Below are 225,590 nucleotides of genomic sequence, written 5' to 3' on the forward strand. Positions count from 1 at the left end.
CTGTCTACACCGCGCCCGGCCGAACCACCGCCACCATCCGCGGCATCACCTTCGCCGGATCCGGCTGCGCGTCCTCCCGCTGCACCACCCTCTACGCCGAGCGGTACGCCTCGATCGCCGGGCACCTAGGCGTCCGCGCCCTCACCGGCTAGCCGCTGGGGCTCGTGCTGGGCGAGGTCACCGTTCCTCGACAGGCTGAGAGCGCCGCCCACGGCGAGGACGAACCCGAGGGTCGCGACCCACCCCCAGCCGGGCCTGGGCATGTCGCCCAACATGATCAGGCCGACCAGCGCCGGCGCGACCGTCTCACCGACGACCAGCGGCGCCGTTGCCTGTGTCACGCTGCCCCGTTGCAGCGCCGTCGAATACGTGAGGAGCGCGACCCCGCCCGCCAGGAGCAGCGCATAGATCGTCGGATCGGTGAACAACGTGCCGAGATCGCTGAACAACGTGTCGAGATGGAGCGAGCTGGGAAGCATCCGGGCGGCCACGGCAACCGCCCCGAAGGCCAGGCCTGCCAGCGCGCCGAGTGCGGCGGCACCTGGGGCGCCCTTGATCTGGGCCAGTGGCACCGCCAGAACTCCGAGTACGACGGCCGCCACCAGCACGCCCCAACGTTCCGCCTCGCTGACCGAGACCGTACGGTCCTCTGCCGCGGACAGACCGACCAGCACCAGTCCGGTGAGGACAACCAGCAGGGCGATCCAGTCGGAGCGGTTCAGCGGCATGTGCAGGAAGATCGCGCCGAGAACCGCGGTGACCGCCAGGAAGCTCGCCACGATCGACTGCACGACGAACAGCGGCAGCGACCTGAGCGCCGCGATGGACAGCAGGAACGCGAAGGCGTCGAGCCCGGTTCCCAGCAGGTACGGCCAGGAGCGGAACAGCCGGATCGCCAGCCGCGGGTCGAGCCCCTCCACGGTCTCGGTACGGCGTGCGGCGACTGCCTGCAGGACCGATGCCACGCCGTAGCAAACGGCTGCTGCAAAGGCTCCCAGCAGACCGGCGATCATGTGCCGAGGCTACGCCGGAAATCCGCGGGTCAATACGTTTGACTAAAAGCACCGTCACCAAACGTGCTCGGGCGAGGTCGTTCGGGTAGGTATACGTCACCAACGGTCTCGTGTACCGTCGTGCTCGGGGAAGCGATGCGCGTTGTTGCATTGCTGCGTTGTACAAGGGTGGGCGATGAGCACAACGGTGGATACTGCTGCGCTGCCAGCAGAATCGCGTGCCCGGACTCGCTCGGTCGGTGTTCTCAAACCGCTCGACGACCGCTGGCCGGACCGTTTCGCGGCCGCCATGTTCGTATTCGCCGCACTGGCCGCAATTGTCGCGCTCGTACCGCCGTGGCGGAATTACTTCGCGCGAGCCGAGGACATCGTTTCGATGCTCACGATTCCCATTGTGCCGAGTCTCGTTTACGCCGCATTACTCACAGCTATGGCTGTCGCACTGCGACGCAGGCTGCGCGCCGCGTGGTGGCTCCTGGTGCTGTGGTGGCTGGTCCTCCCGGAGCTCGCGAGGATCGCCTCCCTGATCGACGGCGGGTCGCTGATCCAGATCGCCGGCTTCGTGCTGATCGCCGGAGTGCTCGTCATCGCGTGGCGGGCCCGGCCCCAGTTCGCGGCCAGGCGGGTGCCGGGCAGCCTGCTGCTGGCGATCGCGTCCTTCGTGGTCGGCGGCGCGGTGGTGCTGGTCGGCGGCGCCGCTCTGGTGCGCCGGTTCGGCACCGCGAGCGACTTCGCGAGCGCGGCACAGTTCGTCTTCTCGGAGATGCTGACCGACGTCGGCTGGGCGGCTCCCGACGAGGCGGTGACCGCACCGTTCTGGGTGCACGGGCTGATCGGAATCTCGGGCGCGGCCGTCGTACTGATCTCGGCGCAGCTGTTGTTCCGGGCGCCCAAGCAGACCCGGACGCTGGACGTCGCCGACGAGGCCAGGATCCGCACCCTGCTGCGGGACTTCGGCGACACCGACTCCCTCGGGTACTTCGCGACTCGCCGGGACAAGTCGGTCATCTGGGACACCGGCAGTCCGGCCGCAGCCCGGGCGGGTGTGTCGTATCGGGCGATCGGATCGGTCAGCCTCGCCAGCGGGAACCCGGTGGGCGACCCCCAGCACTGGCCGGCGGCCATCGCGCGGTGGCGCGAGGACGCGAGGTCGAACGGCCTCTCGCTGGCGGTGATGGGCGCGGGCGAGGAGGGTGCGGCCGCGTTCGCGGACGCCGGGCTGTCGGCGTACGAGATCGGCGACGAGGCGGTCCTTGACCTGCGGACGTTCTCGCTGAACGGACCGGGTATGAAGGCGGTTCGGCAGTCGGTGTCCCGTTTGCAGCGTCGCGGGTACACCACGAGGGTCATGCGTCATTCGGCTCTGACAGCCGACGAGTTCGCGGCCCTCAGCGTGGCAGCCGGCTCGTGGCGCGGCGACGGCGGGGACGAGCGAGGGTTCTCGATGGCGCTCGGCCGTCTGGAGGACTCACTCGACGGTGACTGCGTTCTGGTGCGTGCGGACGATGCGGACGGGAACCTGCGCGGATTCCTCAGCTTCGTTCCGTGGGGCCGGACCGGGCTCTCGCTCGACCTGATGCGTCGCGACCCGTCCGCCGACAACGGCCTTGTCGAGCTGATGGTCACAGGCCTCGCCGAGCAGGGCGCCGCGCTCGGCATCGGGCGGTTGTCGCTCAACTTCGCGATGTTCCGGGAGGCGTTCGAGCGAGGCGAGGAACTTGGCGCCGGCCCGGTTGCCCGGCTGTGGCGTCAGGCGCTCCTGCTGGCAAGCCGCAACTGGCAACTGGAGTCGCTGTACCGCTCCAACGCGAAGTACCTCCCGGTCTGGCAGCCACGGTTCATGTGCTTCGAGTACACCTCGGACCTGCCACGGGTCGGCACGGCCGCGGGCAGTGCGGAAGGGTTCCTCACACGTCCTAGCCTCACGATGCTCCGGGGCAAGTCCGGGCAGAACGGCGAGACCGCTCTGGACACCGCCGATGCCGACCACGCCGCCGCGGTCGCCGCCCTGATCCCCGCCCCGCCGGATCCGCTGGCCGAGGCGATGTCCTTGCAGAAACTGCCCGAACAGGTGCGGGTACGGCGGGAGAAGCTCGAGCGGATCCGGGCCAATGGCATCGATCCCTATCCGGTGACGTACCCGCGGACGCACACGATGGCCGAGGTCAGGGCCGAGGCGGGAGTGCTTCCGCCAGGAACCTCGACGGGTATCCGGGTGTCGGTGGCGGGTCGAGTCATTCTCAAACGCGACCACGGACGGTTGGGTTTCGCCAAGCTGCGCGACGGAAGCGGCGACCTGCAACTGATGGTCGACCTGGCCGCCGTCGGCCAGGAGACCTTCGACTTCTGGCGTCACGAGATCGACCTCGGTGACCATGTCGGCGCCACCGGCGAGGTGATCACGACCTTGCGCGGCGAACTCTCGGTGCGCGCCGAGTCCCTGCAACTGACGAGCAAGGCGATCCGCCCGCTGCCGGACAAGTTCAAGGGAATGGTCGATCCGGAGGCACGGATCCGGGCGCGCTACGTCGACCTGATCGTTCGTCCGGCCGCTCGCGACATCGCGTACACGCGGGCGACCGTCGTACGGAGTGTGCGCGAATCCCTGCATGCGCGCGGATTCACCGAGGTGGAGACTCCCGTCCTGCAGTCGATCCACGGCGGCGCGAACGCCCGTCCGTTCGAGACCCACATCAACGCCTACGACCTCGATCTGTATCTGCGGATCGCGACGGAACTGCACCTGAAACGACTGCTGGTCGGCGGAATGGAGAAGGTCTTCGAGGTGGGCCGGCAGTTCCGCAACGAGGGCGTGGACTTCAAGCACAATCCGGAGTTCACCTCGCTGGAGGTCTACGAGACGTACGGCGACTACGACACGATGCGGATCCTGACCCAGGAGATCATCCAGGAGGCCGCGACCGCCGTGTACGGCTCGCCGCTCGCACGCCGTACCGATGCGAACGGGAAGACGGTCGAGTACGACCTGTCCGGGGACTGGCCGGTCAAGAGCATCTGCGAGGCGGTGTCGGAGGCACTCGGCGAGGAAGTCACCGCGGACACACCGATCGAGACCCTGCGCGGACACGCGGACAAGCTCGGACTGGAGTACGCCGCCGACACCACCTGGGGCCCCCTGCTCGAAGAAATCTACGAAGAGCTGTGTGAACGCACCACGACGACACCTGTGTTCTACAAGGACTTCCCGAAGGAGAACTCTCCGCTGACCCGGCCGCACCGGTCCGACCCGCGGCTGGCGGAGAAGTGGGATCTGGTCATCTTCGCGGCTGAACAGGGTACGGCGTACTCCGAGCTGGTCGATCCGGTGGACCAGCGCGCGCGACTCGTCGCCCAGTCGTTGCTGGCCGCTGCCGGCGATCCGGAAGCCATGCAGGTCGACGAGGACTTCCTCGAGGCGCTGGAGTACGGCATGCCGCCGACCGGTGGGATGGGGATGGGGATCGACCGCCTCGTGATGAACCTGACCGGGCTCTCGATCCGCGACACCATCCTGTTCCCGCTCGTCCGGCCCAGCGGGTAGGGCGTGAGGCCGTTGTGACCACCCGCCACGCAAGCGCTGTCCAGAAGGTCTCGGTCCTCACCCTGACCGGCATGGTCGTCGGCTCGATGGTCGGTGGTGGGGTCTTCACGCTCCCCGGCGAGTTCGGCGAGGTCACCGGCGTACTGGGTGCCGTCATCGCGTGGATCATCGCCGGCACGGGCATGCTCATGCTGGGTCTGGTCTTCCAGTCGCTCGCCGTACGCCGGCCCGACCTGGACAGCGGTGTGTACATCTACGCCAAGACCGGGTTCGGCGCGTATGCCGGGTTCAACGCGGCCTTCGGCTACTGGGCCAGCAATGTGGCGGGCAACGTCTTCTTCATGGTCTTCACGATGACGACGCTCGGCACCTTCTTTCCGGGCCTTGGGCAAGGAAACACCTTCCTTGCCGTCGTGCTGGCGTCGGCGCTCGTCTGGTTGTTCCACTTCCTGATCGCGCGCGGCGTACGGCAGGCGACCGTGGTCAACCGGATCGTCACGATCGCCAAGCTCGTGCCGATCCTCACCTTCATCGTGATCGTGGCCGTGGCCTTCGAAGCGGGGACGTTCGCGGACAACTTCTGGGGCGGTGACGAGCGGTCGGTCGGCGCGGTGTTCGACCAGGTCAAACAGACGATGCTGGTCACCACGTTCGTGTTCCTCGGGATCGAGGGGGCGAGCGTCTACTCGCGCTTCGCCCGTCGTCGCGAGGACGTCGGGCGAGCGACGGTGCTGGGGTTCCTCAGCGTGCTGGCCGTGTTCGCGTCGGTGACGCTGCTGTCGTACGGCGTACTGCCGCAAGCCGACCTGGCGAAGGCCAAGCAGCCGTCGATGGGCGGCGTACTCGAATCAGTGGTCGGACCGTGGGGATCGACCTTCATCAGTATCGGCGTGATCATCTCCGTCCAGGGCGCGTACCTGGCGTGGACGTTGATCAACGCGGAGGTTCTCTACATGCCGGCGCGTGGAGGGGTGATGCCGAAGTTCCTGACCCGTGACAACGTGCACGCGACCCCGATCACCGCCCTGCTCACGACGACCCTCGCCGTTCAGTTGGTGCTCGTCCTGGTCTTGTTCGTCAACGACGCGCTGGACTTCATGCTGAAGCTCGACACCGCGCTGTCGTTGGTGCCCTACCTGCTGGCGGCGGCGTACGCGCTCAAGCTGACGATCACCAGGGAGACGTACACAGCCGCCGACGAGCCGGAGCGACGCAAACAACAGACGATCGCAGCCGTCGCGGTCCTCTACTCGATCTTCATGCTGTACGCCGCGGGCCCGAAGTACCTGCTGCTCGCCTCGATCGTGTATGCGCCGGGGACCCTGTTGTACCTGCTGGCCCGCCGCGAGGAAGGCCTGCGGGCGTTCAACCGAGCCGAGGCCGTGGCGTGCGCGGTGCTGATCGTCGCGGCGGTGGTCGGTGTCGTGCTGCTGTTGACCGGCTCCAGCGAGGTATGACGGGTGATGTAGGTGCACTGGTATCAGGATCTCGTCGACACTGGCCGGGCGCAGGCCGCCTGGGCGCTGTTCGCCTTCCTCCTCACGTTCACCGTCGCCCGGGCCGTCACTCGACGCATCCGCGCCAAGCAGGCCTCCGCGCAGGCCGATGACGGTGGCCTGTCCGACGTACACATCGGCGGCATCCACATCCACCACCAGGTCTGGGGAATCCTGCTGGTGCTGCTGTCCGGGCTCCTGCAATTCCGCTACGCCCCGGCGTCTCCCTGGGCCGAGGTGCTCGCAGTGATGTTCGGGGCGGGGGCGGCGCTGACGCTCGACGAGTTCGCGCTGTGGCTCCATCTCGACGACGTCTACTGGGGACCGGAGGGACGCAAGTCCATCGACGCGATCCTGCTGGGCGGGGCGCTGGGAGTGGTGCTCCTGATGCAGACCAGCCCGATCGGAGCCGAGCCCGAACGCACAGGCGGAGAGCTCGCGCGGTGGACCTACTTCGCGAGCGTCGCCTTCCACCTCGTGATGGCCATCCTGTGCTTCCTCAAAGGCAAACTGGCCACCGGCCTGATCGGCATCGTCGTACCGGTGGTGGCTTTTGTCGGGGCACTCCGCCTGGCCAAACCAGGATCGACCTGGGCCGTACGCCGGTACGGCGACCGCAAGACCGAACGAGCCCGCAGGCGCTTCGGCCCCACCTACGACAAACGCTGGAACCGAATCCGCGACGCCCTCGGCGGCCAACCAACCCGCCACACCTGAGCTATCACGAGGTGCCCCCGGGCAGGCTCGGCCGTTTCGGCGGTGCGGCTTGATGCGGGGACGTCGTGGTCGACGACGCCGTGCTCGACGCCTGGTTCGTCGTACCGGTCCGGAGTACCGACGCCGGACCGGTACGACGGCGATCAACCCAGCGCGAGCGGCTCCAGCAGCTCCGGGCCGTTGCTGCGGACCGAGTTCACCGCCTTGGACACCGCGTAGATCTCCAGCTCGTCGACCGGCGGCGCCATCAGGCCGGTCCCCGCAGCTCGTCGGCGTGCTGCTCGTCGACGACGAACCGCTCCAACAGGTTCGCCCGGATCAGGGCCGGGGGGACCATCGTCCCTGAGCAGGAAGCGCCATGAGGTTGAGGAGTAGCCGGGCGACGGGCGCGAACATCGGGACAAAGCGCACGGATCAGCCGCGATCCGGGCGGACGTGACGATGAATAACGAGGGCTTGCATACAACCGATGTGAAGCGGATCCCTACGCTCAGGTGCTCTCGGCCCTCATCCCCAGCTCGCATTTCCAGGGGCTCGACCCACACGTGAAGCAGTGAGACCAGCGTCCATGACTGCCAGGCACGGATCTTCTGTCCAAAGGTGCAGTAGGTCATGTCGAGCCTCGAATATCACCGCACGTCGGTGCCGATCAAGGACGCATCCCCAGCAGGCTGACCACCAGGCTCCGATCGGTATCCGCATGGCAGCCCAGTACAACGGCTCCGGATCGGGGCCGGCTCAGCTCCTCGCGTCTCGGGTGAGCCGCTCGCCGACGCTCGAGAGCACCTTGAGCGCGATCGACGGCATGGTCTCGACGACCGAGTGGAAGCGGCGGTCGGTGATGGCGAGCAGGTCGACGGGCGATGTCGTCGTGACGGTCGCGGTCCGCGGGCTGTTCGTGATGAGCGCAATCTCGCCCAGCCAGTCGCCGGGACCGAGGTCAGCGATCTTCTTCCCGTTCCTCGTCACCCGCGCTGTGCCCTCGATGAGGACGAAGAACTCCCGTCCCGGCTTGCCCTCGCGGGTGAGGACGGTTCCCTCGCGTACGTCCAACTCGTCTGCGGTCTTGGCGAGCTCGCGGAGCTCGTTCTTCGAGCACCCGGCGAAGAGCGGCACCTTCTTCAGGAGCTCGACCTTGGCGTCGCGGCGCAGTGGCACGACGGGATCATAGTACGGGGCTCGTATCAATGGAAAGCCACCACCCGGCCTTGGTGCGGGCCCCCTGTGTCTGTTCTCTCATGCTCCGCCGGTCACTCCGAGACCCGTCTCGGACACATCCGGGACCAGGTGGAACTGCTGCCGGGTGGTCTGGCCTGGCCCGGGCTACCGCCGGCGTCTCCGCCTCGCCACCAGCGCCCGCCCCGTCATCCGGCCCCGTGCCGGGTCGACCGGCCGGTCTGCGGGTCGACCGCCTGGTCCCCGCTCGCGGCTTTCCGTCGGCGGGTCACGAGACCCGCCGCCCGCGCGGCCACCGTCGCGCGGCGCCACCACCGGCCCGAGGTCCCGCCCCGCTTAGGTCGGTGCATCCAGTCGGGTATCACAGCTGGCTACCGAACGGCACCATCGATGTGGACCTGGCAGAAGCGACCAGCTGGAGGGCGGTTGCCTGGAGCAACAAGTCCGTCAATGGTTGTGTCAATACAGGCCGGCGCCGGAGAACCACCGGGACTTGGTCGCCGGGTCTCGAGGCCGTAGGCAGCCGGACCCGCCGTGCCAGCCCGCGCAGCGGCGCTCAACCTCAGGGCAACCTCACCGCTCGTCAACTGGTTGATCCGAGCAACGACCTTGGCGACGTGGCTCCAGCCCATCAGCTGGCCTGCCACGTGGTGCGACGCGGCTGACACTCATCGGGTCGGCGGCGGCGGGAAGCGTCCGACGAGTCCCGCCGTGACGACCTGGTACAACGGAACCGGTTCCGGCAGGCCGCGCAGACGGTGGTCACCGAGACTCCGGAAGCGCACCCCGGGCGGCGCCGACTCGCGCGCCGCGAGCCTGGTGTCGCCGGAGGCAAGGATCTGGCCGCCGTGCGCAATCGCACAGACGCGTGCCACGGTATGGACGGCCATGCCGATGTAGGCCCCCTTGTTCAGCGTCGGGTAGCCGCTGTGGATCCCGGCCCGGACCCGCACCCGGAGACCGTCGGCCCACGTTCGTCCAGGCAGCTCACGTTGTACCGCGACTGCCGTGTCAAGGGCGGCGGCGGGAGTCTCGAACACCGCGAAGAACTCGTCTGCTCGCGCGTCGACGACGACACCGGCGGCTTGCGCCGCCGCGTCGGTCAGCAGCGTCCGCACGTCGTTGATCAGTGTCCCGTAGCGCTCGCCCAGACGATGGACCAGCGCCGTCGAGTCCTCGACGTCGGTCATCAGCATTGTCACGAAACCGGTCGGCAGCCGCACCGGTTCCCGGCCCGCGAGCTCGCCGAACTCGCGCTCCGACCGCAGCTGGCCGGCGATGAACCCGACCGGCACGATCCGGTATTTCTTGGCGGCGTTCAGCAGCCGCTTCCGCGCACGGTCCCGGGCACGGTCGTCCTCGAACCTGACCTGGTTGAAGCGAGACAGCGCGTTCCGGACATGCGACTCGTCGTGGATCGGCAGCCTCCGCCGGCCTCGTGAGTCCACGTACGCGAATGCGCTGTCCGGCAGGTCGGCTCGCTTCGCCGCGTCCAGTCGGGCCATGTGAGTCCTGAGACTACGCCCAGCCCAGGTTCAAGGCGTCGAAGCCGACGGCCATCGGTACGCCCAGCCGGGTGCCAGTCTGGCGGGACAGGCCCTCGAGGACCTCGGCTGGATCGAAGTCCCGATGGCTCGCGTGGCCCGGAACGTCGGGGTCGCACAAGCCAGTTTGGGCGCGACCGCGCCATGGCGCGTCACCCAACTCCAGGTCCAGGAGTGCCGCTCGAGGCACGACGACTCCTCCGGACCGTGGCCAGGTGCTGCCGTTCCCGCAGATCGACATCGTGCTGAACGACGCCCGGCCCCGGCTCGTCATCGCCACGTCGAGCACCCCTCTCCGGTCACGATCTCGCCAGCGGACCCGCCGCGCACGAAGGATTCGTCCGGGCTCGCTCATCGCCGGCTTTCCTCACACGGTCGGTCGGGCGTGGAGCCCGGACCGTGCGCTTCGTCGATGGAACGAACCGAGACGGATCCCTGGTCGTGCGTCAGTTGGGCTGGGTGCCCGTCACCGTGACCTCGGCCAGGCTGATCACACCGGCGCTGGTGGCCGGCGACTGCACCTTGACGTAGCGGGCCACGGTGTTGGTCGGCAGACTGGTGACCGCCCCCGGCGTCGCCCCGAGGTTCAGCTTGGTCACCGTGGAGTCGGCCATCAGCTGGGCGTAGGTCCGGCCCGACATGCTGGCGGTGGAGAGGAACACCACCGCGTTGTTCAGCTTGTCGGCCGAGGCGTCGGTCCGGTTGTGCACCGTGACGTTGCCGACCCGGGAATTGGTCAGCAGGTCGACCTGCCACCACGGCTGCGAGCTGGACGCCGTCCGGCTCACCGACCCGGCGGCGAAGACGCCGTTGGTGTTCCCGTCCACGGCCCGGGCGGCGGTGCCGACGTCGGTCGACGACTGCGTGGCCGGCCGGTTGGTGGACAGGTTCACGGCGCCGGTGGTGCCGCCGACCTGCACCTCGGCCAGGTTCAGGGTGGTGAAGATGCTCGACAGCTGGACCCGTACGTACCGGCCGGTGGCGTTGCCCGCGTTCAGGGTCAGGCTGTTGGTGGTGGACGAGAATGCCGAGAACGACATCTTCTTCACCGAGTTGTCGGCCTGCAGCGAGGACATCGACCGGCCGTTCATGTCGGTCGAGGAGATGAACACCGAGCCGCTGCCCATCCGGTTCGAGTCGGTCCGGCTCCACACCGTGACCGTGGAGACGGCCGCCGCGGAGCCGAGGTCGACCTGCCACCACGGCTGGGTGGAGGTGTTGGTCTGGGTCACCGAGCCGCTCGCGAACACGCCGTTGGTGTTGCCGTCCACCGCCCGGGCCGCCACCGCGGTACCGCTGGTGCTCGACTGGGTGGCGGTCTTGCCCCGGGCCAGGTTCGGACCGGTGACGGTCACCGTGGTGGTGGACACCGCGCTGTCCACCTTGCCGTCCCGCACGACCAGGCTGAAGGTCAGCGTGGCCGGTGTGGCCGGGGCGGTGAAGGTCGGCTTCTGCACCGTCCGGCTGGACAGCGTCACCGCCGGCCCACCGGTCTGGGTCCAGGTGTAGGTGAGCGGGTCGTTGTCGGCGTCGCGGCTGCCGGAGCCGTCCAGCGTCACGGTGACGCCGGGCTCGGCCGACTGCGCCGCCCCCGCGCTCGCCACCGGCACCGTGTTGGTGGTGACCGTGGTGGTGACGGCGGCGCTGTTGGCCTTGCCGTCCCGCACCACCAGGCTGAACGTCAGCGTGGTCTTGGTGGACGGGGCGGTGAACGTCGGCTTCTCCACCGTCCGGCTGGACAGCGTCACCGCCGGCCCACCGGTCTGGGTCCACGTGTAGGTGAGCGGGTCGTTGTCGGCGTCGCGGCTGCCGGAGCCGTCCAGCGTCACCGTGGTACCCGTGTTGACCGTCTGCGCCGTACCGGCGTTCGCCACCGGCACCTGGTTGACCGCGGTGGTGGTCACTGTGGTGGTCGCGGCCGCGCTGTTGGCCTGGCCGTCCCGCACCACCAGGCTGAAGGTCAGCGTGGACGCCGAGAACGGAGCGGTGAAGGTCGGCTTCGCCGCCGTCGTACTGGACAGCGTCACCGCCGGTCCACCGGTCTGGGTCCACGCGTAGGTGAGGTCGTCGCCGTCGGCGTCGGTGCCGGACCCGTTCAGGGTCACGGTCGTACCAGCCACGACCGACTGCGGCGCACCGGCGTTCGCCACCGGGAGGCGGTTGTTCGACTCCGAGAGCGGCCGCGGGGTGCAGTTGCTCACCGAGAGCGTGAAGGGCTGGACGTCGTTGTCCGTCTCGATCATGGCGCCGTCCTCGGAGCCGCTGAGCGAGATGGTGTACGCCTGGCCGGCGTTCACGCGGGTCTCCCGCCACTCGTCCGTACCGCGCTCCCACTCGATGATCAGGATCCGGCCGGTGACCACGCGGACGGTGCACCCGTCGGCCCAGGCACCCATGTACGGGTAGAGCGGAACGCCCGACTCCGTGTAGACGTCGCGCGCGTTGTCGCCGGCGCGGCCGTTGCCCTGGTAGGCCGTGCCGACCGGCCAGGTGATCACGCCGCCGTACCAGTCACCGGGGTTCTCGCCGGTGCCGGCGTAGCGCCAGCGGGCGTTGACCCAGGAGACCGGGTCGCAGGTGGTGGGGTCGGTACAGGCGGGCGGCGTCGGCGGGACCGGCGGGCCGGGCACGAAGGCGTACTCGAACGGCGAACCGCTCTGCACGCTGACGATGCTGCTGCCGCTCAGAGTGGTCGGCACGGTGTAGCTCTGGCCGGCCGACAGGTTGGCCAGCGACGCGTGCGAGTCCCCGACCGGGCCGGAGAACACGGTGGCGCTGCCCGAGGTGACGGTGATCTTCCAGTTCGCCACCTGCGGGGCCGGCGCGTAGACGTCGTGCGAGGCGGTGTAGCCGTAGCGGGCCCGGCTGGGGTCGGCCTCGGCCGGCCAGACGGCGGCGTACCCGCTGTCCGACGGACCCCACGGGCACGGGCTGCTGGTGCAGGTCCAGGTCACCCGGGCCGACTCGCCGTCGCCGGCCGGCGGGGGCGTGACCGGCTCACCCGGGGTGAACGTGTACTCGAACGCGGCGCCGCCCTGCACGCTCACGATGCTGCTGCTGCTCAGCGTGCTCGACACGGTGTAGCTGTCGCCGGCCGACAGCGCAGCCAGCGACGAGTGCGAGTCGTCGGCCGGGCCGGCGTACACGGTGGCGCTGCCCGAGGTGACGGTGATCTTCCAGCCGGCCACCTTGGGCGCCGGGGCGTACACGTCGTGGGAGACGGTGTAGCCGTAGCGGGCCCGGGTGGGCTCGGCCGTTGCGGGCCAGATCGCCGCGTGGCTGGTGTAGCTCGTACCCGACGGGCAGGGCGTGCCGGTGCAGTTCCAGGTGGCCAGCACCGAACCGTAGCCGGACGCCGGCGGCGTGGTCGGATCGCCCGGAGTGAAGCTGACCCGGAACGCGCCATCATCCTGCACGCTCACGATGCTGCTGTTGCTGAGCGTGCTGGACACGGTGTAGCTCTCGCCGGCCGACAGCGCGGCCAGCGACGAGTGCGAGTCGTCGGCCGGGCCCGCGTAAACCGTGGCGCTGCCGGAGATGACGGTGATCTTCCAGCCGGCCACCTTGGACACCGGGGCGTAGACGTCGGTGGAGACGGTGTAGCCGTAGCGGGCCCGGACCGGCTGGGCCGCGGCCGGCCAGACGCCCGCGTGGCTGGTGTAGCTCTGGCCCGACGGGCAGGGGCTGCTGGTGCAGTTCCAGGTGGCCAGCACCGAGCCGTCACCGGAGGCCGGCGGCGGGTCGGTCGGGGCGCCGGGGGTGATCGTGTACTCGAACGACCCACCGTCCTGCACGCTCACGATGCTGCTGCTGCTCAGCGTGCTGGGCAGGGTGTAGCTGTCGCCGGCCGACAGCGCGGCCAGCGACGAGTGCGAGTCGTCGGCCGGGCCGGCGTACACGGTGGCGCTGCCCGAGGTGACGGTGATCTTCCAGCCCGCCACCTTGGGCGCCGGGGCGTACACGTCGTGGGAGACGGTGTAGCCGTAGCGGGCCCGGACCGGCTCGGCCGCGGCCGGCCAGACCGCCGCGTTGCTGATGTCCGACGGGCCCCACGGGCACGGGCTGCTGGTGCAGGACCACGTCGCCACAACGGAGGACGCAGGATCACCCTCGGCTGCCAGCGCGGGCGGGGCGATGAGGCCCAGCACCATCACGACCGCTGTCGTGAGAACGAAAAATGCGGTCGCTAAACGTTTCGGCATGCCGGCCCCCCGGATTGTGACTCTCCCCTTGCGGCGAAACCGTAGCCCAAGTCGCTCTCTGGCAACCGAAAAAGAAGCAAAAAGATGCAACCACGAACGATTTGTTATGAGCTTCATCACGCTACGGAAAAACCCCATTACTCATTGATGAGAAATGGGAAGATCGCTTGACTGAAAGGGTTCGCGGCGGGTGCAGAGCGTAGTGGTCATCAGAGGGGGCGGCCGGCTAGCCAGGTTTGGGTGAGGTGCGCCGGGGCGGTACGCCACGTGGAGACAGGAGGGGGCGTCGAGGACGGCCAGGTCGGCGCGAGCGCTACGGTCACGCGGCCGATGTCGTCGCGGCGGAGCGAGGCGGCGCCGCCTGCGGTGGCTGACCAGAGGGCTTCGGCCGGGTCCGGCTCCGGGCGCTTGAAGCTTGGCGGCCGTGCGAGCGCGGCAGCGTTCACGTGAACGTAGTTGTAGCGCACGGCAACGTCCGTTGCTGCGCGAAGCATGAAGTGCATGGAGCGAATGGAGCTGTTCGAGAGCCCCTTGCACTCATGGTCTTTGCGCCGACCGTTGCAGAGCTTCTTGCATCGCCGTAGCGCGGCGTAGAACCTCTCCAGATCCTCAGCGGTCACCTTGCTCAGCTGGGTCGAGCCCAGGTAGGTACGTAGCAGCTGCTCCAACCGCTTCCGGGTGGAGCGCTCGTGCTCCGCGACAACGAACCACTTGTCGATCGTCTGACGAACCGTGATCGAGCTCCGCGGCTGGCGCTCCTCGTCCACCTGGTTGAGGAGCTTGGTCACCAGCTTCTCGACCTCCTTCTCGGAAGCTGCGGCCTCGCGCAAGTACCGGTTCTTGCCGGTGAAGGTGTCCTTGCCGGCGTAGACCACAGCGCGGAAGGCGCCGCCCGGGCGATCCTCGACGTGTCCCCGAGCCCTCTTCTGTGGTGCCCCAGATCGGATCCTAGAACCGATTCATCCCCGAGAGCATCCCCAGCGGGCTCCAGGCACCCCGCCCTCGAACCTGTTTTCCCAGGTCAGGAAGGGGTGCCCCCGGCAGGATTCGAACCTGCGGCACATGGTTTAGGAAACCACTGCTCTATCCCCTGAGCTACGGGGGCCGACCGCGCGGAGCCTAGCGTATCGGACGTCGGCGTCGCCTCGGTCCGCGCCGTGGGAGCATTCGAGGCGACCGGAGATGCACCGCAGATCAGGAGGCGGCATGGTCGAGCCCATCATCCAGCGCGGCATCAAGATCGCCGGCGAGAACCCGATGATCATTCTCTACCGCCCCGGCAGCGACGACATCGTCGTACTGGTAAGCATGTGGACAGCGCGCTACTCCCCCGTCGGCGCGGGTCGCGCGCTCCTGATCTGGGCCGATCCGGTCGCATCAGGACTCGGGTCCGACGCACCGATCGGGATGTACGCCGACAACGCGGAGCTGGCCGAGTACGTCTGGGAGCACTTCTACCGCGACTACGACACGATCCGTGGCCGCGGCATCGAGACCGCCCCACCGGTCCCGGCCCGCTTCGTCGAGGCCTCCAGCGGCGACCTGTTCCACCGCATCACCTGCGTCACGGCCACCACCACGATCGAACTCGAATGGCGCGACGTACTCGACACCTTCCAGGTCACAACCCACCTGACCGGCTTCGAAACCTCAGCCATAGCCCGCCCCTGCGCCGCAGCCTCAGTCCGCGTGAACGGCGTCCCCGCCCACGGCGAGCCCCACCACCCAGAAGGCTGGTTCGGCAGCTCCGCAGCCCTGGCCTTCGCCGAAACCTGGCGCGAAACCTGACCCCGCACCAGCTCACCTGCCCCCGGTAACGATCTGTGGTTGGGCCGGGCGATGTCTGGACGGGGGTACTACGCTGTGTCACCATCTCGGCCAACAGGGGATGTGGGTGGGTCCGGGGAGATCTGCTCGCACGCGTTCATGAGGGGGAGTCATGACGGTGGAGATCATCAACGGATTTTCGATGTCGGATCGGCCGACGCAGGTGGCGGCGATCCGGGCAGCGATCGCGGCTCAACCCGCGCAGGCTGCCGAGGTCGCGACGGCGGCGATCGACCAGATGACGGCCGAGCAGCGGAAGGCCTACCTGGACAGCCTGATGCCGCAGGAGTCGAAGCACCGGATGTTCGTCTATGTCGCGGGATTCGCGGCGGTGGCGTTGGTGCTCGTGGCAACGATCATCACGCTGGCGTTCAAGACCAGCACACTCGGATCGGAGATGATCCTGTTGGTCACAGCCTTCGTCAGCGGCGTGATCGGCGGCCTCTTCGGCAACATGAAGGCCGGCTGATCAGGCAGGGTTCGTGTAGACCCACAAGCCGTTCTCGCGGGTGAAGTGGCTGTTTTCTTGCTGGGTGGCTGGGCTGCCGTCGTGGGTGTAATTGGCTCGGAACTCTACGGTGCCTTCGGTGTGGAAGGCGGTGCCGGCGGTGGTGGTGAGGATCTCCAGGCCGGTCCACTGGATGTCGTCGTCGAATCCGATCGTCGGTGGTCGGGTCTCGACTGACCAGGTTCGGAGCAGGTAGCCGGCGTCGCGTACGACGAAGGCGGTGTAGCGGGATCGCATCAGCTGTTCGGCTGTGGCTGCTGCTTTCCCTTGGTGGAGGGCGCCACAGCAGTCGCCGTACGCGGCGTCCAAACCGCAGGGGCAGGGCGACAGCGGAGAGAGCGCCGGCTGACGGTCGCGACGTTTGGCCATCTCCCGATTGTCGCCTGTAGATGGACACACCCACGGCAGGGGCACATGCTGGGGCCAGCGCGGCGGGAGATGACGCATGGTGGCGGCATCGTGTCCGCGCTGGGGGCGGGTTCGCATGGCGACGTCGATGGTTGGCAAGACGGTACTGATCACCGGTGCGACCGGAGGCATCGGGAAGGCGACCGCGCTCGGCCTCGCCACGATGGGTGCGCACGTCGCGATCATCGGCCGGGACAGTGCGCGGACCGACGACGCAGTACGGGAGATCCGCGCGGTAGGCCCAGCGGATGGGTTCGTCGCGGATCTGTCCGCGCAAGCGGAGGTACGGCGGCTTGCCGACGAAGTACTGCGGAAGCTGCCGCGGCCCGACGTACTGGTGAACAACGTCGGCGGCTACTGGGATACGCGCCATGTCACTGCCGACGGGCTCGAGCACACCTTCGCGCTGAACCACCTCGCGCCGTTCCTGCTCACCAACCTGCTCCTCGACCGGCTGCGGCAGAGCGCGCCGGCCCGAGTCGTCACGGTGGCGTCGAACGCTCAGTCGATGGGTCGCATCGACTTCGACGATCTGCAGAATGAGCGCGACTATTCCGGGTCCCGCGCCTACAACCAGTCGAAGCTCGCCAACGTGTTGTTCAGCTACGAGTTGGCCAGGAGATTGCAGGGCACCTCCGTCACGGCGAACGCACTACACCCCGGCTTGGTCAGCACCGGGTTCGGCGGCGAGGACCCCGGCCGCGCGCAGCGACTGCTGGTACCGCTGCTACGGCCCTTCATGAAACGCCCGGCTCAGGGTGCCGCCACTTCGATCCACGTCGCATCCGATCCGCAACTGGAGCACGTGACCGGCCGCTACTTCGCCAAGTCTGCGACCACGAAGTCCTCCGAGCGCAGCTACGACGAAGCCGCCGCCACGCGACTCTGGCAGGTGAGCGCCGACCTCGTTGGTCTCCCCACCTCTGCGGCCATACCTACGGCAGAGTGATGACGACCTTTCCGCGAGCGTGGCCGTCGATCAGGTACTGAATGGCCTTCGGGACCTCGCTCAGCGGGAAACGCTGGTCGATCGCCGGTACCACTGCTCCGGATTCGAGCAGCGGCGTGAGGTCGATCAGATGCTCGGACTTCTCCGAGTTGATGAACGTCCGCAGGCGCTGACTGACGAACGGCGACAGCACCACCGCCCGCAGCTGGCGATCGGTGCCGCCGAGCCACCGTCCACCGTTCTCGCCACCCATGATGACGACAGTCCCCTTCGGAGTGAGCGCGCGCCGGAGTCGCGACAAGGAAGCGTTACCGGCGATGTCCAGGATCACGTCGTACCGCTGCGGTCCCGCCGCGAAGTCGTCGCGCCGGTAGTCGAGCACGTGATCCGCACCCAGCGACCGAACCAGATCCATCTTGCTCGCACCGGAAACGCCCGTGACCTCGGCCCCGAACGCCTTGGCCAGCTGCACCGCATAGGAACCGACGCCGCCGGACGCGCCCGTGATCAGCACCTGCTGACCCGACGCGACCTCGCCCTGATCGCGCACGCCCTGGAGGGCGGTCATCCCGGAGATCGGTACGACGGCCGCCTGCTCGAAGGTCAGGTTCGCCGGCTTCGGCGCGAGCTTGCGCTCGAGGGCAGTGGTGTACTCCGCGAACGCACCCTTGGCGACACCGAACACCTCGTCACCAGGCTGGAACCTGGTCACGTCGGCACCGACCACCTCCACGATCCCCGCCACGTCCATGCCGAGCACCTGGTTCTTCGGCGCCCGGAAACCGTACCCAGCAAGGCGAATCGGGTACGGCAGGCCCGTCATGACGTGCCACACCCCGCGATCCACGCCGGCCGCGCGGACGCGGATCAGTACCTCGTCGGCGGCGATGGCGGGCTTACCGATGTCGCGGAGCTCGAGAACGTCGGTCTCGCCGTACGTCGTCTGGGTCATGGCCAACATGTGTTCCCCCTGCTGAAGATGCCGGTTCCGACCGGCTCGCCGCATACTTACAATGTATGCTTACGTTGTAAGTTACCCCGGTCGGCGCGTTTAGTCCAGAGGGGTAGGCTGGTGGGACTCCGGAACGACGGCATTCCAGGCGGCATGTCAGGAACCGGCAGGGGATGAGGCGATGCCCGATGACGACTCCTGTGTTCGCCGGGATCTCGCGCCGTACGGCAGCGGATCACGACCTTTTGCACCTGCTCGCCGAGGTCAGGTCCGCCCGGGCAGCCGATCGAGAGACTCGAGGCACCCCACGGCGCGGTAGCGCCCCCAGCAGCGACGCCTGCCGCCTCGCCGCCTCACTGACCGCCTACGCGAGAGCGCTGGAGTCGTACCGGCTGCCCGTGCCGCCCACTATTCGCGATGAGCTTCGCCTGCGCCGCGCTCTGCCGTGATGCCGTCGTCGGTTGAGTAGTTCAGCGCATGTGGCGCGAGTGGGATGCGCTGACGATTGCCGCATGACGAAAACAATTCAGCCTTCGCAGACTGCCGCGTTCTACGGGCAGGCACTTCTTTCCTTCGGCGCCTCGCTGACGGCGATGGGGCTCGGGCTCGTCTACCTGCCCGCGCCCGGGTGGATCCGGGCGTTCCTGGCAATCGGCCTGCTGTACGTCGTCACGTCGACGGTGACCTTGTGCAAGGTCGTGCGGGATAGGCACGAACTGTCCGAGGTGACGACCCGGGTCGATCAGGCGCGACTCGACAAACTGCTGGCCGAGCATGATCCGTTCAAGGTCGAGGGATGACAGGTCCTCAGTGGTAGATCAGGCCTGTGGCCAGGGCGGCCAGCGAGCTGAGGAAATACAACGACCACGGGCCGAAGTGGCGATCGTGCGCTCGGAGGTGGGCAGCGAAGGCGCCGACGAAGTACAGGACGAGACCCGCGGCCGCGAGTATGCCAAGGGTCGGTACGACGAACCCGGCCAGCAGGCCGAGGGCGCCGGCCGCGAGGAGTATGCCCAGCGGGAGCATCCAGGAGTACGGGACTCCGGTCAGGTCGGCCTGGGACTTCGGGTAGTCGTGGCCGATGAGGTTGGCGATGGCCGCGCTGCCGGTCAGGGTGGCGGCGAGAAGCGTGGCGGCGAGGTAGGCGGCGAACACGATGGCTCCGTTCCGTGGGGTGATTGGGGCGCCCCACGGACGAGACTGCGCGCCGAGACGTGACAGTGAATCAGCTCACGCCGGTCAGCTTCTCCGGGTTGCTGACGACGTGGATGGTGTCGATCGCGCCATCCACCAGGTGGAACGTCGCCGCGACGACCGCCGTACCTCCTGACGTGATCACGAAGCCCGGTGCCCCATTGACCTGACGGATCTCGACGCGGGACCCCTCGGGGCGCCGCCGAGACAGCACGATGAACGCCTGCGCGACGTACGCCGGGCCGTGGATCGGCTTGCGTGGCGCGCCGGTGAGTCCGCCGCCGTCGCTGATCAAGGTGACGTCGGGTGCGAGGACCTGCATCAACGCCTTCACGTCACCGTCGAGACAGGCCGCCAGGAACTTCTCCGTCACCTGCCGCTGGGTGGACCGGTCGGTGTCGTACCGGCGTCGGCGGGCCGCGACCGCCCTGCGGGCGCGGTGCGCGAGCTGCCGTACGTCGGCGTCCTGGCGACCGAGGATGCGGGCGATCTCGGTGTAGCTGTAGCCGAAGGCCTCGTTCAGAACGAAGACAGCACGTTCGGTCGGCGACAGTGCTTCCAGGACGAGCAGCATGGCCGTAGACACCGAGTCGTTGCGTACGACGTCCTCGGCCGCGTCCGGACTGGTGAGCATCGGCTCGGGCAACCACGGTCCGACGTAGGACTCACGGCGTACCGCCGCACTGCGGAGGCGGTCGATGGCGAGGCGGGTCGCGACTCGGACCAGGTAGCCCTCTGGGTCGTCGACGGTGGCCGGGTCGACGCGACTCCAGCGCAGCCAGGAATCCTGGACGACGTCCTCGGCCTCGGCGACGCTGCCGAGCACGCGGTACGCGACGGCGTACAGCAGGCCGCGGTGTTCGGCGAAGGTCTCGGCGGTCACGCGGGGAGGCCGGTGAGATCGGCCATCAGGTTCATCTGGTGATCGAAGTACTCCGCGCGGGCCTCGATCATCTCGTCGAGGCGGCCGAAGACTTCGAAGTTGAGTACGCCGTACAGATGCGTCCAGGCAACCAGGACACGGTCGAGTCGTTCCTCCTGCATGTCGCCCTGGCGTTCCTGGATCAGGCGGCGGAGGTCGGCGCGGAGCGGTGCCGTGAGTGGCGACACGGTCAGCGAGCGGAGGCGGTCGCCGGCGTCGGTGACGATCGCGGCGAGGAGCAGGATCACCTTGGTCGCCGGCTCGACGGTGTCCTGGGGCGCGGCGTACCCGGGGACGGGGCTGCCGTAGATCAGCCCGTACTCGGCCGGGTGGGCCAGCGCCCAGGTGCGGACGCCGCGACAGACGGCGAGCCAGCGGCCGCGGAGATCGTCCCGCGGTACGGCGGCCTCCGCAGTGGTCGCGGCGGCGGCGAGAGCGTCGTACGCGTCGATGATGAGCGCGGTGAGCAGGGCGTCGCGGCTCGGGAAGTAGCGGTAGAGGGCTGACGCGACGATGTCGAGGTCCCGGGCGACGGCGCGCAGGGAGAGGTTGGCGCCGTCCGTGGCGAGGTGCCGACGGGCGACGTCCTTGATCTCCTGGCTCATCTCCGAGCGGACCCGGGCGCGCAGGGACGGTGCGGACATGGGGTCAGTCTGACACAGGATGGAGTACAGTGAACTCATTAGAGAACATTGTTCTCGCTCAAGAACAGCTGTCACGAAAGGTCGTTCGTCATGTCCCTGCACGTCGTTGTCGGCGCCGGTCCGGTCGGCTCGGCCACGGCTCGGTTGCTCGCTGCCAGGGGTGAACAGGTCCGCCTCATCACCCGCAGCGGCCGCGCTCCCCAGCCCAGCCCTGCTCAGAAGAACGACGAGACGGCCCAGATCGAGCGAGTTGCGGCAGATGCGAGTGACGCCGAAGCCTTGGCGCGGCACACAGAAGGCGCGGTGGCGCTGTACTCGTGCGCGGGCCCGGCGTACCACCGATGGCCGACTGACTGGCCTCCGCTGGGAGCCGCCTTGGTGCATACGGCCGAGGTCAGCGGGGCCGTGCTGGTGACGACGGGCAACCTCTACGCCTACGGCCAGGTCGACGGACCGATCACCGAGGACACTCCCCTGCGACCCAACTCCGTCAAGGGACAGGTCCGGGCCAAGCTCTGGACCGACGCGTTGGCGGCACATAAGGCGGGCCGCATCCGGACGGCCGAGGTGCGCGGATCGGACTACCTCGGTGCCGGCGCGGCCTCGCCGTTCACCATTCTGGTGCTGCCAAAGGTGCTGCAAGGCAAGCGCGCATCGGCGCCCGCCGACCTCGATGCGCTCCACAGTTGGACGTACGTCGGCGACGTCGCGCAGACCCTCGTCGCGGCCGCCGCGGACGAGACCGCCTGGGGACGGGCGTGGCACGCGCCGACACCGGAGCCGATGTCGATCCGCGCTCTCGCCACCCGCACGGCCGAGCTCGCCGGAGCACCGACCGCCCGGATCTCCGCGATGCCGACCATCGCACTGCGCATCGGCGGACTCTTCAACCCGGACGCTCGCGAAATGATCGAAACGCAGTACCAGTGGCGTCGCCCGTTCGTCGTCGACTCCACCGCCGCAACTGTTGCCTTTGGCATCAAACCGACAGCGACGGACGACGCACTGCGCGAAACCGTCGCCGGCTTTCGCGCCGCCGGCGCCAACTGAATCCGCGTCCCGAACGTCTGCCCCCTAGTGGCCTGAGCCGGAGGTTCGGCGAAGCGATTTCGGTGTTCAGGTGCGTGCATCGGGGTGCCTGAGCAGTGGCCTCGATGCGGAGCATCGTGGGCGCTGGGCAAGTGCCGCGAGGTGCGTGCCTGGGCGCCGAAAGCGCCGTCGAACCTCCGACTCAGGCCACTAAGCTGTGCGGATCGACGGGTTCCGCCGTTGTCGGGAAGGGCAGGAATGAGATCCAGAGGACCGGGCCGCTGGTTGCGGCGGTTGGTGGTGACGGTGATCGTGCTGGGCGTACTGGCGGTCGCGGTCGACCGGGCGGCGGAGTGGGCCGCCGAGAACCGGCTGGCCACGATGGCCGAGAACCAGGCGGCGAACTACGACGTGGAGGCCACCGACACATCCGTCGAGGTGGGCGGCTTCGGGTTCCTCCCACAGCTGGCCAAGGAAAAGTTCTCCTCGGTCACGCTGACGATGAAGCAACCGACCTTCTCGAACGACGTCGCCGCCCAGGATCTCGTGGTGGAGATGTCCGGCGTACACGTGCCGCGAGCTCTGCTCGAGCAGAAGCCGGGTACGGCGGTCACGGTCGACTCGACCGCCATGCGGGTGCATCTGTCGCCGGACGAGCTGACCAAGCTGGCCGCCCGCAGCACCAACATCAAGGGTCTGAGCTTCCGCATCGTCGACGGCAAACTGCACGCGCGGCTGACCGTCGGCGGCTTGAACGCGGAGGTGGCCGTCACCCCGCAGGTGAAGGGCCGCCGGATCGCGCTGGGCGTCGAGGACATGTCCGACTCCATCCCGTCGGTGCTGCGCAACGCGGTGAAGTCCCAACTGGCCCGTGGACTGACTTTTCCACAGCTTCCGTTCGACGCAACCTTGAAGCAGGTGTCCGTCGAGGGCGACTCGCTGCTGCTGGTCGCCACGGCGGCGGACCTCAAGCTCACGTCCTGAGCCCAAGTCCCTGGGCACGATCCCCTTGGGTTGCGATGTGTCGCGATATATCGTCGACGTATCGCATTCACTCCTGAGGGACGGGTGGTCGGGATGACCGGATCGACGTACGCCGCGGGCTGGCCGTGGCAGAAACTCGCACAGCACTGCTCAGCGTTCGACTCAGTGCTCGACGACATCAAGGACGAACTGCACGCGGCCATGACCGGGCGGCGCGGTCACCGCGGACACCACCAGCCGTTCTCCGGACAGTGGGGGATGTTCGGCGGCGGTGGCCAGATGTTCGGCCCGCCGTGGGGTCCGCCGCCGCGCTGGCGTGGGCCGAAGGCACGGCGCGGCGACGTGCGCGCCGCGATCCTCGCCGTACTGGCCGAGCAGCCGATGAACGGTTACCAGATCATCCAGGAGATCGCCGAGCGCAGCGGCGGGGTGTGGAAGCCCAGCCCGGGGTCGATCTACCCGACCCTGCAGCAACTCGAGGACGAGGGCCTGGTCACCGCCGACGCCGAGGTCGGCCGCCGTACCTTCACGCTGACCGACGAGGGACGCGCGTACGTCGCTGAGCACTCCGACGAGGTGTCCGCGCCGTGGGAGGCGATGAGGGAACCGAGCGACGACGACGAGAACGGGCTGAAGCCGCTGCTCGGCCAGGTGGCGACGGCGATGTGGCAGATCCTCGCGACCGGTACGCCGGAGCAGCAGGCGCGGGCCAAGGACGCGCTGGCCGAGCTGCGGCGGAAGCTGTACGGGATCCTTGCCGACGAGCGACCGGACGACGAGCAGGACCGGTCATGAGCTCGCCACTGCCGCAATGGCGCGATCCCGAGTCGCGCGACGCCGACCGGCGCGGCCGCAACCGCCGCCGCCACGACTGGCACAACCACGACTGGCAGGACCGAGACTGGCACGGCCGCGATGGGCGTGGACCCGACTGGGGCGGGCCGGACTGGCGCACGCTGGATCCGCGCGAGGACGATCGGCGCGAGGCCGACGACCGTTCGCCGGAGCGGCGCCGCGGCCCGCTCCGGATCGGAGACACCGAACGTGACCAGGCCGTCGCCGTGCTCAGCGACCACTTCGTCGCGGGCCGGCTGACGCAGACCGAGTTCGAGGAGCGCAGCGAGCAGGCGACCCGGGCGCGGTACGCCGACGACCTCGAGCCGCTGTTCGACGACCTCCCGGACCCGGCCGGCCTCGAGGTCGCGCAGGGACCGTGGTCGCCGCGGACCGCCAGGCCGCGGCGGCGCCAAGGTCCGCCGCCGTTCGTGCTGCTCGCCCCGATCCTGATGATCGCGCTGGTGATCACCGCGATCACCTTGGCCGCGCCGTGGCTGGTGTGGGGCATGTTCTGGATCCTCTTGATCAGCGGAGCGCACCGCCGCCGCTGGCAGTACCAGAACCGGCACCGCTGACACAGTTGCCCCCGACAACCAACTTCACACGCGGCGGCCGCGTAGCCGCGGGATCTCCTGGGCGAACTCGACGACGAACCCGTCCGGATCCGCGACATGCGCGGTCCGGTGTCCCCACGGCCGATCGGCCGGCCCGCTGAGCACCTCGACTCCGCGGGCCGCGAGCCGATCGGCCCACGCGTCCACGTCGTCGACCATCACCACCACCTCGCCGGCCGCCCCCGGCGAGACCGTCCGCCCGGTCAACCACTCCGCGCGCCGCCGCTCGAACAACGCGAACCGCGTCCCCTCGGTGCCGAACTCCGCATACCCCGCATCGGTGAACTTGTACGGCAACCCGACCACGTCCCGATAGAACTCCACCGACGCCCCGAGATCCTCGACATACAAAATGACATACCCGATCCGCTCCACCACCCCACGCTAAACGCGTCCTGTCAGGAACTGTCGGCGGGGCTGTCTAGCCTCCTGGGGTGACGTGGGAGGAGGCTGGGTGTTCGAGGGTGCGTTGATTTTGGAGAGTTTGCGGGTTGGGGTGGAGATTTCGGACGTGCCGCTGGTCGTGCGGAAGATCAGTCGGTACGCCGTGGCGAGTGCGACGCCGAGTCAGGCGGCAGTGTGGTCGGTGCTGGAGTTCGGGGTCGAGGACGAGCGGGCCGAGATGCTGGCGGAGACACTGGCCGGGGCGTTGGACCAGCCGGGGTGGTACGCCGACTTTCATGACGCGCGGGAGGTGTTCGTCGTCTTCCCGGGCCGCGTGTTCCGCTACGAGCGCGGTGACTCGGCGGCGCGGGCCGAGGCGCGGGAATTCGGGCGGGAGTTGGGGATTCCGGAGGTCCAGCTGGATTGGACAGACTGAGCCGTGTCAAGACGGTCCGGGCGGTTCCGACCTGGGGGTGCAGGCAGAGCCGCCCACAGACTGAGGAGATTGTCATGGCAAGGGTTCGGGTCCACAACTTCACGATCACCCTCGACGGGATCGCGGCCGGTCCGGGTCAGCGGCTGGACGCGCCGTTCGGCGACGGCATGGACAAGTTGCACGACTGGATGGAGGTCGCGCAGCAGGACAAGGCCGCCGGCAAGAGCGGGCTCGGGGCGGACCGGATCGACGGGTTCGCCGAAGGTGTCGGCGCCACCATCATGGGACGGAACATGTTCAGCCCGCAGCGTGGTGCGTGGGAGGACGAGTCGTGGACGGGCTGGTGGGGCGACAACCCGCCGTACCATCACGACACCTTCGTCCTCACCCACCACCTGCGGCCGTCGATCCCGATGGACGGCGGTACGACGTTCCACTTCACCGACGAGCCGATCGAGGTCGTGCTGGAGCGCGCGCTGAAGGCCGCCGACGGCCGCGACGTGGTCATCGCCGGTGGCGCCCACACGGTCCAGCAGTACCTGCGGGCCGGCCTGATCGACGAGCTCAACCTCGTCGTCGCGCCGATCCTGGCGGGCGCCGGCGAGCGCCTGTTCGACGGCGTGGACGACGCGTTGGGCGCGTTCCAGGTGACCGAGATGGTCAGTGATCCGAGTGCGACCTTCGTCCGGCTGGAGCGTCAGTGATTGGATGACCCAATGACAGTGCTGCGGTACACGGCGTTCACGTCCGACCCGGCCGGCGGCAACCCGGCCGGAGTGGTGCTCGACGCGAGCCGGCTCACGTACGCCGAGATGCAGGCGATCGCCGCGGACGTCGGGTACTCCGAGTCCGCCTTCCTGACCAGCGGTTCCGAAGGTCGCGACGGGGTGATCCCGCTGCGCTACTTCTCCCCCAGGGCGGAGGTGCCGTTCTGCGGGCACGCGACCGTGGCGACCGCGGTCGCGCTGGCTGAGCGGATCGGTCCCGGTGAGCTCGTTTTCTCGACCCAGGCCGGGCTCGTGCCGGTCGTGGTCGAGGAGTCACCGGAGGGACTGCGGGCCACGCTGACCAGCGTCGAGCCGCATGTCGAGGAGATCGACGACATCAGCGAAGTACTCGAGATCCTCGGCTGGCGCGAGGACGAGCTCGATCCCGCGTTGCCGTCGGCGATCGGGTACGCCGGGGCGCGGCATCTCATCGTGAGTACGTCGACCAGGCAACGACTGGCCGACCTGAACTACGACTTCGATCGGCTGCTCGCCTACATGCTGCAGCGCGATCTGACCACGCTGCAGTTGGTGTGGCGCGAGTCCGCGACTGTGTTCCAGGTGCGCGATCCGTTCCCGGTCGGTGGCGTGGTCGAGGATCCGGCGACCGGGGCGGCGGCCGCGGCGTTCGGCGCCTACCTCCGCGAGCGCGGGCTCGTCGAACCGCCGGTCGTGCTCACTCTGCACCAGGGTGATGATCTCGGTCGCCCGAGCCGCATCCAGGTCGAACTGCGTGCAGACGACACCAGGGTCCGCGTGAGTGGAAACGCCGTACCGATCACGGGACTCGAGTGAGCCACTCCTCGGTGCCGAACTTGGCGGTGACGCGCTCCTCGGCGAGGTCCACCGTGGCCTTGTCGATGCTGCCCGGCTCGAGGCCGTAGCGGTTACCGAAGGACGCGGCCATCCGGTCGATCACCTCCGCGCGGTCGAGGCCGGTCTGGCTGCGCAGTGGATCGACCCGCTTGTTGGCGCTCGTCGTTCCCTTGTCGGACAGTTTCTCGCGGCCGATCCGCAGTACCTCGAGCATCTTCCCGGCGTCCATGTCGTAGGCCATCGTGACGTGATGCAGGACGGCGCCACCGGCGAACCGCTTCTGCGCGGCGCCGGCGATCTTGCCGGCCGGCGAGGTGATGTCGTTGATCGGCTGGTACGTCGCCGCGATGCCGAGATCGTTCAGCGCGCCGATCACCCAGTCGTCGAGGAACGCGTACGACTCGATGAACGACAGCCCGGAGACGAGAGACTCGGGGACGTAGAGCGAGTACGTGATCGTGTTGCCTGGTTCAACGAACATGGCTCCGCCGCCGCTGATCCGCCGTACCACTGTCACGTCGTGCTTGGCGGCACCCTCCAGGTCGACCTCGTTGCGCAGGGACTGGAAGCTGCCGATGATGACGGCGTTCGACGCCCACTCCCAGACCCGCAGCGTCGGCGCCCGCTCACCGGAACCGACCTGCTCGGCCAGCACCTCGTCGAGCGCCATCTGCAGCGCGGGCTCGCGCGGTACGTCGTGCACGAACTCCCACTGGTGATCGCGCCAACCGGTCGCGCCCGTCAGCGCCCGCCGTACGGCGACCGCCACGGCCTCGGGCGAGAACCCGAGCATCTCGACTCCATCCCCCAGTACGGCGCGCACCCGAGCAGCCACCTGGGCCGCGGGCGTCGCGATCGGGAGACCGGCAAGAGCACCATTGATCCGCTCCAGCGCATCGTCGGGCTCCAGGAAGAAGTCCCCACTGACCTGCGCCCGCCGAACGTGATCGTCGACCACCTCCAGATCGGCAACCACCAGCTTGCCGCCCGGAACCTTGTACTCACCATGCATATCCAGCGACAACCGGCGCCGGCCTACGGTTGTTCCCGTTGCAGGACAACCTCGACGTCGTCGCCGACTTCAGCGTCCGCCGCCTTGAGCGCGGCCTTGCTGACCCCCACACAGAATCCGCCGCCGGCGACCAGCATCGTGCTGCCGGCGAACTCCGCGCCGTTCAGGGTTCCGGTCACCCGTCGCTGCTTGCGGCCGCCTAGTTGCGTCACGCAATCATCTGGTACGTCGACCACGGCCAGGCCACCCGGTGTGTCAGGGTTCCAGCGGCGTACGGTCCCGGAGAACTCGACCGTCGTACCCATCCGGACACCCCCACTTCAAGCGTCCTTCAGCCTACACTCCGAGCTATGGCTGAGATGAGCATGAACAAAGCGATTCACGCGGCGTTCCGCCGGGATCTGCAGCGGTTCGTCGACGCGCTGGGGGCGTTCTCCGCGGGGGATCAGAGGCGGGCCGAGCAGCTCGCGACGGCATGGGCGAACTTCGAGGAACAGTTGACCCGCCACCACGAAGGTGAGCACGACATCGCCTGGCCGGCCTTGGAATCGATCGGGGTGAGCCGGGACCTGCTGACCCAGATGGACGCCGAGCACGACACGATGGCGACCGCGTTGGTCAAGACCCGCGAGGCGATCGCGTCCCTTCGCCGGACCGCGAGCGCCGAGGATGCGGCGACCGCACTGGCCGCGATGCAGGAGCTGCAGCGGGTGACCGTACTGCATCTGGATCACGAGGAGACGGAGATCGAGGGGGTGTACCTGGAGAAGCAGGACAGCGCCGAGATGAAGGCGATGGGCCGGCAGTTCGCCAAGGTCAGCCCGGCGCAGGGCGGCACGTTCTTCGCCTGGGCCCTCGACGGCGCCGGCCCCGACGAGACCGCCGCCATCACCGGCACGGTCCCGAAGCCCGTCCTCACCATCATCAGCGGCGTCTTCGGCCGCAACTACCGCAAGTCGGTCGCCCCGGTCTGGCGCAGCTGACCTCGAGAAGACACAACAGCCGCGCGCTCGGACAGGCGCGGCTGTTTCAGGCGCCCGGGGTGGGGCGTTCGGCCAGGGTGAGGCGGTAGGCGACCTGGAGGACTCGTTCGCGGACCTCGGCGACCTCGCCATCGCCGTCGACCTCGTGCACCAGGCCGCGGTCGCCGTACAGCTCGATCAGCGGGACGGTGTGGTCGGCGTACACCTTGAGGCGGCGCCGGATCACGTCCTCGGTGTCGTCGGAGCGGTGCTCGATCTCGGCGCGCCGGAGCAGGCGCCGTACCAGGACCTCCTGGTCGACCCGCAGGACGACGACCGCGTCGAGCCGGCGTTCCTGCGCGGTGAGGAGCTCGTCGAGTACGGCGGCCTGTTCGAGGGTGCGCGGGTAGCCGTCCAGGAGGAAGCCCGGGCGGGCGTCGTCCTCGGCCAGCCGCTCGCGGACCATCGCGATCGTGACGTCGTCAGGTACGTACGCACCGGAGTCGAGGTACTGCTGGGCTCTCCGGCCGAGATCCGTCCCGGCAGCGACCTGGGCGCGGAAGATGTCGCCGGTCGAGATGGCCGGTACGGCGGCTTGCTCGGCGAGCATGTCGGCGTGCGTGCCCTTCCCGGCACCCGGTGGACCCATCAGGACGACAGTCGTCACAGCTCGCCCCTCCTGACTCTCGGTAAGTTCAATCAGGGTAGGCGAGCCGGACGCCTGGCGGTACGTCGTACGTCACGTCTCGCTGAGCGAGACCCTGGCGAGACCCCGAGTCACCGATCGAGCATGTCCCAGGTGGACAGACAGAAGGGGTGACCGGCCGGGTCCGCGAAGACCAGGCAGTGGTCGGCGTTGGGCTGGTGGGAGTACTTGGTGGCACCCGCGGCCAGGACCTGGGACGCGGCGGCCTCCAGGTCGTCGACGTAGAAGTCGAGGTGGAACTGGATCGGAACCGTCGGCTCCGGCCAGGTGGGCGGGACATGGGCCGGATCGCTCTGGAAGTCGATCCGGCCCCCTGGCCCGGCCACGGTCGCCCAGACGTGGTCGGAGTACGCGATCCGCCCACCCGTGATCTCCGCGTAGAACGCGGCCAGTTCGAGGGCGTTCGGGCAGTTGAGCGTCGGCGAGCTCAGGCGGATCCCGGGCATCGTCACATCACCGGGCGCAACTCGACGGTGTCGCCGGGGCCGGCGAAACGCGAGGCCAGTTCCTCGGCCCGCTCCCGGGATGCGACATCGATCACGAAGAAGCCGGCCAGTTGCTCCTTGGCCTCGGCGTACGGCCCGTCGGTCGCCACCCGGCGGCCCTTGGAGCCGACGCGGTAGATCGTCGACGCGGTCGGAGCCGCCAGCGCCTCGGCCGTCACGAACTCCCCCGACGCCGAGATCTCGGCCAGCATCTCCTCGAACTCCTTGTGCATCGCCGCCCGCTCGTCGTCCGGGATCGCCCGCCCCACCTCGGTGAAGTCGATCGTCGGGTGCCCCCACGGCTCCGGGTTCGAATAGATCAGGATCAGGTACTTCATCACAACCTCCTCCACGACGGCGCGCTGTGCGCCGTCACCACGTAGGTCGGACCGCGCCGGCACTTCTCGACAAAACGCTCGCTGTCACATCATCGCCGCCGCGGACGTCAGAGGGGTGGGGCCCGGAGGTGGGTCGTGATGAGTGGAGGAACTGTGGGCGTGATGCTGGTGACGGGTGGAACCGGGACGTTGGGGCGGCTGGTGGTGCCGTTGGTGGTGGAGGCGGGGTGGAAGGTCAGGGTGCTGAGCCGGCACCCGAAGGATGTCGGGGACGGGGTCGAGCACGTGGCGGCGGACCTGTTGCAGGGGGACGGCATCGAACAGGCTCTGAACGGCGTGGAGGTGGTGATCCATCTCGCGGGCGGGCCGAAGGGGGATGACGTCGGCACGCGGAATCTCGTCCGGGCCGCGGAGCGGGCCGGGGTCAAGCACCTGGTGCACATCTCGGTGACCGCGGTGGATCAACTCCCGCTGACGTACTTCAAGTCCAAGCTGGGCGCGGAGCAGGCCGTGCGGGAGTCCTCGGTGCCGTGGACGGTACTGCGGGTCGCGCAGGTCCACGACTTCGCCTGGAACACCGCGCGCATGATGGCGAAGCTTCCGGTGCTGCCGATCCCCGGTGGCGTGCGGTTCCAGCCGGTGGACGGGCGCGACGTCGCGGCGCGGCTCGCCAAGCTGGCGCTGGGCGAGCCGGCCGGCCTCGTCCCGGACCTGGTCGGCCCGAAGGTGTACAGCCTGGGCGACCTCGCCCGCGACTACCTGCGCACCACCGGCAAGCACCGGCTGTCGATGCCGGTCCGCGTTCCAGGCAAGGCCGGCAAGGTCTACCGGGCCGGCGGAAACCTGACCCTGACCGGCGCCACCACCGGCCACCGCACCTGGGAAGCCTTCCTCGCCGAGCAATCCTGAGCACTGCCCCGGCGAGGTCGCGTTCGCAGCTACCACTGGCGGGTTGTTTCACCGCTGGCGCCCAACAACCCGCCAGCCGGCACACAACCCGCCATCCACACTTGGGCGCTAAACCGGCAGATACGGATCGAGTAGCTCGGTCAGGGCCGGGAGCGGGGTCGGGTCAGTGGCGAGCCAGCGGGCGATGCCGGCCAGGAAGTCCGCCGCCTGGACTCGTGGATCGTGTCTGGAGTCGACCTGCTTGAGGCTGAGGAGCGGTGGCGGTGCCGGCGCGACAGCCTCGGCCAGGTAGGCGCCGAGCCGCGTCATCCGGCCTCGCGTGAGTGCGCTCTGCTCGTCGTGCACCACCGCGACCGACCGCTGCCCGGCGCTCCAGAACAGCACCGTGTCGGCCACCGCGGGCACCATCGGCTCGAGCGGAGGCGGGATCGAACGATCGTCGTCGATCAACCGCAGCAGCACCTCCTCGACCCGCGCCCGCGTCACCTCGCGCAGAACCGGCACATCGGCCGGCAGCAACGCGAAGAACCGGTCGATCGCGGCATGGTCGAGCAGCCGCAATCGCTTGGTCCGCGTCATCGTGAGGAACGCGTCCAGGAAGGCGGTCCGGTCCCGGAACCGCGCCACGACTTCCCCATGATCCCGGGCCAGTCGGGTGCCATCGCCGTACGACGGCTCGTCGACGAGCAACTCGATCACCCGGCCGGCGACGTACGACGTCTTGTCGATGACATGGACATGGGCGTGCCCGCGCAGCGTGGTGAGGAACCACTCCAGCGCGGGTCGCTGCTCGGGCCGGAGCAGCAGGTTGGACTTGTACTCCGTGGTCCCGCGACGGCGGAACCTGGACTGCAGGACGGCGACCAGTTCGGCGGCCTCCGGTACGTCGAGATCCACACTGGCGTGGGTGATCACGGGCGACTCGGGGTCCAGGAGATTGCTCCCGGAGAACCCCGACTCGTCACACGCGATCTCGACCGACGCCGATGATGACGTGGGGTGCATGAGAAGAGCTCCAAGGCTGGTGGACTGCACGCTGAAGGGGCCCGCCGCGTGGACGGGCGTGATCAGGCGGGGAACCGCGTGATCAGTGAGCGGCAGCAGCAGCCTGAGCAGACATGTGACCCATCATCGGTGCGATCCGGGTCGATCCACCAGTGAATTGTCACGGCTTGCGGGCGAGAGCGACGTACAGCAGCAGGGCGGCGCCGGTCGGACCGAGCTTCTGCTCGGCGGGCGGCCACCAGCCGGTCAGGTCGACCAGACCTGGCTCGATCAACTCGAAACCGGCCACGATCTCGGCGAGTTCCACGGGAGTGCGGAAGGTGAGGGCCGGGAAGGACTCCTTCAGCTTGGCCTCGACCGCGGTCGCGAACTCGCCCAGCCGGCTGCCGTCGCGGGCGTTCACCGGATGCGTGATCGCCAGGTAGGACCCGGGCGGCACCGCGGCCAGGTAGTCGGAGACCAACCGCCGGACCTGCTTGGTGTCCGGGATCGTGTGCAGCACCAGCCCGAGGATGATCCCGACCGGCCGGTTCAGGTCGAGCGCCTCGGTGACGACCGGATGCCTGAGCACGGACTCCGGGTCGGTCAGGTCCGCGTCGGCGAAGAACGTGCTGCGGTCGTCGGCGAGCAGCGCCTGACCGTGTGAGATCGCCATCAGGTCGTTGTCGACGTACACGACCTTCGCCTGCGGATCGGCCTTCAGCGCGACTTCGTGGGTGTTCGGCGCGGCCGGCAGGCCGCAGCCGAGGTCGAGGAACTGATGCACACCGTCGCTGATCATCCAGCGGACCGCGTCGCCCAGCCAGCGCCGGTTCTCCCGGGCCAGGTCCGGTGCCTCGGGCGCGATCTCCAGGACTTCCTGGAACAGCCTGCGGTCCACTTCGTAGCTGTTCTTACCGCCGAGGAACAGGTCGTAGAGCCGGGCCTCGGAGGGCCGGTGGAGGTCGAGGTCGGGCAGCACCTGGCGGGCCTCGTTCCGCTCCGGCATCGCCCCGATCCACCTCGTTCCCGAATCCGAAAAGGTCGATTGCCGGAAGGCTACCGGTACCGCCGACCGCGATCGCGCCGGGGCTGTGCGGCGGAACCCGGCCCCCATCCGTCCCACCCCACGGGAGATCTGGACACCTTGGTTGGTAAACGCTTGCCAGCGTCCGTCGATCGCCACAGACTGGGCAGCCACATCCGGACCCCGCCCCGAATCACCCCCGGAGGACACCATGCATCGCCGTACCTTCCTGTCCACCGCCCTCGGCGCCGGCCTGACCGCCACCGCCGCACTGCCCGCCACCGCCGCACCGCCAGCCACCGCACTGGCCGCGACGGCCAGTCCCGGCACCCGGACACACACCCGGCCCGTCCGGGCCCGAACCCTCGAGGAACTCCGGCAGGCGATCGCGGCAGCCCACCCCGGCACCGAGATCGTGGTTGCCAACGGCACGTACGACGTTCCCGGCGACGAGACCATCGCGATCCAGGGCAGGCGCGGGAGCGACGGAGCGCCGATCGTGATCCGGTCCGAGACCGTCGGCGGCGTGACGCTGACCGGGAATCGCGGGTTCGTGTTCGGCGACTCGTCATACGTGACGGTCAGCGGGTTCACGCTGAAGCAACGGACGACCTTCGAGGTCCCGACCACTTGTCACCACGTGACGCTCAGCCGCAACGACCTTCAGCTCGCCGACATCGAGGGGATGCACTGGCTGATGGTCCGCGGCGACTCGACCACCGTCGAGCGCAACCACTTCCACGGCAAGTCGACGCTCGGGATCTTCCTCGGCGTCGAGGGACCCGGGTCGGACGGGATGGCGCGGGGTGTGCGGATCGTTCGCAACTACTTCTCCGACCACACCTTCGCCGGCGACAACGGCGGCGAACCGATCCGGCTCGGCCTCAGCGGCCGCTCGCTGAGCGACGCCGGCGCACTGGTCGAGCAGAATCTGTTCGAGCGTGCCAACGGCGATCCGGAGGCGATCTCGGTCAAGTCGTCCGGCAACACGATCCGGCAGAACACCATCCGCGACAGCCTCGGCGGCATCGTGCTCCGGCACGGCAACCGGTCCCGGATCGAAGCCAACTTCATCCTTGCCGGGAGCAACGGAATCCGGATCTACGGCAACGACCACCTGATCGTGAACAACTACACCGAGCAGATCGGCGGCTCCGGAATCGTCCTCGGCAGCGGCAACGTGCGCGACCACAAACCGGAGGACTCACCGGAGAGCCGCCAAGGCAACGACGCCCCGGACCGGGTGACGATCGGGCTCAACACCGTCCTCGCCTGCGGTACGGCGATCAGCGGTGAGTCGCAGCGGACCCTGCCGCCACTGGGCTGCTCGATCACCGACAACCTGCTGATCGGCGACTCCGGCAAGCAACTGGTGTCGATGCCCTACCTCGACGGCATCGCGTGGTCCGGCAACCTCTGCTGGGGCGCCGCGGCCGACGGCAACATCCCGGCCGATGGATTCTCCCGCAAGGACCCGAAGCTCGCGGCCGGCTCCGACGGAATCCGCCGCCTGACGTCCTCGAGTCCCGCGATCAACGCCGCAAGCAAGAGCTACCCGAAGGTGCCGAAGGACCTCGACGGTCAGCCGCGCACCGGCACCGCGGATGTCGGCGCCGACGAGTACAGCACGGCCCCTGCGATCAACCGCCCGCTCACTCCCTCGGACGTAGGCCCGGCGTCCCGATGAGTTTTCTCCTGCTCGCTCGTCTTAACACGAACCAGCCAACGAGCGAGCAGGAGGACCCATGGCGAAGGTGCTGTATTCGGTGACGATGTCGGTCGACGGCTTCATCACCGGCCCGGACGGCGACATGCAGTGGATGCGCCCGTACCTCGGCCCGAACCCGGAGGTCGACGAACTGATCCCCCGGATCGGCTCGATCCTGGTCGGGCGGCGGTCGCACGACGGGGACGACCCGCACAAAGGCGAAGCCGGCGAGGGCCAGGCATTCGGCGGCGGGTGGAGTGGCCCGCTGTTCGTGCTCACGCACCGCCCACCGAACAGTCCCGAGCCGGGCGTCACGTACGTCGACGAGTTCGCGAAGGCGCTCTCGATAGCGAAGGAGGCGGCCGGCGACAAGTACGTCAACGTGATCGGCGCGAATGTCGCCAAGCAGTGCATCGAGGCCGGCGAACTGGACGAAGTACTGCTGCTGTTCGTCCCAGTCATGCTCGGTGACGGCACACGCCTGTTCGACCAGCCGGGCGGCCGGACCGTCCGCCTCGAACGCCTGAGCGTGACCGACAACGAGCTCGCGACCAACCTCTGGTTCAAGGTGGTGCGCTAGAAGTCTGCGGCGGTCGAGTGCATCACCGCGCGGATCTCGACAGATCGCCCGGCGGTCTGGGAGTCCGGCAGTAGGCGCGCGAGCTCGACCGCCCGCTCACGGCTCTCCACGTCGATCAGGTAGTAGGCGTCGATGGCGGCCGGAGCCGCTCGATCGGGCATGTGCACGGCAAGCTGTGGGTCGGCCAGCACCTCACCACAGACCAGTTCGCCCGCGTCGTACGCGGCTCGTTCGAACTCGTCGCGGCGCAGCGGCTGCTCGCCGTCGCCCTGCAGGATCACCAGGAATTTCATCGGCGCTCTCCTCTCACTGGTACGACGGAGCCGAGGGAGCGGTTTTGACATGATGGCCGGATGTTGGTGCGCACCGAGCGGTTGAGCCTGCGTCGCTTCACCCCCGAGGACGCGGAGGCGTTCGCGGCGTACCGGTCGGATCCGGACGTTGCGCGGTACCAGTCGTGGGACGCACCACTCCCGCTGTCCGAAGCGCTCAAGACTGTCGAGGAGTTCGCGGACGGCGATCCGATGAAGCCCGGCTGGTTCCAGTACGCCGTCGACCTGGACGGCGTACTGATCGGCGACATCGGACTCAACCTGCACGAGAACCTCAGGCAGGCCGAACTCGGCTTCACCCTGTCCCCCGAGCACCAGGGCAAGGGCTACGCGACCGAGGCGGTCCGCGGCCTCCTCGACCAGCTGTTCGTCGAGCGCAATCTGCATCGTGTTTCGGCCGAGTGCGACGCCCGCAACACGGCGTCGGCCCGACTGCTCGAACGTCTCGGCTTCCGGCGGGAGGGTCTGCGACCGTCGAACAGCTGGTTCAAGGGCGAGTGGACCGACGACCTTCTCTTCGGCCTGCTCCGGTCCGACTACCTCAGCTGACAGCCTTCGCGGCCCACGCTCGTGCGGTCAGCCGGATCGAACCGTCCGCCTCGATCGGCAACCGTGCGCGCACAGCCTCCCGCAGCGTCTCCTGATCCGGCTCGGCCAGGCTGCGCAGGTACGCCGGCGCCGGCCCCTGCCCACCCAGGAACGGCCGCCAGTAGTCGTCGAACGACGTGAACTCCGTCGGTACGACGATCGCCCGCGTGCTGACCGTGGTGAACCCGGCCTCGGTGAACAGTGCTTCGAGGCCCTCAGCCGTGCAGAACGGGAAGCGGACCGCTTCATCGTGTTCGCGATCCTGTGGACGTACTTCGAGCATCGCGTCGAAGAAGTTCCGCATCAGCTGCATGCCTTCGGCGTAGTCCCAGACGTACGCGCCGACTGTCGACCCGATCTCCCGCATCCGCCGCAGCGCCTCGGCCCGCTCCTGGACGAAGTTGAGGACGAGCCCGGCGACCACCACGTCGTACGGGCCGTCCGGCAGTTCGGCCGCCGACCTGACCTCGAAGCTCGCTCGCTCGTCGCGGACGTGCTGCCTCGCGTGCTCGATGAAGCCGGCGGAAGGGTCGACGCCGAGCACCGAGACCGGATCCGCCGTACGCAGGATCGTGCTGGTCAACGCGCCGGTGCCGCAGCCGACGTCGAGCCAGCGCAGGCCGGTGGGCTGGTCCAGCCAGCTCACGAAGTCGGCGGCGACCAGCCGGCTCCATCGGCCCACGTAGGACTCGTAGATCTCACCGCTCGACCACTGGGTCACTTGCGCAGGATAGGACCGTGATGCGGGAGCGCAACACCTGTGAGCTGCTCGGCCACGGACCAGAGCCTGGCGTTGTCCTCGACGTCGAGGGAACGCTTGGGCGCGGCGGCGAGTTTGGTGGGTCCGACCAGGCCGAAGAAGTTGGACGGGCCGTAGTACGCACCGGATCGGGCGTCGGGGCTGGTCGCGGCGAACAGGAGCGGCTCGGTACCGATCTCGACGCCCTGCGACGGGAGCGGGTTGAGGCGGTGCGCGATCCGGGTGGCGAGCGGAAGCTGGTCACGACCCAGCGAGGCGCCGGCCGTCAGCAGGTTGGTGCGAGTGAAGCCGGGATGCGCGGCGGCGCTGAGCAGGTTCCAACCACGGTCGGCGGCGAGCTTGGCCAGGTGGTTGCTCAGCATGAGGTCGGCGAGCTTCGACTGTGCGTACGCCAGGTTCGAGCGATAGCGACGTTCCCACTGCAGGTCGTCGAAATGGATCCGGCCGTAGTTCGCCGTCCCGCTGCTCATGGTCGCGATCCGCGGCGCCGGCGCGGCCAGCACCAGCGGCAGCAGCCGCACGGTCAGTGCGAACGGGCCGAGGAAGTTGGAGCCGAACTGCAGCTCGAACCCGTCCTTGGTGACGTTGCGGGTCGGTGGGGTCATCACGCCGGCGTTGTTCACCAGCAGGTCCAGGTGCGACTCGTCCGCGCTCAGGCCGTCGGCGAACTCCTGCACCGACGCCAGGTCGGCGAGGTCGATCCGCCGTACCTCGAGCTGGGCGTCCGGGTGTTCGGCCAGGATCTCTGCCCGGGCTGCCTCGCCCTTGGCGACGGTCCGGACCGCCATCACCACCCGCGCACCGGCGGCGGCGAGACGCTTGGTGGCTTCCTTGCCGGTGCCGCTGTTGGCGCCGGTGACGACAGCGAGCTTGCCGGTCTGGTCGGGTACGACGTACATCGGTGCCTCCATAAAAGACTGATGGTCTGTTATGGCTTCGACGTTATCAGACCGGCGGTACGATAACAACAGACCAGCGGTCTGTAGACTGTGAGGGTGACGACATTCCAGCGGGCCCGGAGCGAGGAGCAGCGGGCCGTCCGGCGGCAGGCGATCCTGGCGACCGCGGCGGCGATGCTGGCGGAGATGCCGGTCAGCGACGTCAGCCTGAACGAGCTGAGCCGTCGCGTCGGCCTGGCGAAGTCGAACGTGCTGAAGTACTTCGAGTCGCGGGAGGCCGTCCTGCTCGAGCTCAACAGCTCCGAGCTCGCGGCCTGGGTGGAGGACCTCGCGACCGCGCTCGCCGCCGTACCACCGGCCGCGCCGCTCGACGAGCGAGCAGAACTGCTCGTGGATGCCGTGGTGAGCACGCTGGCCGGGCGTCCGGTCTTCTGCGATCTGATCAGCACGCAGGCGTCAGTGCTGGAGCGCAACATCTCGACCGAGACCGCGATCGCGTTCAAGCGCGCGGCCGCGGCCGGCTACGAACGGATGGTCGAGCTGACCGTCGGCGCGCTGCCGGAGATGGGCGAAGAGGGCGCGCGGCGCTTCATCCCGCCGGCGAGCATGCTGGCCGGGGCGGTCTGGACGCACGCCCATCCCACCCCGGCCCTGCTCGCCGCCTTCAAGGCGGATCCCTCGATCTCGGCGCTGCGGATGGAGTTCGAGCCCACCCTGCGCCAGCACGTCACGACTCTGCTCGAAGGCGTCCTGCCCCGCTGATTACGGCAGGTAGTAGTTCGGGTTCGGCAGCTTGAAGGTGCGGTCCGCGAACCCACCCTTCAGGTCGGAGAACTGGTCGCCGAAGTTCGCGACGATGTCGTAGCCGAGCGACTCGATGTGCGCCCGGGTGGCGGACTTGTAGTGGATCGTCGTGCAGGATCCGTTCGGGTCGTTCGCGCAGGCCTTCTGCAGGTAGTCCGGGTAGTCGGCCACGGCCGGCTTGGTGAACAGGCCGTCCTCGCCGTCGCGCAACGTCGTCGGCTTCGGGAAGCCGGCGTCGACGCCGATCCCGTCCTCGGTCAGGTTGCCCAGCGTCGCCGCCTCCTGCGCGGCACCGCGACCGGTCAGGAAGAAGATCGCGTAGCCCTCTCGCTCCGCGGTCTTCACCAGGTCGACCATCCCCGGTACGGCGGGGAATCGCTGGTTCAGCACGTAGTCGGCGTTGGTGGCGGGGTTGAACGCCCAGTTGCTGAAGATCTCGTAGTTCCAGGTCGCCAGCGAGGTGTCGTCGACGTCCAGCAGGATCGCCTTGGTCTTCTTGGTGTGGTGCGGCGCGGAGATCCAGCGCGTGCCGGACGCGGCCGCCGACTTGGCCTCCTTGGCGTAGTTGCTGTCCGCCGCGAACGTACCGGTGCCGAGCGGATCGCCGTAGTAGTTGCGCAACTGCTGCCGCAGTACGTCGATGTTGGTGACCTGCCGCTCGGTGCGCGGCGTCGAGGTCTGAATGGCCGGCTGCTGCGACGCGGCCCCGGCCGAGTACGCGAGCCCGCCGACGACCGACGTGAGCGCGACGGTGGCGACGCCGGTGAGAACCAGCCGACGCGACGGCCGGCGCCAGGAACGGATTGCCATGGTGACCTCTCCAGGAACGGGAACGCTTGCCAAGGCAAACTAACTCCATTCGGAGCCGATACACCTGCCGTACACCCCAAGTACAGGGGAATCCTCCGCGTCAGACCTGCTTGACGTACCGATGACACGGCACCGGAATCGCGCTGTCTCCCACGGTGGCGGGGTAGTCGAAGGCTCCCCCGTCGCTCCAGCCGCTGCGCTCGTAGAAGCGTCGCGCCCGAGCGTTGCCCGTGGCCACGGCGAGCCAGGCTTCGCTGTGCCCGTTGGCTTTCACCTGGCGCTCGGCTTCACTGAGTAGCGTCCCGGCTACTCCCGAACCACGGTGGTCGCGCGAGACGTACACCTGCTCGACCTCGTCCCCGGTCACCATCACGAACCCCGCGACCTCGTCCCCCACCACCGCGACGGTGGTATCGGCGACCCGTTCCGCGGCACGGCTCCAGAACGTCTCCTTGGTCCGCACCGCGACCAGTTCGTCCGGCACATGCCCCAGGTGCCCGTCGCCCCACCCGGCGTGCCAGACCGCGGCAACGGTCTCGACATCGTCGTCGGTGGCGGGGCGCAGGGTGACCGTCATTCCGTCACTGTAGGGGAGTTCACGCAGGGTCGTAGGCCAGGTTCGGCCGCAGCCAGCGCTCGATCTCCTCGACGGACAGGCCGCGGCGTACGGCGTAGTCCTCGATCTGGTCGCGGCCCAGGCGGCCGACGCTGAAGTAGCGCGACGCCGGGTTGGCGAAGATCAGACCGCTGACGGCGGCCGCCGGGGTCATCGCGAACGACTCGGTCAGCCCCAGGCCGAGCTTCTCCGCCTCGAGCAGGTGGAACAACTCCTGCTTCTCGGAATGGTCCGGGCTCGCCGGGTACCCGAGCGCCGGCCGGATGCCGCGGAACCGCTCGGCGTGCAGGTCCTCCAGCACCGGCTCGGCGTCCGGCTCGAACCACGCCCGCCGCGCCTCCAGGTGGATCCACTCCGCGAACGCCTCGGCCAGCCGGTCGGCCAGGGCCTTCACCATGATCGCCCGGTAGTCGTCGTTCTTCGCCTCGTACGACGCCGCGAGCGCCTCGGCACCGTGGATCGCGACCCCGAACCCACCGAGGTGGTCGCCGGACGGCGCGACATAGTCGGCCAGGCACCGGTTGTGCCGTCCGGCCGGCTTCTCGGTCTGCTGGCGCAGCATCGGGAACGACACGTCCAGTCCGTCGAGGATGATGTCGTCGCCCTCGCTGTGCGCCGGCCAGAACCCGTACGCACCCTCGGCCGTGAAGGAGCCGTTGGCAACGATCTCGTCCAGCAGCGTGTTCGCGTCGTCGAACAGTTCGCGCGCCACCGGCTGATCCAGGATCGCGGGGTACTTGCCCTTCAACTCCCACGCCAGGAAGAGGAACTGCCAGTCGATCATCGCGCGCAGCGTCTCCAGGTCCGGCGACACTCGACGCAGGCCAGTGAACGCGGGCACCGGGAGTTCGCCGTACTCGACCGGCTCGGCGTTGGCGCGCGCCTGGGCCAGCGTGAGCAGCGGGCTGCGCTGCTTGTTCGCGTGCTGCTCGCGCAACCGCTCCTGCTCAATACTGTTGCTACGGGCAAGCTCTCGCGAACGCTCGTCGTCGAGCAGGTCCGAGACCACACCGACCACCCGGGACGCGTCCAGCACGTGCACGGTGGTCTGCTCGTACGCCGGGGCGATCCGGACCGCGGTGTGCTGCTTGGACGTGGTCGCGCCACCGATCAGCAACGGGAGCTTCAGTCCGCGCCGCTCCATCTCGGCGGCGACGGCAACCATCTCGTCCAGCGACGGGGTGATCAGGCCGGACAGCCCGACCGCATCGGCGCCCTCGGCAACGGCTGTGTCCAGGATCCTTGCCGCCGGCACCATCACGCCGAGGTCGATCACCTCGTAGTTGTTGCAGCCGAGTACGACGCCGACGATGTTCTTGCCGATGTCGTGGACATCGCCCTTGACCGTGGCCAGCACGACCTTGCCCTGGCCCCGCACCATCTCGGCGCGGCCCTCCCGCCGGGCCTGCTCCTTCTCCGCCTCCATGAACGGCTCCAGGTAGGCGACCGAGCGCTTCATCACCCGGGCGCTCTTCACCACCTGCGGCAGGAACATCTTGCCGGCGCCGAACAGGTCGCCGACGATCTTCATGCCGTCCATCAGCGGACCCTCGATCACCTCGAGCGGACGGGGCAGCTGCTTGCGCGCCTCCTCGGTGTCCTCCTCGATGAAGTCGACGATGCCGTGCACCAGCGCGTGCGACAGCCGCTCCTGCACGGTGCCCTCGCGCCAGGTCAGGTCGACCTCGCGCTTGGTGCCCTTGCCCTTCACGTTCTCGGCGAAGCTGACCAGCCGGTCGGTAGCGTCGTCGCGCCGGTTGAAGATGACGTCCTCGACCAGCTCGAGCAGATCCTTCGGGATGTCCTCGTAGACGGCCAGCTGACCGGCGTTCACGATTCCCATGTCCAGGCCGACCTTGCCCGCGTGGTACAGGAACGCCGAGTGCATCGCCTCGCGGACGATGTCGTTGCCACGGAACGAGAACGACAGGTTCGAGATCCCGCCGCTGATGTGCACGCCCGGGCAGCGCTCCTTGATCAAAGGCAGAGCGTCGATGAAGTTCTTCGCGTAGCCGTTGTGCTCGGACATGCCGGTGGCGACGGCGAGCACGTTCGGGTCGAAGATGATGTCCTCGGCCGGGAAGCCGATCCCGGTGAGCAGGTCGTACGCACGGCCGCAGATCGCGACCTTGCGCTCGACGGTGTCGGCCTGGCCCTGCTCGTCGAAGGCCATCACCACCGCGCCGGCGCCGTAGTCGCGGATCCGCCGGGCCCGGTCGAGGAACTCCTCCTCGCCCTCCTTCAGGCTGATCGAGTTGACCACGCCCTTGCCCTGCACACACTTCAGGCCGGCCTCGAGCACCGTCCACTTCGAGCTGTCGATCATGATCGGGATCCGGGCCACCTCGGGCTCGGTCGCGATCAGGTTCAGGAACGTGGTCATGGCCTGCTCGCTGTCGAGCAGGTCGGCGTCCATGTTCACGTCCAGCAGGTTCGCGCCGCCGCGGACCTGCTCCAGCGCCACGTCGACCGCGGCCTGGTGGTTGTCACCCTCGATCAGCCGGCGGAACTTCGCCGAGCCGGTCACGTTGGTCCGCTCGCCGATCATCACGAACCCGGTGTCCGCACCGATCTTGAACGGCTCGAGGCCGGAGAACCGGGTGGTGTGGTCGGTCGGTGCGACGGTCCGCGGCGCGAGCTCTCGCACCGCTTCGGCGATCTTCGCGATGTGGGCGGGCGTCGTACCGCAGCAGCCGCCGACGATGTTGACGAGACCGGAGCCGGCGAACTCCTCCAGCATTCCGGCCGTCTCCTCCGGCGTCTCGTCGTACCCACCGAACGCGTTCGGCAGGCCGGCGTTCGGGTGCGAGGCGACGTAGGTGTCGGCGAACCGCGCGAGGTCCGCCACGTGCGGGCGCATCTCGGCGGCGCCCAACGAGCAGTTGACACCGACGACCAGCGGCTTGGCGTGCTCGACCGAGCTCCAGAACGCCTCGACCGTCTGGCCCGACAGGGTCCGGCCGCTCAGGTCCACGATCGTCACCGAGATCCACAGCGGCAGGTCCGGCGCGACCTCGCGGGCCGCGGTGACGGCGGCCTTCGCGTTCAGGGTGTCGAAGATGGTCTCGATCAGCAGCAGGTCCACGCCGCCCTCGGCCAGCGCCGCGATCTGCTCGGCGTACGCGGCCTTCACCTGCTCGAACGTCACCGCCCGGTACGACGGGTCCTCGACCCGCGGCGACAGCGACAGGGTCACGTTCAGCGGGCCGATCGAACCCGCGACGAACCGGCCACCGGCCTCGTCCGCGGCCTGGCGGGCAATGCGTGCGGCGGCGATGTTCATCTCACGCACGTACTCCTGCATGCCGTAGTCGGCCTGCCCGATGCTCGTCGCGGTGAACGTGTTCGTGGTGGTGATGTCGGCGCCGGCCGCGAGGTACTGACGGTGGACGTCGAGGATGAGATCGGGCCGCGTCAGGGCGAGTATGTCGGGGTCGCCCGTGACGTCGTGGGTGTGGTCGCCGAATCGGTCGCCCTGGAAATCCTCGGGCTTCAGTTTCGCGCCCTGCAGCATCGTGCCCCAGGCGCCGTCGAGTACTGCGATCCGCTGATCCAGCAGTTCCCGTAGCGCGGTTTCGCTCATCTGCCGTCCCCTCCAGAGTGACTCCGGAGGCGCCCTTGCAGTCGAAGCCACCAGTCGAGCGTGGCGGACCCGGCGGTCCGTTGCAGCGCCTCTCGGACTGGCCGCACCATGTTAGCGGCGTCGGTCACAGAATTCAGGGTCAGTGCCCAAATAGCGAGATACCTGTCCGGGAAGTGACCTCAGTGAATCAGGGCCTGGATGCCGGGAGCGTAGAGGTCGGCGATCGTGCCCGGGTCGGCGGTGGCGACCGGGCCGGTCTTGTCGATCGACATGGCGGCACCGAGACCGAGGAGCTGGCCGGTGATCAGGCCGGCGCGGATGTCGATGTCGTCACCGGTGAGCCGGGCCGCGAAACCGCGGGTGACCTGGTCGCGGAAGTGCTCGCGGATCAGGGCGCGCTCGTTGCCGCTGCCGGCCGCGAACACCACTCGGACCAGGAGGTCGAGGCCGTTCGTCCGGCGATAGTTCACCAGCGTCAGCACGGCATGCCGACCGAGCTCCTCGTCGGGCGCGGCAAGCAGCAGGTCGGCGGCCTCACTGAAGTCGGCCACCCGGTCGAACAGTGCTTCCTTGCTGCCGAAGTGTTTGACGATCAGCGCCGCGCTCACGTTCGCGTCGGCGGCGATCCCGCGGAGCGTCACCGCGTTGTAGTCCTGCAGCGCGAACGCCCGTCGCGCCGCGCGCAGGATCGCGATCCGCCCCGGATCGGTCACGTCGTACTCGCCGTCGTACTCGCCGATGCGTTGGCCGTTGTCTCGAGGTGGACCGGCGTCTGCCGACGGGCCGGGATGAGCGTCACGAGACCGGCCGCGACGACGGCGGCAACCCCGGCGATGACGAATACGATCAGGTACGCCGACAACGCGGGCGCGACCTGGCCGTCCTTGGCGATCGTCACGCTCGCCAGCACGGTCGCCACGATCGTGCTGCAGATCGCGGAGCCGATCGTGCGCATCAGGGTGTTGAGGCCGTTCGCCGCGGCGGTTTCGGTCACGGGCACAGCATGCATGATCAGGGCCGGCAGCGCCGAGTACGCGACCGCGGTTCCGGCCGAGACGACGGTCGCGCCGATGACGATTCCCGCGATGTTGCTGCTGGTGAAGAGCCGGACGACGTACCCGGCCGCCATCAGGATCGACGCGACGATCAGGGTGAACCGCGGTCCGCGGGCGGACGAGATCCGGGCCGAGACCGGCGACAGCAGCACCATCGCGACACCGCCTGGCAGGAGGCAGAGACCGCTGACCACGATCGACGCGCCGAGGCCGTACCCGGTCCACTTCGGCTCCTGCACCAGTTGCGCGGTCGACAGCGAGTTGGCGTAGAACGAGAAGCCGATCAGCAGGGCACCGAGGTTGGTGAACAGTACGGCGGGACGCGCGGACACTCGGAGGTCCACGAGCGGGCTGCGGGTCCGGAGCTCGAAGATCCCCCACAACGGGACGAGCAGGACGGCGACGGCGTACAGGGCGACGATGGTCGTCGTACTCCAGGTGCTGCTCTTCGACACGGCGAGCAGGAGACAGACGAGGAACGCACTCAGTCCGAGGGCGCCGGGTACGTCGAAGCGTCCGCTGGTCCGGACCGCGGACTCGGGCACGATCAGCAGGACCAGGAGGACGTCGAACAGGCCGATGCCGACGCAGATCCAGAACATGGTGTGCCAGTTCGAGTACTGCACGACCAGGGTCGCGGCCGGGATGCCGAAGGCCGCGCCGACGCCGAGGGTCGAGCTCATCAGCGCGATGGACGGGATCACCCGGCTCGGTGGCAGCTCGTCGCGCAGGATGCTGATGCCGAGCGGTACGACGGCGACTGCGGCACCCTGGAACGCGCGACCGACGATCAGTACCGTCAGGTCCGAACTACTTGCGCAGAGCAACGAACCGATCACCATGGAGCCCAGCGCGATCAGCAGCACCCGGCGCTTGCCGTACATGTCGCCGGCCCGGCCGAGCAGCGGGGTGAACACCGCGCCGGTGAGCAGCGTCACAGTGATCAGCCAACTCACGTCCGAGATCGGGCTGTGGGTGATCCCGGGGAGCACGGGGAGCAGCGGTACGACGATGGTCTGGCTGACGGAGACGAGAACGCCACACGATGCGAGCGCGGCAAGAATCAGCCGCGGACGGGCGGCAGGACGAACGCTCAAAACACATCCTCACGGCAGTGAACGCATGTTTACTTAGCAAGACTAACGACTACACGCCCACACCGAAAGTTGTTTTCCCCAAACACTGGGTTCCCGGCCACTCCCACACGGGAGGTAGGCATGACCCCGGTGCCGTCGCGGGGCCCGGGCATCAATGGGGATCGGGCCCGGTCCTCCGAGGGGAGAGAGGTGTCCGGGCCCGATCGGGAAGGTCCGCCGGCAGCTAGGGGTGCACTGCAGCGGACCGGACTGGGGATTCGGATTGCGTCATTGGAGATCGGGCCCGGCTCCTCCGAGGGGAGGGAGGTGCACCGGGCCCGATCGCGGCGGTCCGCCACAGCTAGGGGTGCACTGCAGCAGACCGGGTCAAGGGGTCGGGTCAGCCGACCGAGGTACGTCGGTGGAGATCGGGCCCGGGTCCTCCGAGGGGGTGGAGGTGCACCGGACCCGATCACGGTGGCCCGCCAGCAGCTAGGGGTGCACTGCAGCGAGACCAGATCGGGGGTTGGTTCAGCGCACCGGGGTGCGTCGGTGGAGATCGGGCCCGGGTCCTCCGAGGGGACGGAGGTGCACCGGACCCGATCACGGCGGCCCGCCACAGCTAGGGGTGCACTGCAGCAGACCGGGTCAAGGGGTCGGGTCAGCCGATCGAGGTACGTCGGTGGAGATCGGGCCCGGGTCCTCCGAGGGGACGGAGGTGCACCGGACCCGATCACGGCGGGCCGCCGCAGCTAGGGGTGCACTGCAGCAGACCGGATCAGGGGGTTCGGTCAGCCGACCGAGGTACGTCGGAGGGGATCGGGCCCGGTCCCCACTGAGGAGGGAGGTGTACCGGGCCCGATCGCGGTGGTCCGCTGCAGCAAGGGGTGCACTGCAGCGGACTACCGGATTGGGGGTTCGGTCAGCGGACCGGGCCGGTGATCAGCTCGATCGTGGCCTTGTGCTGCTGACCGGACTGGTCGGTCCAGCCGACCTCGACCTTGTCGCCGGGGTGCTGCTTGTTCAGGAGGCTCGACAGGGCGTCGGCCGAGTCGACCGGGTGGCCGGCGAAGGAGGTGATGACGTCGCCGGCGGCGATGCCGGCATCGTCGGCCTTGCCGTCCGCGATCACGTCGCCGACTGCCGCGCCGGTGACGCCGGCGTCGGTGACCACCGAGATGCCCAGCATCGGCGAGTCACCGATGTGTACGGCGTCCGACGCCTTGCCGTCCTGGATCTGGTCCGCGATGTCCATCGCCTGGTTGATCGGGATCGCGAAGCCCTCGGTCGTGCTCTGGCCCTGCCCGTTCCCGCTACCACCATTGCCCGAACCGTCGCCGTTGCCGTTGCCGCCCTGGCCGTCGCCGAACCCGTTGCCGCCCTGGCCGTCGCCGAACCCGTTGCCGGACCCGTCGCCGAAGCCGTTGTCGCCGCCGTTGCCGAACGGGTCCTGGGATCCGTCGCCGAACGGGTCGTCGTTGCCGTTTCCGGTCCCGTTGCCATCCGCCGCCTGAATCGCGGTCGCCGGGGTTCCGTTGGTCGCCGCGGACTGGACTGCGGTCGTGGAGCCGCCGGTGGTTGCCGCCGCCTGGCCAGGCCGTCCTTGCCCGCCGTTGTTTCCGCCGGACCCAGCAGTGTCGACACCGATCACCTCGCCGGACGCGTTCGCGAGCGGTCCGCCGGAGTCGCCGGCCTGGATGTTCGCGTCGGTCTGGATCAGCCCGGTGAGGTTCTCCGGGTCCTGCCCGTTCTCGTCGGTCGCGGTGATCGCCTGGTTCAGGCCGGTCACCTTGCCCGCCGCGTGGCTCGGCGTACCGCCGGTACCACCCGCGTTGCCGATCCCGACCACCTGGTCGCCGACCGCCACCTTGTCAGAGTTGCCGATCTTCGCGGTCTCCAGCCCGGACGCGTCCTTCAGCTTGAGTACGGCGATGTCGTGCTGGTCGTCGTACCCGACAACACCCGCCTGGTACGTCTTGCCGTTCCCGATGTCGGTCACGGTGATGGACGTGGCGCCCTCGATGACGTGGTGGTTGGTCAGCACCTCACCGTCGGAGCTCAGCACGATCCCGGTCCCGGCGGCGCGAGCACCTTCGAACCCGAGCACCGTGTTCACATCCACGAGCCCGGGCGAGACCTTCGCCGCGACCGCCGACGCGTCGAACTGCTGCTGCGAGAGCTGCGACCCGTTGCCGCCGGCTTGCCGACCGATGCCCCAGGCAACAGATCCGGCGACCAGTACGGCGGCCAGCCCGAGCGCACCCGCTCCCAGCAACCGACGCCCCCGCCGTCCCGGCCGCGGTGCCTGTGGCCCGAACGGGTAGTACGGCGGCTGTCCATACGGCGGTTGTCCCGCGTAGTGCGGCCCGGGGTACTGCTGGCTCGCGTGGTGCTGTCCATACGCCTGCCCGGCATGCTGCTGCCCATACGGCGGCTGCCCCGCAAACTGCTGTCCCATGTGCTGCTGCCCAAACGGCGACTGACCCGCCTGCTGCGGTGCATTCGGCTGTCCCGGGTACTGCTGCGGCCCGGCGTACTGCTGCCCCGGCTGCTGCTGCCCCTGGTACGTCTGTCCCGACTGCTGCGGCGCTTGCTGCTGCGGTGCCTGCGGCTGCTGCGGCACCTGCTGCGGCACCTGCTGCTGCGGCATTTGCTGCTGCGGTGCCGCGCTCTGTGGTCCGGATTGCAGTGGATTCGTCTGCTGTGGTTCCGCGTGCTGCGGCTCGTGCGGTGCCGCTTGCGGCGGACCGGCCTGCCAGCTGTCCGGTTGCTGCGTAGGCTCCTGTCCAGCTTGCTGCCGTTCCGCGCCCTCGTTCATTCCCCTTGCCTCCTCAGCCCAGTTCTCTCTGCAGTCGATTAGAGCGCGCCAGACTGAGAACCCCATTGGGCCAGCCAATGAATCAGCTGAGAATCTTTTCCACCGCCTCCACCACCGCCCGGCGCCGCAACGCCCGGCTCGGTACGCCGGTTCCGTACTCCGGATTCATCGACGACCAACTCGTCGCGATCGCCTGGATCAGCGACAGCAGACTGACCGCCGCGAAGTGTCCTGGCACGGCCCGTCGCCGCTGAGCCCGCACGAGATCGTCCAGCCGGCTCCGATTGACCGCGAGGATCGCGTCCAACGGGTGCCCTTCCGGCCGCTCCAACCGGTACCAGACCGACAACCGCAGGTGCTCGGGATGCTCCTCGAAGTAGTCGAACACCCGGCCCGCGTACGCCGGCAAGTCCGTCGCGTCGAACCCCACCTCCTCGAGGTAGGCCTCCACGGACGCAGTGAAGACCGCGTCGAACAGCCCGTCCTTGCTCCCGAAGTACGCGTAGAGCATCGCCTTGTTGCACTCGGCGACCTCGGCGATCCGCTGGACTCGCGCCCCGGCGATCCCCCGCGCGGCGAACTCCTCGGTGGCGGCCGCCAAGATCCTCGTCCTGGTCCGATCGGCGTTCCGTTGCTGCATGCCTCCAGCGTACCAACCAACCGGTTAGTTGATTTCTTGTCGATCGCGAGGTTAGCTTGGTGAGGTATCCAACCGTTTGGTTAGTTAGGAATGACCATGAACAAGATCTGGCTGATCACCGGCAGTTCCCGCGGGCTCGGCCGCGCCCTCACTGAAGCTGTCTTGGCCGCCGGCGACCGAGTCGTCGCCACCGCCCGCAAGCCCGAGCAGCTCGACGATCTGGTCGCGAAGTACGGCGACCAGGTGCGGGCGGTTGCCCTGGACGTGACGGACGCGACTGCGGCGCGGGACGCCGTACGGACCGCACTGGACGAATTCGGCGGTCTCGACGTAGTGGCGAACAACGCGGGCTACGCGAACAGCGCCGCGATCGAGGAGACGCCTGACGAGGACTTCCGGGCGCAGATCGAGACGAACCTCTTCGGCGTCGTGAACGTGACCAAGGCCGCACTGCCGGGGTTCCGTGAGCAGCGGAGCGGGCACTTCCTGCAGTTCTCGTCGATCGGCGGCCGGGTCGGTGGTACGCCGGGGATGGGCGCGTACCAGACCGCGAAGTTCGCGGTCGAAGGGTTCTCGGAGGTGCTGAACAACGAGGTGAAGCCGTTCGGGGTGAAGGTGACGATCATCGAGCCGGGCGCGTTCCGGACCGACTGGGGTGGTTCGTCGATGGCGATCGCACCCGTCGGGGCCGACTACGACGCCACGGTCGGCGAGCTGAATCGCTACCGCCTGGAGACCGACGGCAAGCAGCCCGGCGACCCGGCCAAGGCCGCGCGCGCGATCCTCGACATCGTCGCGCTCGACACCCCGCCCCTGCGTCTGCTCCTCGGCAAAGACGCGCTCACCCACGCGGACCGAGCCTCCCAATCCCGCGCCGAGGAAGCCGCCACCTGGGCCCACGTCAGCACATCAACCGACTTCGACTGACCACCACCCACTGACCACTGCCCCCGAAGCCCGAGCCACAGCCACTACAGCACGAAGCCAAGCAGGCCAGAACCCGGCACGGGCCCAACCCGGCACGGGCCCAACCCGGCACAGCCCGGCCGGCACGGCCCAACCCGGCCGGCACGGCACAGCCCGGCCGGCACGGCACAGCCCGGCACAGCCCGGCACAGCCCGGCCGGCACGGCCGGCGCTGCAGATCGCCCGCTGCGTGCGCGAGTTCACGATCGGCCACGCGTTGACCATGGCGGTCGTTGCCCTGGGCGCCGGCCACCGCAGCCGCAAGCCGGCCCCCGCCGACCCCACCTACAACCTCCTCGCCGAGACCGCCGACGCAGAAGCCAAAGCAAACGCCGAGGCCACGACAGACGCCGAAGCCAAGGCGGACGCCGAGGCCACGACAGACGCAGGCGCCAAGGCCGGCGCCGCCCGAGCCGGCACCGGCGGGCATTTCGGGCTCGGGCTGCACGCCATGCTCGACGGGTTCAGCGCAGGTCGCGGAAGAACTCGCGCACGTCGGTGATCAGTACGTCCGGGATCTCCAGGGCGGCGAAGTGGCCGCCGTGGTCCAGGTCGGTCCAGCGGGTGATCGTGTTGTCCCGCTCGGCGTAGCGGCGGATCGCGACGTCGTGTGCGGTGGCCAGCACTGCGGTCGGCACGCCGGAGTTCTCCTTGTGCGCTCCCCACGGCTCCTGCTCCGCGTACCCGACCAGCGCCGCCGAACCCGCGGTCCCGGTGAGCCAGTAGAACATCACGTTGGTCAGCAGCCGGTCCCTGCTGATGATTGCATCAGGCAATGTTTCCATCGGGTGCGTCCAGGCGCGGAACTTGTCCATGATCCAGGCGAGCTGTCCGACCGGCGAGTCCACCAGCCCGTAGGCGAGCGTCTGCGGCCTGGTCGACTGGATGGAGATGTAGCCGAACTCCTTCTGCAGGAACTCGCCGATCCGCGCGATCCGGTCCTGCTCCAGCGGCGTCAGGGTCTTCAACTCGTCGTCACTCAGCGGGTACGGCGGCAACGAAGGCCCACCGTTGGTGTGTACGCCGACCACGTGCTCGCTGGCCGCCCGCGCCACCTCGGGTGATACCGCACCGCCGATGTCACCGCCCTGGACGCCGTACCGCTCGTAGCCGAGGCGGTCCATCAGCTTGGCCCAGGTGCGGCCGATCTGCTCCCTGGTCCAGCCGCGCTCCGAGACCGGACCGGAGAAGCCGAAGCCGGGCAGCGACGGGATCACCAAGTGGAACGCGTCCGAAGCCACGCCACCAAAAGACACGGGGTCGGTCAGCGGCCCGATCAGGTCGAGGAACTCGACGACCGACCCGGGCCAGCCGTGCGTCAGGATCAGCGGGAGGGCGTCCGGTTCGGGCGAGGTCACGTGCAGGAAGTGGATCTGCTGACCGTCGATCACGGTCGTGAACTGCGGATACGCGTTGAGCTCCGCCTCCGCCGCGCGCCAGTCGTAGCCGGTTCGCCAGTAGTCGACCAGCTCGGCCAGCCAGGAGACCGGTACGCCGGTGTCCCAGTCGTCCCCCGGGAGCGCGGCCGGCAGCCGGGTGTTCTCGAGGCGCGTAGCCAGGTCGTCGAGGGTGCCCTGCGGGATGTCGATGCTGAATGGCTTGATCATGCTTCGACTCTCTCACCCGGTTAGGACAGCTTCAGTCCTAGCTAGCTGGCAGAATCCGATCATGCTCGAAACCTCCGCTCGACTGCTCAAACTGCTGTCGCTGCTGCAGTCCCCACGGGACTGGAGTGGAGCCGACCTCGCCGCTGAGCTCGGCGTCGGTGTCCGGACCGTCCGCCGGGACGTGGACAAGTTGCGCAACCTCGGCTACCCGGTCGACGCCGTACCAGGGGTGGCCGGCTACCGGCTCGGGGCCGGCGCCGCGCTGCCGCCGCTCCTGCTCGACGACGACGAGGCGGTGGCGGTCGCGATCGGACTCAGGGCGGCCGCGACGGGCAGCGTCGCCGGGATCGAGGAGTCGTCGGTCCGAGCGCTGACCAAGCTCGAACAGGTGCTGCCGTCGCGGTTGCGGCATCGGGTCAAGTTGCTGCAGGCAATCGCCGTCATGCCGTCCGGTGGGGCCGCTGTGCAGCCGGAGGTGTTGCTCGCAGTGGCGGAGGCCTGTCGCGATCGGCAACGACTGCGGTTCGACTACCGCAGCCATGACGGTACGGCGGGACGTCGTACGACGGAGCCGCATCGGATGGTGCACACCGGGCGACGGTGGTACCTGGTGGCGTGGGACCTCGACCGCGACGACTGGCGCACGTTCCGGCTCGATCGGCTGGAGCCACGGATCCCGACCGGGCCGCGGTTCACGGCACGCGAGGTCCCGGATCTGGACGCGACCGCGCGCGGGGTGGCGTCGGGTGGTTATCGCTACCAGGCGCGCTTCATCATCGAGGCACCGGTAGAGGTGATCGCGGATCGGCTGGCGCCGAGCGTCGCGACGGTGACGCCGATCGACGCGAGGACGACACAGGTCGACACCGGCTCCAACTCACTCGACGAACTGGCGTTGCACATCGGTCTGCTCGGCCATCCGTTCCAGATCCAGTCGCCGCCGGAACTCGTTGCCCACATCCGCGAGTTGACGACTCGCCTGGCCGCCGCGGTCCCGGCGGACTGAGCGGTAGCGTTCAGTCATGCTGCTCGCCGGGGTGGAGGATCGGTACGTCGGGACCGTGCTGGGGCGGATCCGGCTGCGGGTCGGCGGCGAGGGACCGGCGATGTTGTTCTGGCCGAGCCTACTGATGGACGGCACGCTGTGGTCGGGCCAGGCAGCGCACTTCATCGACCGGTTTCAGGTCGTGCTCGTGGATCCACCTGGGCATGGAGGAAGCTCAGCACTGACCGGACCGTTCAACTTCGAGCAGTGCGCCGAGGTGATCCGCGCGATCGTCGACGAACTCGGCGTCGGCCGAGTACATGTCATCGGCAACAGTTGGGGCGGGATGATCGGCGGCACGTTCGCCGCACTCCACCCCGACCGGACCGGCATCGCCGTACTCATGAACGCGACCGCGTCACCGGCGGGCCGCAGGCAACGGTTCGAGTACGGCGTACTGACGCGGTCGGCGCGAGCACTCGGTGGGATCAAGGGTCCGTTGGTCGGCCCGGTGATCAATGCGTTCCTCGGTCCGACGGCGAAACGCGAGAAGCCAGAAGTTGTTGCCACCGTCAACGAGCTGGCGCGGCGGGTGGACATCACCTCCGGCCGGCACGCGGTCACCAGCGTGGTCCCGCGGCGGCCGGATCAACGGGAGTTGTTCGGCCGGATCCGTACCCCGGTCCTGGTCGTCGCGGGCGCCGAGGACGCAACCTTCCCGGTCCTCGAGACGGAGGAGATGGCCGACTCCATCCCCGGCGCCCGCTTCGTCGTACTGGAACAGTCCGCCCACCTGGCCGCACTGGAGTCGCCCACCGAGGTCAACGCCCTGATCGACGACTTCCTCGCCGACCACCTGTAGGCAACCACCCTTCCCGGCGGGAAGGGTGGTTGCCGAAGGTCAGTGGTTGCTGACGACTGCCCCGGTCTTCGGGTTCAGGATCAGCTTGTCCTTGCTCGGGTGCCGGAAGTCGAACATGCCGCTCAGGCTGCCGGCGCGCTGGTCGAACGAGTGGTCGCCGATCTGGCCGGTCCGCCAGTTGTCCTCGATGAACTTGAGGATCGACGTCTGGTCGGTCAGCGAGTGGTCGACGTGGTTGCTCTTCGCGTACGGCGAGATCACCAGCAGCGGCAGGCGCGGGCCGTAGCCGCAGCGGTCGGCGTAGCCGCCGGACACCGGGGCCTTGCCACACAGCGCCGACTGGTCGAGCGCGGCATCCTTGGAGCCGTTCACCGTCGGCGACTTCACGTGGTCGTACCAGCCGTCGGAGTCGTCGTAGGCCAGGACGACCGCGGTCGACGACCACTCCTTGGACTTCTGCAACTGGTTGATCTCCTTGACCACGAACGCCTGCTCGTCCAGCGGGTCGGAGTAGCCCGCGTGACCGTCCTGGTACTCGCCGGCCTTCAGGAAGCTGACCGACGGCAGGTTGTCGGCTGCCACGGCGGCGTCGAAGTCCGACGTGTCGTACTGGTGGTTGGCCTGGTCGGTGTGACCGATGGCCTGCACGGAGCTCGGCGGCAGGTGCTTCGGGTTCGCCGTCGACTCGTAGTACTGGAACGGCGCGTGGTGCGGGCTGTAGTCCAGCGCCGCGATGCCGCCGACGTTGGCGTGCTGGGCGCCGCAGACGGCCTTGCCGTTGGCGGTACTGGTCGGCTTGAAGCCGCCCTGGAACCAGCCCCAGGTGACGTGCTTCTGGTTGAGCAGGTCACCGATGTTCTGCCCGTGCATCGCGGCCAGGTTGTTCGTCGACTTGCCGTTGCTGTTGGAGCAGTCGTCGTAGAACGGGTCGGGGTCATTGGTGACGGTCCCGATGCCGTTCTTGTCGGGCGACTGCACGGCGTACGCGTCCGTGGTGGGCTTGCCGGTCTTCGGGTCCATCGCCTGGACGCCGTGGGTCTGACCGGAGATCAGGTTCAGCGCGCCCGGGGTGGACGGGCCGTACACGGTGTCGAACGAGTTGTCGCTCAGCGCGTAGTGCTGGGCGTAGTTCCACATCGCGGTGACGGTGTTGCCGTCGTAGTAGTCCATCACCAGGCCCGGCTGGCCGAACAGCACGGGCTGGCCGGTGCACTTGTCCGTCTCGGTGTTCTCGACGAACTTGTCCATCTTGCGGCCGTCGGCGGCCTTCTGCTCCGGACCGTAGCCGTGGTTCTGGTCGCAGGTCAGTGCCTGCGACGGCGCCAACCGCTTCGGGTCGTAGGCGTTCGGGTTGTGGGTCAGCAACTGCTTGGACAGGCCGTTCACCTTGGGCGTGTGCCGGTCCGCCTTGAACGGCGTGCCGTCCTCGTTCGTGGCGTTCGGGTAGGTGCCGAAGTAGTGGTCGAACGAGATGTTCTCGCCGAAAATCACCACCACGTGCTGGATCGGTGTGGCCGGGTGGGCCGGCTTGTACGAATAGGCGGCGTTGGCCACCTGGTTGGTGTCGCCGCCGCTACAGCCGGCCAGCAACACGCTGGCCGCGGCCACGGTGGCCGTGGCTGCGACACGAAGTCTTGCACGCATGCCTTCTCCTCCTGAGTAACTCATGCGAGCAACGACCGCCCGAAGTGGTCGTTGCTGTCCCGTACACCGGGAAGCGCGAAGAAGTACCCGCCGCCGACCGGCCGGATGTAGTCGACGAGAGGCTCGTCGATCAGCCGGGTCTGCACGGCCTCGAACTGCCGGGCGATGTCCTGCTGGTACGCGCAGAACAGCAGTCCCATGTCCAGGTCCCCGACCGAGTCGGTGCCCTTGTCGTAGTTGTAGCCGCGGCGCAGGAACTGGCTGGCCGCCGTGTCCGCGGTGCGGGGGTTGGCCATCCGGATGTGGCTGGTCAACGGGATCGCGCCGCCGGTCGGGTCGGCCGGGTAGTTGGGGATGTCGCTCTCGCTGTTGCCGTCCAGCGGCGCTCCGGAGTCCCGGCGCCGGCCGAACATGTTCTCCTGCTCGCCGACCGACACCCGGTCCCAGAACTCGACCAGCATCCGGATCTGGCGCAGTACCTGGTAGCTGCCGCCTTCGGTCCAGGCCGGCTCGCCGTTCCCCTGACCCACCCACACGAGCTTGTCGTGGTCGGCCGACTCGGGCTTGACGATGCCGTCCTTGAAGCCCATCAGGTTGCGCTGCGTGCCGGACGGCCGCGGCGGGCTCTGGAAGCCGTCGACGCGCCAGCGCAGCTGCATCCCGCCCCGGGTGTGCCGGGCGATGTCCCGCAGCGCGTGCAGCACGGTGTCGGTCTCCGACGCGCACAGCTGCAGGCTCAGATCCCCATGGCACTGGCTGTCGTCCAGGCTGTCGTTGGGGAACTCCTTCATCGCCGTCAGCTTCGCCGGTTTGCGGTCCTTGAGGCCGTACCGGTCGTCGAACAGCGACGCCCCGACGCCGACCGTGACCGTCAAGTCATCGCCGGGCATGTCCGGGCCGAGCACGCCGGAGTCGGCCGGTGGGGCGGTGATGCCCAGCGGCGGCAGCGCGCCGCCCGCGGTGAGCAGCCGGGCCCGGTCTGTCAGCGTCGTGAGCAGCCCGGTCAGCTCGCTCTTGTTCGCGGCGATCACGTCGAACGATGCGAAGATCGCCTGCTTCTGCGGGTCGGTGGTGATGCCGGCCTGGTGTACGCCGTGGAACGCCACGGAAGTCGCCGTCGCCGCGTCGGCGGACACAGTCAGCCCGGTCACCGCAGCCGCGCCGGCCCCGGCCAGCGCGCCGCGCAGGAAGGATCGACGCCCGACGCCGGTCATGAGGTGCTCCGCCGTACTTCGCAGATGGCCGCGACGGGGGCGAGTAGCTCCAACAGTTCGCCGACCGCGCCGTTGAGCTGTTCCCGGGTGGTCTGGTCCAGCTGAGCGACCGGGATGTTCCGGTGGGCGGTCAGCAGCGTGCGTACCCGGGCCTCCCACTTCTGCACCTGGGTCAGGTCCGGGTAACGGGGCTTGAGCACCGGGTTGAGGATGGCCAGGACCTTCGCCGTACCGTCCAGGTTGGCCAGCGCGGTGTTCAGCGACGTACCGCTGCCCTGGTCGTTCTCGCCGGTCAGCTCGAACTGGAGGGCATTCTCCATGACCTCGTGGGCGCGCAGCCCGAGATCGTTCGGATCCACCTGTTCGTTGGGCAGGTCATGCTGCAACCCGTGCACATCGGCGGCCAGCTGGTCCGCGATCGGCTTCAGGGCGGCAGCGGAAGCGTTGTGCCACAGGCCCTTTTCCAACGGATGGAAGCCGGCGGATCCGTCGATCTTGTCGGCGAAGTCGCCGAACGCGTCGTAGGCCGCGCCGAGCGAGTTGTACGCCAGGTGCGCGGGCAGCCAGTCGGCCCGGGCGGCGGCCAGGTTGCCCGCATCCACGTCGCCGCGCAGCTTGTCCGTCTTGACTGCCAGCTCGGCGACGCCGCCGGCGACGGCGGCCTCGTACTGCTTCACCAGCGGCAACATGTCGTTCTTGGTGACGGCGACCACAGCCGGGCCGCCCTTCGCGTCGCCCGCAACAGTCACTGTCGGACCGGTGATGCCGTCGGTGTCCTCGATCAGGCAGCGGATCGCGTACTGCCCGGCGCCGAGTTGCACGTCCATCGGCGCGCTCGTGTTCGGGCCGAGGCCCTCCACCTCGCCGTACACCTTGTTGCTGCTGACCTCGACGAGGTCGACCTCGGCGGCCGCGTCGCCGGTGTTGTGTACGACGATCGTCTGCCGGCCAGTCTTCGCGCCGGTCCAGCCTTGGCCGCACTGGCTGCGGGACACGGTGATCTGGGGCGGGCCACCGGCCGCGTCGGCGGATCCTGACCAGGGCCGCCACACCGCCACCGCTACGACCGCGCCGACAACGACCAGTGCGATCGCCGCCGGCAGCGGACGGGGAGTGCGCACGAGAGGTCGCTCCTGGGTGATCGGCAATTTCCATTGGTGAGCAATGCTTCGCGGGCAATGCTAAGACCGCCGTCACCGGAGCCGAGCCCTGTTTGCCAGCTCGTCACGTACTGTTCGCCCAAGCCGGAGCTAGCGGCGGGACGGGACCACGGTCCGGCTGAGGTCGGAGGCGACCACGATCTCGCCGGAGAACTCGGCGGCGGCTTCCTCATGGAAGCGTTCGGGCTCCAGGTAGCGCTGGGAGAAGTGGGTGAGGACCAGCTTCCGCACTCCACATTCAGCCGCGACCCGGGCGGCTTGGCGAGCCGTGAGGTGCCCGAAGCGGCGGGCCAGTTCCGTCTCCGACGACAGGTAGGTCGACTCGATCACCAGGAGATCGGCACCGTCGGCCAGACGGAGGACGTTGTCGCAGAGTCGGGTGTCCATGACGAACGCGAAGCGTTGGCCCGGGCGAGGTTCGCTGACCTCTTCGATCCGGACCAGCCGTCCGTCGACCTCCAGCGAACCGGCCTGCTGCAACCGGCCGACGGCGGGCCCGGTGATGCCGGCAGCAGCGAGCTTGTCGGGAAGCATCCGGCGCCCATCAGGCTCGATCAGCTGGTAGCCGAAGGACTCGATCGGGTGCTCCAGCCGTCGTGCCCAGAGCTGACCGAACGACCCGACGGACACCAGCCCGTCGTCCTCAACCGGTTCCTCGAGCAACTCGGCACGCTCGAAGAACGAAGCGGCGTACCGAAGCCTGGTGAAGTACGTCTGCCCCGACGCCGGGTAGTGCGCGTGGATCGGATGCTGCACGCCGTCCAATGACAGGCGCTGCACGATCCCCGGTACGCCGAGGCAGTGGTCGCCGTGGAAGTGCGTGACGCACAGCCGCGTGATCGCGCCGGCCGCGACCCCGGCGTACAGCATCTGCCGTTGGGTCCCTTCGCCCGGGTCGAACAGGAATCCCTCGTCGTCCCAGCGCAGGAAGTACCCGTTCTGCGTGCGTTCGCGGGACGGCACCTGGCTTCCGGTGCCCAGCACAACGAGTTCACGCACGCGCCCAAGCTAACGCAGTGCCGCCTCGAATGCCGACAGGAATACCTCCACGTGCGACGACTCCCAGATCAGCGGCGGACGAATCTTCAGTACTCCCCCACCGGGACCCGTGGTCCCGACGAGTACGCCGTTGGCCCGCAAGCGCTCGGCAAAGTCGCCGGCCCCCGGCATCTCCACCCCGACCATCAGCCCTTGCCCGCGCACCGGCAGATCCGGCACCAGCGACTCCAGCCCGGCCCGCAACTGCGCACCGACCTCACCGGAGCGAGCGACCAGGCCGGTCTGCTCGATCACGTCCAGCACGGTCAGCGCGGCGACGCACGAGACCGGGTTCCCGCCGAAGGTGCTGAAGTACTCGTCGACCTCGACGAACGCCTCCGCGATCTCCCGCCTGGTGATCAGCGCCGCGACCGGATGCCCGTTGCCCATCGGCTTGCCGAGCGTGACGAAGTCGGGTGTCAGCCCGAAGTCCTGGAACCGCCACAGGTTCCGCCCGCCGCGACCGAACCCGGCCTGCACCTCGTCGGCGAGGAACAGCCCGCCGGACGCCCGCGCCTCGTCCTGCAACCCACGCATGAACGACGACCCCGGCGTCAGGATCCCCGCACCGCTGAACACACTGTCCACCGCAAGCAGTGCCAGGTCGTGGCCCGCCCGCGCCAGGTCACCACGCGCGCTCCGGACTCGCTGTGCAGCCGCCATCCCGTCGTCCGACGGGTCCCGAGGTGCCTCGAAGACAGCCACGTGGGCCGGCCGCGCGGACGCCGGATACGTGTTGGTCGAGAACGCCGCCGTCGCCTCACTGACCCCGTGATACGAGAGATCCGCGACGACCGCACCATCACGACCGGTCACCACCCGCGCCATCCGCCAGGCCAGATCGTTCGCCTCGCTTCCCGAGTTCGCGAACACACACGTGTCCAACCCGGCCGGCATCGACGCGACCAACCGCTCGGCCAACTCGACCACGTTCGGATGCAGATACCGCGAGTTCAGATTCAGTACGGCGGCCTGCCGCGAAAGCGCCTGTACGACGGCCGGATGCGCGTGCCCGACGACGGGAACGTTGTTGTAGGCATCGAGATACCGCCGTCCATCGGCTGTGTGGATCCACGCGCCCTCACCCCGCACGACCTGCAACGGCTGCCGGTAGAACAGCGGCGACAGCTCACCACCGAGCGCGGCCCCGCGGCGTACCAGCAAGGTCGGATCGGCGGCCTGTGCGGACGCGACCCGCGAGGTGCCGCACAGGCGATGAAAGCGCTCCGCGAGGTCTGCAGGCTCCACTGCGCTCAACAGATCGAGGATCCGCCAGCTTCCTGCTACCAAGCTGGTCAGATACTCCTCGTTGTCCGGATAGAGCGGCGCACGCCAAGCCGAGATGAGCACGCTGGCCGCGGACCGGGCGAGCACGAGCTCACCGATCAGTTCCACCTCGGCCGGCTCGAGCGGAAGCACCCGCTGATACCCGTCGAGGAAGCGGCCGGCATCCGCCCACAGGTCGTCGGACTCCCGCAGCAACGAGGTCAGACTGATCGCCAACTCGGCGATGCGGGCGGTGTGGTGCATGTCGCCGAAGTCGATCACGCCCGTGATGCCGCCGTCCCGCATCAGCACGTTGCTCAACGTCACGTCACCGTGCAGCACCGATCCGGGCAGCGCCCGGGTTGCCGCATCGAGTCCTTGAAAGCGATCGAGCAGTCGCCGCATCGGTTCCCGGCGGTGCTCTTCCGGCAGGCGATCGGCGTACGCGCGAAGGCTTGTGACGATCCGCGGATCCCAGTCCAGCCGCCGGTACGCCGCAGGATGTCCGAAGCCCTGCAACGCACGGGTCAACCGTGCAGCCACCGCGCCGAAGTCGGCCGCGAACCACTCGGGCAGCGCGGCGAGATCGGCGACCTGCCCAGGCATCACCGTCATCACCCGCACCTGATGCTTGCGGCCGTCCGCAGCGTCGACCATGACCACCGCGCGACCGTCGATGCTGGTCACCACGCGCGGGATCGGCAGACCGGGATCGACCACCGCGACGTGGTCCATCGCGGCGCACTCCATCGCGATCTGCTCCGGATCGTCGCCGGAGTTCGACACCTTGACCACGAACCGCTGCCCATCGGCCTCGGCGAGGAAGTTCCGGTCCCGCTCACTGCGCAGCTCGGTCACCTCGGCGTCGAGGCCGTACTCGGACCGCAGCAGCCGCGCCGCGGCCCGGATGTCGACCTCCGGAGGATCCTCGAGCATGCTCGGCGTCCGCTCAGGGATGGTGTCCACGGCAACTCCTCTGCTCACGGGACCCGGAATTCCAACGGCTTCGGCTCCTCCGCGTAGGAGAACTCGCCGTTCTCGTCGACGCGGATCGCCTGATCGTGCCCCGGGTACACGATGTCGGCCAGCGCCGCGACGCGTTCGACGGAGGTATCCGCGCGCTCTCGATCGTACGGTCTGCCCGATGCCCGGCAGGCCCGGAGGACTGCAAGGGTCGGAACCGCATCGGCCGCGAGTACGGCGGTTCCTTCGGCGGTTGCGACCGACAGGCCGACCGAGCCGGGAGTGTGTCCCGGCAGTTCCACGATCTCGACGCCCGGCGTCAACTGGTGCCCCTCGACTGCCTCGCGGAGCTCCAGGCCGTCGAACATTGCCTTGGCCCAGCGCGGAGCGAGCGGAGTGTCGGACAGATGCGGTAGCTCGGCAGGATGGATGAAGACCTGCGCACCGGCGAAGAGGTCGACGTTCTGCGCGTGGTCCCAGTGCGCGTGGGACAGCACCACCTGGTCGAGGTCACCTGGCACCAGGCCTTGGTCCGTCAGCGCCTCGACCAGGTGCCGGCGACGGCCGACGTGCCCGAAGTCGAACAGGATGCGCTGGTTTCCGTCCTCGACCAACAGCACCGAGCAGAAGGCCGGGTTGCCTTGGTCCGAGGTCAGCAAGTGACCGGTCAGGAGCGTGGTCACCGTCGGCATGAAGCCTCCAGGAGGTGGAGCAGCAGCGCCCCGCGGCTTGAGCACGTACGCACACGGGGCGCTGCTGGATCAGGTGAGGACGAGCGGTCCGGCCTCGATCAGCAGGGACGGGACGACCACGCTGTCCATGAAGGTCTGGTCACCGATCTCACGGACGGCGCCGACAGCCAGAACGGCGTTCAGAACCTCGTCCATGCGGAAGGTGAACCGCAGCTGCGGGTGCCAGGCGACCACCTTGCCGTCCTCGGCCCAGTAGGTCGCGTCTCGCGTCGTACCCGTGACGAGGGTCTGCTTCGGGTGCAGCACCCGCAGGTAGTCGAGCCGGTTCACCACCAGTCCGCTACCGCACTCGGCGAGCAACTCGTCCTCGGTCGCGTCACCGGCGTCAAGCAGCAGGTGCGACGGAACGGGGTCACCGCCGAACCGCCAGCCATCCGGTACGGCGTGACCGGTCGGGACCCCACCGGTCAGGCCGGCCCGGCGCCGGTCGGACACCAGTCCGGTCAGCACTCCGCGCTCGATCAACGGCGCCCGGCGCCGAACGTTGCCTTCAGCATCGAATCCGCTGAGCAGCCCGGCCGCGTCGGTGGCGTCGTCGACCAGCGTGAGATTCTCGCTCACCACCTGCTCGCCCAACCGGCCGGTCAGTACCGACCGCCCGCTCGCGTAGTGCTGCGCACCGAGAGCCCAGAGGCCGAACGTGGCGATCAGTGTGTTCACCGCTGACGGCTTGAGCAGCACCCGGCAGCTGCCGTGGAACTTCTCCCGCACCGGCAACGGGCGCAACGCCTCGCGCAGCCGGCCCGGGATGTCGCCGACCGGGATCAGGTCGGCGTCGCGGTGCACCAGCTTGACGCTCGCGGACTGCCCGTCCTGCTTGGCGATCGCCTGGATCGATGCCTTGGTCAACGTCTCCGACCGGAACAGCCCGGTCGAATCGGCAACGACACGGTCCAGTACGTCGTACCGGATCGCACCGCCGAGACGCGCGGCCGGATCCAGACCGTCGCGGACTGTGCTGAACCACTGGTGGCGTACGGCGGGGTCGCAGTCGACGATGGATTTCGCCGGCTCGACCGGCACCTGCTCACCATCCGCCACCGGCTGATCGGAGGCGCTGTCCGTCGAGTCGGAAGTGGGGAGCTCCGCGAGGGCGGCGTTGAGCCGATCGGCCAGGACACGCACGGCTTCCGGGTCGAGGGTCTCCAGGGTGCCCCCGGCGATCCGTCCGTCCCGGGTCACCTTGACCCTGACGCGCAGCCTACGCTCGCTGTGCTGTGCGGTGATCTCGGATTCGGCGTACCGGAGCAGGTCGGCGTTCTCGCCGAGCACGTCCAGCCGGCTGCCCGGCCCGAGGATCTCCAGCGCCTGCTCGATGTCTGTCCGCTCGATGCTCATCGTCCCACCTGCACGTTCTGGAAACGTCCCGGCACGGTGCCGTGACCGACATGAGCCACCTGCAGCGGCTCGCCCTTGTTGCACGACGGGACGCCGTGCAACTTCCACTCGTCCGGTCCGCCGAGCGCGTCCAGTCCGGCCCAGAACTCCGGGGTCACGCTCTGGTAGCTGCAGTTCTTCAGCAGCCGGCCGAGCTTGCCGTCGCGGATCTCCCAGCCGAGTTCGGTGGTGAAGCGGAACGACATCCGCTGGTCGTCGATCGAGAAGCCGCGGTTGGTGTCGACCAGGATGCCGCGCTTGGTGCCGGCGATCATCTCCTCGAGCGAGGACTCCCCCGGCTCCAGGCAGATGTTCGTCATCCGCACCAGCGGCAACCGCTGCCAGCCATCGGCCCGGGACGCACCGGTCGGCTGGTCGCCCAGCGCCGCCGCGGACTCCCGGCCGGACATGTAGCCGAGGAAGATCCCGTCCTTGACCAGCTGGGTGCGCTGGGCCGGCACACCCTCGTCGTCGTACCCGAAGGAGCCGAGCCCGCCGGGGATGGTCGCGTCCGCGTACGCCGAGACGATCGGTGAGCCCCAGCGGAAGTTGCCCCGGCGCTCGGGCGTCGCGTACGTGCCGCCGGCTAGGCTGGCCTCGGTGCCGAGCGCGCGGTCGGCCTCCATCGGGTGGCCGGCGCACTCGTGCAGCACCATCGCGAGCTGGTTGCCTCCGGCAATGAGTGTGGTGACCTCGTCCGGGCACTGCGGAGCGGTCAGCAGCGCGACCGCCTCGGACGCGACCCGGGCCGCGTTCTCCACCAGGCCGAGCGACTCGACGTGCTCCCAGCCGGCGGTGGCGAAGTCGCCACGCTGGCCGCGGATCTGCCGCGGGACGCCCTGCGGGAAGGACCGGCGCTGCAGGTCGTCGCCGTTGCCGGCGTTCACCATCAGGCCGCCGCCGCTCTCGGTCAGCGTCTGCTCGATCAGCGCGCCCTCGGTGTTCGCGAACACCTTCTCGTCGCGATACAGGTCGATCGACGCCTCGATCTGCTGGACCAGCGGACCCGCGGTCGACGCCTCCTTGACGGTGGCGGACAGCAGGTCGAGCTTGGTGCTCAGCGGGACCTCGAAGGGATCGATCCGCATCGGCGACGACCAGGTGGCCCGGGTCGTCACCGGCGCACCGAGGTTCACGTGGCCGCCTCCGCCGGTCGCCCGCGCCTGGCCGACCGCCTGCGCGATCACGGCGTCGAGACCGCGGGGGTCCAGCCGATGGGTGGCGGCGAAACCCCACTGGCCGCCGATCAGCACCCGGAGCCCGAGGCCGAGCGAGTCGTCGTACCCGACCTCGCCCGGACCGTCCAGCTCGACGAGGACCTGTTCGTGGGTGCGCCGGACCACCCGGATGTCGCCGTACTGCACGTCCGCGGGCAGCAGGGCCAGCACGGTCTCGGCAGTGTCGCGCATCACGGCGCGATCACCTGCTCAGGTTGGGAAGGAGTCACGGTCGGACCTCCGGTTCGGGGACGGGTGGATCGGCGCCTCGTCCTCACCGTAGCAGATACTACGAGATTTTGAATAGATGTTGTGATTGCTACAGAGCCTATGGGCCGGACAGGCGTCAGCCCCGGTCGCGCACAGGGCGCGGCCGGGGCCGATCGTCAACAGGGGTTGGGTTTTCAGCGCTTCTTCGGTCGTACGTCGATGGCCAGGCTGATGCTGAACGCGACGACGATCAGTGCGCCGCCGAGCAGGGTCAGTCCGGTGTCACCGAACAGTCCGGCGGTCATCGCGGCGAACAGGACGACGAGCGACAACACCACGGCGACCGCGATCTTCCAGTCATCACCGATGATGAAGTCGTACCAGAACTGGCCGAACGCCTTGAGGAACCTCATTTCTTCACCTCCACAGGGATGTCGCCGGCCACGACCGGCGCCGGCACGGCGGGCTTGCGCAGCACGCTCACGAAGATCCGGCTGAGCAGCAGCCAGGCGGCCAGCAGGACCAGGATCATCAGGTCGTGGCCCGGCCAGTCGAGGCTCTCGCGGCCGTCGCGGAAGATGCCGATGCCCTCGACCGCCCAGTAGGTCCCGAACGAGGCGAGCAGCAGGCCGACGCCGTACTTGAGCAGGTTCTCGTTGATCATCGACAGCGGACGGCGCAGCGCGATCGCGATGCCGAGCACGATGACCACGGCCGCGGCCGCGCCCAGGCTGGCGCCGGGGATGTTGCCCGCGTTCAGGCCGAAGGTGAGCACGATGAACACGACCTCCATGCCCTCCAGGAAGACGCCCTTGAACGAGACCATGAAGGCGAACAGGTCCAGGCCGCCCTTGCTCTCACCGGCCGCCTTCGCCGCCTCGACCTCCTCGCGGTAGATCGCGTCCTCGTCGTGGACCGCCTTGCGCCCGGACGATCTGAGGATCGCCTTGCGCAACCACTGCAGGCCGAAGATCAGCAGCAGACCGCCGATCGCCAGCTGCAGCGCCGATTCCGGCAGCCAGTTCGCCAGCGCGTAGCCGGCCGCCACGGTGACCACCGCGAGCGCACCGAGCGCCGCGAACGTACCGACCAGCGCCGACTTCCAGCTCCGCGTGTAGCCCATCGCCATGACGATCGTGGTGGCTTCCACCATCTCCACGAAACACGCGACGAACGTCGCGACGATCAACCCCCACGTTGCCGCGTCCATCTCTCACCATCCTTCTGTCAGTTGCAACATCTGTTGCACGAAACGATAGTTACACAGATCCGGGGGTGTCAACGGAACGTCTCGTACGCCGGGCCGCACCCGGCCGCGGGCATGCCGAAGCACCCGAGGTGATCAGGGAGTCACCTCGGGTGCGTCGGCGGGGAGGGTCAGGCCAGCGCGGCCACCAGCGTGGACGCGGAGATGTTGCCGCCGCAGGACACCACGGCGACGCGCTTGCCCTCGAGTTCGGTCCGCCGGGCGCGCGTGGCGGCGAAGGCCATCGCGGCGGAGCCTTCGATCAACTGGTGCTCGGTGTCGATCACCATCCGCAGCGCGGCGCTGATCGCGTCCTCACTGACCAGCACCCAGTCGTCGACCAGGTCGCGGCACAGCTCGAACGTGATGCTGCCTGGTTCGACACTGCCCGCCGTACCGTCCGAGAGCGTCGACTGGGCGTCGACCTGGATGATCTCGCCGGCCCGGACCGACGCCGCCATCGCGTCGTCGCGGACCGGCGAGGCGCCGTACACACGGATGCCGGGCAGGTGCTTCTTGAGCACCGACGCGACGCCGCTGATCAGTCCGCCGCCACCGACCGCGACCACCACCGCGTCGAGCCGTGCACCGCCGAGCTGCTCGAGGATCTCCACGGCGACCGTGCCCTGCCCGGCGATGATGTCCGGGTCGTTGTACGGCGGCACGTAGGTCAGGCCGTGTTCGTCCGCGTAGGCCCGGGCCTTCGGTTCGAGCACACCGGAATCGTTGCCCTCGGCCCGTAGTTCCAGGCCGAGCCGGCGCAGCGCGGCGACCTTGCTCGGCGACGCGTTCTCCGGCAGGTAGACGATGCCGTGCCCGCCGAGGGTCGCGAGCGCGTTGCCGACACCGAGTCCGTGGTTCCCGGTCGAGGCGGTCACCACGCCGGCCTGGCGCTGCTCGTCGGTCAGCGTCAGGATCTTCGCCATCGAACCGCGAGCCTTGAACGAGCCGGTGCGCTGGAGGTGCTCGGACTTCACCAGCACCTCGGCGCCGAGCTCGTCACTGAACGCGCCGAAGCGGACGAACGGCGTGAGCGGCAGGTGCTCACGCAGCTTCGGGGCGACCCGTTCCGACCGCTCGGCCGCTTCCGCGGGGCTCAACGTCATGCAGTACTCCTATCCGGTTGCGACTGAGAGCTGGGCCCGGAGGCCGGCTCGCAGCGGGATACACATCGGCTTGCCACTGACCGGGTGCGGGACCACCTTCGACTCCACCCCGAACACGTCCCTGATGGTGTCGCAGGTGAACACGTCCTCCGGCGTGCCCTGGGTGACGAGGCTGCCGGACTTCATCACGAACACGTGGTCGGCGTACTCGGCCGCCATGTTGAAGTCGTGCAGCACCATCGCCACCGTCTTACCCTGCTCCTGGTTGAGCTGGTGCAACAGGTCCAGCACCTCGAGCTGGTAGGCGACATCCAGGTACGTCGTGGGCTCGTCGAGCAGGATCAGGTCCGTGCCCTGCGCGAGGCAGAGCGCGATCCAGACGCGCTGGCGCTGACCACCGGACAACTGGTCCACGTGCTGGTGCCGCAGTTCCGCCGTACTGGTCACCTCCATCGCCCACTCGACGGTCTCCTTGTCGGCCTGGCTGGGCACCTTGAGCGACGTACGGTGCGGGTGGCGGCCGAACCAGACCAGGTCCTCGACCGAGATCGACTCGGGCGTGACCAGGACCTGCGGCAGGATCGCGAGCAGCCGGGCCACCTCCTTCGTCGGTGTGTCCTGGATCGACTTCCCGTCCAGGATCACACTCCCCTTGGCCGGTGGCAGCAACCGGGCCAGGGCCCGCAGCGCGGTGCTCTTGCCGGAGCCGTTGGGACCGATCAGCACGCTGACCTTCCCGTCCGGGATGGTCAGGGTCAGGTCCTGGGCGATGACCTTCTGGTCATAGGCGAGCTGGACGCCTTGTGCCTGCAGACGCATGGCGGTTCCTACTTTCCGGTCTTCACGAGCAGGTAGAGGAAGTACGGGCCCCCGACGACCGCTGTCACCAGGCCGGCCGGGATCTCGAGGGGCGGTGCGAGGCCGCGGCCGATCATGTCCGCGAACAGCATCAGCAGTACGCCGAACAGCGCGGCGGCCGGGATCGACGCCAGGTGCCGGCCACCGAAGACGCGGCGGGCCATGTGCGGGGCGATCAGTCCGACGAAGCCGATCGTGCCGGACACCGCCACCGCGGCCGACGCCAGCGCGACCGCGAACAGCAGCAGGATCCGGCGCGTCTTCTCGACCGGTTCGCCGAGCCCGGCGGCCAGGTCGTCGCCGAGGCCGAGGACATCGAGCTTGCGGGCCCAGATCACGATCAGCGGCACCAGTACCAGCACCCACGGGAGGATCTGCAGCACCGAGCTCATCGACCGTCCGAACAAGCTGCCGGTCAGCCAGATCAACGCCGCACTCACATCCAGCGGATTCCGCACCAGCAGGAACCGGATACCGGCTTCGAAGGCGGCGCTGACCGCGATACCGACCAGCGCGATCCGCACCGGCGTCGCCCCGCGGCGATAGGCCAGCAGATACACCAGCGCCGCCGCGACCAGGCCGCCCACGAACGCGGCCGGGACGACCGCGAAGACCGGAACGCCGGGAATCGCCAGCAGCAACAGCATGCCCGCGAATCCGGCACCCTTGGTGACGCCGACGACATCGGGTGCGGCGAGCGGGTTGCGGATGACGCCTTGCATGACGCCGCCCGACACGGCCAGCGCGATGCCGACCAGCCACGCCAGGAGAACTCGCGGAAGCTGGAACTGCACCACGATCTGCGCCGCCTGGTCACTGGTGTTGCCGATGACCGCGTTGAAGACGTCACCCATCGAGACGTCGGTGGCACCGACGCTGAGACTGTAGAAACTCAGCACGATCGCCAGGACACCGAGCGACCCCATGAGGACGGCCGGATGCCGCTTGGCCAGTGAGGTCCGGCGTACATGCTGCGCCAGAATCGCTGTACTGGTCATGATGTCACCTTCTGCCGACGGGCCAGGTACACGAAGATCGGTGCGCCGATCAGGGCGGTCACCACACCGGCCGGGACTTCGAACGGCGGCTTGACGTAGCGGGACAGGATGTCGGCGTACAGCACCAGCACGCCGCCGCCGACCGCACACAGCGGCAGCAGAACGGTGTAGCTGGAACCCACGATCCGGCGCATGATGTGCGGCACGATCAGGCCGATGAAGGCCACCGGGCCGGCCACGGACACTGCCGCGCCACACAACACGATCACCAGCGCCGACCCGATCATCCGGGTCCGCTCGACGTTCTGGCCGAGACCACGCGCCATGTCATCGCCCAGCGCCAGCAGATTCAGCGGCCGTGCCATGGCGAACGCACCGATCAGGCCCAGCACCAACCACGGCAGCAGGTTGCGAACGTCCTGCCAGGTACCGAAGTTGACCCCGCCGACCAGCCAGAACAACACGCTGTCGGTCGAGTTCTCGTCGAAGATGATCAGCACCTGCGTCAGCGAGATCAGCAGGCTGCTGGCCGTGACACCGGCCAGCGCGAGCCGGACCGGACTGACCCGGCCACTGCCCGAACCGGCCAGCAGCATCACTGACACACCGGCCACGGCCGCACCACCGAACGCCAGCAGGATCGTCGGCGCACCGCTCAGCGACGGCACCACAGTGATCGCCAGGACGACGACGAACACCGCGCCGGCGTTGACGCCCATGATCTCCGGCGCCGCGAGCGGGTTCGCCGCGACGGCCTGCATCAACGCGCCCGCCACCGCCAGGGCGGCGCCGACGCAGAGCGCCAGCACCACCCGCGGCAGCCGGATCGACTGAAGGATCAGCTCATCGGGCTGGTCGGCCTTGATGAGCGCCCCCGGCAGCCGGGCCAGCGAGATGTGCTGACTGCCGATCGACAGTCCCCACGCGACGCCGACCGCGACCACCACCAGCAGCACCAGGGTCACCCAGGTGACCCGCTGCTTGTTGGTGACGATCTTCGGACGCTTGTGCGCGGCGTCCTCGGAAGGTTTGGGCGCAGTGCCCACGGACAAGGACATGTCACTTCCCGTAGAGGAGTTTGACGGCTTCCTGAGCGACCACTTCGGAGGCGATCAGACCGCGCGACCGGGACCACTCGTTCGGGTCGACGTCGAAGGTCGTGTTGTTCTTCACCGCCGGGATCTCCTTCCACAGCGGGCTCTTGGTCCACTGGTCCCGCAGCGTCGGTCCCTCGTTGGGCGCGATGAACATCACGTCCGGCTTGTTGGCGACCAGCGTCTCGAGGGTCAGCGAGACCGAGGCGTCGCCGGACTCGTCCGGCAGCGACGACTGGATCCCGATCGCCGACAGGACGCCTGGCGTGTAGCCCTTCGGCGGGAACCCGGTGAAGCCCTTCTCGGAGGCGCGCACGAACAGCGCCTTGCGGTTCTCGCCCTCGGGCGCCTTGGCCTTCAGGTCGGTCATCAACTTGGCGTGCTCGGCGAGCCGGGTCTTCATCTCGTCACACTTGTTCACCGCGATGGCGGTCGACATCTCGCTGTCCAGCACCTGCTGGTAGTTGCCGTTCAGGCTGGCGTAGGCGATGGTCGGCGCGATCTTGGACAGCTGGGCGTAGATCGCCTTGTGCCGGCCGCTGTCGGCCACGATCAGATCCGGCTTCAGCGCGGTGATCACCTGGATGTTCGGCGTCGCGCGCAGACCGACCGACTTGTACTCGCCGACCTTGTCGCGCAGGGCGGGGATGATCCGCTTCGGCTGGTCGTCGTCGGCGACACCGACCGGCGACATGCCGACCGCGACCAGGGCGTCGACGAAGGAGTACTCCAGCGCCACCACCCGGACCGGGTTGCCCGTGATCGTGGTGGTGCCGAGGTCGTGCTTGACGATACGGGTTGCTTTCCCGCACTGCTCCAGGTTGACGGTCGGGCTGACGCCTTCGGCAGCCGCGGCGCGGTCGGCGTTCGGCGCCGCACCGGTGGAGGGGGAGGCCGCGGCGCCGCAGCCGGACAGGGCGACCGCGGCAGCAGCGGCGGTCAGAGTGACGGCGGCGAGTACGCGCCGCAACCTCGAGGATCGGTGGACCATGGCATTCGCTCCTGATGTCGACAATGCCTTGCAGGGGTGGGTTTCATCCGGCCACGGCGAGGGACAGCGCCGGGTCGTCGACGTCCGGCCGGTCGGAGAGACCGGGTCCGTCGTAGAGGTTCCAGGGAGCCTGCTGGTAGCTGTTGCTGCAGGGCAGGCCGGGGGTCAGCCGGTAGGTGCCAGTGGTCAGATCGACCAGGCTGGACACGATCGTGGCGTAACGGTCGAGCTCGTGCCGGCGCGGATCGACGTGCTGGCAGACGGCGTTGGGGTGACTGAAGTGGTCGCTCATCGTCGTTTGCACGATGGTCTCGACAGCCTTCTCGGTGGTGCCGTCGCGGCGGACCTGACGCAGGCCCTCCTCGACGCGCGGCACCCGGTAGAGCGAATCCACCGAGAACGGTTTGTAGGTCTCGTTGATCTGGGGTGGGACGAAGGACTGGAAGTGGTTGCCGTGCACCAGCAACCCGTCGGTCGGATACATCCAGCCGTGCCGGCCGGGTGTCGTCTCCACGTCGATGGCGAAGCCCTCGCGGTGGGTGAGGAGCAGGTTGCTGGACAGGCTCTGCCGGGCGTTGAAGACCACCTGCAGTGCGTCGTACATGTCCCAGCTCTCCAGCACCATCCGGCGGACGAAGGTGCCGGGGACGCTGAGGCCTGAGCCGAACCCGGCGCCGAGGCCGTTGGCGTTCAGCGCGAGGCCGGCCGAGTTCGCGCCGTGCCGGGCCAGTTGGCCGGCCTCGACGTGACCGATCACGGTCGGCTTGCCCGGCTGCGAGACCCGCAGGAGTACGACGGTGTCCGCCACCCCGGCCCACAGGTCCCAGTTCTGTCCGGCCCAGACATGTCCGAGCGGGTTGGCCTGCTGGAGGATCGCGAACGACGTACAGCCGTCATCTCGCTGTTGCGTCGCGGCGTCGTCCTCGAACGGGTTGCCCCGGGTCAGTTCGCCACGGCTGTTCAGCGCGAGGATCTCCGCGAAGGTGCGTCCGGAGCCCTCGGCGATGCCACGGACCTCGTCCAGCAGGTCGGGCGCGATCGGCTCGATCACCGGGACCCAGCGCTGCGCCCGCTCCAGGACCTCGGCCCAGGGCAGCCCGGTGGCGCGGGGAACGGACTCGGCGTAGAACGCCAGCGAGCGCTCGATCAGCGCGCGTGCGCCCTCGCCGTACTGCCGGCCGCGGTCGCGGGCGTCGGCGCCGGAGATGTCGATCGTCGGAAGCTGTGACACGGAAGTCGCTCCAGGGAGTGGACGGAACCGAACGTGAAACCATTGGTTCGTTGTGTTCACTACGAATATTCGTCTGACGGTAGTGATTGCTACAATCGCTGTCAACGGGTCGCGACATCGTTTACCTGGCGGTGACAAACCGATCCGGGTGACATGATCTGCGTACTGACAGGCACAACTGGGAGCCGGAGGACCACCGTGGCCAAGACCAAGGCACCCACCCTGCCGGAGCGGGTGGCGAGCCGAATCGACGCACTGACCGCGACCGAGCGCAGGATCGCCGAGTACCTGTCGGCGCATCCGCAGGAGGCCGCGTTCTCCTCGGCCGAGGAGCTCGGGCGAGCGACCGGCACCAGCGACGCCAGCGTCGTCCGGACCGCCAAGGCGCTGGGCTTCGACGGCCTGCCGGGCCTGAAGCGATCGCTACAGGGCGAACTGCAGGCCCTGCTGACGCCCGCGAACCGGCTCAGCAACAGCCTCGAGTCGTTCGACGACGGCGCGGAAGGGATCCTCACCGCGACCCTGCGCGACCACGTCGAGCGGCTCCAGCAAGCCGAACGTTCGATCGACCCACAGGCGTTCGAGCACGCCGTCGAGCTGATCGACCAGGCTCGCGAGACCGTGATCTGCGGCTTCGCCGGCCTGGACGGGATCTCGGCGTACACCGCGACCCACCTGACCCGCATCGGCCGCCGCGCGCGGACCGCGACCGACACCGGCTACCGGCTGGCCGACCGGCTGCTGATGCTCGGCCCGGAGGACGTGGTGATCGTGATCGCCCACAACCGGATCATCGTGGAGACCCGCGTCATCCTCGACCTGTGCGCCGAGGTCGGTGCCCGCGCGGTGCTGATCACCGACACTCTCGGTGAGGCGTTGCGCGACCAGGTCGACGCGGTGCTGTCGGCGCCGACGAGCCGTCCGGGGACGTTCACCAGCCAGGCCACCGTGCTGATCCTGCTCGAGGCACTGGTGATCGCCGTGGCGGCACGCGACCAGAACCGTTCACTGGAGACGACCGACCGGATGAACCAGTTGCGGGAGGAACTGATGGGCTTCTCCCGCGCCGACGAGGTGGCCCTGAACCTGCCGTCGCAACGGCGCGCCCGCAAACGCACCAACCGGACCGAGAGCGCCTGAGCGGCCTCTCGTCAGACCGTGCCCTCGGTGCGTTCGTAGACGTCCGCTTCGAACTCCTCCAGCAGACGCTCACAGTCGGCCACCTTGGCCCGGGCCAGGTCCTTGCCGTCGGCATCCATCCAGTCCCGGCCCTCCACCTTGGTCAGCCAGCGGCGGAGCTTCTCCAGGTCCTGGCGGATCTCCTCGGCCTCCTCGAAGGTGTAGTTCTCCCGGAACCGCTCGAACTCGATCTCCTTGACGAACTTGGTCTCGCACTCCTCGACGATCTCGGCGTACTCCTTCGCGGACTGGCCGCGGAAGCCGTCCACGAACTGCTCGCGGGCGTCGTCGTCGACATCGGTCAGGGTGAGGAAGACGCTCGAGCCACCCAGCTCGGTCACCTTCTCCCGCACCTTCTCCATGCCGGTACGCAGCTCGTCGCGGTCCGGCAGCACGCACACCGCCTGCTGCACGTAGAACCCGCCGAGCCGCTTCAGCTCCCGCCACACCGCCACCCGGGCCCGCGAGGACTCGCTCGGCACCTTGTAGATGAGCAGCAGCCAGCTCTCCGCTGCGGGACTCTTGGGCTTGGTACGACGGGTTGCCATGCCGGACAGGTTATCCGCTGACACGACTCCGGATCCCCTCGACGAGAAACGGCATCACCTCCCGCCAGTCCGCGACCAGACCGACGTCGCAGTGCGCGAAGACCTCCGCCGCCGGATCGGTGTTGATGGCCACTACGGTCCCGGCCCGGCTCGCGCCGGCCAGGTGGTTCAGGTTCCCGGACAGCCCGACCGCGACGTACATCCGCGGTGCGACGCTGCGTCCGGTGATGCCGATCTGCCGGCCGTGCGCCATCCAGCCTTGGTCGGTGACCTTCCGGGTGGCGGCGAGCTCGGCGCCCAGGAGGACGCGCATGGGCTCCAGTTCGGCGTATGTGTCGGGTGAGACGCCTCGGCCTACGCTGATGACGACCTCGGCCCGGTCCAGTGCGTCACCTTCGTTGCCGGTACGGCGTTCTGCTCGGTGCAGTGCCGGGTCCGCGGCCACCGGCAGCGTGTGTTCCTTGAGTGTGCGGTCTGCTCGTGGCGTGCGCAGCGGCAGCAGACCGGTCCGGAGGGTGGCGATCTGTGGTGAGCCGTGGCTGATGATCTCGGCGAGGGTGCCGCCGCCTGACGGTTTCAGTCCGGCGAGGCGGGGCGTCGTACCGCCGGTGACGCTCAGGCTGACGAGGTCCGACATCAGCCCGGCCCCGGAGGCGACGGCGAGCCGCGCGAGCACTTCGCGATCCCACGGGAGCGCGGCGCCGAGTACGGCCCATGGCTGCCGGGCCACGATCTCTTTCGCGAGGGCTGCGGCGACAGGACGGGGCTCGTCACCGGTGAGCATGACCACCGAGTCAGCTCCCCACCGTGCGAGATCGTCGGTGCTGTCGGCTGTTCTTACTGCGGTCACGGATCCGCCGACCTCGGCTGCAAGCGTCGCCGCCGCACCCAGCAGGGCGCGAGTACCTGCTTCTGGTCCCGGGCCGACCAACACCATCACGTCGGCTCCCAGCCCTCCGGGTACCGCCTGGTGGGGTGGGTCCGGGATGGGGTCGGATGCAGCTGGGGCCTTGGGGGTGAAGGAGCCTCGGGAGAGGAGTTCGGTGATGGCTCGGGTGGCTTGGATTCGGGGGTTGCCTCGGAAGATGACGGGGTCACGGGTGAGAGGCGCGGGGTGGACCTGGGCGACCTTGGTGGGGCTGCCGGGGAGACCCCAGTCGGCTGGGGCGAGGTCGGCGGTGGTGACTTGGCGGATCGCGTTCGCGGGCGGCCAGGTCTCGGGCGGCGCCTTGCACGGGTCGCAGGAGCGTTCGGCTACTGCCACGACGGCGGGGAGGTCTACGACAACCGATTCCGTGCCTGTGTCGTATTGGACCGTGGTCCGAAGCTGCCTTCCGCTGGAGTCAGGCTCTAGAGTCAGGACCGGACCAGTGAACGGCAGCCCAAGGATCTCGGCGAGCATCGCACCAACCGCGCCGGTGCTGCCGTCGACCGAGCTGGCGCCGACCAGGATCAGGTCCGGCGGTTCATCGAGCAGCGCAACAGTCGACGCGAGCGCCCGAGCCGTGACAAGACAGTCCGATCCGGCCAACGCCGGATCCGTCAGGTGCAGTGCGTCGTCGATTCCCCACGCCAGCGCCTCACGCAGTACGTCGGCCGCCACAGGCGGACCCATGGTGACGGCGGTACTGCGGCCGCCGCACTCCCGGGCCAGCCGGACCGCCTGCGCGACCGCCCGGCGGCACCACGGGTTCATCTCGGTGATCGCGCCGGCCCGTTCGAGCCGGCCGTCGGCGTCAAGGCGCCCACTGTGATCACCTTTCGGCACCTGTTTCACCAGGGCCGTGACGAGCAGGTTCATGACAACCCGGTCCCCACTGCCATCCCGATCGCGAACGTCACCGCGGCCGACAGGCCACCCAGGAGCAGTTGCCGGCCACCGCCGTACCAGAACGGGCGGGCCGTGATCTTGCCGACGATCCCGCCGGTGACGACCAGACCGAGCGCGCTCAGCAGCAGCGCGGGCAGCACGGACGCGGCCCCGAAGATGAACGGGATCAGCGGAACCAGCGCACCGAGGGCGAAGGCGGCGAACGAGGACCCGGCCGCCAGCCACGGCGACGGCAGGTCGTTGGGGTCGACGCCGAGCTCTTCGCGCACATGGACGTCGAGTGCCACGTCGGCATTGACGGTCAGTTCGCGCGCCACCTGGGCGGCGAGCTCCGGGCGCAGGCCCTTCGCCTCGTACATCATCGCGAGCTCGCGCTCTTCTTCCTCCGGGTGGATCTGCAGCTCGCGCCGCTCCACCTCGATCTCGGCCTTCATCAGCTCGGTCTGCGACGAGACCGAGGTGAACTCGCCGGAGGCCATCGAACAGGCTCCGGCGACCAGGCCGGCCAGCCCGGTCATGATCACGACCTTGCCGGTCGCCCCGCCGCCGACCACACCGGCGACCAGGGCGAAGTTCGACACCAGCCCGTCCATCACGCCGAACGTCGCCGGCCGCAGCCAGCCACCGGTCACGTCACGGTGCGAGTGGTGGATCTCCGACGGTGTCTCCGCAACTTCCGCGGTCATCTCCATACATCCTTCCGAGTGAGGTGAGCGCAACCTTAGTTAATCTGCATCACCTGTTACATAAGTCTATTCGTTACTTTCCTGAAGCGGCAACGGCTCCGCGGTCGGCTGCTGAGAGATGCGCCACCGTCACGCCGGTCGCGGTCATCGTCCGGGTCACCGCGCGGCCGCCGTACACCCAGTAGATGGTCAGTTCGCCGTCGCCGCGGTTGATGAACTGGTGCGGTACGCCGGCCGGCACCCAGGTCGCGTCGCCGGCCTCCAGGTCGATCCGCTCGTCGCCGATCACCGCGGTCGCCTGCCCCGCGAACACCAGCACCGACTCCTCGACGTTGTGCGAGTGCAGCGGGATCCGAGTGCCGACCGCGAAGACCGTCGTACCGGTGGTGATCTTGTTCGACTCGCTGTTCCAGGCGCCGACGTACGGAACGGTCCGGACGCCGCTGCCGCGGTCGAAGACCTCGACGTCGTCCGGCTTGATCACCAGCCGCGGCGCCGGATCGGCCGACCAGACGGTCTTGAGGTTCATGAACTCGCGCATCCCGTGCGCTCCGAGCTCGCGGCCGTAGCCGGACCGTTTGATCCCGCCGAACGGCAGCCGCGGGTCCGACGCGACCATCGCGTTCACGAACACCGCGCCGGCGTCCAGGCGACGGACCAGCTCGGACGCTCGCTCCTGCGCGGTCCACAACGACGCGCCCAGCCCGAACTCGGTCTGGTTGGCCAGCCGGATCGCTTCGTCGGCGTCGCGCACCCGCGTGATCGCCGCGACCGGCCCGAACGTCTCCTCGCCGAACGCCGCCATCCCCGGCAGTACGTGGTCGAGCACCGTCGGCTGGTAGTAGAAGCCAACCCGATCGGCCACTTCTCCGCCACGCACGAGCGTCGCTCCGGCCTCGACGGTACGGCGTACCTGATCGTGCAAGGTATCGCGGAGACCGGCCCGGGCCAGCGGACCGATCGTGGTGCCGTCGTCGACCGGATCACCGACGACCAGCCTGCCGACGGCAGCGGAGAAGCGGGCGACGAACTCGTCGGCGACAGACTCCTCGACGATGAACCGCTTGGCGTTGACGCAGCTCTGCCCGGTGTTGAGGAAGCGTGCGGTGACCGCGGTGGTCGCGGCGACCTCCAGGTCGGCGTCGGCCAGGACGATGAACGGGTCCGAGCCGCCGAGTTCGAGCACCTGCTTCTTCAGCGCCCGGCCCGCCTGCTCGGCGATGATGCTGCCGACCTCGGTCGAACCGGTGAACGTCACCGCCGCGATCCGGTCGTCCGCGATCAGACCGGCCACCTGGTCGGTCTCGACCAGGAGCACTCCGACCAGACCATCAGGCACTCTGGCGTCCCGCAGTACCGACTCGATCGCCAGCGCGCAGCGCGGGACCGAGTTGGCGTGCTTGAGGATCGCGCCGTTGCCCGCGGCCAGCGCCGGAGCGATGAACCGGAAGAACTGCCAGAACGGGTAGTTCCACGGCATCACCGCGAGTACGACGCCGAGCGGATCGACCTCGACCCGGCCTTCCGCGGTGATCGTCTCCGCGGCCAGGAACCCGGGAGCGTTCGTCGCGTAGTACTCGCAGTTGATCGCACACTTCTCGATCTCGGCGGCCGCCTCGGCCAACGGCTTGCCCATCTCGCTGGTGATCAGCGCGGCCAGCTCGGCCTTGCGGTCGCGGAGTGTGCCGGCCAGGGACTCCAGCAGCTCGGTACGCCGCTGCACCTCGGACCACCGCCAGTTGCCCTGGGCAACCACCGCGGCGGTGAGCATGCGGTCGACACGGTCCGCGTCGTACGGGTCGAAGGTGGCGAGTTGCTCGCCGCTGGCAGGGTTGATCGAGACGATCACTGGGCTTGTCCTTCGCTCAGGCGGTGCAGCACGTACGGCAGCACACCGCCGTGGAGGTAGTAGTCGTGTTCGCGAGGCGTGTCGAGACGGATCCGCAGCCGGTAGCTCTTGCCCGCACAGGACGCGGTGGCGAAGCCGTCCTCGCCGAGGCGGAGGTCGATCGGGTCTTCGCCGGTCAGGTCGTCGCCCTCGCCCGGCAGGAACTCCAGGGGCAGGATGCCGAGGCCGACCAGGTTCGACCGATGGATGCGTTCGAACGACTGCGCCAGCACCGCCCGTACCCCGAGCAGAGCCGGGCCCTTCGCCGCCCAGTCCCGGGACGATCCGGTGCCGTACTCCTTGCCGGCGACAACGACGACCGGTACGCCGGCCGCACGGTAGGCCTCGGCCGCGGCGTAGATCGAGGTCAGCTCGCCGTCCGGTCCACGAGTGACCGCACCTTCGGCGCCCTGTGCGAGCTGGTTGCGCAGCCGGACGTTGCCGAAGGCACCACGCATCATCACCAGATGGTTGCCGCGCCGCGAGGCATACGTGTTCAGCTGATGGCGCGGCACACCACCGTTGATCAGATATCGACCAGCGACGCTGTCCGGAGGGATCGCGCCGGCGGGCGAGATGTGATCCGTGGTGACCGAGTCCCCCAACCGCACGAGTGCGCGGGCACCGATCAGGTCACCAGGGCTCGCCTCCCTACCGAAGTACGGCGGCTGCCGCAGGTACGTCGAATCGCCCCACGCGAAGGTTTCCCCAGCCGGCGCGTCCAGTCCTTGCCACCGCTCGTCGCCCGCGAACAAGTCGTCGTACGCGTGGTCGAAGAGGTCCGGAGTCACGGCGGCGCCGATCACGTCGTCGATGCCGGCCGGCCAGATGTCCTTCAGGAAGACGGACTGTCCCGACGGGTCGGTTCCGAGTGGTTCGGTGAGCAGGTCGATGTCCATCCGGCCCGCGAGGGCGTAGGCGATCACGAGTGGCGGCGAAGCGAGGTAGTTCAACCGGACGTCGGACTGGATCCGGCCCTCGAAGTTGCGGTTCCCGGACAGCACGGCCGCGACGGTGAGATCCTGCGCGCGAACCGCCGCGCCGACCTCGTCGATCAGCGCACCCGAGGCCCCGATGCAGGTCATGCAGCCGAACCCGGCCAGGTGGAACCCCAGCTTCTCCAGGTACGGCGTGAGGCCGGCGGCGCCGAGGTAATCCATCACGACCCGCGAACCAGGCGACAGGGTCGTCTTCACCCACGGCTTGCTGGTGAGACCCCGCTCCACCGCGTTCCTGGCCAGCAGCCCGGCAGCGACCATCACCGAAGGGTTGGAGGTGTTCGTGCAGGAGGTGATCGCCGCGACGACGACCGCGCCGTGCCCCGGGACGTCCGTCGTACGAGGACCGGCGGGGAGTTCCAGGGCCGCTGCCTCCTTGGCGTCGGCCAGGGCGACGCGCTGCTGCGGACGGCGCGGACCAGCGATCGACGGGACCACGGATCCGAGGTCGATGTCGACGTACTCGTCGTACCGAAGCTCCGCAGATGGGTCGTGCCAGAGACCCTGTTCCTTCGCGTAGGACTCGACCAGCGCGACCTTCTCCGGCGGGCGGCCGGTGAAGCGCAGGTACTGCAGCGTGCGGTCGTCGATCGGGAAGTACGCCGCGGTCGAACCGAACTCTGGGCTCATGTTCGCGATCGTCGCCCGGTCCGGCACCGGCAGCCCGGCCAGCGCGGGACCGCCGAACTCGACCAGCTTGCCGACCACACCGTGCGCGCGCAGCGTCTCGGTGATCGTGAGCACCAGGTCGGTCGCAGTCGTCCCGACCGGCAGCGCACCGGACAACCGGACGCCGACAACCGGCGGCAGCACCATCGACACCGACTGACCGAGCATCGCAGCCTCGGCCTCGATGCCACCGATCCCCCAGCCCAGTACGCCGAGCCCGTTGATCATCGTGGTGTGCGAATCCGTGCCCAGGCAGAGGTCCGGGAACACCCAGCCGTCGCGCTCCTCGACCACGCGGGCCAGGTGCTCGAGGTTGATCTGGTGCATGATCCCGGCACCTGGCGGAACCACCTTCAGCTGCTGGAACGTGCGCTGGCCCCAGCGCAGGAAGCGGTACCGCTCGGCGTTGCGCTCGTACTCCAGCTCGACATTCAGCTGGAGGGCGTCCGGCCGTCCGAACACGTCCGCGATCACCGAATGGTCGACCACGAGCTCGGCCGGGATCAACGGATCGACCAGCGCCGGATCGTTGCCACGGGCCACCATCGCGTCGCGCATCGCGGCCAGATCGGCCAGCACCGGTACGCCGTTCGTGTCATGCAGGAACACCCTGGACGGGAACACCTCGAGTTCACCGACCGCACCCGGCTCCCAGGTCCGCAGTACGTCGCTCGCGGTGCCGTGCCGCAGTGCGTTCTCCAGCAGGATGCGCAGAGTCCGCGGCAGGTGATCCGGAGCGACGCCCCGCAGGGACTGGGTCCGGGCGGTCATGCCGACTCGTTGATCGCAGCAACGACAGCGTCGGTGAACTCCGCCGTACCGGCGGTGCCGCCGAGATCCGCCGTACGGACGCCGCTCGCGACTGCCGTCCGGAGCCCGCGGTCGACCAGCGTCGCCGCCTGCTTGGCGTGCTCGCTGCCGAGCCAGTCCAGGAGCATCGCGCCGGAGGCGATCATCGCAGTCGGGTTGGCGAGGCCGCGGCCGGCGATGTCAGGCGCCGAGCCGTGCGCGGCCTGGGCCATCGCGCGGTCGTGTGAGGCGTTGATCGACGGGGCGATGCCGAGCGAGCCGGCCAGTTCACCGGTCAGGTCGGACAGGATGTCGCCGAACATGTTCTCGGTCACGAGCACGTCGAAGTCGGCGCCGTGCCGGACCAGGTGCACGGTCATCGCGTCGATGTGGAAGTCGTCGACCTCGACCTCGGGATACCCGGCCGCGAGCTCGCGGCAGATCTCCAGGAAGAAGCCCGTGCTGGTGCGCAGCACGTTGGCCTTGTGCACGATCGTCAGGTGCCGGCGCCGACGGCTCGCCAGCTCGAGGGCCTGCCGTGCGATCCGCTCGATCGCCGGCCGGGTGAAGATGCCCATCGCGATCGCCACGTCCGCGGTCGGCATGAACTCGCCGGTGCCGCGATAGGTACTGCGGTCCGCGTAGAAGCCCTCGGTGTTCTCCCGGACCACGACCAGGTCGAGGCCGGGCACCAGCGCGGGCGTCCCTTCGAAGGCCTTGGCCGGGCGGATGTTCGCGAACAGGTCGAAGTGCTTGCGCAGGAACCCGCTCGGGTTCAGCTTGGCCCGGTGCTCGGCGGGGTACGCCGCGCTGTCGTGCGGGCCGAGCAGCCAGCCGTCGAGCTTGTCGAGCGTCTCGACCGTGACATCGGGCAGCGCGCTGCCATGCGTCTCGATCGCCGCGGCACCGACCGGGAGCGGAACCCATTCGACGGGTTCGGCACCGGTGGCGGCCAGCGCCGCGTCGAGCACCTGGACGGCGGCGGGAACGATCTCGGGTCCGATGCCGTCGCCGGGCAGCACGCCCAGCCGGTAGTGATCAGCCATGGGAAGGAGTGTGAGTCGTTATAACCTTCTACGTCAAGATCCCGTCAGGGATCGTCTCAAGGCTTGATCTCAAGGTATTCTCTGCCTCAGCCTTGTTATAACCACGGAGGTTCGCCTGTGCCCGAGGTCAAGACGGCCACCAAGGCCGAGGTCGCCTACGAGCTCGTCCGCGACCAGCTCCTGCGCGGCGATCTGGTCCCGGGATCGGTCATCCAGCAGGCCGCCCTCGCCCGCGACCTCGGAATCAGTACGACGCCGCTGCGCGAGGCACTGCGCCGGTTGATGACCGAGGGCCTGGTCGAGCTGGACGCGCACCGGGACGCCCGGGTCACCCGGCTGACCGCCGAGGAGGCGCGCGACCTGGTCGAGATCCGGCGGTCGCTCGACCCGTTGGCGGCCGGCCTCGCGGCCGAGCGTCGTACCAGGCAGGATCTGGACCGGATCCGGGAGACGGCCGACAAGCTGTTGCCGCTGCGGGCCGACCCGGCGTCGGCCGAGCTGGCGACCCACCGGCAGTTCCACATCGCGATCTACACGGCCTCGCACAACCAGTTGCTGGTCCAGACCCTGGACGGACTGTGGGACAAAGCGGACCGGTACCGCAGGCTCGCCCTCGAGGACGGCCGGACCGAGGAGGACCTCGACCGCACCCACGCCGAGCATTTAGCGATGGTCGACGCGATCGCGGCCGGAGACTCCACCACGGCCGCCGCGGTCATGCTCGCCCACGTCGACGCCAGCCTCGGTGCGCGCGCGGTCGCCCGCCTCACGTCCGCCGCCGCACAGCCTGTCGCCCGGTCACTCCGGGGCATCCGGGGAGCGCGCACATGACCGAGGCCCTCTGGACCGGCTACCAGCATCGTGAGGTCGACTCCGACGGCTGGACGACGTTCTGGCGCCTGGACCCACGCGGCCACGACTTCCACCTCACCGACTGGACCGGGTATCCGGACCGCGAGGGCCACCGCCTCTGGGACCGCGCCGCGACGCCCGCCGGCGTCCGGGCCGCGTGGAGTACGACGGCCTCCTCGGTGCGACTGGAGATCCGGGCGGCGCTCGGCATCTACGCGAAGCTGGCACCGGTGGACGTCCTGGTCGATGGCGAGCTGCACCGGCGCTGCGAGGTGCGGGAGGGTGAGCAGACTCTGACCGCCGACCTGCCGGGCCGGCCCGCCGAGGTGGAGATCTGGCTGCCGCAGGCCGGGATGATCGGCTTCCGCGGGCTCGCGTTCGACGGCGACGCCGAGCCGGTGGCACCCAGCGGTCCGCGCTGGATCACCTACGGCAGCTCGATCACCCAGTGCAGCGGCGCCTACGGCCCGTCGGAGACTTGGCCGGCCCTGGTCGCCCGTCGGCACGGCTGGGATCTGGTGGCCCTCGGGTTCGCCGGCGAGTGCCACCTCGATCCGATCGCGGCCCGCACGATCCGGGATACTCCGGCGCGACTGATCTCGCTGTGCCTCGGCGTCAACATCTACGGCGGCGGGACCTTCAGCGGCCGGACGCTGCCCGGCCAGGTCGAATCGTTCGTCTCGACCGTCCGCGCAGGTCACCCCAAGACGCCGGTCGTCGTCATCACTCCCCTGCTCGCCCCCAACCTCGAGGGCAAACCCAACGCGGTCGGCCTCACCCTCGACGACATCCGCGACTGCGTCCAGCGCGGCGCCCGCGTCGACCCCGCCGTACGCCTCATCGACGGCCGCGACATCCTCACCACCACCGAGGCTCTCACCCTCTACGCCGACGACCTCCACCCCGGCCCCGACGGCTACCACCTAATCGCCAACCGCCTAACCCCCCTCCTCTCCCACCCCCTCCCCTAACCCCCCATCCACCTGTTGCGCCGAGTCGTGGATTCCGGCGGCGAATCAGCGATGTCCGGGACCAAAATCCACGACTCGACACCGCGCCCTCCCCGGTGCCCTGCCGCGAGCGGCGGCGGGGGGCTGCGCGCCCCCGGTGTGCTGCCGCGAGCGGCGGCCGACGCGGGGCGCGCTGCGCGCGGAACGGGACGGCGCACGCGGTCGCCGGCAGGGGTCGAGTCGTGGAATCCCTTCACGAATCAGCGATATCCAGGACCAAATTCACGACTCGACACCCCGACCTCCCCGGTGTGCCGCCGCGAGCGGCGGCGCGCGCGGGGCGCGCCGCGCGCGGAACGGGACGGCGCACGCCGTCGCCGGCAGGGGCGAGTCGTGGAATCCCTTCGCGAATCAGCGATGTCCGGGACCAAAATCCACGACTCGACACCGCGCCCTCCCCGGTGTGCTGCCGCGAGCGGCGGCGCCCTCCCCGGTGTGCTGCCGCGAGCGGCGGCGCGCGCGGGGCGCGCGGGGCAGGACGGCGCACGCGGTCACCGGCGGGGGGCGAGTCGTGGAATCCCTTCGCGAATCAGCGATGTCCAGGACCAAAATCCACGACTCGACACCGCGACCTCCCCGGTGTGCGGCGGCGCGCGCTGCGCGCTCCCCGGTGTGCTGCCGCGAGCGGCGGCGCGCGCGGCGGGCGCGGGGCGCGCGGAGCGCGGAACGGGACGGCGCATGCGGTGGCCGGCGGGGTTTGAGTCGTGGATTTTGGTGGCGAATTGGTGACTTCGGGGACCGCGATCCACGAATCGGTGGCTGGGCGCTGGGCGTGTGTTGGCTCGGCGGGTCGGCGGTGGTGTGGATGTGGGGGATGGCAGCCCCCGAGGGGGTTCCCTCGGGGGCTGGGGTGGTTAGTCGGTGGGGGCGAGGCTCGTGCCTAGGGCCTGCCAGTCGAGGACGGGGGCTGCGAGGTGGCTGATGGTGGCGAGGAGGCCGAGGCGTGCGGCTCGGATCTCCGGGTCTTCGGCCATCACCAGGATCTCGTCGAAGAACGTGGTGACCGGCTCGACCAGGACCGAGGCCGCGGTGGCGAAGTCGGCCAGGCCGGTCGGCGCCTGGCCCACCTTCTGGACCGCCTCGTGCAGGACGACCTCGGCCGGCTCGGTCAGCTTGGCCGGGTCGTACGACGCCTCGGTGCCCTCCGGGACGATCCGCCGTACCCGCTGCAGGACGGCGACCAGGTCGGCGAAGTCACCGCTGCCGACCAGCTGCTGCAGGCTCGCCAGCGTCTCGTCGGCCACCGCCGGAGCAGTTGCCAACGGCAACACCGCAGCCACCTGGTGATGGTCGTCGCCGCGGTCCAGCAGCTGCTGCTCGTACCGCCGTACGGTGAACTCGGCGACCTCGTCCAGCGACTCCGCCGGTACGTCGATGCCCTGGGCACCGATCTCCGCGGCGGCGGCGCGTAACCCGACGGGGAGCGTGATGTCGCGGAGCGACGGGTGTTCACGCAGGATCGCCACCACACCGGCGGCCGCCCGCCGCAGTGCGAACGGGTCGGAGCTACCCGTCGGCTTCGCGCCGATGCCGAACAGACCGGCCAGCAGGTCGAAGCGATCCGCCAGGGCGAGCAGCGCACCCGGAGTCGTCGCCGGGACCGGATCCCCGGCCGACCGCGGCAACTCCATGTCGTACAGCGCCTGCGCGACCGCCTCGGTCTCGCCGGCCCGGCGCGCGTACTCGCGGGCCATCGTCCCGGCCAGGCTGGTCAGCTCGACCACCATCTGCGATCCGAGGTCGAACTTCGCCAGCTCCGCCGCACGGCGCAGCGTGGTCAGGTCGTCGCCGTCCAGCCCGACGGTCGACGCGAGGCTGAGCGCGATCCGGCCGATCCGGGCGGCCCGGTCGGCCATCGAGCCGAGCCGCTGCTCGAAGGCCAGCTTCTCCAGCTCGCTCTTCATCGACTCCAGCGAGGTGTCCAGGTCGGCCCGCCAGAAGAACGCGGCGTCCTCGTAGCGCGCCCGCAGGACGGCCTCGTTGCCCTCGCGGACCACGTCGTCCTTGACCGAACCGTTGGCTACGGCAACGAAATGCGGGAGCAGCTTGCCGTCGCCGTCGCGGACCGGCAGGTACCGCTGGTGCTTGCGCATCACGGTGGTGAGGATCTCGCCCGGCAGCGACAGGTAGTCCGCCGAGAAGCCACCGAGGATCGCGGTCGGTTCCTCGACCAGGTTGACGATCTGGTCGATCAGCGCGGTCTCGCCCTCGAGGTCGATCGTGCCGCCGGCCTCGGTGGCCAGCCGCTGCGCCGCCTCGACGATCTGCTCACGCCGCTTGGCCGGATCGGCCTCGATGCCGTGGATCCGGAGCAGGTCCAAGTACCCCTCGGCCGCGGCGATCTCCACCTGCGGCGGAGCCGCGTTCCGGTGCACCCGCGTCGTCCGGCCGGAGGCCAGCGTGGACACCGACACCGGCACGACCTGGTCGCCGAGCAGCGCGACCAGCCAGCGCACCGGCCGGGTGAACGACAACTTGGCGTCGTTCCACCGCATGTTCTTGTCCGAGCGCAGACCGCTGACGATCTCGCCCAGTACGCCGCTCAGCACCTCGGCCGCCCCGCGACCCGGGTCCGGCTTGGTCACAGCGACGTACTCGACGCCGTCCACGTCGAGATCGTGCAGCTCGTCGGTGCCGACACCCTGACCGCGGGCGAAACCGGCCGCGGCCTTGGTCACGTTGCCGTCGGCGTCGTACGCGACCGACTTCCGCGGACCGCGGACCACTCGCTCCGCGTCCGGCTCACCGGCCTGCACGCTCGCGACGAACGCCACCACCCGGCGCGGTGTCGCGTACGTCGTGATGTCGCCATGCCCCAGGCGCGTCGCGGCCAGCTTCTCGGTGAGCGCCGTCTTCACCGCCTCGGCGGTCTTGGTCACCTCCGACGGCGGCATCTCCTCGGTACCGATCTCGAACGTCAGCTGCCGGGTCCCGCTGGTCGCCGGGAACTCGGTCGGCTCCGGGGCCGGCGCGGGCAGCTCGGCGATGCCCAGCGGGTGCTCGAGCTCGGTCCGGCGTTCGGCCCACAGCTGGGCCACCTCGCGGGCCAGCGTGCGCATCCGGCCGAACGCCTTGGCGCGCTCCGTGGTACTCACGGCGCCGCGGGAGTCGAGGATGTTGAAGGTGTGCGAGCAGCGCAGTACGTAGATGTGCGCGGGGACCGGGAGCCGGGCGTCGAGCATCCGGCGGGCCTCGTTCGCGTACTCCTCGAACAGCCGCTTCTGGGCGTCGACGTCGGCGTCGTCCAGGTAGTACCGGCTCATCTCGTACTCGGCCTGGCCGAACGCCTCGCCGTACGAGATGCCCGGCGCGTAGGCGATGTCCTTGAAGTGCGAGACGCCCTGCAGCGCCATCATGATCCGCTCGATGCCGTAGGTGATCTCCACCGACACCGGGTCCAGCGTCATTCCGCCGGCCTGCTGGAAGTAGGTGAACTGGGTGATCTCCAGGCCGTCCAGCCAGACCTCCCAGCCGAGGCCCCACGAGCCGGTCGCCGGGTTCGCCCAGTTGTCCTCGACGAACCGGATGTCGTGGGCGTGGATGTCGATGCCGAGCGCGGTCAGGCTGTCCAGGAACAGCTCCTGCGGGTTGCCCGGGTCCGGCTTCAGGACCACCTGGAACTGGGTGTGCGTCTGCAGCCGGTTCGGGTTCTCGCCGTAGCGGCTGTCATCGGGCCGGACACTCGGCTCGACGTACGCGACCCGCCACGGCTCGGGACCGAGCACCCGCAGGATGGTGGCCGGGTTCAGCGTTCCGGCTCCGACCTCGGTGTTGAACGGCTGCACGATCATGCAGCCCCGATCGGTCCAGTACTTCGTCAGCGCCAGCAGCGCGTCCTGCATGGTGAGCACAACAAACCTCGAGCCATCGTTCGGAGGGGTCAGGGGACGAAGTCTATTCGCCCTGACCTGGCGCTACACCCCGGATTGCCAGGTCGAGGAGACTGCCGGGGGCTACCCACTGATCGGCGCGACTGGCAAACGTTTGATTCTGCGGAGCGCTCGAACTGTGGCGCTCCTTAGACTGGTGGGGTGACCTCGCCGAAACATGCGGCGGTTGTCCGCTAGTTGAGCCGTCCGCTCCCCGGGCGCCGTACCGGCCCTCGGGTGAGCCGTGCTGCCCCATTCGAACTCCTGGCAGGGACGACTCATGACCGTGATCACGGTGAACGACACCCTCTCCGCGGATCGGGCACTGCGCCTGATCGACCGCGGTTCCACTCTTGTCTGGGACGGTGATTTCCAGAACGCGAAACAACTGCTGGCCGCGCTCGGCCGCCGGGTCCCGGCGGCCACCGGAGGCAGCTTCCAGGAGCAGCGCCGGCGCCAGGCCCGGCGCGCGCAGGTGCTCAATTCGTTGCTGATAGCAACGTATGACCACACGATCCGCCTCCGCCGGGCACCGGACGTGCGGCAGGCCTGCCTGGAGGCGTACGGGCCGGCCGACGGCGAGCGGCTCGTGCCGTTGCGGGAGTTGCTCGGTGTCATCGGTGCGCACCAGATGCGACTCGAGGGAGTCCAGGTGCCGGCCCTCGGCGCCCGGATCCATCCGCACTACGGGGTCTTCGCCCCGACGCGATCGGAGTACGTCGATCTGGTCGGCGACTGCCCGTTGCCGCACCCGGCGGTCGCCTTCGACATCGGGACCGGGACCGGAGTACTGGCCGCGGTGCTGGCCCGGCGGGGTGTTCCCAGGGTCGTTGCCACCGACAACAGCGTGCGGGCGGTCGAGTGCGCCCGGGACAATCTCCGGCGGCTCGGGATGCAGGATCGCGTCACGGTGGTCGAGACCGATCTGTTCCCACCGGGGCGGGCCGATCTGGTGGTGTGCAACCCGCCATGGATCCCGGCCAGGCCGATCACGCTGCTGGATCACGCGGTCTACGACGAGGACGGGCGGATGCTCCACGGTTTCATCGGACAGGTGCGCGACCACCTGAACCCGGGTGGCGAGGTCTGGCTGGTGTTGTCCGACCTCGCCGAGCATCTGGGTCTCAGGTCGCGCGCCGAACTACTGGATGGGTTCCGGTACGCCGGTCTGCGGGTCGCCGGCCGGTCGGACGCCGTACCGCGGCACGGACGGGCACGGGACAACGAGCTGACCTCTCTGTGGCAGCTGTGTCCATCCGGCGCATCGCCGTTCGTGGGGAGGGCATGAACAACACATTGGTGGTTGAGGATGCCGAGTTGTACTACGAACTGCGTGGGGCCGGGCCGTTGGTGGTGTTGGTCGGGGCGCCGATGGGGGCGGACTCGTTCGCGCCGCTGGCCGACCTGCTGGCCGCGGACCACACGGTTCTGACGCTGGATCCGCGCGGGGTGAGTCGCAGCACGCTCCGGCCGGGTGGGACGTCGACGCCCGAGCAGCGGGCCGACGACCTGGCCAGGCTGATCCGGCACGTCGGCGAGGGGCCGGCTGCGGTGTTCGGGTCGAGCGGCGGGGCGGTGAGCGTACTGGCGCTGGCCCAGGCCTACCCGGAGCTGGTGAGCACGGTGATCGCCCACGAGCCGCCGCTCGACCGCCTGGTCGAGGACAGTGACGAGCTCCTGGCCAAGTCTGAGCGGATGATGGCCGACTACCTGGCCGGGGACGTGATCGGGGCCTGGAAGCAGTTCTTCGCGCTGGCGAACATCCAGGTGCCGGACGGCATGATCGAGGCGATGTTCGGCGGCGAGCGGGATCCACAGCAGGTCGCCGACGAGCGGTTCTGGTTCGCCCACGAGCTGCGCGAGACGGTGACCTGGGTACCGGACGTGGACCGGTTGCGGGACAGCGGCGTACGGATCGTGGTCGGCATCGGCGAGGAGTCGACCGGCCAGCTCTGCGACCGGACCTCGACCGCGCTGGCCGGGCGGCTCGGCATCGCGCCGACCCGGTTCCCCGGCGACCACACCGGCTTCGCCGACCGGCCGGAGCCGTTCGCCGCCGCACTGCGCACGGAGCTGGCCGTCGAGGTGAGGTGAGACTCCCCGTAGACCGTCAGGAGGAGTATGTGAAGCTGGAGGTGTCCGGTGCGTGCGCTGGTGTGAACGCGGTCGCATCGGGCACCGGTCGGAGGTGCCTGGCGGGTTCCGTTCACCGCGTGGCGCCTTGACCTCAACCGTGGTTGAAGTTTCAAGCTTGTGTCTCGTCAGGGAACGTTGGTGCCTCTAGCGGTGGTCCGGTCGTTCGCTGGCAAGGCGGAGGAGGAGAGCAATGCGGAGCATTGCGCGACGACGACAACGCCGCCAGCGGGCGTCCGGGGCGCCGCTAGAGGTGCCGAACGCTCCCTGACGAGACACTGAGCCGCTGACAGAGGACATCGCAGATATCGGCCCTCGCGGGCCCCGACGAAGGAGCAGAGTTGACCACGTACACGCTTCCCGACCTCCCCTACGACTACGGCGCACTGGCGCCGAGCATCGCCGGCGAGATCATGGAGCTGCACCACTCCAAGCACCACCAGACCTACGTGAACGGCCTGAACGACACCCTGGACAAGCTGGCCGCGGCCCGCGAGAAGGGCGACTTCGGCGCGATCGTCGGGCTGGAGAAGTCGCTCGCCTTCAACCTCGGCGGGCACGTGAACCACTCGATCTTCTGGAAGAACCTGTCGCCGGACGGTGGCGACAAGCCGGACGGCGAGCTGGGCGCGGCGATCGACGAGTACTTCGGCTCGTTCGACGGCTTCCAGTCCCACTTCACCGCCAGCGCCACCACCATCCAGGGCTCCGGCTGGGCGATTCTCGGCTGGGACGCGCTGGCCGGGCGGCTGCTCGTCCACCAGCTGTACGACCAGCAGGGCAACCTGCCGGCCGGGCAGATCCCGATCGTGATGCTGGACATGTGGGAGCACGCGTTCTACCTGCAGTACAAGAACGTGAAGCCGGACTACGTCAAGGCCTGGTGGAACGTGGTGAACTGGGGCGACGCGCAGGCCCGTTTCGACGCGGCCCGCGCCGGAGCCGGCAACCTCCTCGCCGGCGCCTGATCGCAGTCCGGGGTCCGGCGAGGTTTCGCCGGACCCCGGATCTCAGTTCGCGAAGAACCCGGTCAGTACCGGGGCGATCGCGGTCGCCTTGATCAGGTGGTTCTGACCGGGGACCTCGCGGTGCTCGGCGCCGGGTACGGCGTCCGCCAGCGCACGCACCGAGGTCTTCATCCAGGCCGGGCTCTTGCCGCCGTTGACGACCAGGGCCGGTACGCCGATCGCCGCCCACTGGGACGCGTCCAGCGGCTTGCCGGCCACATTGCCGCCGACGACGCGGGCGTCGTACGGAAGCGTCGGGGCCATCGCCTTCAGGTGCTTCCAGGCCGGCATCAGCTTCATCATCGTGACCATCGGGCCGGGCAGGCCGATCACCGTGGTCATGAAGTACCGGACCGCGTCGGCCGGCTCGCGGGCCTCGAGGTCCTGCACCCAGGTCGCCGGGATCTGCTTGCGGCTGTCGTCGACCACGAACGGCGGCTCGAACGCGACCACCTTCTCGATCGCCAGCCCAGCCGCCGCGGCCCGCAGCGCGAGCGCCGCCCCGGACGACGAGCCATAGACGTACGCCGAGCCACCGGCCGCCTCGATCACCGCGGCCAGGTCCTCGATCTCGCGCTCCACCTCGTAGGTGTCCGCGTTGCCGGAGTCGCCGCGGCCACGCCGGTTTTAGTTGTAGACCGTGAAGCTCGACGCCAGCGTCTCGGCCAGCGCGGGCATCGGGCCTTGGGATCGCGCGCACAGCGCACCGTCGACCAGGACCAGGGCAGGCCCCTCTCCACGCTTGTCGTAGGCGATCGTCGTACCGTCCTTGGAGACCACTGTGCTGCTCATGCGAAGAACTCCTTCAGCGCGGGGGCCAAGGCGGCCGCGTCCACATTGTGCTGCTGATCGGGGACCAGACAGGCGGTGGCGCTCGGGATCGCTGCCACCACAGCCTGGTTGCCCTGCTTCATCCATTCCTCCGACGCTCCGCCGGTGAACACCCGGGTCGGCACGGTCACCGAGCTCGCCGCGGCCGGGATCGAGTAGTCGCCCATCACGGTCGCGTCGTACGCGAGCGTGTGCGCGATCGCCTCCTGAGCCGGCCACCACGGCGACTCCTTCGCCATCGCGACGAACTCGGCCGGCAGCCCGACCACCTCGGCCATGAAGTACTCGGCCGCCTTGTCCCGGCGACCCTCGGCGACGAACGCGCGATAGATCGACGCCGTGTCGGCGGGCGGCCGCTTCCGCGTGCCTTCGAGGATGTACGGCGGCTCCCACAGCGCGAGCTTGGTCACCGGACGGCCGGCAGCAGTCGCGAGCAGGGCGAGCGCGGCACCGGACGACGTCCCGTAGAGGTGCGCCGAGCCGCCCGCGGCCGCGAAGATCGCGTCCAGGTCCTCGAACTCGCGCTCGATCGCGTACTGCGGTGCGTCGCCGGAATCACCGCGGCCGCGCCGGTCGTAGTTGTAGACGGTGTGGTTCTGCGCCAGCAGGGCTGCCAGCGAGGCGTTCGACATCCGGTCCACCGAACCGCCGCAGACGAGAACCACCGCGGGTCCTTCGCCGAGCCGGTCGTACGCGATGGCGGTGCCGTCCGCCGAAGTGACCTTCTCCATGACGTTCCTCCTGTATCGGTGAGGGCCACTCAGCTGGCCTCACCACTGCGTCGAACATCGGTGGCACAGATCGACCGCCTGTGATCTACATCACTTCCCGTCCATCGGGCCGTCGTTGGGCGGGCGGGCATTTCTCCCTCGTGAAATGGATTTCCCAGCGGGGCTGAACGGCCTAAGGTGGCCATCCAAGAGATCCCGGCCGCCCCCTTGGAGATCCCATGGACCACACGCCCGACCTCAGCGAATGCTCCAATCCGGCGTGCGGTGGATCGTGCCCGCGCGCCGGGGTGGGACGACGAACCTTCCTGTCCATCAGCGCGGCCGGTGTCGGCATGCTGGCGGCGCCCGGGATGCTTCAAACCGCCCAGGCCGTCACGCGGATGCCCGCGCTCACCCCGGAACGGATCGCGGAACTGACGGACCGCGGCACGCCGACGGAGTACGCCGGTGCCGCGCTGGCGAAGATCGGTATGCCGGTCGGCGGCGGTTGCGCCGGCCAGGTCTACCTCTCCGGTGACGGAAGGCTGTGGGCGTGGGACGTCTCCAACGCACTGACCTTCCCGTTGGGCGGCGCTGACTTCGCCGGCACGCACTACGCCGTACCGCTGTCCGCGGACGCCGACGGCGCGACCCGGTTCCGGCAGGGCTTCGTACTGCGCGCCGGCGGCAAGACCCGGACCGTCGACGCGAAGGGCTTCGGTGACGTCCGGTTCACCGGGCAGTACCCGATCGGCCGGGTGGCCTACAAGTCGTCGGACAGTCCAGTCGAGGTGACGCTCGAGGCGTTCTCGCCGTTCGTCCCGCTGGCGACGGCCGACTCGACGCTGCCGGCCACGATCATGGCCTTCACCCTGCACAACACCTCCGCAGAGCCGGTCGACGCAACACTGCTCGGGTACTCCGAGAACCCGGTCTGCCTGGACAGCAGGCGCAGCCAGCCGACCACTCAGCGCGCGACGGCGTACCCGTCCGGGATCGAGTGGTCGGCGGCGGACCCATCGGCCTCTGACAACAACGACATCCTCTTCGAGGAGTGGGACAGCGACACGTACGACGGCTGGACCGCGACCGGCGACGCGTTCGGGACCGGACCGGTGCGACCGGCCGACACTCCCGCGCTGATGCAGCGCTTCGGTGATCTGAACATCTCCGGCAGCCGTTTCGTCACGTCGTACAACTTCCGGCTGAGCGGCGGTCCGGACGACCGCACCGGCACGTTGACCAGCACGCCGTTCGAGATCACCCGCCGGTACGTCGCGGTCGCGCTCGGCGGCGGCAATCAGCCGGGCAAGGTCTGCGTCAACGTCGTGGTCGACGGCGCGGTCGTGGCCAGCGCGACCGGCAGCGACAGCGAGCCGTTGGTCGGCCGGATGCTCGATGTCGGTCAGTACGCAGGGCGCACCGCGCGGATCCAGCTGGTCGACTCGGCGACTGGCGCGTGGGCGCACCTCAACTGCGGCAGCATCACGTTCACCGACCGCGCCGACATCGTCTTCGAGGACTGGGAGCGGACGGACTACTCCGGCTGGACGGTCACCGGTACGGCGTTCGGCACGGGTCCGGTCACGGTGGCAGAGACGCCGGAGAACTTCCGCCGGCCGTTCGGCAACCGCACTGAGCTGAACGTCTCCGGCAGCCGCTTCGTCACGTCGTACGACTTCCGGAGCGGCTCGTACGACAGCCCGCAGGGATCGCTGACCAGCCGGGTCTTCACCATCGACCGCGCGTACATCACCGTGTGGACCGGCGGCGGCAGCAACCCGAGCACCACCGCGGTCAATCTGCTCGTCGACGGCGAAGTAGTTGCCACAGCCAACGGTAGTGACATCGAACCGCTGGACGCGATCTGCTGGGCGGTCGGCCCCTGGGCCGGACGGTCGGCGCAGCTCCAGATCGTCGATCGATCCAGCGGTGGCTGGGGTCACGTGAACGTCGACCGGATCATCTTCAGCGACCGCCCGATCCGCCGGCAGCCGGTCGCCGATCGCACCGACGCCGGCACCTTCACGATGGCCACGCTGGAGAAGAAGGCCGTCGTCCGTCGATCGGTCGCGGCCTGGCCGACCCCGGACGAGTTGTTCGACGCCGCGGACGGACCGGCCGAGGTCGACGGTGCGGCCACTCAGGTCGGCACGGTCGCCGTGAAGGTCGCACTGCGGCCCGGTGAATCTCGAACGGTGCGGTTCGTCCAGGGCTGGTTCTTCCCGACGCCCGAACGCCGGCTGTTCAGCAGCCTGGTCGGCGGATCGACGCTGATGCGGCATTACAGCACCCGCTTCGGCTCCGCACGCCAGGTGGCGCAGTACGTCGCCACGCACATCCACCGGCTCGAATCCGGGACACGCGAATGGGTCCGGACCTGGTACGACGACTCGACGCTGCCGCACTGGTTCCTGGAACGCACGCTGGCTACCGCGTCGACGCTTGCCACCGGCACCTGCCACCGCTGGCAGGACGGGCGGTTCTACGCCTGGGAAGGAACGTACTGCTGCTCGGGCACCTGCGAGCACGTCTGGAACTACGCCCAGGCGATCGCGCGGCTGTTCCCCGACCTCGAACGCGACACCCGCGAGCGGGTGGACCTCGGCATCGCCTACAAGCCGACCGGCGAGATCGGGAATCGCGGCGAGTCGCCGGACGCCTCCTCGTCGTTCGCCGACGGCCACTGCGGCACGATCCTGCGCATCTACCGCGAACACCAGATGAGCCCGGACGCCGCCTTCCTGACGCGGGTCTGGCCGAAGGTCAAGGTGTCGGTCGACTACCTCGTCTCCGCCCGCGACGGATCGGACCAGGACGGCATCTTCCGCGGCGGGCAGTGGAACACGCTCGACACCGAGTGGTTCGGCGAGATCCCCTGGCTGAGCGGGCTGTACGTCGCCGCCCTGCGCGCCGCGGCCGCGATGGCCACCGAGGTGGGCGACACCGCCGCGGCCTCGAAGTACACCACGATCGCCGACCGCGGATCGGCGTACCTGAACGGGCCGTTGTGGAACCAGACCTACGGGTACTACGTGCACAAGGTCGACCCGGCGCACCCGGTGCCGAGCACGAACCGAGGTGTGTTCATCGACCAGTTGTACGGGGAGACGTACGCCGCTCAGCTCGGGCTGCCGCGGGTGTTCGAGGCCGACAAGGCACGGACCGCCCTGACGAGTGTCTATCGCAACAACTTCCAGCCGAACCCGTCGGCGTACCGGCCGCCGGGGATCGGTCCGGGTCGCGTCTACAGCACCGACGGTGAGGCGGGCACGGTGATGGTGGCCTGGCCGAACGGCGGGTCCACGGAGAGCGGCGGGCACCCGTACTTCAACGAGGTCTGGACCGGGCAGGAGCACCAGTTCGCGGCCCACCTGTTCGCCGAGGGGATGGCGGCCGAGGGGCTCGCGGTGACACGGGCCGTGTACGACCGCTACCACGGCGAGAAACGCAACCCCTACAACGAGATCGAGGCGAGCGACCACTACGCGCGGGCGATGATGAGCTTCGGCACCTATCTGGCCGCGTGCGGGTACGAGTACCACGGTCCACGCGGGCATCTCGGGTTCGCGCCGCGGCTGACCCCTGAGGACTTCGCCTGTGCCTTCACCGCCGCCGAGGGCTGGGGCCGCTACAGCCAGACCCGCGGGACCGGCACCCAGACAGCCGGCCTCGACATCCGTCACGGTCGCCTCCGGCTGAACACCCTCTCCTTCGAAACCGCTACTCCAGCCACCTCCGTAGCCGTCAAGCTCAACGGCAAGCCCCACCCAGCCACCCTCACCACCACCGGCACCCGCACCGTCGTCACGCTCACCCGGCCGACGATGGTCACCCCTGGCAAGCCCCTCACCATCACCCTCACCGCGGAGTGACACGACTGACGTGCGGCTGGACGCCACACTGTCTGTCAGCAGGCGGCGGCGCGTTCGAGGAGGAGGGTGCGTTCGCGTTCGTTGCGGGTGAGGGCGGCGGCCTTCTCGAACTCGGCGCGGGCCTCGTCGAGCCGGCCGAGCTTGAACAGCAGGTCGCCGCGGACGCTCGGCAGCAGGTGGTAGTCCTTCAGCGACGGCTCATCGGCGAGCGCGTCCACAGCCGCCAGACCGCGCTCCGGGCCGAACGCCATCGAGATCGCCACCGCCTGGTTGAGCTCGACCACCGGTGACGGGGTGACTTGCGCGAGTACGGCGTACAGGCCGGCGATGCGGGCCCAGTCGGTGTCCTCCGGGTCGGCGGCGCGGGCGTGGCAGGCGGCGATGGCCGCCTGGAGAAGATACGCACCGGGCGGTTTCTCCAGGGCCCACGCGCGGTCGAGACCTTCCAGGCCCCTGCGGATCAGCAGCCGGTCCCACCGGCGGCGGTCCTGGTCGAGCAGCAGGACCGGCTCGCCCTCGGGACCGATCCGTGCGTTCGCGCGGGAGGCCTGCAGCTCCATCAGGGCGAGCAGACCGAGTACTTCGGGCTCGTCGGGCATCAGCCCCACCAGCAGCCGGCCGAGCCGCATCGCCTCGTTGCACAGAGCCGGCCGCATCCAGTCGTCGCCGGCGGTCGCGGAGTACCCCTCGTTGTAGATCAGGTAGACGACCTCGAGCACGCTCGACAGCCGCTCGAACAGGTCCTCGCCGGCCGGCACCTCGAACTCGACACCCGCCTTGGCGAGGTTGCGCTTGGCCCGGACGATCCGCTGGGCGATCGTCGCCTCCGGGGCCAGGAACGCGCGTGCGATTTCATCGGTCTTCAGGCCGCCGAGCAGCTTCAGCGTGAGCGTCACCCGGGCGTCCGTGGTCAGCACCGGGTGGCAGGCGGTGAACACCAGCCGGAGCAGGTCGTCCTCGATGTGGTCCTCGAGAATCGCTTCCACGTCGTCCTCGACACTCTCGCCGTCGATCTCCAGCTCGTGGCCCATCTCGGCCAACTTGCGCTGGTACGTCTCCTTGCGCCGGATCAGGTCGATCGCGCGACGCTTGGCGATCGCCATCAGCCAGGCACCCGGGTTGTTCGGTACGCCGGACTCCGGCCACTGCTCCAGCGCCGCTACGAGCGCGTCCTGGGCCAGCTCCTCGGCCAGTCCGACGTCCCGCACGATCCGGGCAACACCCGCGATGATCCGCGCCGACTCGATCCGCCATACGGCGTCAACCGCCCCGCGCGCCTCGGTAACCGTCACCCGCCGATAGAACAACACCGACAGGCCAACGGCAACCCACCCCCTCCCGGCCGGGAGGGGGTGGGCCGGCGATCAGTTCTGGAAGACGTCGGAGTCCGGGCCGAAGTCGGATTCCTCCACCACGCGGCGGACCTCGACCTCGCTGCCGAGGGCCTCGGCCAGGCGGGCGGCCCACTCGACCGCCTCGTCGCGGCTGCGGACCTCCACGACGATGACGCCGCCGACGAGCTCCTTGGTCTCGGCGAACGGGCCGTCGGTGACCGTGCGCTTGCCGTCGTCCACCTTCACCCGGGCGCCGAGCGAACTGCGGTGCACACCCTCCGCGAACAGCAGGACACCCGCCTTGGACAGGTCCTCCACCACCTTGCCGACCGCCTCGGCCACCTCCGGCGGCGGAAACTTCCCGGCCTCGGTCTCGGCGTCTGCCTTGTTGATGATCATGTAGCGCATCGCTGCCGCTCCTCGTCGTCTCGGTCGATCACTTACTCTCACGTCGAGCGGCCCACCACCAGATCGACACACGCCGAGAGCAGAATTTCTTGACCTCAAGATTGGTTGAGGTAGCAGACTCCTGTTCATGACTTCGACGACGGAACTGACGAGCACGGACGAGCGAGAGATCCGTGATCTGGTGGCGCGGGCCGATCGAGCGCAGTCGGACGCGGTGGTGCTGCCCGACCTGCACACCGACGAGATGGTGATCGTCAACATCGCCGGGCGCCGGCTGTTCGGGCGGGAGGCGTTCGCTCAGGCGATGAGCGCGGCTCTCGGTTCCGCGCTCAAGGACGTCCAGACGAGTGTGGACATCCTCGACATCCGGGCCTTGACCGCGGACGCCGTACTCGTGAGCTGCCTCAAGACGGTGCACGACAACCGGCCGGACGCCGAGCCCGGCGCCCTCCCAGCAACAGGCGCACTGACGTACGTCGCGCTGCGCACGGCCGCAGGCTGGCGGCTCGCCCTGGCCCAGACCACCCCGATCCAGTAGGCGGATCAGTTCGGCTGGTCGCCGTTGGGCTGGTACGCGCAGGCGTCGGCGAGGTTCTGCGTCGGGCCCGGCGGGTTCGTGGTCTTGCCCGAGGGCTTGCGGGTCGTCGGCGGGGTACTCGGCGGGTCGGCCGGCTCCTCGAGGGCCTTCGCGATCGCCTCGCGCATCCCGTCGTAGTCCGGGTGCAGGTACTTCATCCGCAGCTTCGACACGTCGAGGTTCACGTTCGAGACCGTCCCCGATTTCACCCTGAGCGCGAGCTGGACCAACGCGGGCAGGAGCTCCTGCGGGATGTCGGTGCGGAGCAGGTGCTGCCCGGCCGTGGCGATCGCCTTGTACTTCGTGGCCAATGTGGCTGGGTCGGCCGCGTCGACCATGGCGTTGATCGTGCAGCGCTGCCGGATCTGCCGCTGGTCGTCGTCCGCGCCGTACCGCCCGCGGGCGAACCAGAGCGCGTGCCGGCCGTCGAGATGCTGGCGCGGTCCCGGCTCGATCCAGTTCTTCGGCGGGATGTGCGCACTGCTGATCCCGCCCATCGCGACGCGCTCGTTGACGTTGACCGTGATCCCGCCGAGTGCGTCAACCAGCTCCGGGAAGCCGGTCAGGTTCACCTGCAGGTAATAGTCGAGCTTCAGCCCGGTCGCCTCGCCGACGGACTGCTTGAGTACGTCGGCCCCCTCGTTGTCCGACGGGCCGAGAATACCGGGGTGCGCGTCCGGGATGTTCTGGTACATCGCGGTCAGCATCCACTCCAGCCGGCCCTCGAGACTCAGCCCTTCCTTGCCGAAGCCGTCGGGGTAGAACCTGTGCAGCGGCGAGTCCTTCGGGAAGGGCATGAAGGTCAGCTGCCGCGGCATCGAGATCAACGCGGTGTTGCCGGTCCTGGTGTCGATGCTTGCCACGATCACCGTGTCGGTCCGGATGCCCGGCCGGCCCGGCTCGTCGTCACCACCGAGCAGCAGCAGGTTGAGCCGCGGCTTGTCTTCCCACGGGTCCTTGACATCGGCGATCGACGGCCGGGTCGCGCTCTTGCTCTCCTCCTGCGCGACGAACACGCCCTCCACCAGGGTCCGCTGCGCCAGCACACTCTGTACGCCGAGCGCCGCCGGAGCCGCGATCGCGAAACACAGTACGCCGACGAACATCGCGCCGACCGCACGGCCGCCGGCACCACCGGTTGCCGGACGCAACGACCGGTGCGAGGCCACGATCACCACGATCCAACCGAACCCCAGCGCCGCGATCGCCACCGCCGTCGCCAGCAGCCAGCGCGGTACGACGGCTGCCGCGAGCACCTCCTCGCGCCGGGTCAGACCGACGTACACGCCGAGTCCGATCAGCCCGAGGGTGAGGGTGAGAACGAGCGCGCCGATGACTCGGCGCCCGCCGGCGATCAGTCCGGTCCCGGGCAACAGGGCGCCCAGTAGCGTCAGGCCCAGGAGGTTCGGCACTGATCGTGGCCGAGTCCCTACCGGGCGCGAACTCGTCCCCATGGCTCCCCTGTTCGCCGTCCCCAGGTCCAGTGTGCGTCAAGTCCCGCACCTGCACCTCTTCAGACGTGTTACAGGGTCGAACGGTTGTCATACGGGGAGATGTCCGCCGGCGAATCCTTCGGTCTCGACGAGCGTCCGGACGACCACGGCGACCTGAGCCGGCGGGCTCCACTTGCCCGGGTCGGCCTTCGGCATCGCGGCGCGGTTGGCGGGGGTGTCGATGGTCGCGGGGATGATCGTGTTCACCCGAATGCCGTCGTGCGCGTACTCCGCGTGCAGGGCGTCGGCGAACGCGAGCACGCCGGCCTTCGCGGTGATGTACCCGGCCGCCCCGGAGAACGGCCGCAGCGCCGCACCGCTCGCCGTACACACGATCGCTCCCCCGCCGGCGGCGAGCAGGTGCGGCAGCACCGCCTGAGTGATCAGGTACGTCGGTCGCAGGTTGAGCCGGAGTTGATCCTCGAAGTCGTCGATCGGGGTCTCGTGCACCCGCGCTCCGGACGCGAAGCCACCGACCAGGTTCACCAGCGCGGTCAGTGGCGCGGCCTCGTCCGAGGTGGCCAGCGCGACGACGTCCGCCGTACCGGCCGGGTCGAACGGGTCGGCGAGCACCGGGTTGAGCGCCGGATGTGTCCCGAGCCGGGCCAGTGACTCCTCGGTCCGGCCCGGTACGACGACCCGCCAGCCGGACCGCAGGAACTCCGCCGTCACCGCGGCCCCGAGCGCACCGGTGCCTCCGGCAACCACCACCGTCCGGCTCATCGACGTCCTCGCTTCGCTCCGGGCGCCGATGAGGCGCGAAATGGGCTGTGCTTGATGATGAACTCGCTGCGCTCGTTCATGCGCCGAGCTTAATCGGGTGCGCGGGACAGACAGCAGGGTCTACGGTCGTCGGTTGTGCGGATTCTGATGCTGGGCGGGAACGGGTTTGTCGGGCGCGCGATCCTCATGGACGCGCTGCGGCACGGCGCCGAGGTGGCGTCCTTCAGTCGAGGCAAGAGCGGGACCACCGAGCTGCCGCCGGAGGTGACACAACTGGTCGGGGATCGGGACTCCGGCGACTACGAGGCGCTGCGGACCGGCGAGTGGGATGCGGTCGTCGATCTCAGCGCCTTCCGGAGCAAGCAGGTCGACGAGGCGATGGACGTGCTGGGCGACCGGGTCGGGCGGTACGTGTTCGTCTCCAGCCATGCGGTCTATGTGCGCGATCTGCCGCCGGGGACCACCGAGGACGCGCCGCGCCGGGCACCCCTGCGGACGGCCGACGTACTCACGAACGACACGTACGGCCCGTGCAAGGTGGCCTGTGAGGACGACGTGCTCGAGCGGTACGGCGAGCGCGCGACGATCGTCCGGCCGGGGAAGGTCACGGGTCCTGGCGACTACTCGGACACGCCCCTGTACTGGGTACGACGGGGTGCGCGGGGCGGCCGGGTCGCGTTGCCGACGCGGCCGGAGCAGCCGCTGCAGCTGATCGACAGCCGGGATCTCGGGCGGCTCGTGGTGCAACTGATCGTCGACGAACGGTCTGAAGCGTTCAACGGGATCGGCCCGGACAGCACGATCGGCGAACTGATCGAAACCGCGGCCGCTGTCGCCGGCACCTCGGTCGACCTGGTACAGATCCCGGCCAACGCCGTACCTGAGCGTTTCCCCCTGATGGAGCCCGAGGCCGAGTGGCCGTCCCGCCAACGCGACCAGTCCAAGTCTCGCGCCGCCGGCCTCCCCGTAACTCCCCTGCGCAAAACAGTCGAAGATCTCCTCACCTGGGACCACGACCGCGGCGAACCACCCCTCAACTTCGACCTCTCCCCCGAAGAAGAAGCCCGCCTACTCCGGCAGAGCTAGCGTCCGGCCTGCGTCGCGAGCCGCGTTGATGGAACGGGTGAGGGTGTCTTTCAGGGCGGTGGCTTCGTCGGCGAAGCCTTGGACAACCGAGGTGTCGCCGGCTGGTTCGGTGCGGGCCAGGAGTTCGATGTAGCGGTCGCCGTCCTCCAGGGCGGCCTCCGCGCGGAGTGCGGCGTCGGCCGAGCGGACACGGTCGGCGTACCGGTCCAGCAGATCGACCTTGTGCCTGATCGCCTCGACCGACAACGCGAGCGCCCGACGCTGCGGCCCGAGCACGGCCTCCAGCTCGGCTGTCGCCATCCCCCGGGCCACCTCACGCTGCCGAGCGCGCAGCACGGTCTGCTCACGCAACACCTGGGCGATATCCCACAGCTGCTCCGGCAACACCAGTTCGTTCTTCACGTCATCGAGCAACCCGCGCCGCGTAACCGTTGCCTCAAGCACCGTTTTGACCGCACCCTGCGCCCGGCCGAGCAACCGGCCCGCATCCTCGTCGAAGTCCTCCGGCAGCAGGTACTTCCCATGCTGCAGGCGGACCGCCTTGTGCCCGCGATCCTCCACCGCCGACTTCACGAAGACACCACCGGTCGCGAGTACGGCGACCCCGGCCAGCGCGACCGCGCCCCACGCCGCCACCGCCGTCGGCAGGAAGCCGGCCATGAAGATCAGCGCGAGGATCCAGCCGCCGACGCAGACCGCGATCCAGACCAGCAGCGTGCCGAAGGTGTTGCCGGGCGCAACCGACCAGGACGTCTGCCGCTTCGGGCGCGGTGCGTCGGCCGGGACGAACAGCTCGGGCCGGTGCTCGTACAGACGCCGTACGCCCTCGGGCACGTCGGGCGCGAACACAGGCTCCACCGGCCACCTCCCGCAGACCTGAACACTGTAGGCACTCAGCGTAGCCGGGTGAGAGTCTTTTCCAGACCGTCCAGGACGAGGTCGAGACCGAACTCGAACAGCCGGTCCAGGTCGTAGTCGAACTCGAAGTCGTCCGCGAGCAGCTCGCGGAACGCGGTCAGGTTCCCCGCGCTGATCAGTGCGGCCAGTTGGTCGCCCTGCCGGTCGGCCCACTCGTCCGCGGTCAGCCCGGTGTCCTGTTCGGCGTACGCCTCGGTCTCCATCGCCAGCGCGACACCACGGACGAACGCGAACACACTGATCGCGGCGTACAGCGCGTTGCTCTTGTCCACTCCGAAGCCGCTCACAGCCCGCAGGACGGCATCGGTGTGCGGGAGCAGGTTCGGCACCAACTGGGGCCGGCCGAGACTGATCGCACTCGCCAGCCAGAGATGCCGCCGGTACGCCGCCCACTGCAGCCGCGCCGCAACGGCGATCCCGTCCCGCCAGTTCGCCGGCGGCTCCGTCGGGAGCGGGAACTCCGCCATCGCGGTGTCGACCATCTGCAACACCAGCGCGTCCTTGCCGCCGACGTACCGATAGAGCGCCATCGTCGACACCCCGAGCTCGGCCGCGATCCGCCGCATCGACAGCGCCGCCAGCCCTTCGGCGTCCGCGATCGCGATCCCCATGCGCACGACCTCGTCGCGATTCAGATCCAGCACCGGCCGATCGGCGACAGCAGGCTGCGCGGCCCGATCCTGACGACGGACGGGCCGAGGAGGGCCGACGACCGTACCAACGCCAGGCCGAACGTGGACGAGGCGTTCCTGCTGGAGCACCTGCAATGCCTTGGTCGCGGTCGCCATCGCGACACCGAACTCCCGGACCACGGCCCGGGTCGACGGCGCCCGCTCCTCCGGCAGCAGCTCGCCCGCCTCGATCCGGCGCCTGATCTCGGCCGCGATCCGCAGGTACGGCGCTTCGTCCATCGAACCCCCTGAGCTAGAGCGTGTACATCGTACGCGCACTAGCCAGGCCTGGACTGGAGGCTGACATGTCAGGTTAGGTAAGGCTATCCTCTCCGCCATGCGGGAGACGGTGGGACTGGCGGGCGACGAACTGCGGCTCGGATATCACGGCAAACGAGTCGTCGACGGCGCCTCGTTGCGGATCGAGGCGGCCGGCGTGACCGCCCTGGTCGGGCCGAACGGCAGCGGCAAGTCCACGCTCCTGCGCGCGCTGGCCCGGCTGCACCATCCGGACGGCGGCCGGATCACCTTCCCCGACGGCGGCAACGCACTGGCCCTGTCGGCGAAGGAGTTCGCTCGCAAGGTCACGCTGCTGTCCCAGTCGCGGCCGACTCCCAACGGTGTGAGTGTCCGCGACGTGGTCGGGTACGGGCGTCATCCGCACCGCGGGCGGTGGCGCAGCGAAGACCCGGACGGCCATCGCGCGATCGACCACGCGATGGAGGTCACCGGCGTGACCACCATGGCCGACCGGGCGGTCGACGAACTGTCCGGAGGCGAACTGCAGCGCGTCTGGCTCGCGACCTGTCTCGCGCAGGACACCGGCGTCCTGCTGCTCGACGAACCGACCACGTTCCTCGATCTGCGGTACCAGATCGAGATCCTCGACCTGATGCGCGACCTCGCCGACGAGCACGGTGTCGCGGTCGGCGTCGTACTGCACGACCTCAACCAGGCCGCCGCGGTCGCGGACCGGATCGCACTGCTCGATCAGGGGCGAGTGCGTGCGACCGGTACGCCGGAGGAGGTGCTGGACGCGGATGCGCTGACTGCCACCTACGGCATCCGCATCGAGGTCGGCACCGACCCGGCCACCGGCCTGGTCACCACCCGTCCGATCGGCAAGCACCTGAGCCGCGTCCCAACTATCTGAGGTCAGGACCCCATGAAGAGAACCACTGCCCTGCTCGCTGCTGCCCTGTTCGTGCTGACAGCCTGTGGAACCAGCGAACCGGCGGCCTCCGACGACACCAGCAACGCCGCCGCCCAGCCGGTCTCCGTCACCGACGCGCGCAACAAGAAGATCGACCTCAAGGCGCCGGCCACCAAGGTGGTCGGGCTGGAGTGGGGTGTGGTCGAGAACCTGGTCACCCTCGGCGTGATGCCGGTCGGCGTCGCCGACACCAAGGGCTACACGAACTGGGTCACTGCGGCGAAGCTCGACCCGTCGGTCAAGGACGTCGGCACCCGCGGTGAGTCCAGCGTCGACGCGATCGTCGCGCTCAACCCCGACCTGGTCATCACGACCACCGACGAGTCGGCGAACACGATCGCGCAGCTCGAGAAGGCGGCGCCGGTGCTGGTGGTGCGCGGCGCGGACGCGGCGAACGCGATCCCGCAGATGAAGATCAACCTCGACCTGGTGGGCGCGGCGGTCGGCAAGGCCGAGCAGGCCAAGCAGCTGAACGCCGACTTCGACAAGGCGCTGGCCGACGGCAAGCAGAAGATCGCCGACGCGGGCAAGGCCGGCGAGGGCTTCACGATGGCCGACGGCTACAAGCAGGGCAGCACGATCTCGATCCGGATGTACACCACCGGCTCGCTGCTCGGCGCTGTAGCGACCGAGCTGGGGCTGAAGAACGGCTGGACCGGCACCGGGGACAAGGACTACGGGCTGGCGCAGACCGATCTCGAGGGGATGACGAAGCTCAAGGACGGCAACTTCCTGTACATCGCGAACAAGAACGACGGCGGTGACGTGTTCGGCGGCGACCTGGCCGGGAACGCGATCTGGAAGAACCTCCCGTTCGTGAAGAGCGGCAACGTGCACCGCCTGCCCGACGGCATCTGGATGTTCGGCGGCCCCAAGTCCACCCAGCAGTTCATCGACGCCACCGTCCAGGCAGTCACCTCTTGACCCAGGTGACGGCCGCGCCGGCCGCCCAGGCCGCGGCGCTCCAGCAGCCGGTACGGCGGATTCGGGTGGCCGGGGTGTTCCTGGTCGCGGCGATGGCGATCGTCGTCCTGGCCGGCGTACATCTCACGCAGGGGACTTCGTCGGTCGGCGCCGGGGATCTCCTGCGGTTGGTGATCGGGCAGGGGACGGACGACGCCTCCAACGTCCTGATCGCCTCCCGCCTCCCCCGGCTCTTGGCCGGGGTGCTGGTGGGGGTGGCTCTCGGTGTGGCGGGAGCTGGTCTGCAGTCGCTGGCCCGTAACCCGCTCGCCTCGCCCGACACGTTGGGGGTCAATGCAGGGGCGTACTTGGCGGTCGTGGTGGTGGCCGCGTTCGGGATTCCGTTGCCCGTGCTCCCGGCCGGAGGAATCGCCTTCCTCGGCGGGCTGGCGGCTGCTGTTCTGGTTCTCGCTCTCTCGGCCGGCGGATCGTCCGGACCGACCCGGCTCATCCTGGCCGGGTCGGCGGTGGCGATGGCGCTGGCCGGCGTGACCACACTGTTGCTACTGCTGTACCGCGAGGAGACGATCGGCACCTTCGCCTGGGGCGCGGGCACGCTGGTCCAGACCGATCTGCACGCGGTCACCCAGATGGCGCCGGTAGTTGCTGTCGGCATCGTCGCCGCACTGCTGATGGCCTCGAAGCTCGACATCCTCACCCTCGGCGACGACACAGCCTCGGTGTTGGGAGTGCACGTACGACGGGTCCGCGTGATGATCACGCTGGTCACGGTGCTGCTGTCCGCGGCCGCGGTCACCGTCGCCGGACCGGTCGGGTTCGTCGGTCTGGTCGCACCAGTCCTCGTGCGGCTCGCGGCCCCACTCGTCCCGGGACTGCTACGGCATCGCGTACTCCTTCCACTGTCCGGCCTGGCCGGCGTACTGATCGTGCTCGCGTCGGATGTCTCGCTGCGAGCCGCGTTCGGTGGGCAGGCCGGGGTGGAGATCCCGACCGGCATCATGACGATGATGGTCGGCGCGATCGTCCTGGTCTGGCTCGCGCGGCGCTACCGCGACTCCGGTCCGAGCAGGTCACCCGGCGGTACGAGTGCGGGGCTGCGCACCCGGCGTACCTTCCTCGTCGTGACGGGCGTCCTGGTCGTCCTGCTGCTCGGTGGCGTCGTCTTCGCCATGCTCACCGGCGACGCCTTCCTCCGCACCGGCGACGTCGTCAACTGGGTCAACGGACGCTCGGGTCGCGCGATCACCTACGTCCTCGACCAGCGGTTCCCCCGGGTCCTGTCCGCCGTACTGTGCGGAGCGGCCCTCGCCATCGCGGGGACGACAGTGCAGGCCGTGTGCCGCAACCCGCTGGCCGAGCCCGGCATCCTCGGCATCACCGGCGGCGCCGGCGTCGGCGCGATCGCCACACTGATCCTCTTGCCGTCGGCAAGCATCTGGTTGCTGTCCGGAATTGCCGCGATCGCGGCGCTCGGCACCTTCGCGCTGGTCTACCTGGTGTCGTGGCGCGGTGGACTGAGTTCGGACCGGCTGGTCCTGATCGGCGTCGGCGTCTCCTCCGGAGCGACCGCGATCATCACCCTGCTGATCGTCGCCGCGGACCCGTGGAACCTCAGCCTCGCGATGACCTGGCTGTCCGGCAGCACCTACGGACGCACCCTGCCGCAGGTGGCACCGGTCGCGATCGCACTGCTGATCTTCACCCCGCTGATCGTTCATGCACGGCGCGAACTCGACCTGCTCGCGCTGGACGACGACGTGCCGCGGATTCTCGGCGTACGGCTGGAGCGGACCCGGCTGCTGGCGCTGCTGTGCGCGGCGCTGCTGACGGCGGCAGCGGTCTCGGCGATCGGAGTCGTCGGTTTCGTCGGCCTGGTCGCACCGCACGCGGCCCGCGCACTGGTCGGCGGACGGCACTCCCGGATCCTGCCGGTTGCCGCGCTGCTGGGCGCGATCCTGGTCAGCCTCGCGGACAGCCTCGGCCGGACCCTGCTGGCCCCGGCCCAGATCCCGGCCGGCCTGCTCACCGCACTGATCGGAGCGCCGTACTTCGTCTACCTGCTCTGGCGGACCCGCACTCCCGCCCGGTGATCGGGGCTCGATGGACCTCGCGGTTCATGTCAAGATGGGCGTCATGCTGCGCGAACTGCACCTCACCGGCAACCCGGCCGCGGACAAACTGCTGAACGACGACCCGTTCGCCCTGCTGACCGGGATGCTCCTGGACCAGCAGTACCCGATGGAGCACGCGTTCTCCGGCCCGCAGAAGATCGCCGACCGGATGGACGGTTTCGATCTGCACAAGATCGCCGCCACCGACCTCGACACCTTCGTCGAACTCTGTGTCACCCCGCCGGCCATCCACCGGTACGGCGGTTCGATGGCCCGGCGGGTGCACGCGCTCGCCCAGCACATCATCGACAACTACGGCGGTGAGACGGCGGGGATCTGGACCGCGGGCCGGCCCAAGCCCGACGGCCCCGAGGTGCTCAAGCGGCTGAAGGCACTGCCCGGTTTCGGCGAGCAGAAGGCCAAGATCTTCCTCGCACTCCTCGGCAAGCAGCGCGGGGTCGAGCCCAAGGGCTGGCGCGAGGCGGCCGGCGCGTACGGCGACCGCGGCGCCCGCCGCTCGATCGCCGACGTCACCGACGCCGAGTCCCTGCTCGAGGTCCGCTCCTTCAAGAAGGCCGCCAAGGCCGCCGCCAAAGCCGGCTGACCGCCTCGCCGGTGCGCCCGCCGGCCACGCGGGTTGTCCCTTGCGCCCCACGAGGTCCCTGCCGAAACAGGTTCGTCCGGCCTATGCTCGCCTGGGCAGGCAACGGGAGGAGCACGGATGGACATCCGGGATCTGGATCGGCGGGCCGGCGCAGTTCTGGGCGAGGTGGTGATGCAGATCCGCCCGGAGCACATGTGGTTCCCGACGCCCTGCCCGGACTGGACCGTCCGCGGCCTGCTCCGTCACATCGTCAGCGAGAACGAGGGCTTCGCGGCCGCGGCCCTGAACGGCTCTGCCCCGGTCCAGGCCTGGAACGGCGGCCGCCTCGGCGACAACCCGGCCGGTGCGTACCGGCGGTCCAACGTCGGGGTGGCGGACGCGTTCGCCGACGGCGGCGCGCTGGACCGGCTGATGGAGGTCCGTGAGTTCGGCTCGTTTCCGCGCCGGATCGCGCTGACCTTCCACCAACTCGACTGCGTCGTTCACGCCTGGGATCTGGCCCGTGCCATCGACGTCCCGTACGATCCGCCGCCAGACATGGTCGAGATGGCGCTCGGCCTGGCCCGCCGGATCCCCGACACCGACGTCGCCCGCGGCCCGGGCCTCGCCTTCGAACGCAGCGTCAAGGTCCCCGGCGACGCCTCCGACCTCGACCAGCTACTCGGCCTCCTCGGCCGCAATCCGGACTGGATCTCGCCGTTCGACTGAATAGTCGGGCAGTTGGATGGCGTCGGGCTTGGCGGCTGCCAGCTTGGCCAGTAGGCCGGCGAACAGGCGGGACATCGTCAGCCGGATCGAGGTGTCCCGCAGGCGGATCCCGAGAGCCGTCATCGGCATCGCCATCGTGATCCCGCCGGGCGGCAGTTCCATCCGCTGGTCGACGTACGCCTGCATCCGGGCCTGGTACGCCGGGAACGCGCGGGCGTGATCTCCGTCCGCGACGGCCAGCTCCCCGGCCAGGACGTACGCGCCGACGAGTGACAGCGCGGTCCCGTGCCCGGCGAGGGGCGAGCCGCAGTACCCGGCGTCGCCGACGAGAACCACCCGGCCGCGTGACCATCTCGGTACGACGACCCGGCTGGTGCTGTCGAAGTAGAAGTCGTCCGCGTCCCGCAGTCCGGCCAGGATGCGCTCGGTGTGCCAGCCGAGACCCGCGAACCGCTCCGCCAGCAGAACCTTCTGCGCGTCGATGTCCCGTCGGTCGTAGCTGATCACCGGCGAACGGAAGCTCAGCAGCGCCTTCGCGACGCCCGGGTCGTGGTCGGGCCTCAGTCCGACCCAGCGCCCGCCGGGTGCGGAGTAGATCTTCATCCAATGGTTGAGCGGCTCCGGCGCCTCGACGGTGAAGTACGACGTGTAGCCGCCGAGGTGCTGCACGAACTGCTTCTCGGGCCCGAACGCGAGCCGGCGGACTCGGGAGTGCACCCCGTCAGCCCCGACGACCAGATCGAACCGTCGCCGCGTCCCACTCGTGAAGGTAACGAGTACGCCGGTCGCGTCCTCGTCGAGCGCCGCGATCGAGTCGCCGTACAGGTACTCGACGTCGTCGGTGGTCGCGTCATGCAGGATCTGGGCCAGGTCGCCGCGGAGGATCTCTATCTCGGCGACGGGTCCGGCGCCGTCGAGCAGTTCGGCCGGCATCGCCGCCGCCGTGCGCCCACTGGCCCGGACGTATTCGAGACCGCGTTCGTGCAGCTGCCGCGCTGCGATCTGTGGCATCAGGCCCATCCGCTCGGCGACGAGTTTGGAGATCCCGCGAAGGTCCACGGTCTGCCCGCCGGGCCGCGGACCGGGCGCCACCTCCACGATCGCCGGCGTGAACCCCTGCCGGCGCAGCCAGTACGCCAGTGCCGGTCCCGCGATCCCAGCACCGGAGATCAACACAGTCTTCGTCATCTCGTCCACCCTCTCGTTGGCTAGTGCGCGTACGCCGTACACAGTGCACTGGGTAGGACGGCCTGGGCCAGCGCGCACTAGAGCACTCAGGGGGGCGCCCTAGTGCGCCGCGGCGCCGGTCGACGGAGCAAGATAAGGGCCTCAGGCAACCAACTGGCTGTGCGGGTGCTCAAGTTTTTTCGGCTGGTGTTGAACCGATCCCGCGGAGCGCACGTGTTCCGCCGTGACACAGACAGACAACAAACGCCTTACGGTTCGGAGGATCTGATGAAGAAGCACCTCGCCGCGACGTTGACCGCCCTTGCTGCCGTCGTGTCGCTGTCGGCCTGCGAGTCGCCGATCTACGGCGCGTTCACGGACGACAACCCCCCGGCCGGCAGCACGGCGCCCACGCAAGAACCCCAGCAGAACCAGCAGAAACCGGCGAATGGTGCCCAAGGCATCAGTCAGGACGGCGACCAGGAACAGAAGGTGCTGAAGGTCCAGCAGGTGCCGGGCCTGACGCCGATCGTCACCAGCGCGACCGGCCGCACCGTGTACAGGTTCGACAACGACTCCGCGAACCCGTCGAAGTCCACCTGTCTCGCCGAGTGCCTGAAGCTGTGGGAGCCAGTGCTGGCCGGGTCCGGTGTGGTCGTCGAAGGCGGCGGCATCGACGAGCGCCTCCTCAGTACGATCGACCGCCCGGAAGGCCAGCAGGTCACGCTGAAGGGCTGGCCGCTGTACTACTTCAAGAGCGACCTCGAGCTCGGCGAACTCGCCGGTCAGGGTCTGCGCGGACTCTGGTTCGCGGTCAACCCCGAGGGCGGCAAGGCGAAGTCGACGAAACCGACCGAGACCACCACGCCGGTGCGCAAAGATGTGCAGACCTTGACGGTCAACGTGGTCGACGGGTTCATGCCGTTCGTCACCAACGAGGCCGGACGCACGATCTACCGCTTCGACAACGACTCCAACAACCCGGCGCGGACGAGCTGCACGGGTGAGTGCACGAAGAAGTGGGAGCCGGTGCTGGCGGGCAAGAAGGGCATCAAGGTCCTGAGCTCGAAGATCAACAAGGCGTCGGTCGGCACGATCGATCGCCCGGAAGGCAAGCAGGTCACCCTGAACGGCTGGCCGCTGTACTACTTCCACAAGGACAAGAAGCTCGGCCAGACAGCCGGCTACGGCGTCGGCAACCTCTGGTTCGCCATCGCCCCCGACGGCAAGAAGGCCGCACGCTGTCTCTGACAGTGCACCCCACACCGGCGGCCGGACACCACTCGGTGCCCGGCCGCCGTGGCACTAGGTGAGGCGAGGAGTCTCGTAGAAGGTCGGTGGACCGTCGGGGTGGAACTCGACTCCACTGAACTGTGCGGGCTCGCCGAACGGCGTGAGGATGCGGACCACCGTGCCGTCGGGATCGGGTACGTCGAGGTGTACGCCGCCGCCCGGTCCGCGATCGAACGGCGGGTCGTGTGCGATCCCCAGATCGTCGAGCCGCTTCGCCAGCGCCTCGAGCGCCTCGACCGAACCGACGCTGAGGCTGAACAGGTCGAATCCCACGAACGCCGGCTCACCCGGCACCACATCGCGCCGCCGCAAACCGATCAGGAACGTGGAGCCCTCGTCGGTCAGCACTGCCCCGGCCACCTCGCCGTCCTCCACGAACTCCCACCCCAGACGCAGCCCGAACGCCTTCCGGTACCAGTCCACGCTGCGCTGCAGGTCGGACACCGGCACCTTGACCTGCCGGATCCCCTCGATCTCCATCACGCTCCCTCCCACTCGTCACCGAGAGAATGCGGCCTGACGGTGCCCGCCGTCCAGAGTCAGAGAGTTGCGGCGAGGCGGGTGGCTTGGTCTATGGCTCGTTTGGCGTCGAGTTCGACGGCTATGTCGGCGCCGCCGATCACGTGGACCGGGTGGCCGGTGGCCGCGAGGGCCTCGGTCAGGTCGCGGACCGGCTCCTGGCCGGCGCAGATGACGATCGTGTCGACGGCCAGCACGCGGGGCTTCTCACGCTGCGGGCCGAAGGTCAGGTGAAGCCCTTGGTCGTCGATGCGTTCGTAGTTCACCCCGCGGAGTTGCTCAACCTGCTCGTTCTTCAAGGCCGCGCGATGGACCCAGCCGGTGGTCTTGCCGAGACCCGCGCCGATCTTCCCGGTCTTACGCTGCAGCAGGTACACCTGCCTCGGCGACCGCTCCGGTTTCGGTGTGGTGAGTCCGCCGCGCGCGAGGGTCGGATCGGCGACGCCCCACTCCGACCTCCACGCGTCCAGGTCGAGCGCGGGCGAGGACTCGGTGGTCAGGAACTCGCTGACATCCACGCCGATCCCGCCCGCGCCGATCACCGCGACCGTCGCCCCGACGGGCTTTCCGTCGCGGACGACATCGACGTACGAGAGCACCTTCGGGTGGTCGATACCGGGGATGGCCGGGACTCGCGGTACGACGCCGGTCGCGAGGACGATCTCGTCGAAGCCGGCCAGGTCCTCGACGGTCGCGCGCCGGCCGAGATGCAGCTTCACGCCCGTCAGCTCGAGCCGCCGCCGGTAGTAGCGGATCGTCTCGGCGAACTCCTCCTTGCCGGGGATCCGCCGCGCGATCCCGAACTGCCCGCCGATCTCGTCGTCGGCCTCGAACAGCTCGACCCGGTGCCCGCGCTCGGCAGCCGTCACCGCCGCGGCGAGCCCGGCCGGCCCGGCACCGACGACCGCGATGCTCTTGGTACGGCGGGTCGGCAGCAACTGGAGCTCGGTCTCGCGGGCGGCCCTGGGGTTGACCATGCAGCTCGCCTTCTGCTTGGCGAACACATGATCCAGGCACGCCTGGTTGCAGGCGATGCAGACGTTGATCTCGTCGGCCCGATCGGTGGTTGCCTTGAGCACCCACTCCGGATCGGCCAGGAACGGGCGGGCCATGCTGACCAGGTCGGCGTCGCCGCGCGCGAGGACCTCCTCGGCGACCTGCGGGAGGTTGATCCGGTTCGAGGTGACCACCGGGATGGTGACGTGCGGCTTGAACGCCGCGGTCACGCTCGTGAAGGCCGCGCGCGGCACGGACGTGACGATGGTCGGAACGCGCGCCTCGTGCCAGCCGATGCCGGTGTTGATGATCGACGCACCGGCCGCCTCGATCTCCTTGCCCAGTGCAACGACCTCCTCCCAGCTCTGACCGCCTTCGACCAGATCCGCCATCGAGAGCCGGTAGATGATCAGGAAGTCGGCACCGACGCGCTCGCGGGTCCGGCGGACGATCTCGACCGCGAGCCGGCGCCGGTTCTCCGGGCTGCCGCCCCACCGGTCCGTCCGCTTGTTGGTGCGCTCGGACAGGAACTGGTTGATGAAGTACCCCTCGGACCCCATGATCTCGACGCCGTCGTACCCCGCCTCACGGGCCAAGGCGGCACAGTCGACGTACGCCTTGATCTGTCGGCGGACGCCGCGGTCGGACAGAGCGCGCGGCTTGAAGGGATTGATCGGCGCCTTGAGCGCGGAGGCGGAGACGCTGAACGGGTGGTACGCGTACCGGCCGGCGTGCAGGATCTGCAACGCGATCCGGCCGCCCTCCGCATGCACGGCGTCAGTGAGGACGCGATGCTTCCGCGCTTGGCGGTGGCTCGTGAGCACGGAGCCGAACGGTGTGAGCCAGCCGGTGCGGTTCGGGGCGTAGCCGCCGGTCACCATCAGGCCGACGCCGCCACGCGCCCGCTCGGCGAAGTACGCCGCCAGCCTCGGCAGGTCCTTCAACCGGTCCTCGAGGCCGGTGTGCATCGAGCCCATGATCACCCGGTTCGGAAGTACGACGTGACCGAGGTCGAGTGGCTCCAGCAGATGGGGATACGCGGTCACGACTTGTCCTTCCGCAGTGCGTCGATCACTTCGTCACACCAGGCCACGAACGACTCCTCGGCCCGGATCCCGCCGCGGAGCACGAGGTACTGATGCAGATCCCGGCCGTTCAGCTTGGCCGGCTTCGGGAAGTCCCGCCGCTGGATCCCGAGGTACAGCTCGAGCCGGGTCGTGTGCTCTGCCCGGTGCCGCTGCATCTCTCGCAGGACGGCGCCCGGCGGGGCGAGCGACGCGCCGCGCAGCTTCACGCCCAGGCCGTCGCGTAGTACGGCGGGGTCCTCGGGTTCGGCCAGCCAGCGGGAGAGTTCGGTGCGACCGGCCGCGGACACGCGGTAGATCTTCTTGTCCGGGCGGCCCTCCTGCGCGATCTCGGTGTGCTTCACCCAGCCGGCCTCGTCCATCCGGCGCAGCACCCGGTAGATCTGCTGGTGGGTGGCCGGCCAGAAGTACCCGATCGACCGGTCGAAGCGCCGGGCCAGCTCGTACCCGGACCCGGCCCGCTCGGTCAGTGACACCAGAATCGCGTGCTCCAACGCCATGTGCGGCACCTTACCTATGCAACGAGTTGCACTGCACCTGAGTGCAGGAAAGATCACAGTCGGCGACCGGACATGGGTTACGGGGTTTGGGACAATGGTTGCAGACGCCAGCTATCGCGGATCGGAGCATCATGGACCAGCAGGCCCGCCCGACCAAGACGACGTTGCCCGGGATCGGCACCCGGTACGACCTGATCACCGAAGGCGGCAAACACGTCTCCGTGGTGGTGCGCAACGACGGGCGGCGGTTCCTCGGCTTCCACGATCCCGAGGACGACGACAACTGCAAGGACTCGGTCCCGCTCGACCCCGGTGAGGCGGCCGCCCTCGCCCAACTGCTGATCCCAGCCCCGCTCGACCCGGTCCGCGGCGAGATCGAGATCGACCTCGTCACAGAGCACATCCCGATCACGGCCAAGTCGCCGTACGGCGGCCGCACGCTGGGTGACACCCAGGCCCGCAGCCGGACCGGAGCGTCGATCGTCGCCGTGCTGCGGCGGACCGGCGCGACCCCGTCGCCGACCCCGGACTTCCGCTTCGCGATCGGCGACACGCTCGTCGTGGTCGGCACCCGCGAAGGTGTGGACGCCGTCGCGGACCTGATCGCGGGAGGGTGAGATGCACGAGAACCTCACCGCCCTGCTGATCGAACTGGGTGCGGTCATCCTGGCCCTCGGCATCCTCGGCCGGATCGCCGGCCGGCTCGGGTTCTCTCCGATTCCGCTGTACCTGCTGGCCGGTCTCGCCTTCGGGCACGGTGGTCTCCTGCCGCTGGCGGCCAGCGAGGAGTTCGTTGCCACCGGCGCCGAGATCGGCGTCATCCTGCTGCTGTTGCTGCTCGGTCTGGAGTACACCGCATCGGACCTGGTCGGCACGCTCAAGACGCAGTACGTCTCCGGCGTGGTCGACTTCTTGCTGAACGCGATTCCGGGCGCGGCGGTGGCGCTGCTGCTCGGTTGGGGGCCGACCGCCGCGGTCGCGCTGGCCGGTGTCACCTGGATCTCGTCGTCCGGTGTGATCGCGAAGGTGGTCGGCGACCTCGGCCGCCTCGGTAACCGCGAAACCCCTGTGGTGCTGGGGATCCTGGTGCTCGAGGATCTCTCGATGGCGGTCTATCTGCCGATCCTGACCGCGCTGCTCGCGGGGGTCGGGCTCGCCGGTGGCAGCATGACGCTTCTGATCTCGCTCGGCACCGTCAGCGTCGTCCTGTTCGTCGCGCTGCGCTACGGCCGGGTGATCAGCCGGGCGGTCTCTTCGGACAACCCGGAGATGCTTCTGCTCGTCGTACTCGGGCTGACGCTGCTGGTCGCGGGCCTCGCGCAGAAGCTCCAGGTGTCGGCGGCGGTCGGTGCGTTCCTGGTCGGCATCGCGCTGTCGGGAGAGGTGGCGCACGGCGCGCGGAACCTGCTCAGTCCGCTGCGGGACCTGTTCGCCGCGGTATTCTTCGTCTTCTTCGGGCTGAGCACCGATCCGGCGAAGATCCCGCCGGTGCTCGCGATCGCCCTCGCCCTCGCGCTGTTCACCGCGCTGACGAAGATCTTCACCGGTTGGTACGCCGCGCGCCGGGCCGGTGTGGGATCGGCAGGCCGCTGGCGGGCCGGCGGCACGCTGGTCGCCCGGGGCGAGTTCTCCATCGTGATCGCGGGCCTCGCGGTCGGTGTCGAACCCAAGCTCGGCCCGCTGGCGACGGCGTACGTCCTGATCCTCGTCATCCTCGGCCCGATCGCAGCGCGCTACACCGAACCCATCGCCCGCCGCCTCACCACCCGCAAGCCTCCCACCGCCGAGGCCCCCGCCGCCGAACGCCTCGACGACCCCGCCAACACCGCCACCTGACCCCACCCCGGCGGGGTCAGCGGGCGCGGTGGTTGTGGGCCGCTTGGGCGACTGTCTGCTCGATGCGGCTCGCGCGCGTCTCGGGCCGCTTGGCGAGGGTGATCCACTCGAGGATCGCGCGGCGAGCCGACGGCGGAAACGCCCGGAAGTGCCGGTCCGCGACCCGGTCACGGTCCAGCGCGGCACGGAGATCCGCGGGGACGATCAGGTTCTGCGCGTCGGCGAGCAGGTCCCACGTGCCGGTCCGCCGGGCGTGGTCGACGAGTTCCTGGCCCGCCGGCGCCATCAGGCCCGCCGTGGTCAACCGCTCGACCCGCTCGCGGTTGACCTTGCTCCACGTACTGCGTGGGTTCCGCGGCGTGAAGCACTGGTACGTCGTCCGGTCGTCACGCTTGATCGTCTTGCTGTCGATCCACCCGAAGCACAACGCCTGCTCGACCGCGTCCGCCAGGTTCACGCCCGCCGCATCCCGGCGAACGATCAGCCAGACGGACCGCTCGCTCCGGCCGTTCGTCGCCAACCAGGTGCGCCATTGCTTCACACCCGAACAGTTCAGGGCCGCGTCATCGTTCATACACCGAGCATGCGCCTGATAAGTGCTCACCGATTGAGCACTTATCTCAGAAGAGTACGTCGCCTCGCTCGTGGTCGAGCAGCGCCTGCTTGCGTTCGAGGCCCCCGCCGTACCCGGTCAGGCTGCCGGTCGAGCCGACCACGCGGTGACACGGAACGATGATGCTGATCGGGTTCTTCCCGTTCGCGAGCCCGACCGCCCGGGACGCGCCCGGCACGAGTCCGAGGATCGCGGCGAGTTCGCCGTACGTCGTGGTCTCGCCGTACGGGATGTCCTGGAGCGCTGTCCAGACCCGCTGCTGGAACGGCGTCCCGGCCAGCTGCAGTGGTACGTCGAACGTCGTCCGCCCGTGCTCGAAGTACTCCGTGAGTTGCTCGGCAACCGCGGGCAGCACCGAGTCGTCACGCTTGCCGAAGGTCTCCAGCGGCGGGCGATGCCGGTGTTCGACCATGTAGAGGCCAGCCAGTTCGCCGGCGTCGCTCTCCACCAGGGTGAGCGGGCCGAGCGGGCTGTCCACCACGGCGTACGTCACTGCGACGCCTCCCACTGGGCGCGGTTGATCCGGTAGAGCACATGCCGCTGCAGTCGATGCCCGGCAGGCAGACGGACGTGGTCGAAGTCGCCCGCCTCGTCGTGCGTCATGCCGATCCGCTGCATCACCCGCTGCGACTTGACGTTGGGGGTCGCGGTGAACGAGACGATCTCGTCCAGACCGGCCGGGCCGAAGCCGTGGGCCAAGGCCGCCCGGGCCGCCTCGCTGGCATAACCGTTGCCCCAGGCACCCTTCGACAGACGCCAGCCGATCTCGACGGCCGGCATGAAGTGCGCCTCGAAACTCGGCACCGACAGCCCGGTGAACCCGATGAACTCGCCGGTCTCGCGCACCTCCAGCGCCCACAGGCCCCAGCCGCGTCCGTCGATCTCGGGGCGGTTGCGGTCGATGAGCGCGTCGCTCTGCTCGCGCGTCTGCGGCGCCGGGAAGTGCTCCATCACCGCCGGGTCCGCGTTCAGCACCGCGAACGGCTCGCGGTCGCTGTCACGCCACTGGCGCAGCAGCAGGCGGTCGGTGGTCAGCTCGGTCATGCTCTCTCCGTCGAGGTCGGTTCCGGGATCTTGTTGATCGCGTGGTCACCGGTGGCCCACAGGTACTGCACCGCGTAGGCACGCCAGGGCCGCCACGCACGCGCATGGCCGATCAGGAGTTTGGGGGCCTCGGGCAACCCTAGGTCACGGGCGGAGTACCGGATGCCCAGATCGCTGGCCACAAAGGCATCCGGGTCACCGAGCGCCCGCATCGCGATCGACTCGACCGTCCACGGACCGATCCCCGGCAGCGCGGTCAGTTGCTCGCGCGCCTTGTCCCAGTCGGCGCCGGCCCCGAGATCGATCTCACCGGCCGCAAGGGTGCCGATCAGCGTCGTGAGCGTCGTACGGCGAGACTTCGGGAAGGCGAGCGATTCGGGATCGAGCCCGGCCAGCGCCTGCATCGTCGGGAACAGATGCGTCAGCCCGCCGGCCGCATCCTCGATCGGGTCGCCGTGCCGCACCACCAGCCGATGCGCGTGGGTCCGCGCGGCCGCCGTCGACACCTGCTGCCCGAGCACGGCTCGTACGGCGAACTCCTCGCCGTCGACGGTGTGCGGAACCCGGCGGCCCGGCGCCTTCGCGATCAGCGGCGCGAGCACAGGATCGGTCTCGAGCAGGTCGTCGACCGCGATCGGGTCGGCGTCGAGGTCGAGCATCCGGCGGCAGCGACTGATCGCGATCGCCAGGTCGCGCTGGTCGGTCAGCGAGAGCTGGCAGGCGATGTGATCAGGCATCGGTTTCAGTGCGACCACGCCATGTCCGTGCGGCAGCCTGAGCGTGCGGCGATAGTGACCGTCGCGCCACTCCTCGACGCCGGGTACGCCGGTCGCGATCAGATGACCGAACAGGTTGTCCGGGGTCAGCGGCGCACGGAACGGGAGCCGCAGCGAGATGGTGCCTGGGGCAACGGTCGCCGTACCGCGCCGGGCCCGGCGACGCAGCTCGGTCGGAGAGAGCGCGAACACCTCCTGCACGGTCTCGTTGAACGTCCGCACACTGGAGAATCCGGCCGCGAACGCGACATCGGCCATCTGCAACTCGCTGGTCTCGATCAGCAGCCGCGCGGTCTGCGCACGCTGGGCCCGAGCCAGCGCGAGCGGACCGGCGCCGAGCTCGGCGTGCAACTGACGCTGGACCTGGCGGACGCTGTAGCCGAGGTGAGTGGCCAGACCGGGCACGCCGTCGCGGTCGACGACGCCATCGGCGATCAGCCGCATCGCGCGGGCGACCAGGTCGGCCCGGTCGTTCCACTCCGGCGACCCCGGGCTCGCGTCCGGCCGGCAGCGCTTGCAGGCCCGGAACCCGGCCTGCTGGGCGGCGGCCGCGCTCGGGTAGAACCGCATGTTCTCGACCTTGGGCGGCACCACCGGGCAACTCGGCCGGCAGTAGATCTTGGTGGTCAGCACCGCGGTGAAGAACCAGCCGTCGAACCGGGCGTCCTTGGACTGGACCGCGCGGATGCATCGCTCCCTGCACTCGTACACGTGCTCCAGCATCCCTGGCCGCACCGACAGTCGCTAGCGAATTTGCGACGTCGAGGTATCGCGGAAAAACGACGCCAGGATCTCGGGTCGGATTTCCGCCAGCTCCGCTCCGGATCCCCCGCTGGACTTGAGGGCATGAACGAACTGGTTGGCAAGAAGGCATTGGTGACAGGCGGAAGCCGCGGGATCGGCGCGGCGACCGCGATCGCCCTGGCAGCGAGTGGAGCGGATGTCGCGGTGACGTACCACCGCTCCGCGGATGCGGCGGCCGAGGTGGTGAAGAAGATCGAGGACCTCGGACGGCGGGGGTTCGCGTTCGAGGTCGACGCCGCGGACGCGGTGGCCGTGGCCGACGGTGTGCAGCGGGCCGCGGACCAACTCGGTGGCCTGGACATCCTGGTCAACAACGCGGGCGTCGGGGCGGTCGGTCCGATCACCGACCTCACCCTGCCCGACGTCGACCAGGTGCTCGCGGTCAACGTCCGTGGGGTGTACGCCGCCACGCAGGCCGCCGTACCGCGACTGTCCGACGGCGGACGGGTGATCCACCTGGGCAGCTGTGTCGCGGCCCGGACCGCCCTCCCCGGGATGACGCTCTACGGGATGAGCAAGGCCGCGCTGGTCGGTCTGAGCAAGGGCCTCGCCCGCGAGCTCGGACCGCGCGGCATCACGTCGAACGTCGTCCAGCCCGGGCCGATCGACACCGACATGAACCCGGCGGACGGCCCGTTCGCCGAGCCTCAGACGGCTTTCGTGGCGCTCGAGAGGTTCGGCACCGCGGCCGAGGTCGCGGCGGCCATCACCTACCTGGCCGGCCCGCACGCGGCGTACCTCAGCGGCGCGGAGCTGACCATCGACGGCGGTTACGCGGCCTGACTTGTCGGTGCCCCCGGCTACCGTCACGGGCATGCGATTCTCGGTGACGGTCGGGGCAGTCGGGCACGGACGGGATCCACGCGGTCTCGCGGACCTCGCGCGCGCCGTGGAGGACTCCGGCTGGGACGCGTTGTTCCTGGAGGACTACCTCGTCTACCAGGGCGACGCGACCGAGCCGACCTACGACCCGTGGATCTGTCTGGCAGCGATGGCGACGGCCACCTCACGGATCACGATCGGGACGACAGTCACACCACTGCCTCGGCGGCGGCCCTGGAAGGTCGCGGCCGAGGCAGTGGCGCTGGATCACCTGTCCGGAGGGCGGTTCGTGCTGGGGGTGGGGATCGGCGATCCCGGCGATCCGTTCCTGGGCCGCGTCGGTGAACCCACCCAGCCGACGCAGCTCGCGGAGATGCTGGACGAAGGCCTCACAGTGATCGACCAGCTGTGGAGCGGCGAGCCTGTCACCTTTGCCGGCAAGCACTATCGGCTCGATGATGTACAGCTCACCGCACGGCCGGTGCAGGCACCGCGCATCCCGATCTGGGTCGGCGGAAACATGCTGGTGCCCGCCGTCCGACGGCGGATCAGACGGTGGGACGGGAGCTGTGCGTACAAGGGCAGCACGGACGCACCGCAGCAGATCCAGCCCGACGACGTCCGCGGTCTGCTCGCGGAAGTCGAGGCCGAGCGCGGGACGACCGACGGATTCGACCTGAAGGTCAGCGGAGGAGATCCCGAGGCCTTCGCGGCAGCCGGCGCGACCTGGTGGGGCCGCTGGATCCCGCCACTCCCAGCGGCCGAGACGCTGGCGATCGTCACGCAGCGTCCACCGGCACTCTGAGCCGTTGACACGGGCGGGGACCGGAGGGAGACTGCCGGTGTTTTTAACGTTCAAAACATCGGTGGGAGGTCTTCGTGGCTACGTTGAAGCAGGTCGCCGCGCACGCGGAGGTCTCCGTGCAGACCGTGTCGAACGCGTTGAACGCCCCGCACCGGCTGCGGCCGGACACCCTCGAGCGGGTCAACCGGTCGATCGAACTGCTCAACTACCGGCCCAACCGTAACGCCCGCAGTCTACGCACGAGCGCGGTCGAGCTGATCGGCTACTGCGTCCCCAACTGGCCGAACCAGACCCATCTGGTGATGGACCAGTTCCTGCACGCACTCTGCGCCGCGGCCGAGCGCACCGGCCGCCACATCCTGCTGTTCACGGCCCCACCGGGCCTCGACGGCATGCCCGTGTACGACGACCTGCACGCGCGCCGGCTCGTGGACGGGTTCGTCCTGTCGCAGACCGAGACACACGACCCGCGGCACGGCTGGCTGAAGGAGCAGAAGATCCCGTTCATCTCCTTCGGCCGGGTCTGGAAGGAGACCACCCAACCCGGTCCGTGGGTCGACGTCGACGGCGCGGCCGGCTCGGCGATGGCGGTCCGGCACCTGCACGAGGCCGGGCGCCGCCGGATCGCGTTCCTCAGCTGGCCGAAGTCGTCCGGCCTGGCCGAGGACCGCCTCCGCGGCTGGCGCACGGCCTGCAAGGAGCTCGGCCTGCCCACCTCGGGTCTGGCCGTCCGCTGCCGCGAGGACAGCATCGCCGAAGGCGCGCGGGCCACCGCCGAGCTGCTCGACGCGGACCCGTTCCTCGACGGAATCGTTGCCTTGAGCGACATTCTCGCCCTGGGCGCGCTGCGCGAACTCGGCCGCCGCGGCCTCACCCCAGGCGTCGACGTCGGCGTCACCGGCTTCGACGACTCCCCGCTGGCCGACGTGGTCTCCCCCGGCCTGACCAGCCTGCGGCAACCGATGGACGACATCGCCGCCGAACTGATCACCGTCCTCACCGACCCGGACGGCCCGCCGGACCCGTCGACCGAACGCTTACTGCACCCCGAACTGGTGATCAGGGGCAGCTCAGCCCCTGGCTGATGCGGTGCGCACCGCGCCGCGAGAAGGAGGAACCGCCATGACTCCCCGCCCGACCGTCCGACGCAGCACCGCCCCACCACGCCGGGTCAGACGCCGTACCGTCGGCGTCGCCCTGCTGGCCGCTGCAACTGTCCTCGCCGGCTCCGCATCCGCGACCGCCGGCTCCGCACCCCGCAGCACCGGCGGCTCACCGCAGAGCGTCGTACCGTCGGAGCTGTCCGAATCGACCCGGCTGGCGGACCGCCGGTCGCTCGTCGTCGGTGATCGCGCCTACGCGATGGGCGACGAGACCGGTCTCTACCCCGCCACCGGCTGGCACATCCGCGGTGAGATGGGTGGCTTCTGGACCCAGCCGATCAAGATGCTCGACGGGCTGTGGTTCGGCCTCGACGGCGCCTGGCTCGGCAAGGACGTGACCGCCGCGAAGTACACCAGCGGCCACGGCTACAGCCGGATCGACTACTCAGGTGACGTGAGCGTCCACCGGACCGACTTCGTCCCCGACGGCATCCGCGCCACGCTGGTCGGACTCACCTTCAAGTCCGGTACGGCGAAGACGGTCAAGCTCGATGTGGACGCGCACTCCGAGCTGATGCAGTCCTACCCGTGGGGCTGGACGGCCCCAAGCGCGGCCGATGCCAACCTGCCGGACACCGGCGCGTACACCGACGGCTCGCTGCGGTTCCGCGAGCAGGGCACGCCGTCGTACCCGAACGCGACCGCGCACGACTACGCCGCGTTCGTCGGATCGTCCCTGCGTCCGACGGGCCACGCACTTGGTCCGGACCACCGCGGCCCGCAGGACCCGGCGGTGATCTGTCCGGCCGACGGACTGACGCCCGCACGGTGTGACGACTCGCTGGTCGGGAAGGGCACCGGCGGCCGGCTGACGTACGACGTACAACTCGCGCCGGGCAAGGAGAAGACCGTCTGGTTCGCCGTGGCCGGATCCGACACCGGCGTGTCCTCGGCACAGCGCGAGTACAGCCGGGCGTTGAGCAACCCAGACAAGTTGCTGAAGGCAAAGGCTGACGAGCGGCGGCAGATCGACAGCATGTCAGCGGTGGAGCTACCTGGTGATCCGCTGCTGCAGCAGAGTGTCGAATGGAGCAAGCAGAACCTGGCCGACTCCGTGCAGGAGGCGCGCAACCTGCGCATCCGCGACGTCAACGAGGGCAAGGACTACCCGGCACCAGCCGGCACGGTCGGCACCGCACGCTGGTTCGGCGCGGGCTTCCCGGACTACCCGTGGCTGTTCGCAACCGATGGTGAGTACACCGCGTACGCCGCGGTCGCGGCCGGTCAGTTCAGCACGGTGAAGGACCACCTCAAGGCGTTGCGGGATGTCAGCGACATCCTGAACGACCGCAGCGGCAAGGTCGCGCACGAGGTCGTCCCGACCGGTGACGTGTACTTCGGCTCGAACCAGAGTGCGGGCAACACCGACGAGACGGTGAAGTTCCCGAGCATCGTCGCACTGCTGTGGCGGTGGACCGGCGACGACCGGTTCCGCGACGACATGTACGACTTCAGCGTCCGCAACCTGCAGTACGTCTACCGCGAGCTCGACAAGGACAGCGACGGCTGGCCCGAGGGTCTCGCGAACGTCGAACGCAGCGGGATGGGCGCCGAGAAGCTCGACAGCACGGTGTACCTCGCCCGCGGGCTGCGCGACCTCGCCGACCTGGCCGCCTCCCGGCACGACAAGCAGGTCCAGCAGTGGGCCACCAGCCGCGCCGACGACCTCGAGTCGCGGTTCGAGTCCCAGTGGTGGGTCCCGCAGGCGCTCGGGTACGCCGACTCCGTCGACGACCCGGCGAACCCCGCGAACGACAACACGCCGATCTTCCAGCGACACTGGATCGGCGTCACTCCGATGGAGGCCGAACTGGTGCGGCCCGGCAAGCCGGTGTCCCCGCTGGCGTCTCCGGAGCACGCGGCGATCGCGCTCGACCAGCGCGAGAGGCCTTGCTACACAGGCGAATTCGGCCTCTTCCACACCGGTACCGGACCGACGTCCGATCCGGCCGGCAACCCGGGTGCCTCGTGTGACCCGGTCGTCTCGCAGGTGAAGAGCGAGCGCAGCATCTTCTCGCTGAACACCTCGATCATGGCCGTTGCGGAAGGCAACTACGGTCGTCTCGGCACCGACCAGCAGCAGGTCTACACCACCGGCAACGCCCGCATCCAGCTCGACCCGAACGTGTGGGAGACGCCGGGTGCGATGCCGGAGATCGCACCGTCGCCCGACTCGGCGGCGAACATCGGCCGGCCGTTCTACGACCGCTCGATGGCACTGCAGGCGTGGGGCACGTACGGCGTACTGTGGCCGGTCGTGCACCAGCAGCTCGGCGTGGACCCGGACCTCGGCCACGGCCGGGTCTCGATCGTGCCGCAGCTTCCGGAGGGCCAGCAGAAGGTGGCCGGGAGCAACATCCAGCTCGGCCGCGGAGCGGTCGATGTGTCCGCACGCCTTACAGGCAAGGAATTGCGGACCGATGTCAAGGTGAAGGGTGTCGGCGCGACGTTCACCATCGGCGCCGTCCTGCCGGCCGGTGCGAGGGTGAAGAGCGTGTCTCTCGACGGCCACAAGGCGCAGTACAAGCTCGTCACCACGACGCGTGGAGTCCAGGTGCAGGTAGCGGCCCGGGGCTCGTCCTCGGCGCTGAAGATCACGCTCGCCTGACCCGTTGACTCCGGGGTCGTGGCCGAGGCGGGCACGACCCCGGATCGCCGGCCGGCGCACAACCGTTCTGTGCGCCGGCCGGCTTTCATTCGCCTGTTTTTCGGCACCTGCGAGTGCCGTTAGACGGCGTCCCGATCATGAAGCGGGGCCCCTCCGAGTATGAGTCGGAGGGGCCCCGCATTAGCTGAAGGAAGGTGACGTCTCCAGCCTCCCGAACGAGTCCGTAGGACCGGCAGACCCCGTCACCGGTCTACCTCAGTGGGGATCCCCACCGCGAGGGGCCCCGGTTTTCGCTCGACCCGCCGCTCCTTCGCAGAAACAGCGTGTCGACATTTCTACCGCCGTTGCCAGGGTCGCACAACCCTTTCCTGCCAACAGATTGCGCCACTTCGCCACCTATCGCCTGTTCTCCACAGCGACCCGGCAACCGTCCACAGATATCGTCCGACTTATGCACACCCCCTGTGCATAACATCGGTCGTTCGTTCAACCTTTGGCCGGCTTCAGCGCCATCGGTCGCAGCAGCAGATAACCGGCGTACAACCCGAGCGCGGTGACCACGGCAACGGCCGGTACGGCGACTGCCAGTGGTGGACGATCGTAGCCGAGACGTGACAGCGGCTCGGCCAGCCACTGGGCGACCAGGAGGAACTCGGTCGCCGCGGCCGGCAGCACGGACAGCGGCAGCAGCAGTACTCCGCGCCAGAAGCCGAAACGGTAGAACGTGATGCCGAGCAACCAGCCGGCTGCCTCATGCGCCACGATCAGCAGGAAGAACTCGGTGAAGATCATCCCGACCTGCGAGGTACTGGTGAAAAGATGCCGGTTCTCCATCGCCTGGGCCCAGCCCTGCCAGTCGTAGACGACGCGTTCCACCTGGTAGACCAGCACCCACAACAACGCGGTCGCCACCGCGGCCCCGACCAGAAAGATGCTCCCGGCAACGGAAAACATCCGCCGGGTGACGCCTTGCGCGACCAGCAGTTTCAGGTACGCCGGCGCGACGCTGATGCCGACCGCCATCGAGAAGTACTTGGGCGACTGGGTGCCGTAGTCCCACATGCTGTAGCCGGTCCCGCCGGAGCCGGTCTGGACGATGAAACCGCCCACCGCGAAGACGACCAGCATGATGGCCCAGTACCCGCCGATCATCGGCCAGGAGCCGATCATCATCGCGTGCAGGACCTGCCGCAGCCGGTGCCACGACGTGACACCGCGCGGCATCGACGCGGCAACGGCAACCCGCTGCGCGGCCTCGGTCCGGTTGTCGACTGCCGCACTCATGAGCGAGCTCCTGGGGTCGGGGCGGTGAGGTGCACGAAGAGGTCCTGCAGGCCGACCGGGCCGACCTCGAGTCCGGCCTGCGTCGCCTCGGCGAGCAGCGCGGGATCGAGATCGCCGAGCACGGTGGTGGACTTGGTGCCGCCGAGCTTCTCCTCCGCGAGCACGGTGAACCCGGCGGTGAAGTCGTCCACCGCGGCCGCCGGTCCGACGATCGAGGCGCCGCGGCCGCGGAGCGCGTCCACCGGCGACTGGGTGACGAGGCGGCCGTTGTCGAGGATCACGACCTCCTCGAGCATCGGGCTGACCTCGGCGACCAGATGCGTCGACAGCACGATCGTCCGCGGCACCTCGGCGTAGTCGGCGAGCAGGGCGTCGTAGAACAGGTTGCGGGACGGGACGTCCATGCCGAGGTAGGTCTCGTCGAAGATCGTCAGCGGTGCCCGGCTGGCCAGCCCGAGCACGACCCCGAGGGCGGACTTCTTGCCGCGGGAGAGCTTGTTCACCTTCTTGCCGGTCGGCACCTCGAACCGATCCAGCAGCTCGCCGGCCAGGTCGTCGTCCCAGTACGGGCGCAGGCTCGAGGCGAGCCCGAGCACGTGCTTCACTGGCGCCGCGTCGACCAGGTCGCCGGACTCGCGGATCAGGCAGACCCGGCTGGTGACGACCGCGTTCTCGTACGGCTCCTGCGCCGTACCGAGGTCGGCGGACTCGACCAGCACCCGGCCCTCGTCCGGGCACCGGAAGCCGGCCAGGGTCGCGGCGAGCGTGCTCTTCCCGGAACCGTTGCGGCCGAGCAGACCGTGGATCTTCCCGGGCGCGAGGCGCAGGTCGAGCCGATCGAGCGCGGGCACGCCGCCGAACCGGACCGACAGGTTCTCGGTCCGCACAGCCAGAGCGGTGTCTTCGAGAGTGCTGGTGGTCATCAGGCTTCCCCGTAGGTGCGGATGTGCTGGACGACGTCCTTGAGCGGAACGCCGATGGCTTTGGCCTCGCGGATCATCGGGTCGACCACGTCGGCGAAGAACGAGTCCTGCCGGCCGGTGCGCAGCAGCAGGCGGGCGTTCGGGCTGACGAACATCCCGATCCCGCGCTTCTTGTAGAGCACGCCCTCGTCGACGAGTTGGGCGAAGCCCTTGGCGGCGGTCGCCGGGTTGATCCGGTAGAACGCGGCGTACTGGTTGGTCGACATGACCTGTTCGTCCTCGGCGAGGGCACCGGTCACGATGTCGTTCTTGATCTGCTCCGCGATCTGCAGATAGATCGGACTCCGATCGTCGAACACCACAGCCCCCTCTCTACCCTCGCTCGGTCCACCGGTTCGTTACTTGAGTAACGAACCATAGCACCTCGTCAGGGTCAGCCTCCTGCGGCGTACGACGACTGCTGCAGAGACTTCTTCAGCGCCGGTACGACGGGCCCGACCCGGACACCGAGCTGCGCCAGCCGATCCTTGTGGCGGTTGCGCTGGTCCTTGGTGACGACCGTGCGCAGGTCCGCGGTCGCGGCCAGTACGACGACCGCCGCGTCACGGAGGTCGACGCGTGTCACCAGCCGGGACGGGCGGAGGGTGTCCGTCGCACTCTGCAGCACCTGGCGCCGAATCAGCGGGTGCCGCAGCGTGATGCGATGGGCCGGGAACAGGCCGAGGACGCGGTACGGCTCGACCCTGATCAGGTAGGCACGCTCCAGGTCGCCGCGAACTTCGCGGACGATCGCGCGCGGCCGCCGGTCGACCCAGGTCTTCCACTTGCGGGGACCGCGGCTGCCGATGTCGGCAAGGACACCGGCAAGGACCTGATCCTGCGGTGCGGCCGCCTTCGTCAGCCGGGCTCGACCGTTGTCGTCGGCAAGGTTCCCGGCGAGCTGGAGGTCGACCAGCGCGGCCGCACGGAGCAGCCTGCCGAGCTTCGAGGTGTTCGTCAGGCGGCCCTTCATCGGGTCGTAGGCGAGCAGGAAGAGCCTTGCAGCCAAGGCATCCGGGGCTTTGGCCTTGCCGAGGGCAACGGTCTTCCGAGCACGTGCCGGGCGTCGGGTCGGGACGCTCCGGGCGGGCCGCCGCAGCGGCGTCACCACAGCTCTACTCATGGTCTTCCTCCTTGGCCGGACGGCCCGGGCGGCGGATCTTGCCGACCCCTGACGGCAGCCGGCCGGCATCGGCCAGCGCCCGCCGGAGCAGGTACTCGATCTGAGCGTTGGTGCTGCGCAGGTCGTCGGCCGCCCACCGGGCCAGCGCGTCATGCACCACGGGATCCAGCCGGAGCAGGATCTTCTTGCGTTCGACGGCCACAGTGCCCGCTCACTGGTACAGCGAGCCGGCGTTGACCACCGGTTGGGCATCCCGGTCGCCGCACAGCACCACCAGCAGATTGCTGACCATGGTCGCCTTGCGCTCCTCGTCCAGGTCGACAACCTCGTGCTCGGACAGCCGGGCCAGGGCGAGCTCGACCATGCCGACCGCACCCTCGACGATCCGCTGCCGGGCCGCCACGACCGCGCCAGCCTGCTGGCGGCGCAGCATCGCCTGGGCGATCTCCGGCGCGTACGCGAGGTGGGTGATGCGCGACTCGATCACATGCACCCCGGCCGCCTGCACCCTGGCGCCGATCTCCACCGACAGCGTCTCGGTGATCTCGTCGGTGCTGTCGCGCAACGACAGACCACCTTCGTCGGGATGTACGTCGTACGGGTAGCTGTTGGCGATGTGCCGGACCGCGGTCTCGGTCTGGATCGCGACGAACTCGACGAAGTCGTCCACCTCGAACATCGCCTGCGCGGTGTCCTCGACCTGCCAGACCACGACCGCGGCGATCTCGATCGGGTTGCCGTCGGCATCGTTGACCTTGGCAACGGCCGTCTCGTGGTTGCGGATCCGGGTGGAGATCTCACGCCGCTGGGAGATCGGGTTCACCCAGCGCAGGCCGTCGGTGCGCAGCGTTCCGGCGTACCGGCCGAGGATCTGCAGCACCCGGGCGCGGCCCGGCGACACCGGCGTCAGCCCGGCGGCCACGATCAGCCCGGCCAGGAAGATCAGCACGGAGAGCGCGGTCAGCACACCCTGGTCCTGGCTCAGGCCGATCACGAACAACACCACGGCACCCACCACCAGCACGAACGCCAGCCCGGCCATCGGCCACCCGTTGACCGCCCGCGCCACCCGCTCGGTCACCTTCGGCTTCGGCATCTCCACCGCAACGTCCAACTCCGCCATCACCGGCTCCTCTCGAATAGCTCGAAGGTAGCAAAGTGATATCACATTTACAAGACGGTCGCCGGCGGCTTGTCCTGCCGATGGCGGGTTGTCAACGGTCACCGGGCAAATAACCCGCCACCCACCCGGGGGCTAGAGGGGTTGGGAGAGGGCCTCGAGGTGGGATTGCCAGAGGGGGGCGTGGGAGTTGGGGAGGGGGTCTATGGCGGAGTCGGACCAGGCGTGGATGGGGCGGATGCCGTGCAGGGCGTTGACGAGCCAAGCCTCGGTCGTGTCCTGGAGTTCCTTCGGAGTGATGGGGTGTTCGGAGACGGGCGTGCCTTGGGCGGTGGCGACGCGGCGGAGGAGTTTGGCGGTGACGGACGGGAGCAGCGGGCGGTCGGACGGCGGGAAGCAGAGGGTGTCGTCCTCCCACCAGGCGAGGGCCGAGTAGGCGGCCTCCAGCACGGTGCCGTCCTGGTCGAGGAGGAGGATCTCGTCGGCGCGATGCGCGGCGGACTCCTTCAGCTTGCCCAGCAACTCCAGGTCAGGACCCTTGATCCGCGGCTCGGTGCGTGGATCGGGACCCTCGTGGACGGCGACCCGGACGCGGCCGCCGGTCGGCGGAGCGGGCCGGCGCTGGACCGCCAGCTCACCCGACTCATGCAGCTCGAACCTGGGAAACCAGCGACCGAACCCTGGCAACCGGCCGATTTGCTTGTCCCAGTACGCCGACGCGTCCACCCCCGCCGCCAGACACGACCCGACGAACCGTTCCCGGTGCAGCTCGATCCCCCGAACCTTGCCATCGGCAACCAAGAACGAATCCGCCACCCGCAGACCACCACTCATGTCCCCCACCCTTCGGCCGCGGCGTTCCCGCCCACGGCTGCCATTGCCTTCAGCACCATTTCGTCGTACTCCGCGACCGGGTCGGAGTCGAGCACGATCGCACCCCCCGCGCCAACCACTGTTCCGTCCGGCGTCAGTACCGCCGTACGGATCACCACACTCAGATCCGCCCGCCCGTCCACGGTCAGATAGCCGAGCGCACCTGAATACACCCCACGGGCACTCGACTCCAACGAGTCGAGAATCTCCATCGTGCGGATCTTCGGTGCGCCCGTCATCGACCCCGGCGGGAAGCACGCCCGGACCGCGTCGATCGCACTCACCCCGGAGCACAGCCGGCCGCGGACCGTGGTGACGAGCTGATGAACGGTCCGGTAGCTCTCGACCTGCATCAGCTGCGGCACGTGCACCGTGCCCGGCTGACTGACCCGGCCGAGGTCGTTGCGGATCAGGTCGACGATCATCAGGTTCTCGGCCCGGGTCTTCTCGTCCTCGGCCAGTGCCTTCGCCGCCAACTGGTCCTGCGCCGGGTCCGCCTCCCGCGGCGCGGTCCCCTTGATCGGTCGGCACTCGGCCCACCCGTCCGCATCCACGGTCAGGAACCGTTCCGGCGACGAGCTGGCCACCGCGAGATCGCCATACCGGAGGAAGGCGGCGTACGGCGCCGGGTTCGCCGCCCGCTGCCAGCGGAAGAACTCGAACGGATCGGGCACGGATGGCAGGCGGACCCGGTTGGTCAGGCAGACCTCGTACGTCTCCCCCGCCTCCAGTGCGGCCATGCACGCGGCGATCCCGGCCAGGTACGTCGGCCGGTCCTGCTCGAGATGCGCCTCGAGGTCGAGCCGCGCGATCGCCGGTACGCCGTCGCCGGACATCCACCAGTCCGACGCACTCCGCACCGCCCGATCCAGCCAGCCGGCGCCCGCGTCCTGTTCGTCGACGGCGACGAGGTAGGTGAGGTCGTGGTCGTGGTCGATTACGACGAACCGGTTCGCCCAGATCCACAGTGCGTCCGGCGTCGGCGCCTCGTGCGCCGCGACTCCCCCGGTCAGCGCCTTGAGCTCGTAGCCGAAGTACCCGACGTACCCACCGTTGAAGAGCCCGGTCAGCTCGTCCGGTACGGCGTTCAGCCGGCCGGCCTTCTCCGCCAGCCGCTCGCCCAGCTCCACGAACACGTCACCATCGGCGACATCCCGGACGACGACCTCCGCGTCGGGACCGCCCGTCGTACCGAGGACGGAGACACGTCGTGCCGCCCGATCCGTCAGACTGCCGTCGAGCCAGAACGCGACAGGTTCTTCGGCCAGCAGCTCGCGGTAGACAGTCTCTCCGTCGAGCGCCCGGTCGACCGTCCGGACGGACCAGCTCAGCGCACCCACAGGCACACGCTACCTACCTGCGGGCGGATCCACGCCCCTGACTCGTCAGGCGGTCAGAGCGAGCTTGGTGCGCATGGCCGTGATCCGGCGGATCGGGATCGCGACCTCGAGGCCGTCCTTCGACTCCGCGCGATCGGCCAGCCAGCCGGCGGCGGTGTCCCGGCGGGCATCCGGAGTACCGGGAAGGTAGAGCGCGTTCACCAAACGGTGGGCGTCGTCGCGGCTGCGGATCATGTAGACGTACCGCTCCCGCTGGCTCTCCATCACGTCGAAACCGGCGTGGTGGAGCTGGTCCTTGAGCTCGGTGATCTCGCCGCCGGCCGGGAACTGCGGGGTCGATCGCAGCCGCGTGGTGAGGCCGCTCAGCGTGCGGATGTCACCGCGGCGGAGCGGTCGTACGGCGGGCACGATCGCGGCCAGCACGCCGCCGCGACGCAGTACCCGGGCCGCCTCGGCCAGGACCGCCGGCAGCGGCTGGAGCACCATCAGGCCCATCGAACAGGTGACGACGTCGAACACCTCGTTCGCGAACGGCAGATGCACGGCGTCCGACTGCACCCTCGGACCTGGCGCACCGGCGAGCTGGGCCGGGTTGTTGTCGACGCCGACGACCCAGTGGCCGTGCAGCTCGCGGGAGACCGGGCCGTTGCCGCAGGCCAGGTCGAGGACGCGCCGGGCCTCGCCGGAGACGGCACGAACCAGCCAGCGGTACGGCGTGTGGTCGCCGGCCACCGCGCGGGAGAGCAGGGCTTCGGTGCTACCCGGAGTCGCGGTGTGGAACTCCCGCAGGTACTCGGGCCAGTCGATCAGATTCTCGGACATCGCGCAGTGAGGCTACCTCGTGACCACCCGCCGTACACCATCGAGCGCACAGCGTGGACAGTCTCTTAATACAGCTTTGAACTCAGACCCGGCTGACGAAGATGTGGCCGGCGGTCTCGTCGCTGATCACGCCACCCGCCTCGCGGCTGCCGACCAGGACACCCTCGGCGTCCATCGTCGAGTCGACCTCGCGACCCGGCAGCGCGCCGGCCCGGCGCAGTACGGCCATCGCGCCGTCATCGGTCTGGACCGGCTCGGCGATCCGGCGGACCAGCACCCGGACGCTCTCGCCGGTGGACGCGTCGAGCACCTTGTCCAGCGGCTCGACACCGATCCGGAAGTCCTCGATCCCGCTCGCCTGGCCGCTGGTCTGCAGCTCCTCCAGGCCCGGGATCGGGTTGCCGTACGGCGACTCGGTCGGGTTGTTCAGGATCTTGAGCAACCGCAGCTCCACCGCGTCGCTCATCACGTGCTCCCAGCGGCAGGCCTCGGTGTGCACGTCCTCCCACTCGAGCCCGATCACATCGACCAGCAGCCGCTCGGCCAGCCGGTGCTTGCGCATCACCCGGACCGCCTGCTTCCGGCCGACGTCGGTGAGCTCCAGGTGGCGGTCGCCCTCCACCTTGATCAGCCCGTCGCGCTCCATCCGGGCGACCGTCTGGCTGACCGTCGGACCGGACTGGTGCAGGCGTTCGGCGATCCGCGCGCGCAGCGGCAGGATCCCCTCTTCCTCCAGCTCGTAGACGGTCCGCAAGTACATCTCGGTGGTATCGATCAGCTCGCTCACGACAACCATTCTCACCTATGTAGGCAAGCCTGACCGAATTCCCGGTGAACACGCGGACCGAGTAGGTCATCACCGCACAAGCACGCAGGATGGACCGATGGCGCCTGCGGTGATGTGGTTCCGGCGGGACCTCCGGCTGACGGACAATCCTGCGCTGCTCGATGCGGTCGCCGCGGGTGACGGCCGAGTCCTCGGCCTGTTCGTGCTCGACCCGCAACTGTGGGACCGCGCGGGCGATCCACGCCGTGAACAGCTGGCGGCGTCGTTGCGGCGGCTGTCCGATTCCATCGGCGGCCGGCTCGTCGTACGACGGGGTGATCCGGAAACCGTCGTACCGGAACTGGCCGAGGAGATCGGCGCGGCCAGTGTGCACATCAGCGCGGACTACGCCCCGTACGGACAGCGCCGGGACAAAGAAGTTGAAGCCTCATTGAACTGTCCGCTGGTGGCGACCGGATCGCCGTACGCGATCGCTCCCGGACGCATCCTGAACCAGCAGCATCGCCCGTACCAGGTGTTCACGCCGTACTTCCGGGCCTGGCTCGAGCACGGCTGGCGTCGCCCGGTCGATGCGCCGGCGAACGTCGGGTGGCTCGAGGCCGACGGCGAGGAGCTTCCGGAGGGTGCAATCGAAGGCGCCGGCGAGCAGGCAGCGCACGAGCACTGGCATGCGTACCTGGACGACGTCGCGCGGTACGACGACGAGCGTGACCGGCCGGATCTCGACAGCACCTCGCGGATGTCGATCCCCTTGAAGTACGGCGAGATCCACCCGCGCACCATGCTCGCCGACCTCGCCCGTCAGCGCAGTCAGGGGGCCGACGCCTACCGTCGCCAGCTCGCCTGGCGCGAGTTCTGCGCGGACCTGCTCGCGCGGCATCCCGACGCCGCGTGGAAACCGCTGCGGCCCGAGTTCGAGCGGATGGAGTACGACGACCCCGGCGCGCTGTTCGACGCGTGGTGCGAGGGCCGGACCGGGTATCCGTTCGTCGATGCGGGGATGCGACAGCTCGCCGGGACCGGCTTTCTGCACAACCGCGTGCGGATGGTGGTCGCGTCCTTCCTGGTCAAGGACCTGCACGTGCACTGGAAGTTCGGCGCCCGCTGGTTCATGCGTACGCTGCGCGACGGCGACCTCGCGTCGAACTCGCTGAACTGGCAGTGGGTGGCCGGCTGCGGCGCTGATGCGGCGCCGTACTTCCGGATCTTCAACCCGGTCGGCCAGGGCAAGAAGTTCGATCCCGACGGTGAGTACGTCCGCCGCTGGGTGCCCGAGCTGCGCGATCTCGGCGGCAGCGCGGTCCAGGAACCTTGGAAGTACGGCGGCGCCCACGGCTACCCCGAGCCGGTCGTCGACCACGCCGAAGCCCGCCGCGAGGCGCTGCGCCGCTACGACGCGATCCGTACGTCTTGACGCCCACTTGAGTCATACCCCTATAGTGCTAGGTAACTAGATGAATGGGGTTTGGTTGATGATCGAGTTCCATCTGGACGGACGGTCGGGGGTGTCGCCGTACCAGCAGATCGTCCAGCAGGTCCGCAACGCGCTGCGCCTCGGACTGCTGCGCAAGGGCGACCAGCTGCCGACTGTGAAGGACGTCGTCGCGGCGCTGGCGATCAACCCGAATACGGTGCTCAAGGCGTATCGCGAGCTCGAGCACGAAGGCCTGGTGCAGGCCCGGCCGGGGCGCGGCACGTTCGTGACCCGGACGCTGACCGACAACACGCTGGCCGCGCACGGCCCGCTCCGGCAGGACCTGCGCCGCTGGTTGGCGAAGGCGCGCAAGGCCGGCCTCGACGACGAGAGCATCGAGGCGTTGTTCCTGACCACGTTTCGGTCCGCCGCTCTGGAGGACTTAGCATGACCGCCGTCCTGCAGGCCCGCGGCCTGGGCAAGAGATACGGCCGGCGCTGGGCGCTGACCGACTGCGATCTGGAAGTGCCGGCCGGACATGTCGTCGGGCTCGTCGGCCCGAACGGTGCCGGCAAGAGCACACTGCTCAACCTGTCCGTCGGGATGCTCACACCGACCGCCGGATCCGTCGAGGTGCTGGGCGGCCCGGCCGGCGCGCAGCAGGCCAAGGTCGGGTACGTCGCTCAGGACACGCCGACGTACGCCCGGTTGAGCGTCGCCGACCACCTGAAGCTCGGCGCGAAACTCAACCCCGGCTGGGACCCCACCGTGGCCCAGCGGATCGAGCGCCTCGGACTCGACCCGAAGCAGAAGGCCGGCAAGCTGTCCGGCGGCCAGCGAGCCCAGCTCGCACTCACGCTCGGTCTGGCCAAGCGGCCTGACCTGCTGATCCTCGACGAACCGGTCGCCGCGCTCGACCCACTGGCCCGGCGCGAGTTCCTGCAGGACCTGATGGGGGCGGTCGCGGAGCAGGAGCTCAGCGTCGTACTGTCCTCCCACCTCGTCTCCGATGTGGAGCGGTCCTGCGACTTCCTGATCGTGCTGGTCGATTCGCGGGTCCAGGTCAGCGGCGAGATCGACACCCTGCTGGCGACACACCTCCGGCTGACCGGTCCACGACGCGCCGCCAAGGATCTGCCCGGCGATCAGCACGTGGTGACCGAGAGCCACACCGACGTGCAGTCGACGTTCCTGATCCGCACCGACAAGCCGATCCTCGACCCGGCCTGGACCGTCACCCAACTCACCCTCGAGGACCTGGTCCTGGCCTACATGGCCAGCAGCGTCCCCGCCCAACCCGAGCGTCCGGTCCTGGAGGTGCAGCGATGATCTGGCTGACCTGGCGGCAGTTCCGCGTCCAGTTCCTCGTGGTCGCGTCCGTGATCGCCGCGGCCGCGGTCGTCCTGGCGGTGACCGGCCCGGGCCTGCTCGACGACTACCGCCGCCTCACCGACGACTTCATCAAGAACCTCGGCTTCGAGAACCTCAATCCGTTCCTCTACATCGCCGGTCAGGTCCTGCTGTACGCCGTTCCGCCGGTGATCGGGGCGTTCTGGGGCGCGCCGCTGATCGCCCGCGAACTGGAGACCGGCACCCACCGGCTGGCGTGGAGCCAGAGCGTCTCGCGGTGGCGCTGGCTGGCCACCAAGGTCGGAGTCACCGGGCTGACCGCGATTGCGATCACGGCCGTACTGAGCCTTGCGGTGACCTGGTGGGTCGACCCGATCGACGACGCGATCAACGCCGGCCAGGATTCGAACACCTACCTGCCGCGGATGTTCCCGCCGGTCTTCAGCGCCCGCGGCCTGGTCCCGATCGGGTACGCCGCGTTCGCCTTCGCGCTCGGGGTCGCGATCGGGCTCGTCGTCCGGCGTACTCTCGTCGCGCTCGCGATCACGCTGGCCGCGGTGATCCTGGTGCAGATCGTCACCCCGACGCTGATCCGGCCGCACCTGCTCGCGCCGACGGAGTCCTACCTGACCGTCAGCCTGGACAACCTCCGCGGCTTCATGCTGACCGGGGACAGCACTCCTCCACAGGTGAAGCAGATCGAGGTGGCCAGCGGGTCCGTCGGCGCCTGGAAACTGTCCGACGAGACCGTGGACAAGTCCGGCAAGACGGTGAGCACGTTGCCGAGCTGGATGATCGACTGCGAGCCCGGACCTCCTCCCGGTCTGGAACCGCGCGTCCCGCCGGCGAAGGCGGCCGCCTGCTTCCAACGGCTGGCGGACGAGGGGTACCGGCAGCACATCAAGTACTTCGAGGCCAACACCTTCTGGGCTCTGCAGTGGCGTGAGTTCGGGTTCTTCCTGCTACTGGCGCTCGGGTTGACCGGTTTCAGTTTCTGGCGGATCCGCCGCGACCTGTCCTGAGTTTCCTGACGATCAGGGCGATCGCGAGGAGTCCGGCTCCCACCACCGCTGAAGTCCACGGGAGGGTGACGGCGAGAACGACGCAGCCGATGAGGCCGATCACGTTGAGGGCACGGGGCCATCGACGCTGGTCGGCCGGCTGGGTGAAGGCCGAGGCGTTGGCGATCGCGTAGTACAGCAGGACGCCGAACGACGAGAAGCCGATGACTCCGCGCAGGTCGGTGGTCAGGACGAGGATTCCGACGACGACGGCGAGCGCGATCTCGGCGTGGTGCGGGACCTGGAAGCGCGGATGGACGGCGGCCAGCCAGCCGGGCAGGTCACGGTTGCGGGCCATCGCGAGCGACGTACGGCCGATGCCGGCGATCAGGGCGAGGAGTGCGCCGAGGCTCGCGAGGGCGGCGCCGACCCGGACGACGGGACTGGCCCAGGCCGCGCCGACGGTGTCGACCGCGGTCGCGAGCGGGGCGATGGTCGTCGCCGGATCGAGCACGAGCAGCAGCGCCACACCGACGGCAAGGTAGATGCCGATAGCAACGATGACGGCGGTGCTGATCGCGCGCGGGATGGTCTTCGCCGGCTCGCGGACCTCCTCACCCATGGTCGCGATCCGCGCGTATCCGGCGAACGCGAAGAACAACAGTCCCGCCGCCTGCAGCACGCCGTACGGCGAGGTGCCGGTGAACTCGAGGTCGCGATGCGGCTCACCGGTGAACAGCACGATCAAGACGAGCGCGAGGACGGCGAGTGTGCAGGCGACCAGGATCCTGGTCAGTCGTGCGGTCTTGGTGACACCGCGGTAGTTGACCGCCGCCAACCCGGCCACGGCGGCCAACGCGACCAGCCTGCGCAACCATCCACCACCAGGTACGGCGTACGTCGCGAACGTCAACGCCATCGCGGCACACGATGCCGTCTTCCCCACCACGAAACACCACCCGGCGGCGAAGCCCCACCACTCCCCCAGCCGCTCCCGCCCGTACACGTACGTCCCACCCGAGACCGGATAGACGGCCGCCAACTGAGCCGAGGACACCGCGTTGCAGTAGGCAACAACCGCGGCGATCGCCAACCCGATCAGCAGACCCGATCCGGCGGCGCGCCCAGCCGGCCCCCACACCGCGAAGACCCCGGCCCCGACCATCGACCCGAGGCCGACCACCACGGCGTCGCCGACGCCCAGCCGCCGGGCCAGGGTGGGATGCGGCTGGGCGGCACTCATGTCAGTCGCCCGCCGCCATCGCCGCGGCGATCTTCCGGTCGGCATCGGCAACGTCCTCCTCGGGCGCCGGGGGCAGCAGGTCGGCCCACAGCGGCAGCATCTCCCGGCGCGCCTCCAGCATGCCCAGCGGTCGCGGGTAGAACCACACGTGGAAATGGGCCGAGCCGTCGCCCCAACGATAGACGTGGACCCGGGCGATGCCACCGAGTCCGAGGATGGCTCGCTCGATCCGGGCGACCACCGGACCGTAACTGGTCGCGTGGGCCGCGGGCAGGTCGGCGAAGCTGTCGTGGTGACCTCGACTGGCCAGCCAGACCACTCCCGGGATCGTGACGTCCTTGGCCGGGCACAACGCCCAGTTGTCGTCCGTCCAGAGCGGCGGCCGGTGTTCGGACTTCTCGAACGAGGCCAGCCAGTCGCAGAGTCCGCACGGATCCCCGCCGGGCTCGCCGACGCGGGGTGGTTCGGGGATCACGCGCGGCGGCGGCTCGCGGCGGATCAAGGGTTCGGCGTAGGGAAGTGTCATGGCGGTCCCTCCAAAGCTGTCGGTCCCGCCAGTGAAACACGACTGTTGCGGAAAATGCAACGACCATGTTTCAGAAGTTCAGGACTCCGCGGAGGGTCAGGTCGAGGGTGAGCCGGCGGACCCGGGCCTTGGACCAGTGGTGCCGGCCGCGCATGTGCACGTAGGTGAAGGTCGCCGACACCATCAGCACCTCGGCCACGTCGCTGATCCGGCCGTGCGGATGCAGCGAACCGTCCTGCTCGCCCTCGCGCAGGAACCGCTCGAACGGATCGATGAACGAGACCGGGCCGTTGCGGGCCTGCTCCTGGTGGAACACCAGGTCCGAGGACAGGATCAGCGGCAGATGCCGGTCGATCACGTCGAACAAGGCCTCGAGCGTCTTGACCAGGCCTTCGCGACCGGTACCGGAGCCGGCCAGGATCGGCCACATCGTGTCCCGGTAGTCCTCGGCCAGCGCGTCGAGCAGCGAGTTCAGCAGCAGTTCGACGGTCAGCCCCTGCCGCCACAGCGTGACGCGGGACCGGCCGACCTTGTCGGCGACCCGCTCCAGCGTGACACCGGACCAGCCGTGCTCGGCGAGTACGGCGACGGTCGCCTCGCGCAGCGTCTCGTCCACCGCGATGGTCATCTCCGGCCACTCCTCACCGAGGGCTCTTGTGCAACACGGTCGTTGCACTGCACGATGACTGTACCAAGAAGCGAAGGAGCAACCGTGGACACCAGGACGGAGATCCGGCTGCGGCTGACCCCACAGGAGGTGGCGGGCCTCGCCGCGCTCACGGTCGGTCTGCGCGGGGTGACCGAAGCCGAGCTGACCGAGGAGGATGCGGCGGTCGCGGCGCTGGAGCTGGCGCTCACCCGGCTGATCGAGGACTTCGAAGTACCCGATGAGAGCGCTCGGGCGCGGGTCCAGCAGGCACGCGACGAGCTGCGGGCGCACTGGGTCCGGGGCGGCGCTTCACTCTGAGGGCGTCGCTCTGAGGATGGTCAGCAGACGGGCCACCTCGGCGGCTACCTCGTCGCGGGCCGGGCCGAGGTACTTGCGGGTGTCGACCAGGGCCGGGTTGCCGGCGAGGACTTCGCGGACCTTGGCGGTGAAGACGTTGTTCAGGTGGGTGGCGATGTTGACCTTGGTCATGCCTGCCTCGACGGCTCGGGTGAGGTCAGGGTCGGCGACGCCGGAGGAGCCGTGCAGGACGAGCGGGACGGGGACGGCGGCGTGGAGGTCGGCGATGAGGTCGAAGTCCAGGGACGCCGTACGTTCGGTCATCGCATGGGAGGAGCCGACGGCGACTGCCAGGGCGTCGACGCCGGTGGCTTCGGCGAAGGCGAGGGCCTCGTCGGGGCGGGTGCGGGCGCCGGGCGCGTGCACGCCGTCCTTGCCGCCGACCTCACCGATCTCGGCCTCCACGAACACACCGTGGTCATGACAGAAGGCCGTGACCTCGGTGGTCGACGCGACGTTGTCGGCGTACTCGAGCTTCGACGCGTCGTACATGACGGAGGTGAAGCCGAGTGAGACCGCTTCGGTGACCAGGTCGCGGTCCATCGCGTGGTCGAGGTGGACGACGACCGGGACGGTGGCGGCGGCCGCGGCGGCCAGGGTGGCGACACCGATCGGCTTGAGGGCACCGTGGTACTTCACCGCGTTCTCGCTGATCTGCAGAATGACCGGCGCACCGACCTGCTCGGCGCCGGCGATCAGCGCGGTGGCGTGCTCCAGCTGGATCACGTTGAACGCACCGACCCCACGACCAGCCTTGGCGGCGGCCAGCACGACCTCGGCCCCGGAGACCAACGGCATGAGCTTTCTCCTTCTAGCTAACGGTGACCTGGGGCTGCCAGCGCCGGTACGCGGCCAGATCGATGTCCCCGGCAACCGGTGTCAGCACCGCGGCGGCCGACGCGGCCACAGCGGACTTCAGTACGACGGACCAGTCGGGCTCCGGCGACTCCGCGACAGCCGCCGCAACCACGGCCGTGCAGGCGTCGCCGGCACCGGTCGGGTTGCCACTCACCTTCTCGACCGGCAGCGCCCGCCAGACACCCTTGTTGCTGGCAGCAACCATCCCGCGCGATCCGTCGGTGATCACGGCCGCGGTCGCACCCAGCCCGACCAACTGACGAGCGCCGCCCTCGACGGTCGTGTCACCCAACGCGTCACGCAACTCGGCCGCGTTGGACCGCACCACCGCACCAGCCTTCGCAGCCGCGGTCAGCGCGGCACCGCCGGAGTCGATCACGGTCAGTACGTCGTGATGCCGCGCGCGGACCGCGAGCTCGGCGTACGCATCAGCGGGCAATCCCGGCGGGATGCTGCCCGAACAGGCCAGCACGCCCAGTCGCGACCACGGCATCCGGTCCCCGAACGCACGCCACTCGTCAGCGGTCACCGAAGGCCCGGTCTCGTTGAAGATCGTCGCGTCCCCGTCGGCACCGTTGACGATGGCTACGGTACGCCGAGTCTCCCCGGCGATCGGCGTCAGCAGTGCGGTGAGGCCCGCATCGAACAGTTCCTCCGCAACCAGCTCACCGGTCACACCGCCGACCAACCCGAGCACCAGCACCTGGTGCCCCAACGTCGACGCCACCCGGGCGACGTTCACGCCCTTGCCACCGGCCCGCTGCCGAACGGTGCCGACGCGATGACTGCCACCGACGACGAGCTCGTCGACCTCGTACGTGACGTCCAGCGCGAGGTTGAGGGTGACGGTCCCGATCAGTCCAGCCACGACCCTGCCCGCATCACCTTCTGAACGACGTACGCGTCGTCCAGCACCACCAGGTCCGCCCGCTTGCCGGTCTCGATCGCGCCCACGTCGTACCAGCCGAAGGCCTGTGCCGGCGTTGTCGACGCCATCCGGGACGCGTCCACCAGGGACACGCCGGCCTTCACCGCGTTGGCGTAGGACACGTCCATCGTCAGGGTGCTGCCGGCGATCGAATGCTTGCCGTGGGCAAGCGTCACCAGGCCTTCCTTCACGTCCACCTCGAGGCCGCCGAGCTTGTACCGGCCGTCCGGCATCCCGGTGGCCTCCATCGCGTCGGTGATCAGGGCGATCCGGTTCACCCCGGCCGCCGCGAGGGCGACGCGGACGACCTGCGGATCCAGGTGCAGGCCGTCGTTGATCACCTCGAGCAGCAGCCGTTCGTCGTTCAGGGCGGCACCGACCGGACCCGGGTCGCGGTGGTGGAAGGGCCGCATCCCGTTGAACAGGTGCGTGGCGACGGTCGCCCCGGCGTCGGCGCCGGCGATCATCTGCTCGTACGTCGCGTCGGTGTGCCCGAGGGCGGCGACGGCACCCGCGTCGACGACCTGGCGGATCGCGTCCAGCCCGTGCTCGAGCTCCGGCGCGATCGTCACCATCTTCACCGCGTCGCTCAGGACCTTCGTGACGTCGTCGGCGACCGGGTCGCGCAACAACGTCGGCTCGTGCGCACCACACCGCGCCGCGGACAGGAACGGGCCTTCCAGGTGGACACCGGCGATCACGCCGTCGGTGATCAGGTCCGCGAGACAGGCGGTCTGCGAGACGATGTCATCGAGGGGCGCCGTCACCAGGCTGGCGAGCGTCGTCGTCGTACCGTGCCGGGCGTGGAAGGCCGCGACCTTGCGCGCCTCCTCCGGATCCGTCGTCGAGTACGACGATCCGCCGCCGCCATGGGTGTGGATGTCGACGAAGCCCGGGACGACGGTGCCGTCGCCGAGGTCCTCGGGCCGCTTGCCGTCGGCCGGCATCCCCTCCGACCTGCGGCCGAACGCGACGATGTCCTCGTCGACCACCTGGATCCAGGCGTTCTCCAGCACGTCGTCCGGCGTGACCAGCCGGCCCACGCGATAGGTCGTCATACCGTCTGATCTCCACTCTCGTCGGCGGTCACGCGGTCCCAGGCCATCACCGCGGCGCCGAGGCAGCCCGCGTCCTCACCGAGTACGGCGGCCACGATCTCGGGCTCGCGCTGGAAGGTGAGCCGCGCGTGGATGCCGTCACGCAGCGGCTGCAGCAGTGTCTCCCCCGCGCCCACCAGTCCACCGCCGATCGCGATCCGGGTCGGCGCGACCAGGGTCGTGTAGAGGACGAGCGCATCGATCAGCGCCTTCAGTGCGTCGTCCCAGACGTGCGCGGCGTCCGGATCACCGGCGGCCAGCAACTCCAGGACCTCACGTGCGCCGTCCACGGTCCGGCCGGTACGGGCGCCGTACCTGCGAGCCAGTGCAGCCGCGGAGGCGACCGTCTCGAGGCAGCCCCACTGACCGCAGGCGCACTGCTCAGCCGCGTCGCCGTGGACGAACCGGGTGTGGCCCAGTTCGCCGGCCCAGCCGTCGCCGCTGACCAGCGAGCCGTCGATCACCATCGCGGCGGCGATGCCGGTGCCGAGCGGCAGGAACATCGAGTTCGTGGTGCCGGTGAGTGCGCCTTGGCGGAGTTCGGCGTACCCGCCGGCGCGGACGTCGTGGGCGAGCACGATCGGTACGCCGTCTCCGATCGCGGCCTCCAGCTCGGCGCGCACCGGCGTACCGACCCACTCCAGGTTCTCGGCGCCGACCGTGCCGGTCTCGGCGTCGATGACCCCGGGCACGACGACACCGATCGCACGCACCCGGTGACCGTCCGCAGTCGCCTTCTGGCTCAGCTCGACGACGGTTTCCAGCAGGGCATCGAGCACGGCGCGGCCCCCGGCCTCCCGGGGAGTCGGCCTGGTCTCGCGGTGCAGCACGGCACCGTCCGCGGCGACCAGGCCGCACTTCATCCGGGTTCCACCGAGATCGACGGCAACCACGACTTCACAGGGGTCCACGGAGCGCCATTATGCAGCGTTACCGGGCAGTCCGAACATCCGTGAGCAATCTCTGGACAACCTCGACCAGACCACTGACGACTCTGGTTCAGTTGCGTCCGAAAATCCGCGGGCAGGGCGCCGCGGGTCATCGGCCGCCACCGGATCAGGTCCGAAGGCCCCGGTCGAAGGCGGCGACCAGGAACGCGACCAGGTTCTCGGCCAGCTTGCCCGGGTCCTCGGCATCATCCACGCCAGGCGCGCGGGACAAGGCCTGGGACTGGTGCAACGCAAGCAGTCCGAGCATGTTCACGTAGCCGAAGGCGACCGCCTCGGGCGAGGCGTGTGGCAAGGCCGACTGCAGCGCGGCCAGGTACCGCGACTCGATCGGGTCGGACTCGGCGGCGTACAGCTCCCGGATCCGCTGGCTCGGATCGAACGCGATCCGGCCGATGAAACGCGCGACCACCGCGCCACGCTCACCCCGGCGCAGGACCAGGTCCAGCCCGGGCTCGATGAATGCGCGGATCAGCTGCTCCGGATTCGGCCCGCCGCGGGCCTCCAACTGGTCCAGCCGGCGCCGGCGTTCGGTGTTGACCGGCGCCATCGCACGGGCGACCGCGGCTCGCAGCAAGGCTTCCTTCGAGCCGAAGTGATAGTTGACCGCGGCGATGTTCGCAGCCGCCGCCACCGTGATGGCACGCAGCGACGTTCCTTCGTAACCCCCTTCACCGAAGCGTTGTTCGGCGACGTTGAGCAATCTCTCCCGGGTCGATTCGACCGGTGTTTCCACAAACTTCTCCTTCCCCCCGGCTACCGCTCGCTCAGGCACCCCACCTGCTCACTCGCCGTAGCCTGCAGTCAGCATAGTTCAAACGGTCGTTTGAACTGGAGGCCTTAGCTCCCTTATCTCCGAGAATTCCTCAGATTTATCTGAAAACTCCTTCCTTCCCATGGTTCACAGCCCTCACACTTCCCGATCGCGGTCCGGTTGATGCCGGGATCGAGCGGGTGGTTAGGGTCGTGCGGTATGAGTCTGGTTCGGGTGGAACGGCGGTTTCAGGGACCCAAGCGGTCGGGCAACGGCGGGTACGTCGCCGGACAGGTGGGTACGGCGCTGGCCGCGCGGATCGACGCGGGCGTGGTGCCGCGGGTGACGCTGCGCATGCCGCCGCCGATCGAGAAGGACCTGACGCTGGACGCCGACGTCGAAGGGGCGCGGTTGACCGACGGCGAGGCCGTGGTAGCCGACGCCGTACCGGTCGACGCGGACTTCCTGGCCGACGCGACCATCGACCCGGTGTCGCCCGACGAGGCTCGCGCGGCCGAGGCGGCGTACAAGGGTCTGAGCAATCATCCGTTCCCGAGCTGCTTCGTCTGCGGGCCGGAGAACCCGGACGGCCTGCAGCTCAAGCCGGGCCCGCTCGGCGACGGACGGACGGCGTGCACGTGGCAGCCGAGCGGCGATCTGGTGACCGGCGGTCTGGTGGACGACGTGTTCCTGTGGTCCGCGCTCGACTGCCCCGGCGGGTGGGCGATCGACCTGGAGGGCCGCCCGTCGGTGCTCGGTCAGTTGACGGCCTGCATCGACGCGCGCCCGCAGCCCGGCGAGCAGTGCGTGGCGCTCGGCCGCTACCTCGGCGAGGAGGGCCGCAAGACGTTCACCGCCAGCACTCTGTACGACGCCGACGGCCGCGTGCTCGCCCGCGCCCGGCACACGTGGATCATGGTCGATCCCGCCCTGTTCAACTAGCGCGTGCGGGCCGCGTGCGCGCGGACCTTGGCCCGGTTCCCGCAGGTCGCCATCGAGCACCACCGCCGGCGCCCGCGCGGGTCGAGGAACAACCAGCCGCACGACTCCCCCGGGCACATCCGGACGTGCGCCCGCGACGGCCCGGTCAGCAGCTCGCCGGCGAGCAGTGCAAGGTTGTCCAGCGGCAGCGCCAGATCCTCCGGCAGCTCCCACACCGGACCGTCGTCCGCGAGGACCAGCTGCCGTCGCCCGGACGCCCGTTCGATCACCCGGGCCACGGCCTCGAACGACTCATCGGTCGCCTGCCGGGTCAGTACGTCGTACAGCTCGGTCCTGAACTCGAGGGTCGTGTGCAGCCGCCGCGCCGCCTCGGTCGGCTTGCCACCGGCCTGCTCGATCAACCGGAACACGGTCGCCGGCGGCACCAGGCCGACGTACGACGTCCAGATCAGGAAGGCCTCGTACGACGTCAGCCACTCGGTCCGGGCCGGGCCACGGGTGGTCCAGTCGGACCGGGTGTTGACGAAGTCGAGGACCGGGTCCGCGCCGACCGGCCTGGGCAGGACGACGCCCTGCACGAGCTCGAGGTGGGACGGCAGCGCGGACATGACTCAGCTCAGCTCAGTTACCCGGCTGCTGGGTCGTGGTGGTCGGCGTCGGCACCGGGATGCTGACGTTGCCGTTCTGCGGGATGACCATGAACTGGATCTTGCCCGATTCGATCGCGGTCTTCAGCAGGTAGCCCTGCGCACCGAGCATCGCGACCTGCGCCTTGACCGACTGCAGTTCGACGTTGACCTGCTGGTTCTTCTGCTCCTGGGTGGCCTTGGCCAGCTCGGCCCGCTGCTTGGCCTCGAGGCCGTCGATGATGCCCTTGTCCAGCGGCGTCGGCTTCTGGATCGTGAAGGACAGCTCGCCACAGTCGTTGGTGCCGTTGTACGACGGGCCGCAGAAGTAGTCACCACCGACGGCGGCCGGCAGCAGCCGGGTGAACTCCTTGGCCGCGGCCGACTGGAAGGCCGCCTTCTTCGACTCGTTGTTGTAGAGCTCGGCCCAGCCGTAGTCGGCCGCGACCGCCGCCAACGCCCGGTCGATCTGCGGCCGGAAGTAGCTCTGCAGCATCTGGTCCCAGCCGTCGTCCTCGTAGGCGTCGGTCTTCAGCCCGATCCGCTCGTGGAACGACTTCAGCACCGACTCGTCGCGGTTCAGCGTGAAGTAGACCTGGACCCGGACGCCGAGCCGGACGTTGTCCTTGCTGACCACGGTGACCTCGTCGGCCGCGTCGGTGTCGGCGCCGTCGCCGCCGATGATGTACGAGCGCTGGTCGATCGGGTAGGTGTAGACGGTGTCGCCCGGGCCGATCAGCTTGTTCGTCGAGCCCGGGGGGATGACGGACTTGAACTTCTTGTCCTCGATCACGCCACCGCCGTAGTGCAGACCGATCCGGTTCGCATCGGTGTCGGCGAAGTTGAAGATGTTGAACAGCGCGATGATCACGATCACGGCCACGATCAGGCCGCCGATCACCTTGACCTTCGTGCTTCCACCCTTGGCGACGGCGGTCGCACTCCCCAGTTTGGCCATCAGTCGTCGAGCTCCTTGCGTTCCACCAGTCGCCGGATGTCGGCGAGGGTCAGGTCGGCGGTGACCGCGACATCGCGCGGCACCGACGGATGCGAGCTGAGCGTACGCAAGCCCTGCTCGGCAGCCGCGACCGCCCGTTCCAGCGTCCTGACCTCGTGCATCAATGCCCGGTGTTCGGCGTTGACCTCGGCCAGGGCCTGCTCGGCCTGGGCAGCCCGGCGGTACGACGCCCACGCCATCCAGGCGGTTCCGACCAGCAGGATCACGATGACCGGAAGTCCGAGTCTCAGCATGTCTCCTATGGGACCACGGCACCGCGTTCGTCTGTGCGCGAAAACTGGTTGAACGCCGGGCGTTCGAACAGTAGGTTTTCAGTACACGCGAAGGGAGGTGGTCCAACGCATGAATTGCTATCGGACTCGTGAGGTGGCGGCGGGCTAACCGCCAACCACTAACAAGTGGGCATGTGGTCGGCCAATTCAACGCCAGCCACCGGGCCCGCGGGCAGTCAGGTCAGTCCGCCTGACCCAGAGTTCGGCCACCCGGCCGCGGTCTGGAAGCGCTCGCGGGCTTTTTTCTGCCCTCACTCCGGCGGCGGGCAGTCCAGGCCGAGCTCTTCGCCGATCTCGCGGAGCTGGGCTTCGAAGTACGCGCCGGCATCCGGCAGCACCCAGTGCAGCTGTCCGAAGACCTCCATGCAGATCAGGCCGTAGAGCCTGACCCAGTAGCTCAGCGCGAGGTAGATCGCGCCGGCAGGCATGCCCTGGAACTCCTCCGTCTCCTGCTGCAACTGAGCGAGCAGCACCGGTCCGAGGTCCTCGTCGGCCGGGTACGGGAACGGCTTCCAGTGCCAGATCTGCGCGACCAGGTCCTTGAACACGGCCCCGAACCGCATCGCCGCCTGATGCCCAGGCGTGTCCGCGTGGTCCTCGGCGTCGGGGTTCGGGATCGCAGTACCGAACAGCAGCGCGAACTCCGACGGATGCGCCAGTGCCCAGTCCCGCAGTCCGTTGGTCAGCAGGAACAACCGGGCACCGAGATCCGCATCGGTGTCGGCGGCCTGCAACTCCATCAGGGCGCCGGTCAGTTCGTCGTACAGGTCGGCGATGAGGGCGGTGACGAGGGCCTCGTGGCTCGGGAAGTAGCGGTACAGGGCCGGCGGGGTCAGGCCGAGCTCGCGCGCGACCGCACGCAGGCCGACCGCGCCCACGCCGCCGCTGACCAGCAGCCGCCGCGCGACCGCCTTGATGTCGGCCAGTGTCGCGGCCCGCTGCCGGTCACGCCGGGTCGCACCCTCGTCCATCGAAATTCTCCTTGACAGGCCGGCCTCCCGGATGTCTAGAGTTAACACCGTTAACAGTTAACGCTGTTCACTGAGACACCCGCCGCTCAAATCTAACGCTCTGGGGGAGTTTCGTGTTCGAGACGCTCGGCCACTTCACGTACCGGCGCCGCCGCCTGGTGCTCGCCCTGACCGGAGCCCTCGTCGCCGTCGGGCTGGCCTGGGGCACCGGCGTGTTCGGATCGCTGGCCAACGGCGGGTTCGACGCACCGGACACCGAGGCCGCCAACGCTGTCGCGACGATCGAGCAGAACGTCGGCCGCACCGGCACCGACGTGATCGTGCTCTACCGCAGTTCCACGCAGACCGTCGCGGACCCGGCGTTCCGGCAGTCCGTCGAGCAGCACCTGTCAGGCCTGCCGTCCCAGGACGTGCTGAGTACGACGACGTACTGGAGCAGCCGCTCGCCTCTGTTCGTCTCCAAGGACCAGCACAGCACGTACGCCGTGCTCACACTGGCCGGCGCGGACCAGGAGGAGCGGCTGGCGACGTTCCACCGGATCGCCGACCAGGTGCGGACCGCGCCACCCGGGCTGGACGCGAAGGTGGGCGGCGAGATCGCGGTCTTCGACGAGGTGAACACCCAGACCGAGCACGACATCGTGCATGCCGAGACGATCTCGACGCCGATCGTGCTGGTGCTGCTGGTGGTCGTCTTCGGCGGCCTGGTCGCCGCCAGCCTGCCGTTGTTCGTCGGCGCCCTGGCCATCCTGGGCGCCTTCGTGCTGCTGCGCGGGCTGACAGCGATCACCGACGTGTCGATCTTCACGATCAACATCGTCACGATGATCGGCCTCGGACTGGCGATCGACTACGCGCTGTTCATCGTCACCCGGTTCCGCGAAGAGCTTGCCAAGGGCAAGGATGTGGAGACGGCGCTGACCGCGACCATGTCGACGGCCGGCCGGACTGTCGCGTTCTCCGGCATCACCGTCGGCGTCGCGATCAGCAGCCTGGTGCTGTTCCCGGTGATGTTCCTGCGCTCGATGGCGTACGGCGGTGCGGCCGCCGTGCTGGTCGCGATGGTCGCGGCGCTGACCGCGCTGCCTGCCTTGCTCGCGGTCCTGGGTCATCGGGTGAACAGCCTGCGGCTGCCGTTCCTCAAGCCTCGCAAGGCGCGCGCCGAGCACGGGGCGTGGTACCGGCTCGCGCACAGCGTGATGCGGCGCCCGGTGCGGTATGTGCTCGTGCTGGTGCCGGTGCTGCTGGTGCTCGGGATCCCCTTCCTGCAGGCGCAACTCGGTGGCGTCGACCACCGGTCGTTGCCTGTCGGCGCCACCTCCCGCACGGTGACCGAGACGCTGCAAAGTGACTTCGCTGGTGCGGGTGGGTCGGACATCGTCGTGGCGGTCCGCTTCGATTCCCCGCCATCCGATCCGTCGGCGGCACTGGCGCCGTACCTCGGAAAGCTGCGGCAGGTCGCGGATGTCGAGAACGTGCGGGTCGGCGGGTACGAGAACGGCGTCGCGGAGGTGGTCGTGCATACGCACTTCACCGCGCAGGAACTGCTCGCGCGCGCTGTCGTCCACGACGTCCGGGCGATCGCGCCGCCGGCTGGGACGCAGACCGAGGTCGGTGGTGAGACGGCCGCGGTGATCGACCTGCTCGATGTGCTGGCCGAGCGGGCGCCGTACATGGCCGGGTTCATCGTGCTGGTGACGTTCGTACTGCTGTTCGTCGCGTTCGGATCGTTCGTGCTGCCGGCCAAGGCGCTGCTGATGAACGTGCTGTCTTTGTCCGCGGCGTTCGGCGCGATGGTCTGGATCTTCCAGGACGGTCACCTGTCCGGGCTGCTCGACTTCACTCCGGCCGGATTCCTCGACGCGACCAACCCGGTGCTGTTGTTCGCCGTGCTGTTCGGGCTCTCGATGGACTACGAGGTGTTCCTGCTCAGCCGGATCCGGGAGGAGTACGACCGGACCGGCGACAACACGCAGGCGGTCGCGCTCGGACTGCAGCGGACCGGCGGCATCATCACCAGTGCGGCGCTGCTGCTGATCATCGTCGTGGCGGCGTTCTCGACCTCGGGCATCGTGTTCGTGAAGATGATCGGCGTCGGACTGGTGATCGCGATCGCACTGGACGCGACGATCGTGCGGGCGTTGCTGGTCCCGGCGACGATGCGGTTGCTCGGCCGGGCCAACTGGTGGGCGCCGGCTCCGCTGGTGCGGTGGTGGCAGCGCAACGGCTTCCGCGAGTCCTCGGAGGCTCCTCAGGGCTGGAGCCGCGACAACTCCCAGCCTCCGGAGTTGGTACGCCGGTAGGCCAGGCGGTCATGCAGCCGGCCGGTCCGGCCCTGCCAGAACTCGAACGCGTCCGGCCGGACCAGGTAGCCACCCCAGAAGTACGGCGTGGAGATCTCGGTGCCCTCCGGCCACTGCCGCTCGTACGACGCGTACTGCAGGTCGAGCTCCTCGCGGGACGCGACCGGCTGGCTCTGCTGTGACGCCCAGGCGCCGAGCTGTGACTCGCGCGGCCGGTGGGCGAAGTACGCGTCGACCTCGTCGCCGGGGAGCTTGGTCGCGCTGCCCTCGACGCGCACCTGCCGCTCCATCGCGTGCCAGGGGAAGACGAGCGCGCAGTGCGGGTTCGCGGCCAGGTCGTCGGCCTTGCGGGACTGCTGGTTGGTGAAGAACACGAAGCCGCGCTCGTCGAGGCCCTTCAGCAGCACAGTCCGCGCCGACGGCCGGCCGTCGCCGTCCGCGGTGGCCAGCACCATCGCGTTCGGCTCCGGCAGGCCGGCGTCGGTCGCCTGCGCCAGCCAGGTCCGGAACTGGACGATCGGGTCCGGATCGACCTGGCTCTCGAGCAACTCCCCGAGCCCATAGGTCTGCCGCATCTCCGCAAGATCCACGGTCCGAGCCTACTGGGGTCCTACTTGCTGAGGCTGCGCCAGGACCGGCCCAGTTTGCTGGTGCGGAAGGTCCGCCACAGGGCGGTCGACGCCAGCATCCGGGCGGCCGAGTTCCGGACCAGACGGCGGTTCTTCGGGATCACGACCGGCGCGGGCCGCGGTGGGGCGATCCGAACGACCGGGCGGGTGTCCTCCGGCAGGTGGCGGTTGATCTCCTCGAGATGCTGGTCGAACGTCGCCCGCCAGAGCGCCTGCCGCAGAGTGGCCTCGCCGCCGGCCGAGCTGGCGCCCGCCGTCGACGCCGCCCACAGCGTGCTGAGCGACCCCGGATCGAAGCCGTCGACCTCGGTCAGGAGTTGCTCGATCAGTTCGCGGTCGGGCGCGTCGGCCAGGCAGCGGACGGTGCTCTTGGCAGGCCGAGGATTCGCCGGGGCAACGACCGGCTTGAAGAACGGTACGTCGGCCCACTCGGGCACCAGGTACCGCACCAGCTTGCGGTGCAGGGCGTTCTCGACCCGCTGACTGGGATCGAGAGCGAACGCGGCCCGGACGAACGCCGGGATCAGCAGCGGCGAGACGACACCACTGCGCTCCCCCGTCGTCCCCCAGCGACGCAGTCGTTCGACCACGTAGAAGTAGTCGATCATGGTCGCGTTCTCGATGCCGCCGTGCACCGCGTCCCGCAGTACATGCTCGATCTGGTCGGCGACGGCGATCCGGGATCGCTCGGACGGCCCCGCGGTCGGGGTCAGCCGGGTCTGCAGACGATTGCCGAAGGCCTGCAGCTTGTCGTGCAGCGGGAGGGCGTCGAGCTGGAGTACGTCCTTCGGATAGAAGTGGCCGTGGGCAACTTCACCGCCGGCGCCGCCGATGGCCAGGTGGGCGACGTTGGCCAGAGTGGCGGGCGGCGCGTGGAACAGGTAGCTGGCCGGACGGAGGCCCTCCGCGTACCGATGCCAGCGCAGCGCACGCTCCACCAGCGCCGGCGACTTCGGTGGCTGGGCGGATACCTTAGCCTTCACGCCCACCGGCTTGCGCGTGGTGAAGTGCTCGACCTGCTGCGGGAGCATCCGCACCAGCGATTCGGCGACGTCGAGCTCACCCGGCACTGCGTCGTAGCTGTTGAGCTTCACGTCCACACCGGCGGCAAGGAACGAGGCGGCGACCACTCTGGAGTCGCGGCCACCACTCAGGTCGACGGTCGGCTTGCCGGGCCACAGGCGACCTACTGATCGCGCGACATCCTGCAGCGCCTCGGCTGTCTCCTCCACCGTGTCCGGGCTGTCGGTCGACCACACGCTGGTGGTCTCGATCCGGCTGACGGTCTGCCGACGACGCCTGCCGTCGGCAACGATGTGCGTCGCCCCGGGCACCGCGAGGACCCCGTCGTACGGCGTACTGTCGTCCATGAACCAGCCGGACGCCGCGGCGAAGGTCCAACCGCGTCGGTTCGCCGCGGCATGGATGCCGCCGAACAGCAGGGCGGCCACCGGCCGGTTGCTCCACACCCAGCCGTCGGACAGCCGCAGCTGGAAGAGGCGGCCGACACCGATCGAGTCGGTGAACAGATCCAGGCGGTCCTCGTCCGGATCCAGCACCGCCATCGTGAACGGCGGGGCGAGCTCCAGGAAGCTGGCCGGGTTCCGGCGTACCGCATGTGCCAGCTTGGCCGGCGCGTCGTGCGGCGGGACGTCGCCGATCACCCGCTGATAGCCCAGCGGTGCGTGCTGGGTGGCGATCCGGAGCTCCCCGGCGTCGTGCCAGGACGGCCAGAACGAACCGCTGTCGTCCCGGTCCCACACGTGCAGACCGATGGTGCTGCCGTCGTACCCGCTGTGTTTGCCCTTACGGTCCCAAAGGCCGTCGTAGTACGCCTCGATCCGTGCCCGCCCCGCGGCAGCCCGGGAGGCACTGTTGTCGTAGAAGGCGTAGGCGACCAGAGTTTCCATGCAGAGCCAGATGCACGCTCCGCGCGGAAAGTTACGATCTAGCGCGGAAATTTACCGGGGCGGTTGCTGGCCGGGGAAAGTGTTGCCGGGTGGCTGCTGACCGGGGTACGCGCCGGGCTGCTGCCGGTCCTGGGGCTGACCCTGCGGCTGGCCTGGTTGCTGGGCCTGTTGCGGCTGGCCCGGGTAGGCCTGCGGGTGCGGCTGGGGCTGCTGTTGCTGGCCCGGATAGCCACCCCACTGCTGCGGCTGCGCGGCGTAGGCCGGGTTGTAGCCGCCGCTCTCGCCACGGAGCGCCCGCGTGGTCTTGGCGTCGCCGGCCCAGCGTCCGATACCGGCGATCAGCAGCACGATGCCGAGGAACAGAGCCGAGCCGTCGGTGAGCATGTAGGCCACCGTCCTCGAGCCGGGGAGCTGGAACAGCTTGATCACGTCGTAGGCGGCGCGGATCGGAGCAAGCAGCACGACCAGCCCGGCGACCGTCATCAGAGCGCCGGCTCCGACCATGACACCGGCTCCGATCGTCCGGAAGGCCATCAGCAGACCGACGACGGCAGCGATCGCCGCCAGCATGAGGAGCCACTGCAGACCGTGCTCGATGATGCTGTCGAATCTGACCTGGCGCGCCACGGCCAGCCGGGTGCCGGCGTACGAGCCGCCGACGATTCCGGCGTAACCAACGATGATCCCGAGCACGAGACCCAGGACGGGATTGGGCTTGGCTGGCATGTGCTCCACCGTAGACCTCGAACCGGTCACAAATCTGTCCGGTCGCCGAGCCGGAGACATATGCTGCCTGGGCGCCCAACGGTGCGCGCGGCTCTCCTGGTGGGCTTCGTGCGTCGATCACGAGGACGAGGGAGTCGCATGTCAGATCCGAGGACCGAGGTGCAGCACGGGCTGGAGGGCGTGGTCGCCTTCGACACGCAGATCGCGGAGCCGGACAAGGAAGGTTCGGCGCTGCGGTACCGGGGCGTGGACATCGAGGACCTGGTCGGCCGGGTGCCGTTCGAGAACGTCTGGGGTCTGCTGGTCGACGGTGCGTTCACCCCGGGTCTGCCGCCGGCCGAGCCGTTCCCGCTGCCGGTCCATACCGGAGACGTGCGGGTCGACGTGCAGTCCGCGCTGGCCATGCTCGCGCCGGCCTGGGGTCTGCGGCCGCTGTACGACATCGACGACGTACAGGCACGTGAGGATCTGTCCCGGGCGGCGGTGATGGCGCTGTCGTACGTCGCCCAGGCGGCTCGTGGCATCGGGCACCCGATGGTGCCGCAACGCGAGGTGGACAAGGCGACGACGATCACCGAGCGGTTCATGATCCGGTGGCGCGGCGAGCCCGATCCCAAGCACGTGAAGGCGGTCGACGCGTACTGGACCTCGGCGGCCGAGCACGGCATGAACGCATCGACGTTCACCGCGCGCGTGATCGCGTCGACCGGTGCGGATGTCGCGGCCGCGCTGTCCGGCGCGGTCGGTGCGATGTCCGGACCGCTGCACGGTGGTGCGCCGGCGCGAGTGCTGACGATGATCGAGGGCGTGGAGCGCGGTGGTGACGCGCGTGCGTACGTGAAGGGGCTGCTGGACGCGGGCGAGCGGCTGATGGGCTTCGGGCATCGCGTGTACCGCGCGGAGGACCCGCGGGCCCGAGTGCTTCGTCGTACGGCGCGGGAGCTGTCGGCACCGCGGTACGAGGTGGCCGAGGCATTGGAGCAGGCTGCGCTGGCCGAGCTGCGGGAGCGGCGGCCGGACCGGGTGCTGGAGACCAACGTGGAGTTCTGGGCGGCGATCGTTCTGGACTTCGCCGAAGTACCGCCGCCGATGTTCACGTCCATGTTCACCTGTGCGCGGACGGCCGGGTGGAGCGCGCACGTGCTGGAGCAGAAGCGGACCGGGCGGCTGATCCGGCCGTCGGCGATCTACTCCGGCCCGAGCACGCGCCCTGCCACCGCCATCGAGGGCTGGAATCCGGGCTGGGCCTGACCCGTCTACTGCTAGCGGTCCTGGCTGGGTGAGCGGCCCGTGCGCTGCTTGTACTGGCGGCTGAAGTACGGGACGTCGGTGTAGCCGAGGGCGGCGGCGGTCTGGGTGACTGTCAGACCGGTCTCGGTGAGCAACTCGTGGGCGCGGTCGATCCTGCACTGGATGAGGTACTGCGCCGGTGACATGCCGAGCTGCGCGACGAACCGGCGCGTGAACTGCGCTCTGGACAGGGCAGCGCCGCGTGCCATCTCGGCGACGGTCCAGTCATGCCCCGGGTCCTGCCGGAGCTGCCGTGCCACCTCGTCGACCGCGGTGTCGGTAGCGCTCCGGCCGGGGTTGTGCACGGCGTCCCACACGAGCCCGAGCATCTGCTCCAGGCACAGCTCCGCCTGCCGCCTGCCCAACGGATCCTGCCGCCGGTACGACGCATCACTCGTCCGCGCGAGCACGCCGAGCAGCTCCCGGTCCATCACCTCGCCCCACCGCGGCTCCGGCACCACTCCGCGCCGGTCGACCTGGAAATGCATACCGAACACCAGCAACCGCCGCCGCGGATCGTGCGTGGCTCTTGGCGCATCACCTGGCGCGAACACTGCGCACACACCCGGATGCAGCTCTCGCCGTTCCCCCGCCAGCTCCATGGAGCCTCGTCCGTCCAGCACACACCACAGCAGGTGATCCGGCAGCGGACGGGACACCCACGACCAGCTGGGCTCGCAGCGCCAGAACGTCGGCGGCGACAACAGGTCGAGCGTCAACGGTGCCGGGTAGTGAGACAAAAGTTCAACTCCTCGCGCGAATCATCCGTGGCCGGCCTCAGTGGGCGTCAGGAGAATAGTGCTGTCTGGAAGACGGTAGACGACTCCGGGCACCAATGACGGATCTCTCGCGGGAGCTGTGCATGAGCGTTTCGTACAAGGAAGAGTTCGAGCAGGCGGGCTACACGCTGGTGCGTGGGCTGTTCGAGGTCGACGAGGTCGAGCGGCTGCGTGACCACTACATGGAACTGCGGCACCGGGGGTCGTACCAGGGCGACTTCGCCGGTCACACCTCGGCTGACCGCGACCCGCTCCGCCGCTACCCGCGGATGGCGCAGATGCACCGCTGGGACGACACGTCGCTGCGCTGGATGATCGATGCGCGGCTCGACAAGGTGATGACCGAGATCCTCGGCCGGTCGCCGTACGCGGTCCAGACGATGATCTACTTCAAGCCGCCGGGGTCCCGCGGGCAGGCGCTGCACCAGGACAACTTCTACCTGAAGGCCGAGCCCGGCACCTGCGTGGCGGCGTGGATGGCGCTCGATGACGTGGACGAGGCGAACGGTTGCCTCGAGGTCGTTCCCGGCAGCCACCGCTGGCCGATCCTGTGCACCGAGAAGGCGGACACCACGGTCAGCTTCACCGACGTGACCGTTCCGCTGCCGGAGCAGGGGGCCGCCGTACCGATCGCGATGGCACCGGGCGACGTGCTGTTCTTCCACGGCGCACTGGTCCACGGCAGCAACCCGAACGTCACCACGGACCGCTTCCGGCGCGCGCTGATCGGCCACTACATCGAGGGCGAGGCCGAGAAGGTCGCCTCCTACTACCACCCGGCGTTGCGGATGGACGACGGCTCGGAGTTGACGCTCGAGGTCGCCGAGGGCGGCGGCGAGTGCGGCGAGTGGACCGACACTCCGGACGGCCCTGTCGCGGTGCTGACCGGGACCCAGACCATCACCCGCAAGCACGAGTAACCGCAGCGCACCAGGGTGAGACCCGGAGCGGTCGGGCTGGTGCAGTATGGGAGTATGGGGTTCGCTGACAGCGTCGTCGGCTCAGGAATGGCAGACGACGAAGGGAAACGCTGGTGACCAGCGACATTCAGATTCCTGCAGAGCTCAAGCCCGCCGATGGCCGCTTCGGGGCCGGACCGTCGAAGGTGCGTCCGGAAGCCGTTGCCGCGCTGGCGACCGAGGGCGCGAAGCTGCTCGGTACGTCGCACCGGCAGGCACCGGTCAAGAACCTCGTGGCTCGGGTTCAGCAGGGTGTGGCGGATCTGTTCCAGCTGCCCGACGGGTACCAGGTGGTGCTCGGGAACGGCGGATCGACCGCGTTCTGGGACATCGCGACGTTCGGGCTGATCCGGGAGAAGAGCCAGCACCTGAGCTTCGGTGAGTTCTCCTCGAAGTTCGCGAAGGCCGCGCAGCTCGCGCCGCACCTGGGCGACCCGACGATTGTGAAGTCCGACCCCGGGACGCGCCCGGTCGCGGTCGCCGAGGCCGGCGTGGACCTGTACGCCTGGCCGCACAACGAGACCTCCACCGGCGTGATGGCGCCTGTCCAGCGGGTGGCGGGCGCCGACGAGAGTGCGCTGGTCGCGATCGACGCGACCTCGGGTGCGGGTGGTCTGCCGGTCGACATCAACGAGGTCGACGTGTACTACTTCGCGCCGCAGAAGTGCTTCGCGTCCGACGGTGGGCTCTGGATCGCCGTGATGAGCCCGGCGGCGCTGGCACGGGTCGAGGAGATCACCGCGTCCGGGCGATGGATCCCGGCGTTCCTGGACCTGGCGACCGCGATCGACAACTCGAGCAAGAACCAGACGTACAACACGCCGTCGCTGGCCACGCTGTTCCTGATGGCCGAGCAGACCGACTGGATCAACAACCAGGGCGGGCTGGAGTGGAGCGTCGGGCGGACGACCGACTCGAGCAACCGGCTGTACACCTGGGCCGAGAAGTCCGACTACGCCACGCCGTACGTCGAAGACCCGGACGCCCGGTCGCTGGTCATCGGGACCGTGGACCTGGATGACTCGATCGACGCGGCGGTGGTCGCGAAGACGCTGCGCGCGAACGGGATCGTCGACACCGAGCCCTACCGCAAACTCGGCCGCAACCAGCTCCGGGTCGCGATGTTCCCGGCGGTCGACCCCGACGACGTCGAAAAGCTCACCCAAGCCATCGACTACGTAGTCGACCACCTGAAGTAACCCCAGCACACCGACCAGCCGCCGATCCCCTCGCGGGGCCGGCGGCTGTTCGTTTGCCTGGGCAGGTGCCGCCGCGGCCGCCGCTGAGTGGTGCAGTAGCTCACAGCCAGCGCTCTGCCGTTCGGCGGTCAGACGATCGTCCGCTGCCCACGCAATCCCCACCTGTGAGCCATTGGAGCTGAGCATGCGCACGAGGTCCCACGGAGCCATGCGGGGCCAAGGCGCCGCTCGAGCGGCGCGGACGTGCGCGAAGGCCGGTGGTTGCCGAGGCCGCGGCGCGGCGGGCGCCGTATGCGGAGACTGAGCTGCCGTGGGAGTCGCCGAGGCGGGCGGTTGCCGGGGCCGCGGTGGGGCGGGGCGCCGTGCGCGAAGGCCGATGGTTGCCCGGGGCCGCGGCGGGGCGGGCGCCGTGGGCGGAGGTCGGTAGGTGTTGGGGCTGCGGTGGGGTGTGGGGCGTGGGGTTAGGTGTGGCGGCGGTGGGGGGTGGGTGGGGATTGGCCGGTGAGGCGGGCGTTTTCGGCTTGGCGGTCTCGGCGTTCTCGGCGGCCTGGGGGGAAGGTGAGGATGGTGATGAGCAGGGCGAAGGCGGCGGCGCCGATCAGGATCCAGCGGAGGCTGTGGCTCTTCTTGGACTCGGTGCCGGCGTCGTTGGTCGCGCCGGGCTTCGGAGTCGCGGACGGTGCGGGCGAGGCGGCCTTCTTCGCCGGGACCGGGACCTGGTAGACGGGCGAGTCCTTGGCGTCGTACCCGACCAGGAGCGTGCTGTCGGTCTTGCCGAGAGCGACCGACTCCCCCTGGCCCAGCGGCGCGGCACCCTTCGCGACCACCTTCGGCGTCTCACCCCAGGCGACGGTCTGAACGTCGGTGTACGTACGTAGCACCGCCTGCTGCCCGTCGGCCAGGAACGTGCCGTCGGTGAAGACTCCCGGAGGCGCAGGCGCGAACTTCGTGAGTTCGTTGGTGCCCTCCCGCGACGGACCCGGTGGAGCGGCGTAGATCGCGGCGCCCTTGGTGGCCTTCGTCACGATGTACAGCTGGTTGGTGCCAGGCTCGACCAGCAGCGTCTCGGCGTCGTGGGCACCGTCGGGATAGGTGAAGTCGTACCGGTGGTAGGTCATCTTCTCCACGTCGCCGCGCTGCTTGGGCTCGGGCATCGTGTAGATCGAGACCATGTCCCGCTTGCCCTCGTTGTCACCGATGTCGGCGACGTAGATGAAGCCGTCCTTGTCGACCGCGATCGCCTCGACGTCGCTCACCTGCGCGTTGAAGTTGAGCACCATCTCGACCTTGCCGGACAGGTCGATGCCGAACACCCGCGCGCGGTCGCCGGAGTCGTTGATCGTCCAGTAGATGTCGTCGAAGTTGTGCGACTTCGCCAGCCCGGACGACTCCTCGATCCGCGAGTCCCCAATCGTGAACAGCTTCTTCGCCGCCCCCGGCGTCGGATCCGCGATCGGCACCCCCGCGGACCAGGCCGAGCCCGCTGCCGTCGACGCCGCTGAAGTGAGCCCGGCCGCCGCGGTGGTTGCCGAGGAGCCGGCAGCCGCTGCCGACGGGACGAGCGGAAGCGCTCCGAGGGTGAAGAACGTGGCGGCGGCCAGGGCGAGGGGACGGAGGAGGGTCACGGGCGAACCTCGCGGTCGTCGGGCAGGACGAGTTGGGCCAGCCGGGGTGTGACGTGCCACTCGTCGATCAACGTCCGGTACTCGGACTCGAGCTCCGGCGTCGGCCTGGCACCGGTCCGGGCGGCACGGAGCAGCAGATTACGCGGAGTGTGCTGACTGTCCACGAACTGCACAACCTCCACCCGGTAGCCGACCTGTCGCAGCACCGCCGCCCGAAGGGAATCCGTCAGGACGTCGGCGAACCGCTCACGAACGATGCCATATCTGGTCATCAGCGCATAAGGCGCCGGTGGTGAGACGCTCTTGAGCTGCTTTTGGATGTCGTGATGGCAACACGGAGCCGCGAGCACCAGCGGAGCCTCCCACCCGACCGCCCGAGCCAGCGCGTCGTCGGTCGCCGTATCGCACGCGTGCAGCGCCAGCACCACGTCCGGCCGTACGTCGAGCTCCGCGTCCTGGATGGTCGCGTCGACGAACCGCAGATGGTCCTGCCAGCCGAGCGCCTCCACCCGCCGCGTGTTCCGCGTCCGCGCCTGCGGATTGCGGTCGATCCCGATCATCCGTACGTCGTGCCCGGCCTCGGTGAGCAGGTGGTACGCGGCGAGTGTGAGGTAGGCGTTGCCACACCCGAGGTCGACCACCTGCAGCGGTCGCCCGGTCGCGATCCGGCCCGCCGCGACCGCCTCGTCCAGCGCGGGCGCGAGCAGCTTGCAGAACTCGTCGATCTGCTTGTACTTCGACTGCCGCGACGGCTTCACCCGGCCGAGGTGGTCGCTGATGCCGAGCTCGATCAGGAACGGCGCATCCGGATCGAGCGCCCGCTGCTTCACCCGGTCGTGGCCGGTCTCCTGCTCCCGGCCGTCCTCCTGCCGGTGCAGCAACTCCTTGCCCTTCTTGGTGTACCGCAGCCGGAGCGTCTCGGTCGTGGTCTCGACATGCCACGACCCATACGGCACGTCCAGCAACTCGTCCACCGCCTTCGCCGCGTCCGGTCCGGCGGCAACGTTCCGGGTGTGCGCCTGGCGCTCGTCGTACTCGGTGATCTGCAGGTGGCGGTGGCCCTTCAGGTCGACGTACCGCAGCTCGACGCGCTGGTACTGCGGCTGGTCGTGGCCGCGCCGACGCCCGGATCCGAGCGCGCGGACCAGGGACGCCTGGTCCACCAACGCCGTGCGAATCGCCGCCCGTGCGCCGGGCTGCTGATCCGGGTCCGCCTCTGCCTGCATCGCGCCATTGTCGCCGACCGCTCCAGCCGATCCCAAAAGGGTCTCGTCGACAGTCGGTCGCGGTAGGTGAACTCATTGCAGTTTCTGGTCGTCGGCGAGCAGCCCCAGCGAGCGCAGCCGGGTCGCGATCCCGCCCACCTGACGGCCGAGGGTCTCGACCAGTTCCTCCTTGCTGGCGCCGCCCTTGAACAGGTCGGCCAGCGTCTGCTCCTCCTCCGGCGTCCAGGGGCGGAACGCGTTCGGGTGGTTCTTGCGGGCGTCCCGGATCTTGCGTGTCATCGAGCGCATGTCCAGCAACTCCAGGGAGCGGATCCGCGCCTGGCGGTGCCGGCCGACCTCCTCGCCTTCGCGCCAGAAGACCACCGCCCCGTCGTCGAACGTCATCAGGTCGGCCGGGACGTCGCAATAGTCGGCCTCGTCGAGCATCACTCGCAGCATGGTGGTTCTCCGTTTCGTGGTGCGGACCGCGCTCCGGTCCCTTGTCACCGGAGAAGATGCCGCGATCCGGCCCCGCTCCGACGCCCACTTCGCGACCTGTGGACAACCAACCTCAGAACTTCTTTGCAAAATCTCTTTGCAAAGAGGCTTTGCAGTTCTACGATCGATCCATGAGCGACGAGAGGGACGACCTGACACCGGCGGCTCCGGGCAAGACCGTCCACCTGGACCGGCACCTGGTGCGGGCACTGGCGCACCCGATGCGGAACCGGATGCTCGCGATGCTCCGGATGTACGGGCCGCAGACGGCGACGACGCTGGCCGGCCGGCTCGGGGTGAACACCGGTGCCACCAGCTATCACCTGCGCCAGCTGGCCGAGGCCGGACTGGTGGTCGAGGACGACAGCCGCGGCAACGCGCGAGACCGATGGTGGAAGTCGGCACACCAGAGCACCCACTTCGATCCGACCGTGCTGCTGGATGAGGAGCCCGAGCTGGCGATGGGGTTCCTGCACGGCATCGGGCAGACGTACGCCGAGAACATGTTCGGCTTCATCGACTCGATGCAGACCCTCACGCCCGAGTGGAAGGACGCCAGCCTCCTGTCGGACTACATCTTCCACCTGCGTCCGGAGGAGCTGAAAGCGCTGCAGGTCGAACTGCTGGCGGTGCTGGACAAGTACAAGACGGCTGATCTGACCGCACCGCTGCCGGAGGGCGCGGAGCAGGTGTCGGTGCAGATCCAGGCGTATCCGCGCGAGACCCGCTGAACGACCAGACGAAGTGAGGTGAGGGGTGTGGGCACTGTGAGGCAGGCGGATCGAGCGCCGCTGGTGGCGTTCCTGGTGGCGAACGTCGTGTCGATCTGCGGGACCCGGGTCAGCGCGATCGCGATCCCGTGGTTCGTACTGATGACGACCGGATCGCCGGTCAAGACCGGTGTGGTGGCCCTGGCGGAGATGGGTCCGCTGGTCCTGTGCAAAGCGTTCGGTGGCCCGTGGATCGACCGGGTCGGGCCGAGAAGGATCAGCGTCCTCGCAGATGCCGCCAGCGCTGGCGTGGTCGCGCTCATCCCTCTCCTGCACATGTTGCACGCGCTCTCGTTCCCGGTGCTGCTGGTGCTGGTCGCCGTTGCGGGGGCGCTCCGCGGACCGGGCGATGCCGCCAAGGGGACGTTGATCCCGGACATCGCGCAGGCGGCCAAGGTGCCGCTGGAGCGGGTGACCGGACTGGAGAGCACGACCGAGCGGTTGGCCGGGTTCATCGCGTTCGCGATCGCCGGTGCACTCATCACGCTCGTCGGCGAGGTGAACGCACTGTGGATCGACGCAGCCTCGTTCGGAGTCTGCGCCGTACTGATCTACCGATGGATTCCGCGAAGGCACCAGGCCGCCGAGAATGCAGCGGACGAAGAGGCGGAGGGCAACTACCGTCACCGACTGCTGGAAGGCTGGCGATTCCTGCGCAAGGACAAGCTGATGATGCCGCTGGTCCTGATGATCGCGGTCACCAACCTGCTCGACGCCGCGATCGCGGCAGTCCTGCTGCCGGTCTGGATCAGGGACCACGGCCTCGGGCCTGGGCACACCAGTCTGATCCTGCTCTCGTTCGGAGTCACCGCCACGGTGTTCGCACTGGTCGCGTCGGCCGTCGGCGACCGGATCCCGCGCAAACTCGTCTTCACGCTCGCGTTCCTGATCTGCGGTGCGCCACGGTTCGTCGTGATGGCGTTCGACGCGCCGGTGTGGATGGTGATGGCGATCTACGCCGTCGGAGGCATCGGCGCCGGCTTCACCAACCCGGTGCTGGGCGCCCTGTTCATCGAGCGGATCCCGCGGCAGATGCTCGGCCGGGTCAACTCGCTGGCCGACGCGGTCTGCTGGACCGGCGTACCGCTGGGTGGTGTCGTGGCCGGTGCCGCGATCGCCGGCATCGGTCTGGCGCCCGCGCTGCTCGCAGCCGGAGTGGTCTACCTGATCGCGACCATGTCACCGGTGCTGATCGGCCGGAACGAGCGATGGAAGGCTACACAGGATCCGACGGGTCCTCGGGAAACGGAGGCCGGCTTGAGTCCGGTGGCAGTCCCCACGTCTTAGCCTTCGCCGCCTCGGTCTCCTGGCGCCGCAACCGGTCGCGCTCGGCGCCCAGCAGCCCGAGCAGCACCAGGTCGAGCAGCATCCCGCCGACCGCCGCGAACTGGGTCCCGGCGAACTGGAACACCTGGGTGACCAGCAACGACACCAGCACCGCCAGTTCGAACAACCGGATCGCCCGAGGCCGGTTCTTCTTCCGCAGCTGATACGCACCCCGCGCCGTGAACGTGGCGGACAGCAGGCTCCCCGCCACCACACCGAGCACCGCGAAGTCGGTGAACACCCCGTTGTCGAACCGGACCCCGGCCGCGATCACGGGCGCGCCGATCGCCTGGATGACCAGTACGACGACCGCCACCCGAGGCGCGAGTGGATGCGTGGCCAGCCGGTCGAACCCACGCTGGATGGTCCGCCAGGCCGCATCCACCGGAGCGGCCAGCTCCACCTCGTCCGCGGGGCAGGCCGCCAGCAGCTCCCTTGTCTGCTGCCGGCCGGCCACCTCCGGACCGACCTGACGCAGCTGCTCCGAGGCCTGCGCCAGCCGGCGTCGGGACAGTCCGCCCGCGACCCCCTCCACCGCGTGGTCGATCACGTTCGCGAGCTGCTCGCGGGGATCGATCGGCCGCCGGGTGGCGAGGAACCGGGACGCCAGCACGATCAGCACGAAGACGACGTACACGATCGCCGCCGTCGGTTGGTAGAAGTAGTCGTTGTCCGAGGTGACGAACTTCCCGACCTCGTCGATGAACAGGCCGAAGCCGACACCACCGACCAGTGCGGCCGCGGGGCGTACGACGGGACCGACGTACCCGAGCAGCAGCGAGATCGCGACCAGCATCAGCAGACCGCCCGGCAGCACGTGGGCGATGTGCAGCCCCTTCCCGCCGATCTGCGGGTAACCACTCAGGCTGAGGATCAGGCGGGTCACCAGCACCGTCGCCACCCCGGACACCACGAAGGTGGTCAGGTGCTCCGCCGACCGCACGTTGCGGACCAGGCCGGCCCGCATCAGGTACGACGACCGCGCGCTGGAGCTCATGCGGCAGAACCTTAGCGCCCGACGCCGGACTCCGGCGTGGGCAGCGGGAGTGTTTCAGGCATGTGAATACGAATGCACTCCGGTATTGCGCATCGCTCGGCAGCGCCTTAATCTCTCGCGTAGTGGAACACCACTTCCACAAAGTGGTAACTGCTGGACGCCCACCCCTGCGGCCGAAGCCCTGCCAGACACCGGATCTGAAGGCTTCGGCCGATTTTCCAGCCAGCTTCTACATCGGTGAAGAAGGTCCCTGAGAGGAGCCACCATGAGCATGAGAACCGACATCTCTGCTCCGGCGGGCCACGAACCGACAGCTGACGTCCCGGCCGGCAGCACCCGGACAGCACGGCCCAGACCCCGCAGGCGGAATGATCGAGTCGCCTATCTCTTCCTGGTCCCGTGGTTCGTCGGACTGCTGCTGCTCACGGCTGGGCCGCTGCTCGGATCCCTGTACCTGTCGTTCACCAAGTTCAACCTGCTCCAGCCACCCGCCTGGAACGGCTTCGGCAACTACGTGAAGATGTTCACCGACGACCCGCGCTACCTGCAGTCGTTGAAGGTCACCTTCATCTACGTCGCCCTGACCGTCCCCTTGCAGCTGGGGTTCGCACTGGCGGTCGCCGTCATGCTGAACCGCCCGCTGCGTGGGATGGCCTGGTACCGGTCGATCTACTACATCCCTTCCCTGCTCGGCGGCAGCGTCGCGATCGCGGTGATCTGGGGCCAGCTGTTCGACGACGACGGTGTCCTGAACAGCTTCCTCGCGTTCTTCGGCGTCGCCGGCCGCAGCTGGATCTCCAACCCCGACACCGCCCTCTACACGCTCGTACTGCTGAACATCTGGCAGTTCGGCTCGCCGATGGTGATCTTCCTGGCCGGGCTCAAACAGATCCCGCAAGAGCTGTACGACGCGGCCTCGGTGGACGGCGCGAACCCCTGGCGGCGATTCTGGTCGGTCACCGTGCCGCTGCTGACACCGATCATCTTCTTCAACGTCGTGCTGCAGATCATCCAGGCGTTCCAGGCCTTCACCTCGGCGTACGTCGTCAGCGGCGGCAGCGGTGGACCGTCGGACTCCACGTTGTTCTACACGCTTTACCTGTACCAGCAGGGTTTCACGAACCTGAACATGGGCTACGCCGCCGCGATGGCCTGGGTCCTGCTGCTGATCATCGCCACCTTCACGCTGATCAACTTCGGGCTCGCCCGTCGCTGGGTCTACTACGAGGACCGCTGATGACAACTCTTCTGCAAAGCCCGGTACGCCGGGGTCGCGGGCGGAGGTGGGCGACCCACCTCGCGTTGATCGCCGGAACCCTGGTGATGGTCTACCCGCTGCTCTGGATGGTCGGCGGATCGTTCAAGGACGAGAAGGACATCTTCTCCCAGCTCAACCCGTTCCCCGGTTCGCTGGACCCGCGGAACTACATCGCCGGCTGGACCGCGACCGATCCGACCTTCACCAGGTTCTACTTCAACTCGCTGCTGATCGCGGTCCTCGCCGTGGCCGGCAACGTGATCGCCTGCACGCTCACGGCGTACGCGTTCGCCCGACTCGAGTTCCGCGGCAAGAAGGTGTTCTTCGGCATCATGCTCGGCTCCATCATGCTGCCGGCGCACGCGCTGCTGATCCCGCAGTACGTGCTGTTCTTCAACCTCGGCTGGGTGAACACCTATCTCCCGCTGGTGGTGCCGAAGTTCCTGGCCACCGACGCCTTCTTCATCTTCTTGATGGTCCAGTTCATCCGCACGATCCCGCGCACGCTGGACGAGGCCGCGATGATCGACGGCTGCGGCAAGGTCCGCATCTTCAGCCGGATCATCCTGCCGCTGACCGGGCCGGTGCTGATCACCACCATGATCTTCACCTTCATCTGGACGTACAACGACTTCTTCGCCCAGCTGATCTACCTGTCCTACCCCAGCAGCGAGACCGTACCGGTCGCCCTGCGGCGATTCGTCGACGCGACCGGCGACTCGTCGTACGGGCAGCTGCTGGCCATGTCGGTGCTGTCGCTGGTGCCGACGTTCATCGTCTTCCTCCTCGCCCAGCGCCGGATCGTCGAAGGCATCGCCACGACCGGCCTCAAGGGCTAGCTCGAAAGGACCAGTCATGACCACACAGCTCAACCGGCGGCGCTTCCTGCAGGCCGGACTCGCGGCCGGCGTGCTCGCACCCCTGCTGTCGGCCTGCAACCTCGACCCCGCGGCCAAGGAGGCGAAGCAATCGGTCCGGTTCAGCAGCTACGGGGACCCGACCAAGCTCGGCCTGCGCAGCAAGCTCGCAGACCAGTACACCTCCAGCCATCCGGAGGTGAAGATGGTCTTCGAGGGCACCGCGACCGCGGAGTACTGGGACAAGCTCGCCACCCAGATGGCCGGCGGCAACGCACCGGACGTGATCAACATCGACATCGCCCGGATCGGCCAGTACGGCGCGGCGGGAGCGCTGCAGTCCCTGCAGAAGTACATCCCGGACACGATCGACACGAAGACGTTCGACAAGAACCTGCTCAGCCAGGGCCAGTTGAAGGGCGAGCAGTTCGGCATCCCGGTCGCGATGGGCGCCTACAGCATGGGGTACGACGTGACCGTGCTCGACCAGCTCGGTCTGGAGCACCCGACGGAGACCTGGACATGGGCCGACTACGCGACCCTGGCCAACGAGATCCGGCAGAAGTCGGGCAACAAGATCTACGGCTCGGAGGACCCCAGCGGGGACACGGCGTCGTTGCAGATCTTCCTGCGCGGCAAGGGCGAGGACCTGTACAAGGACGGCACACTCGCCTTCACCGACTCCTCGCTGACCGAGTGGTTCGAGTACTGGGCCGCCCTGCGAGCGACCGGCGGCACGATCCCCGCCGACATCGCGGCTCAGGCCAAGTACGGCGACTGGCCGACCGGGCCGCTGGTCAAGAAGCAGGCGGCGCTCGCACACATCCACACGCCCAACCTCAAGGGCGGTTTCCAGGATCTGACCAAGAACACCATCGACATCACCCTGCCACCGCGGTACACGAAGGGCGGCAAGTGCGCGACCTTCCCGGCGCCGAGCAGCTACCTGTCGCTGAACGCCAAGAGCCAGCGCGCGGACGACGCCGCCGCGTTCATCAACTGGTTCACCAACGGCGAGGAGGCCGCGAAGACCCTGCGGCTGATCAGCGGACCGCCCGCCTCGTCGGCCGGCCGGGACGTGCTGCTGAAGGGCAGTGACCTGTCGGCGAGCGAGAAGCAGGTGCTGGCCTACACCGACCTGGCGCTGAAGAACGCCTTCGCCCCGCCGCAGGCCAGCCCGGCCGCCTCGACCGCCGTCGGTGACCTGTTGCTGAAGACCAGCCAGGACATCGCGTTCAAGAAGATCTCGATCAAGCAGGGTGTACCGAAGTTCGTCGCCGATGCCCGCAAGACCCTCGAAGGCAAGTAGAGCACCATCGGATTGGAGTCCTATGCCTGACCGTGTGCTGGTCACCCGGAACGACCAGAATCCCATCACCGCCGGCAGCGTCGCCACCTGGGCGACCGAGCAGCTCGTCCAAGCGCTGGCGGAGAAGGGGATCACTGCCGCCGGCTCGCCCGAAGACGCCCTGGTGATCCGGCTGGCCACCCCCGACGAGGTCGCCACCGCGGACCTCGCGGCCGGACCCGAGTCGTACGCCGTATTCCGCGCCGAGGGCGAGATCGTTGTCGTCAGCAACGATGAGACGGGCCTGAGGTGTGGGGTGCTCGAGCTCGCGGACCGGGTCGCGGCCGGCGATGACCTCGCTGGTACGACATCCTTCGCCGAGCAGCCCGCCGTACCCGTGCGAGGTGTGGTGCGTTCGTTCTCCAGCGTGGACGAGGACCTGTCCTGGTTCCACGACCAGCAGTTCTGGACCGACTACCTGACCTGGCTGGCCGCGTCCCGGTTCAACCGGTTCCACCTCGCGCTCGGGATGCAGTACAACTACGGCGCTGATCGGCACGGTGCCACCGACAACTACCTGTGCTTCGTCTATCCGTTCCTGTTCGATGTGGACGGCTACGACGTACGGGCCGAGGGGGTCGGAGCGGACGAGCAGAAGCGAAACCTCGAGACCCTGCGCTTCATCGCTGCCGAAAGCAAGCGCCGCGGGCTGAAGTTCCAGCTCGGCCTGTGGAACCACGCGTACGACTACGGCCGGGACTCGGTCCACCGGTACCCGATCACCGGGGTCGGTCCGGACAACCACGCGGCGTACTGCGGGGCCGGCATCGCCAGGTTGCTGACCGAGTGTCCCGACATCGACGGGCTCACGTTCCGGGTGCACTACGAGGGCGGCATCCCCGACGACCGGCACGAGATCTTCTGGCGCGCGGTGTTCGAGGGGGCGAACTCGGTCGGCCGGCCACTGGAGATCGACATGCACGCCAAGGGCGTCGACCAGGCCCTGCTCGACGCCGTCGACCTGCCGAACCTGTCCCCGGTGTTGTCCGCGAAGTACTGGGCCGAGCACCTCGGACTGCCGTACCACCAGGCCTCGATCCGGGCCAAGGAGGCCGCCAAGCCGATCCCGGCCGGTCACGAGATGAAGGGCATCACCGAGTTCTCCCGGCGGTTCACCCGCTACGGGTACGGCGACTTCCTTCGCGAGGACCGGACCGTCGACCTGATGTTCCGGGTCTGGCCCGGGACCCAGAAACTCCTGGCGTGGGGCGATCCCGCGATCGCGGCAGGGTACGGGCGATTGTCGACGTTCGGTGGATCCCGCGGTGTCGACCTGTGCGAACCCCTGTTCTTCAAGGGCCGCCACGGCAGCGGCGAACCGGGTGGGCGCGATCCGTACGTCCGCGACGACCTCAAGCTGCCCGGCAACCGGGAGTGGACCAAGTACCGCTACAGCTACCTGTTGTGGGGCCGGCTCACTTACAACCCCGATGCCGAGCCCGAGACGTGGCGTCGCCATCTGCGGTCGACGTACGGCGAGGCCGCGGCGGACGTGGAGGACGCCCTGAGCCCGCTCAGCCGGATCCTCCCGCTGGTGACTGTGGTCCACGGCGTCGGCGGATCGAACAACGGCTACTGGCCGGAGGTGTACCTGAACCTCCCGATCTCGTCGCGGGTGCACTCGGATCACTACGCCGGCGACACCGATGCCCCGGCGAACTGGGGTGGCGTCAGCCCGTTCGACCCGACGACCTTCTACGGCATCGACGAGTACGTCGCGGCGCTGACCGGCCGCAAGCTCTCGGCGAAGTACACGCCGCTGGAGGTGGCCGCGTGGATCGAGCGGTTGGTCGCCGACGGACAGCCGGCCCTCGAACGCGCCCGGCAGGTCGCGGACCAGTCAGACGCGCAGGTTCGCCGGATCATGATCGACCTGGAGGTCCTGGTCAGGTTGGGCCGGTTCTTCGCCGGCAAGTTCCGGGCCGCGGTCGACTACTCGATCTTCCGGACCACCGAGGACGTCGGCTCGCTGGAGTCGGCGCTGCGGCACTACCGGGCCGCACGGGACGCGTACGCCGAGATCCCGGCCATCGTCGACGGCGTCTATCAGCGGGATCTGCGGTTCGGCATCGAGGCCTCCGAGCACGGTCAGTGGGCGGACCGGATCCCGGACATGGACGCCGACCTGGCAGCCCTCGCCGACGAACTGCGGGAGGCAGCGGGCACGAAGCCGACGGCGGCGCTGCCGGCAGCACCGGTCCGACCGGCCACGCCTGGGGTGAACCACACAGTGCCGGAGAGCTTCGAACGGGGCAAACCGGTCGCACTGTCGCTGGGCGTGGTGGACCCAGCCGTGGTGGGCGCGACACTGCACTACCGGCATGTGGACCAGTCCGAGTCCTGGCAGCAGGTCCCGATGGAACTGTCCGGCCAGACCCTGTCCGGCACCATCGACGGCGACTACACGGCGTCGACGTACCCGCTGATGTACTTCTTCAGCGTGCTGCACCGTGACGGTGGGCAAGCGCTCTACCCCGGCCTGGCCGCCGACCTGTCCAACCAGCCGTACGTCGTCCTGGGCTCCGCGACCGTCAGCGAATGATCGCCGCGATCACCACGATCGCGACAAGCGCCGCCAGGACGACAGAGGTGACGAGACGACGGGTGCGGGGGTCCACTCGCTCAGGCTAGTGGACCCCCGTCCGGGCAGATCACCCCAGTGGGTAGTTGCTGACCAGTGGCTCGGGGCGGTGGACGCCGCGGGGGCGGTAGCCGAGGGCGTCGGACAGGCCGAGGTAGTCGGACAGCAGCCAGATGATGGCGAGCCACATCTCGGTGCCCTGAAGACCGGGGATCGCGCGGTCGTCGGTGCCGTCGGGCGCGAAGGCGAAGCCTTCACCGTCGACCCAGCGCTCCAGGATCCGGCTGAGCTGATCCTCGGCCCAGCGCTTCCCCTCGTCCAGCCCGACGCTCGTCTGCTTGCGCGCCAGCCACAACGGGTGGATCACGTCCAGCACGTTGCAGGAGTTGTAGTTGTCGCCACTGAACATCCGGCGGTCATTGCTATGGGCAAGCACAGTCTTCACGGCCTGCTCCGGGTACGGCAGCGGAAGGCCGAACTGCGCATACGTACCACGGGTCAGGCGGTAGAAACCGTTGACGACCTGCAACCAGCCGTCGTCCGGATGCGGCTGACCCCACGCGCCGCTCGACGGATCGGCCCGGACGGTCAGCCAGCCGAGCAACGTCATCAAGGGCCCGGTTTCCTTGTGGTCATGGAGATTCCGGGCGAGTGCGGTGCCCAAGGCGTCGATCGCGGAACCCGCCGACCAGGCGTGCCGTGCCCACGGCAGACGGTCGAGTTCGTCCGGCTCGAAGTCGGTCCGGATCGGGTGCTCGAAGCTGCTGCCCAGGACCTGCAACGCGTACCCGACGCACAGGATGTGGTAGCTCGCCGGCCCTTCCAGCACAGCGAGTCCGGCGTCGGACGGGACCTCGAGACCGACGTCAGCGAGGTCCCCCGGCGCGACCAGTCCGCTCTTCGGATCCTGCCGCGCGCGGAGGCGGCGTACCAGGTCGTCGCGGGTGTGACCCGCGGGGGTACGACGCAGCAGTACGTCGGCGATCTCGATCGCGTCGCACCACGGGCGGATCGCAGGTTCGTGATCGAGCCCCGGGCGGTCGACGAAGCGCTCGCCGTCCCAGCAGCGGGCCAGTACGTCGTCCACCTGGTCACGCGCCTTGGCGGCGAAGGCGGTCAGGCGCGAGGCCAGATCAGACGTTGGAGCCGCCGAAGCGCCCGGCTCGCGGGACCGGAGCACCCGGGCCGGATTGCCGGCCACGACCGTGCTGGCCGGAACGTCCTTCGTGACCACCGCACCAGCACCGATGATCGAATGCGGTCCGACCGTCACCCCGTCCAGGATCGTCACGTTCGAGCCGATCCAGACGTCGTCACCGACCGTGATACCGAGCGCCGTGTGCGGCTGCCGGAAGATCGGCTGACCCGACGCGGTGCCGTGGTTGAACGCGAGCAGGGACGTATGCGCCCCGATCCGCACGCCGTCACCGATCGTGATCCGGCCCCTCACCGCCGAGAACGGATTGATGGTCGAGTCCGATCCCAGCGCGATGTGGCCGGTGACGTAGGCGTGCGCCGCGATGTACGACCGCTCCCCCATCTCGAGCTCGTCGCAGTACACCGCGGCCGACTCGGCGACGTACGCCGTGCCGGCGAGCGTAAGCGACCCGCCCAGCCGCCGCTGCCGCTCGGCCTGCCGTTCACGCTCCTCGTCGGTGGCGATCCGGTGGTACTCCCAGGGCAGGAAATCGAGTCGCAGCGGCTCAGCAGATGTCATGGGATAACGCTATCCAAGACTCGCGATCCGCGCCTGGCCAAAACCGGCGCTGCTACTCTCCCGTCTGTGCGGGGTAGGGAACAACCATGACGACACCCGGATCTCTGGCCGGCGGTCAGACCGCTGACGACGGTCCGGCGAGCAGTGGTGGGCGCCGGAGTCACCGAGTCACGATCAGCGATCTCGCGCGCCGTCTGCAGATCTCGAAGGCATCGGTCTCCTACGCGCTGAACGGCCGGGCCGGCGTCAGCGAGGAGACCCGGCAGCGGGTTCTGGCCCTGGCCGACGAGCTCGGCTTCCACCCCAACTCGGCCGCCGTGGCGCTGTCGGCCAGCCGGACCCGGACGATCGGCATCGTGATCGCCCGCGACCCGGCGCTGATCTCCACCGAAGCGTTCTACATGCGCACCCTGGTCGGCATCGAGCAGTACCTGAACGAGGTCGACTCGTCGCTGCTGCTCCGGCTGACCGGCGAGCACGGCGAGGACCTCGACGTACTGCGGCGATGGTCGCGGCAGGGGCGGGTCGACGGGTTCATCCTGTTCGACGAGCACGACGACGACCCGCGGATCCCGCTGCTGCAGGACCTCGGGGTGCCGTGCGTGGTGGTCAGCTCGAACGCGCCGAACGACCACGCCGGCCGGCTGATCAGCTCGCCCGAGGAGACCGTCACGCTGCTGCTCGACCACCTGGCCGGGCTCGGGCACCGCGACATCGCGCACATCAGCGGGCCGTTCACGTTCGTGCACGAGCAACTGCGGGTGCGGATGCTGCACGAGCACGCCGAGCGGCGCGGGATCCGGGTCCGGCACATCGAGGGCAGCTACCGGTACGACGACGGCGCGGAGCAGACCCGGGTGCTGCTGACCGGGCCGAACCCGCCGACCGCGATCGTGCTCGGCAACGACCTGATGGCGGTCGCCTCGCTCCGGGTCGCGATGGACCTCGGTACGGCGGTCCCCGGCGAGGTCTCGATCCTGGCCTGGGACGACTCGCCCCTGTGCGAACTGGCCCGGCCCGGCATCACCGCGATCGACCAGAAGACGATGGAACGCGGCCGCGCCGCGGCCGACCTGCTGTTCCGGGTCGCGGCGGGCGAAACCGACCTGCACGAGGAAGCACCGCCCGGCGAACTCCACATCCGCGAGTCGACCGGCCCCGCCCCCACCCGCTGACCCCCCCACCCCCCACCGCGCCCGCCGGCCGCCCCTGCCCTGGGCCATTTGAGGGGTTGTCCGCTCAAATCGACGGTTGTCCCGCCTCGAGATGACTGGAGAACCGGCAACGCGAGGGGATATCCGTCGAAATGCTCCGGCGTCGGGCCGAATGCGACGGCGTCGGGGGTGACGGAGGGGCGGAGGGGCTTTGCGGGGCTCTTTGAAGACTGTGTGAATTCGGGCGGATCCGGAGTGTGTCGGATTGCGCTTGCCCGGCCGGGGGTGAAGGTTGGTCGGGTCACGAGGTAGTAACGAACACGCCTCTACTGAACCGGTTAGGGTTTCGAAACTTAACCGGTTAGGCCACTATGGGGCCGATCCGCCTTCACAGGTCCGTGGAGGCTCGACGGGACGAGGGAGTCCGACGTGAGACTGCGTTCGCTTGTAGCCGCGGCAGCGGTGACCGCCTTGGGAATCAGCCTGGCCGCCTGCGGTGGCAGCGACTCGGGTGATTCCTCCGGCGGTGGTTCGGGTGGAGACCAGACGCTGACCTACTGGGCCAGCAACCAGGGCACCAGCCTGGACAACGACAAGGAGGTGCTGACCCCGGTCCTGCAGAAGTTCACCCAGGACACCGGCATCAAGGTCAACCTCGAGGTGATCGGCTGGAACGACCTCCAGACCCGGATCCAGACCGCCATCACCTCCGGCCAGGCGCCGGACGTGGTCAACATCGGTAACACCTGGGCCGCCTCGCTGCAGGCGACCGACGCGTTCCTGCCGTTCGACGGCGACGCGATGAGCGCGATCGGTGGCAAGGACAAGTTCGTGCCGACGGCCCTGGCGACCGGCGGCAAGGAAGGCACCGACCCGACCTCGGTCCCGCTCTACGGTCTGGCCTACGGCCTGTACTACAACAAGGCGATGTTCGCCGCGGCCGGCCTGCAGCCGCCGAAGACCTGGGAAGAGATGGTCACCGACGCGCAGAAGCTGACCAACCCCGCGAAGAAGCAGTGGGGCATGGCGCTGGCGGCCGGCAGCTACACCGAGAACGTGCACTTCGCCTTCATCAACGCCGCGCAGAACAAGGCCGACTGGTTCAACAGCGACGGCAAGCCGACCTTCACCGGTGACGGCAACGTGCAGGGCGTGCTGCGGTACCTCGACCTGATGCAGAAGGACAAGGTCGCGAACCCGTCCAACGCGCAGTACGACAACGGCACCAAGTCGGTGAACGACTTCGCCACCAAGAAGGTCGCGATGGTCATCAACCAGAACAACGCCGACTCCTCGATCGTTGCCAACGGCATGAAGGCCGGCGAGTACGGCGTCGTGCCGTTCCCGGCCCCGGCCGGCGGTGAGCAGGTGGCCAGCCACGTCGCCGGCATCAACCTGTCGGTCTTCAAGAACACCAAGCACAAGGACGCGGCGCTGAAGTTCGTCAAGTACATGACGGACGCGACCACCCAGACCACGCTGGGCAAGCCGTTCTCCTCGCTGCCGGTGCTGAAGGACGCCAAGCCGGTGTTCACCACCGACGCGACCGAGGCCGCGACCTTCCAGGACGTGTACAACACCAAGTCCAAGCCGCTGCCGCTGGTGCCGGCCGAGGACCAGTTCGAGAGCACCGTCGGCAAGGCGATGAACAGCATGTTCGCCAAGATCGCCACCGGCGGGACGGTGACCGCCGACGATGTGAAGGCGGCCCTGAAGACCGCCGAGGATCAGGTGGCCGCGAGTAGCTGACGCCACGCCCAGTGGCCCGGACGACGCCGTCCGGGCCACTGGCCGCGTCAGCCCACCACCGATCCCGACAAGACAGGAGGCGACCTAGACGATGTCCGTCGCCACATCCGAAGCACGGCCGGCGGCCGAGGCCAAGCCCGCGAAGAACAAGAAGCGCGGCCCGGAGCACCGGCCCGGTCTGAACCGGTGGCTGCCCTACCTCCTGCTGGCACCGGCGGTGCTGGCGGAACTGCTCATCCACATCGTTCCGATGTTCGTCGGCATCTGGATGAGCTTCGTCAAACTGACCAAGTTCTACATCGCGAACTGGTCCGCCGCTCCGAGCGCCGGCCTCAACAACTACAAGGTCGCGCTGGACTTCAACAACGCGGTCGGCGAGGGCCTGCTGAAGTCGTTCGGGATCACCGTCGCCTTCTCGCTGATCACCGTCGGGCTCTCGTGGGTGTTCGGGATGGCCGCGGCGGTCGCGCTGCAGCCGCAGTTCCGGGGCCGCAGTCTCGTCCGCACGCTGTTCCTGGTCCCCTACGCGTTGCCGGCGTACGCCGGGATCCTGACCTGGAACTTCATGCTGCAGCGTGACACCGGCGTGGTGAACCACGTGCTGGTGGACAACCTGCACCTGACCTCCGACCGGCCGTTCTGGCTGATCGGCAGCAACGCGCTCGTCTCGCTGATCACGGTCGCGACCTGGAAGCTGTGGACGTTCGCGTTCCTGACCCTGATGGCCGGCCTGCAGAGCATCCCGCGGGATGTCTACGAGGCCGCGGCGGTGGACGGGGCCGGCAACCTGCGGCAGTGGCGCAACATCACGCTGCCGTCGCTGCGGCCGGTCAACCTGGTGCTCGTGCTGGTGCTGTTCCTGTGGACGTTCAGCGACTTCAACACGCCGTACGTGCTGTTCGGTACGGCGCAGCCGCCGGCCGGTGACCTGATCACCTTCCACATCTACAACGCGTCGTTCCTGACCTGGAACTTCGGCACCGGTGCGGCGATGTCCGTGCTGCTGCTGATCTTCCTGATGATCGTCACCGGCGCCTATCTGCTCATCACGGGAAGGAGGTCGCGCCGTGCGTGAGACCAGAGGCTTCAAGGTCTACCGGGGTGTCGTCCTGGTCGTCCTCGGGCTGTTCGTCCTGATCCCGCTGTACGTGATGATCACCTCGTCGCTGAAACCGCTGAAGGACGTCCAGGGCGCCTTCACCTGGTGGCCCTCGAACCTGACCATCGCGCCGTTCGTGGACATGTGGAAGACGGTCCCGCTGGCCCGGTACTTCGTGAACAGCACGGTGGTCTCGGTGGCCGCGACGGTGCTGTCGGTGGTGCTCGCGATCCTGGCCGCGTTCGCGGTGTCGCGGTTCAAGTTCCGCGGCCGGACCGTGTTCACCACCACGGTGCTGTCGACGCAGATGTTCCCCGGTGTGCTGTTCCTGCTCCCGCTGTTCCTGATCTTCGTGAACATCAACAACTCGTTCGGGCTGCAGCTGGTCGGCACCCGGCTCGGGCTGATCATCACGTACCTGACGTTCAGCCTGCCGTTCTCGATCTGGATGCTGGCCGGGTACTTCGACAGCATCCCGAGGGAGCTGGACGAAGCGGCGCTGGTGGACGGCTGCGGCCCGATGGGCGCTCTGTGGCGCGTCGTACTCCCGGCCGCGCGGCCCGGTGTCATCGCGGTCGCGATCTACTCGTTCATGACCGCGTGGGGTGAGGTCCTGTTCGCGTCGGTGATGACGACAGAGGCCAATCGCACCCTGTCCGTCGGCCTGCGCCAGTACTCCACCCAGACGAACATCTACTGGAACCAGATCATGGCCGCCGCCCTCGTCGTCAGCGTCCCCGTAGTGATCGGCTTCCTGCTCGCCCAGCGACACTTCGTCGCCGGCGTCACCGCGGGCGCCGTCAAGTAGTCGCAGTACTACGCTCTGCCGACGGCCCCGGCTCTGTCCGGGGCCGTCGGCATGTCAGCGTGCCCCGAGCACGTGACGGCGGGGGCGGACACGCGCAGACTCGGAGGTGAGGAGGGGGTCGTAACACCTTGGGAGGGGACATGTTCCGACGCTTGACGGTCATCAGCACAGCACTGATCACGGGGTTGAGTCTCACCGTCCTGCCGGTCGTACCGGCGGACGCACACAGCACTCGTTGGCGAGTGATCGCCACCGGCCTCGACAGCCCACGCGGCCTGGGATTCGCTCCGAACGGGACGCTCTACGTCGCCGAGGCAGGCATCGGCGGCGCCGGACCTTGCATACCGCACCCGCTCGGGCAGATCTGCTACGGCGCCACCGGCGCGGTCACCCAGGTGAGGCGCGGGCACCAGAAACGGGTGCTCACCGGACTCCCGTCGTTTGCCTTGCAGGGCACGGACGAGGTGTTCGGACCGTCCGACGTGGGGCTCAACGGCAGCGGCAAGCTGTACGTGACCCTCGGTCTCGGCGACGACCCGGGCCTGCGGAGTCAACTACCTGCGAACGGACAGCTCGCCGCGACGCTGATCCGCGCGAAGGTGCCCAAGCCCACCTTCAAGGTCGTCGCGGACATCGGCGCGTACGAGCTCGCCGCGAACCCCGACCGCGGACTGCCGGACACCAATCCGCAGGGCCTGCTGCTGACCAAGAGCGGCCAGGTCGTTGCGGACGCAGGCGGAAACGCTCTGCTCGGGGTGCGCTCGCACGGCCGCATCTCCACGCTGGCCGTCTTCCCGCCGCGGCTCGTGCCGAATCCGGCGGGCGGCCCGGACATCCCGATGCAGGCGGTGCCGACGACGGTGACCCGCGGCCCGGACGGCGCGCTCTACGTCGGCCAGCTCACCGGGTTCCCGTTCCCGGTCGGCGGCGCGAATGTCTATCGCATCGGCCACAACGGACAGCCCAAGGTGGCGATCGGTGGGTTCACCAACATCATCGACATCGCGTTCGGGCCGGACAAGGCACTGTACGTACTGGAGATCGCCCACAACGGCCTGCTGTCTGGTGACCCGACCGGTGCACTCATCCGGGTCGACAAGCACGGCAAGCGGACGGTCATCGCCAGCGAAGGCTTGACGATGCCCACCGGACTGGCGATCAGGAACGGTAAGGCGTACGTGTCCAACTGTGGCGTCTGCGCCGACATCGGCCAGGTCATCGCAATCCCACTGCACTGACCTGAACGTCCGTGCCGTCGGCCCTCGAGCCGACGGCACGGATCAGATGCGGCGGCCGTCGAAGGTCACGTGGATGGACCAACTGGTGACCGTCTTCGTCCCTGCGCCGACCGTCATGGCGGACGGCTTCTCACAGGACACCCTGTAGCCCCCGATGGTGCCCTCCGTACCGCAGTCCGGAACGTTGATGTGCAGCCAGGTGGTGACCTGTCCCCGGACGCCGGCGTCCGAGAACAGTGCGGCCACGACGAACGGGAGCTCGGCTCGCGACTTGGCCACCGACTGGGCCTTACCCTGCGGGTAGGCGCCGGCTCCACCGCTGAAGCTGTGCAACGTGAGGCTGCTGACCAGCGTCTTGTCGCGCGCGCCCCCGCCGTTGATCGTGATGGTGTCCTGATCGTTCGTCTTCTTGCACTCTGCACTGGTGTCGTCGCGGGCCGTGCACACCCACCCCTTGGCCCTCAACTTCGCCGACAACGCGCTGATCTTCACGTCCGGGAAGCACTGGAGGCAGTCCGTGACCGCCATGGTCGGCCGCGGAACCGAGGGCGAGTCCTCGGTCGAGGGTGAGCTGCCGGCCGAGGACGAGCTCTCGGCGGATGGCGCCACCGGACCTTGCGACTGCCCCGTCGTACCGCCGGCGGTGTCGTCGTCGGAGCCGGTCAGACGTACGACGACGAACACCACGGTTGTCCTGAGCCGTACGGCTGGCCAGGTCCGTTCTGCTGGTCCATGACCGCAATGTACGGACCCGACGGTTCAGGTCAGGCGAAGAGCTTCTCGCCCCAGTAGGAGCCCGGGGTCACGCCGGCCGGACAGGCGAAGATGCCGGAGCCGACGTGGTGGATGTACTCGTTCATCGTGTCGCTGCGGGCCAACTGGTTCTGGATCGGAATGAACTGCTTGCGCGGATCCCGCTGGTAGGCGAGGAAGAACAGCCCCGCGTCCAGCCGGCCGAGACCGTCCGAGCCGTCGACGAAGTTGTAACCGCGGCGGAGCAACTCGGCACCCTTGTTGAACTGCGGGTGCGCCAGCCGGATGTGCGAGTCCATCGGGACCTTCGGTTCGCCGTCGGAGGTCTTGGCGGCGAAGTCGATCGCGTCGAACTCGTCCGCCTTGCCCAGCGGCGCCCCGGTGCCCTTGCCCCGGCCGATAATGGTCTCCTGCTCGCCCAGCGACGTACGGTCCCAGATCTCGATGTTCATCCGGATCCGCCGTGACACCAGGTACGAGCCACCGACCATCCAGTCCGGACCGTCCTCCGGTTGCACCCACAGCTGCTGCTCGAGCTTGTCGGTGTCCTCCAGCTTGAGGTTGTTCGTGCCGTCCTTGAACCCGAACAGGTTGCGCGGGGTGGCCTGCGCCTTCGACGTGGACGAGGTCCGGCCGAACCCGAGCTGCGAATAGCGGACCGCGACCCGGCCGAAGCCGATCCGGGCCAGGTTGCGGATCGCGTGCACCGCGACCTGCGGATCGTCCGAGCACGCCTGGACGGCAATGTCGCCGCCGGACCGGTTCGGGTCGAGGTCGTCGCCGATGAAGTGCGGCAGATCCACCAGCGCCTTGGGACGCTTGGCTGCCAGCCCGAACCGCTTGTCGAACAGCGAGGGCCCGAACCCGATGGTCAGCGTCAGCCGGGCCGGCGGCAGGCCGACCGCCTCACCGGTGTCCTCCGGCGGTGCCTCATCCGGTCCGTTCACCGCGCCGTACTGGCCGATGTCGCGACCAGCTGTCATCAGCGCGGCCGCGGCCGTCCACTCCTTCAGCAGGGCGATCAGGTCGTCCCGGTTGGTCGTGGTCACGTCGAACGCGGCGAAGTGCAGCCGGTCCTGGACTGGTGTCACGATCCCGGCCTGGTGCGGTCCGTGGAACTCGACGGGGCCGGTGTTGTCCGCGGCCTGCGACTCCTCGCCGGTCAGCGCCGAGTGCGCGGCGTACCCGGCGACTCCGGTGGCCACGGCGACACCCGCCGCGCCGAACAGGCCACGGCGGGAGATGCCTTTACCTTCGGTCATTTCTTCGCGATCACTCCCGCAACCTTGCTGACCGGCTCGGCCAGACCGTCCACGACCCGGCTGAGCTCCTTCTTCTCCGCCTCACTGACCTGGTACGGCTTGAAGCCGTCGCCCTCGCGGTACTTGTCGACCGCGGCGAAGACCGCCTTGAAGTTGGTGTCGAGCGAGGCGACCAGCGCCGCGTCCCGGGCCTGCAGTGCCGGGCGGAGCGCCTGGACTGCCGCCTGCGAACCCTCCACGTTGGCCTGGAAGTCCCACAGGTCGGTGTGCGAGTAGCGGTCCTCCTCACCGGTGATCTTGCCGGTGGCAACCTCGTCCAGCAGCTCCTTCGCACCGTTGGCCAGCTGCAGCGGGTTGAGCTTGACGACCTTGGCCTTCGCCACCACTGTCTTCACGTCGACCAGCAGCTGGTCGGCGTACTTCTCCATGCCTTTGGTGGTGTTGGAGACCCAGAGCGCCTGCTCGATCCGGTGGTACCCGGTCCACTCGGTGCCCGGCTCGACGTCGTTCACCCGGGCGTCGATCTTCGGGTCCAGGTCACCGAACGACTCCGCGACCGGCTCGATCCGCTCCCAGTACGTCCGCGACACCGGGAAGAGCTCCTTGGCCTTGGCCACGTCGCCGGCCTTCACCGCGGTGACGAACTCGGTGGTCTTCTGCTCCAGCGCGACCGCCTGCGAGTTCACGTACCGCTGGTAGCTGTCGGTGGCCTGCTTCAGCAGGGTGTCCTCGTCGACCTGGGCCGCTGCGTCGCCGGCGACGGTGAGGTCGCCGCGGATTCCGTCGCCGACCATGCCGGGCTTGCAGACGGCCTGGTACTTGCCGGTCGGCAGCTCGACGATCAGGTCACGCTTCAGCCCGGGGCCGATGTTCTCGACCTCGCCCATCACCCGGTCGCCCTCGGCGTACACGTAGAACTCGGTGACCTTGCTGCCGCCGTTGGAGACCGAGAACGTGCTGGTGCCGGACTTCACGTCGCGGCGGCTGAGGTCGCACGCCGAGTCGGTCGCCTTGACCGACACCGGGCCGGTGCCGTCGTCGGCCGCGGCGGCCGGCTTGTCATCCGCACAGCCGGTCAGCGTGGCGAGCCCCAGTACTGCGCCGAGAGCGATGACCCCGCGGGTCGTGGACGTGAACATGGTTCTCCTGGACGGGTGAGGGTGGGATCAGGCCGCTTCGGCGGTCTTGGCCGGTACGGCGGGCGGCGTGCTGGTCTTGACCGGGCGGAAGTACAGCACCAGCACGGGGACGAGGTACGCCAGCCACGCGACCGCCTCGAGGACGGTCGGCGCGGGGTTGAAGTTGAAGATGCCCTTCAGCAGTACGCCGTACCAGCTGTCCGGCGGGATCACGTGCGAGATGTCGAAGGCGAGGTGCTGCAGCCCGGGCAGGATGCCCGCCTCCTGCAGGTCGTGGAAGCCGTAGGCGAAGATGCCGGCCGCGACCAGGATCAGGATCGCGCCGGTCCACTTGAAGAACACCGCCAGGTTGACCTTCACCGCGCCGCGGTAGATCGCGACGCCGAGCAGGACCGAGGTGGCCAGACCGAGCAGCACGCCGATGAACGGTACGGCGGTGGTCGCGGTGGCGGCCGACGCGTACACGATGAAGGCGGTCTCGATGCTCTCCCGGAACACCGCCAGGAAGGCCAGGATGACGACGGCCCGGGCGCCGACCTCGAGCGCCTGGCCCATCCGGTCGCGCAGCTCCCTCGCGATGCTGCGGGAGGCCTTGCGCATCCAGAAGATCATCCAGGTGACGAAGCCGACCGCGAGGATCGACATCACGCCACCGACGGTCTCCTGGGTGGTGAACGACTTGGCGGTCAGCGCTGTGACGAACTGCAGCAGCCCCCAAGCGGCGGCCGCGACGGCCAGCGCCGCGACCACTCCGATCCAGACCAGTTTGAGTCGATCCCGATGCCCTGACTTGACCAGGAAGGTGGCGAGGATGCTGACGACCAGCGATGCCTCGAGGCCTTCACGGAGTCCGATCAGATAGTTCGCGAGCATGGCGGGGACTCTTTCACGTCATTAGGTACGGCTAACCTTCCTGAGGTTAACCTAAGAAGTCCCATTCGCCTACTGTGGTGTACGCCGCACTGTGGCCGGGCCCCTCGCCGAGCCGGGACTCGATCAGGCGCAGTGATCCCGCCGTCCACACGGGCCCCTCGTACCCATCGAAGATCCGCACCCAACGGGTCACGTCGACCGGCCGCCGCAGCCGGGCCAGGGTCAGATGCGGGGTGAACTTCCGGCCCTCCACCATCACGCCGGCACGGTTCGCCGCGGAACGAGTCGTCATCGCCAGGTGCGCGAGCGACTCGGTGTCGTCGCGGATCCCGGCGTACAGAACACGCGCGTCGGGCACGCCCGGAAAGGCGCCCGCTCCGGTCACCTGCACCTCGAACGGCTTCTGCCGCTTCGCGGCGCCCTCCAGCCGCTCCCCCAGTTCATCGGTCTTCCAGTCCGGCACGTCGCCCAGGAACGCCAGCGTGATGTGCCAGTGCTCGTCCGCGGCCCACCGGATGTCGTCATCCGGATGCTGCCGCCTGGGTTCGACGAACTCGCTCAGATCCTCCACTACCTCCACAGGTGGCACCACAGCCACGAACAATCGCATCCGAAGACTGTATCTGTGGTGGAAACTGCTTTTGTGGAAGAGCGGAAGTTGCCGTCGCCGTGTGTGGTGATTCTGGTCGGGCCGGGGGCGGCGGGGAAGTCGACGTGGGCGGCGGAGCGGTTCGCCGACGGGCTGATCGTGTCGAGTGACCGGCTGCGGGCGCTGGTCGGGGCCGGGGAGGACGACCTGGCCGCGAGTGCGGACGCGTTCGCGCTGCTGGAAGAGGTGGTCCGGCAACGGATCAGCCGGCGGCTGACGACGGTGATCGACACGCTGGGCCTGGACAAGGATCGGCGACTGCGATGGCTCGAGCTGGCCCGTGCGGCCGGGATGCCTTGTGTCGCGGTCGGTTTCGACACCCCGGCCGCCGAGTGCCGGCGGAGGAACCGCGAACGGCTGAAGCGCATCCCTGCCGACGTGCTCACCAGCCAACTGCGCTCATGGACGGCCGTGAAGAAGGAGTTGCCGCTCGAGGGGTACGACGACGTACTGCAGCCGACCGCGCTGCGCGTCGTGCCCGAGGCGTTCGTGGATGCGGGGGCCGCGGCAACCAGGCAGTCGGAAGCTCCGGCGGCGCTGCGATTCGGACTGCAGTTGAGCAGCTACACGCACAAGGCCGGACGGGCCGGGACGGCCGATTGGATCCGGGACGTCGCGGTCCGGGCCGAGGCCGCCGGGTTCGACGCGATCTATGTGATGGACCACTTCCGGCAGATCCCGCAGGTGGGGCGCGCCTGGGACGACTTCCTGGAGAGCTGGACGACGCTCGGCTATCTGGCTGCCTGTACGACGCGGATGCGGTTGGGGACTCTGGTCTCGGGGATCACCTACCGGAACGTCGCACATCTGGGGAAGATCGCGGCGACGCTCGACGTACTGAGTGGCGGGCGGGCCGTGTGCGGCGTCGGGCTCGCGTGGTTCGAGGCCGAGCACAAGGCGTACGGATGGACGTTCCCGCCGGTGGCCGAGCGGTATGCGCTGCTCGAGGACGCGCTGCAGTTGCTGCCGGTTTTATGGGGACCAGGCAACAAACCGTTCCACGGCAAGGTGCTCGACGTACCGGACACCACTTGTTATCCGCGGCCACTGCAGGAGCATCTGCCGGTGCTGGTCGGCGGGAGTGGACGCCGGACCCTACGGCTGGCCGCGCGTCATGCGGATGCGGTGAACGTCTTCGGTGACGCCACCGCGGTCCGCAAGCATGCCGACTACCTGCGTGAGTTCGACCGTCCCGTCGAGCTGACCCATCTGTCCACAACCCTTGTGGGCAAGGACTCCCGGGCTGTGGACGACCTGGTCGAGCGGCTCCGCCCACGCAACCAGAACCCGGCCCGCTACGCCGCGTCGGTCAACGCGGGCACCGTCGACGACCAGATCGGCCGCTTCCGCGAACTGTCCGAGGCCGGTGCGGCCGAGGTGATGATCAGCCTGCCCGACCTCGACACCCTCGAGACGGCCGGCGAGGTGATCTCAGCCTTCCGCGTCTAGCTTCAGGTCCAGATGCAGCAGGGCGTTCTCGATCAGTTCGGACATCGCCGGGTGGATCCAGTATTGGTTCCGGGCCATCGAGTAGGCGTCCAGGCCGAAGCTCATCGCCTGGATGACGGGCTGGATCACCGAGGACGCCTGCGGGCCGATGATGTGGCAGCCGATGATCTGGCCGGACTTCGGGTCGGCGAGGATCTTCGCGAACCCGCTGGTGTCCTCCATCGCCCAGCCGTACGCGATGTCGGCGTAGTTCTCACGGCCGACGACGTACTCGATGCCGCGCTCGCGAGCCTCCTCCTCGGTCAGGCCGACGGACGCGATCTGCGGCGAGCTGAAGACAGCGTGCGGGACGAAGCGGTGGTCGGCCTTGATCCGGTCGGTGGGGTTGAGCAGGTTGTGTTTCACCACGCGCGCCTCGTGATTCGCGACGTGCTTGAGCTGGTGCGGCGTGGTCACGTCACCGAGCGCGTAGATGCCGTCGACAGTGGTCTGCTGGTACTCGTCGACGACCACCCGGCCCTCGTTGTCGACCTCGACGCCGGTGGCATCCAGGTCCAGTACGTCGGAGTTCGGCGTACGGCCGACGGCGATCAGGAGCTCGTCGACCTCGATCTTGTCGGCGCCGTCCGGATACAGCGTCCGGATCAGGATCGACCCGTCGTCGTTGCGGGCCACCCCGATCGTCTCGTGGTCGAGGCGTACGTCGTACTTGCCGCGGGCGAGCTCGGTGAAGCGCTGGGCGATGTCGGCGTCCTCGTGGCGCAGCAGCAGTTCCGACCGGGCGATCAGCGTGACGTCGACGCCGTACGACGAGAAGATGTGGGCGAACTCGGCGGCGACGAAACCGCTGCCGATGATGCCGAGCCGGCGCGGCAGCTTCTCCAGCCGCATGATCGTGTTCGACGTGTGGTAGCCGGTCTCCTCGAGGCCGGGGATGAACGGGATGATCGGCCGGCTGCCGGCCGCGAGCACGTACCGGTCGGCCGTGATCACGCTGGTCCGGCCGTCCTTGCCGTCGACCGTCAGCTCCTTGGTCCCGGTGAACCGGCCGGTGCCGTCGTACACGGTGACGTTCGCGTTGTCGGCGTGGTGGTGCCGGTACTCCGAGCCGGACGCGGCGATCGGGTCGATCCGGTCGAAGATCCGGTCCCGGACCTCCGGCCAGCGCACCCCGATCAGCTCCTCGTCGACGCCGTACCGGGAACTGATCGACGGGGTGGCGGCCAGGTCGGCGGTGTGCACGAACATCTTGGTGGGGATGCAGCCCACGTTCAGGCAGGTCCCGCCGAACGTGCCACGCTCGACGATCGCCACCTTCCAGTCCGCGAACCGCCGGTTCACGATCGTGTTGCCGGAGCCGGTCCCGATAATCACCAGGTCGTAATGGGTCACACCCCATTGTGCCCCTGTGACCCCAGCCGCCTTCCGAGCAGGCGTACGTCAGGCGACCCGGGGGCCCAGCTCCTTGGTGTCGTCGAGGGGCTCGGACTTCACCGCGGCGACAACCTCGGTCTGCGGACCGGAGTCGACCACGGCCTTCTCGCCGAGGAGCTCGGTCTGTGGCAGCACCTCCAGCCGCGGGCGGGGCAGCAGTCGCGGCCGGATCGCGAGTCCGCGACGGCGGGAGAAGTACAGCACCGATCCGACCGTGCCCAGCACCGTCAGTCCACCGCCGACGATCAGCGTGTAGCGGGCGCCGAACTCCTGGCCGACCCAGCCGATGAACGGCGACCCGAGCGGCGAACCGCCCATCAGGACCGTCATGTAGAGCGCCATCACCCGGCCGCGCATGCTCGGCTCGATACTGAGCTGCATGGTCGCGTTCGCCGAGGTCAGCATGGTCAGCGAGGCCAGCCCGACCAGCGGCAGCACGACCGCGAAGGTCAGGTACGTCGGCATCACCGCGCTGATGATCTCGAAAACACCGAAGGCGAGTGCGGCGCCGATCACCAGGCGAGCCCGGATCCGGACCCTCCGGGCCGCCAGCAGCGCACCGGACAGCGAGCCGATCGCGAGCACGGAGCCGAGGATGCCGTACTCCCCCGCGCCCTTGTGGAACGTCTGGGTCGCCATCAGCGCCGAGGTCAGCTGGAAGTTCAGGCCGAAGGTGCCCGCGAAGAACACCGCGACCAGCACCATCATCAGGTCCGGCCGGCGCCACAGGTAGCGCATGCCGTCGCGGATCATGCCCTTCTCCCGGCCCGCGGGAGTGGGTGTGTGCAACTCGTGGACGCGCATCAGCCGCAGCGACACGATCACGGCCGCGTAGGTGAAGCCGTTGATCAGGATGACCGGACCGGTGCCGATCCAGTTGATCAGCAGACCGGCCAGCGCCGGGCCGAGCAGCCGGGCCGCGTTGAAGGACGCCGAGTTCAGCCCGACGGCGTTGGACAGCTCGTCGCGGCCGACCATCTCGACCACGAAGGACTGCCGGGTCGGGGCGTCGAAGGCAGTGCCGACGCCGAACAGCAGGGCCAGCAGGTACACGTGCCAGGGCTGGACGACCCCGGCGATGGTGAGGCTGCCGAGGACCAGGGCGACGGAGGCCATCGCGATCTGGGTGCAGGTCAGCACCGTCCGCTTCGGCAAGCGGTCGGCGACCAGGCCGGCGTACGGGCCGAGCAGCAGGGCGGGCAGGAACTGCAGTCCGGTGACGATGCCGAGCGCCGTACCGGAATGGGTCAGCTCCAGGACCAGCCAGTCCTGGGCGACCCGCTGCATCCAGGTGCCGACGTTCGACACGATCGCACCGGAGGCGTAGAGACGGAAGTTACGGACTTTGAACGCGCGGAAGGTCGGACTCATGTGGCCGCCAGGCGTTCGAGAACAGGGGCTGCTTTGCGCAGGATGTCGCGCTCCTCGTGGGTCAGTTGCTTGAGCTTGGTCTGCAGCCACTCGTCGCGGCGCCGCCGGTTGGCGTGGATGAGCTCGCCGGCCTTCGCCGTCAGTTCGACCATGATCTGGCGCTTGTCGGTCGGATGCGGGCGGCGCACGACCAGCCCCGCCTCCTCCATGTTGGTCACGATCCGCGTCATCGACGGCGGCTTGACCTGCTCATGGGCGGCCAGCTCACCGATCGTCATCGCCTCGTGCTTGGACAACGCGCCGAGCACGCTGAGCTGGTTGGCGCTGAGGTCGTGACCGGGCTCGCGCTGCCGCCGGATCTGGCGGGACAGGCGCAGGGTCGACGACCGCAGGGCACTCGCCAGCCCGACGTCACTCTTCACCTGCTGTGCTACGACTTCGGGCATACCGTTACCTTAACTCATTACCTTTGCTAACGAAAACGCATTACCGTCAGATGCTATTCCCGGTCACCCGGTGACGACGGCGGGCCGCTAGTCTCCGACGCAGGGCACTAGAGTTCGCGGGCATGGGGACGAGTGCTGAGCTGGCGCGGTTCGAGCAACGGTTCCGGCGGGCGGGGCTGCCGTTGTTCATCGAAGACTTCTCGCCGACACACGACATCTTCACCCGGGCCACGCCGCTGCTGGTGCTGGTGTTCCTGGCCGAGGTGCTCGGGGCGACCTCGCTGCAGTGGCCGGTCTGGGTGAACGTGCTCGCGGCGCTGGGCGCCATGCTGGTGCTGATCGCCGGCTTCGGCCTGCTGAACGGCTTCCGCGGCCGCCCCTTCTGGTCGCTGCCAACCCGGTTCGGCGTACCCGAGCTGGCTGTCTTCGTCCTGCTCCCAGCGCTGTTGCCCGTGGTCACCCAGGGCCAGTTCCGCCAGTTCTTCGGCGTTGCCATCGGCAACCTCCTGCTGGTCGGCGTGGTGTACGTCGTGATCGGCTACGGGCTGATCGGGACGATCTTCTGGAGCCTGCGCCGGCTCGCGAGCGAGCTCGCGAACTCCGTGGCCAGCCTGGTCCGGGCGCTGCCGTTGCTGCTGGTGTTCTCACTGGTGCTGTTCGTGAACACGGAGATGTGGCAGGTGTTCGCCGGGATGCCGGTCGCGTTCATCGTCGTCTCGGTGGTCGCCTTCACTGTCCTGAGCACCTTGTTCCTGCTGATCCGCCTGCCCCGGGAGGTGGACGCGATCGAGCGTGACGCCGGCTCCGGTCCACCGCTGCGCCGGATCCAGCGGATGAACATCAGCATCAGCCTGGTCATCCGGCAGTGGATGCAGGCGCTGGTGGTGAGCGCCGGGGTCGGGCTCTTCTTCGTCGCCTTCGGCATGCTCGCGATCAGCGAGCACATCTATGAGCTGTGGGGCATCACCCCCGGCTCCTGGTCGTATCGCATCGATCTGCTGGATCACCAGATGCTGATCAGCGAAGCGCTGGTGAAGGTTGCCATCGGCATCGCCAACTTCACGGGGCTGTACTACTCCATCGCGCTGCTGACCGACTCGACGTACCGGACCGAGTTCCTCGACCACGTCAGCACGGAACTGCGTGAGCTGTTCGCCGCACGGGCGGAGTACCTCGAGCTGCGGCGTACGACGGCCTAGGTGCTTATTGGTTTGCCGCTGACCGGCCCGGTCGGATAGGAAGCTTGCATGCTGACAGGCAGCAAGATCGCGCTCAGGGCCCGGCACGAGGAAGACATCCCGATCCTGCGCGCCGAGCTGTACGACGATGTGGTCAACGCCGCGCGGTCCGAAGGCCGGCCGTGGCGGCCGATCACGCCCGGCGCGAAGGACTCGCGGCTCGTCGTGGACGACGAGGAACAGGTGCGCGTCCCGTTCTCCGTGATCGAACTGGACGGCGGCGCCCTGGCCGGTACCGCGACGTTGTGGAATATCGACAACCACAACCGGTCCGCGCACATCGGGTTGGGCCTGCTGCCGTCCTGCCGCGGCAAGGGCTACGGCACGGACGTGGTCGCGGTGTTGTGCCACTACGGTTTCGTCGTGCGTGGCCTGCAGCGGCTGCAGATCGAGACGCTGTCGGACAACGCCGCGATGCTGCGCTCGGCCGAGCGGAACGGCTTCGTCCGCGAGGGTGTGCTGCGCTCCTCGGCCTGGGTGATGGGCGAGTTCCTGGACGAGGTGCTGCTCGGCCTCCTCGCCCAGGACTGGAAGCCGGACCCGCGGAGTACTGGGTCCTAGAGGCCGAGGGCCTCCTTCAGGAAGCGCAGTTCGTGGAGCATCAGTCCTTCCAGGGTCGCCGCGTCGGTGGGCATGTGGGTGGCCCCGGACAGCGGCAGCACCTGATGCTGCCGGCCGGCCGCGAGCAACGCGGCCGACAGCCGCAGGGTGTGGGCGGCAACCACATTGTCGTCGGCGAGGCCGTGCACCAGCAGTAGAGGGCGACGGAGGCCGGCCGCGTAGGTGAGCAGTGACGAGCGGTCGTAGACCTCGGGGTTCTCATCGGGATGTCCCAGGAACCGCTCGCGCCAATGCGTGTCGTACATCCGCGAGTCGCTCGGGGGAGCGCCGGCGATCGCCGCATGGAAGACGTCCGGCCGGCGGAGGACAGCAGCCGCGGCGAGAAGTCCGCCGTAGCTCCAGCCCTGCATGGCGACCTTGGTCAGATCGAGGGCGCCGGTCTGCTCCGCGACCGAGCGCAACGCCGTCACCTGATCCTCGAGCGGAGCCGCCATGGTGTCGAGATGGACTGTCTTCTCCCACGCCGGACCGCGTCCCGGCGTACCCCGGCCGTCGGCGATGATCACGGCGAACCCGGCTTCGGCGTACCACTGAGCGGTGGCGAACCACGCACCGGTGGCCCGCACCGCAAGCTGCCCGGCGGGACCGCCGTACGGCGACATCAGGACCGGCAGCGGTGCGTCGCCGGGCTGATGCCAGGACGGCAGCAGTAGGGCGGCCCGAAGTTGCAGTTCGCCGGCCTGCAACCAGGTGATCCGCGGAGTGAGCACTGGCTTGGCGTTGAGCGCTCTGATCGCTCGGTCCGGTCGGCCATCCCTCCGCGCGACGAACGATCGGCCGGACTCGGTGTTGGAGACCACCAGGAGCGCACCGGGGACGCGGCTTCCGGTGTGGATGCCTGCGCCTTCGCTCAGCTGATGCAGCCCGGTCGCGTCGTACAGCCAAAGGTGGCGCTCGGTCGGCTCGTCGTTCGCCTCGAAGAGGACCGCCTCGCCTGAGACATCCAGGACGGCGCGGACCTGCAGACCGTCGGGAGTGACCGCTTCTCCGCCGACCAGCAGCCGCCGGGTCTCCCCTGCGTCCTCGGTGTGGACGAGGCGGCCCGATTCGGTGCGTGCCGGGGTTCCGGCGATGAGCTCGACCCAGGCGGAATCACGCTGCTCGTGCACAAGGTGCGTCTCACCGGTGTCCGGGTCGGCCGCTCGTACCTGCAGCGTGCGTTGGTCGCGCGACTGCACACCGATCAGCGGCCCGTGCGAGTCCCAGCCGGCCGAAGTCAGATACTCGTACGCCGCCCTGTCCCACCGCAGCTCGACTCCGCCGGGATTGTCCAGCGAGCGCTGGGCACCCGAGTCGCCGGACACGTCGAAGGCGTGCAGGGTGACGAGGGCGTTCGGCGTACCAGCGGCGGGGTACGGGATTTCGCGGGGCTTTCGGCCAGGGTTGGCCGGGTCCGCGATCCACCAGCGCTGGACCGGGGTCTGGTCGACCCTTGCCGCCAGCAACCGGGTGCCGTCGGGAGACCACCAGTGGCCGCGGTTCCGCTGCATCGACTCCGCAGCGACGTGCTCAGGCAGACCCCAGGCGACCTCGGGGTCCGGGTCCGCGGCCAGTTGCCGATCGTTGCCAGTAGCAAGCTCCACTACATGTAGTGCGCGACCCGTCACGTACGCGACCCGGCGCCCGGTTGGGTCGATGCGCGGATCGACGACCGGTCCCGCGGTTGGCACAGCTACCGGCCGGCGCTCCGGGCTGTCGAGGTCGAGCTGGTACAGATCACCTTTCACCGCGAACGCGACCCGGCGGGCCGCACGATCGGTCGAGTACGCGACGACGCCGGCAGTGCGCTCACGGCTCCGCTCCCGCCGGATCAGCTCGGCCTCGGGCACCGGCCCGTCGTCTCCGAGGTTCTCCGGCGCGACCAGGAGATGCTCCTGACCGTCGTTCAGATCGAGCGACCAGAGGCAACCGGTCCGGTCCTCCGGCCCACGGGTCCGAAGGAAGAGCACACGCTCCCCGTCCGGAGACAGCGTGAACGCACGAGGCAGACCAAGCGTGAACCGACCAGTACGAGCAGACTGTGCAGGAAACGCGTCAACAGGATCCACTCCCGGACAGTACGCCGCCCCCAGCTCACCCGTCCGGCTTGGGATAGGTGAGCCAGTCGCTGAGTGGGCCGATCGCGAAGTACAAGACGAACAGCGCCGACACGATCCACATCAGCGGGTGAATGTCGCGCGTCCTGCCCCGGACCAGCTTCAGGATGACGTACGCCACGAAGCCCGCGCCGATGCCGGCCGTGATCGAGTACGTGAACGGCATCAGGATGATGGTCAGGAACGCCGGGAACGCGATGTCGAAGTCATCGAAGTTGATCCCCTTGACCTGGGCCATCATCAGGAACCCGACCAGGATCAACGCCGGCGTCGCCGCTTCGTACGGCACCAGCGTGACCAGCGGCGCGACCACCATCGAGATCAGGAAGCAGATCCCGGTCACCACGCTCGCCAGCCCGGTCCGGGCACCTTCACCCACACCGGACGCCGACTCGATGTACGACGTGTTGCTCGAGACCGAGGCGGCGCCACCGGCGGCTGCCGCGACGCTGTCGACGATCAGGATGCGCTGCGCGTTCGGCGGGTTGCCCTCCTTGTCGAGCAGCCCGGCCTCCGCGCCGATCGCGGTCATCGTGCCCATCGTGTCGAAGAAGTCGGCCAGCATCAGCGTGAAGACCAGCAGCAGTGCGGAGATCACGCCGACCCGCTCGAACGACCCGAACAGGCTGAACTCGCCGATCGTGTCCAGGTTCGGTGTGGTGAACCAGTTGTCCGGCAGCTTCGGCACGCTCAGTCCCCAGCCGCCCGGGTTCTTGTCGCTGCGGGCACCGATCCCGGCGATCGCCTCGATCACGATCGAGAGCACGGTCGCGCCCAGGATGCCGATCAGGATGGCGCCCTTCACCTTCCGCGCGTACAGCGTCACGATCAGGATCAGGCCGACCACGAACACCAGCACCGGCCAGCCGCGGAGGTTGCCGCCGACGCCGAGCTCGACCGGCGGCCCGGTCAGTGCCGCCGGGCGCCGGACGAAGCCGGCGTCGACGAAGCCGATGAACGCGATGAACAGGCCGATGCCGACGCTGATCGCGACCTTCAGCTGCAGTGGCACCGCCTCGAACACAGCTTTCCGGAACCCGGACAGCACTAGGACCAGGATGATCAGGCCCTCCAGCACCACCAGGCCCATCGCGTCGGCCCAGGTCATCTTGGTCGCAACCGAGAACGCGATGAACGCGTTCAGGCCGAGGCCGGTGGCCAGCGCGAGCGGGAAGTTCGCCAGTACACCCATCAGGATGGTGACCACGCCGGCGACCAGCGCCGTGGCGACCGCGATCTTCGCGATCGAGGCCGCCGTACTGGTGCCACCGCCGACGAGCTGGCCGTCGCCGTCCGGCACGGTGCCGATGATCAGCGGGTTCAGCACCACGATGTAGGCCATCGTGAAGAACGTGACCAGCCCGCCACGGATCTCCCGGCTGAGAGTGGATCCACGTTGGCTGATCTTGAAGTACGAGTCGACGACATTCGATCCGGAGCGGGCCGTCGCGGCCTGGGGCGAGCTCATGCCCGCATCGTGCCAGTTCCTGCCCACCGGTTGCGAGCACTGATGCAAAACCGTTCCGCTGCGGGGAACGTGGGTGGTGGGTACTAAGGTGGTGCCGTGTCAGACGAACGGGAGGCGTCGAAGAAGCGGAACGACCCCACGAGCCAGCTCGCCCGCGGCGAACTGGTCCATGCCGAGGTGAAACCGCTCGACCTGTCCGGCATCCCCAGCGTCATCGTCGGGATCATCGCCTGGGCGGTCGCGTTCGTCGTCGTCCTGATCTTCCGCGACGACCTCAAAGAGGACGGCCTCGAATGGTGGCTCTGGGTCACCGTCGCCGGCTTCGGCCTCGGTCTCATCGGCCTCTGGTACTGCCGCCGCCGCTGGGCCGCCATCCAAGCCGGCCACCGCCCAGAACAAGAGGACTAGGGCGTGTCTCCCAATTCCACGCCGTAGCGAGCAGGTGCTCGGCGGAGTGCCTCGGTGAGCTGGAGCGGAGGGCTCGATGTGGTTCCATCGTGCCCTTCGCTCCAGCTCAGCGAGGTGCCCGCCGAGCGCCGCGCAGTAGGCGTGGGATTGGGAGACACGCCCTAGAACCCAAGGCTGGATGGGTGTGCGCGAGCGGACCTTTACTTGAGTTCGTCGTCCGATTCTGGTTCGGCGGCGGCTTCGACCTCGGACTGGACGGCGTCGGCTAGTTCGAGGGTGTCGTAGCCGGTGGTGTCGAAGGCGTGTTCGGCGGACGGCTGGTCCGGGAGGTCGATGACCGCGTCGGAGTGCGCGCCGCAGCCGTAGTCGTACGCGACGACGCGGCCCTCGCCCGGGGCCATCTCGTTCGCGCAGATGCCGAAGGCTTGGCCGAGGCTGTCGGCCAGGCGGATCCAGTAGCCGCACGAGTGGCACTTGTACGGGACGGCCTGCGCGATCGGAGCGCTGGGTCCGAAGTCGCCGGCGTACCAGCGCTCGGCCGCTTCCTCACGACCGAACGGCGAGAGCACGCGCTCCCGGCCCAGGCCGAGTTCGTCGACGACCGCGCGTACGTCGTCCGGGGCGCCGGTGTCGGTGAAGCCGGCCTCGAGGCGCGGGTCGTCGGCGTGGGTCGGGAACAGGTCGCCGGGGCGGAGGTCGCCCGGCTGGACGCGCTCGGACCACGGGACCCACTCCGGCGCGACGACTGCCGCCTCGCCGGGGAGCATGACGACCTCGTTGACCGTGACCGTCTTCGCCCGGGAGGCGCGGGTCACCGTGACCGCCCACCGCCAGCCCCGGTAGCCCGGGTGGGTGGAGGCGAAGTAGTGGGTGACGAGGCGCTCACCCTCGACCGAATGACCGAGGTACTCCCCGACCTGCGCGGTACCGGCCTCCTCGATCGCTGCCTCACGGGCAGGGTCGACCGCCGCGACACTGACCGCGTCGGCCTTGGCACGCACCGGTTCCGGAGTTCTGACGGGAGTCACAATCGCCCATTCTCGCACGGCCGAGCCGGTGTTCCGAACGCGCCGTGACTACGGTCTGTCCCCTGCAGGAGGCAGGATGGTTCCATGCACAGCCCAGACCCCGCCGACCCGAAGTCGACGCCGGGCGGAAAGCCCGCCGGCGAGCGACCGACCGGCGGGCAGTCGACGGCGGGGAAGACCCCCGGTGATCGGTTCAGCGACGCGCGGGACAAGCTGGGCACTGCGAGCAAGAAGGTCGGCCACGCCTCGAAGGTCGGCGCGACCGGGTTCGCGAGCGCATCGAAGAAAACAGCCGTCGTGGGTGGCAAGGTCGGCCGGGCCACCGGCCGCCGGATCCGCGGGCTGACGGGCGCTCAGGGCGCCCGCGAATCGGGCCTGTCCCGGCTGATCGAGCTGGGCGCGGTCAACGCCGCCGGAGACACCGCGTTCGCGGTCTCGCTGGCCGGGACGGTGTTCTTCACCGTGCCGAGCGACCAGGCCCGCGACCGTGTCGCCCTGTTCCTGCTGCTGACGATGGCGCCGTTCGCCCTGATGGCGCCGCTGATCGGACCGATCCTGGACCGGTTCCGCCACGGCCGCCGCTGGGCGATCGGCGCGACGCTCGGTCTCCGCGGCTTCCTGGTCTGGAGCCTCGCCGCGTCGATGACCGGCTCGGGCTCGGCCTGGCTCTACCCGGCCGCCCTCGGTTGCCTGGTCGCGTCCAAGGCGTACGGCGTGACCCGCGCCTCCGCCGTACCGCGGCTGCTGCCGAAGGAGATCACGCTCGTCACGGCCAACTCCCGGATCTCGCTGGCCGGTGTCGTGGGCGCGACCGTCGGCGCGGTCATCGCGGGAGCGTTCGCCGCGATCGGGCCGCAGTGGTCGCTGCGCTGGGCCGCGGTCATGTACACGATCGGCCTGATCCTCGCGATCCGGCTGCCCAGCGCGGTCGACTCCCCCGCGGACGAGGAGATCACCGGTACGGCGGGGCGCGACGCGCGGCGCAGGGCGATCACCTCGGCGGTGGCCCGCGGCATCCGATGCAACCTCGGACTCCGGTTCGTGTCCGGCTTCCTCACCATGTATCTGGCCTTCCTGCTCCGGGACAAACCGATCAGTGGGGTCGACGGCGCGATCGCGGTCGCCGCGGTGATCGCCGCGGCCGGGATCGGCAACAGCCTCGGCACCCTGAGCGGATCGTTGCTCAAGGCACGAAAACCCGAGGTGGTCGTGCTGGTGGTGCTGATCGTGGACGCGACGCTCGCGGTCGCGGTGGCGGTGCTGTACGGGTTCCCGAGCCTGATCGCACTCGGCCTGATCGCGGGTCTGTGCAGTTCGCTCGGGAAGCTGTCGCTGGACGCGATGATCCAGCGCGACGTCGCGGAGTCCGTGCGTACGTCGGTCTTCGCACGTTCGGAGACGGTGCTGCAACTGGCCTGGGTGATCGGCGGCGGCTGCGGCATCGTGCTGCCGCTGATCCCGCGGCTCGGCTTCGGCTTCCTGGCAGTCGTCCTGCTCGCCGTGGTCTTCCTGGTCATCCGGATGAAGCCGTCGAAGCCACTGCCGACCGGCCTGCGGGCCGAGGGCGGGCCTGGCCACAGGCCCGGCGGCGGCGAGCCGCACCGGCCGTCCGGCGATGCGCCGCACCGGGCGAGCGACGCGGAGTCTGAGCATCCGACCAGCACGAGCCGCACGATCCTGACCACCAGCGTCGCCGAGCAGCGCGCGAACCGGGCCAAGCGCTCCGGCCGGTACGACGAGCCGACGGTGGAGCTGAGGATCGAGGACCAGAAGCCACCCGCTGGGCAAGGAGGCCCCGGAGAGCAGCCGGTCGGACGGTGGTGGAGCGGCCAGCAGGACGACGACGAGGACACGCTCGAGGACCAGGCCCGGTGGTCCGAGGAGCCGACCGTCGAACGCGAGCCCGAGCACGACCGACGCGTCTTCAAACGCCGCCCCGGCGGGCGCCGCCCACCCCGCTGAAACGGACCGGCGGGCCATCACAATCTCGCCGCCCCGGCCGGCCTGGCGCTCAGCCCGGGCGGAGTCGCGACCATTGCGATGGCCTGGAGGTCCGGTGAAGCCCCGGCGCGGGTGCGCCGGGGCTGGTCTATGAAGTGGGTCAGACGACTCCGGTGGGCTTACGCGACTGGCTGGAGTTCTGGGTCGTCCTCCTCTTCGGAGACGGGGACGAGCTCCGGGGAGGCAGCGGTGCCGCGCAGGGTGGTGGTGGCGACTACCGCGGTGACCAGGAGAAGGACGCAACCGACGACGGCGACCACGTTCATGCTGTGGGTGAAGGCGTGCCGCGCGGTGGCCAGAACAGTCTCGGCGACCTGGGCGGGCAGGTGGGCCGCCGCTGCGGTCGCGGCCGGCAGACCCTCGCGGACCGGAGCCGCTACACCGGACGGCAGGTCCGAGCGGTAGGCCGCAGTACCGATCGAGCCGAGGACCGCGATACCCAGCGCGCCACCGAACTCGCTGCAGGTCTCCATCACCGCGGAGGCCGAGCCGGCCCGCTCCGGGGCGACCGATCCGACGATGGCCTCGGTCACCAGCGACATCACCATCACCAGACCGGCGGCCAGCAGCGCGGCTCCGGTCAGCACGACCGCCAGCGAGGAGTCCACCCGCACCTGGGTCAGGACACCGAACCCGGCAGCAGCCAGGACGAAGGCGCCACCGATCACGTACGCCCGATCGATCCGCCGAGCCAGCGAGGCCGCGAGAGGCGCCGCGCCGCCAACCACGACCGACGGAGCGAGTGACCACAGAGCCGCCTTGAACGGGCTCAGGCCGTGCACCAGCTGCAGGTACTGGGTCATGAACACCGCGTTGCCCACCAGCGCCAGAGTCCCGACAGTGTTGGCCACCAGCGAACCGCTGAACGCCAGGTTGCGGAACATCCCCAGCTCGATCATGGGGTACGCCGCGGTCCGCTGCCGCTGGACGAACATCGCTCCGAACACCAGGCTGGCCACGATCGCGACCACCGGCAGCGCGGACGCTCCGTTCGCCGCCAGCTCCTTGATCCCCCAGATCACCGGCAGTACGGCGGCCAGCGACAGCAGCGATCCGATCAGGTCGAACCGGCCACCGGTCGGGGCCTTGAACTCCGGCAGCAGCATCGGCGCGAGCACCAGCAGCAGGAGCATCGCCGGGGTGTTGATCAGGAACACCGAACCCCACCAGAAGTGCTCCAGCAGGAAGCCTCCGAGCACCGGGCCGAGCGAGATCCCACCCATCATCACCGCGCTCCAGAACGCGATCGCCTTCGCCCGCTGCTCCGCGTCGTGGAACATGTTCCGGATCAGCGCCAGGGTCGACGGCATCAGGGTCGCACCACCGATTCCGAGCACCGCGCGGGCCGCGATCAGCTGCTCGGGGCTCTGCGCGTACGCCGCGGCCACCGAGGCCAGACCGAACGCGACGGCACCGAAGATCAGCAGCCGGCGGCGGCCGATCCGGTCACCGAGCGAACCCATGGTGATCAGCAGGCCGGCCAGCACGAACCCGTAGATGTCGAAGATCCACAGCTGCTCGGTCGCCGAGACCCCCAGGTCCGCGCTGATGTACGGGACCGCGAAGTACAGCACCGAGACGTCCATCGAGACCAGCAACAGCGGCAGTGCGAGCACACCGAGCGCGATCCACTCCTTGCGTCCCGCTCGTTCTGTCGGACCCATGATGCCCCTCCGGATTATCTGTTTACGCCGCACACTGTGTGCGCCATACACAGACCATAGCGACATCTGTCTATGATGTAAACAGTCAATCCCGAAGGACGCCGAGGAGGGCCAGATGGACGAGCAGGTGGAGCTGCCGCGCGTGCTGCAGCAGCTGTGGGGGATCGAGGGGCCGGCGCGGCCGGGGCCGAAGCCGGCGTTTCACCTGAGCGACATCGGCCAGGCGGCGATCCGGCTGGCCGACACGGGCGGCCTGGCCGCGGTCTCGATGAGCAAGGTGGCGGCCGAGCTCGGCTTCACCACGATGTCGCTCTACCGGTACGTCGACTCCAAGGACGACCTGTACGCCGTGATGCTCGAAGAGGCGTTCGGCGAGGCCCCCGAACCGGTGGCCGGGCAGGACTGGCGCGGCCGCATCACCGGGTGGGCCGAGGCGTTTCGCGACAGCCTGCGGCAGCACCCGTGGATCCTGCAGGTGCCGGTGTCGGAGCCGCCGCTGTCACCCAACCAGCTGACCTGGATGGAGTCGGCGTTGCAGGCGTTCGACGGTACGCCGCTGACGGCGAACGAGAGGCTGTCGTCGATGCTGCTGGTGAACATCTACGTCCGCGGGACCATGCAGCTGACCTTGAGCATGCTGACGCAGACCCCCGAGGAGGCCGCGACCGCGGGCCGGCTCTACAACCAGCGACTGCGCCTGCTCGCGACCGAGGACCGGTTCCCGGCGATCGCGGCCGGCGTACAGCAGCCGAACTCGGTGCACGACCTCGAAGTGGACTTCGAGGACGACGGGTTCCGGGACGGCCTGGGGACCGTGCTCGACGGCATCCAGGCCCGGATCGACCGACAGTCCCAGACCGACCGGAAGGCTCCCACCGGCCGGAAGACTCCGGCTGATCGGCAGGGCTGAGCTCAGATGTCCAGCTTGTCGGCGACCCCGCGCAGCACGGTCGCGACCTGGCGGGCGGCCTTGTTGTCGGGGTGGCGGCCGCGGCGGTAGCCCTCGCCGAGGTTGTCCAGCAGCTTGATCAGGTCCTCGATGACGAGCTGCATCTCCTCCGGCTTCGGCCGCATCGCCTTCGCCACCGACGGCGGCGGGTCGATCAGCCGGACCTGCAGGGCCTGCTCACCCTTGCGGCCCTCGACGACACCGAACTCGACCTTCTGCCCCGGCTTGAGGTTGGTCACTCCGGCCGGCAGGGCCTCGGCCCGGACGTAGACGTCACCGCCCTCTTCCTTGCTGAGGAAGCCGAACCCCTTCTCGGAGTCATACCACTTGACCTTGCCAACGGGCACGGGAACCTCTTCAGTCGTCAATCGTCGGAACCGACCGGGCGGGCGGCCTGATCGGGAACCCAGCGTACGTGAACCGGCGCCGCGGCGCCTCCGGGAAACTATCTGATCCGGCAGGCTTCCCACAGATCCCGGGACCCACACCTCATCGGTACTTCTCCGGATCCTTCAGGCGCTCGTTCATCGAGCCCGAGCGGAAGCCGCGGGGGTCGAGCCGGGCGGCCGGGAAGCCCTCGGCGACGACCGCGGCGATGAGTGGCTCGTGGTCCACCCGGTCCAGCAGGTCGCCGTCGATCTCGATGCTCGCGGCGTCGCCCAGATCCCGGACCCGGACGTTCTGGACGCCGTACGGCGCGAGGCGGGAACGGACCGCCTGCTCGGCCCGGTCGACCCGGGCCAGCAGGTTCGGCGTGATGCGGATGCCGTACGCGATCCGGCTGGACAGGCAGGCCGCGGCCGGCTTGTCCGAGGTCTCCAGACCCCAACTGCGGGAGGCCTCGCGGATCTGCGCCTTGGTCAGCCGCGCGTCCTTCAGCGGTGTGAGCGCACCCCGCTCGAAGGCGGCGCGGATGCCCGGCCGGAACCCGGCGATCGCGTCGTCGGCGTTCGTGCCGGTCGCGATCGCGGTGATGCCGAACTCGTCCGCGATCGGCTGCAGCGTCTCGACCAGTTCGGCCTTGCAGAAGTAGCACCGGTCACCCGCGTTGGCCTGGTAGCCCTCGCGGTCCATCTCGTGCGTGTGCGGCGTCAGGTGCCGGACGCCGAGGCTGTCGGCGAACTGGGCGGCCGGCTCGAGCTCGGCCGCGGGAAGGCTCGGCGAGATCGCGGTGGCTGCGACCACGTTGGCCGGGCCGATCGCCCGTGCCGCGGCCGCCAGCAGGAACGCCGAGTCGGCGCCGCCGCTGAACGCGACGACCATCTTGTCGTAGCCGGAAAGCCGCTTCATCAACGCTTCCAGCCGCTGCTCGAGCACGTATGCATCCAGCCAGGCCGGGAACTCGGTCAGGTCGTTCAGTACGACGTCCGCGCCGTACGCACGCAACTCGTCCGCGGTGAACGGCCCGGTCGCCACGGCTACCGCGACCGCTCCGGCGGCACGGGCTCCCTCGATGTCAGCGGTGTGGTCACCCACGTAGATCGTCGCCTGGTGTTCGCGCAGCGCCGTACCCTTCTCCGCGCCGTGCAGGTCGCCGACCGGCTCGTCGATGTCGAGGCCGAGGTGCTGCATGTGCAGCAGCACCGATGGCGTGTACTTCGCCGACACCACCATGGTCCGGCCACGCAGTGCGCGGACGGCGGCCAGCGACTCGGCCGCACCGGGCAGCGGCAGGCTCCCGGTGATCGCGTGCGACGGGTAGTGCTCGCGGTACCGCGCGACCATGGCGTCGATCTGCTCCGGCGGGAACCAGTTCGCCATCTCGATGGTCAGCGGCGGTCCGAGCCGGCTCACCACCAGGTCGGAGTCGATCCGTACGCCGGTCTCTGCGGCGAGCAGGTCCCAGACGGCCTGGATTCCCGGCCGCGAGTCGATCAGCGTCATGTCCAGGTCGAAGCCGACCACCAGTTCCGGCACATCGGCGGTAGTGGGCGCGGGCTGGATCTCGGCGGTTGACACGTCCCCAACCCTACGTGTTCCGGCGGCGGGACCGCGCGCGGATTCCGGCTCGTATTTGACAGCTGAGCACATTGTGTCCGAGTACTTGACATCTGAGGGAGAAATGTAAACCATCAGCCTCATGGACTCGTTCGCCGACCGGACCAAGCGCCGGCTGCGTGAGGAACTGCTCGACGCGGCGTACGACGCGATCGTCGCCGGCGGGTACGACGGCCTCCGGATGGCCGAGGTGGCCCGGCGGACCGGGGTGTCGCGGCAGACGGTCTACAACGAGTTCGGTGACAAGTGGGGCGTGCTGCAGGCGGTCGCGGCGCGCGAGACCGAACGGTTCCTGCTGGACGTGAACGCGGCGCTCGCCGAGCAGTCCGACCCGATCGACGGCCTCCGCGCCGCGGCCGAGCGGGCGCTCACACTGGCCGGGGAGAACCCGCTGGTGAAGGCGGCGCTGAGCCAGCCGGGATCCGACCAGGCCAGCCAACTGCTGACCACACGGGGGCAGCAGGTGCTGGAGATGGCCCATCTCCGGCTCGGTGCGCACGTCAGGGAGCACTGGCCGGAGGTGCCATCGGAGGACGCGAGCAGCTGTGTGGACGTCGCGTTGCGCGTCGTCCTGAGCCACATCGTCACGCCAGGCCCTCCCCCGGCGGCGGTGGCGGCCCAGCTCGCTCGCGTCCTCAGTCCCTTCTTGAGTCAGAGCAGTGTCACCGAGACCAGGAGGCAACAGGTATGACAACGACGACGAATCCCCTGCACCGGCAGGGTTTCAGCTCGCTGCGGTCCGGTGGCCTCAACTGGGAGGCGCTGCCGCTGCGGTTGTTCGACAAGGGCAACCGCAAGTTCTGGAACCCACGCGACATCGACTTCAGCCAGGACGCGAAGGACTGGCAGGAGCTCAGCGACAACGACAAGCACAACGCGTTGATGCTGTGCTCGCAGTTCATCGCGGGCGAGGAGGCGGTGACCGAGGACCTGCAGCCGTTCCTGCAGGCGATGGCGGCCGAGGGACGCTTCGGCGACGAGATGTACCTGACCCAGTTCTGCTTCGAAGAGGCCAAGCACACCGCGGTCTTCCGGCTCTGGCTGGACGCGGTCGGCGTCACCGCGGACCTGCACCACTTCATCGAGAACAACCCGGGCTACCGCGCGATCTTCTACGAGGCGCTGCCGGTCGCCCTGAAGTCCCTGGCCGACGACCCTTCGCCGGCCAATCAGGTCCGGGCGTCCGTCACCTACAACCACGTGGTGGAAGGGACTCTGGCCCTGACCGGCTACCACGCGTGGAACCTGCTGTGCACCTCCCGCGGAGTCCTGCCCGGCATGCAGGAACTGATCCGCCGCATCGGCGACGACGAACGACGCCACATGGCCTGGGGCACGTTCACCTGCCGGCGGCACGTCGCCGGCGACGAGTCCAACTGGAAGGTCGTCACCGACACGATGGAGGAGCTGCTCCCGCACGCGCTCACCCAGATCCAGTGGGCGATGGACAACTCCCCCGCGCTCCCGCCGGAGATCAATCCGACCGCTCTGATGACGTACGCCGGCGACCGCGCGACCCGCCGCCTCGGCGCGATCGAGTCCGCGGTCGGCGCGGATGTGGCCGGGATCGACCTCGACTACTCCCCCGAGAAACTCGAAGACACCTTCGGCGAGGAGGACTCAGCCGCGCTGGCGGCGGTTCGCTAGGACCACGATCAGGGCCGCCGTGCCGAGGACTGCCGGTAGCCAGGTGACGGTCGTCGTACCGAGGTGGTCGGCGGCCTGGCCGCCGGCGAAGGCACCCAGGGCGATCGCGCCGTTGTACACCCCGACGAGTACGGCGGACGACGCTTCGGGGGCGCTGGGTGCCGCGGCGTGACCCCACGCCTGTGTGCTCACGCTGGTGCCGCCGTGGGAGAAGCCCCAAACAACGAGCAATACAAGGGCTCCGGCCAGCGTCGTACCGAGAACAGGCATGAGTACGGCGACTGTCGCGATGCCGAGGGCAATCATTCCGAGAGCACGGGCCGGGCGGAGCGAGCCCGCGACGAAGTTGCCGATGACGCCGGCGACACCGTACGCGAGGAGCAACGTGCCGATGAGGGCAGGGGTGATGCCGGCCTGCTTCTCGAGGAGCGGTCGCACGTACGTGTAGGCGGCGAAGTGGCCGGTGACGAGGAGTGCGACCAGGGCCAGGCCGACGCGGAGTTGCTTGATCTTGAGGACTTCCGCGACGTCGCTCAGCCGGACCGCCTTCTCGGCGGACAGCGGGGGCAGGAAGAGCGCGAGGGCCACGGCGAGCGTTGCGGACAGCACGCCGACGGCGGCGAACGCCCAGCGCCAGCCGACCAGTTCGCCGACATACGCGCCGGCCGGGATCCCCAGTACAGAAGCGATTCCGATGCCGCTGAAGATGAGCGAGGTCGCCGGTCCGGCCGCGTGCGCCGGTACGACGCGTCGCGCGAGGCCGACCGTGAACAGCCAGACACCGCCGAGCGAGATGCCGAAGAGGACGCGGGCGATCATCAGCACGGCGAAGGTCGGGGCGGCGGCCGCGAGGAGGCTCGCGGCGGCGAGAAGCACCATCAGTCCGACCATCACGATGCGGCGGTCGAGCTTGCCGAGCACCAACGGGAGGATCGGCGAGGCCAGCGCGGACACCACCCCAGTGACGGTCAGCGTGAGGCCCGCCGTACCTTCGCTGACCTGGAGGCTCGACCCGATCGGGGTGAGCAGGCCGACCGGCAGCATCTCGGCGGTGACCACGGTGAAAACGGTCGCGGCCATGACCACCGGGGGCGCCCAGCCGCGGGTGGCCGGTGCGACCTGGTCGGCGCAGATTGTCGTCATACATCCACTGAACGGCCGCGCACCGGGGCAGAACAACGGCGATGTGATCATGCTTGTATTAGCTGAGCTCATCGATCGGAGGAGGTGCGCGTGGGCGTCGAGATCCGCGAACTGGAGTGCTTCCTGGTGCTGGCCGAGGAGCTCCACTTCGGGCGTACGGCGGAACGCCTGTACGTGTCGCAGAGCCGTGTCAGCCAGTTGCTGCAATCGCTGGAACGCCGGATCGGCGGACCGCTGTTCGAGCGGACCAGCCGCCGGGTCGCACTGACCCCGCTCGGCCAGAACTTCCTCACCTCGCTGCGGCCGGCGTACGCCGCGCTGGAACGCGTGGTGACGAACGCGCGCGAGTTCGCGACGCAGGTGAAGGGCAGACTCCAGATCGGCTTCCAGGGCACGGCGACCGACGAGATCCTGGCAGCGGTCTCGGTGTTCCAGTCGCAGAATCCGAACTGCCTGATCGGCACGTGCGAACTGCCGCTGAACGATCCGTTCGGCGGGCTGCGGCGTGGTGCCGTCGACGCCGCGGTCGTCCTGCTGCCCGTCGCCGAGGACGACCTGGTGCTCGGGCCAGTGTTCTCCCGGCAGCCGCAGACACTCACGGTGTCCACCCGGCATCCCCTGGCCGACCGCGAATCCCTTGACATCGAGGACCTGGCGGACGCCGTACTCATCGCTGTCTCGGAGCCCGCGCCCGGCTACTGGCGGCAGGCGCAGGCTCCCACGCAGACTCCGAGCGGTGCGCTGATCCACCGAGGTCCCGAGGTCGCGACCCTCCAGGAGGGCCTGTCCCTGATCGCGGCCGACCGCGGTGGCATGCTGCTCTGCCGCCCCACCGCCGAGAACAACCGACGCGCCGACATCGTGAACATCCCGCTCACCGGCGTCCCCGACTCAGCCCTGGGCCTGGTCTGGCGCCGGGGCGAAGACACCCCAGCCCTCCAGGCCTTCGCCGTACATCTCAAGGGCGCTTGAGATGTCCACCTGGAACGACGTCGGCCGGATCGCACTCGCTCTGCCCGAGGCGGTCGAAGGACAGGCGCATGAGGGCTCGCCGGCGTACGACGTCCAGAAGCGTCAGTTCGCCCGGCTGCGCTGGGACGACGACCGGCGCGAGGTCCTGCAGTTCTGGACCGACGACCGGGAGGCTCTCGTCCAGGACAGGCCCGAGGCCTACTGGATCACGAAGGCGTTCCCGTCCGCCGTTTTCGCCCACCTGGATCGGCTCGACGTCGGTGAGCTCCGCGAGATCGTGACCGAGTCCTGGCGGGTGCGTGCACCCAAGCGGCTGGTGAAGGCGCACCCCGAGGTCAGCTGAGGCCCAGCATTTCCACGGACTTCTCGCGCATCTCGACCTTGCGGACCTTGCCGGTGACGGTCATCGGGAAGTCGTCGACCAGCAGGACGTACCTGGGGATCTTGAAGTGGGCGAGTTTGCCGGTGGCGAACGCGCGGACCGCGGCGGCGTCGAGCGGGTCGGCGCCGGACTTGAGCTTGATCCAGGCGCAGAGCTCCTCGCCGTACTTCTCGTCCGGTACGCCGATCACCTGGACGTCGGCGATGTCGGGGTGGGTGTAGAGGAACTCCTCGATCTCCCGCGGGTACACGTTCTCGCCGCCGCGGATCACCATGTCCTTGATCCGGCCGACGATGTTCACGTACTCGTCCTCGCGCATTGTCGCCAGGTCGCCGGTATGCATCCAGCGGGCTTGGTCGATCGCCTCCGCGGTCTTCTCCGGCTCGTCCCAGTAGCCGAGCATCACGGAGTACCCGCGGGTGCACAGCTCACCCGGTTCACCCCGGCCCACGACCAGGCCGGTGGCGGGGTCGACCAGCTTCACCTCGACGTGCGGCATCACCCGGCCGACGGTCGACGTACGCCGGTCCAGGTCGTCGTCGCGACGGGTCTGCGTCGACACCGGTGACGTCTCGGTCATGCCGTAACAGATGGCGACCTCGGCCATGTGCATGTCGGCGACGCAGCGCTTCATCACCTCGATCGGGCACGGTGATCCCGCCATCACGCCGGTCCGCAGGCTGGTGAGGTCGTAGTCGGCGAAGTCCGGCAGCCCGAGCTCGGCGATGAACATCGTCGGTACGCCGTACAACGCGGTGCATCGCTCGTCCTGCACGGCTTTCAGCGTCGCCGCCGGGTCGAAGGCCGGGGCGGGGATCACCATGCACGCACCGTGGGTGGTGCAGCCGAGGTTCCCCATCACCATGCCGAAGCAGTGGTAGAAGGGGACCGGGATGCAGAGCCGGTCCTCGGCGGTGAACGCGATCGTCTCGGTGACGAAGAAGCCGTTGTTCAGGATGTTGTGATGGCTGAGGGTCGCGCCCTTGGGGAAACCCGTGGTGCCGCTGGTGTACTGGATGTTGATCGGGTCGTCGAACGCCAACTCCGCTTCGCGTTCGTGCAGTTCGTCCTCGGTGACGCGGCCGGCGGCGTCCCGGAGTTCGTCCCAGTCGCCGGTGCCGATGTAGACGGTCTCCTCGAGCGACTGGCACTGCGGCCGCACCTGCTCGACCATCGCCCGGTAGTCGCTGGTCTTGAACTCGGTCGCCGAGATCAGCAGCCGCACCCCGGACTGGTTGAGCGCGTAGGACAGCTCGTGCGTCCGGTACGCCGGGTTGATGTTCACCAGGATCGCGCCGATCATCGCGGTCGCGTACTGCGTGATCGTCCACTCCGCGCAGTTCGGGGCCCAGATGCCGACCCGGTCACCCTTCGCAATCCCCCGGCCGAGCAGGCCCCGCGCGACCACGTCGACCTCGGCGCCCAGTTGGGCGTACGTCCATCGTCGTCCGGTCTGGACCTCCACCAGCGCGTCCCGATCGCCGTACTCGCCGACCGTGCGTCTCAGGTTGGCGCCGATCGTCTCGCCCAGCAAGGGAACCTCGGACACTCCGGATGCGTACGACGGCAGGCTCATGACTGTCATCGTCGCCCGAGTCAGATGCCCCTGCAACTGCACGTGCGGCAGGAAACAGGGGGTGGACGGCAAGCAATGTCCTTACCAACTCTCCGTCAGGTCGGTCGCACAGCGTGGTTGGCCGGTTACATTGGAACTGAGAGGTGTGAGGCGATGGGCCGAACCGTTGAAGGTCACGCCCGCAGCGACCGGCCACCTGGGCGTACCGCCGAGGCGGCTCAACGTACCGCTGCGGTGGAGGAACGCGTCCGGATGCTCGGCGAGATCCTGTCCGACGCCCTCGCGATCGATGTTCACGGCACCGACCTGCAGACCCTGAAGCGGGCACCCCGGCGGGCACCGCCGACCGCGTCGCCGAGCGATCTCGAGCCCCATCCCGGGCCGGTCTGGGACGCGTTCGCACCGCACCCGCCGGGCCGTTTCCGTTGGTGGGGGGCCGAACGCCGGTACAACCGCCGGCTGGCGTGCGCCGAGGATCGCTTCGCCGAGGCGATCGAACGGCACCGGGCGTTCGAGGAGAGCCGGCGGGAGCGGGTGGCTCGGGCGTTGCGGGACCAGATCGAGCAACAGCGCCGGCTCGACGAGGCGACAGCGGAGCAACATGCGCGGATCGACGCGTACCAGCGGGCGGTGGAGAACCGGGATCGGGCGGCGGTCAGCCGGTACTTCCAGAAGGCGCTGGAACGGGTGGCGGAGCCGCTCGACTTTCCCCGCCGTCGACGGGTCGGGTACGTGCCCGAGTCGACGTTGCTCGCGGTCGAGTGGGATCTGCCGGACGTGAGCGTCGTACCGGCCGAGGCGTCGTACCGGTATGACCGTTCGCTCGACGCGGTGCTGGCGGTACCGCGGCCGGACAAGGAACTGCGGCTGCTGTACCAGCAACTCGTTGCACAGTTGGCGTTGCGGGCGTTGCACCTGATCTTCGGGAGTGACCGGTACGGCCTGGTGGACACGGTGGTGTTCAACGGGATGGTCGAATCCGTAGACCTGCCGACCGGGCGGACCGTGCGGCCGTGCCTGATCACCTTGCGGGCAACGCGGGAGCAGTTCAAGGCGCTGGTGCTGGACCAACTGGATCCGGTCGCTTGTGTGCGGCACTACTTCTCGGCGGAGGTGTCGCGGCACCCCGAGGAACTGCAGCCGGTGGAGCCGGTGCTCGAGTTCGACCTGGCGGATCCGCGGACGATCGAGGCGGTCGACGTGATCAGCGAGATCGACAGCCGGCCGAACCTGCTGGAGCTGAGCCCGGAGTCGTTCGAGCACCTGGTGCAGAACCTGCTGACCCGGATGGGCCTGGAAACCAGGCTGTTCCGCCGCGGCACCGACGGCGGGATCGACTGCGTCGCCTACGATCCCCGCCCGATCACCGGCGGGAAGTTCGTCGTCCAGGCGAAGCTGTGGACCCGCACCGTCCCACCGTCGGCCGTCCGCGACCTCTTCGGCACCGTCCTCGACGCCGGCGCCACGAAGGGCATCCTCATCACCACCAGCGGCTTCGGCCCCACCAGCTACCAGTTCGCCACCGGCAAGCCCCTCCAACTCATCGACGGCACAGCCCTCCTGGCCCTCTGCCACCACCACAACATCCCCGCCAGAATCATCCGCCGCGCCAGCTGAGACGAGTTGTGTACCGACGAACGGGTAGTAGTCAGTCTCCGGCTGCCTCATAGTCGCCCGCTGGGCGTGAGGAAGGCAGGCGCCGCGGAGTACTACCCGTTCGTCGGAACATCAAAGAGCTGATTCGTAGATCTGGAGTTCGGTGCCGCCGGGGTTTTCGCCGTCGTCGGGGGCGGTGAGGAGGCGGAGTTTGCTAGGAGTGGTTTCCAGGGCGACCGGGTTGCGGGTGGCGGAGTGGCCGGTGGTTGGGGAGAAGGCGGGGAACGGGATCTCGTGGAGGATGCGGTTGGTGCGGAGGTCCAGGAGGGCCAGGCCGCCCAGGTCGTAGGTGGTGTTCGCCGGGCCGGGGAGGGTGGTGACGCCGCCGCACAGTTGCTTGCCGCGCGCCACGTAGTCGCAGTCCTGGTAGTCGAGGATGTGGCTCTCGTTGGGTACGGCGTCCAGGCGGCGGCCGGTGGTGGTCCACTCGTAGAGCGTCCGTGAACCCCAGCTCACCCCGTGGACCAGACCCGTGGTGCGGTCACGGACGACACCGCCGACGTGGTCGTTCGCCCGGAAGCGCTCGGTCACCCGGTAGGTCCGCGGATCGACGGTGTAGATGATCGCCCGCGAGTCCGGGCGGTACTCCGCCGCCGGCACCCACAGGTTCTGCCCGTCGTAGTCGATCCCGCCCGGGTGGTACGCCGTACCTTCGCCGAGGTGGATGTCCTTCTTCAGGTTGCCCTGCCGGTCGATCACGAACAGGTGCCCGATCCCCTTGCCCGGGCTGCGGTCGTACCCGTCCACCGGCTCCGGGTACTTCACCGGCGCCTCAAGCACCTCGACGCTGGTCATGAAGATCAGATCACCCACCAGCGCGAACCCCTGCGGGTGGTAGGTCGGGAACTTCAGCGGCACTCGCGCCACCTGGGTCCACGCCGTACCGCGCGTGGTGGCCTCGAAGGCCCGGGCGACGCCGGAGTCCTTCCCGGACGCGTCGGCGGTGGTCAGTCCGGTGAGCAGGACACCGGCGAGAGCTGTAGAGATGAGGATCCGGCTGCGCATCAGAGTCTCCTTGGGCGTGAAGTCGATGGTGCAGTGTGCCGCGGCCGGGTGACGGCGCGGCCGACACCAGATGATCAGACCTCGATGACCGAGGGAAGTGTCAGACTGCGCTCATGGACACTGGGGTGAGTGTGGTCGGGTCGGGCCAGGTCAGCGCGGCTGCGGATGTACTGCGGGTGTCGTTCAGCGTGGAGCACGTCGCACCGGACGTGGCAGCCGCGGTGTCACAGGTGGCTCAACGGACGGACGCGGTCACCACGGCCCTGCGCGACCAGGGAGTCGGCGCCGACGACCTCTTCACGTCCACGGTCAACGTCTACCGCGAGTACCGCGAGCCGGGCACGTCACCGGCATATCGCGGCTCGCACACGCTGACCCTGAGGACGAAGGACCTGACCGGGTTCGGTCGGCTGCTGAACGCCGCCGTAGATGCCGTGGGCAACAGCCTCGGACTGCAGTCGCTCGAGTTCGACGTCGAGGACAAGACCGACCTGCTCACCCGCGCCCGCGAGCTCGCCTTCCGCCAGGTCCGGGACAAGGCGCGGGAACTCGCCGCCCTGGCCGGCTACTCCCTCGGCTCGGTCACCTCGATCTCCGAGACCCACGCCGAGATTCCGATCCGCGAGATGACCCGCGGCGGCGAGGCGGCGAAGTACGACACGGCGATCGGCATCAGCCCCGGCGACCAGACCGTCGAGGTCTCGCTGGAAGTCCACTTCTCCTGGGCCTGACGATTCCGGCGGTGAGCACGGTGCTCGAGCTGTAACTTCTGTCTCACAGCGTGTTCGGTCTGTCTCAAAGCGAGATCAGGGGTATGCGCTGTCGGTGCTGTCGTGGAAACTTCTTCCATGTACGCACCGGCACCGCTGCGGCGGCAGTTGAACCGGTCCGGGCTTCTCCTGCTCGGACCGGCGTTCGTTGCGGCGGTCGCCTATGTCGATCCCGGGAACTTCGCGACCAACATCGCGGCGGGCGCGACGTACGGCTATCTGCTGTGCTGGGTCGTGGTCGGGGCGAACCTGATGGCTGTGCTCGTGCAGTATCTGGCGGCGAAGGCGAGTATCGCGACCGGCCGGACGCTGCCGCAGTTGTGCCGTGACCAGTTCAAGCGGCCCACCTCGACCGGGCTGTGGTTCCAGGCCGAACTGGTCGCGATCGCGACCGACCTGGCCGAGGTGGTCGGCGGCGCGATCGCGCTGAACCTGCTGTTCGGGATCCCGCTCCTGCTCGGTGGAGCCATCACCGGCGCGGTGTCGTTCGGGCTGCTGGTCTACCAGTCGAAGCGTGGGCAGCGGCCGTTCGAGGCCGCCATCATCGGGCTTCTCGCCGTGGTCCTGGTCGGATTCGTCGTCTCCACGGTCCAATCCGAGCCGTCCGCCGCCGGAGTCGTGGGCGGGCTGGTGCCGCGGCTCGACGGGACCGAGTCCCTGGTCCTGGCCGCCGGCATGCTCGGCGCGACCGTGATGCCACACGCGATCTGGCTGCACGGGGCCCTGGTCACCGACCGCCACTGGAAGACGATCCGGTCAGCCGCCGGCAAATCCCGGGTGCTGCGGGCCACCCGGATCGATGTGGCCGTCGCGATGGCCCTGGCCGGCGCGGTCAACCTCGCCATGGTCGTCGTGGCCGCCGCTGCCCTGAGCGGCACCGGCGCCGACTCCCTGGACGCCGCCCACGCCGCCATCGGCGACCGTCTCGGCCAGCTCCCCGCGCTGCTGTTCGCCCTCGCGCTGCTGGCCAGTGGGTTCGCGTCCTCCTCGGTCGGCACCTATGCCGGCTCGGTCATCCTCGAAGGCTTCTGGCACCGCCACGTCCCGCTGGCGGTCCGCCGCCTCGTCACCCTGATCCCGGCCCTGCTGATTCTTGCGATCGGCATCGACCCGAGCCGCGCGCTGGTCGTGTCCCAGGTGGTGCTCAGCTTCGGCATCCCCTGTGCTCTGTGGCCGCTGGTCCGATTGACCGCCTCCCGGCGCGTCATGGGTGACTTCACCAACCGGTGGGCGACTACCCTCCTGGCATGCCTGGTCGCCACTGCTGTCTCCGTCCTCAACGTCGTACTGATCGTGCTCACCGTCCGGGGATGACATGACGGCGGTGTATGCCGTCAGCGACATCCACGGTCATCCGGAGAAGCTGACCGCGTCGCTGCAGGAGGCCGGGCTGACGGATGCCGACGGCAACTGGTCCGGCCAGGACGCACGGCTGTGGTTCCTCGGCGACTTCTTCGACCGCGGCCCGGACGGGATCGGCGTACTGCGCTATGTCCGCGGGCTGATCGAGCAGGCGCCGGACGGAGCGATCCGGATGCTGCTCGGCAACCACGAGATCCTCGCGCTCGGGATGCACAAGTTCGGCGACGAGTTCGTGCCGCACGACGGGATCACGACCCGCAGCTTCGAGCGGTCGTGGGCACTGAACGGCGGTCAGGACCGCGACCAGGAACTGCTCACCGAGGACGACGTCGCCTGGCTCCTCGAGCAGCCGATGCTCGCGCTGGACGCCGGGCACCTGCTGATGCACTCGGACACCGCTGAGTACGTCGAGTGGGGTGACAGCATCGACGAGATCAACGAAGCGGCCCGGGCCGAACTGCACACCGACGACATCGTCGTGTGGTGGGAGATCTGGCGCCGGATGACGTCGCGGTACGCATTCCGCGGCGCGAGCGGTGGCGAGGTGGCGACCATCCTGCTGCAGCATCTCGGCGGCCACCGCATCGTCCACGGCCACAGCATCGTGGCCGACCAGCTCGGCATCGAGCCGGCCAACCTGACCGGCCCCAACCTGTACGCCGACGGCCTCGTCCTCGGCATCGACGGCGGCGCCTTCGACGGCGGCCCGTGCCTTGTGGTGCAGCTCGAGGAATTGGCGCCCGCGCGGGAATGACCGTCGGCCGCTCCTGGTTGTTGAAGAGTTGACGGTTGAGGTCAACTCGCTGGGAGCTGAGATGGCGGAGAAGACAGTGAAGATCCCTGGTCCGGACCACCCGATCACGGTCGGGAAGAACCCGGATCGGGTCGTGGTCAGGCTCGGTGACCAGGTGATCGCGGACACCCGGGAGGCGCTGTCGCTACAGGAGGCGAGCTATCCCGCGGTGCAGTACATCCCGCGCGAGGACGTCGACTTCGGGCTGCTGGAGCGCACCGACCACGCGACGTACTGCCCGTACAAGGGTGACGCGTCGTACTACAGCATCCTCCCCGCCGGGGCGGACGGGGTGAACGCGGTGTGGACCTACGAGCAGCCGTACGACGCGGTCGCGGACATCCGCGAGTATGTCGCGTTCTACCCGAACAAGGTCTCGATCGAGATCGTCGCCGACTGAGTCACCGGTTGACTCACCGGCTGACTCACCGGCTGAGGAAGTCCCGCAGTACCGGGGCGAGGAGCTCCGGCGGTACGACGTGGTCCTGGTCGGCGAGCTCGGCGAGCCGGGCCGCGGGCAGGATGCCGACGATCCGGTGGGCCGCGTCGACCATGAACGGCGGCGACGCGGTCCCGGTGACGACCAGGGCCGGCTGCGTGATCTTGCGGAGTACGTGGACCGGCGTGCGGCCGCCGGGTGCGCCGTGGTCCATCACTGCGAAGTCGTAGGCGAGCGTCGGCGCGATCTCTGCCATGCCAGGGAAGGCCGCGGTCTCGATGGCGGCCTCCTTCGGCATGCCCGCCATCATCAGAAACAGCTCGACCGCCTCCTGGCCACGGCCCTCGCGGATCAGTTCGAGCACCCGACCGCCGTCCTCGCTCGAGTCGACGTCATCGGGCCCGTACGGCGGCTCGTGCAGCACGACCTTCGTGAACGGCAGTCCGGTGCTCGCCGCGATCGCGGCCAGCCCGGCTCCCGACGAGTGCCCGTAGACAGCCGCCGTACCGCCGACCGCCGTCAGCAGTGCCCCGAGGTCGTCCACCTCGCGCTGCACGGAGTACGGCGTACCGTCTCCGCTGTCGCCGCGCCCACGCCGGTCGTACGTCACCACGTCGAAGTCAGCGGCCAGCTCCACCGCCAACGGCTTGAGCGCGTTCCGGTCGCAGAGGGCACCGCCGACCAGAATCACCCGCGGCCCACTCCCCATCCGCTCGTAGGCGATCGCCGTACCGTCCGCCGAGCTCACTTTCTGCATGCCACGTCCTCCTTCGATCATCACTGACACTCAGAACGTCGGAGCCGGCCGCTGCGGTTCGACATAATCCCTGGCGCTCGATCCGGCCTGGTGATTCACTGCGTCGCGATGATCACCAGAGTCGACGACTACCTCCACGCGGCCCCGCTGTCCGGTGCGATCCCGGAGCAGGTCGGGCCGTTCACCCTGTTCCGCAGTACGACGGTCTGGCCGTACTACGCCCGTCCGGTGCCGGGCTCGTCGGCCGTCATCGAGGTCGCGGACATCGACGTACTGCGAGAGCGGTGTGCCGAGCTCGAGATCCCGCTGAGTCTCGAGTGGGTCGTGGAGACCTGTCCGTCACTCGCTCCGGCGGCGGCTGCGGCCGGGCTGACCGTGGTCGAGCACCCGCTGCTAGTGCTCGAACGCGACGAGTTCCGTCCGGTGTCTGCGGATGCCCGCTGCGAGATCCTGTCCGCGGACGACGCCGTACTGCGGCAGGCCTCGGCGGTCGCGTCGCTCGCGTTCCACGACCCGGGTACGGCGATCGGCGCGGGCGGACCGGTGGAGCGGGACGCGAAGGCGGCCGACGTACCGGACGAGCGGATCAAGGCAGTCGTCGCGCGGGTCGCCCAGGGCATCTCCGTGAGCGCCGGGGCGTTCACCGACGTCGGCATGGTCGCCAGCGGACAGCACCAGCCGGTCGGCACGACGACGGAGATCGTCGGTGTGGGCACGCTGCCGTCGATGCGTCGCCGCGGACTGGCCGCGGCCGTCACCTCCACTCTCGCCGAGCATGCCTTCGCGCACGGTGTCGACCTGATCCTGCTGTCGGCCGCGGACGACGCGGTCGCGGCGGTCTACGAACGCGTCGGCTTCCACCGCATCGGCAGCGCCGGGGCCGCGGAGTGACACGGTTCGTCGCGGGTAGGACTGGGGCCGTACCGTTGGAGGGATGAGCACATCCGAGCGGAACCGCCCACGCACCCTCGCCGAGGCGCTGCGTACCTGGGACGACGCCGCGCTCGGTCTTCTGCTCCAGCGTCGCCCGGACTTGGCGATGCCGATCCCCGCGGATACCGGCCAGCTGGCGGCCCGGGCCACGACGAACGCGTCGGCCGCGCGGGCGATCAACCGGCTCGACGAGTTCGGTGTCGATCTGCTGGAGTCGCTGTCCGCCTTGCCGGAGCCGGTGGACCTGGCGGCGCTGGCCACCGGCGTGGCGCAGCCCGTCGAGGTGGTCCGGCCTCGGGTGGACGAGCTGCTGAAGCTCGCGTTGGTGTGGGGCTCGGAGGACGACCTGCGTCCGATCCGCGCCGTCCACGAACTGCTCGGTCCGACCCCGGCCGGGCTCGGACCGGTCACCACGAGGCACTTCGGCGATCTGGACCAGCTGATCGAGGACGCCGGGCCTGATGCGCGTGAGGTGCTCGCGAAACTGACCTGGGGTCCGCCGACCGGGTCGGTGGAGAAGGCTGAGCGTCCGGTGACGATCGCCTCCGCCCGTACGCCGGTTGAGCGGCTGCTGGCGCGCGGCCTCGTCGTACCGAAGGATGCCAACACCGTCGTGCTGCCGCGGCAGATCGGACTGCACCTGCGGGGTGGGCGAGTGCTGGCGTCGACTCGGCCGACACCGCCGCCGCTCGAAGGCAAGACGGTGTCTGCGTCGATCGCGGACCGGGCGGCTGCTGGTGCGGCGCTCGACCTTGTCCGGCAGGTGGATCGTGCTCTGGAGCAGCTGGGGACCGAACCGCCTCCGGTGCTGCGGACTGGTGGCATCGGAGTGCGTGAGCTGCGCAGTCTGGCCGGGAAGATCGGCGCGGAGGAGCATACGACCGCTGCGGTGCTGGAGTTCGCGTATGCCGCCGGACTGATTGCTGCGGCCGAGATCGGAACGAGCGAGTTCTGGCTGCCGACCAGCGCGTACGACGACTGGCTGGACCTGGACCTCGCGCATCGGTGGGCTCAGCTGGTGTCGGCCTGGTTCACCGGGATGCGGGCGATCGGACTGATCGGCCGGCGTGACAGTGGTGGTGCGACGGCCGCTGCGCGCGAGCGGCTGATCAACGCGCTCGCACCGGATCTGGAGCGGTTGCTGGCGCCTGAGGTCCGGGTGCTGACAGTGCAGGCGTTGTCGAGGGCTGACGCTGGCACGGCGCCTGCCCCGGAGTCAGTGGTCACCTGGGTGGCGTGGCATCGGCCACGACGTGGCGGGCAGTTCCGCGACGATCTGGTCGAGTGGACTATCACTGAGGCCGCTCTGCTCGGTCTGACTGGTCTTGGCGCATTGGCGCAGCATGCGCGACCACTGCTCGACGCGGAGCCGACGGTGGACGACCTTGCCGCGGCGATCAGCCCGCTGGTGCCGGAGCCGGTCTCAGAGGTGTTGCTGCAGGCCGACCTGACCGCGGTCGCACCCGGTCCGCTGGTGCGGGTCGTGCAGGACGAGCTGTCCGCCATGGCCGACGTCGAGTCGCATGGCGGTGCGGCGGTCTACCGGTTCAGCGAGGCTTCGGTACGGCGTGCCTTCGACCTCGGGCGGACCGCGGACCAGCTGCACAAGTGGCTGGCCGAGCACTCACGTACGCCGGTGCCTCAGCCGCTGACGTACCTGATCGATGACGTTGCCCGGCGGCACGGCGTACTCCGGCTTGGTACGGCGTCGACGTACCTGCGGTGTGACGACGAGGCTGTGCTGACGCAGCTGCTCAGCTCCAACCTGCCGGGTCTTCGGTTCCGGCGGTTGGCGCCGACCGTGGTGGTGTCGCCGTCACCGCCGGACATGGTGCTGAGCCGGCTGCGTGAGGCGGGGCTGGCACCGCTGGCCGAGACGTTCGACGGGGTCGTCCATGTCACCAGTGGCGGGACGCGTCGCGGTGACACGCCACGTCGCCGTTCCAGCCGGGACTTCGCCGACAGCGCGGTCGACCTCACCGACGAGCAGGTCAAGGCGGTGATCGAGAAGGTCCGCGCCGGCGACCGCATCGCCGCCGAACGCCCCGCCGACGAGGGTCTGATCGAGCCGACCGCTCCGGCCGAGACCATCGCCGTACTGACCAACGCGGCCGAGTCCCACACGCGCACGTGGATCTCGTACGTCGACCACAACGGCACCGCCTCCGAACGCATCGTCGAACCCGTCCGCGTCGCCGACGGCTGGCTCACCGCCTACGAAGACACCACCGACCACCCCCGCACCTACGCCCTCCACCGCATCTCCACAGCCCGACCCGTGGATTGATCCCCTCAGGCACAATGGAAGGTCGGACGGGCTTCCGTCCGGGGATGAAGGAGACGTGCGTGACGGACGGCCCACTGATCGTGCAGTCGGACAAGACTCTGCTGCTGGAGACTGCGCATCCGGATGCTAGTGACTGCCGGAAGGCTATTGCGCCGTTTTCTGAGTTGGAGCGGGCGCCGGAGCATGTGCACACCTATCGGCTGACGCCGCTGGGGTTGTGGAACGCTCGGGCGGCCGGGCACGACGCCGAGCAGGTGATCGACGTACTGCTGCGCTACAGCCGTTACCCCGTCCCGCACTCGCTGCTGGTGGACATCGCGGAGACGCTGGACAGGTACGGGCGACTGCGGCTGGAGAAGCACCCGCAGCACGGACTGGTGCTGGTGACGACCGACCGGCCGGTCCTGGAGGAGGTGCTCCGCAGTGCCAAGGTCAAGCCCATGCTGGGCGATCGCATCGACGACGACACCGTCCTCGTGCACCCGTCGGAGCGCGGTCACCTCAAGCAGACACTGCTGAAGCTCGGCTGGCCGGCCGAGGACCTCGCCGGGTACGTCGACGGCGAGACGCACAAGATCGAACTGGTCCGTGAGGGCTGGGACATGCGCCCGTACCAGCAGCAGGCCGTCGACTCGTTCTGGCACGGTGGGTCCGGCGTCGTCGTACTCCCCTGTGGCGCCGGCAAGACGATCGTCGGTGCGGCCGCGATGGCGCAGGCGTCCGCGACCACGCTGATCCTGGTCACCAACACGGTGTCCGCGCGGCAGTGGAAGGACGAGCTGATGCGCCGCACCAGCCTCACCGAGGACGAGATCGGCGAGTACTCCGGTGCCCGCAAGGAGATCCGCCCGGTCACCATCGCGACGTACCAGGTGATGACGACGCGCCGGAAGGGTGTGTACTCGCACCTGGAGCTGTTCGACGCGCGCGACTGGGGCCTGATCGTGTACGACGAGGTGCACCTGCTGCCGGCGCCGATCTTCCGGATGACCGCGGACCTGCAGACGCGCCGGCGGATCGGCCTGACCGCGACCCTGGTCCGCGAGGACGGCCGCGAGGGTGACGTGTTCTCGCTCATCGGCCCGAAGCGGTACGACGCGCCGTGGAAGGACATCGAGGCGCAGGGCTGGATCGCGCCGGCCGACTGCGTCGAGGTGCGGGTGGATCTGGAGCAGACCGAGCGGTTCGTGTACGCGACCGCCGAGCCCGAGGACCGCTACCGGCTGGCCGCGTCCACCCCGGCGAAATCCCGGCTGGTACGGCGGATCGCTGAGCACCACTCCGATGAGCCGCTGCTGGTGATCGGGCAGTACATCGACCAGCTGGACGAGCTCGGTGAGCGGCTGGAGTGCCCGGTGATCAAGGGCGAGACGACGGTCCGGGAGCGGCAGCGGCTGTTCGACGCCTTCCGCAAGGGCGAGATCAACCGCCTGGTGGTCAGCAAGGTCGCCAACTTCTCCATCGACCTGCCCGAGGCGTCCGTCGCCATCCAGGTCTCCGGCACCTTCGGCTCCCGCCAGGAGGAGGCCCAGCGCCTGGGCCGCGTCCTCCGCCCCAAGGGCGACGGCCGCACCGCCCGCTTCTACTCCATCGTCGCCCGAGACACCGTCGACGCCGAGTTCGCCGCCCACAGGCAGCGCTTCCTCGCCGAGCAGGGCTACGCCTACACCATCGTCGACGCCGAGAACCTCTTCGCCTGAGGACGTGCAGCTCGACAGGAGGTGTGGTCGGGTTCGTTGAACGAGCGGGCCCGGCACTGCGTCACCAGCTCATACAGCAGGTGACACCTCCTGTCCGGTTGCACAGCCCCGCTGCGCCAACGCGGCGCGGATCGTGGCGACGACCCAGGCCGGATCTCCGATGATGTGCTCGTAGGTGAGCCGAAGCACCAACCACCCAGCCGCCACCAGCTCGTCGTACCGATGGCAGTCCGCGGTGAAGTCCCGCCGGGACCCGTGGAACGCGAAGCTGTCCGCTTCCAGCGCCACCCGGGCCAGGCGATGTCCCAGGTCGACCCGGGCCCGGAACAACCCGTTGGTCACCGTTACCTGCGGTTCGAAGCCGTCGATGCCTTCATCGATGAGAAGCGCCCGCAGCATGGACTCCAGGATGCTGCCGGACAGACCGATCGCAGCGACCGCGGTGCGGCGAGCGTTCGGGCATCCTGGCCCGCGCATCGCGTCGGTGGCGGCGAGGAGCTCTTCGTGGTTCAGGTGTCCAGTGGCCAGCGCCGCGTCGGCGACGGCAAGCGCCTCGCCGAAGGGCAGAACTCGGGCGCAGTCGACGACCGTCCGCAGCAACGAGGTGGTCCGGCTCCGCCGCTCGTCCGCGTCTACAGCCGCCCAGTGCAGAACGGCCGCCGGCCCCGGACGCGGATGGCGGTTCGGCGGGACGGTCACATGCGGCTTCTCCGGCCCCACGAGGAGCGGAAGCTGCCATGCCTTAGCGGCACTCAGATGCGAACGCACGCCGTCATACGCGAGGGCTGCGGCCAAATCCGCCGGCAGCTCTGGTACGGCGTAAATCCCCAGCGCGATCCGCCGTACCTCTCCACGCTCAAGCGCTGCCGCGACAGCCCGGCGCGACGTGAGTCCCGACAGCTCGGCAAAGGTCGCCCACCCACCGAGGCGGGCAAGAACTTCACCGGGTGATTCCACCTGGGGATGGTGCCTGAAGTCGGCCGTGTCATGACGTGGGTTATCCACAGCGGACAGCTCGACAGGAGGTGTCGTCGTCCAGCGAACCGAGGCACGCTCAGCCGACCCGCGACGGGCCCGGAGCAGACGAGATGTCCTGTCGAGCTGTACGGGCCTACTCGCCCAGGCGGGTGTGGATGCCGTTGAAGTGTTTCTTCATGGAGCGGGCGAAGGCTTCGGGGTCTCCGGTTCGCAGGGTGTCGAGGAGATCCCGGTGCCAGGCGGCCGCGTCGGCGGGGGTGTAGCGGGCGCCGGGGAGGCGGGCGTCCACCTGGGCGAAGGTGCGCCAGAAGACTGACAGCAGATCGATGACGAGGGCGTTCCCGAGCGGTTCGTACAACGCCTGGTGGAAGGCCCAGTCCTCGTCCGGGAAGTACTCACCGGACTGGGCCTTGGCCTCCATCCGTTCGACGATCGGCTCCAGAGCGTCGTACCCCTGGGATGTGAAGTACGCGACCACGTCGTCGGCCATGCCAACCTCGATGGCCTGGCGGACCTCCAGGACGTTCTGTACGTCGCGGAGGTCGCCGGCCATCGACTGCGACATCCGGAACGCAAGCCCGTCCTCCAGCGACTGCAGTGACACCTCGCCGACGTACGTCCCGTAGCCGTGCCGGATCTCGATGATCCCGACTGCCTGCAGTGCCTTCATCGCCTCGCGCAACGGGTGGCGGCCGACACCGAGCTGAGCCATCAGCTCCTGCTCGTTGGGTAGCGGGTCACCCGCCTTCAGCCCGCGTTCCAGGATGTACGACTTCATCTGGTCGCGAATGAAGGACTGATTCCCTGCCGCACCGCGTGCCCGGCTGAGCCCACCCGTTGTCACTGCCGGCCTCCTCGTCTAGGACGGATCAGTGTAATCCGGCACGATCCAGAACGGGTCGGATCGCGGCGATCTCCTCGTCGTTCAGCGGGATCGAGGGGAAGGCGGTCAGCGGGCAGTCGATCACCCCGAGCAGGTACAGGGCCGCCTTGAACGCGCCCAACGCTGCCGAACTCGCGCCCATCCGCGAACGGTCCGCCACGGTGATGATCTCGAACAACCGGAAGAGCCGATCCTGCTCCGCCCGAGCCGTCGCCGCGTCACCCGCCGACGCCGCGTCGAACAACCGCACGTACCCGGACGGATCCACGTTCCCCAGCCCCGGTACGACGCCGTCGACGCCGAACGCCAACGCGGAGTCGACCGTCAGCTCGGACCCGGTCATGATCGCGAACCCGGTCAGCCCGGCGTCCCGCCGGTCCAGCACCAACTGCCGCAGGCTGGTCTCCTGGCCACTGGAATCCTTCACTCCGGCGATGATCCCGCGCTCTCCCAACGAGATCATCAACGATGCGGGCAGCTTCGTCCCGACCCGTGGCGGGATGTCGTACGCGTACACCGGGACGTCCCCGGCGATCGTCGCCAGCCGCGTGAAGTGCTGCTCGATCTCGGCCGGATGCGTGGCGGCGTAGAACGGCGCCGTCGCGACCACGGCATCGACGCCGGACTTCAACGCCGCCGACAGATGCGCACCGGCCCGGGCGGTCGAGGTGTCGATGACGCCGGCCAGCACCGGCACCTGCCCGGCCACCTCCGCCACGGTGGTCTCGAGTACCACCTGCCGCTGCTCGTCGGTCAGGAACGTTCCTTCACCGGAGGTACCGAGCACGAACACCCCGTCCACACCCCCGGTCAGCTGGTGCTGGATCAACCGGGCCAACGAGGCCGTGTCGACGTCGTACTCGGGGGTGAACGGGGTGACGAGCGGCGGTACGACGCCGGTCAACTGGGCGGAGTCGGTCAAGGGGTCTCCCAACGTCAAAGGGCGAATGTGGCGAAGCGCAGGGTCGCGAACGACGAGGTCTCACCGGCTTCGTAGAAAATCCCGACCGTGCCGTCGGGCCGCAGCACCAGATCGGAGTACCCGGCCATGCCCGGGTGCACGACCAGACCGGGCCGCCACGACTGACCGGAGTCCGCACTGACGAACACCGTCAGCTCCCGGCGGCTCGACGGGTTCACCGGCGTCGACATCAGCAGGCGGCCGTCGGGCAAGGTGAGGACGCACCCCTGGATCCCCGGCGCCGTGACTTCCGGGATCCCGGCGTACGGCGCATCGAGCGTCGTACCGCCATCGGACGACCACGCGTGGACACGGGCCGGGCCGGTGCCCTGGTGGTTGCGCGCGTTGAAGTACAACCGGCCGTCAGGCAGTTCGGCGACGGCCGTCTCGTTCGCGTTGATCTCCGGTCCGGCGTTGCGATCCACGAAACCGACCGACCAGGTGTGCCCGCCGTCGTCGCTGACGATGCAGTGCCCGCCGTTCAGCCGGATCAGATCGTCGACAGGCTCCGCAGGCACGAAGGAGTGATTGGCCGGTACGACGAGTCGCCCGCTGGTCAGCGCGATCGCGTGGCACGGGCCGGTCGCGTACCAGCCCCAGTCGGACGGCTTGACCTGCGCGGTGATCTCCTCGGTCGGACTCCAGGTCGCGCCGTCGTCCGCGGACCGTTGCACGAACACGCGCCGGCCGGACTCCGGATCGGTGCCGCGGGCAAGCGACATCTCGACCGCGTCGGCGCCGTTCTGCACCGTGACCAGCACGATGTCGCCGCTGGCCGGGTCGATCACCGGCGCCGGGTTGCCGCACGTCTTGCCGGGCACCGCCGAGACGACCTGCAGCGGCAGCCAGGTCCGACCGCCGTCGAGTGAGCGGCGCAGCACGACCTCGATCTCGCCCGCGTCGCCGGATCCGTGCAGCCGTCCCTCGCAGAAGGCGAGCACCAGCTCGCCCCGCGCCAGGACCGACGGGATCCGGAACGTGTGGTAGCCGCTGCCCGCGGGGTCGAAGACGACCGTAGGAGCGATTTCCAGCGCGCCGACTCTTGAAGACATAGGACGTACTATGTCATGGTGTGGCCCTCCGATGGAAGTGAGGCCTCATGCCAGTCAGCAGAAGAAGATTCCTCGGCGGTGGTCTGGCCGCCGCCGCTGTCGCGGTCACCGGTACGCCGCTGCTGGCGGGGTGCGCGTCGGACAAGAAGGGCACCGCCGCCGCCAACCTGGCGGTGAAACTGCCGACCTACACCAGGTACGGCGCGATCAAGCCGGACCTGCCCGGCACCGACGTCGTCCTGGACGGCTTCCTGAGGTACCCGGCCAACCCGGTCAAGGCGATCAGCGAGGTGCCGGGTGACGGCAAGCCGATCACGTTCCTGACCAACATCCCGGGCGCGATCCCGCCGTCGGTGGACAGGAACCAGTTCTGGCAGAAGCTGAACGAACGGCTCGGCTCCGAACTGCAGATCAGCATGGCGTCGAACGACGAGTACAAGGACAAGTTCGCGACCCGGATCGCCGGCGGCGACCTGCCCGACATCATCAACATCCCGGTGGACACCGTGCAGATCCCCGGCCTGGTGAAGGCCAAGTGCATGGATCTGACCGAGCAGTTGTCCGGGGACGCGGTCAACAAATACCCGTTCCTGGCCAACATCCCGACCGAGTACTGGAAGGGCTGCGTGTTCAACGGCGCCATCTACGGCGTCCCGGTGCCGCGCGGCATGTCGCGGACCTCGCTGCCGCTGTACCGCGCGGACCTCCTCGCCGCCAAGGGGATCAAGGATCCGGCGCCGAAGAACTTCCAGGAGTTCTTCGACCTGGCCAAGGAGATGACCGCGGCCAAGGAGAACAAGTGGGCCTGGACCCGGGTACCGCTGTCGACCATCCGGCAGATGCTCGCGATCCCGAACGTCTGGAAGGTGGACGGCGGCAAGTTCACGTCGATGTACGAGCACGACGCGCAACTCGACGCGCTCGAGGCCGGCCGCAAGATGGTCGCCGCCGGCGTGATCAACCCGGACGCGTTCAACGACAAGGCCAGCGCCCGCAAGCAGTGGTTCAACGGCGGCATCGCCACGTTCGACTACGACAGCTTCGTCGCGTGGAACCAGTACTACTCCGACAACACCGCCGGGCCCGCGTTCGCGGTGAACATGCTCGACGTCCCCGGCTTCGACGGCGGCGCGGGCGCGCCCTGGATGGGTGCGGCGCTGAACAACGTCACGTCGTTCAGCAAGAACAGCAAGCACTCGGCCGACACCCTGCTCAAGATCGCGAACTGGATGGCCGCGCCGTTCGGTACCGAGGAGTACCTGTTCCGCAAGTACGGCGTCGCCGGCCGGCACTACACCCTGCAGGGCACCGACCCGGTGCCGACGAAGGTCGGCGTGGTCGAGACCGGCATCGGTGTGCAGTACATCAGCGACTCCGCCCTGGCGCTGTACTGGGCCGGCAAGCCCGACGTACCGCAGAACCAGCACAAGATCCAGACGAAGGTCGCCTCGCGGCTCACGTACGACGCGTCGTACGGGCTGTACTCCGACACCCAGTCGAAGAAGCAGACGCAGCTCGCGAAGACGATGACCGACCTGGAGAACCAGATCGTGCAGGGCAAGAAGCCGGTGTCGGACTGGACGGCGGCCGTGCAGACCTGGCGGTCCTCGGGCGGCGACGCGATGCGCACCGAACTCGAGCAGGCCCACACCGAGGCGGCAGGGAAGTAGATGCTCCAGCGCTCCGCACCGCGATCGCAACAGCTCAGTCTGGGGCGCCGGCTGCTCCGGGACCGGGTGCTGCTGCTGTTCGCACTGCCCGGGATCGCGCTGATCATCGCGTTCCACTACGTGCCGTTGCTCGGCAACGTGATCGCGTTCAAGGACTACCAGCCGTTCCTCGGCATCGGTGGCAGCGACTGGTCCGGCTGGGCGAACTTCGCGGTGATCTTCAACGGCGACCCGGCGTTCCTGCGGGCGCTGAAGAACACGCTGATCCTGACCTGCCTGCAGTCGGTCTTCGTGTTCCCGGCACCGATCCTGCTCGCCCTGCTGCTGAACTCCCTGTTCTCCGAGCGGATCAAGCGGATCGCGCAGAGCATCCTCTACCTGCCGCACTTCATGTCCTGGGTGATCGTGGTCGCGCTGTTCCAGCAGATGCTCGGCGGCAGCGGGTTGCTGAACAACTACCTGCGATCACACGACCTGGGCACGCTGAACATCATCGGGAACTCGGAGTTGTTCCACGTCCTGCTGACCTCGCAGATCATCTGGAAGGACACCGGCTGGGCGACGATTCTCTTCCTGGCCGCGCTGTCCCAGATCGACTCGCAGCTGTACGAGGCGGCCAGCGTGGACGGCGCGAGCCGGATGAAACAGATGTGGCACGTCACCCTGCCGGGGCTGCGCGGGATCATCATCCTGCTGTTCATCCTGCGGCTCGGTGACTCGCTGACGGTCGGCTTCGAGCAGATCATCCTGCAGCAGCAGGCGGTCGGCCGGGATGTCAGTGAGGTCCTCGACACGTACGTCTACAACAACGGCGTACTCGGTGGTGCCTGGGGCGTGGCGGCCGCGGTCGGTCTGGTCAAGGGCCTGGTCGGCGTCGCCCTGGTGCTGGCCGCGAACAAGGTGGCCCACATCTTCGGGGAGCAGGGGGTGTACAGCCGATGACGCAAACGATTGTTCCCCGAACCAGCGCACCCCGGAAGATCGTGCAGGGCGTGCCGATGCCGTCCTGGCCGATGCGGGTGTTCAAGGGCTTGGTCCTGCTGGTGTTCTGCGCGGTGGTGATCATCCCGTTCGTCGGGGTGATCTCGACCAGCGTCGCCCCGAACAAGCAGATCAACGAGTCCGGCGGCCTGGTGCTGTTCCCCGACTCGGTCAACTTCGGCGCCTACGAGTCGCTGTTCGCCGGCGGCGTGGTGACCCAGGCGCTGTTCATCAGCGTCTTCGTCACCGTGGTCGGCACGCTGCTCAGCCTGACCGTGTCGTGTCTGCTCGCCTACGCGTTGTCCCGGCCGGGGTTCGCGGCCGGGCGGCCGATCCTGCTGGTGGTCC

At 68.9% G+C, this 225,590-nt stretch carries 210 protein-coding genes, 1 tRNA gene and 2 pseudogenes (2 of these 213 cut by a window edge); 89 read left to right on the forward strand and 124 right to left on the reverse strand.

Annotated elements, in window-relative coordinates; all coding sequences use genetic code 11:
* Positions 1-152 carry the 3' end of a S1 family peptidase gene (locus tag ACGFH6_RS02040; RefSeq protein ID WP_393379698.1) on the forward strand. The gene continues 1,141 nt to the left of window position 1, outside the view, so only the last 152 of its 1,293 coding nucleotides appear in the window; its start codon lies off the left edge, out of view; its stop codon occupies positions 150-152.
* On the opposite strand, the gene ACGFH6_RS02045 is transcribed toward ACGFH6_RS02040, so the two are convergent.
* Positions 126-1,013: a hypothetical protein gene (locus ACGFH6_RS02045; RefSeq protein ID WP_393379700.1), complete on the reverse strand. Its 888-nt coding sequence runs from the start codon at positions 1,011-1,013 to the stop codon at positions 126-128. The two genes, ACGFH6_RS02040 and ACGFH6_RS02045, sit on opposite strands and share 27 nt — an antisense overlap.
* Before the next feature lie 175 nt (positions 1,014-1,188).
* Between ACGFH6_RS02045 and lysX the strand changes: the two genes are divergently transcribed.
* From lysX to ACGFH6_RS02060, 3 genes are read left to right on the forward strand one after another with little or no spacing between them, the layout of a single operon-like run.
* Positions 1,189-4,554, forward strand: coding sequence for a bifunctional lysylphosphatidylglycerol synthetase/lysine--tRNA ligase LysX (lysX, locus tag ACGFH6_RS02050; RefSeq protein WP_393379701.1), 3,366 nt, complete (start codon positions 1,189-1,191; stop codon positions 4,552-4,554).
* 14 nt (positions 4,555-4,568) lie between these two features.
* A complete protein-coding gene (locus ACGFH6_RS02055; RefSeq protein ID WP_393379703.1) occupies positions 4,569-6,011 on the forward strand; it encodes a basic amino acid/polyamine antiporter in 1,443 nt (480 codons plus the stop codon).
* Between the two features lie 12 nt (positions 6,012-6,023).
* Positions 6,024-6,767 carry a hypothetical protein gene (locus tag ACGFH6_RS02060; RefSeq protein ID WP_393379705.1) on the forward strand — a complete coding sequence of 248 codons (744 nt, stop codon included), beginning with the start codon at positions 6,024-6,026 and terminating at the stop codon, positions 6,765-6,767.
* 738 nt (positions 6,768-7,505) lie between these two features.
* Here ACGFH6_RS02060 and ACGFH6_RS02065 read toward each other — a convergent pair.
* The 6 genes and pseudogenes from ACGFH6_RS02065 to ACGFH6_RS02090 form a co-directional block, all read right to left on the reverse strand.
* A complete protein-coding gene (locus tag ACGFH6_RS02065; RefSeq protein WP_393379707.1) occupies positions 7,506-7,925 on the reverse strand; it encodes a cyclic nucleotide-binding domain-containing protein in 420 nt (139 codons plus the stop codon).
* Between the two features lie 686 nt (positions 7,926-8,611).
* Positions 8,612-9,448, reverse strand: coding sequence for a DUF6582 domain-containing protein (locus ACGFH6_RS02070; protein ID WP_393379708.1), 837 nt, complete (start codon positions 9,446-9,448; stop codon positions 8,612-8,614).
* A 13-nt stretch (positions 9,449-9,461) separates the two neighbouring features.
* The gene (locus tag ACGFH6_RS02075; RefSeq protein WP_393379710.1) at positions 9,462-9,767 is read right to left on the reverse strand and encodes a hypothetical protein; all 306 of its coding nucleotides are present in this window, start codon (positions 9,765-9,767) and stop codon (positions 9,462-9,464) included.
* Between the two features lie 166 nt (positions 9,768-9,933).
* Positions 9,934-13,689, reverse strand: a complete 3,756-nt coding sequence (locus tag ACGFH6_RS02080) for a discoidin domain-containing protein (RefSeq protein WP_393379712.1) — start codon at positions 13,687-13,689, stop codon at positions 9,934-9,936.
* A gap of 141 nt (positions 13,690-13,830) precedes the next feature.
* Positions 13,831-14,081, reverse strand: a pseudogene (locus ACGFH6_RS02085) (hypothetical protein); the annotation flags it as partial.
* Between the two features lie 640 nt (positions 14,082-14,721).
* Positions 14,722-14,794, reverse strand: a tRNA-Arg gene (locus ACGFH6_RS02090).
* Between the two features lie 101 nt (positions 14,795-14,895).
* Here ACGFH6_RS02090 and ACGFH6_RS02095 point away from each other — a divergent pair.
* Positions 14,896-15,477 carry a hypothetical protein gene (locus ACGFH6_RS02095; RefSeq protein ID WP_393379714.1) on the forward strand — a complete coding sequence of 194 codons (582 nt, stop codon included), beginning with the start codon at positions 14,896-14,898 and terminating at the stop codon, positions 15,475-15,477.
* A 151-nt stretch (positions 15,478-15,628) separates the two neighbouring features.
* A complete protein-coding gene (locus tag ACGFH6_RS02100) occupies positions 15,629-15,985 on the forward strand; it encodes a hypothetical protein (RefSeq protein ID WP_393379716.1) in 357 nt (118 codons plus the stop codon).
* Here ACGFH6_RS02100 and ACGFH6_RS02105 read toward each other — a convergent pair whose 3' ends face one another.
* The gene (locus ACGFH6_RS02105) at positions 15,986-16,393 is read right to left on the reverse strand and encodes a YchJ family protein (RefSeq protein ID WP_393379718.1); all 408 of its coding nucleotides are present in this window, start codon (positions 16,391-16,393) and stop codon (positions 15,986-15,988) included.
* 127 nt (positions 16,394-16,520) lie between these two features.
* Here ACGFH6_RS02105 and ACGFH6_RS02110 point away from each other — a divergent pair, with 127 nt between their 5' ends.
* The gene (locus tag ACGFH6_RS02110; protein WP_393379720.1) at positions 16,521-17,381 is read left to right on the forward strand and encodes an SDR family oxidoreductase; all 861 of its coding nucleotides are present in this window, start codon (positions 16,521-16,523) and stop codon (positions 17,379-17,381) included.
* Here the strand turns inward: ACGFH6_RS02110 and ACGFH6_RS02115 are convergent.
* Positions 17,368-18,342, reverse strand: coding sequence for an NAD(P)-dependent alcohol dehydrogenase (locus tag ACGFH6_RS02115; RefSeq protein WP_393379721.1), 975 nt, complete (start codon positions 18,340-18,342; stop codon positions 17,368-17,370). The genes ACGFH6_RS02110 and ACGFH6_RS02115 overlap by 14 nt on opposite strands.
* Before the next feature lie 179 nt (positions 18,343-18,521).
* Between ACGFH6_RS02115 and ACGFH6_RS02120 the strand changes: the two genes are divergently transcribed.
* Positions 18,522-18,782: a hypothetical protein gene (locus tag ACGFH6_RS02120; RefSeq protein ID WP_393379723.1), complete on the forward strand. Its 261-nt coding sequence runs from the start codon at positions 18,522-18,524 to the stop codon at positions 18,780-18,782.
* A 63-nt stretch (positions 18,783-18,845) separates the two neighbouring features.
* Positions 18,846-19,133 (forward strand): YiaA/YiaB family inner membrane protein, encoded by a 288-nt coding sequence (locus ACGFH6_RS02125; RefSeq protein WP_393379724.1) that lies wholly within the window; start codon positions 18,846-18,848, stop codon positions 19,131-19,133.
* A gap of 7 nt (positions 19,134-19,140) precedes the next feature.
* Here ACGFH6_RS02125 and ACGFH6_RS02130 read toward each other — a convergent pair whose 3' ends face one another.
* From ACGFH6_RS02130 to ACGFH6_RS02140, 3 genes are all read right to left on the reverse strand, one after another.
* Positions 19,141-19,488: a DoxX family protein gene (locus ACGFH6_RS02130; RefSeq protein ID WP_393379726.1), complete on the reverse strand. Its 348-nt coding sequence runs from the start codon at positions 19,486-19,488 to the stop codon at positions 19,141-19,143.
* A gap of 70 nt (positions 19,489-19,558) precedes the next feature.
* Positions 19,559-20,410 (reverse strand): RNA polymerase sigma-70 factor, encoded by an 852-nt coding sequence (locus ACGFH6_RS02135; protein ID WP_393379727.1) that lies wholly within the window; start codon positions 20,408-20,410, stop codon positions 19,559-19,561.
* Positions 20,407-21,093 (reverse strand): TetR/AcrR family transcriptional regulator, encoded by a 687-nt coding sequence (locus ACGFH6_RS02140; protein ID WP_393379728.1) that lies wholly within the window; start codon positions 21,091-21,093, stop codon positions 20,407-20,409. The genes ACGFH6_RS02135 and ACGFH6_RS02140 overlap by 4 nt, the downstream gene beginning before the upstream one ends.
* A gap of 90 nt (positions 21,094-21,183) precedes the next feature.
* Here ACGFH6_RS02140 and ACGFH6_RS02145 point away from each other — a divergent pair, with 90 nt between their 5' ends.
* From ACGFH6_RS02145 to ACGFH6_RS02160, 4 genes are all read left to right on the forward strand, one after another.
* Positions 21,184-22,143 carry an NAD-dependent epimerase/dehydratase family protein gene (locus ACGFH6_RS02145; protein WP_393379730.1) on the forward strand — a complete coding sequence of 320 codons (960 nt, stop codon included), beginning with the start codon at positions 21,184-21,186 and terminating at the stop codon, positions 22,141-22,143.
* 237 nt (positions 22,144-22,380) lie between these two features.
* Positions 22,381-23,106 carry a DUF2993 domain-containing protein gene (locus ACGFH6_RS02150; RefSeq protein WP_393379731.1) on the forward strand — a complete coding sequence of 242 codons (726 nt, stop codon included), beginning with the start codon at positions 22,381-22,383 and terminating at the stop codon, positions 23,104-23,106.
* A 93-nt stretch (positions 23,107-23,199) separates the two neighbouring features.
* Positions 23,200-23,901 carry a PadR family transcriptional regulator gene (locus ACGFH6_RS02155; RefSeq protein WP_393379733.1) on the forward strand — a complete coding sequence of 234 codons (702 nt, stop codon included), beginning with the start codon at positions 23,200-23,202 and terminating at the stop codon, positions 23,899-23,901.
* Positions 23,898-24,518 carry a DUF1707 domain-containing protein gene (locus ACGFH6_RS02160; protein ID WP_393379734.1) on the forward strand — a complete coding sequence of 207 codons (621 nt, stop codon included), beginning with the start codon at positions 23,898-23,900 and terminating at the stop codon, positions 24,516-24,518. The genes ACGFH6_RS02155 and ACGFH6_RS02160 overlap by 4 nt, the downstream gene beginning before the upstream one ends.
* A gap of 24 nt (positions 24,519-24,542) precedes the next feature.
* On the opposite strand, the gene ACGFH6_RS02165 is transcribed toward ACGFH6_RS02160, so the two are convergent.
* Positions 24,543-24,932 (reverse strand): VOC family protein, encoded by a 390-nt coding sequence (locus ACGFH6_RS02165; protein ID WP_131362797.1) that lies wholly within the window; start codon positions 24,930-24,932, stop codon positions 24,543-24,545.
* A 136-nt stretch (positions 24,933-25,068) separates the two neighbouring features.
* Between ACGFH6_RS02165 and ACGFH6_RS02170 the strand changes: the two genes are divergently transcribed.
* The 3 genes from ACGFH6_RS02170 to ACGFH6_RS02180 all read left to right on the forward strand — a co-directional run bounded on the left by ACGFH6_RS02170 (position 25,069) and on the right by ACGFH6_RS02180 (position 26,939).
* Entirely contained in the window at positions 25,069-25,377 is a 309-nt protein-coding gene (locus ACGFH6_RS02170) for a hypothetical protein (RefSeq protein ID WP_393379736.1), read from the forward strand.
* A 74-nt stretch (positions 25,378-25,451) separates the two neighbouring features.
* A complete protein-coding gene (locus ACGFH6_RS02175; protein ID WP_393379738.1) occupies positions 25,452-26,081 on the forward strand; it encodes a dihydrofolate reductase family protein in 630 nt (209 codons plus the stop codon).
* A gap of 12 nt (positions 26,082-26,093) precedes the next feature.
* Entirely contained in the window at positions 26,094-26,939 is an 846-nt protein-coding gene (locus ACGFH6_RS02180) for a PhzF family phenazine biosynthesis protein (protein ID WP_393379739.1), read from the forward strand.
* On the opposite strand, the gene ACGFH6_RS02185 is transcribed toward ACGFH6_RS02180, so the two are convergent.
* Both ACGFH6_RS02185 and ACGFH6_RS02190 read right to left on the reverse strand, forming a co-directional pair.
* Positions 26,923-27,972, reverse strand: coding sequence for a biotin/lipoate A/B protein ligase family protein (locus ACGFH6_RS02185; RefSeq protein WP_393379741.1), 1,050 nt, complete (start codon positions 27,970-27,972; stop codon positions 26,923-26,925). The genes ACGFH6_RS02180 and ACGFH6_RS02185 overlap by 17 nt on opposite strands.
* Before the next feature lie 23 nt (positions 27,973-27,995).
* Positions 27,996-28,277: a DUF1905 domain-containing protein gene (locus ACGFH6_RS02190; RefSeq protein WP_393379742.1), complete on the reverse strand. Its 282-nt coding sequence runs from the start codon at positions 28,275-28,277 to the stop codon at positions 27,996-27,998.
* 45 nt (positions 28,278-28,322) lie between these two features.
* Here ACGFH6_RS02190 and ACGFH6_RS02195 point away from each other — a divergent pair, with 45 nt between their 5' ends.
* On the forward strand, positions 28,323-28,955 hold the full coding sequence (locus ACGFH6_RS02195; protein ID WP_393379743.1) for a hemerythrin domain-containing protein: 633 nt from the start codon (positions 28,323-28,325) through the stop codon (positions 28,953-28,955).
* A 46-nt stretch (positions 28,956-29,001) separates the two neighbouring features.
* Here the strand turns inward: ACGFH6_RS02195 and ACGFH6_RS02200 are convergent, their stop codons facing one another.
* The 3 genes from ACGFH6_RS02200 to ACGFH6_RS02210 all read right to left on the reverse strand — a co-directional run bounded on the left by ACGFH6_RS02200 (position 29,002) and on the right by ACGFH6_RS02210 (position 30,463).
* On the reverse strand, positions 29,002-29,601 hold the full coding sequence (locus ACGFH6_RS02200; RefSeq protein WP_393379745.1) for an adenylate kinase: 600 nt from the start codon (positions 29,599-29,601) through the stop codon (positions 29,002-29,004).
* Between the two features lie 110 nt (positions 29,602-29,711).
* Positions 29,712-30,086 (reverse strand): VOC family protein, encoded by a 375-nt coding sequence (locus tag ACGFH6_RS02205; RefSeq protein ID WP_393379747.1) that lies wholly within the window; start codon positions 30,084-30,086, stop codon positions 29,712-29,714.
* A 2-nt stretch (positions 30,087-30,088) separates the two neighbouring features.
* Positions 30,089-30,463: a YciI family protein gene (locus ACGFH6_RS02210; RefSeq protein WP_393379749.1), complete on the reverse strand. Its 375-nt coding sequence runs from the start codon at positions 30,461-30,463 to the stop codon at positions 30,089-30,091.
* A 138-nt stretch (positions 30,464-30,601) separates the two neighbouring features.
* Here ACGFH6_RS02210 and ACGFH6_RS02215 point away from each other — a divergent pair, with 138 nt between their 5' ends.
* Complete coding sequence (locus ACGFH6_RS02215) at positions 30,602-31,372, forward strand: SDR family oxidoreductase (RefSeq protein WP_393379750.1); 771 nt, start codon at positions 30,602-30,604, stop codon at positions 31,370-31,372.
* 108 nt (positions 31,373-31,480) lie between these two features.
* Here the strand turns inward: ACGFH6_RS02215 and ACGFH6_RS02220 are convergent, their stop codons facing one another.
* Positions 31,481-32,377, reverse strand: a complete 897-nt coding sequence (locus tag ACGFH6_RS02220; RefSeq protein ID WP_393379751.1) for a DUF3800 domain-containing protein — start codon at positions 32,375-32,377, stop codon at positions 31,481-31,483.
* Positions 32,378-32,537: 160 nt separating this feature from the next.
* Entirely contained in the window at positions 32,538-33,365 is an 828-nt protein-coding gene (locus ACGFH6_RS02225) for an SAM-dependent methyltransferase (RefSeq protein ID WP_393379752.1), read from the reverse strand.
* A 229-nt stretch (positions 33,366-33,594) separates the two neighbouring features.
* Here ACGFH6_RS02225 and ACGFH6_RS02230 point away from each other — a divergent pair, with 229 nt between their 5' ends.
* Both ACGFH6_RS02230 and ACGFH6_RS02235 read left to right on the forward strand, forming a co-directional pair.
* Complete coding sequence (locus ACGFH6_RS02230; protein ID WP_393379754.1) at positions 33,595-35,070, forward strand: polysaccharide lyase 6 family protein; 1,476 nt, start codon at positions 33,595-33,597, stop codon at positions 35,068-35,070.
* Between the two features lie 58 nt (positions 35,071-35,128).
* A complete protein-coding gene (locus ACGFH6_RS02235; protein ID WP_393379755.1) occupies positions 35,129-35,671 on the forward strand; it encodes a dihydrofolate reductase family protein in 543 nt (180 codons plus the stop codon).
* On the opposite strand, the gene ACGFH6_RS02240 is transcribed toward ACGFH6_RS02235, so the two are convergent.
* Positions 35,668-35,964: a hypothetical protein gene (locus ACGFH6_RS02240; protein ID WP_393379757.1), complete on the reverse strand. Its 297-nt coding sequence runs from the start codon at positions 35,962-35,964 to the stop codon at positions 35,668-35,670. The genes ACGFH6_RS02235 and ACGFH6_RS02240 overlap by 4 nt on opposite strands.
* Positions 35,965-36,024: 60 nt before the next feature.
* Here ACGFH6_RS02240 and ACGFH6_RS02245 point away from each other — a divergent pair, with 60 nt between their 5' ends.
* Positions 36,025-36,552, forward strand: a complete 528-nt coding sequence (locus ACGFH6_RS02245) for a GNAT family N-acetyltransferase (RefSeq protein ID WP_393379759.1) — start codon at positions 36,025-36,027, stop codon at positions 36,550-36,552.
* Here ACGFH6_RS02245 and ACGFH6_RS02250 read toward each other — a convergent pair.
* Positions 36,545-37,312 carry a class I SAM-dependent methyltransferase gene (locus ACGFH6_RS02250; protein ID WP_393379761.1) on the reverse strand — a complete coding sequence of 256 codons (768 nt, stop codon included), beginning with the start codon at positions 37,310-37,312 and terminating at the stop codon, positions 36,545-36,547. The genes ACGFH6_RS02245 and ACGFH6_RS02250 overlap by 8 nt on opposite strands.
* On the reverse strand, positions 37,309-38,262 hold the full coding sequence (locus tag ACGFH6_RS02255; RefSeq protein ID WP_393379763.1) for an SDR family oxidoreductase: 954 nt from the start codon (positions 38,260-38,262) through the stop codon (positions 37,309-37,311). Before ACGFH6_RS02255 ends, ACGFH6_RS02250 begins: the two co-directional genes overlap by 4 nt.
* 84 nt (positions 38,263-38,346) lie before the next feature.
* On the opposite strand from ACGFH6_RS02255, the gene ACGFH6_RS02260 reads away from it, so the two are divergent.
* Positions 38,347-39,012, forward strand: a complete 666-nt coding sequence (locus ACGFH6_RS02260; protein WP_393379764.1) for a TetR/AcrR family transcriptional regulator — start codon at positions 38,347-38,349, stop codon at positions 39,010-39,012.
* On the opposite strand, the gene ACGFH6_RS02265 is transcribed toward ACGFH6_RS02260, so the two are convergent.
* The 7 genes from ACGFH6_RS02265 to ACGFH6_RS02295 all read right to left on the reverse strand — a co-directional run bounded on the left by ACGFH6_RS02265 (position 39,013) and on the right by ACGFH6_RS02295 (position 49,652).
* The gene (locus tag ACGFH6_RS02265; RefSeq protein ID WP_393379765.1) at positions 39,013-39,864 is read right to left on the reverse strand and encodes an HAD family acid phosphatase; all 852 of its coding nucleotides are present in this window, start codon (positions 39,862-39,864) and stop codon (positions 39,013-39,015) included.
* A gap of 100 nt (positions 39,865-39,964) precedes the next feature.
* Positions 39,965-40,441 (reverse strand): GNAT family N-acetyltransferase, encoded by a 477-nt coding sequence (locus ACGFH6_RS02270; RefSeq protein WP_393379766.1) that lies wholly within the window; start codon positions 40,439-40,441, stop codon positions 39,965-39,967.
* 19 nt (positions 40,442-40,460) lie between these two features.
* The gene (gene metH, locus ACGFH6_RS02275; protein ID WP_393379768.1) at positions 40,461-44,063 is read right to left on the reverse strand and encodes a methionine synthase; all 3,603 of its coding nucleotides are present in this window, start codon (positions 44,061-44,063) and stop codon (positions 40,461-40,463) included.
* Positions 44,064-44,242: 179 nt separating this feature from the next.
* Positions 44,243-44,776, reverse strand: coding sequence for a TetR family transcriptional regulator (locus tag ACGFH6_RS02280; protein WP_393379770.1), 534 nt, complete (start codon positions 44,774-44,776; stop codon positions 44,243-44,245).
* On the reverse strand, positions 44,773-46,215 hold the full coding sequence (locus ACGFH6_RS02285; protein WP_393379772.1) for an MFS transporter: 1,443 nt from the start codon (positions 46,213-46,215) through the stop codon (positions 44,773-44,775). The genes ACGFH6_RS02280 and ACGFH6_RS02285 overlap by 4 nt, the downstream gene beginning before the upstream one ends.
* Before the next feature lie 901 nt (positions 46,216-47,116).
* Positions 47,117-48,844, reverse strand: a complete 1,728-nt coding sequence (locus tag ACGFH6_RS02290; RefSeq protein ID WP_393379773.1) for a S1C family serine protease — start codon at positions 48,842-48,844, stop codon at positions 47,117-47,119.
* 250 nt (positions 48,845-49,094) lie between these two features.
* Positions 49,095-49,652: a TetR family transcriptional regulator gene (locus tag ACGFH6_RS02295; protein WP_393379774.1), complete on the reverse strand. Its 558-nt coding sequence runs from the start codon at positions 49,650-49,652 to the stop codon at positions 49,095-49,097.
* A 96-nt stretch (positions 49,653-49,748) separates the two neighbouring features.
* On the opposite strand from ACGFH6_RS02295, the gene ACGFH6_RS02300 reads away from it, so the two are divergent.
* On the forward strand, positions 49,749-50,579 hold the full coding sequence (locus tag ACGFH6_RS02300; protein WP_393379776.1) for an oxidoreductase: 831 nt from the start codon (positions 49,749-49,751) through the stop codon (positions 50,577-50,579).
* A gap of 229 nt (positions 50,580-50,808) precedes the next feature.
* Entirely contained in the window at positions 50,809-51,120 is a 312-nt protein-coding gene (locus ACGFH6_RS02305; protein ID WP_393379778.1) for a hypothetical protein, read from the forward strand.
* On the opposite strand, the gene ACGFH6_RS02310 is transcribed toward ACGFH6_RS02305, so the two are convergent.
* Positions 51,083-52,225, reverse strand: a complete 1,143-nt coding sequence (locus ACGFH6_RS02310; RefSeq protein WP_393379779.1) for an epoxide hydrolase family protein — start codon at positions 52,223-52,225, stop codon at positions 51,083-51,085. The genes ACGFH6_RS02305 and ACGFH6_RS02310 overlap by 38 nt on opposite strands.
* Before the next feature lie 61 nt (positions 52,226-52,286).
* Here ACGFH6_RS02310 and ACGFH6_RS02315 point away from each other — a divergent pair, with 61 nt between their 5' ends.
* Both ACGFH6_RS02315 and ACGFH6_RS02320 read left to right on the forward strand, forming a co-directional pair.
* Positions 52,287-53,231 (forward strand): helix-turn-helix transcriptional regulator, encoded by a 945-nt coding sequence (locus ACGFH6_RS02315; protein WP_393379781.1) that lies wholly within the window; start codon positions 52,287-52,289, stop codon positions 53,229-53,231.
* A 16-nt stretch (positions 53,232-53,247) separates the two neighbouring features.
* The gene (locus ACGFH6_RS02320; RefSeq protein ID WP_393379783.1) at positions 53,248-54,072 is read left to right on the forward strand and encodes an alpha/beta fold hydrolase; all 825 of its coding nucleotides are present in this window, start codon (positions 53,248-53,250) and stop codon (positions 54,070-54,072) included.
* A 39-nt stretch (positions 54,073-54,111) separates the two neighbouring features.
* Here the strand turns inward: ACGFH6_RS02320 and ACGFH6_RS02325 are convergent, their stop codons facing one another.
* From ACGFH6_RS02325 to ACGFH6_RS02400, 16 genes are all read right to left on the reverse strand, one after another.
* Entirely contained in the window at positions 54,112-55,716 is a 1,605-nt protein-coding gene (locus ACGFH6_RS02325) for a phospholipase C (protein ID WP_393379785.1), read from the reverse strand.
* 20 nt (positions 55,717-55,736) lie between these two features.
* Complete coding sequence (gene efeB / locus ACGFH6_RS02330) at positions 55,737-56,930, reverse strand: iron uptake transporter deferrochelatase/peroxidase subunit (RefSeq protein ID WP_393379787.1); 1,194 nt, start codon at positions 56,928-56,930, stop codon at positions 55,737-55,739.
* Positions 56,927-58,051, reverse strand: coding sequence for an EfeM/EfeO family lipoprotein (locus ACGFH6_RS02335; protein WP_393379788.1), 1,125 nt, complete (start codon positions 58,049-58,051; stop codon positions 56,927-56,929). The genes efeB (ACGFH6_RS02330) and ACGFH6_RS02335 overlap by 4 nt, the downstream gene beginning before the upstream one ends.
* Positions 58,052-58,180: 129 nt before the next feature.
* On the reverse strand, positions 58,181-59,089 hold the full coding sequence (locus ACGFH6_RS02340; protein WP_393379790.1) for a ribonuclease Z: 909 nt from the start codon (positions 59,087-59,089) through the stop codon (positions 58,181-58,183).
* A gap of 9 nt (positions 59,090-59,098) precedes the next feature.
* The gene (locus ACGFH6_RS02345) at positions 59,099-61,360 is read right to left on the reverse strand and encodes an aminotransferase class III-fold pyridoxal phosphate-dependent enzyme (RefSeq protein ID WP_393379792.1); all 2,262 of its coding nucleotides are present in this window, start codon (positions 61,358-61,360) and stop codon (positions 59,099-59,101) included.
* Positions 61,361-61,374: 14 nt separating this feature from the next.
* Positions 61,375-62,049 (reverse strand): MBL fold metallo-hydrolase, encoded by a 675-nt coding sequence (locus tag ACGFH6_RS02350; protein WP_393379793.1) that lies wholly within the window; start codon positions 62,047-62,049, stop codon positions 61,375-61,377.
* Positions 62,050-62,118: 69 nt separating this feature from the next.
* Entirely contained in the window at positions 62,119-63,447 is a 1,329-nt protein-coding gene (locus ACGFH6_RS02355; protein WP_393379795.1) for a metallopeptidase TldD-related protein, read from the reverse strand.
* On the reverse strand, positions 63,444-64,895 hold the full coding sequence (locus tag ACGFH6_RS02360; RefSeq protein WP_393379796.1) for a TldD/PmbA family protein: 1,452 nt from the start codon (positions 64,893-64,895) through the stop codon (positions 63,444-63,446). The genes ACGFH6_RS02355 and ACGFH6_RS02360 overlap by 4 nt, the downstream gene beginning before the upstream one ends.
* A 212-nt stretch (positions 64,896-65,107) precedes the next feature.
* Positions 65,108-65,326: a hypothetical protein gene (locus ACGFH6_RS02365; RefSeq protein ID WP_393379797.1), complete on the reverse strand. Its 219-nt coding sequence runs from the start codon at positions 65,324-65,326 to the stop codon at positions 65,108-65,110.
* Entirely contained in the window at positions 65,323-66,123 is an 801-nt protein-coding gene (locus ACGFH6_RS02370; RefSeq protein WP_393379799.1) for a COG4280 domain-containing protein, read from the reverse strand. The genes ACGFH6_RS02365 and ACGFH6_RS02370 overlap by 4 nt, the downstream gene beginning before the upstream one ends.
* Before the next feature lie 167 nt (positions 66,124-66,290).
* Complete coding sequence (locus tag ACGFH6_RS02375; protein ID WP_393379801.1) at positions 66,291-67,265, reverse strand: pyridoxal-phosphate dependent enzyme; 975 nt, start codon at positions 67,263-67,265, stop codon at positions 66,291-66,293.
* Between the two features lie 9 nt (positions 67,266-67,274).
* Positions 67,275-68,084 (reverse strand): ABC transporter ATP-binding protein, encoded by an 810-nt coding sequence (locus ACGFH6_RS02380; RefSeq protein WP_131362717.1) that lies wholly within the window; start codon positions 68,082-68,084, stop codon positions 67,275-67,277.
* Between the two features lie 8 nt (positions 68,085-68,092).
* Positions 68,093-69,121: a FecCD family ABC transporter permease gene (locus ACGFH6_RS02385; protein WP_393379803.1), complete on the reverse strand. Its 1,029-nt coding sequence runs from the start codon at positions 69,119-69,121 to the stop codon at positions 68,093-68,095.
* Complete coding sequence (locus ACGFH6_RS02390) at positions 69,118-70,179, reverse strand: FecCD family ABC transporter permease (RefSeq protein ID WP_393379805.1); 1,062 nt, start codon at positions 70,177-70,179, stop codon at positions 69,118-69,120. Before ACGFH6_RS02390 ends, ACGFH6_RS02385 begins: the two co-directional genes overlap by 4 nt.
* A gap of 1 nt (position 70,180) precedes the next feature.
* Entirely contained in the window at positions 70,181-71,206 is a 1,026-nt protein-coding gene (locus ACGFH6_RS02395) for a Fe(3+) dicitrate ABC transporter substrate-binding protein (protein ID WP_393379806.1), read from the reverse strand.
* Between the two features lie 43 nt (positions 71,207-71,249).
* Positions 71,250-72,437: a C45 family autoproteolytic acyltransferase/hydolase gene (locus ACGFH6_RS02400; protein WP_393379807.1), complete on the reverse strand. Its 1,188-nt coding sequence runs from the start codon at positions 72,435-72,437 to the stop codon at positions 71,250-71,252.
* 198 nt (positions 72,438-72,635) lie between these two features.
* On the opposite strand from ACGFH6_RS02400, the gene ACGFH6_RS02405 reads away from it, so the two are divergent.
* On the forward strand, positions 72,636-73,577 hold the full coding sequence (locus ACGFH6_RS02405) for a MurR/RpiR family transcriptional regulator (protein WP_393379809.1): 942 nt from the start codon (positions 72,636-72,638) through the stop codon (positions 73,575-73,577).
* 11 nt (positions 73,578-73,588) lie between these two features.
* On the opposite strand, the gene ACGFH6_RS02410 is transcribed toward ACGFH6_RS02405, so the two are convergent.
* From ACGFH6_RS02410 to ACGFH6_RS02435, 6 genes are all read right to left on the reverse strand, one after another.
* A complete protein-coding gene (locus tag ACGFH6_RS02410) occupies positions 73,589-74,164 on the reverse strand; it encodes a Chromate resistance protein ChrB (RefSeq protein ID WP_393379810.1) in 576 nt (191 codons plus the stop codon).
* Between the two features lie 10 nt (positions 74,165-74,174).
* Positions 74,175-75,965: an FAD-binding protein gene (locus ACGFH6_RS02415; protein WP_393379812.1), complete on the reverse strand. Its 1,791-nt coding sequence runs from the start codon at positions 75,963-75,965 to the stop codon at positions 74,175-74,177.
* On the reverse strand, positions 75,962-76,681 hold the full coding sequence (locus ACGFH6_RS02420) for a VIT1/CCC1 transporter family protein (protein ID WP_393379814.1): 720 nt from the start codon (positions 76,679-76,681) through the stop codon (positions 75,962-75,964). The genes ACGFH6_RS02415 and ACGFH6_RS02420 overlap by 4 nt, the downstream gene beginning before the upstream one ends.
* A gap of 73 nt (positions 76,682-76,754) precedes the next feature.
* Complete coding sequence (locus ACGFH6_RS02425) at positions 76,755-78,530, reverse strand: aldehyde dehydrogenase family protein (protein ID WP_393379815.1); 1,776 nt, start codon at positions 78,528-78,530, stop codon at positions 76,755-76,757.
* On the reverse strand, positions 78,527-81,007 hold the full coding sequence (gene acnA, locus ACGFH6_RS02430; protein ID WP_393379817.1) for an aconitate hydratase AcnA: 2,481 nt from the start codon (positions 81,005-81,007) through the stop codon (positions 78,527-78,529). The genes ACGFH6_RS02425 and acnA overlap by 4 nt, the downstream gene beginning before the upstream one ends.
* Positions 81,004-82,071, reverse strand: a complete 1,068-nt coding sequence (locus ACGFH6_RS02435) for an isocitrate/isopropylmalate dehydrogenase family protein (protein WP_393379819.1) — start codon at positions 82,069-82,071, stop codon at positions 81,004-81,006. Before ACGFH6_RS02435 ends, acnA begins: the two co-directional genes overlap by 4 nt.
* Positions 82,072-82,188: 117 nt before the next feature.
* Between ACGFH6_RS02435 and ACGFH6_RS02440 the strand changes: the two genes are divergently transcribed.
* Together ACGFH6_RS02440 and ACGFH6_RS02445 are read left to right on the forward strand one after the other, a co-directional pair.
* Positions 82,189-82,902, forward strand: coding sequence for a GntR family transcriptional regulator (locus ACGFH6_RS02440; RefSeq protein ID WP_393379820.1), 714 nt, complete (start codon positions 82,189-82,191; stop codon positions 82,900-82,902).
* Positions 82,899-83,894 (forward strand): GDSL-type esterase/lipase family protein, encoded by a 996-nt coding sequence (locus ACGFH6_RS02445; RefSeq protein ID WP_393379822.1) that lies wholly within the window; start codon positions 82,899-82,901, stop codon positions 83,892-83,894. Before ACGFH6_RS02440 ends, ACGFH6_RS02445 begins: the two co-directional genes overlap by 4 nt.
* An 893-nt stretch (positions 83,895-84,787) precedes the next feature.
* On the opposite strand, the gene ACGFH6_RS02450 is transcribed toward ACGFH6_RS02445, so the two are convergent.
* On the reverse strand, positions 84,788-87,775 hold the full coding sequence (locus ACGFH6_RS02450) for a glycine--tRNA ligase (protein ID WP_393381142.1): 2,988 nt from the start codon (positions 87,773-87,775) through the stop codon (positions 84,788-84,790).
* A 307-nt stretch (positions 87,776-88,082) separates the two neighbouring features.
* Between ACGFH6_RS02450 and ACGFH6_RS02455 the strand changes: the two genes are divergently transcribed.
* From ACGFH6_RS02455 to ACGFH6_RS02465, 3 genes are all read left to right on the forward strand, one after another.
* Positions 88,083-89,090, forward strand: a complete 1,008-nt coding sequence (locus ACGFH6_RS02455) for a methyltransferase (RefSeq protein ID WP_393379824.1) — start codon at positions 88,083-88,085, stop codon at positions 89,088-89,090.
* Positions 89,087-89,896 (forward strand): alpha/beta fold hydrolase, encoded by an 810-nt coding sequence (locus ACGFH6_RS02460; RefSeq protein WP_393379825.1) that lies wholly within the window; start codon positions 89,087-89,089, stop codon positions 89,894-89,896. Before ACGFH6_RS02455 ends, ACGFH6_RS02460 begins: the two co-directional genes overlap by 4 nt.
* A 380-nt stretch (positions 89,897-90,276) precedes the next feature.
* Positions 90,277-90,903, forward strand: coding sequence for a superoxide dismutase (locus tag ACGFH6_RS02465; protein WP_393379826.1), 627 nt, complete (start codon positions 90,277-90,279; stop codon positions 90,901-90,903).
* Between the two features lie 42 nt (positions 90,904-90,945).
* Here ACGFH6_RS02465 and ACGFH6_RS02470 read toward each other — a convergent pair.
* The 3 genes and pseudogenes from ACGFH6_RS02470 to ACGFH6_RS02480 all read right to left on the reverse strand — a co-directional run.
* Positions 90,946-91,554, reverse strand: a pseudogene (locus ACGFH6_RS02470) (alpha/beta fold hydrolase); the annotation flags it as partial.
* Between the two features lie 15 nt (positions 91,555-91,569).
* Positions 91,570-91,734: a hypothetical protein gene (locus tag ACGFH6_RS02475; protein ID WP_393379827.1), complete on the reverse strand. Its 165-nt coding sequence runs from the start codon at positions 91,732-91,734 to the stop codon at positions 91,570-91,572.
* Entirely contained in the window at positions 91,731-92,504 is a 774-nt protein-coding gene (locus ACGFH6_RS02480) for an alpha/beta fold hydrolase (protein WP_393379829.1), read from the reverse strand. The genes ACGFH6_RS02475 and ACGFH6_RS02480 overlap by 4 nt, the downstream gene beginning before the upstream one ends.
* Positions 92,505-92,722: 218 nt before the next feature.
* On the opposite strand from ACGFH6_RS02480, the gene ACGFH6_RS02485 reads away from it, so the two are divergent.
* The gene (locus ACGFH6_RS02485; protein WP_393379831.1) at positions 92,723-96,358 is read left to right on the forward strand and encodes a GH116 family glycosyl hydrolase; all 3,636 of its coding nucleotides are present in this window, start codon (positions 92,723-92,725) and stop codon (positions 96,356-96,358) included.
* Positions 96,359-96,393: 35 nt separating this feature from the next.
* On the opposite strand, the gene ACGFH6_RS02490 is transcribed toward ACGFH6_RS02485, so the two are convergent.
* Both ACGFH6_RS02490 and ACGFH6_RS02495 read right to left on the reverse strand, forming a co-directional pair.
* A complete protein-coding gene (locus ACGFH6_RS02490; RefSeq protein WP_393379832.1) occupies positions 96,394-97,650 on the reverse strand; it encodes an RNA polymerase sigma factor in 1,257 nt (418 codons plus the stop codon).
* A gap of 72 nt (positions 97,651-97,722) precedes the next feature.
* A complete protein-coding gene (locus ACGFH6_RS02495) occupies positions 97,723-98,100 on the reverse strand; it encodes a YciI family protein (RefSeq protein ID WP_393379833.1) in 378 nt (125 codons plus the stop codon).
* A gap of 127 nt (positions 98,101-98,227) precedes the next feature.
* Here ACGFH6_RS02495 and ACGFH6_RS02500 point away from each other — a divergent pair, with 127 nt between their 5' ends.
* The gene (locus ACGFH6_RS02500) at positions 98,228-98,638 is read left to right on the forward strand and encodes an SgcJ/EcaC family oxidoreductase (RefSeq protein ID WP_393379835.1); all 411 of its coding nucleotides are present in this window, start codon (positions 98,228-98,230) and stop codon (positions 98,636-98,638) included.
* Between the two features lie 5 nt (positions 98,639-98,643).
* Here ACGFH6_RS02500 and ACGFH6_RS02505 read toward each other — a convergent pair whose 3' ends face one another.
* Together ACGFH6_RS02505 and ACGFH6_RS02510 are read right to left on the reverse strand one after the other, a co-directional pair.
* The gene (locus ACGFH6_RS02505; RefSeq protein ID WP_393379836.1) at positions 98,644-100,089 is read right to left on the reverse strand and encodes an LCP family protein; all 1,446 of its coding nucleotides are present in this window, start codon (positions 100,087-100,089) and stop codon (positions 98,644-98,646) included.
* Between the two features lie 129 nt (positions 100,090-100,218).
* On the reverse strand, positions 100,219-100,893 hold the full coding sequence (locus ACGFH6_RS02510) for an SDR family oxidoreductase (RefSeq protein WP_393379838.1): 675 nt from the start codon (positions 100,891-100,893) through the stop codon (positions 100,219-100,221).
* Between the two features lie 135 nt (positions 100,894-101,028).
* Here ACGFH6_RS02510 and ACGFH6_RS02515 point away from each other — a divergent pair, with 135 nt between their 5' ends.
* Complete coding sequence (locus ACGFH6_RS02515; protein ID WP_393379839.1) at positions 101,029-101,979, forward strand: NAD-dependent epimerase/dehydratase family protein; 951 nt, start codon at positions 101,029-101,031, stop codon at positions 101,977-101,979.
* On the opposite strand, the gene ACGFH6_RS02520 is transcribed toward ACGFH6_RS02515, so the two are convergent.
* Positions 101,962-102,837, reverse strand: a complete 876-nt coding sequence (locus ACGFH6_RS02520; RefSeq protein ID WP_393379841.1) for a hypothetical protein — start codon at positions 102,835-102,837, stop codon at positions 101,962-101,964. The two genes, ACGFH6_RS02515 and ACGFH6_RS02520, sit on opposite strands and share 18 nt — an antisense overlap.
* Before the next feature lie 35 nt (positions 102,838-102,872).
* Positions 102,873-103,808 carry a TetR/AcrR family transcriptional regulator C-terminal domain-containing protein gene (locus ACGFH6_RS02525; RefSeq protein ID WP_393379843.1) on the reverse strand — a complete coding sequence of 312 codons (936 nt, stop codon included), beginning with the start codon at positions 103,806-103,808 and terminating at the stop codon, positions 102,873-102,875.
* A gap of 97 nt (positions 103,809-103,905) precedes the next feature.
* Here ACGFH6_RS02525 and ACGFH6_RS02530 point away from each other — a divergent pair, with 97 nt between their 5' ends.
* The 5 genes from ACGFH6_RS02530 to ACGFH6_RS02550 all read left to right on the forward strand — a co-directional run bounded on the left by ACGFH6_RS02530 (position 103,906) and on the right by ACGFH6_RS02550 (position 109,128).
* Positions 103,906-104,721 (forward strand): ABC transporter ATP-binding protein, encoded by an 816-nt coding sequence (locus ACGFH6_RS02530; RefSeq protein WP_393379844.1) that lies wholly within the window; start codon positions 103,906-103,908, stop codon positions 104,719-104,721.
* A gap of 12 nt (positions 104,722-104,733) precedes the next feature.
* Positions 104,734-105,705: an ABC transporter substrate-binding protein gene (locus ACGFH6_RS02535; RefSeq protein ID WP_393379846.1), complete on the forward strand. Its 972-nt coding sequence runs from the start codon at positions 104,734-104,736 to the stop codon at positions 105,703-105,705.
* A 5-nt stretch (positions 105,706-105,710) separates the two neighbouring features.
* Positions 105,711-107,795: an iron ABC transporter permease gene (locus ACGFH6_RS02540; protein ID WP_393381143.1), complete on the forward strand. Its 2,085-nt coding sequence runs from the start codon at positions 105,711-105,713 to the stop codon at positions 107,793-107,795.
* 10 nt (positions 107,796-107,805) lie between these two features.
* On the forward strand, positions 107,806-108,420 hold the full coding sequence (locus ACGFH6_RS02545) for an HhH-GPD-type base excision DNA repair protein (RefSeq protein ID WP_393379847.1): 615 nt from the start codon (positions 107,806-107,808) through the stop codon (positions 108,418-108,420).
* Positions 108,421-108,537: 117 nt separating this feature from the next.
* On the forward strand, positions 108,538-109,128 hold the full coding sequence (locus ACGFH6_RS02550; RefSeq protein WP_393379848.1) for a TIGR03086 family metal-binding protein: 591 nt from the start codon (positions 108,538-108,540) through the stop codon (positions 109,126-109,128).
* Here the strand turns inward: ACGFH6_RS02550 and ACGFH6_RS02555 are convergent.
* A complete protein-coding gene (locus ACGFH6_RS02555) occupies positions 109,078-110,316 on the reverse strand; it encodes an FAD-dependent monooxygenase (RefSeq protein ID WP_393379849.1) in 1,239 nt (412 codons plus the stop codon). The genes ACGFH6_RS02550 and ACGFH6_RS02555 overlap by 51 nt on opposite strands.
* 267 nt (positions 110,317-110,583) lie before the next feature.
* On the opposite strand from ACGFH6_RS02555, the gene ACGFH6_RS02560 reads away from it, so the two are divergent.
* A complete protein-coding gene (locus ACGFH6_RS02560; protein ID WP_393379851.1) occupies positions 110,584-111,546 on the forward strand; it encodes a hypothetical protein in 963 nt (320 codons plus the stop codon).
* Positions 111,547-111,600: 54 nt separating this feature from the next.
* On the opposite strand, the gene ACGFH6_RS02565 is transcribed toward ACGFH6_RS02560, so the two are convergent.
* From ACGFH6_RS02565 to ACGFH6_RS02575, 3 genes are read right to left on the reverse strand one after another with little or no spacing between them, the layout of a single operon-like run.
* Positions 111,601-112,068 carry a VOC family protein gene (locus ACGFH6_RS02565; protein ID WP_393379853.1) on the reverse strand — a complete coding sequence of 156 codons (468 nt, stop codon included), beginning with the start codon at positions 112,066-112,068 and terminating at the stop codon, positions 111,601-111,603.
* A gap of 59 nt (positions 112,069-112,127) precedes the next feature.
* On the reverse strand, positions 112,128-114,149 hold the full coding sequence (locus ACGFH6_RS02570) for an FAD-dependent oxidoreductase (RefSeq protein ID WP_393379854.1): 2,022 nt from the start codon (positions 114,147-114,149) through the stop codon (positions 112,128-112,130).
* Positions 114,146-114,688, reverse strand: a complete 543-nt coding sequence (locus ACGFH6_RS02575; protein WP_393379856.1) for a PadR family transcriptional regulator — start codon at positions 114,686-114,688, stop codon at positions 114,146-114,148. The genes ACGFH6_RS02570 and ACGFH6_RS02575 overlap by 4 nt, the downstream gene beginning before the upstream one ends.
* A 98-nt stretch (positions 114,689-114,786) precedes the next feature.
* On the opposite strand from ACGFH6_RS02575, the gene ACGFH6_RS02580 reads away from it, so the two are divergent.
* Together ACGFH6_RS02580 and ACGFH6_RS02585 are read left to right on the forward strand one after the other, a co-directional pair.
* Positions 114,787-115,305: a cation:proton antiporter regulatory subunit gene (locus ACGFH6_RS02580; protein ID WP_393379858.1), complete on the forward strand. Its 519-nt coding sequence runs from the start codon at positions 114,787-114,789 to the stop codon at positions 115,303-115,305.
* A gap of 1 nt (position 115,306) precedes the next feature.
* Positions 115,307-116,524, forward strand: a complete 1,218-nt coding sequence (locus ACGFH6_RS02585; protein WP_393379860.1) for a cation:proton antiporter — start codon at positions 115,307-115,309, stop codon at positions 116,522-116,524.
* 16 nt (positions 116,525-116,540) lie between these two features.
* On the opposite strand, the gene ACGFH6_RS02590 is transcribed toward ACGFH6_RS02585, so the two are convergent.
* The 4 genes from ACGFH6_RS02590 to ACGFH6_RS02605 are packed head-to-tail and all read right to left on the reverse strand — an operon-like array spanning position 116,541 to position 119,680.
* Positions 116,541-117,098, reverse strand: coding sequence for a YdeI family protein (locus ACGFH6_RS02590; RefSeq protein ID WP_393379862.1), 558 nt, complete (start codon positions 117,096-117,098; stop codon positions 116,541-116,543).
* A 46-nt stretch (positions 117,099-117,144) separates the two neighbouring features.
* Positions 117,145-117,630, reverse strand: a complete 486-nt coding sequence (locus ACGFH6_RS02595; RefSeq protein WP_393379863.1) for a methylated-DNA--[protein]-cysteine S-methyltransferase — start codon at positions 117,628-117,630, stop codon at positions 117,145-117,147.
* Positions 117,627-118,181 carry a GNAT family N-acetyltransferase gene (locus ACGFH6_RS02600; RefSeq protein WP_393379864.1) on the reverse strand — a complete coding sequence of 185 codons (555 nt, stop codon included), beginning with the start codon at positions 118,179-118,181 and terminating at the stop codon, positions 117,627-117,629. Before ACGFH6_RS02600 ends, ACGFH6_RS02595 begins: the two co-directional genes overlap by 4 nt.
* On the reverse strand, positions 118,178-119,680 hold the full coding sequence (locus tag ACGFH6_RS02605; protein ID WP_393379866.1) for an AlkA N-terminal domain-containing protein: 1,503 nt from the start codon (positions 119,678-119,680) through the stop codon (positions 118,178-118,180). The genes ACGFH6_RS02600 and ACGFH6_RS02605 overlap by 4 nt, the downstream gene beginning before the upstream one ends.
* A 123-nt stretch (positions 119,681-119,803) precedes the next feature.
* Here ACGFH6_RS02605 and ACGFH6_RS02610 point away from each other — a divergent pair, with 123 nt between their 5' ends.
* The 4 genes from ACGFH6_RS02610 to ACGFH6_RS02625 all read left to right on the forward strand — a co-directional run bounded on the left by ACGFH6_RS02610 (position 119,804) and on the right by ACGFH6_RS02625 (position 125,159).
* Positions 119,804-120,544 carry an SDR family oxidoreductase gene (locus tag ACGFH6_RS02610; RefSeq protein WP_393379867.1) on the forward strand — a complete coding sequence of 247 codons (741 nt, stop codon included), beginning with the start codon at positions 119,804-119,806 and terminating at the stop codon, positions 120,542-120,544.
* A 31-nt stretch (positions 120,545-120,575) separates the two neighbouring features.
* Positions 120,576-121,388: an LLM class flavin-dependent oxidoreductase gene (locus ACGFH6_RS02615; RefSeq protein WP_393379869.1), complete on the forward strand. Its 813-nt coding sequence runs from the start codon at positions 120,576-120,578 to the stop codon at positions 121,386-121,388.
* Between the two features lie 74 nt (positions 121,389-121,462).
* Positions 121,463-122,473, forward strand: coding sequence for a LacI family DNA-binding transcriptional regulator (locus ACGFH6_RS02620; RefSeq protein ID WP_393379871.1), 1,011 nt, complete (start codon positions 121,463-121,465; stop codon positions 122,471-122,473).
* Positions 122,474-122,510: 37 nt separating this feature from the next.
* A complete protein-coding gene (locus tag ACGFH6_RS02625; protein ID WP_393379872.1) occupies positions 122,511-125,159 on the forward strand; it encodes a glycogen debranching protein in 2,649 nt (882 codons plus the stop codon).
* A gap of 486 nt (positions 125,160-125,645) precedes the next feature.
* On the opposite strand, the gene ACGFH6_RS02630 is transcribed toward ACGFH6_RS02625, so the two are convergent.
* From ACGFH6_RS02630 to ACGFH6_RS02675, 10 genes are all read right to left on the reverse strand, one after another.
* The gene (locus ACGFH6_RS02630; RefSeq protein ID WP_393379874.1) at positions 125,646-126,443 is read right to left on the reverse strand and encodes a hypothetical protein; all 798 of its coding nucleotides are present in this window, start codon (positions 126,441-126,443) and stop codon (positions 125,646-125,648) included.
* Positions 126,440-127,366, reverse strand: coding sequence for an ATP-binding cassette domain-containing protein (locus tag ACGFH6_RS02635; RefSeq protein ID WP_393379875.1), 927 nt, complete (start codon positions 127,364-127,366; stop codon positions 126,440-126,442). The genes ACGFH6_RS02630 and ACGFH6_RS02635 overlap by 4 nt, the downstream gene beginning before the upstream one ends.
* A complete protein-coding gene (locus ACGFH6_RS02640; protein WP_131518773.1) occupies positions 127,366-127,725 on the reverse strand; it encodes a GntR family transcriptional regulator in 360 nt (119 codons plus the stop codon). Before ACGFH6_RS02640 ends, ACGFH6_RS02635 begins: the two co-directional genes overlap by 1 nt.
* Positions 127,726-127,799: 74 nt before the next feature.
* Positions 127,800-128,528, reverse strand: a complete 729-nt coding sequence (locus ACGFH6_RS02645) for a GPP34 family phosphoprotein (RefSeq protein ID WP_393379877.1) — start codon at positions 128,526-128,528, stop codon at positions 127,800-127,802.
* The gene (locus ACGFH6_RS02650) at positions 128,521-128,730 is read right to left on the reverse strand and encodes a hypothetical protein (protein WP_131360533.1); all 210 of its coding nucleotides are present in this window, start codon (positions 128,728-128,730) and stop codon (positions 128,521-128,523) included. The genes ACGFH6_RS02645 and ACGFH6_RS02650 overlap by 8 nt, the downstream gene beginning before the upstream one ends.
* 9 nt (positions 128,731-128,739) lie before the next feature.
* Positions 128,740-129,651: an SPFH domain-containing protein gene (locus tag ACGFH6_RS02655; RefSeq protein ID WP_393379879.1), complete on the reverse strand. Its 912-nt coding sequence runs from the start codon at positions 129,649-129,651 to the stop codon at positions 128,740-128,742.
* A 132-nt stretch (positions 129,652-129,783) separates the two neighbouring features.
* Positions 129,784-130,482, reverse strand: a complete 699-nt coding sequence (locus ACGFH6_RS02660; protein WP_393379881.1) for an aminotransferase class IV — start codon at positions 130,480-130,482, stop codon at positions 129,784-129,786.
* A complete protein-coding gene (gene pabB, locus ACGFH6_RS02665; RefSeq protein ID WP_393379882.1) occupies positions 130,479-131,861 on the reverse strand; it encodes an aminodeoxychorismate synthase component I in 1,383 nt (460 codons plus the stop codon). Before pabB ends, ACGFH6_RS02660 begins: the two co-directional genes overlap by 4 nt.
* Before the next feature lie 45 nt (positions 131,862-131,906).
* Positions 131,907-132,683, reverse strand: coding sequence for a class I SAM-dependent methyltransferase (locus ACGFH6_RS02670; RefSeq protein WP_393379884.1), 777 nt, complete (start codon positions 132,681-132,683; stop codon positions 131,907-131,909).
* An 82-nt stretch (positions 132,684-132,765) separates the two neighbouring features.
* Positions 132,766-133,470 carry a metal-dependent transcriptional regulator gene (locus tag ACGFH6_RS02675; protein WP_360445127.1) on the reverse strand — a complete coding sequence of 235 codons (705 nt, stop codon included), beginning with the start codon at positions 133,468-133,470 and terminating at the stop codon, positions 132,766-132,768.
* 97 nt (positions 133,471-133,567) lie between these two features.
* Between ACGFH6_RS02675 and ACGFH6_RS02680 the strand changes: the two genes are divergently transcribed.
* Genes ACGFH6_RS02680 through ACGFH6_RS02695 form a run of 4 tightly spaced genes read left to right on the forward strand, consistent with a single transcriptional unit; the run spans position 133,568 to position 137,256 of the window.
* Entirely contained in the window at positions 133,568-134,884 is a 1,317-nt protein-coding gene (locus ACGFH6_RS02680) for a cryptochrome/photolyase family protein (protein WP_393379886.1), read from the forward strand.
* Between the two features lie 58 nt (positions 134,885-134,942).
* Complete coding sequence (locus tag ACGFH6_RS02685) at positions 134,943-135,335, forward strand: GntR family transcriptional regulator (protein ID WP_131360545.1); 393 nt, start codon at positions 134,943-134,945, stop codon at positions 135,333-135,335.
* On the forward strand, positions 135,332-136,213 hold the full coding sequence (locus ACGFH6_RS02690) for an ABC transporter ATP-binding protein (protein ID WP_393379889.1): 882 nt from the start codon (positions 135,332-135,334) through the stop codon (positions 136,211-136,213). The genes ACGFH6_RS02685 and ACGFH6_RS02690 overlap by 4 nt, the downstream gene beginning before the upstream one ends.
* Positions 136,210-137,256: an ABC transporter permease gene (locus ACGFH6_RS02695; protein ID WP_393379891.1), complete on the forward strand. Its 1,047-nt coding sequence runs from the start codon at positions 136,210-136,212 to the stop codon at positions 137,254-137,256. Before ACGFH6_RS02690 ends, ACGFH6_RS02695 begins: the two co-directional genes overlap by 4 nt.
* On the opposite strand, the gene ACGFH6_RS02700 is transcribed toward ACGFH6_RS02695, so the two are convergent.
* The 3 genes from ACGFH6_RS02700 to ACGFH6_RS02710 form a co-directional block, all read right to left on the reverse strand.
* Complete coding sequence (locus ACGFH6_RS02700) at positions 137,222-138,478, reverse strand: APC family permease (RefSeq protein WP_393379892.1); 1,257 nt, start codon at positions 138,476-138,478, stop codon at positions 137,222-137,224. The genes ACGFH6_RS02695 and ACGFH6_RS02700 overlap by 35 nt on opposite strands.
* A gap of 1 nt (position 138,479) precedes the next feature.
* Entirely contained in the window at positions 138,480-139,004 is a 525-nt protein-coding gene (locus ACGFH6_RS02705) for a hypothetical protein (RefSeq protein ID WP_393379894.1), read from the reverse strand.
* Positions 139,005-139,074: 70 nt separating this feature from the next.
* Positions 139,075-139,632, reverse strand: coding sequence for a TetR/AcrR family transcriptional regulator (locus ACGFH6_RS02710; protein ID WP_393379896.1), 558 nt, complete (start codon positions 139,630-139,632; stop codon positions 139,075-139,077).
* 84 nt (positions 139,633-139,716) lie between these two features.
* Between ACGFH6_RS02710 and ACGFH6_RS02715 the strand changes: the two genes are divergently transcribed.
* On the forward strand, positions 139,717-139,971 hold the full coding sequence (locus ACGFH6_RS02715; protein ID WP_393379898.1) for a hypothetical protein: 255 nt from the start codon (positions 139,717-139,719) through the stop codon (positions 139,969-139,971).
* Here ACGFH6_RS02715 and ACGFH6_RS02720 read toward each other — a convergent pair.
* The 5 genes from ACGFH6_RS02720 to ACGFH6_RS02740 form a co-directional block, all read right to left on the reverse strand.
* Complete coding sequence (locus tag ACGFH6_RS02720) at positions 139,963-140,808, reverse strand: ketose-bisphosphate aldolase (protein WP_393379899.1); 846 nt, start codon at positions 140,806-140,808, stop codon at positions 139,963-139,965. The genes ACGFH6_RS02715 and ACGFH6_RS02720 overlap by 9 nt on opposite strands.
* 13 nt (positions 140,809-140,821) lie before the next feature.
* Positions 140,822-141,736, reverse strand: a complete 915-nt coding sequence (locus ACGFH6_RS02725) for a 1-phosphofructokinase family hexose kinase (RefSeq protein WP_393379900.1) — start codon at positions 141,734-141,736, stop codon at positions 140,822-140,824.
* Complete coding sequence (gene nagA / locus ACGFH6_RS02730; protein ID WP_393379901.1) at positions 141,724-142,854, reverse strand: N-acetylglucosamine-6-phosphate deacetylase; 1,131 nt, start codon at positions 142,852-142,854, stop codon at positions 141,724-141,726. The genes ACGFH6_RS02725 and nagA overlap by 13 nt, the downstream gene beginning before the upstream one ends.
* A complete protein-coding gene (locus tag ACGFH6_RS02735; RefSeq protein WP_393379903.1) occupies positions 142,851-143,804 on the reverse strand; it encodes an ROK family protein in 954 nt (317 codons plus the stop codon). The genes nagA and ACGFH6_RS02735 overlap by 4 nt, the downstream gene beginning before the upstream one ends.
* A 145-nt stretch (positions 143,805-143,949) precedes the next feature.
* Positions 143,950-144,576 carry a TetR/AcrR family transcriptional regulator gene (locus ACGFH6_RS02740; protein WP_393379904.1) on the reverse strand — a complete coding sequence of 209 codons (627 nt, stop codon included), beginning with the start codon at positions 144,574-144,576 and terminating at the stop codon, positions 143,950-143,952.
* Between the two features lie 237 nt (positions 144,577-144,813).
* Here ACGFH6_RS02740 and ACGFH6_RS02745 point away from each other — a divergent pair, with 237 nt between their 5' ends.
* A complete protein-coding gene (locus tag ACGFH6_RS02745; RefSeq protein ID WP_393379905.1) occupies positions 144,814-145,536 on the forward strand; it encodes a hypothetical protein in 723 nt (240 codons plus the stop codon).
* Here ACGFH6_RS02745 and ACGFH6_RS02750 read toward each other — a convergent pair.
* The 4 genes from ACGFH6_RS02750 to ACGFH6_RS02765 all read right to left on the reverse strand — a co-directional run bounded on the left by ACGFH6_RS02750 (position 145,533) and on the right by ACGFH6_RS02765 (position 148,423).
* The gene (locus tag ACGFH6_RS02750) at positions 145,533-146,144 is read right to left on the reverse strand and encodes a CGNR zinc finger domain-containing protein (protein ID WP_393379907.1); all 612 of its coding nucleotides are present in this window, start codon (positions 146,142-146,144) and stop codon (positions 145,533-145,535) included. The two genes, ACGFH6_RS02745 and ACGFH6_RS02750, sit on opposite strands and share 4 nt — an antisense overlap.
* A 13-nt stretch (positions 146,145-146,157) precedes the next feature.
* Positions 146,158-147,120 carry an SPFH domain-containing protein gene (locus ACGFH6_RS02755; protein WP_393379909.1) on the reverse strand — a complete coding sequence of 321 codons (963 nt, stop codon included), beginning with the start codon at positions 147,118-147,120 and terminating at the stop codon, positions 146,158-146,160.
* Entirely contained in the window at positions 147,120-147,413 is a 294-nt protein-coding gene (locus tag ACGFH6_RS02760; protein WP_238163536.1) for a hypothetical protein, read from the reverse strand. The genes ACGFH6_RS02755 and ACGFH6_RS02760 overlap by 1 nt, the downstream gene beginning before the upstream one ends.
* Positions 147,414-147,703: 290 nt before the next feature.
* Positions 147,704-148,423, reverse strand: a complete 720-nt coding sequence (locus ACGFH6_RS02765; protein ID WP_393379910.1) for a TetR/AcrR family transcriptional regulator — start codon at positions 148,421-148,423, stop codon at positions 147,704-147,706.
* A gap of 113 nt (positions 148,424-148,536) precedes the next feature.
* Between ACGFH6_RS02765 and ACGFH6_RS02770 the strand changes: the two genes are divergently transcribed.
* Positions 148,537-150,726, forward strand: a complete 2,190-nt coding sequence (locus ACGFH6_RS02770; RefSeq protein WP_393379912.1) for an MMPL family transporter — start codon at positions 148,537-148,539, stop codon at positions 150,724-150,726.
* On the opposite strand, the gene pdxH is transcribed toward ACGFH6_RS02770, so the two are convergent.
* From pdxH to ACGFH6_RS02785, 3 genes are read right to left on the reverse strand one after another with little or no spacing between them, the layout of a single operon-like run.
* Positions 150,675-151,316 (reverse strand): pyridoxamine 5'-phosphate oxidase, encoded by a 642-nt coding sequence (gene pdxH, locus ACGFH6_RS02775; RefSeq protein WP_393379914.1) that lies wholly within the window; start codon positions 151,314-151,316, stop codon positions 150,675-150,677. The genes ACGFH6_RS02770 and pdxH overlap by 52 nt on opposite strands.
* A 20-nt stretch (positions 151,317-151,336) precedes the next feature.
* Positions 151,337-153,265 (reverse strand): hypothetical protein, encoded by a 1,929-nt coding sequence (locus ACGFH6_RS02780; RefSeq protein WP_393379916.1) that lies wholly within the window; start codon positions 153,263-153,265, stop codon positions 151,337-151,339.
* A gap of 51 nt (positions 153,266-153,316) precedes the next feature.
* Positions 153,317-153,991 (reverse strand): hypothetical protein, encoded by a 675-nt coding sequence (locus ACGFH6_RS02785; RefSeq protein ID WP_393379918.1) that lies wholly within the window; start codon positions 153,989-153,991, stop codon positions 153,317-153,319.
* A 138-nt stretch (positions 153,992-154,129) separates the two neighbouring features.
* On the opposite strand from ACGFH6_RS02785, the gene ACGFH6_RS02790 reads away from it, so the two are divergent.
* The gene (locus ACGFH6_RS02790; protein ID WP_393379919.1) at positions 154,130-155,242 is read left to right on the forward strand and encodes a citrate synthase 2; all 1,113 of its coding nucleotides are present in this window, start codon (positions 154,130-154,132) and stop codon (positions 155,240-155,242) included.
* Positions 155,243-155,253: 11 nt separating this feature from the next.
* Here ACGFH6_RS02790 and ACGFH6_RS02795 read toward each other — a convergent pair whose 3' ends face one another.
* Positions 155,254-156,021 (reverse strand): helix-turn-helix domain-containing protein, encoded by a 768-nt coding sequence (locus ACGFH6_RS02795; protein WP_393379921.1) that lies wholly within the window; start codon positions 156,019-156,021, stop codon positions 155,254-155,256.
* A gap of 122 nt (positions 156,022-156,143) precedes the next feature.
* On the opposite strand from ACGFH6_RS02795, the gene ACGFH6_RS02800 reads away from it, so the two are divergent.
* Together ACGFH6_RS02800 and serC are read left to right on the forward strand one after the other, a co-directional pair.
* Positions 156,144-156,980, forward strand: coding sequence for a phytanoyl-CoA dioxygenase family protein (locus tag ACGFH6_RS02800; RefSeq protein ID WP_393379923.1), 837 nt, complete (start codon positions 156,144-156,146; stop codon positions 156,978-156,980).
* Between the two features lie 113 nt (positions 156,981-157,093).
* A complete protein-coding gene (serC, locus tag ACGFH6_RS02805; protein WP_393379924.1) occupies positions 157,094-158,218 on the forward strand; it encodes a phosphoserine transaminase in 1,125 nt (374 codons plus the stop codon).
* 461 nt (positions 158,219-158,679) lie between these two features.
* On the opposite strand, the gene ACGFH6_RS02810 is transcribed toward serC, so the two are convergent.
* The 3 genes from ACGFH6_RS02810 to ACGFH6_RS02820 all read right to left on the reverse strand — a co-directional run bounded on the left by ACGFH6_RS02810 (position 158,680) and on the right by ACGFH6_RS02820 (position 161,507).
* Positions 158,680-159,843 carry a hypothetical protein gene (locus tag ACGFH6_RS02810; RefSeq protein ID WP_393379926.1) on the reverse strand — a complete coding sequence of 388 codons (1,164 nt, stop codon included), beginning with the start codon at positions 159,841-159,843 and terminating at the stop codon, positions 158,680-158,682.
* The gene (locus ACGFH6_RS02815) at positions 159,840-161,069 is read right to left on the reverse strand and encodes a class I SAM-dependent methyltransferase (protein ID WP_393379927.1); all 1,230 of its coding nucleotides are present in this window, start codon (positions 161,067-161,069) and stop codon (positions 159,840-159,842) included. The genes ACGFH6_RS02810 and ACGFH6_RS02815 overlap by 4 nt, the downstream gene beginning before the upstream one ends.
* A 72-nt stretch (positions 161,070-161,141) precedes the next feature.
* Entirely contained in the window at positions 161,142-161,507 is a 366-nt protein-coding gene (locus tag ACGFH6_RS02820) for a hypothetical protein (protein WP_393379929.1), read from the reverse strand.
* A 170-nt stretch (positions 161,508-161,677) separates the two neighbouring features.
* Between ACGFH6_RS02820 and ACGFH6_RS02825 the strand changes: the two genes are divergently transcribed.
* Positions 161,678-162,277 carry an ArsR/SmtB family transcription factor gene (locus tag ACGFH6_RS02825; protein WP_393379931.1) on the forward strand — a complete coding sequence of 200 codons (600 nt, stop codon included), beginning with the start codon at positions 161,678-161,680 and terminating at the stop codon, positions 162,275-162,277.
* 27 nt (positions 162,278-162,304) lie between these two features.
* Positions 162,305-163,603: an MFS transporter gene (locus ACGFH6_RS02830; RefSeq protein ID WP_393379933.1), complete on the forward strand. Its 1,299-nt coding sequence runs from the start codon at positions 162,305-162,307 to the stop codon at positions 163,601-163,603.
* Here ACGFH6_RS02830 and ACGFH6_RS02835 read toward each other — a convergent pair.
* Positions 163,533-164,639, reverse strand: a complete 1,107-nt coding sequence (locus ACGFH6_RS02835) for a hypothetical protein (protein ID WP_393379934.1) — start codon at positions 164,637-164,639, stop codon at positions 163,533-163,535. The two genes, ACGFH6_RS02830 and ACGFH6_RS02835, sit on opposite strands and share 71 nt — an antisense overlap.
* 271 nt (positions 164,640-164,910) lie before the next feature.
* Here ACGFH6_RS02835 and ACGFH6_RS02840 point away from each other — a divergent pair, with 271 nt between their 5' ends.
* The 4 genes from ACGFH6_RS02840 to ACGFH6_RS02855 are packed head-to-tail and all read left to right on the forward strand — an operon-like array spanning position 164,911 to position 170,644.
* Positions 164,911-165,876, forward strand: coding sequence for a carbohydrate ABC transporter permease (locus ACGFH6_RS02840; RefSeq protein ID WP_393381144.1), 966 nt, complete (start codon positions 164,911-164,913; stop codon positions 165,874-165,876).
* Positions 165,876-166,736: a carbohydrate ABC transporter permease gene (locus ACGFH6_RS02845; protein ID WP_393379935.1), complete on the forward strand. Its 861-nt coding sequence runs from the start codon at positions 165,876-165,878 to the stop codon at positions 166,734-166,736. The genes ACGFH6_RS02840 and ACGFH6_RS02845 overlap by 1 nt, the downstream gene beginning before the upstream one ends.
* Before the next feature lie 16 nt (positions 166,737-166,752).
* The gene (locus ACGFH6_RS02850; protein ID WP_393379936.1) at positions 166,753-168,063 is read left to right on the forward strand and encodes an ABC transporter substrate-binding protein; all 1,311 of its coding nucleotides are present in this window, start codon (positions 166,753-166,755) and stop codon (positions 168,061-168,063) included.
* A 22-nt stretch (positions 168,064-168,085) separates the two neighbouring features.
* Entirely contained in the window at positions 168,086-170,644 is a 2,559-nt protein-coding gene (locus tag ACGFH6_RS02855; RefSeq protein WP_393379938.1) for a hypothetical protein, read from the forward strand.
* A 109-nt stretch (positions 170,645-170,753) separates the two neighbouring features.
* Here ACGFH6_RS02855 and ACGFH6_RS02860 read toward each other — a convergent pair whose 3' ends face one another.
* Positions 170,754-172,400, reverse strand: a complete 1,647-nt coding sequence (locus tag ACGFH6_RS02860) for an acyltransferase (RefSeq protein ID WP_393379939.1) — start codon at positions 172,398-172,400, stop codon at positions 170,754-170,756.
* 86 nt (positions 172,401-172,486) lie between these two features.
* Here ACGFH6_RS02860 and ACGFH6_RS02865 point away from each other — a divergent pair, with 86 nt between their 5' ends.
* The 5 genes from ACGFH6_RS02865 (at position 172,487) to ACGFH6_RS02885 (ending at position 178,448) form a co-directional block, all read left to right on the forward strand.
* Positions 172,487-173,575, forward strand: a complete 1,089-nt coding sequence (locus ACGFH6_RS02865) for a LacI family DNA-binding transcriptional regulator (protein ID WP_393379941.1) — start codon at positions 172,487-172,489, stop codon at positions 173,573-173,575.
* Between the two features lie 408 nt (positions 173,576-173,983).
* Positions 173,984-175,303 carry an ABC transporter substrate-binding protein gene (locus ACGFH6_RS02870; RefSeq protein WP_393379942.1) on the forward strand — a complete coding sequence of 440 codons (1,320 nt, stop codon included), beginning with the start codon at positions 173,984-173,986 and terminating at the stop codon, positions 175,301-175,303.
* Positions 175,304-175,394: 91 nt separating this feature from the next.
* Positions 175,395-176,378: a carbohydrate ABC transporter permease gene (locus ACGFH6_RS02875; protein WP_393379944.1), complete on the forward strand. Its 984-nt coding sequence runs from the start codon at positions 175,395-175,397 to the stop codon at positions 176,376-176,378.
* Complete coding sequence (locus tag ACGFH6_RS02880) at positions 176,371-177,210, forward strand: carbohydrate ABC transporter permease (RefSeq protein WP_393379946.1); 840 nt, start codon at positions 176,371-176,373, stop codon at positions 177,208-177,210. Before ACGFH6_RS02875 ends, ACGFH6_RS02880 begins: the two co-directional genes overlap by 8 nt.
* Before the next feature lie 140 nt (positions 177,211-177,350).
* Positions 177,351-178,448 carry a ScyD/ScyE family protein gene (locus tag ACGFH6_RS02885; RefSeq protein WP_393379947.1) on the forward strand — a complete coding sequence of 366 codons (1,098 nt, stop codon included), beginning with the start codon at positions 177,351-177,353 and terminating at the stop codon, positions 178,446-178,448.
* Positions 178,449-178,490: 42 nt separating this feature from the next.
* Here ACGFH6_RS02885 and ACGFH6_RS02890 read toward each other — a convergent pair whose 3' ends face one another.
* The 5 genes from ACGFH6_RS02890 to thpR form a co-directional block, all read right to left on the reverse strand.
* Complete coding sequence (locus ACGFH6_RS02890; RefSeq protein WP_393379949.1) at positions 178,491-179,135, reverse strand: hypothetical protein; 645 nt, start codon at positions 179,133-179,135, stop codon at positions 178,491-178,493.
* Between the two features lie 77 nt (positions 179,136-179,212).
* Positions 179,213-180,463 (reverse strand): iron uptake transporter deferrochelatase/peroxidase subunit, encoded by a 1,251-nt coding sequence (gene efeB, locus ACGFH6_RS02895; RefSeq protein ID WP_393379950.1) that lies wholly within the window; start codon positions 180,461-180,463, stop codon positions 179,213-179,215.
* Positions 180,460-181,602 carry an iron uptake system protein EfeO gene (gene efeO / locus ACGFH6_RS02900; protein WP_393379952.1) on the reverse strand — a complete coding sequence of 381 codons (1,143 nt, stop codon included), beginning with the start codon at positions 181,600-181,602 and terminating at the stop codon, positions 180,460-180,462. The genes efeB (ACGFH6_RS02895) and efeO overlap by 4 nt, the downstream gene beginning before the upstream one ends.
* Positions 181,603-181,629: 27 nt before the next feature.
* Entirely contained in the window at positions 181,630-182,475 is an 846-nt protein-coding gene (gene efeU, locus ACGFH6_RS02905) for an iron uptake transporter permease EfeU (protein ID WP_393379954.1), read from the reverse strand.
* A 46-nt stretch (positions 182,476-182,521) separates the two neighbouring features.
* Positions 182,522-183,085, reverse strand: coding sequence for an RNA 2',3'-cyclic phosphodiesterase (gene thpR / locus ACGFH6_RS02910; RefSeq protein WP_393379956.1), 564 nt, complete (start codon positions 183,083-183,085; stop codon positions 182,522-182,524).
* A 33-nt stretch (positions 183,086-183,118) separates the two neighbouring features.
* Between thpR and ACGFH6_RS02915 the strand changes: the two genes are divergently transcribed.
* Positions 183,119-184,573, forward strand: a complete 1,455-nt coding sequence (locus tag ACGFH6_RS02915; protein WP_393379958.1) for an LLM class flavin-dependent oxidoreductase — start codon at positions 183,119-183,121, stop codon at positions 184,571-184,573.
* Here the strand turns inward: ACGFH6_RS02915 and ACGFH6_RS02920 are convergent.
* The 3 genes from ACGFH6_RS02920 to ACGFH6_RS02930 are packed head-to-tail and all read right to left on the reverse strand — an operon-like array spanning position 184,556 to position 187,824.
* The gene (locus ACGFH6_RS02920) at positions 184,556-185,965 is read right to left on the reverse strand and encodes a mycothione reductase (protein ID WP_393379960.1); all 1,410 of its coding nucleotides are present in this window, start codon (positions 185,963-185,965) and stop codon (positions 184,556-184,558) included. The two genes, ACGFH6_RS02915 and ACGFH6_RS02920, sit on opposite strands and share 18 nt — an antisense overlap.
* 48 nt (positions 185,966-186,013) lie before the next feature.
* Complete coding sequence (locus ACGFH6_RS02925; RefSeq protein WP_393379962.1) at positions 186,014-187,378, reverse strand: MFS transporter; 1,365 nt, start codon at positions 187,376-187,378, stop codon at positions 186,014-186,016.
* Positions 187,375-187,824, reverse strand: a complete 450-nt coding sequence (locus tag ACGFH6_RS02930; RefSeq protein ID WP_131518819.1) for a MarR family winged helix-turn-helix transcriptional regulator — start codon at positions 187,822-187,824, stop codon at positions 187,375-187,377. Before ACGFH6_RS02930 ends, ACGFH6_RS02925 begins: the two co-directional genes overlap by 4 nt.
* Positions 187,825-187,946: 122 nt before the next feature.
* Between ACGFH6_RS02930 and ACGFH6_RS02935 the strand changes: the two genes are divergently transcribed.
* Entirely contained in the window at positions 187,947-189,023 is a 1,077-nt protein-coding gene (locus ACGFH6_RS02935) for a hypothetical protein (protein ID WP_393379964.1), read from the forward strand.
* A gap of 48 nt (positions 189,024-189,071) precedes the next feature.
* Positions 189,072-189,623: a GNAT family N-acetyltransferase gene (locus tag ACGFH6_RS02940; protein ID WP_393379966.1), complete on the forward strand. Its 552-nt coding sequence runs from the start codon at positions 189,072-189,074 to the stop codon at positions 189,621-189,623.
* Here the strand turns inward: ACGFH6_RS02940 and ACGFH6_RS02945 are convergent.
* Together ACGFH6_RS02945 and ACGFH6_RS02950 are read right to left on the reverse strand one after the other, a co-directional pair.
* Positions 189,620-191,632: an alpha/beta fold hydrolase gene (locus ACGFH6_RS02945; RefSeq protein ID WP_393379967.1), complete on the reverse strand. Its 2,013-nt coding sequence runs from the start codon at positions 191,630-191,632 to the stop codon at positions 189,620-189,622. The genes ACGFH6_RS02940 and ACGFH6_RS02945 overlap by 4 nt on opposite strands.
* A gap of 124 nt (positions 191,633-191,756) precedes the next feature.
* Entirely contained in the window at positions 191,757-193,247 is a 1,491-nt protein-coding gene (locus ACGFH6_RS02950) for an NCS2 family permease (protein ID WP_393379969.1), read from the reverse strand.
* Positions 193,248-193,343: 96 nt separating this feature from the next.
* Here ACGFH6_RS02950 and ACGFH6_RS02955 point away from each other — a divergent pair, with 96 nt between their 5' ends.
* Entirely contained in the window at positions 193,344-193,655 is a 312-nt protein-coding gene (locus ACGFH6_RS02955) for a DUF2530 domain-containing protein (protein ID WP_393379971.1), read from the forward strand.
* Between the two features lie 200 nt (positions 193,656-193,855).
* Here the strand turns inward: ACGFH6_RS02955 and ACGFH6_RS02960 are convergent, their stop codons facing one another.
* Positions 193,856-194,683: a DUF3027 domain-containing protein gene (locus tag ACGFH6_RS02960; RefSeq protein ID WP_393379973.1), complete on the reverse strand. Its 828-nt coding sequence runs from the start codon at positions 194,681-194,683 to the stop codon at positions 193,856-193,858.
* A gap of 84 nt (positions 194,684-194,767) precedes the next feature.
* Here ACGFH6_RS02960 and ACGFH6_RS02965 point away from each other — a divergent pair, with 84 nt between their 5' ends.
* Positions 194,768-196,645 (forward strand): MFS transporter, encoded by a 1,878-nt coding sequence (locus ACGFH6_RS02965; protein ID WP_393379974.1) that lies wholly within the window; start codon positions 194,768-194,770, stop codon positions 196,643-196,645.
* Between the two features lie 158 nt (positions 196,646-196,803).
* Here ACGFH6_RS02965 and ACGFH6_RS02970 read toward each other — a convergent pair whose 3' ends face one another.
* Positions 196,804-198,348 (reverse strand): MFS transporter, encoded by a 1,545-nt coding sequence (locus ACGFH6_RS02970; RefSeq protein ID WP_393379976.1) that lies wholly within the window; start codon positions 198,346-198,348, stop codon positions 196,804-196,806.
* 115 nt (positions 198,349-198,463) lie between these two features.
* Here ACGFH6_RS02970 and ACGFH6_RS02975 point away from each other — a divergent pair, with 115 nt between their 5' ends.
* Positions 198,464-199,258 (forward strand): TetR/AcrR family transcriptional regulator, encoded by a 795-nt coding sequence (locus tag ACGFH6_RS02975; protein ID WP_393379977.1) that lies wholly within the window; start codon positions 198,464-198,466, stop codon positions 199,256-199,258.
* Between the two features lie 2 nt (positions 199,259-199,260).
* Here the strand turns inward: ACGFH6_RS02975 and ACGFH6_RS02980 are convergent, their stop codons facing one another.
* Positions 199,261-199,644 carry a cold-shock protein gene (locus tag ACGFH6_RS02980; protein ID WP_131360638.1) on the reverse strand — a complete coding sequence of 128 codons (384 nt, stop codon included), beginning with the start codon at positions 199,642-199,644 and terminating at the stop codon, positions 199,261-199,263.
* Between the two features lie 142 nt (positions 199,645-199,786).
* Entirely contained in the window at positions 199,787-201,256 is a 1,470-nt protein-coding gene (larE, locus tag ACGFH6_RS02985) for an ATP-dependent sacrificial sulfur transferase LarE (RefSeq protein ID WP_393379979.1), read from the reverse strand.
* A 121-nt stretch (positions 201,257-201,377) separates the two neighbouring features.
* Between larE and ACGFH6_RS02990 the strand changes: the two genes are divergently transcribed.
* Both ACGFH6_RS02990 and ACGFH6_RS02995 read left to right on the forward strand, forming a co-directional pair.
* A complete protein-coding gene (locus ACGFH6_RS02990; RefSeq protein ID WP_393379981.1) occupies positions 201,378-201,986 on the forward strand; it encodes a TetR/AcrR family transcriptional regulator in 609 nt (202 codons plus the stop codon).
* Complete coding sequence (locus ACGFH6_RS02995) at positions 201,983-202,942, forward strand: R2-like ligand-binding oxidase (RefSeq protein ID WP_393379983.1); 960 nt, start codon at positions 201,983-201,985, stop codon at positions 202,940-202,942. The genes ACGFH6_RS02990 and ACGFH6_RS02995 overlap by 4 nt, the downstream gene beginning before the upstream one ends.
* Here the strand turns inward: ACGFH6_RS02995 and ACGFH6_RS03000 are convergent.
* Complete coding sequence (locus ACGFH6_RS03000) at positions 202,916-204,085, reverse strand: MFS transporter (RefSeq protein WP_393379985.1); 1,170 nt, start codon at positions 204,083-204,085, stop codon at positions 202,916-202,918. The genes ACGFH6_RS02995 and ACGFH6_RS03000 overlap by 27 nt on opposite strands.
* Before the next feature lie 90 nt (positions 204,086-204,175).
* Between ACGFH6_RS03000 and ACGFH6_RS03005 the strand changes: the two genes are divergently transcribed.
* Together ACGFH6_RS03005 and ACGFH6_RS03010 are read left to right on the forward strand one after the other, a co-directional pair.
* Positions 204,176-205,057 (forward strand): LysR family transcriptional regulator, encoded by an 882-nt coding sequence (locus ACGFH6_RS03005; protein ID WP_393379986.1) that lies wholly within the window; start codon positions 204,176-204,178, stop codon positions 205,055-205,057.
* Position 205,058: 1 nt separating this feature from the next.
* The gene (locus ACGFH6_RS03010; RefSeq protein WP_393379988.1) at positions 205,059-205,400 is read left to right on the forward strand and encodes an MmcQ/YjbR family DNA-binding protein; all 342 of its coding nucleotides are present in this window, start codon (positions 205,059-205,061) and stop codon (positions 205,398-205,400) included.
* Here ACGFH6_RS03010 and ACGFH6_RS03015 read toward each other — a convergent pair.
* Positions 205,393-207,015 (reverse strand): AMP-binding protein, encoded by a 1,623-nt coding sequence (locus ACGFH6_RS03015; protein ID WP_393379989.1) that lies wholly within the window; start codon positions 207,013-207,015, stop codon positions 205,393-205,395. The genes ACGFH6_RS03010 and ACGFH6_RS03015 overlap by 8 nt on opposite strands.
* 153 nt (positions 207,016-207,168) lie before the next feature.
* Between ACGFH6_RS03015 and ACGFH6_RS03020 the strand changes: the two genes are divergently transcribed.
* Positions 207,169-208,632 (forward strand): restriction endonuclease, encoded by a 1,464-nt coding sequence (locus tag ACGFH6_RS03020; protein ID WP_393379991.1) that lies wholly within the window; start codon positions 207,169-207,171, stop codon positions 208,630-208,632.
* A gap of 111 nt (positions 208,633-208,743) precedes the next feature.
* On the opposite strand, the gene ACGFH6_RS03025 is transcribed toward ACGFH6_RS03020, so the two are convergent.
* Positions 208,744-209,676: a DUF6454 family protein gene (locus tag ACGFH6_RS03025; RefSeq protein WP_393379992.1), complete on the reverse strand. Its 933-nt coding sequence runs from the start codon at positions 209,674-209,676 to the stop codon at positions 208,744-208,746.
* A 113-nt stretch (positions 209,677-209,789) separates the two neighbouring features.
* Between ACGFH6_RS03025 and ACGFH6_RS03030 the strand changes: the two genes are divergently transcribed.
* The 4 genes from ACGFH6_RS03030 (at position 209,790) to ACGFH6_RS03045 (ending at position 213,001) form a co-directional block, all read left to right on the forward strand.
* A complete protein-coding gene (locus tag ACGFH6_RS03030; protein WP_393379994.1) occupies positions 209,790-210,407 on the forward strand; it encodes an SIMPL domain-containing protein in 618 nt (205 codons plus the stop codon).
* A 117-nt stretch (positions 210,408-210,524) separates the two neighbouring features.
* Positions 210,525-211,760 carry an Nramp family divalent metal transporter gene (locus tag ACGFH6_RS03035; protein ID WP_393379996.1) on the forward strand — a complete coding sequence of 412 codons (1,236 nt, stop codon included), beginning with the start codon at positions 210,525-210,527 and terminating at the stop codon, positions 211,758-211,760.
* Between the two features lies 1 nt (position 211,761).
* A complete protein-coding gene (locus ACGFH6_RS03040; RefSeq protein WP_393379998.1) occupies positions 211,762-212,562 on the forward strand; it encodes a metallophosphoesterase in 801 nt (266 codons plus the stop codon).
* 61 nt (positions 212,563-212,623) lie between these two features.
* Complete coding sequence (locus ACGFH6_RS03045) at positions 212,624-213,001, forward strand: DUF427 domain-containing protein (RefSeq protein WP_393380000.1); 378 nt, start codon at positions 212,624-212,626, stop codon at positions 212,999-213,001.
* 25 nt (positions 213,002-213,026) lie between these two features.
* Here ACGFH6_RS03045 and ACGFH6_RS03050 read toward each other — a convergent pair whose 3' ends face one another.
* The gene (locus ACGFH6_RS03050) at positions 213,027-213,797 is read right to left on the reverse strand and encodes an alpha/beta fold hydrolase (protein WP_393380002.1); all 771 of its coding nucleotides are present in this window, start codon (positions 213,795-213,797) and stop codon (positions 213,027-213,029) included.
* A 108-nt stretch (positions 213,798-213,905) separates the two neighbouring features.
* Here ACGFH6_RS03050 and ACGFH6_RS03055 point away from each other — a divergent pair, with 108 nt between their 5' ends.
* The 3 genes from ACGFH6_RS03055 to ACGFH6_RS03065 are packed head-to-tail and all read left to right on the forward strand — an operon-like array spanning position 213,906 to position 218,717.
* Complete coding sequence (locus ACGFH6_RS03055; protein WP_393380003.1) at positions 213,906-214,688, forward strand: GNAT family N-acetyltransferase; 783 nt, start codon at positions 213,906-213,908, stop codon at positions 214,686-214,688.
* Positions 214,689-214,731: 43 nt separating this feature from the next.
* Positions 214,732-217,017, forward strand: coding sequence for a helicase-associated domain-containing protein (locus tag ACGFH6_RS03060; RefSeq protein ID WP_393380005.1), 2,286 nt, complete (start codon positions 214,732-214,734; stop codon positions 217,015-217,017).
* A 59-nt stretch (positions 217,018-217,076) separates the two neighbouring features.
* The gene (locus ACGFH6_RS03065; RefSeq protein WP_393380007.1) at positions 217,077-218,717 is read left to right on the forward strand and encodes a DNA repair helicase XPB; all 1,641 of its coding nucleotides are present in this window, start codon (positions 217,077-217,079) and stop codon (positions 218,715-218,717) included.
* Positions 218,718-218,786: 69 nt separating this feature from the next.
* Here the strand turns inward: ACGFH6_RS03065 and ACGFH6_RS03070 are convergent, their stop codons facing one another.
* From ACGFH6_RS03070 to ACGFH6_RS03085, 4 genes are all read right to left on the reverse strand, one after another.
* Positions 218,787-219,674 carry a hypothetical protein gene (locus ACGFH6_RS03070; protein WP_393380009.1) on the reverse strand — a complete coding sequence of 296 codons (888 nt, stop codon included), beginning with the start codon at positions 219,672-219,674 and terminating at the stop codon, positions 218,787-218,789.
* 154 nt (positions 219,675-219,828) lie between these two features.
* Positions 219,829-220,539, reverse strand: coding sequence for a FadR/GntR family transcriptional regulator (locus ACGFH6_RS03075; protein WP_393380011.1), 711 nt, complete (start codon positions 220,537-220,539; stop codon positions 219,829-219,831).
* 25 nt (positions 220,540-220,564) lie between these two features.
* A complete protein-coding gene (locus ACGFH6_RS03080) occupies positions 220,565-221,500 on the reverse strand; it encodes a dihydrodipicolinate synthase family protein (protein ID WP_393380013.1) in 936 nt (311 codons plus the stop codon).
* Between the two features lie 14 nt (positions 221,501-221,514).
* Positions 221,515-222,591 (reverse strand): exo-alpha-sialidase, encoded by a 1,077-nt coding sequence (locus ACGFH6_RS03085; RefSeq protein WP_393380014.1) that lies wholly within the window; start codon positions 222,589-222,591, stop codon positions 221,515-221,517.
* Positions 222,592-222,638: 47 nt separating this feature from the next.
* Here ACGFH6_RS03085 and ACGFH6_RS03090 point away from each other — a divergent pair, with 47 nt between their 5' ends.
* The 3 genes in view from ACGFH6_RS03090 to ACGFH6_RS03100 are tightly spaced (each overlapping or abutting the next) and all read left to right on the forward strand, a layout consistent with a single transcriptional unit that may run on beyond the window.
* Entirely contained in the window at positions 222,639-224,261 is a 1,623-nt protein-coding gene (locus ACGFH6_RS03090; RefSeq protein ID WP_393380016.1) for an ABC transporter substrate-binding protein, read from the forward strand.
* Positions 224,262-225,203, forward strand: coding sequence for an ABC transporter permease (locus ACGFH6_RS03095; RefSeq protein WP_393380017.1), 942 nt, complete (start codon positions 224,262-224,264; stop codon positions 225,201-225,203).
* Positions 225,200-225,590, forward strand: the 5' portion of a protein-coding gene (locus ACGFH6_RS03100; RefSeq protein WP_393380018.1) for a carbohydrate ABC transporter permease. The gene runs 527 nt beyond the window's last position; the window shows 391 of its 918 coding nt (coding positions 1-391); the start codon lies at positions 225,200-225,202; its stop codon lies beyond the right edge, outside the window. Before ACGFH6_RS03095 ends, ACGFH6_RS03100 begins: the two co-directional genes overlap by 4 nt.

This window comes from Kribbella sp. NPDC049227 (assembly GCF_043197265.1).
GTDB lineage: Bacteria > Actinomycetota > Actinomycetes > Propionibacteriales > Kribbellaceae > Kribbella.

Excerpts from the sequence above, each read along its gene's own strand:
- ACGFH6_RS02150 (WP_393379731.1), top strand. The coding sequence starts at position 22,381 with ATGAGATCCAGAGGACCGGGCCGCTGGTTGCGGCGGTTGGTGGTGACG.
- ACGFH6_RS02845 (WP_393379935.1), top strand. The coding sequence starts at position 165,876 with ATGACAACTCTTCTGCAAAGCCCGGTACGCCGGGGTCGCGGGCGGAGG.
- ACGFH6_RS02045 (WP_393379700.1), bottom strand. The coding sequence starts at position 1,013 with ATGATCGCCGGTCTGCTGGGAGCCTTTGCAGCAGCCGTTTGCTACGGC.
- ACGFH6_RS02300 (WP_393379776.1), top strand. The coding sequence starts at position 49,749 with ATGAACAAGATCTGGCTGATCACCGGCAGTTCCCGCGGGCTCGGCCGC.
- ACGFH6_RS02295 (WP_393379774.1), bottom strand. The coding sequence starts at position 49,652 with ATGCAGCAACGGAACGCCGATCGGACCAGGACGAGGATCTTGGCGGCC.
- ACGFH6_RS02460 (WP_393379825.1), top strand. The coding sequence starts at position 89,087 with ATGAACAACACATTGGTGGTTGAGGATGCCGAGTTGTACTACGAACTG.
- ACGFH6_RS02555 (WP_393379849.1), bottom strand. The coding sequence starts at position 110,316 with ATGACGAAGACTGTGTTGATCTCCGGTGCTGGGATCGCGGGACCGGCA.
- ACGFH6_RS02245 (WP_393379759.1), top strand. The coding sequence starts at position 36,025 with ATGTTGGTGCGCACCGAGCGGTTGAGCCTGCGTCGCTTCACCCCCGAG.
- ACGFH6_RS02815 (WP_393379927.1), bottom strand. The coding sequence starts at position 161,069 with ATGCAGGCAGAGGCGGACCCGGATCAGCAGCCCGGCGCACGGGCGGCG.
- ACGFH6_RS02705 (WP_393379894.1), bottom strand. The coding sequence starts at position 139,004 with ATGACACTTCCCTACGCCGAACCCTTGATCCGCCGCGAGCCGCCGCCG.
- efeB (WP_393379950.1), bottom strand. The coding sequence starts at position 180,463 with ATGACCGAAGGTAAAGGCATCTCCCGCCGTGGCCTGTTCGGCGCGGCG.
- efeO (WP_393379952.1), bottom strand. The coding sequence starts at position 181,602 with ATGTTCACGTCCACGACCCGCGGGGTCATCGCTCTCGGCGCAGTACTG.
- lysX (WP_393379701.1), top strand. The coding sequence starts at position 1,189 with ATGAGCACAACGGTGGATACTGCTGCGCTGCCAGCAGAATCGCGTGCC.
- ACGFH6_RS02115 (WP_393379721.1), bottom strand. The coding sequence starts at position 18,342 with ATGTTGGCCATGACCCAGACGACGTACGGCGAGACCGACGTTCTCGAG.
- ACGFH6_RS02475 (WP_393379827.1), bottom strand. The coding sequence starts at position 91,734 with ATGAGCAGCACAGTGGTCTCCAAGGACGGTACGACGATCGCCTACGAC.
- ACGFH6_RS02220 (WP_393379751.1), bottom strand. The coding sequence starts at position 32,377 with ATGCACCCCACGTCATCATCGGCGTCGGTCGAGATCGCGTGTGACGAG.
- ACGFH6_RS02205 (WP_393379747.1), bottom strand. The coding sequence starts at position 30,086 with ATGCCCGGGATCCGCCTGAGCTCGCCGACGCTCAACTGCCCGAACGCC.
- ACGFH6_RS02095 (WP_393379714.1), top strand. The coding sequence starts at position 14,896 with ATGGTCGAGCCCATCATCCAGCGCGGCATCAAGATCGCCGGCGAGAAC.
- thpR (WP_393379956.1), bottom strand. The coding sequence starts at position 183,085 with ATGCGATTGTTCGTGGCTGTGGTGCCACCTGTGGAGGTAGTGGAGGAT.
- ACGFH6_RS02680 (WP_393379886.1), top strand. The coding sequence starts at position 133,568 with ATGGCGCCTGCGGTGATGTGGTTCCGGCGGGACCTCCGGCTGACGGAC.
- ACGFH6_RS02800 (WP_393379923.1), top strand. The coding sequence starts at position 156,144 with ATGAGCGTTTCGTACAAGGAAGAGTTCGAGCAGGCGGGCTACACGCTG.
- ACGFH6_RS02500 (WP_393379835.1), top strand. The coding sequence starts at position 98,228 with ATGACTTCGACGACGGAACTGACGAGCACGGACGAGCGAGAGATCCGT.
- ACGFH6_RS03090 (WP_393380016.1), top strand. The coding sequence starts at position 222,639 with ATGCCAGTCAGCAGAAGAAGATTCCTCGGCGGTGGTCTGGCCGCCGCC.
- ACGFH6_RS02230 (WP_393379754.1), top strand. The coding sequence starts at position 33,595 with ATGCATCGCCGTACCTTCCTGTCCACCGCCCTCGGCGCCGGCCTGACC.
- ACGFH6_RS02605 (WP_393379866.1), bottom strand. The coding sequence starts at position 119,680 with ATGCTGGAGCACGTGTACGAGTGCAGGGAGCGATGCATCCGCGCGGTC.
- ACGFH6_RS02855 (WP_393379938.1), top strand. The coding sequence starts at position 168,086 with ATGCCTGACCGTGTGCTGGTCACCCGGAACGACCAGAATCCCATCACC.
- ACGFH6_RS02365 (WP_393379797.1), bottom strand. The coding sequence starts at position 65,326 with ATGAGGTTCCTCAAGGCGTTCGGCCAGTTCTGGTACGACTTCATCATC.
- ACGFH6_RS03035 (WP_393379996.1), top strand. The coding sequence starts at position 210,525 with ATGTACGCACCGGCACCGCTGCGGCGGCAGTTGAACCGGTCCGGGCTT.
- acnA (WP_393379817.1), bottom strand. The coding sequence starts at position 81,007 with ATGACCGCCCGGACCCAGTCCCTGCGGGGCGTCGCTCCGGATCACCTG.
- ACGFH6_RS02390 (WP_393379805.1), bottom strand. The coding sequence starts at position 70,179 with ATGTCCTTGTCCGTGGGCACTGCGCCCAAACCTTCCGAGGACGCCGCG.
- ACGFH6_RS02355 (WP_393379795.1), bottom strand. The coding sequence starts at position 63,447 with ATGAGCATCGAGCGGACAGACATCGAGCAGGCGCTGGAGATCCTCGGG.
- ACGFH6_RS02455 (WP_393379824.1), top strand. The coding sequence starts at position 88,083 with ATGACCGTGATCACGGTGAACGACACCCTCTCCGCGGATCGGGCACTG.
- ACGFH6_RS02370 (WP_393379799.1), bottom strand. The coding sequence starts at position 66,123 with ATGGACGCGGCAACGTGGGGGTTGATCGTCGCGACGTTCGTCGCGTGT.
- ACGFH6_RS02360 (WP_393379796.1), bottom strand. The coding sequence starts at position 64,895 with ATGCGCGACACTGCCGAGACCGTGCTGGCCCTGCTGCCCGCGGACGTG.
- ACGFH6_RS02450 (WP_393381142.1), bottom strand. The coding sequence starts at position 87,775 with ATGCAGGACGCGCTGCTGGCGCTGACGAAGTACTGGACCGATCGGGGC.
- ACGFH6_RS02445 (WP_393379822.1), top strand. The coding sequence starts at position 82,899 with ATGACCGAGGCCCTCTGGACCGGCTACCAGCATCGTGAGGTCGACTCC.
- ACGFH6_RS02865 (WP_393379941.1), top strand. The coding sequence starts at position 172,487 with ATGACGACACCCGGATCTCTGGCCGGCGGTCAGACCGCTGACGACGGT.
- ACGFH6_RS02615 (WP_393379869.1), top strand. The coding sequence starts at position 120,576 with ATGCGATTCTCGGTGACGGTCGGGGCAGTCGGGCACGGACGGGATCCA.
- metH (WP_393379768.1), bottom strand. The coding sequence starts at position 44,063 with ATGAGCGAAACCGCGCTACGGGAACTGCTGGATCAGCGGATCGCAGTA.
- ACGFH6_RS02940 (WP_393379966.1), top strand. The coding sequence starts at position 189,072 with ATGCTGACAGGCAGCAAGATCGCGCTCAGGGCCCGGCACGAGGAAGAC.
- ACGFH6_RS02120 (WP_393379723.1), top strand. The coding sequence starts at position 18,522 with ATGACGACTCCTGTGTTCGCCGGGATCTCGCGCCGTACGGCAGCGGAT.
- ACGFH6_RS03060 (WP_393380005.1), top strand. The coding sequence starts at position 214,732 with ATGAGCACATCCGAGCGGAACCGCCCACGCACCCTCGCCGAGGCGCTG.
- ACGFH6_RS02710 (WP_393379896.1), bottom strand. The coding sequence starts at position 139,632 with ATGACCATCGCGGTGGACGAGACGCTGCGCGAGGCGACCGTCGCCGTA.
- ACGFH6_RS03045 (WP_393380000.1), top strand. The coding sequence starts at position 212,624 with ATGGCGGAGAAGACAGTGAAGATCCCTGGTCCGGACCACCCGATCACG.
- ACGFH6_RS02600 (WP_393379864.1), bottom strand. The coding sequence starts at position 118,181 with ATGACCGAGCTGACCACCGACCGCCTGCTGCTGCGCCAGTGGCGTGAC.
- ACGFH6_RS03010 (WP_393379988.1), top strand. The coding sequence starts at position 205,059 with ATGTCCACCTGGAACGACGTCGGCCGGATCGCACTCGCTCTGCCCGAG.
- ACGFH6_RS02835 (WP_393379934.1), bottom strand. The coding sequence starts at position 164,639 with ATGAGCTCCAGCGCGCGGTCGTCGTACCTGATGCGGGCCGGCCTGGTC.
- ACGFH6_RS02925 (WP_393379962.1), bottom strand. The coding sequence starts at position 187,378 with ATGAGTCCGACCTTCCGCGCGTTCAAAGTCCGTAACTTCCGTCTCTAC.
- ACGFH6_RS03000 (WP_393379985.1), bottom strand. The coding sequence starts at position 204,085 with ATGACGACAATCTGCGCCGACCAGGTCGCACCGGCCACCCGCGGCTGG.
- ACGFH6_RS02240 (WP_393379757.1), bottom strand. The coding sequence starts at position 35,964 with ATGAAATTCCTGGTGATCCTGCAGGGCGACGGCGAGCAGCCGCTGCGC.
- ACGFH6_RS02350 (WP_393379793.1), bottom strand. The coding sequence starts at position 62,049 with ATGCCGACGGTGACCACGCTCCTGACCGGTCACTTGCTGACCTCGGAC.
- ACGFH6_RS02185 (WP_393379741.1), bottom strand. The coding sequence starts at position 27,972 with ATGCATGGTGAGTACAAGGTTCCGGGCGGCAAGCTGGTGGTTGCCGAT.
- ACGFH6_RS02105 (WP_393379718.1), bottom strand. The coding sequence starts at position 16,393 with ATGGCCAAACGTCGCGACCGTCAGCCGGCGCTCTCTCCGCTGTCGCCC.
- ACGFH6_RS02175 (WP_393379738.1), top strand. The coding sequence starts at position 25,452 with ATGGCAAGGGTTCGGGTCCACAACTTCACGATCACCCTCGACGGGATC.
- ACGFH6_RS02645 (WP_393379877.1), bottom strand. The coding sequence starts at position 128,528 with ATGAGTAGAGCTGTGGTGACGCCGCTGCGGCGGCCCGCCCGGAGCGTC.
- ACGFH6_RS02550 (WP_393379848.1), top strand. The coding sequence starts at position 108,538 with ATGGACATCCGGGATCTGGATCGGCGGGCCGGCGCAGTTCTGGGCGAG.
- ACGFH6_RS02560 (WP_393379851.1), top strand. The coding sequence starts at position 110,584 with ATGAAGAAGCACCTCGCCGCGACGTTGACCGCCCTTGCTGCCGTCGTG.
- ACGFH6_RS02995 (WP_393379983.1), top strand. The coding sequence starts at position 201,983 with ATGACAACGACGACGAATCCCCTGCACCGGCAGGGTTTCAGCTCGCTG.
- ACGFH6_RS02745 (WP_393379905.1), top strand. The coding sequence starts at position 144,814 with ATGAGTCTGGTTCGGGTGGAACGGCGGTTTCAGGGACCCAAGCGGTCG.
- ACGFH6_RS02670 (WP_393379884.1), bottom strand. The coding sequence starts at position 132,683 with ATGTCCGAGAATCTGATCGACTGGCCCGAGTACCTGCGGGAGTTCCAC.
- ACGFH6_RS03015 (WP_393379989.1), bottom strand. The coding sequence starts at position 207,015 with ATGAGCCTGCCGTCGTACGCATCCGGAGTGTCCGAGGTTCCCTTGCTG.
- ACGFH6_RS03030 (WP_393379994.1), top strand. The coding sequence starts at position 209,790 with ATGGACACTGGGGTGAGTGTGGTCGGGTCGGGCCAGGTCAGCGCGGCT.
- nagA (WP_393379901.1), bottom strand. The coding sequence starts at position 142,854 with ATGACGACCTATCGCGTGGGCCGGCTGGTCACGCCGGACGACGTGCTG.
- ACGFH6_RS02720 (WP_393379899.1), bottom strand. The coding sequence starts at position 140,808 with ATGCCGTTGGTCTCCGGGGCCGAGGTCGTGCTGGCCGCCGCCAAGGCT.
- ACGFH6_RS02080 (WP_393379712.1), bottom strand. The coding sequence starts at position 13,689 with ATGCCGAAACGTTTAGCGACCGCATTTTTCGTTCTCACGACAGCGGTC.
- ACGFH6_RS02415 (WP_393379812.1), bottom strand. The coding sequence starts at position 75,965 with ATGAACCTGCTCGTCACGGCCCTGGTGAAACAGGTGCCGAAAGGTGAT.
- ACGFH6_RS02265 (WP_393379765.1), bottom strand. The coding sequence starts at position 39,864 with ATGGCAATCCGTTCCTGGCGCCGGCCGTCGCGTCGGCTGGTTCTCACC.
- ACGFH6_RS02485 (WP_393379831.1), top strand. The coding sequence starts at position 92,723 with ATGGACCACACGCCCGACCTCAGCGAATGCTCCAATCCGGCGTGCGGT.
- ACGFH6_RS02210 (WP_393379749.1), bottom strand. The coding sequence starts at position 30,463 with ATGAAGTACCTGATCCTGATCTATTCGAACCCGGAGCCGTGGGGGCAC.
- ACGFH6_RS02970 (WP_393379976.1), bottom strand. The coding sequence starts at position 198,348 with ATGGGTCCGACAGAACGAGCGGGACGCAAGGAGTGGATCGCGCTCGGT.
- ACGFH6_RS02655 (WP_393379879.1), bottom strand. The coding sequence starts at position 129,651 with ATGGCGGAGTTGGACGTTGCGGTGGAGATGCCGAAGCCGAAGGTGACC.
- ACGFH6_RS02935 (WP_393379964.1), top strand. The coding sequence starts at position 187,947 with ATGGGGACGAGTGCTGAGCTGGCGCGGTTCGAGCAACGGTTCCGGCGG.
- ACGFH6_RS02255 (WP_393379763.1), bottom strand. The coding sequence starts at position 38,262 with ATGGAGGCACCGATGTACGTCGTACCCGACCAGACCGGCAAGCTCGCT.
- ACGFH6_RS03025 (WP_393379992.1), bottom strand. The coding sequence starts at position 209,676 with ATGCGCAGCCGGATCCTCATCTCTACAGCTCTCGCCGGTGTCCTGCTC.
- ACGFH6_RS02760 (WP_238163536.1), bottom strand. The coding sequence starts at position 147,413 with ATGCTGAGACTCGGACTTCCGGTCATCGTGATCCTGCTGGTCGGAACC.
- ACGFH6_RS02125 (WP_393379724.1), top strand. The coding sequence starts at position 18,846 with ATGACGAAAACAATTCAGCCTTCGCAGACTGCCGCGTTCTACGGGCAG.
- ACGFH6_RS02825 (WP_393379931.1), top strand. The coding sequence starts at position 161,678 with ATGAGCGACGAGAGGGACGACCTGACACCGGCGGCTCCGGGCAAGACC.
- ACGFH6_RS02070 (WP_393379708.1), bottom strand. The coding sequence starts at position 9,448 with ATGGCCCGACTGGACGCGGCGAAGCGAGCCGACCTGCCGGACAGCGCA.
- ACGFH6_RS03055 (WP_393380003.1), top strand. The coding sequence starts at position 213,906 with ATGATCACCAGAGTCGACGACTACCTCCACGCGGCCCCGCTGTCCGGT.
- ACGFH6_RS02100 (WP_393379716.1), top strand. The coding sequence starts at position 15,629 with ATGACGGTGGAGATCATCAACGGATTTTCGATGTCGGATCGGCCGACG.
- ACGFH6_RS02160 (WP_393379734.1), top strand. The coding sequence starts at position 23,898 with ATGAGCTCGCCACTGCCGCAATGGCGCGATCCCGAGTCGCGCGACGCC.
- ACGFH6_RS02380 (WP_131362717.1), bottom strand. The coding sequence starts at position 68,084 with ATGCGTCTGCAGGCACAAGGCGTCCAGCTCGCCTATGACCAGAAGGTC.
- efeU (WP_393379954.1), bottom strand. The coding sequence starts at position 182,475 with ATGCTCGCGAACTATCTGATCGGACTCCGTGAAGGCCTCGAGGCATCG.
- efeB (WP_393379787.1), bottom strand. The coding sequence starts at position 56,930 with ATGACCGGCGTCGGGCGTCGATCCTTCCTGCGCGGCGCGCTGGCCGGG.
- ACGFH6_RS02685 (WP_131360545.1), top strand. The coding sequence starts at position 134,943 with ATGATCGAGTTCCATCTGGACGGACGGTCGGGGGTGTCGCCGTACCAG.
- ACGFH6_RS02435 (WP_393379819.1), bottom strand. The coding sequence starts at position 82,071 with ATGGCTGATCACTACCGGCTGGGCGTGCTGCCCGGCGACGGCATCGGA.
- ACGFH6_RS03050 (WP_393380002.1), bottom strand. The coding sequence starts at position 213,797 with ATGCAGAAAGTGAGCTCGGCGGACGGTACGGCGATCGCCTACGAGCGG.
- ACGFH6_RS02610 (WP_393379867.1), top strand. The coding sequence starts at position 119,804 with ATGAACGAACTGGTTGGCAAGAAGGCATTGGTGACAGGCGGAAGCCGC.
- ACGFH6_RS02535 (WP_393379846.1), top strand. The coding sequence starts at position 104,734 with ATGAAGAGAACCACTGCCCTGCTCGCTGCTGCCCTGTTCGTGCTGACA.
- ACGFH6_RS02140 (WP_393379728.1), bottom strand. The coding sequence starts at position 21,093 with ATGTCCGCACCGTCCCTGCGCGCCCGGGTCCGCTCGGAGATGAGCCAG.
- ACGFH6_RS02785 (WP_393379918.1), bottom strand. The coding sequence starts at position 153,991 with ATGCCAGCCAAGCCCAATCCCGTCCTGGGTCTCGTGCTCGGGATCATC.
- ACGFH6_RS02530 (WP_393379844.1), top strand. The coding sequence starts at position 103,906 with ATGCGGGAGACGGTGGGACTGGCGGGCGACGAACTGCGGCTCGGATAT.
- ACGFH6_RS02325 (WP_393379785.1), bottom strand. The coding sequence starts at position 55,716 with ATGCGTGCAAGACTTCGTGTCGCAGCCACGGCCACCGTGGCCGCGGCC.
- ACGFH6_RS02990 (WP_393379981.1), top strand. The coding sequence starts at position 201,378 with ATGGACTCGTTCGCCGACCGGACCAAGCGCCGGCTGCGTGAGGAACTG.
- ACGFH6_RS02420 (WP_393379814.1), bottom strand. The coding sequence starts at position 76,681 with ATGACCGCGGAAGTTGCGGAGACACCGTCGGAGATCCACCACTCGCAC.
- ACGFH6_RS02590 (WP_393379862.1), bottom strand. The coding sequence starts at position 117,098 with ATGAACGATGACGCGGCCCTGAACTGTTCGGGTGTGAAGCAATGGCGC.
- ACGFH6_RS02820 (WP_393379929.1), bottom strand. The coding sequence starts at position 161,507 with ATGCTGCGAGTGATGCTCGACGAGGCCGACTATTGCGACGTCCCGGCC.
- ACGFH6_RS02965 (WP_393379974.1), top strand. The coding sequence starts at position 194,768 with ATGCACAGCCCAGACCCCGCCGACCCGAAGTCGACGCCGGGCGGAAAG.
- ACGFH6_RS02525 (WP_393379843.1), bottom strand. The coding sequence starts at position 103,808 with ATGGACGAAGCGCCGTACCTGCGGATCGCGGCCGAGATCAGGCGCCGG.
- ACGFH6_RS02635 (WP_393379875.1), bottom strand. The coding sequence starts at position 127,366 with ATGACCACCAGCACTCTCGAAGACACCGCTCTGGCTGTGCGGACCGAG.
- ACGFH6_RS02695 (WP_393379891.1), top strand. The coding sequence starts at position 136,210 with ATGATCTGGCTGACCTGGCGGCAGTTCCGCGTCCAGTTCCTCGTGGTC.
- ACGFH6_RS02575 (WP_393379856.1), bottom strand. The coding sequence starts at position 114,688 with ATGGCGTTGGAGCACGCGATTCTGGTGTCACTGACCGAGCGGGCCGGG.
- ACGFH6_RS02780 (WP_393379916.1), bottom strand. The coding sequence starts at position 153,265 with ATGGAAACTCTGGTCGCCTACGCCTTCTACGACAACAGTGCCTCCCGG.
- ACGFH6_RS02190 (WP_393379742.1), bottom strand. The coding sequence starts at position 28,277 with ATGGGTACGACGGTCGAGTTCTCCGGGACCGTACGCCGCTGGAACCCT.
- ACGFH6_RS02310 (WP_393379779.1), bottom strand. The coding sequence starts at position 52,225 with ATGATCAAGCCATTCAGCATCGACATCCCGCAGGGCACCCTCGACGAC.
- ACGFH6_RS02385 (WP_393379803.1), bottom strand. The coding sequence starts at position 69,121 with ATGACCAGTACAGCGATTCTGGCGCAGCATGTACGCCGGACCTCACTG.
- ACGFH6_RS02660 (WP_393379881.1), bottom strand. The coding sequence starts at position 130,482 with ATGAGTGGTGGTCTGCGGGTGGCGGATTCGTTCTTGGTTGCCGATGGC.
- ACGFH6_RS02495 (WP_393379833.1), bottom strand. The coding sequence starts at position 98,100 with ATGCGCTACATGATCATCAACAAGGCAGACGCCGAGACCGAGGCCGGG.
- ACGFH6_RS02155 (WP_393379733.1), top strand. The coding sequence starts at position 23,200 with ATGACCGGATCGACGTACGCCGCGGGCTGGCCGTGGCAGAAACTCGCA.
- ACGFH6_RS02395 (WP_393379806.1), bottom strand. The coding sequence starts at position 71,206 with ATGGTCCACCGATCCTCGAGGTTGCGGCGCGTACTCGCCGCCGTCACT.
- ACGFH6_RS02290 (WP_393379773.1), bottom strand. The coding sequence starts at position 48,844 with ATGCCGCAGCAGCAGGTGCCGCAGCAGGTGCCGCAGCAGCCGCAGGCA.
- ACGFH6_RS02950 (WP_393379969.1), bottom strand. The coding sequence starts at position 193,247 with ATGAGCTCGCCCCAGGCCGCGACGGCCCGCTCCGGATCGAATGTCGTC.
- ACGFH6_RS02630 (WP_393379874.1), bottom strand. The coding sequence starts at position 126,443 with ATGAGTGCGGCAGTCGACAACCGGACCGAGGCCGCGCAGCGGGTTGCC.
- ACGFH6_RS02320 (WP_393379783.1), top strand. The coding sequence starts at position 53,248 with ATGCTGCTCGCCGGGGTGGAGGATCGGTACGTCGGGACCGTGCTGGGG.
- ACGFH6_RS02690 (WP_393379889.1), top strand. The coding sequence starts at position 135,332 with ATGACCGCCGTCCTGCAGGCCCGCGGCCTGGGCAAGAGATACGGCCGG.
- ACGFH6_RS02510 (WP_393379838.1), bottom strand. The coding sequence starts at position 100,893 with ATGAGCCGGACGGTGGTGGTTGCCGGAGGCACCGGTGCGCTCGGGGCC.
- ACGFH6_RS02930 (WP_131518819.1), bottom strand. The coding sequence starts at position 187,824 with ATGCCCGAAGTCGTAGCACAGCAGGTGAAGAGTGACGTCGGGCTGGCG.
- ACGFH6_RS02215 (WP_393379750.1), top strand. The coding sequence starts at position 30,602 with ATGAGTGGAGGAACTGTGGGCGTGATGCTGGTGACGGGTGGAACCGGG.
- ACGFH6_RS02180 (WP_393379739.1), top strand. The coding sequence starts at position 26,094 with ATGACAGTGCTGCGGTACACGGCGTTCACGTCCGACCCGGCCGGCGGC.
- ACGFH6_RS02975 (WP_393379977.1), top strand. The coding sequence starts at position 198,464 with ATGGACGAGCAGGTGGAGCTGCCGCGCGTGCTGCAGCAGCTGTGGGGG.
- ACGFH6_RS02750 (WP_393379907.1), bottom strand. The coding sequence starts at position 146,144 with ATGTCCGCGCTGCCGTCCCACCTCGAGCTCGTGCAGGGCGTCGTCCTG.
- ACGFH6_RS02875 (WP_393379944.1), top strand. The coding sequence starts at position 175,395 with ATGTCCGTCGCCACATCCGAAGCACGGCCGGCGGCCGAGGCCAAGCCC.
- ACGFH6_RS02765 (WP_393379910.1), bottom strand. The coding sequence starts at position 148,423 with ATGGACGAGGGTGCGACCCGGCGTGACCGGCAGCGGGCCGCGACACTG.
- ACGFH6_RS02110 (WP_393379720.1), top strand. The coding sequence starts at position 16,521 with ATGGTTGGCAAGACGGTACTGATCACCGGTGCGACCGGAGGCATCGGG.
- ACGFH6_RS02410 (WP_393379810.1), bottom strand. The coding sequence starts at position 74,164 with ATGGCAACCCGTCGTACCAAGCCCAAGAGTCCCGCAGCGGAGAGCTGG.
- ACGFH6_RS02840 (WP_393381144.1), top strand. The coding sequence starts at position 164,911 with ATGAGAACCGACATCTCTGCTCCGGCGGGCCACGAACCGACAGCTGAC.
- ACGFH6_RS03085 (WP_393380014.1), bottom strand. The coding sequence starts at position 222,591 with ATGTCTTCAAGAGTCGGCGCGCTGGAAATCGCTCCTACGGTCGTCTTC.
- ACGFH6_RS02885 (WP_393379947.1), top strand. The coding sequence starts at position 177,351 with ATGTTCCGACGCTTGACGGTCATCAGCACAGCACTGATCACGGGGTTG.
- ACGFH6_RS02585 (WP_393379860.1), top strand. The coding sequence starts at position 115,307 with ATGCACGAGAACCTCACCGCCCTGCTGATCGAACTGGGTGCGGTCATC.
- ACGFH6_RS02850 (WP_393379936.1), top strand. The coding sequence starts at position 166,753 with ATGACCACACAGCTCAACCGGCGGCGCTTCCTGCAGGCCGGACTCGCG.
- ACGFH6_RS02625 (WP_393379872.1), top strand. The coding sequence starts at position 122,511 with ATGACTCCCCGCCCGACCGTCCGACGCAGCACCGCCCCACCACGCCGG.
- ACGFH6_RS02790 (WP_393379919.1), top strand. The coding sequence starts at position 154,130 with ATGTCAGATCCGAGGACCGAGGTGCAGCACGGGCTGGAGGGCGTGGTC.
- ACGFH6_RS02270 (WP_393379766.1), bottom strand. The coding sequence starts at position 40,441 with ATGACGGTCACCCTGCGCCCCGCCACCGACGACGATGTCGAGACCGTT.
- ACGFH6_RS02195 (WP_393379743.1), top strand. The coding sequence starts at position 28,323 with ATGGCTGAGATGAGCATGAACAAAGCGATTCACGCGGCGTTCCGCCGG.
- ACGFH6_RS02565 (WP_393379853.1), bottom strand. The coding sequence starts at position 112,068 with ATGGAGATCGAGGGGATCCGGCAGGTCAAGGTGCCGGTGTCCGACCTG.
- ACGFH6_RS03095 (WP_393380017.1), top strand. The coding sequence starts at position 224,262 with ATGCTCCAGCGCTCCGCACCGCGATCGCAACAGCTCAGTCTGGGGCGC.
- ACGFH6_RS02860 (WP_393379939.1), bottom strand. The coding sequence starts at position 172,400 with ATGACATCTGCTGAGCCGCTGCGACTCGATTTCCTGCCCTGGGAGTAC.
- ACGFH6_RS02700 (WP_393379892.1), bottom strand. The coding sequence starts at position 138,478 with ATGAGTGCCGCCCAGCCGCATCCCACCCTGGCCCGGCGGCTGGGCGTC.
- ACGFH6_RS03040 (WP_393379998.1), top strand. The coding sequence starts at position 211,762 with ATGACGGCGGTGTATGCCGTCAGCGACATCCACGGTCATCCGGAGAAG.
- ACGFH6_RS02755 (WP_393379909.1), bottom strand. The coding sequence starts at position 147,120 with ATGGCCAAACTGGGGAGTGCGACCGCCGTCGCCAAGGGTGGAAGCACG.
- ACGFH6_RS02375 (WP_393379801.1), bottom strand. The coding sequence starts at position 67,265 with ATGACGTTGAGCCCCGCGGAAGCGGCCGAGCGGTCGGAACGGGTCGCC.
- ACGFH6_RS02225 (WP_393379752.1), bottom strand. The coding sequence starts at position 33,365 with ATGCCGGAGCGGAACGAGGCCCGCCAGGTGCTGCCCGACCTCGACCTC.
- ACGFH6_RS02480 (WP_393379829.1), bottom strand. The coding sequence starts at position 92,504 with ATGGAGAAGGTCACTTCGGCGGACGGCACCGCCATCGCGTACGACCGG.
- ACGFH6_RS02545 (WP_393379847.1), top strand. The coding sequence starts at position 107,806 with ATGGACCTCGCGGTTCATGTCAAGATGGGCGTCATGCTGCGCGAACTG.
- ACGFH6_RS02145 (WP_393379730.1), top strand. The coding sequence starts at position 21,184 with ATGTCCCTGCACGTCGTTGTCGGCGCCGGTCCGGTCGGCTCGGCCACG.
- ACGFH6_RS03020 (WP_393379991.1), top strand. The coding sequence starts at position 207,169 with ATGGGCCGAACCGTTGAAGGTCACGCCCGCAGCGACCGGCCACCTGGG.
- ACGFH6_RS02235 (WP_393379755.1), top strand. The coding sequence starts at position 35,129 with ATGGCGAAGGTGCTGTATTCGGTGACGATGTCGGTCGACGGCTTCATC.
- ACGFH6_RS02315 (WP_393379781.1), top strand. The coding sequence starts at position 52,287 with ATGCTCGAAACCTCCGCTCGACTGCTCAAACTGCTGTCGCTGCTGCAG.